Here is a 230,686-nt window from a genome sequence, read left to right on the forward strand (position 1 = left end):
TATAAGCAACCCGACCCTACCGGAAAACACCGATGGCTATGAAACCCAGCTACACCACGTCCTGGGACACGATCGTCCAACATCGAACGTTTCGTATTATTTCGGATGACTACGGGATTACGAGCCTGTCCCAAATCCCTCAAATGCGGCGGTATAGAATGTCTGCGTTCTGCCCAATCCAGACATCGGCTGCATATCTGAAAGTCCTGCTAGATAGGAATGTTCTGTCATCANTTTTGGTTCAGCCGATGACTTTCCGGACCTCAGGATGTCGGCTAGAAAGGCATATGAGCGCTCCAGAACGCATTTACCCCACACTGAACGACCTCAAGTTCGAGATCGGGCAGGTACTTGTCTGCTGGTGNTTTTTCGNAAACACGATGAGAGATCACTTAAAGGGAGCTGGGCTTCCGCAGCAGATTTTGAAGGGGCCCGTGATTTCTCATTGGCGGACATATATCAAGACGACTTATCCAGACCGAGCCCATGAGCTTCTCGAAGCAGTTGAAAAAGTCGCTCGCGTCCGAAACCCACTTGCGCACTGCATCCATTCGCTGCACGCAGATCCATGGACCGAGCGCAGCGCGGTGATCGCGTGCGCAGCCCCTGACGGCACAGTTCATTCTTTCAGCATCGACGATCTTCGTGCCGCATGCACCGAGCTTTCAAAGCTCATGGTGACGCCGATCCCGTGGGCCAAAGGCGACTGAAATGACGTATTGTAAAAATAAGGCTCTCCAGTCAGTGATGTGCTGGGACTGTAGTAAGACCGACGCTACGACGCGCCCACAGGAGTTGCAAGTGATTGATAAGAATTTGCTGAATATTTGAACAAGAGGGGTTGCGCCCCTCAAATCCCGCCAATAAACGTTATAGCATTACATAAGCCGTAACTGAGCGGCATCCTGCAAATGGAGCTATTGCGTCGTTGTGACTGAAGCATGCATGATCTTCGATAATCTGATCCTGGGCTACAACCGCTATCCTGCCGTGCAACATATGAACGGTGTCGTGCGCAAAGGAAGTCTAGTGGCCGTCGTTGGCGGCAATGGGTCAGGTAGATCAACCCTGATGAAGGCTATCATCGGCCTGTTGAGGGCGATCGCTTCGAAAGCGGACGAAAGCTGGGCGGCTTCTTGTATTCGGACGCCTTGTCGCCTGCCGATAGATCCGCGCCGACCTATATTGAGATGATGCGTCACAACGCCCGAACCCTGACATCTGCGATCAACGGCGGCTAAGACACCGTCCGATCAGACGGNAAAACCCATAACGTCGATGTTATGTAATATCATTNAAAGGAGAGATGAATGAGATATTTAATCCCAAGCGTATCTGCGCTGGCGCTATCCGCGACCCTGCTTGGCTCGGTCGCGTTTGCGCAGGACGAAGAAGAAAGCGTAACGCTCTATCGCATTTTCGTCGGCGACCATAAGGATTCGAAGGTCACGGCATTCGACCTGAGCAAACCCGAGAAGCGCTGGACGTTCGACACGGTCGGCCAGAATAAGCTCTACAGCGTCAATGACGGTGCCAGCGTTGTCGCCGTTCAGTCTGACAATAATGCCGTCAACTTTATCAATAGCGGTATTTCCCTTCACTCCCATGGTGACCATTCCGATATCGAGATTACCGATCCGTCGGCCGTAGAAAAAGCCTTGACCGGCCCACGCCCGTTTCACGTTATCGACCATGACGGCAAGATCGTCATCAACTTCGACAAGGGTGGATATAACGACATCATCGATGCGCACGAACTGACCGATGGCGAGATTGAATCGACACGGCTGAAGCAGGCCCGTGCTCACCACGGTTTTGCGGCGCCTGTTGGAAAGGGCTGGGTGACGACGGTTGCTTCCGATGCCCCGGTCGAAGGCGATACGGCTCCGACACGCGTCGGCTTGCGTGCGGTGAAGGAAGACGGCACACCCACAGGAGAGGTTGCGACCTGCACAGGCATTCACGGCGAAGCATTCTCCGGTGCTTTCTTTGCTGCGGGATGCAAGGAAGGCATTTTGACAGTCACCGCAAGCGCTGGTGGCCCGGTGACCAAGATGCTGACCTATCCCTCCGATCTGCCGAGCGGCGAGACAACCGGCACCCTGCTGGGTGCCAAGAGCATGCAGGTATTCCTCGGCAACTACGGTGCTAAGGGTCTCGTCGTCGTTGACCCCGCGGATGAGCCGCACTTCCATTACGTCGAATTGCCCTTCCGCCGTGTCNACTTTGCACTCGATCCGGCCAACGCTCGCTTTGGTTACGTACTGACTGAGGACGGCACTCTGCATCAGATCGATGTTCTTGGCGGCAAGATTTCCAAGAGCGCCAAAGTCACCGAGCCATATTCCATGGATGGCCACTGGAACGATCCGCGCCCGCGTATCGCCATGGCTGGTGACGATATCGTCATGAGCGATCCCAACGCCGGGATGGTGCGCCGCATCTCAAAGACCGAGCTCAAGGAAATTGCCACCATCAAGGTTGAAGGAAAGCCATACAATATCGCGGTCGCTGGTGGCAGCGGTAAGGTCCATGAGCACGCTGACGGCGAAGCTCAGGACCATGACGGTCACGCTCACGCCCACAGCCACGGCGATCCCCAGATCTACAAGGGCTATTTCGAAGACAGCCAGGTCAAGGACCGTCCGCTGTCTGACTATGCTGGCGATTGGCAGTCGGTCTATCCTTACCTCAAGGATGGCACTCTCGATCCCGTATGGAAGCATAAGGCAGNAAAGGGTACGTCAAGCGTAGAAGATATCCGTGCCGAGTACGAAGTCGGATACAAGACCGACGTGAACCGCATCACGATTGAAGGCGATGCCGTGACCTTCTACAAGGAAGGCCAGCCGTCAAAGGGCACCTATGCCTACGACGGCAAGGAAATTCTGACCTACAAAAAGGGCAATCGCGGCGTTCGGTTCATCTTCAAGAAGACCGAAGGCGATGCCAGCGCTCCGCAGTTCATCCAGTTCAGCGATCACGGAATTGCACCGAACAAGGCTGACCATTACCACCTCTATTGGGGCAAAGACCGTGCCGCCCTGCTGAACGAAGTCACTAACTGGCCGACCTACTACCCGTCGTCATTGAAGCCAGAACAGATCGTCACTGAAATGAAGGCTCATTGATCGGCCAAGTTACCCACCACAGCATCCGGCAGAGACAGGCCGGATGCTACATCGTCTGAAAAGGCCAATGCGCTTTGTACAATTGACGACGCTCTATCTGTCCAACCAGAAAATCCTTGCGGTTGATCGTCCAGCCTTCGCTGGTTCAAGTGCTTTCAACGCGAGGATTGTACAATGCCGGATGGGCAAAGGGCAGTTACAGCCCAGTGGTCGCCAAAGATTTTAGCGCCGAGACGAGATAGCGTTCACTAAGCTCGTGCCTGCCGTTTCTTGCTAAATCGATCGCCGCCGAAATCTGGGACTCGAGTTGCACGGCTTCCACGGCATTGCCGAAATTCCGCTCGGCAAGAACGATTCTAGTATAGATTGACGGATCGCCGTTTACGTCTCTCTAACACGAGCCCATGCTCAGAAGAGCTTTCGTGCAGCCGCTCGGAAAAACGATGCCGTACGACGAAACAAATGACTGCCCGCCAAGAATGACGTCATGAATTCGAGCTGCCAACCGGGGACGGTCTTCGTCGGCGATCCTGGCGAGGATGTACTCGACCGGTAACCCTTGCCCCAGTTCTCTCTCGTCGATCTCTTAGATGTCCGCATATGCCTTGTCGGCCGTCAGAATATTCGTTTGGAGTGACCACGAATAAAAGCCTGCTCCTTGCATCAAGTGTTCGATCAGTTTCGGTCTTGGANTTTCCATACCTGTCTTATCTCTTGTCCTTTCCGTGCCAACATGCCGTGCCGTGAGGGATGATGGGCAGGGCAATCATTCCTCACGATCGATTAACATTACGGTCCGCAGAACACTTCGGTTTAGTAGCGGACTCAAAGATCACCGAGGATCTGCTACCGTCACGCACACGATCGTACGGCCGTCATACCGAGGCTCGAACTACCGGCCCTCGCAGTCTCTTCAGCTAATGCCGTTCACCACCACTGTCACGCATTCTATATCTGCGAGACTGGAAATTATTGTTCGCAAGAACTCGTATTGACCAGCAAAGCCATTTTGCTGAAATTACGCCATGAGCCGGTTCGAAAAACGAAGAAACATTCACGATGAATTTTGGACTGTCATCGACTCTGTCACGGCAAGTCCGGCTACAGTCGATGAGCTGCCTATGGATGCCCTGACAGAGGACGAGGCAGACGAGATGATTGTACTTCTCGAAGCCCACCATATTCAAACTGACGCCCGGCCAACGTGATCGGTTCTCCACTCGAACGGTAACGCCATGCCTATGTANTTTTTTCGTGTCCACTATGAAGACGTCGGTATGATCGATGAGCATGGTGCCGAATTTGCGAATGACAAAAGTGCGTGTTTAGAGGCCATGAGGACTGCGCGGGAACTGGCGGCGGACAAAATAATTAATGGTCTAGACCTAAACGGAATCTACTTCGAGATTGCGCGTTCGGACCGGTCTTTAATGGACAGGATACCATTGAATTCAGTGTCCAGAGGTGTGATTCCTGAAGACGCGTGACACTCTCCCGCTCGACCCATCCAGCCTCTGACCTATATCCAAATCGCACCGGCTATTGTGGCACCCGTTCGAGAGCGCTTACGATCTTAACTTCTTTACGAGAATGACCAGCGACAAGAAAAAACAAGCCGAATTCGTCAGGATGATAGGCCATTCGGTGCGCATGACCCCGAATATGGTCCAAAGTGCAAATCCTGTAACCGTGAGACAGTACATTCCTGTCGAGATCGCCTTGGTATCGTTGGTCCTGACAACCTTGTAGACTTGTGGAACAAAGCTTGAGACCGAACACGTTGAGGCAAGGTATCCGACCAAAAGAGCGGTATCCAATGAAAGTTTCCTTCGTGCAGATGCTGCTGTTGTGAGGGGACAGCAGGCAGCCCCTCATGACTAACTTTCGATACTATTGACCCATTGTTGCTCTGACGAATGTCGTCCACGGCTAAGTCGTCTCTTCGTGNTTTCGGATGGCCAATATTTCCGAACCATCAGGCGATGCGCGGGTTTGCATCATAAGCTCGTATTCTCGGACGGCTTGCAGCCAGTGTTCGTTATCGTGTCCGTTTATCCGCCCGTTTTCTTCCCAAAGTGCATATGCGCGTGCGCTGATCCAGATATCCCGTTTCTCGTTCATTGGTACTGCTCGGGTCCATTTGTTGATATTCAAGCCGGACTGGCAGGCCTTTCAACTGTTCAGCATCTACAATGTTCCTGGGGCTTGGCGGATACGATTTTCGNTTTTTGCGGCGCTCAGCGAGGATAGCATCAGTCAAAGGACGAGGGTCCAGATCATATGATTTGCTGGTGTCATGGTCGAGGAATGATCGTTGTTCTCTCAGGATGATCGGCACGATCAACCGACTGCAATATTCAGCGCCTGCAAATCTTGTGGGCTTACCGACATCATCTCCATCGGTTGACCAATTGTGACAGACTGCTGAATGCGCCCGAGTGTTGACGTGACGACCGATGTGGACCGCATGTTTCGGGGAACCAAACAACCCACTCCAAGGTTGGCATGGCAGTTGTTCAGCTGATCCTGGACCGTCGATCATCCTGATAGAGATTGCTGGACGAACACACATTTTTCTGGAGGAAGATATGGCACTGAACGTTCTTGCCCTCAACGGCACGCTCAAATCATCGTCATCAACAGAGACATCGTCGACCGCACGTCTGCTTGACCTCATAGCTGAGGAATTCAAGTCTTTCGATGCAGTGACAGAGACGGTTTGGCTGGCAGATCACGACATCAAGCCCGGTGTGACGTCTGATGAGGGGGACGGCGATGCGTGGCCTGCAATAAGGACCAAAATACTCGGCGCAGATATTCTTCTCATTGGTACACCTATTTGGCTTGGCCAGCCGGGCAGCGTCATAAAGCGGGCGCTGGAGCGCATGGATGCGTTTTTGGAGGAAACCGATGACGAAGGTCGTATGGTTTCTTATGGAAAGGTTGCCGCTGTCGCTGTGGTTGGTAATGAGGACGGCGCCCATCATGTGTCTGCCGAAGTTTTCCAGGCCTTGAATGATGTCGGCTTTACGATCCCGGCAAACGCCGTCGCCTATTGGGTGGGTGAAGCAATGGGATCGACCAACTTCGTCGATTTGGAGGAGACCCCCGACACGGTAACGACGATGGTCGAAATGCTGGTACGGAACACAGCGCATCTCGCCAACCTTCTGCAAGAGCATCAATATCCCGGTGAGCAGTGAGTTCGGCGTCATGCACACCAGCCTACAACTTTTGCTCCGCCTTGAGCTCATAGATATTGGAAACGATATATGAAGTCGAAGGCTAACGCTGATGAACGACAGCNAAACCTCGGCGGGCTTCTCCGAGATATCAAGGCCCTTGCCCGAGAATCTGAACTATCAATTCATAATATAAGGGAAACAGTTGGAAAACGCAGTTTCGGGCCTTTTCTGACGATCCCGGCGATCATCGAAATGAGCCCGATTGGGGGAATTCCAGGCCTTCCGAGCGTCATCGCCATTGTCATAAGTTTCATTGCCATCCAGATCCTGTTCGGGCGAACGCATATATGGCTTCCCGATTGGCTGGAGAAAAGAAAGATAAGTGGCCGCAAGCTTGAGCGTGGAATTGAGAAGATCGAGCCCGCATCGCAATGGATCGACAAGGTAGTTCGCCCACGAATGTCCTGGGCAACGAAACCACCTTTTCTTCAGAGGCTGGCGGCATTGTCTATCGCCCTTTGTGCGACAGTACCGCCACTCGAACTCATTCCCTTTGCGAGCACTTTACCGATGGCGGCAGTAGCTCTTATTGGGTTGTCACTCGCTGCGCGCGACGGCCTGCTAGCATGTCTAGCACTGCTGTTGGCTACCGGGACGGGCTACGCAGTGTTCAGAACGCTGTCAGAATTGTAAGTCAGGGGTAACCGGATCACGGGTTATATCCTCGGACGTGCGCTTCTCCATCTAACGCCTTACGGCAAACCGTTGGCCTGCAACGGATGTGTTCACGTGATAGGGNTTTGCAGAGTAGTTACCTTCCAATATGTCGAGATTTGAATATACCGTTTCACGACTACGCCTTCACATTTTGATCGAAAAGCGGCGGAAGCGAAACACTCGGCCATGGATGGCACCGGAGGACATCACTTGAGCGAATGGCTTTTATCGTTTGGTATTGAATTTAACTTCCTTCCTCATTTAGTAGCACTGCTGGTGGCTTATCTTCTTGCACTTCCTATTGGATGGGACCGCGAACAGAATGAGCGAAGTGCGGGCCTTCGAACGTTCCCTTTGGTTGCGATTGCGGCATGTGGCTTCATACAAGCGTCAGAAAAAATCACGCTCGGCAATGCAGAGGCAACCGCCCGCGTGCTCGAAGGCCTGATCAATGGCGTCGGCTTTATCGGAGGCGGAGCGATCCTTGTCGGCNAAATGGGAACGCGCGGAACTGCAACGGCTGCGAGCATATGGGCGACAGGTGCCATTGGCGCTGCAGTGGGGCTGGGATCATATGACACAGCAATTGTTCTCTCAGTTGTCACTTTCGCGACCTTGAGAGTGATGACCAACTTTAAGTCCGAAGGGAACCCTGTCAACTTGCCGGTTAAACCGCCGGATCAAGAGTAATCACCTTGGCGACCGCCAACAAATTCGCGTAACGCAGGCCAATAAAATTGGTTACGGGGCAGTAAGCTCGACCAGTTTTCGTTGGTTCCAGAGCCGGTGTAGCAAATTTTAGTGACGATGGCGCGCTTCTGCGACCGCAGCCTCAAAAGCGGTGCGAGCATCATCGACAGATTTATGTCCCGCCAGTGCCGCCCGGCAGGCGCTTCGGGCTCTCACAAAATTTGGGCCTTGGACAGTTGGCCACTGTTCCGTCATATGCACGAGCGCTTCGAATGGGCCGCCCACCTCATAGGAGCCGTTCGATGGGAAATTAAACTCGACANGGGCGCTCCAGCGAGCACTTGGTCCGGACATATCGCAACCTCCTCGATAACCGACGTTTTTAACGCTGAAGCCCTTAATTAGTTCCACCTTAAATAGTTGACGAATTTCTCTTTGTGGTTCAAATCGCGATGAGTTCATGAGTTCGAGGGTCAGTGCCGCTGCGATGTGGCGCTGCTCTGCGCCTGTCTACCTGATGTAGAATTGCCGCGCCCGACTGTGATAGTCGGCGAAGCTTTCGGGGCGAAGTCGTCCCATGGTGCGGACGGTCCAATCTCTNAAAAACGTAGACAGCTCTATTACGCATTAAATTCTNAAATCACAGGGAACCACTTCTGATTATATCGGTTCGCTCGATAAGAGAGGAGAATACTATGAAACAGGAAACACCAAAGTCCGGCGCTCCCGGAACAACTGACCAGTCTCCCCGTTGGGAGGGACCGCAGGATACTCGCCCCGCAGGCTATATGCCGGCAAAAGACGATCCAGAGGTTGACCGGGACGCTGTGGGCGAAAATCTCAGAGATCCTCGCCGAAAGAACTTGGGTGATGCCGGTAAGGTCAAGGGAGACATGTGATGTCCACGAACGAGGACAACAAAGGCTCGATAGAAGAGATCACGAGGATGCTAAAGGCCAGTTTGCACGCGGATTGAAGCGGAGCAACAATAATGGGGTCGACAGCGCCAAACCACGTGTCATCACGGGTTCTGACGACGCCACCTCCCATAAAAATCCACCCGGGCAGAGGCCGATCAAGAAGGAATGGGACGTGAATTACGACGAGCGCGGAACGAACGAGGGTGATTTTCGCAGTTAATCAAGGATATGCGGTTGTGCGGAAAAACTTACCCGCAGGCATCTGTAATAACCAGCGGTTCCCGGACATCGCCTGTCACTCTGATTTGCACGACGAAATATCGTCACCAATCGAGATACGGTCGACAGGAGTAATCATTGACCAACGAAGGCGACATTATCCCGCCTGTTGCATCGCCTGCGTCCTTGGGCGTAAGGGGCCTATGTCCCCGGTGCGAAAAAGGCCATCTATTCGAGGGCTACTTGCGGCTCGCGCCGCGTTGTGATGTGTGCCATTTGGACTACGAATTTGCTGACCCCGCTGCGTTTACCGAAGCAGCAACTATGTCAGTACCTTCTTGTTTCGCAGCGCAATCTCGATACCAATAAGGGAATGTTCGATGGCAATACNAAATGTATCAATTCCACAAATCAAGGCTGCTAGAGCGTTATTAGACTGGTCCCAGTCTGACATGGCTGCCGCATGTGGCATTACCGAGCCGACAATAATAAGACTGGAAGCTGCCGAGGGTGATCTTGGTGGCCAAGCCGACACGGTCGGCAAGATTGTAACGTCACTCGAGCAAGCGGGCGTGAAATTTATTGATGACAATCAGACATCGGCCGCAGGTGGCCCCGGTGTCCGGCTTGCCTTGTCGCCGAAGCCCGAAGTTCCCAGCCCGGAGACCGTGCAGTATCCTGNAAATATGGAGCCGGACGCGCCGACGGGTGCAGGCGGYTAGCTCTTCATTGACCTGCCCGTAACCTTTNAACGTCTGCTACTGGGTCGCGATCATCCCAGGTTTCATGTCTTTCCTGTGCATCATTGATGGCGTTGGATGGCAACTGGGACAGGCCGTGGCAACTGCAGTCGTGTGGAAMACATTCTGGGGCGGAGCGCTTGGGAACGTGACTGTTCTGGGTGGTATCAATATCCGCGATTGGTCCGAAGCAGTCGATCAAGGACCTTCTGTCATGTCAGTGTTCAAGCGACAGGGCTGCGTCGTCGCTATTCTAAAAGTTTCATAAACTGCCTTACGCCCCAACAATGTTAATCAAATGCGGAAGATCATTCGCGCAAATGAGATGGCAGTGGTTCGATTCCAATCAAGGCGATGACAGCGTTTCCCAACTCGTCGTGATTGAATCGAGGCACGTCGAGGGGAAATTTCTATATGCTGGATCACAAACGGTGGCCAAGTCCATCTCGGGCGGAACTTGAATTGAGCTACAAGGCCCGAATGGCCCAGCTTTTCACTTGCCCAATTCCCGTGATCGTCGGCATCGATTTCTCTTCCTCAGATATCTAATCGGGCTTTCGCTTCACGCCGCCTACGATGCAGGACAGGTTCAGTATAGCCATTGGGCTGATGGGTGCCTCTGAACACAAGATCACGGGCAGCTTGGAACGCAATATTGTTGCCGAGGTCGCGTGTCATCGGGGAATAGTTGGGATCGCTGGCATTTTGTTCATCTACTACAGCTGCCATTCGTCGGAAAGTATCCTCGACCTGCTGTTCGCTGCACAGGCCATGCTCCAGCCAGTTGGCAATATGCTGCGAAGAGATCCGTAGCGTAGCCCTATCCTCCATCAACGCGATATTGTCGAGATCGGGAACCTTGGAGCATCCGATGCCCTGATCGATCCATCTCACCACATAACCGAGTATGCTTTGTGCGTTGTTATCGAGTTCCCGGCGGACATCCTCTTCGGGAAGGTTGCGGTCTTCCAGCAAAGGTGGGGTTAGTAGATCATTAAGGCTTGCCGGCTGCCTATGACGGAGCGTATCCTGCAAAGCAGTGACCTTGACCTGATGATAGTGCGTGGCGTGTAAAACTGCCGCAGTAGGCGAGGGGACCCAGGCGGTGCTTGCTCCACTCTTCGGATGACCGATCTTGACGTCCAGCATCTCTTGCATAGCATCTGGCTTTGACCACATGCCCTTACCGATCTGCGCCTTTCCTCCCATTCCCACCCTCAAGCCCACATCGACATTGTTGNTTTCATATGCGGGAAGCCAGACCGTGGATTTGATCTCGTTTTTTGGTGCGACCGGGCCCGCCTGCATACTGGTATGGATTTCGTCACCGGTGCGGTCTAGGAAGCCGGTATTGATAAAGGCGATGCGGCCTTTGACGGAACGGATGGTCTCCTGCAGGTTGACGCTAGTACGTCTTTCTTCATCCATGACGCCAATCTTGACGGTGTTGTGCGGCAGTCCGAGAACCTTTTCGACGCTGTCGAACAGTCGGTTCGTAAGCATCGCCTCCGCAGGTCCATGCATCTTTGGCTTCACGACGTAGATGCTACCAGTACGGCTGTTGCGGCCGGTGCCGAGGTCATGCATAGCCGCAAAGGTTGTTATCATGGCATCCAGAAAGCCTTCGGGAGTTACTGACCCGTCTGCGTGCGTCACTGCATCCGTGGTCATCAGGTGTCCGACATTGCGGACAAGCATCAGGCTTCTGCCGGGTAAGATGATGTCGCTGCCATCAACCGCCTTGAATCGCTTGTCCGAGCCAAGACGACGGGTCATCTCCTGGCCGTTCTTCTCGAACGTATCTGTGAGGCTGCCCTGCATCAGCCGCAGCCAGTTGCGATAAACGACGACCTTGTCTTCAGCATCTACCGCAGCAACAGAATCCTCACAGTCCTGGATGGTCGTAAGAGCAGATTCCATCAACACATCTCTAACGCCTGCAGCGTGCGTCTTGCCGAGTGGATGGTTTCGGTCGATCAGAAGTTCTATATGGAGCCCATTATTGCGAAATAGGATTGAATAATTGTTGCCTTCGGTAAAGCCGACTAGTTGCGATGGATCTGCCAATTCAGTGACGCTGCCATCGGCCAGCCCGACCAAGAGCCCGGTCGTGTCCGTGCCATTCAACATGTAGCGAGTCGCATTCGCGTGTGAGCCCATTCGCAGCGGTATGGCGATATCTAAGAAAGAGGCGGCCTTCGCGATCACGGCTTTGCCTCGAAGTTCATTATAGGCGCTACCTGGAGCAAGTTCGCCGCTGCGATCAATCGCATCGGTCCCATAAAGCGCGTCGTAAAGGCTTCCCCAGCGCGCATTGGCAGCATTCAGTGCAAAGCGCGCGTTCATGACAGGAACGACGAGCTGTGGTCCTGCAAGCGAAGCAATTTCAGCATCGATATTTGCCGTCTCGATGCTAAAGTCTCCCTGTTGCGGAACGATGTAGCCGATCTCCTCTAGAAAACGTCGTTGTTCTAAGACGTCGAAGCGCTCGGTACCGCGGTCCTTAATCCAGGCATCAANTTTTTTTTGAAATTCGTCTCTTTCTGCCAAAAGGCGTTTGTTTTCGGGCTCCAGGGTGGTCAATATGGCTTGGTAGCCGGACCAGAATTTGTTGATATCGACACCTGTCCCCGGCGCAACTTCATTAGCAACGAAATCGTGCAGCGNTTTTTCGACCCTCAATGAGCCAATTGCAATGTAATTTGTCATCTCGTCCAACTAACCCCGATGCGTCATATCAATCAGATTGGAGTAAGCAATTGCGTGGCCGGGTACGAGGTGAGAAATCAGAATTTCCACGATGCGGAAAAGGGACGTTAGGAAATGGCGGAAGAGAAGAAAGTAGAAAAGGTTCAGAGCTCCGGCAGTGTCCAGTCAGTTGAACGAGCAATGGCACTTCTGGAAATCATTGGGCGTTCGGCGGGTGGTTGCCGTCTCAGCGACATCGCCAAGAGTGCTGGCCTCTCACCATCTACCACGCATCGCTTACTTACAACTCTTGAACGCGGCCGCTACATTCAAACGGACATTAGAGACGGACGCTGGCACATTGGCCTGCCCTTGCTGAGCATCGGCCTTGCATTTCTGGACCGCAGCAGTTTTGTCGCTCCATCCATGCCCTTACTAAGACGCCTGCGTGACGACACAAGGGAGACCGTCAACTTGGGCGTTGCGTATGATGGTGAAATTGTAGTTCTTGCTCAGGTTGCTAGCCGTCAAATCATGCGCGCCATTTCTCGTGTTGGAGGTCATGTGCCAATGACAGCATCTGCAATGGGCAAAGCCATTCTTGCGACTTTGCCAACTGCAGATATCGATCAACTCATTGAGTTGCGTGGGTTTAGAAAGCAGACCCCTCAGTCGATAACCCGTTCGGTTGCCCTTCGGGACGNACTCGCCGAGATCCGAGCCAGAGGGTATGCAATCGACAATCAGGAATTCGATAGCGGTGTGCGGTGTGCCGCAGCGGTAGTCTATAATGACCAAGGCGAGGCGCTTTGCGCCATTTCTGTTTCAGGTATCACACAGCGGCTTTCAGCAGAACGCCTACAGCAATTCGGTGATCGGGTGGTAGCAACAGCACACGAGATTACACGCGTTGTTGGAGGTCGCGTGCCTTAATGGCTAGCCAGGGCGAAGTAGCATTTAATTAGTGATCTACGCCGCGCTCTTTCTATGAGTAATGTACTTGGGGTCAGAACAAGAGCAGTCCGAAACCTTACGCTAAGGCCGAACGAAGCATGAACAATGCCATAGCTCGGATTTGGCGCGTTCGATCTCTGTGGATTGCCATCGACATGCTCAAATTTTGATTTCTCTGTTTCGCCCGACTCGACAAGGCTCAGTGGAGATTGGGGATGGATGGAGTCAGGCAACGCAAAGCGAAAGCTTCTCAAAGATCAAGCTTATCGACATATCAGTCGACGAGGACAGCCTGATCCGACACTATTCGTTGTCATTGGCGGATCGCCTCGAGATCGAACTGCGAAGACGTAATCACAACCGGCTCGGCTTTGCCATTCAGCTATGTCTGATGCGATACCCGGGTCGAGTGCTGGGGGCCAAGACACTCCGCCTCGCGCCATGCTGAGATTTGTTGCTGATCAAATCGGCGTCGCCCCGGAAGCATTTGCGCTCTACGCACGTGGTGAAGAAACCCGGCGCGCTTTATGGTTCATGGATGTCGAGGACACGGGCTCAGAAGAACGGGGCCAAACTCAAGGTCGGCGTTTAAAGCCAGAAGGATGCCCGGTCCGTTCACCTGGATCCGTCAGGACTGATCAGGTCCCGAGGATTAGAAATTCTGTTTAGTGGTGGCTTGTGCGTCACGCTGCTTTCATGATGGCACCTTCGATTACGACGCCGGAGCTCACGTACTTCCAGAGCGCAACTCGCAATTTACGGGCCAGTGCCACGATCAGTGGCGTTTTAAGGCGGCCGGCGTTACGCGCAACGCGCTCCTTGAACCATAACGTCAATACCGATTTCGGTTGGTGCCGCAACCAGAGCCACGCGAGCTCGACCATTGTCGCCCGCAGTCGCCGATTCGACCAATTCCCCTGATCTCCCAAAGCGCAGTCGCTCTTGCCGGCGTTTCCGGTGTCTCTCGTACAATCAAAGCATCTCGCTCTGCCTCCACCGCCTTGATTTGCGCCAACAACAATTCAAGACGATCGAGTCGTCTGCAAATTTCGGCTTTGAGGTGTCTGCACAGAACCCTACCGTCTCCAGTTCGAAGCTCGTCCAGACGCTGGCGGCGATCTCGATTTACAGGCTCGTAATCTCGCACACCTTGGGTGAACAGAGGTCCTTTGATGCGGTTGACGTGGAAAACACGTTCAGCAATCAGCGTTTTCCGCTCCCGCCCGATCCGGCGGATATCTTCCTCATTCGGTGTGAGCAGTTTGACCATCGAGCAGGCGCGAGGCTCGCCACGTTTCCATGCCATCAATGCGCGGATCAAGATTTCGCCATCGATGCGATCAGTTTTGGCCCGACGATGACGGCGAGGCATGGCTATGGATGCAGCCTCGACAATATGGCTCTCTATCCAGTCTACTTTGCTGAGCACCCGCCCCAACCAGAAGGTATCAAGCCCGACCTCCTGAATCCAGCGGATAAAGCTTGCCCTTTCGCAGCTGACATTTCTGGCGGAGGACAGCAAAACACGAGAATAGACACGAGATGTCACCTCCAGTAACCGTATGACGTGACATCNTTTCACTTCCGGGCGAAAGAGCCGTCACGAGCCATTTCGATTTGCTCAACTCCAACGAGACGAAAATTGCTCCAAGATCGATAGGTGTATCGGTCTGTGCTTGAGTTTGATATGCTGTCTTCGGCATGATTGGCCTCCAGAGAGTTTTCTAACGACCTCACTCTGCCACGGTGTGGGCCGCTACTCACCCCTGACGGGATCTCAAGGCGCTGGCAGTGTTGCCTTTCCCGATGGCGGCCGAGAACAATCGTTTGCTCCGCATTCACGTCATATGCGCCTCATCGGAGACATCACTGCAAGCTTGAGTGGATCAAAGAGCGCCGTCTGTGGGGCAGACACCCAGGCAGGTGCACGTGACATGCAGACAGCGGATTGTTTTCTGTTAGAACGCGAATTCCTGATGAGAATCGAGAACTTGCAGAATGAGACATCTGTTGCACGTGATCCTGCCAGAGGCGATGCCGGTCAGCTATAAGGAGCGGCTTCGTTCCGCGATGGGTGCATTGATTGGCATTCTCCTGACCGGTTTTCTGGGACATCTGGCGATCAGCGACACTGCGGCTCTGCCTGCTTTGATCGCCCCAATGGGGGCGTCCGCCGTCCTGCTGTTCGCGGTTCCCTCCAGCCCGCTCGCACAGCCATGGTCCATTCTCTGCGGCAATATCGTCTCCGCCGTTGTCGGTGTTACAATTGCAAAGCTGGTGATGGATCCCTTCGTGGCCGCGGGGCTCGCCATTAGCATCGCCATAGCGGNCATGATGGCTCTACGCTGCCTGCATCCACCAAGCGGTGCGGTGGCTTTGACGGCAGTTCTTGGCGGATCGGCCATTCACGATCTTGGCTATGGCTTCGTGCTCTGGCCGGTGACGGGCAATTCCATAGTGCTTCTCACCGTGGCGGTCATCTTCAACAATTTGTCTGGCCGTCGCTATCCGCACGCGATGCGCATTCAGCCGACCAACCACGGCACGAAAGACCCGGCGCCAATCCAGCGGATCGGTTTCTCGTCGGCCGATCTGGATGATGTTCTGAAGGATTTCGATCAGGTGTTGGATATCGATCGCGACGATCTTGAAACGATACTGCGCCGTACTGAACTGCGCTCCTACCGCCGTCGAGCCACGGATCTGGATTGCGCCAGCATCATGTCCCGCGACGTTGTCGCCGTCGCACCGGATCATCCGTTGAAAACGGCCCATGAATTGATGCGCAACCACCANTTTAAGGCTTTACCCGTGACAAATGATAACGCGGAGGTCGTCGGCATCGTGACGCAGACCGATTTGCTCGACAAAGCAAGCTGGGCAAGCGGTCGCCCGACCATCGGCCTTCTTCAACGAGTTCGGCTGATATTCTCAGGACGCAGCGCTCCTAACGGCACGGTTGAAGACATCATGACATCTCCGGTTAAAACTGTGTCATCCGACACGCCAGTCGAAGACGCGATCATCATTCTGGCAGAACAGGGCTTGCACTATCTGCCGGTCGTTAGCGGCAAGAACAAACTCGTAGGGATTATTTCGCAATCGGATGTGATGGTGGGTATGCTAATAGATAGGGCAGGNAAATAAGCCTAAAGACAAAGCCAGCCTGTATAGCAACGGGATTCTTTGCCGCGGTTAGCGCAAGGATGTAGAATTTCGCGATGATTGACCCGGTTGCAGGTTGGGTGCTGAACAAGCCAATTTCTTACATGAAAAGGGAAAACTTCACGGGAATACCGCGCAGTTTTTCCGTTGGATTGCACCTTCCTGCGTCTTCAAGAATTCGTTTCGTCGGATGCGAAGGCAACAGCCGCGATATCTTCCGGCTCGCCGAAGCGGCCGAGCGGCAAACCTGCAATCAGCTTCTCGCCGAATTCACCCGCAAAATTGCCATCGGTGGCGGGCGTGTTCGTGTGACCCGGCAGGATGGAGTTCACTTGGATGCCCCGCGGTTCGAGTTCAGGGGCGAGCGCGAATGTCATCGTATCGACGGCATCTTTGGTCGCGGCATAAATGCTGGAGGCGAGGTAGGGGTCGGCGCTGAGGATCGTGCTGATGTTGATGGTGCTGCCGCCGCTTTCGCCAAAATGCTTGTGAGTTTCCCGGGATAGCCAGGAAGTAGCCGAGCACGTTGATATTGAACTGCTTATGAAAAGCGTCTTCGGTCACGTCAGCGGCCATCTCGAACACCGCAACACCGGCATTGTTCGCAAGCACGTCCACCTGGCCGTGGTCAGCCTTGTCTGATGCAGAGGTATTGACGGGCTTGCCACGAAGGATGCCCTGAAGGCCCAACGGTCTCATCAGCAATGCGACGGTGTAGCGTGTGATGTCCTTACCTTACTCCGCGTCTTGTCGCGATACATGCTGCGGTAACGCGCGGGCGTTTGCCCAAGGACGCGGCGGAAGCTGGCAGCAACCGCGCTATCAGGCCCATAGCCAAGCGACTTGGCAATCGCGACGTATTCGATTGGTCGCCGTTTGGTGGACATTGCGCAGGACAGGACGAATATTCTATTCAACAACGGTCTGCATTTACAGGGATACNAAATAGGGATATAATATATCCTTAATTACAATCTGGGTCCCCATCGCATGATACTCAAAAGCCAAGTCGAATGGGCACTCCACTGTTGCGCGATTCTCGCGGGCCTGCCTGACGGGCGATATCTGTCGACCAAGGCGCTGGCAGAGCTGCATGGGCTTCCGAAGGAATATCTTTCAAAGGCACTTCAGAGCCTGTCACAGGCAGGCCTTGTTCATACGACGCTTGGCCCTTCGGGCGGCTATCGCCTGGCAAGGGCACCGGCAGAGCTGACATTTCTTGATGTCGTCGAAGCAGTGGAGGGGAGCGGTCGGACCTTCGTCTGTCAGAACATCCGCGCCAACAACCCGTGCCGACCCAAGGGCTTCTGTGACAGCGGTTCGTGTGCGATTGCACGGATCATGTGGGAAGCTGACGAAGCGTGGCGGACGGCGCTTCGGAAGGCTACGTTTGCAGACCTCGGGAAAATGCTGAAGCAGGAGATCGACCCGGGCATCTGGGCCGGAACCTTCGACTGGGTGCTAAAGCGCGCAGGGTAGGCCGCCGACCGATCCAGATTTCTCCATCTTGTCGCCCAGGCTGGGCACGACGAGATAGGCTTGCGCCGGCATTGCAAAGCCAAGACCTTGGGTCGCGCATTGTTGGCTGACGACGTCGATGATCTCGTTGCGCGCTGGCACTCGGTTGGCAGGGCTGGTCACGCGGAACAGCAATTCGACATCGATTGCGATCGCATCAATGCCCTTGAACGCCACGACGGGCTTGGGCTCCTGAACAATGAACCGGCAATCCTCCAGTGCAGACACCAAAATTGCTTCAATGGCGGATGGCTGTCGGTCGGTTGCAATGCGGATGGCCAATACGACGAGGTGCGATTCATCTGGTCGCGTCAGGTTGGTGAGACTGAGTTTGGCGAGTGCGCTGTTGGGGAGAACAACAACATTATGTGCCGGCGTCAGGATCTGTGTCGAGCGCCAGTTGTTCTGGATGACGCGTCCCTCTGTGCCGTCGCCTAGCTGTATCCAGTCGCCGATCGTAAACGGGCGGCCAAGTGTGAGGGCCACGCCAGAGAACAGGTCGCCCAAGGTGTTCTGGAGGGCAAGGCCGAGGATAATGGCAACCACGCCGGAGGTAGCAACGAGCGTTCCAATCGGTGCGCCGAACACGAAGCCGATAATGGAAAGCGCACCACCTAGATAAACGCCGGCGACGATCAGATCCTGGATCAGTCTCGCCTCCTGCGGCCGGCGGTCGAGCGCAATGTAGAGGCGTACGAAGCCGATCGTTGCCCAGGCGAGGTGGACCCACCAGAGAACGCGCGCGGATTTTCCGAGATAGGCGGTCAGGCCTTCAAGCTCACCTGTTGTCACGCGAAACGGGACGATGCCCTGCGACAGGAACGTCGCGGTCATTGCTGCNAAAAACAGGATCTGGACGATGAGGCGCGCCGTCGGTCGATCCTTGCCCTGAACATGCCAGACAAGGATGCCGATCACGCCCACGATATCGACGATTGCGAATGCCAGTGCGGACAGGTCAACGGCCATGGCAGGTCACTCCAGACTTGAAGGACAAAAGGGACCGGATGCGGCGACGGAATCCGGTCCTTGTTGAGATCTCTACTTCTTGATCGGGTAGGTCAGTTCCNTTTGATTGGTATCGACCACGAAGACGGCGAGAAGCTTGGCGCGCTTCGTGTCGCTGCCGTTCTTGCTGACGCCGTGGCGGTCGCCCGGTAGTTCAGAGAATTGTTCTCCAGCCTTGTATTCCGTGACCGGACCGTCATTGACCTGGCTGAGGATCGATCCTTCCAGCACGGTTGCGTAGATGAAGGCGCTGTCCGGGTGCGTATGCGCGTCGGAATACCCACCCGGACCGTACTCGACCAGAACGCCCTTGAGGCNTTTGCCCGGCACATTCGGCAGCTCGTGCTCATAGACGAGGGTGACCTTCGATGCTGAACCGCCACCCGGTGCGTCATGCGCAATCGCGGTTACTGACGTGACGATGGCGATCGCCACCGCGGAAATGGTTCTTCTGATCATGACATTCTTCCTTCGTGATTGCGGAGTGGGATTTCACTTGCGAGGGGCGGCGGCGAACCACTGTTCGAAACCGATCTTGCCGAGCCGCGGATTGTTGTCGGAAACCAGCGTCAGGTCTTCCAGGCGGGCACCGAAGTATTTGGCCTCAGGATCGGCAACGACCTGTCGGGTGTCCCCCGTCGCTTCCAGATAGCGGGCGACCAGTTCATTGAGTCGGAAACGCTCCGGTCCAGCGATCTCGATTAAACCGTGGGCCGGAGGGGCAAGCGCCACGTCAGCCATCGCATCCGCAACGTCGTCGGAAGCGATGGGCTGCACGAAGGCCGGCGACAGATGCACCTTGCCTTCAATCAGGGCGGACTGCACGATGCCGCCGAGGAACTCCATGAACTGGGTTGAGTGGACGATCGTGTAGGGAATACCGGCCTCGCGGATCAGCTTTTCCTGAGCCAGCTTGGCGCGGAAATATCCGCTTTCCTGGAGCTTGTCCGTTCCGACGACGGAGAGCGCGATGTGGTGCTTCACGCCAGCGGCCTTTTCGGCAGCGAGCAGATTGCGGCCGGAGGTCTCGAAGAATTCCATCACAGCCTTGTCCTCGAAGGACGGGGAATTGGCGAGATCAAGAACCGCAGCCGTGCCCGTCAGCGCTTCGGCCAGCCCCTCACCGGTGATCGTATTGACGCCGGTATTGGGCGACGCGGCAATGACCTCAATGCCCTTTGCCCGAAGGCGTTCGGTGGTCTTCGAACCGATCAGGCCGGTTCCCCCGATGATGACGATTTTCATGGTCGTTCCTCCGTCAGCCTTACTGACATCGTGTGAATTTCATGCGGTGCAGATGTCTTGCGGGTCTTAGCTGAGGCCTGCCTTGTCGAGGCCGTAAAGCTTGTCGGCCGAGCCGGGCACGGACTTGAAGGCGATACTGATACGGTTCCAGGCATTGATGGTCGTGATCGAGAAGGTGAGGTCGGAAACTTCCTTCTCCGAGAGCTGGCCGCGAACACGTTCGTAGAGCTCTTCCGTAATGCCGCCTTCAGGCAGCTCGGTAACGGCTTCCGTCCAGGCAAGGGCTGCGCGTTCGCGGGGAACGAACAGATTGGATTCTCGCCAGATCGAGACATGATAAAGACGAAGTTCGCTTTCGCCGTGAATCTTGGCTTCCTTCACATGCATGTCGAGGCAAAAAGCGCAGCCGTTGATCTGCGAGGCGCGAATATTGACGAGATCGCGGATCGACTGCTCAATGACGCTATCTTTCAGCGACATGCTGAGTTCGGATATCTTCTTGAAAAATTCAGGGGACTGGGCTGCGTAGTTAAGGCGCTGTGTCATAGTTTTCTCCATTATTAAGGACCTAAAATATCCTTATGGATAATTAATATCCTTAATTTCTGGACAGGCAACCAAAACCGGACTAAGCTTTCGGCATAACGCTTATTCCAAATGGTATGGGCAGAAGGGAAAGCAGGATGGACGTCGTTTCAGCACTGAGGACATTCTTACGCGTGGCCGAAACAGGGTCATTCTCTGCGGCGGCGCTGGATTGCGGTCTGACCCAGCCGGCCGTGTCGCGGCAGGTCTCATCACTTGAGGAACACTACAGCACGCGGCTGTTCCACCGCTCGACCAACGCCCTCTCCCTGACTGTCGAGGGCGAGCAAATGATTGCGATGGCACAGAAGGTTATCGATGCAGTGGAAGAACTCGGCGAAACCGCGTCGGCTGATGGCGTCATGGCTTCCGGCAAAGTTAGGATTAGTCTGCCGGCGGCGCTCGGGCTTTACATCAGCGATCGGCTGCCTGCCTTCCTCGCGAGCTTTCCCGGTCTGTCCGTCGATATCGTCTTTCGCGAACAGTCTTCGGATCTGGTCGGCGAGGGGATCGATCTCGAAGTCCGCCTTGGCGAGGTGTCCGATAGCAGTCTGATCTGTCGCCGGATCGGTTGGACGACAGCCTTCCTTGTTGCAGCGCCAAGCTATATTCAGAGGCGGGGTATGCCCAGCCATCTGCTTGAAATCCCCGACCATGATTGTATCTGCTACAATCGTGGGGGCGAGGGCCGCTCCTGGAGTTTCATGAACGGAGCGGACATCGAGAGGGTCAAGGTCGCTCCCAGGATGATTTTCAACAATACCGGAGCGGTGCATCGCGCAGTGCTCGCTGGTGGTGGATTGGCTATCCTGTCACACATTCTTGCCGGCGAAGACATCGCTGCGGGACGCCTGGTCAAATTGATGCCGGCCTTTCCGCCAATGCGGTTGCCGATCACCATTGTCTACGCCTCACGCCGCAATCTTCCGCTGCGTGCCCGCGCTGTTCTGGATTTTCTGGTCGATGCCGTTGGTGAGGACATATTGATGGGTACGGCCGAGGCGGCTGCTTGACCTCCCGGCAGACCGGTCAAGGCCGACTAACCGCGATGTGGGATCAGCTTGACGGCGGGCCGTGACGATACGTTTCCAAGACGGGGTACGAAATTCGCCGAAGCCGAGTCTCCANCCGCGCGATGGCTCTGGCACTAAAGATGCGCCGAAGATGAGAGCGTGGAATTCTCCTTGAAATCGCCTGGAACCGAGAGTTGCCGGTTCGTATCCCTTCGAGAGCTTGACAGTCACAGGGTGTGATGCGCACAGGCTTCCGTGCAACAATTTCTTAAAAATATCAAAGCGATCGAAAAATTTGTTCGATTTCCTTCCGGCTATCGCCCCGTGCAAGACAAAGCGCTAGCAGGATTCGAGCTCTTTGGGGGTTGATGTCACCACCACCGATAATTCCAAGCTCTCGGTGATGTGCGCTGTCTACCACCAATCCCGACCCGGTTCTGGAAGACTGAACCACCACCACACCTGCTTCGACGATGGTGGCAAGCGCCAGCGTCTCAGTGGGGGTCGCCATTCCCGGTCCGAAACCCGCGGAGATAATCCCTTTTGCGCCAGCTGCTGCGAATGCTTGAGCTGCACTTCCATCGGCACCGACGTAGCTATAGGTGATATCGACGCGTGGAAGAACTCGGAGAAGCGACTGCGGAAATACCGGGTACTTGCGTTCTTCGCGCCGCAAGATCCTCACGTCTGGTCCATCCACGAAGCCAAGCGGGCCCATCCAAGGCGACTGGAAGGCACCGAGACGTAGTGTATGCGTCTTTGTTACTGTTCGGGGCGAGTGGATTTCGTCGTTCACAACGACGAACGCCCCTGGACCAACATCAGGGGCCGACGCAACTCGAACTGCGGCTGCGAGATTGGCGTTTGCATCGGTCGATATACCAGTTAGTGGCCTCATCGAGCCTGTCAGAATTATGGGAATTGTCGGTGCCAATACGAGCGACAAAACCCAGGCTGTTTCCTCAAGACTGGCTGTGCCATGTCCAATGACGATGCCTGTCAGATCGGGATCGTTGCTGAGAGACTCGCATGTTTGAGCCAGGTCCGCCCAGTCGTCGTAGGTCACAGCCGTGCTATCGATCTGCCTGAAATTAACCGGGATTATTTCGGCAATCTTCCCCTGAATTCCTGTCCGGTCGATGAGGGAGGCAGCGTTAATACGCACGTCGCTTGCGTTGTAGTCCAAGAGGTCGAACTGGTCTGTTCCAAGGGAAGCGATCGTTCCGCCGGTTCCGATGAAGGCAATTTTAGGTAGCATTCTTGTTCCGATCTGGAGAGGCCTATTTGAGCATGCGAACTTCGGTCATGCCTCGGGAATTACACCAGACGACCGTCAGAGAAAATATCGGAAATGAACGAATTGCGTACGTTGCTGGCTCTATTCCGCAAACCCGTGCCTTCCCAAGACGAAATCTAAACCGATAACCTGCAAGAATAGAGTGGCTCAATCTTATTGTTGGACGGAGCTGCCAAGCCCTTCCATATTGGCGGCGTTGGTTCATGAGGTCGGTCCTCCCAGGCATCCTCTNAAACCATCGGAACACAATAAGGGGAACGTCAATGTTCAGATCTCGTACCTATCTGCCGATGATCGCAGCACTTGCTATAACTGTCTCGGCAGGCCCGAGCCTTGCTCAGAGTTTCGATACGTCTTCCATTAAAACGGACGACGCGCTTGCCGCCCGGCTCCCGGNAAAAATCAAGTCGTCCGGTGTGCTTACAATCGGGTCCGACACAGCCTACGCGCCATGGGAGTTCTTGAGCGNAAAGGATGGTCAAACGCCAGAAGGCATCGACGTCGATATCGCCAATGCGATTGGTAAAAAGCTGGGTGTGNAAATCGANTTTCAGACCTCTGCATTCGAAGCCATCCTGCCAGCACTTGGTACGAAGTTCGATATCGGTGTGTCAGCTTTCTCTGTCACCAATGAACGCATGAAGGCCGTCAACTTTGTAAGCTATGCTGACACCGGAAGCATGTGGGCTGTGAAGGCGGGCAATCCTGCGAAATTCGATCAGAACGATTTGTGTGGCCGCAAGATTGCGATCCAGTCAGGAAGCTATCACGAAAAGGCTGTCATTTCGGAAAACGAACTCTGCAAGACGGCTGGGAAGGCCGAGATCGAAATACTTCCATTTTCAAAGCAACCTGAAGCGCTCACACGCGTGGCAGCCGGTGGCGCAGATGCCACAGTGTCAGGCGAGGCNGGGATTGGCTACGCAGCCAAACAATCCAAAAGCGCTTTCGAATTGCGGAAGCCCACCGCTGGCGCTTTGAGCAAGCACGGTCCGAACGGAATAGCGGTTGCAAAAACGGACATGGCCCTCACGGAGTTGATTGCCGACACGATCAATTCCCTCATCGCCGACGGCACGTATAAAGCCTTGCTTGACACTTGGGGTGTTGGCTCTGTGATCGTCGACAAGGCTTTAGTCAACCCAGAAGTCAAGATCTGAACCATGACCGTTATCCACAAAGACCTGGGGGCCGGCGTCAAGCCGGTCTCCCTTGAAAAGCCCGGAATCACGCGCAACGTCGTAGTTCCGCAAAGACATCCTGGCCGCTGGCTGGCGGTTGTTGTTCTGGCTATCATCGTATTTCAGGTTGGCCAGGCCGTTTCGGTCAATCCCAACTTCCATTGGGATGTCTACCTCACTTACCTCTTTTCCCCGCAGGTCATTCGTGGCGTTGGGTGGACGCTTCTTCTGACCATTGTCGCCATGACAGTTGCCATTTCCGTCGCAGGCTTGCTGGTGGTCATGCGTGACAGCGACAATCCTGTGCTACGCGGCCTTTCTTATTCCTGGGTGTGGTTTTTCCGGGGAACGCCAATCTACACTCAATTGCTTTTTTGGGGTCTGTTTGCGGTGCTGTTCCCAAATCTCAGCCTGGCTATTCCGTTCGGACCGGAGATCATCAGCGTAGAAACGAAATACATCGTTACGCCTGCTGTGGCTGCAATTCTCGGTCTCGGTTTCAATGAATCGGCCTATTTGACGGAAATTTTCCGGGCTGGGTTCAGCTCTATCGATCGCGGACAGGCCGAGGCGGCCCAAGCCCTGGGAATGCGGCCGGCGAAAATCTGGTGGCGCATCCTCATGCCACAGGCGATGCGTGTGATCATTCCACCGACCGGAAACGAGACTATCGGAATGCTGAAAATGACATCTCTGGNTTTGGCGATACCGTTCACCCTGGACCTGACGTTCGCAACCAATGCCATATCGAACAGGCTTTATCTGCCGGTCCCGCTCTTGTTGGTTGCTGGTACCTGGTATCTCGCCATTACCAGCGTTCTCATGGTGGGCCAGTATTTCCTTGAGCGCCATTTCGGTAAGGGCGTTTCCGTTCATCCAGCGCGGGCGGAGTAAGTCATGAACGCCAATGTTTCTGAGTTCTGCGTGGAAATGCNAAACATCCACAAATTCTATGGTCCTGTTCACGCGCTTAGAGGCGTGGGTCTAAATGTGAAAAAGGGCGAGGTGTGCGTTGCTATCGGACCATCCGGGTCGGGCAAGTCCACGATGCTACGCTGCATCAATCAGCTTGAGAGCATCTCGGCCGGTCGGGNTTTCCTGAAAGGCGAACTTCAGGGTTTCACAGAACGAGATGGTCGGTTCCACACCTTATCAGCGCGAAGGATTGCTGCGCAGCGGCGGCTGACTGGCATGGTCTTCCAGCGTTTCCAGTTGTTCCCGCATATGACGGCGCTGGAGAACGTCATGGAAGGACCGTCGCACGTCNAAGGATGGTCAAAGGAGCGGTCCCGTACCAAAGCACATGATCTTCTCAAGCGTGTTGGTCTTGACGGGTTTGGAAGCCGTTATCCGGCGCAACTCTCTGGTGGCCAGCAGCAACGCGTCGCGATCGCGCGGGCGCTTGCCATGGAGCCGGAGGTGATGCTGTTCGACGAGCCCACATCCGCGCTCGATCCCGAACTCGTGGGTGAGGTTCTGGATGTCATCAAAGATCTTGCAAAGAGCGGGATCACGATGGTCGTCGTTACACACGAGATCGGCTTTGCTCGAGAGGTGGGAAATCACCTCGTCTTTATGGATCAAGGGCAGATTGTCGAGGAGGGGAATCCACGCGAAATGCTGGCAAACCCGCAGAACCCGCGCACGGCGGCGTTTCTCTCCAAGGTCTTGTGATCCATCATGGCGAAGACCATCGAGAAAGCATCAGATCGCACCGCGCAGATCTCGAATGAAGTCTTCGAGAATTCTGGATGGAAGGCGATTTGGCGGGGTGATCAGAAGCGTGCGGAAATGCAGCGCAGGTTCGAAAGGCCTCAAGGTCAATCCTTGCCCTTCATATGGTTCAGCCGTCAGGGGGTTCACCAGTCCAATCCCGACGCCCGCAGCCACCATGGCGCAGATCGTCGTGGAATAGGGCGTCTCCATCACTGGGCGAATAGTCACCCCAGCACGGTGAAAGGCGATCTCTGCCTCACGTCTGGTTGTATCTTCGGGAGCAAGAGCAATAAAGGGTTGCCCCGCCAGATCGGCGGGACGAATGACTTTCAGAGCTTCAAGAGGGTGACCTTTCGGCAAGGCGACAGCCACGCGAAATTCGGCAAATTCCTCGATCTCGACGCCAGTGCGATCAATTTCGTCTGCAACGATACCAAGGTCGAACTGGCCCGACGCAACAAGATCGCGCACGTTCGAAGACATGCGTGCCTGAAATGTGACCGCGACGTTCGGGTTGCTTTTCATGAATGCCTGCAGTGCTCGCGGCAAGACGTTGGTCGAAAGCGCGGACAAGCACGCGATCCTGATCTCGCCAGAGCCATAGTCACGTATGCGTGCCGCCGCACCACGCAGATGGGTCAACCCCAGAAACGCTTGCTCGACCTCGCGGAAGAAAAGCTGGCCTTCCTGAGTTGGATGCAGGCGTCCTTTGATCCGCTGGAAGAGATCGAAGCCAAGGGATCGCTCCAGTTCCTGGATCATCTTGCTGACCGCAGGTTGGGAGACATGGAGAACTTCTGCGGCGCGAGCAGTTGTGCCGTTTGTCATGACCACCCGAAATATCTCGACCTGCCTCAGATTCATTCAAAACCCCGTTTCACGGCCATAACTCCAGAGAATAGAAATAGCGCAAAGTCCAATATTTGTAATTGGTTTTCTTGCGTTTTGGAGCCTTCAGAAAGTCCTACTCATGAATGATCTTACACAATGTGTTCTTACGCCCGAGGTACCGACGAAGGGGTTTGATCCACTCGGCGTGGGGGTGCACCGTGCTTCCACGATCGTATTCAAGGACGCAGCTGCCTATGCTTCACGCGGAGAGCGTGGGCATGAAGGATATTCCTACGGGCTGTACGGCACACCAACAACGCGCACACTTGAAGCCAAATTGACAAGCCTGGAAAACGGCTTCTGGAGNTTTCTCACGCCTTCGGGACAATCCGCAAATGCTCTGGCAGTTATGCCTTTTCTCGCGGCGGGAGATCACATTCTGATCGCTGACACAGCCTATCCGCCCATGCGGGATCTGGCCGAAACGGATTTGCGACGCCTTGGTGTCGACATCGAGTTTTTCGATCCGCAATCGCCTGAAGACGTGGCAGCTAAAATGCGAACATCGACGAAGATCGTCTGGTGCGAAAGTCCGGGTTCGACCACGATGGAAATCCTCGACCTTCCCAAGATTGCGTCGATTGCCCATGGATATGGCGCTCTGGTTGGCGTTGATAACACCTGGGCGACCCCGCTCAATTTCAAGCCACTCGAGCATGGCGCTGACATTGTGACGGAGGCGCTGACGAAATTCGTGTCGGGTCACTCCGACGTCTTGATGGGATCGATCACCATCAAGGATGAAGCGCTGCTGAAACCCATCCGCTCACTGATTGGAAGAATGGGGATCGGCGTTTCGCCCGATGATGCCTCTTTGGTGTTGCGCGGTTTCGAAACTCTTGGTGTGCGACTGCGGCACTCGGAACGAGTAGGCCTTGATTTCGCGCGTAAGATCGAACGTCATCCCTTGGTGCAGCAAGTTCTGCATCCTGCCCTTGAAACATTTCCGGGTCATGCGCTCTGGAAACGAGACTTTCTCGGTTCCAGTGGCGTGTTCAGCATCGTTTTCACGCAAGAAGCCTCTGCTCACATTTCTGCGGCGCTCGATACATTGAAGGTTTTCGCCATCGGCGCGTCCTGGGGTGGAACGCGAAGCCTTGCTGCTCCCATGTCTATTGATGGCTTTCGCAGCGCGACAGCCTGGTACGGCCCAGATGTCATTCTCCGGCTCAGTATAGGCCTTGAGGATGAGGAAGAGCTGTGGGCCGACGTCGAGCGGCTGCTCGCGGACCTCGATACTCGCAGCCAAACATCAGCACAGGATGCATCCCTTGCAGCAGTCCACAAAGGCTGAAGCGAATTTTCACAGAAATGGGAAGGACAAGGCGTGCCAAATACAGACGATGTGTTGCGCGATATCGACGGCAATTTTGACAACACGCTACGCAAGCTGCTTGAACTTGTCTCAATACCTTCAATCTCCGGAGATCCGTCGGGTGATGAGGGTATCGCTCGTGCCGCCGAATGGCTTAAGCGGGAACTGTCTTCCATCGGTTTGACGGCGGATGTCGTGCAGACGAAAGGCCATCCTGTTGTTTTGGCAAAGTCCGTCGGTAATCCCAACGAGAAGCGTCCACGGCTGCTGTTCTACGGACATTACGACGTGCAGCCGATTGGTGATCTAAACCATTGGAAACATCTTCCTTTCGAGCCGCGCATCATCGAAGAGGACGGTCTTCATCGTTTTTACGGGCGAGGGACATCCGACAGCAAGAGCCAGCTCTGGACGTTCATCGAAGCTTTGAGGGCATGGAAACACACCTTCGGGGAGTTTCCCGCAGACGTTATCGTGATGCTCGANGGTGAGGAGGAATGCGGGTCTCAAAGCCTGCCCGAATTCATTCAGGCGCACCGAGATGAACTGGCCTGCGACGTCGCCTTCATTTGTGATGCGGAGATGTGGTCGGCATCGCAGCCAGCTATTACTACGCAGCTCAAGGGACTGGTGCATGAGCGTGTGACGATATCGGCTCCAAACCTTGATCTGCATTCAGGGCATTATGGGGCGGTTGCTGCCAACCCTATCCGGATAATGGCAGCCATTCTGGCCGGGCTGCACGACGATCATGGGCGCGTTGCCATTGATGGCTTCTATGACGGAGTGGAAGAGATCCCGGACGCCGTTCGGCTGCAATGGCGACGGCTGGCGCAGGAGCCGGGTCTGTTGGGAGATGTTGATCTCGCAGGTGGTCTCATGGAGGACGGTTACTCACCTCTTGAGGTCATGTGGGGCCGTCCGACGGTCGATATCAATGGTATCACCGGAGGCAATCAAGGGCCGGGTGAGCGTTCCGTCCTGCCCGGATCCGCAACCGCGCGCCTGTCATTCCGGCTTGTCGCAGGACAGTCGCCGGAAACGATCCGCAAGCGCTTTCGCAACCATATCGAAAGCAGACTACCGGAAGGGTGCCTTGTAGAGTTTGAAGGTCACGGTGGTAGTTCCGCTGTCGTGTTGTCGCAGGAAAGCCCCTATCTGAAGGCAGCAGCGCGCGGGTTGGAGAAAGAATGGAAGACGCCTGCTGTTCTCCGAGGAACGGGAGGGGCGATACCACTGGTCGAACAATTGAGCGAGGCCCTTGAGACGGAATGTGTGGTGATCGGTTTTATCCTCCCGAGTGATGCCATCCATGCACCTGACGAGCGCTACGATAGCGAGCGTCTTCGCCAGGGTGCCCGAAGCTGGATTCGGATTTTCGAGGAGATACAATTACAGAGCGATGGCAAGGCGTAAGACACAGATGACATCAGCCCAGCCAGAAACAACAGTAACGCCATCCCTGCCGTCTCGCCTTGAGAAAGATGCACTCGGCACTCGGCTGATGCCGGATAATATCGTCTACGGAATTCAGACCGCGCGTGCCGTCGAAAACTTCTCGATTTCGGGCCGCACCATTGCCGACATCGAGGGATTTGTGCCGGCAATCCTTGTGATCAAGCAGGCGGCAGCACGCGCCAATCAACGTGCGGGTAAGTTGGAGCCGCGGCTGGCCGACGCCATAGAAGCTGCCGTGATGAGTTGTCTGGCCGACATGCGCGGCCAAGATTTTCCCGTCGATATCTACCATGGCGGAGGCGGCACTGCAGCCAACATGAATGTGAATGAGGTTGTTGCAAACCGGGCCAGTGAAGTCCTGACCGGCAAGTTAGCGCCGGACCCTGTGCATCCCAATACGCATGTCAACATGAGCCAATCGACGAACGACGTCATACCGTCTGCCATGNAAATGGCGATTGGCGGAGAGCTGCACGCGCTAAAGCATATGCTGGACGAACTCGTAAACGCCATATCGCAAAAAGAACTGGAATTTGCAGGTGCAGTCAAACTTGCCCGCACCTGTCTACAAGACGCGCTGCCGATAACATTCTCGCAGCAGTTTTCCGGCTATCGTGCGGCATTGCAGCGCCAGGCAGAAGAGCTGCTGGTTCTTGAAAATGCATGTTTGGGATTACCGCTCAGCGCGACGGCAGTTGGCACGGGGTTTGGGGCCTCCAAGCAATATCGGGAGTTCGTGTTCGAAGAGCTACAGGCACTCTCCGGTAAACGCTATCACCTGGAAGCCAACCTGTTCGATGCCCTTCAGAATGCGGACTTCTGGATACGCGTTTCTTCAGGATTGAAGGCGATTGCGGTGACCCTGTCCAAGTTTGCAGCCGATTTACGGCTCATGTCGTCGGGCCCTCGCGCTGGTTTTGGCGAAATCACCTTACCATCGGTGCAGCCCGGTTCGTCCATCATGCCCGGCAAGGTTAACCCGGTGATGCCTGAGATGATCATGCAGGTCGCCTTCCGGGTGATCGGCAATGATGCCACCATAACCCGCGCAGCAGAGGGTGAACTCGATCTCAACGTCTGGGAATCCATTATTCTCGAGAGCTTGAGCGAGTCCGTTCGGCTGATGCGACGAAGCATACCGCTTTTCGTCTCCGGTTGCGTGGCTGGCATCGAGATCAACCCCGCACGTGGCGCGGCAGACGCGTCCTCATCCCTTGCGCTCTCGACGGCGCTCGCTGAAATATTCGGATATCCTGCAGCATCCGCCGTTGCAAAACACGCTGAAACCCACGGCATGCCTATCTCAGAAGCGGCCGTCGAATGCGGGCTGATGAATGCGCGAGACGCAGGCCGTCTATTCGGCGACGTGTCCATCTACGCTGAACTAGNAAAGAGCGAGAGCATTCTCGATGACCTCCGTGGATCGCGACCGGCACCATGATGCGAAGCCTCATTCACCACGGAAAGCGCAATGTCTGACATGGATGCGCGGCCTATGAAAACGTTATCCTTACCNTTTCTTCGGCTATGGATTGGAAATACAGCCTCTGGACTGGCCACGTGGGCGTTGCCATTCGTGCGTGGCCTCGTTGCGATGGAAAGCACGATGAGCTCGACGGAGTTAGGCCTCTCGCTGGCTGCCCGCACAGTCGGTTTTCTGATCGCCGTTCCTCTTGCTGGTATTTTGTCGGATAGACATGGTCCGCGGCGTATCGTTTTGGTGTCGGGTCTCGTCGGTGCTGTCAGTATTCCCATTATCGTCTCGGGTCTATCCGATTACAGCCCGGCAGCTTCGATCTTGCTTTTGGTGGGGGCAGCCGTCGTTGGTTTGGGCCAAGGCGCTTGTCGGCCTGCCTATCAAGCGATGATCCCCGAAATCGTGACAGTAGACCATCTGCAAGCGGCAAATGCGGCTATGAGCATATCTGTCCGGGTGACGAGTTTGGTCGGCCCGGCGGCAGTCAGCTTTATCACCCTGGCGTTCGGTACAGGTGCTGCCTTCACCACCATCGCTGCTCTCTGGCTCGTCAGCGCTGTGGTTCCCCCACGCGGTAGGGTTTCGTCCAGAGCCAGCAGTTCGAGACGTAACATTCTCTCCGAGTTTCTCGTCGCTGTTGAAGAAGCGAAAAGGCATCCGTGGTTCGTAGCTGGGCTCGCGACACTTACGATCGTCATCGCGACAGGCTATTCGGTGACTGCCGTTCTCGTTCCAGCGATCAGTCAGCAGGTCTCTGGCGGCGCGATGCTGATGACAGAAACGGCAACAGCATTCATGATTGGTGCTCTCTTTGGTGCGCTGCTTGCCACGAAATGGAAACCTGTCAACAGGGGGTGGACCGCACTCGCCGGACTTTCGCTATACGGAGTTGTTCCGTTTAGTCTTCTTGCCGCGGAGTCAATGATTGTTCCGATTTTTGCATTCTTTTTGGCCGGGGTCGGTATCGAAATATTCAACGTGCCATGGTTTACTTCGGTTCAGACGGAAATTCCGCAAGATCGGCTAGCCCGCGTCTCGTCGCTGGATTTTCTATTTTCCTACGGACTCGCACCGGCAGGGCTGGCACTCATGACCCCGCTTGCAGATACATTCGGGCGGGATGCAGTTCTGGTTTCCAGCGGCATTATTTGTCTCGCAGCCCCTGCTGTAGCGATGTTAATTCCGACAACACGGCATTTTTCACCCACAAAGTAACGGCGCCTATCGATCGAAGGCGCCGTTCTTTTCATGAACGCGAGCCGCTATAGAGAGAGTTCCGAGCGGCCTTTTCGGCGGCAGCCTTCGCATCGTCCATTGCAGGNTTTTTCTCCGTCCGTCAGAACTTTCGTACGGCAAATCTGACCAGGACATGTTCCTGGTGCGCGTCAATCCGGCCTTCGCATACCAGCCCGATGGTCACACCTTGATGAGGGCGACATCTGATGACTGGGTATCCAGCTTCAATGTCGACACCCAACTCGGGGCGAAGTTTGAAACCGGTGTGGTCGATCATACGACATTGTTCAGCGTGGATTATCTGAAAGCAAAATCCAGCACGAACTATGGCAATACCGGCCCCGGTGCCGTTGTCCCTCCGCTGGATTATTTAAACCCGGTATACGGAGAGGAGGAGGGTTCCCGGTGCCTTCCAGCGCTCAAGGCTGCAGAGCCAAGATCGAGGGTGCCTTTCCGCCTTTCAATTCTATCGATTCCAATAAGCAGCTCCAAGGCTTTGACGTGGACATAGCCAAAGCGCTTTGTGAGACCGCAAAGTTGAAATGTGAATTCGTTATCCAAGAGTGGACTAGTATAATTCCTGAACTAATCGCAAATAACTATGACGCTATCGCCTCATCAATGTCGATGAGCGCTGAAAGGCGCAAACAGGTCGCGCTTTCAGAAAAGTATTACAACAGCCCATCGGTTTTTATCGTGCGCAAAGGAACCGCCATCTCCGGAACCCAGGTGAATGATCTAAAGCACCTCCGTCTCGGGGTGACAGCTGTAACCTCCCAAGAGGCTTACGCCAAAAAGTTCTATGGCGGTGTACCTACAACGGTTTTTCATGCGTCGCCGGACCTTTACAAGGCCTTGGTCGACGATAGCGTCGATATCATCCTGGAGGACAAACTGGCAGTCTACGATTGGCTGGCTAACACCAAAGCTGGTAGCTGCTGCGAGTTCAAAGGACCCGATATTTTGAACACCGAATTTCTTGGCGATGGAGCCGGTATCGCGGTGAGGACTTCCGATACGCAACTGCTCGAGAAATTTAATGCCGCGCTCAAAAGCATTCGAGCGGGTGACACCTACGATACGATCAATGCTAAGTATTTCCCGTTCAGCATTCGGTGAGCTGCTTGATGGAGCATCTCGACCTAAAAACGGTGGACGCCGCCCCCATGGCGACGATGCAAAGGGACTGCTCGGACAAAAGCGAGGGTGCCTGCGNAAAATAGTGTCTCCCAGAGTAAGCATCATGGGGTGTTTTAATCGCTTAAAGCGACCGTTGGCGATATAGCAGAACGCCTCCTGAGAGAGCACGAGCAGCCAAGGACTAAAGAAATGTAACTTCATCTTTTGCCTTGAGCTTGGCCACTCCAATAAGGGCTCCAGCATTGTCAGAAGACGCCGACATTANTTTTTCAACGGCTACATCATCCGCAAAAGTGGGCTGACTGCCGAGTAGTAGTGCTCAGCTCCCTGCAAAAGAGCGGGCGCTCCGCAGAGGATTAGGCGCAAGCGAGGGCCTGAAGCCCTCGCTTGATTGGTTATCGTGTCATGCTGAGCCTAATCAGAACTCTTCCCAGCTGTCAGTTGCTGCTGCTGCATTGCCGCGGCCGGCAAAGGCCTTGGCAATCTTGCCAACCATCCCGCGGACCGGTGACGCGGCGGGCGTCGAGCGGTGGGAGGCTACCATCACAGATGCCGTATTGTGCAGCGCGGAGGCTTGAGTGGTGGCATTGGATACGCTGCCTTGGCCGAGCTGGAACTGGCTGATCAGTTCGCGCAGGCGGCCGGCTTCGGCTGCAAGAGTGGCGCCGGCTGCGTTGGCTTCTTCCACCATAGCAGCATTCTGTTGGGTCACCTGGTCCATCTGGTTGACGGCGGTGTTGACCTCGGCCAGGCCTACCGACTGTTCGCGTGACGAGGTAGCGATCGAGTCCATGTGCTGGTTGATCGTGACGATATGAGCTTCGATGGAGCGAAGCGCTTCGCCAGTGTCCTTGACGAGCTTGACGCCGGCGCTGACTTCTCCTGAGGACTTCCCGATTAGGTCCTTGATTTCCTTGGCAGCCTTGGCCGAACGTTGTGCCAGTTCGCGCACTTCCTGCGCGACCACTGCAAAACCCTTGCCGGCTTCACCGGCGCGAGCCGCCTCGACACCGGCATTGAGCGCCAGCAGGTTGGTTTGGAACGCGATGTCGTCGATGACGCCGATTATGTTGGAGATCTGGCCCGAAGATTCTTCGATACGGCCCATCGCATGCACAGCATTGGCAACCACAGCACCGGACTGGCGGGCGCTTTCGTTCGCCTGGATGGCGACGGTACGGGCCTCTTCGGCACGCTTCGACGAATTGCCGACATTGACGGTAATCTGATCCAGCGCCGCGGCGGTCTCTTCCAGTGCAGCGGCCTGCTGTTCGGTGCGCTTTGACAGATCGTCTGCGCTGTTACTGACCTCGCGCGAACCGCTGTCGATCGAGCTGGCTGCCTCAGAAACCGAGCCAAGCGTGCCGCGCAGCTGCTCAACAGTGGCATTGAAGTCGGCGCGGAGGCTTTCGAAATCGGCAGCGAATGGACGGGTGAGCTGGAATGTCAGGTCGCCGGATGAGAGATGCTTGAGGCCGGTTGCAAGGCCGTTGGTCGCTTCGGCCATGGCTTCAGCACGGACGCGCTGTTCCTCAGCGTTCTGGCGACGCTGCTCCTCGGTCATATTGCGCTGCTCGTCAGCCTGGCGCTCCAGTTCCTTAGTCTTAAGGGCATTGTCCTTGAACACCTGTACGGCGCGCGCCATGGCGCCAGTCTCGTCCGGACGGTCCTCGCCTTCAATTTTGGCAGATAGGTCTCCAGCGGCCAACCGTGACATCGTGCCGGTCAGGCGGCCGATGGCATTCCCGAGTGACCTTGCGAATAGCAAAAAGGCGGTGAGGGCGATGATCGAAGTGAGGACGGTGACGCCGAGCATGGTCCACAAGGCGGTACGGGCTTCAGCGGTAATCGCCGTGGCGTCGGTACCGATTTCGAAGACGCCGATCGTTTCTCCGGTAAACGAACTGAAGGGGACTGCTTTGATAAGCATGTCGCGGCCTTCGAGCACAGTTGTTTCAAAGACGGGTTTGCCGTCAAAGGCGGCCTGGATCTGTTCTGGAGGCAAAAGTGCCTTGCCGTTCTCCGTCGATGACTGGTTCACCAGCTTTCCTTCGGAGAGCACATTCACGGAAATCTCTGCACCCAGCCTCTCAGCCAAGGGCGTNAAATAAGCATTCGACAACTCCGTACCAACGTCAACGACACCGACGACGTTGCCGTTCACGAGGACGGGCGCAACCGCGTAAATGCCGATGCCAGTTCGCCCTGGCTCGATTCCGGCGGCAACCTTTCCAGTTGAGACAGTTGATGCGACAGTTTTACGGCGAGCCAAGTAGTTGTCGCCGAATTTGTCTGGCGCGTGGGCCCGTGCGATTACGTTGCCTTTAGCGTCTGCAATGGTAATGTTTTGCAGCCCACCGATTTGCGCCACCGATTTGATGTTAGTAGAAAACTTCTCAAGAAGACGTTGTCGATCGTTCGTGCCAATGTATCCAGCAATGTCAGGCTCACCTGCGAATGCCAGCGCAAGCGCCGAAGCGGAACGTTGAATGGCGGCCATATCGGTCTGTATGACGTTGAGATCACTATCTGCCTTGCTCTGCAGTGCTTTATCGTTCATGTCAGCTTGGCGGTACCAGGCTAAGCCTCCAATAGCGGCGCTTGCAAAAAGGACAGCGGCAAAGCCGTAACCCGTGATCTTGATCCAAAGCGGTTTTCGTACAGTTTCTGCAGTCATTGGAATGNCCCCCGGCAATATGAGATTTGTCTGCGGGGACAATCTGCAAAAAGACTAAATTTTTCATAAAAATTGCTTTATTAGAGAATAAAATTCTTGGTTCAGCTTCGTTTCGCTATCATCTCCAAGTAATGACTGCTTGCCGAAGATCTGAGGCGAGGTTCGTACCTCATCAAGAAAAGCACGGTTCGAATCGAACTTATTAAATCGCCGACTGCCTAATGAACAGGTTGGTGTATCTGAAGATAAAAATGTTTAAATCTGTACGATTGCTGAATTCACTGAAGTCCGATCCTGGTCCAAATCGCCATCGGCAATTGCAAAATTTTGAGGCAAGTTCACTTTCCCTCGTTTCCAAGAAACAGTAAAGCAATGGCATATTAGGTAGTGGTTATGGTGCCGGCCAGATTGAGGGACATTCATTGACATCATCANTTTCAGCTGTGATTGCTCAATCTGGTCTAGCGGGTCAGCGCATAGCAACGTTTGATTGGTCGCAGACATCGCTTGGCGACATGGCCACCTGGCCCGAGATCGTTCGCTCGACGGTGATGCTTGTCTTAAAGTCGCCACTTGCGATGACGACCCTTTNGGGATCAGAGGGCATCCTCATCTACAATGACGCCTATGCCGCCTTTGCAGGCAGTCGTGATCCGGCTCTTCTAGGTATGAGAGTGCTGGAAGCATGGCCGGAAGCCGTAAATTTGAACAGCACCGTTCTCAAAACCTGTCTGGCGGGCGAGACCTTGTCCTACAAGGATCAACCGCTCATTCTGTATCGTGAAGGTGAGCCGGATGAGGTCTGGGTCGACCTGGACTATTCACCGGTCCTGGACGCGGAGGGGAACCCAGTTGCAGTTCTCGCGGTTGTCGTCGAGACCACCGATAAGGTTTTGTCGGAGCGATGGCTGAGCNGGGAACACGATCGACTGCGCCTGCTGTTCGATCAGGCCCCAGGGTTCATGGCAATCCTGCAGGGCCGCGATCATGTCTTCGACATCATCAATCCGTCCTATCTACAATTAGTTGGACATCGGAATATTGTGGGACGGTCCGTTCGCGATGCCCTGCCGGAAGTTGCGGGTCAAGGTTTTCTGGATCTGCTGGACAATGTGTATACAACCGGCGAAACTTTCACGGGCAAGGCTTTACGGGTCAATCTTCAGCGTGAGCAATCATCTGCCCCGGAAGAGAGATATGTAGATCTCGTCTATCAACCGATCCGCGATCGTCGGGGAAATATCACCGGGATATTTGCCCAAGGAACCGACGTCACGGAAAGGGTTGTTGCCGAAGCTGCGCTGAAGCTCAGCAACGCTCGAAATCGCCAGATTCTCGACAGCGCCGTAGATTACGCCATCATCGCCTTTGATACGGACGGTAAGGTGACGCGCTGGAACACGGGCGCTGCAACGATTTTTGGCTGGACGGAGGAGGAAATCCTTGGCCGTGACGCTGGGAGAATTTTCACACCAGCCGATCGCGAAATCGATCGCATCGCGACGGAAATGGGGCTCTCGATCAAGAATGGCTCGGCCAACGATGAGCGTTGGCATATCCGACGATCCGGTGAAGTGTTCTGGGCAAGCGGGGAAATGTCTCCGCTCCTTGATGATGCGGGCAATCTTGTGGGGTTTGTCAAAGTTCTCCGCGACCGGACGGAAGAACACCGCGCAACCGAGAAACTGAAACGAACCGAACAAAGGTTGCGTCGCGCCCAGGAGGCAGGTGGGGTCGGCATANTTTCGATTTCCGTCAACGATGACGTTCTTGACGTGTCTCCTGAGTTCTGTCGCCTGTTCGGTGTCGAACACATGGAAAACGTCTCGGCAAAAACCGTTGAAGGCCTTGTCGTGCCGGAAGATCAGGACAAGGTCTCCCACGCTGAGACCCGAAATGCGCAGACCGCGTCGCTCGATGTGCAATATCGCATCAAACGAGCGGATAATGGCGAAGAACGGATCATCGCCCGCAAGGCGGAGTTCGAGTACGACGCCGACGGCAAGCCGGTCCGGCTCGTCGGTGTCGTGCAGGACGTGACCGAGCGGGATAGGGCCGTTCTGGCTTTGCGCGCCAGCGAAGCGAGGTTCAAGGCGTTTGCACAGGCGATGCTGAACCATGTCTGGACTGCAACGCCCGATGGCTTGCTCGATTGGTTCAATGAGCGCACATATGCTTATTCCGGCGCTGCGGAGGGCGAGCTTGATGGTCGAGCCTGGACGAGCATCGTTCATCCCGACGACATCGATTCTGCAGGNATGCAGTGGTTGGAGGCTCTGACTACCGGCTTCGTTTACGAAGCAGAATTTCGCCTCCGCCGCCATGATGGTGTCTATCGCTGGCATCTGGCCCGAGCCGTCCCAATGCGAGACGACAAGGACCAAATCGTCCGCTGGGTCGGCACGAATACTGACATCAATGACCTTCGAGCAACGCGCGAGGCGCTCGACAAGCTTACAACCCATCTGGAGCAGCAGGTGGAGGAACGCACCGCCGACCGCGACCGCATGTGGCGTCTTTCCACCGAGATCATGCTGGTTGCTGGCATGGACGCCAAGATTATTGCTGCAAATCCCGCAATGCTCGCCATTGTGGGTCATGCGGAGCGTGAGGTCCTCGGACAGTCGTTCATGGATTACGTCCATCCCCTGGACCGCCAAGCTACGCTTGATGAAGTCGTAAAGCTTGCCCAAGGCATTCGCACGCTGAAATTCGTTAATCGCTACCGCGGCGAGGGCGGTGTCTACCGGACGATCTCCTGGACCGCAGTTCCGGACGACAATGTCATTCATGCCGTCGGTCGCGATGTCACGGCGGAACTCGAGTCAGCCCAGCAACTACGGACGACCGAAGTCGCCCTTCAGCAGGCGCAGAAGATGGAGTCTATCGGCAATCTCACCGGCGGGGTGGCTCATGATTTCAATAATCTACTACAGGTCGTTTCCGGGAATCTGCAACTGCTTTCCAAGGAAGTGTCTGGCAATGAACGGGCAGAGAAGCGGATCTCCAACGCGCTCGACGGGGTCAACCGCGGCGCAAAGCTTGCCAGTCAACTCCTGTCTTTTGGTCGTCGCCAGCCACTGGAGCCGAAGGTCATCAATATCGGCAGGCTTATTGTCGGGATGGATGAATTGCTTAGACGATCATTGGGAGAGGCCGTCGAGATCGAGACCGCTGTTTCTCCCGACCTTTGGAACATCCAGGTCGATCCGACGCAGGTTGAAAATGCTTTGCTCAATCTAGCGATCAACGCCCGTGATGCGATGAATGGATCGGGCAGGCTGACCATCGAGGCCAGCAACACCATCCTAGATGGCTCCTATGCAAAGGGAAATCCGGAGGTCCAACCGGGCGCGTATGTGATGCTTGCCGTCAGCGATACCGGATCAGGTATGGCTGCTGACATCGTTGCCAAGGTATTTGAACCGTTCTTCTCGACCAAGCCTGAGGGCAAGGGGACAGGTCTTGGACTGTCTATGGTGTTCGGCTTTGTGAAGCAGTCTGGCGGCCATATCAAGATTTACAGCGAGGTCGGCGAGGGCACGAGCATCAAGCTCTATTTTCCGCAGGCATTGTCGGACGAAGACCTGATCGTCGATATGGACGTTGGCAAGATAGAAGGCGGAAACGAAACGATTCTGGTTGCGGAGGACGATGAGGCTGTTCGCGCAACGGCTGTCGAATTGCTCCGTGATCTCGGTTATAACATAATTACTGCGAAAGACGCCGAGAGCGCTCTGGTTGTGCTTCAAAGCGGCGTCCATGTCGACTTGCTATTTACCGACGTCGTCATGCCCGGTTCACTGAAGAGCCCGGAACTTGCGCGGATAGCACGGGAGAAAAACCCTTCGCTATCGGTGCTGTTCACATCCGGATACACCGAGAACTCTATCGTGCACGGTGGGCGGCTTGATGCGGGGGTGCAGTTGCTGTCGAAGCCATACACCAAAGAAGCCATGGCTCGTAAAATCCGACACGTGCTTGCTAACCAGGCTCAACGAGAACAGTCACTCTCGGCGACACGCCAAGCGTTGAAAGAAGAGATACCGCAGACCATTCTGAACATCCTGCTGGTGGAAGACGACGTCCTAATACGTTTAAACACGGCCGACATGCTGGAAGACATGGGACATAAGATCACGGAAGCCGGTAACGGCAACCAGGCTTTGGATATCTTGAAGACCGGCAGTTTCGACGTGCTCTTCACAGACGTTGGGCTTCCCGGAATTTCTGGAATCGATTTGGCAAAGGGTGCCAGAGAGCAGTTTCCCGACCTCACCGTGATTTTTGCCACCGGTGATCCCAACGTTCCGACATTGAAAGGCACCGGGNAAACCAAGGTGCTATTAAAGCCTTACCAAGAAGAAGACGTGCTTTCTGCACTCTCGAAAGATCCAGAACGGTGACTCTGTCNTTGACAACCTTTTAACTGGCAAAGATGATTCGTTTGTCGGACGTAGAGTGTGACGACTGATCTCTCGANTTTTCACAAGGCTTAACTGCCATCTCCGATTACCGAATGTCCTGGCCGCTAGAGGGATAGGGCTAGCGGCCAAGAATCCATCAAATCATGATCTCGCCGCCGGTTACCGGAATAACCGCTCCTGTCATATAGCTTCCGAGATCCGATGCCAGCAGCACGTAAGCTCCGGCGAGTTCTGCGGGCTGTCCGGCACGCTTCAAAGCGTCTGCTCGCCGAATTTCACAGCCTTGTCGGCCGGCATCGTGGAGGGCATTAGCAGCGTCCAGATCGGNCCCGGCGCGACCGCATTCACGCGAGTGCCTTTGCCCACCAGCATTTCGGCCAGACCCGCGGTGAAGTTTGAGATCGCTCCTTTGGTGGACGCGTATGCAATAAGCGGGGACGGCTGCCGCGACTGGATTGAAGTAGTATTGATAATCGAGCTGCCAGGCTTCATGTGAGGGGCAGCAGCCTTCGACAGGAAGAACGGCGCGTAAATGTTGGTGCGGAAGGTTTCGTCCCATTCCTCTGCTGTGATGTCGGCAATGTCGCCGTAGGTTCGCTGAAATGCGGCGTTGTTCACTAGGATGTCGATACCACCGAGTTTGTCGACGGTGCCTTGGACAAGGCCCTTGCAATGGTCCTCGGATTTGATGTCACCCGGAACGACAATCGCTTTGCGTCCGGCTTCCTCGACCAATCTCGCGGTATCGCGAGCGTCGTCGTCCTCGTTAAGATAGGACGATGTCGGCACCTTCCCGAGCGAATGCAATTGCCACAGCCTTGCCGATCCCGGAGTCAGATCCAGTTATAAGGGCGACTTTTCCTGTTAGCCTACCGTTCCCCTTATAGGACTGTTCGCCGTGGTCCGGGACAGGTTCCATCTTGGCTGTCTTGCCCGGTGGCTCTTGTTGCTGTTCTGGATATGGCGGGGTAGGGCGTCGCTTATTGTCCAATCTTGTCTTCTGTTTCGGGTTCAGGGCGGTACATCATGACGGGTGCTCCGTGTTCCGCTAGAATGATTTTCATTTCGATCGGGAACAGCATTTCGGTCTTGACCGGGATCGCTTTCCAAACGCCAGTCCGGCAGAAGCCGTTCGATACCCACGGGATTGACGACGGTGCCTGAGAGAGGATATGGGCGCCGACCTGGCACCCTTCTCCAGCACCATCACCGACAGGTCCGGATTGACCTGCTTCAGCCAAAACGCCGCCGACAAACCGGTCCGCCGCCGACGCTCGCGACGTTGAGCTCCATGCTCTCCCGTTGGGAACGGCGCCCTCCGTCAAAGCGTCTTTTTGATTTCCGGCAGTGCTTCGAAGAGGTCGGCGACGAGGCCGTAGTCGGCGATCTGGAAGATCGGGGCCTCCTCGTCCTTGTTTATGGCGACGATGACCTTGGAATCCTTCATGCCGGCGAGATGCTGGATGGCACCGGAAATGCCACAGGCGATGTAAAGATTGGGGGCGACGACCTTGCCTGTCTGTCCGACCTGCCAGTCGTTCGGCGCATAGCCGGCATCGACTGCAGCGCGCGAGGCGCCGACGGCGGCGCCGAGCTTGTCGGCAATCGGCAGGATAAGCTCCTGGAATTTCTGCGCTGAGCCGAGCGCCCTGCCGCCGGAGATGATGATCTTCGCAGACGTCAGTTCCGGACGGTCGGAGGCCGAAAGTTCGTCTTTAACGAAGGTCGAGAGACCGGAGCTTGCTGCTGCCGAAATGGTTTCGACCGATGCTGACCCACCCACCGTTGCTGCAGCAAAGGAGGCGGTTCTGACAGTGATCACCTTCTTGATGTCTACGGACTGAACCGTCTGGATGGCGTTGCCGGCATAGATCGGACGCTTAAAGGTATCGGGCGAGACGACTTCTGTGACTTCCGAGATCTGCGCGATGTCGAGCAGGGCTCCGACGCGCGGTAGGACATCCTTGCCGGTCGAGGTTGCGGCGGCAATGATCGTGTCGTAACTGCCTGCCAGGGAGACGATCAGGTCGGCCAGCGGCTCGGCCAGATTGTGGGCGAGGTCGTCGCTTTCGGCAAGCAGGACCTTGGAGACGCCTGATAGCTTGGCAGCCGCATCGGCGGCTGCCTTGGCACCCTTGCCTGCGACCAGCACATGCACATCGCCGCCGATTCTCGCAGCAGCCGTCAGTGCCTTGGCGGTCTGGTCGGAAAGGGTTGCGTTGTCGTGGTCAGCCAGAAGAAGAATGGCCATGATCGTTATTCCTTTTTCGAACCTTAGAGGACGCCAGAGATCTTGAGGTTGTCGACAAGCTCGGCGACCGAGGCGACCTTTACGCCGGCCTTGCGGCCGGATGGCTCCTCGGTGTTCATTACCTTGAGGCGCGGGGTGCTGGAGACGCCGAAGTCGGCAAGCGTCTTCTTGTCGAGCGGCTTCTTCTTTGCCTTCATGATGTTCGGAAGCGACGCATAGCGCGGCTCGTTGAGACGTAGATCGGTGGTAACAACAGCTGGAAGCTTGACGTCGATCGTCTGCAGGCCGCCATCGACTTCGCGGGTCACGGTTGCCTTGCCGTCGCCGATCTCGATCTTCGAGGCGAAGGTCGCCTGGGCGGCGCCAAGCAGGGCCGCCAGCATCTGGCCTGTCTGGTTGCTGTCGTCATCGATCGCCTGCTTGCCGACAATCACGAGACCCGGCTGTTCGACATCGGCGACGCCCTTTAGGATCTTGGCAATGGTGAGTGGCTCGAGAGCATCGTCGGTCTCGATGAGGATGGCGCGGTCGGCACCCATGGCGAGCGCGGTGCGCAGCGTCTCTTCGGCCTTAACCGGGCCGATCGACACGACAACCACTTCCTCTGCCTTTCCGGCCTCCTTAAGGCGAAGCGCCTCTTCCACCGAGATCTCATCGAACGGGTTCATCGACATCTTGACGTTGGCGAGTTCAACTCCCGTGCCGTCAGGCTTGACGCGGATCTTCACATTGTAATCAATCACCCGCTTGATTGGGACAAGTATACGCACCGTCTTTTCTCCTACTCGGCAAGTTCACGAGCGATTATTAGACGCTGAATCTCGCTGGTACCCTCGACTATCTGAAGTACCTTCGCCTCGCCAAGCAAACCGGAGACTTCGAATTCCTCGAAAATGCCGTATCCGCCGTGCACCTGAAGCGCGACATCTGCTGCTTCCGATGCAAGCTCGGAGCAGAAGAGCTTGGTCATGGACGTCTCGGTTCGAAATTGCTGATTGTCATCAGAGAGTGACGCCGAATGCCGAACCATCAGCTCCCCAGCGTGTATTTTGGTCAAAACGTCTGCAATCGGAAAAGTTAGGCCCTGGTTCTCAAAGATCGGTTTCCCACCGACCCGTCGCTCAGCTCCGTAGTTCTTCGCGAGATCCATCGCCTTTCGGGACAGTCCCAGACCTGTGGCGGCAACAAGGATGCGACCGATGCTGAGTGTTGTTAAGATCTGCTTTAGGCCGTCGCCTCTGTTCCCGACAATCTGGTCTTTTGAAACTCGGCAGTTGTCAAAGAAGAGTTCGACCGAGTCGGCAATCCTCCAGCCAATTTTTGCGCCCGGCTTGCCGACCGNAAAACCTGGCGTTCCCACCGGGACGATGAAGGTCGATAGCCCTTTCGGACCGCGCTCGGGATCTGTGACGGCGACGACGGTCGAGAGGCCATGCANGGGGGTTCCAGCATTGGTGGAGAAAATCTTAGAGCCGTTGAGGATGAAGTGATCGCCATCTTCGGTGGCTTTCAATTTAATGCTCGCGACGTCCGACCCGCCGCTCGGTTCTGTGACACCAAAGGAAGCAATCATTTCACCACGGCAGAGCGGAGCCAGCCATTTCTGCTTTTGCTCGTGCGATCCAAACCGCGATATCACCGTCATTGGCGCGCTGTTGCAAAGGAAAATTGCGGCGAAGCCCGGTTCTACGCGTGCAAGGGCTTCGGCGACGATAGCTGCTCCNTTTGCGCCGAGACCTGACCCATCATATGCCGGGTCATAGGCGGTACCCATNAAACCCAGCGAGAAGAACTGCTTTACGAGATTTGTTGGAAATTCGTGCTTGCGAACGAAGTCGCGAATCTGTTCGCGGAGAGCGGTCTCGGCGAAATCCTCGACCGCCTCTTTGAGCAGTCGTTCGTCATCGGTTAAGTCAAGTAGTGACATAGTTAGCCTCCCAATTGAAAGAGTTCGGCGTCCATCGGACGCAAGTCATGCGCAACGTCGAACGCGAAATCGATCTGATCGATGATGTCCCGATTGAGGTCCGCACCTGGAGCGATCTCCGTGAGGACGAGCGTTTGGCCGTAGAGCTTAAATACGGCCCGCTCTGTAATGATGGTCGCTTCCTGGCCCCGTTCTGAGATGCCTCGGGAGAGCGGATAGGTGATTTGGTCGACTTTCTGGACGAACTTTTTGATCCGTCCTTCTTTGCGAATCTCGATGCCCGCGTCAGAAACCAAGACATCAAGTCCCGAAGTGGTTAGCGTCCCCACAAAAACGAGCCGTTTTGCGTTAGTTGCTATATCTATGAAGCCGCCAGATCCGGGGCTAAAGCCGGAGAATTTGCTGACATTGATATTCCCGACCTGGTCAAGTTGCGCAAACGACAGGGCGGCAAACGCACAGCCGCCGCCGTCGATGAAGTCGAACTGAGAAGGGCCATCTATTAGCGCCTCGGGATAAAGATTGGCGGAAAACTGCCATCCGCTCATCACGATCCCGCCAAATACGCCGTGTTCGGTCGTATGGCGATAGCGGCGGATGCCGCCGTCATTAAACTTGCCTCCGTCAGCGAGAACTAGAGGGATATTGGTCGCCGCGCCAAAACCGAAAATGGAGACCTCGCCCTCCTTCAACTCATGTGCTGCTCGTCTCGCAATCACCTTGTCGATACCCGCNGGGTATAGAGCGCTGAAGCTCGAAGGATCGAAGGAGCCACCGAGATAGCGAGCATCGAAGTCGACATCTGTTGTCATTTGCCCTTGTGCAACGACGATGTAGTCGACAAGGGCCGCAGGAATATTCATGTTCGCCGCCGGCATCAGGCCGGCCGGCACAATCTCGCTCACTTGAGCAATCACTTTGCCGCCGGAGGCTTTCACTGCGAGGGCCAGGGCAAGGGTGGCGGATTGGAGCGGTTCATTGCAAAGAGACAGATTGCCGAGCTCATCTGCGAAGCTTGCGCGCAGGAGGGCGACGTTCAACGGGAACGTCGGATAGNAAAGGTATTCCTTTCCGTCGAATTCCCGCAGCTGAACGAGATTGTCTTTCGTGCGCGAGTTCATCTTGCCGCCTTCTTGGCGGGGGTCGATAAAAGAACCGAGGCCCACTTCAGTGAGATATCCGGGGCCGCGTCGAGCAACTTCGCGAAGCCAGTGCATCGTAGCACCGATCGGCCATGCGTAGGCTTCCACCTCGTTCTCAATGATCATTCGCATCATTTCCGCGCGACGACCCGTTCGGGGGTTGAGCGGATTGATGAAGTTCCCGCCAATCACACGCTTCAGCAGCCCTGGGACGGCTACGTGGTCCATCCCCTTGATCTCAAGAGCATCACCGACGCCAACCGGGAAATAAAAGGTAAGATTGCCGGGGCCGTTTTTGGTGAGGAAATTGTGAGCAATACCCTCAAGCAAGTGATCCGGAACTAGCCATCCAATAACACCGACAGAGCCTACAGTATCACCATCACGGATGACTGACAAAGCTCGGTCCAGATCGACAATCTCAGACATCGTGTCGAGCCTGTTTGGGCTGGCGGAAGCGATCGAATGTCTTTTGGGCATCGCTCGAAGTTGCATTCTCACNAAACAGTCGATTGGCCTCGAAGTCCATCGTCTCGGATTTCTCCATCGCGTAGGTAGAGAAGAACCTTTTGGTCGCCTTGACCGCGGGTCCAGGAAGCTCGCCGATGCGCCGCGCCAGGGCGGTCGCATACTCGGTCGTTTTCCCGGGATCGGTTACGTAGTCAACCAGGCCCAGTCGTCGTGCTTCGTTGCCGTCGAGCGAGTCTAGGCCAAAGCAAAGTCTGCGTGCCTCCACCAAGCCGACGCGGTTAATAATCGAGCTGATACCCCACGGTGTCAGCCAACCGATCGGAACTTCTGGAAGGCTCCANTTTGCATCGGTACTCGATACGACGAGATCGCAACATGTGGCGAGCGTAAACCCACCACCAATGGCGAAGCCCTCCACCGCAGCGATTACAGGCTTGTCAATGAAGCCGATCAGACGCCCGAGGTCGCCGCATTCCTGTTCGAATCGACTGATCTGGCGAATGTCCATCTCGCTGATATATTTCAGATCGCTTCCCGCGCAGAATCCTGGCTCTGCACCCCGAAGAACGAGCGCGGAAATCTTTTGATCGTCGGCGAAGCACAGCAATGACTTACGAACTCCTTCGACCAGATTTTGGTCCATTGAGTTTCTTCGGAAAGGCCGCTGTAGGGTGATTGTGCCGACGGTTCCTTCGATCCCAACCTCAACAGACTCGTTTCCCTTCCACAGATGGACTTCCATATCTTTGATCCTTGTTCGCTGCATCACATGGAAAGACGCGTTTCTCGGAGAAACGCAATTTGTAAAATGTTTGTAGTATCCTACTAGGATACAGTCAACAGCTTTGTAACGTGCTACGTAGGTTTTAGCGCGGGCCGGACGGTGCCGCTGCCAATAATTTGGAGGGCAGATGCCGCAAAAATCTGAACCTGGTGCGCAAGATCCGGTAGAATCCCAAGCGGAATCTGCTCATCGCAAGCTTGAGGAGTTGATTGTCACGCTTGAGTTGCCACCGGGAAGCAAATGGAGCGAGGAAAGTTTGGGAGAGTTGATCTTGATCGGCAGAACCCCGGTGCGCGAGGCGGTTAAGCGGCTCCAAAGTGACTCGCTTCTGCGAATTATACCCAAGCACGGCGTGATGGTGGCGGAAATCGACCTACAACAACAACTACTAGTTATTGAGCTTCGCCGGGAACTCGAGCTCTTCATAACTCGCCGCGCCACGCGAAGAGCTTCGTATGAAGAGCGGGTGGCTCTTAAAGAAATGGCCGAGGCTATGGAAACGGCTGGTATATCCGATGTCCACTCGTATCTCCGCCACCTTTTCGACGTGAACCGAACCGTTGCTCGGCTGGCTGGAAATCCGTTTGCGGAAAAAGCGATTTCGCCGCTCTTAGCGCTTTCGAGGCGGTTCTATTTCAAGTTCTATCCTGAGCTGCGCAACCTTGAGGTCGTCGGCCGACTTCACGCAGCGCGCGCTCGCGCGATCGCTGAGGAAAAGGAAGATGAGGCCCTAGCGATCGCGACAAGCCTCATGAACGTCGTGGAAGAGTTCACGCACAAACTCTTCTACAAGAGTGTGGGCGTGTTGAAGCGATAACTCGCCAAAGCAATTGGCGGCGGCTGGACGCCGCCGCCGCGCGACCTATTGGGAGATTTGCTCTAGGGAAAGACCCTTAGTCTCAATTCCCATGATCCAGATGGTCAGAGCCGCAACGACGAAGCAAATGGCTCCTCCAATGAAAATGCCGCCCTGGCCTATCACAGGCNAAAGAACGCCTATCCCCAGCGGACCAATGATAGAGCCGAGCCGACCGACCGAGGACGCGACCCCCGCTCCGGTCGCGCGCGTTCTCGTCGGATAAAGTTCCGGTGTATAGGCGTAGATGATGCACCACATGCCGAAGAAGAAAAACTGCATCGCAGCGCCCGCAAGGACGACCTGCTCAACAGGAAGTTTCAGTGAGGCACATTGACCATATACGTAAGCGCTGGCAGCACATCCAAACAGCATCACGACAGCCGCTTTCTTGCGCCCGGCCCATTCCAGAAACCATGCCGCAAAGATGAAGCCTGGTATGCCCGCTGCGGACATGATGACGGTGTAGATGATCGATTTCGAAACCTCGTAACCGGATTCCTGAAGGAGCGCGCCCAGCCAGGATGAGAGCCCGTAGTAACCGACCATCGTAAAGAACCACACTGTCCATATCATGAACGAACGCTTGCCATATGTCTTGTTCACGAGTTCGGACAGCGTTGTCAGAACTCCCAGGTTCCTGCCCGACACGAGGTCCACGTCGGCCGTGATTTCGTCGACAGCAACAGCGGGGAGTTCCGCGCCCTGGAGGCGCTTGCGAACTTGATCTTCAATTTGCGAAATCACGCGATTTGCATCCTCTCGCCTCCCGTGACTTTCAAGCCAACGAGGCGATTCCGGCACGAAACGCCGGATGACCAGCAACGCAGCCGCTGGTACCGCCAGAATGATGAATACTCCTCGCCAGGAGACCAAGGGCAATGTGAAATATATCAAGATGCCGGCAAAGACATACCCGACAGGAAGAAATCCCTCCAAAATTGCAGCATATTTGCCGCGTTGCTGCGATGGTATGAATTCGGACACCATTGCCAAAGCGACCGGAAGCTCCATTCCCATGCCGACACCGAGGATAATTCGGTAGATAAAGAGGTCGTTGTAACCTGACGACAGTCCACAGAGCAGGCTCCCAAGGCCCCAGACGATCATGCTGACCTGAAAGACGGGTTTTCTGCCAAATCGATCCGCTGCAAGACCAGCGATCGACGCGCCAAAAAACATCCCAATAAAGCTTGCGCTTGCAACAAAGCCGGCCTGCGCTGTGGTTAATCCGAGGTCACTCTTGATGGACCCTAGCATGAAAGTCATCGCCGCCAGATCCATGGAGTCAAAGAGCCAGGCGGTTGCGATAATTAGAAAAATGAAACGTTGGTAGCCGGTGAGCGGTAGCCGCTCGAGTCTGGCAGCCACGGTCGGCTGCGCCTTTCGCGTCGTAATTGTCATGANTTTCCTCCCAAAGAAGTGCCACCCTGAGTCCCGAGGGCGGATCCCAGAACTATAATGTATTTGTAGTATCTTACAAGTGTCCAACGATGATCCATCGCGAGTGGATCGCTTCTTCATAGGGAGATGAACGCGTTTGTCGCTCCAGACTTGGGCTGCCTCGCATGAGCTCGTTCGTAGTTTGGGATTTCCCGCACCGGGACTGGCCTGACGCCTAATAATACGCCCAAGCGTGGAAGTTTTGCTCAGGGGATGCCGAAGTTAAATGGGTGGTCGCCGCTGCAGCATTGCATTGCTTCAACTTTGTCCGGAGCCGACAGCTCTGGACCAAGCATCACCTCGCCGCGCCTCATTCAGGACGCGATAGAGCGAACCATACCAAAGGAAGGATGGGGCTAAAGGCGCGGCCCGGCCGCTTTTGCGTTGATGCCAGGGGTCTACGAACAAAATACATTGTAATGTCAAATGTCTCGCTTCACCTTAACGCCATACCGGGCTGTAAACATCNAAACAGCACCGTCTACAGCTTCTTCCCTATCGGGCAGCTCACGTGTGGCTGCGCCGATCGACATGACATAGGGCCAGAAAGTCATCTCGAGGAGAAGGCCGAAGAACTGGTGGGCAGCGAGACTAGGATTGTTACAGGTCAACAATCCCTGCACGTCGAGACGCATGATTTCGCTAGTCAGAGAAGCGAGAAGCGGTCCCTTGCCGACTTTATAAAATTCGTGACCGATCCAAGCTGCGTGGCGGGATTCTGCGATTACCAATCGGGTGAAATCCACCTGTTCGAGGTTGTCAACGAAAGCCAGTGCCCGATCGGCAAAAATACGCAAAACTTCCGCGGCGGAGGCCTTCGGCGGAAAGGTTTCAGCTTCAAGGTCGCTGTGGCCTGCGATACTCGACCAATGGTCATTTAAAACGGCTTTGAAAATCGCCTCTTTGCTTCCGAAAATGTTGTAAAGCGTTTGCCGAGAGACGCTCGCCTTCTTCGCGATCGTATCAAGATTGACGCCATCGTAGCCCTTTTTAAGAAAGAGCTGGCGAGCTGCCTTTATGATTGCGGGCGTCGATCCATTTTCAGATTTGCGATGTTTCCGATCCATTTGGCTCAGGCAACCCTCTCCTCGCTTGTATTGTACAATATAGTACATCTTAACCGAATTAATGCAAACCAAGAGAAAGCGGGACTTTCGCCGTCACTAGCCCTTTTTCAAAATTTGGCTTTACAGTACAGTCTAATTTTGCAATGATGACATGAGACGAAATATGGTTCCGGCGCGTTCGATAAGGCTTACCGGCCGGTCCATCGCCTGCCGTTTCCCGATGAACTCANTTTGAGGAACCCGTATGCAATATGCAACTCAGCAGAAGATGGGACACTATTCGATCACCAAAATCAGCGAGCAAGAGCTGTTAAGCTTCGCTCCCGGGAAATTGTTTCCGGAGCTTGGAGAGCAAGCGGTCGATCCAGCTCTTTTTCCCCCCACGCNTTTGTCTCCGGCTGGCAATGCCCGCCTTAGTATCCATAGCTGGCTGATTAGTGACGGTAGTCAGAACATTTTAGTCGACACCGGAGCAGGTGCGAAGAAATCCAGGCCCTATGCGCCGTACTTCGATAGTCTGACCCCGCCTTTTCTCGAGCGGTTACAAGCGGCTGGGGTAAGGCCTGAAGACGTCGATGTCGTTCTGCTAACTCACCTCCATGTTGACCACGTGGGGTGGAACACGGTGTGGGATGGACAAATCTGGCGCCCCACCTTTCCGAACGCGCGTTATATTTTTAGCGCTGACGAATACAGGTTCTTCTCGGCGCCGGAAAATCAGATTGACCGCCACCGGACCAGCTTTATGGCGCGCGCAGACAGCGTCGACCCTGTCGTCGAGTCTGGACAGGCGATAATGGTTTCCGTTGACGGAAGCGAGGTGCTGCCCGGAATTCGTTATCTTCCAACACCCGGCCACAGCCCGTTCCACGCTTCTATTGCGGTCGAAACCGGAGAAGGTGTAGCGCTTTTTGCCGGCGACACCTTACACCACCATGCGCAGGTCCTGCGGCCAGACGTTAACTCCATATTCGATGCTGAACCTGNAAAAGCGCAGCAATCGCGCCTGCGTTTGCTGGAGTGGGCGAGCGTTCCACAAACGGTTCTCTTCGGTGCTCATCTGGCTGGCACATCCGTCATAAGGATCGCGAAAACGTCCGAGGGATATCGCTGGCGCGAGGCCTGAGGTCTCGCTTCCAGACGGGTTCGATAGCTATGCCAGTTACTCAATCTCTACCGCAATACGAGCTTTGGCGAACAATTTCTCGCCTTTGTGGTGTTTCCTGGCAGTGACGCCCGCTTTGGCCCCGTCGAAATTTTTCGTATGGCAGATGCCCACCCAGAGATCATCTGGTCATGGGGAGCGGTCTCGTTTCTCTTCCTGACGCTGCTGTTCGTCGTAATCATCGTCATTTCTCGCAGATCGTTCTGCTTTTTCGCGTCGTTTCATAGGGGGGCCGCCATGGAATATCCTCAAAGAGGTATTCATTGGAGCAAGCTGACCGCTCCGGAATTGAGCGCCTTGGCAAAGGACCACGCCGTTGTGGTTGTTCCGATTGGTTCTACCGAACAACACGGGCCGCATCTTGTAACGGGAACCGACCACGTCCTTGCAGCCGCTGTGTGCGAATGAGCGGCTAGGCAACTGGTAATTCAGACCTCCCTTGCGTGGTGACCCCTGGTCTGGACCGGTGTTGCGCACCACCATGCGGATTTCGGTGGCACCTTTACACTCAGCAAGGCGACATTCGCACGTCTGTCCGAAACGCCGGCNTTTCGAAGATCGTGCTGGTCAATGGCCATGGCGGCATTATGGCCGGGCTGTCGGTCGTGGCGACCGGGATCGCGACGGTCGTGGGCATGCCTGTTTACACGACGGCCTACTTCATAGGGCCGGCGAGAGAAATCGCCCAGGTGTTGGAAGAACAGAAAACCTGCAGCATGCCTGTGAAGGCGAAACGTCGATAATTGGGGCATTCCATCCCGCTGATGTAAGAAATAGTCAATTATGCGATGGACCCGCGTTCAGTTTGCAGACGACGCTACAACCAACTCTGCGGACGTTCGAACCGTTTCCAGACTGACGTCCAACGGCTTTTTAGGTTTCACCACGAACGTGTCGCCCGAAAAAGGACTACGTCTGCCTGATGCTTGCGCATCGGTTCTTGGGGGCTCGATCAGATATTTCGGACCAGCCATAAAGGTGCCATTTGAAAGAACGCGCTTTGGGTGCATCCCTTTTCCTTATTCAGAAACCTCGTCTACCGTCAAACTATGTTCCCGTTCAGCCCGGATGGCTATTGTGCCGCTCGATAGGGTTGTCGCCCGTGGTTGTCTGGAAAATCCGATTTTACAACTTGCGCTCTGACGGCATGCGGATACATCTGACGACGAGCCGAGCGGACAGGCAATTCTTATGATATCGGGGAAGGGCACGGACTTAGTAATTTGCTGGTCTCGATTCCAAAACCGAGCCTAACGCTCCGGACGTCTGGTGGCAAAGAAGCGCCTGACACTTGCTTGGCTTCGGCCGGCACTCGACTCGACCGTCCTGCATAGGCCAGCGCGCTCCGCGATTGGCGGTCCATAGTCTGCTCGCGCGCGGATCATCGTTCGAGAGAGCTGAATTTTAGGTGGGGACGAGCCAGGCGGCAGCACCGCCTAGCTCGATATTACCGTAAGCAGGATCACACACTTATGATGATCTTGCCACGCGCCCTGCCAGAGGCTTGGCGCCCGAAGGCTTCTGCGAACGAGGTAATGGGGNAAACACCATCGATCAGGACCGATTGGCCCATTGCGCGCATCGCCTTAACCAGATCCGAGAGCCGCCCGGCGTTCGATGTATGGAACACGAATGTACCTTCGACCTTGTGGGCCGTCGCCAGTGCTTGGTCAGGCGGAGAGACCGTCGAAACCAGCTTGCCGCCACTGCGCAGCACGTCGAAGGAGCGCTGCTGTGTCTCCCCGCCAATGGTATCCAGCACCACATCGATGTCCGAAACCTTGGTGGCAAAATCCTCGGATCGATAGTCGATGACCTGATCGGCACCCAGTTCGCGCGCGATCTCCACACCGTCTCCCGACGCGCTGGCGATGACGCGGGCGCCAAGCCCTCTGGCGAACTGGATGGCGACACTTCCGACACCCCCGGTACCGGCATGCACAAGGACGGTCTGGCCGGCCTTAAGATCCGCGATCTCTACGAGAGCCTGCCAAGCAGTCCCTGCAGCGGTTGGCAATCCCGCTGCGCTGTTGAAGTTCAGATCTTGCGGAAGAAGCACAAGCTGATCTTCGGGAACGATGGCGTAGTCGGCAAAAGCGCCACCCTTGGTCGGATCGAGCCGTGCCATAACCCGATCGCCGACCCGCCAGCGTGAGGTCAGGGAGCCAGTCTTTTCGATTGTGCCGGCGAGGTCCGTACCCATCTGCGACGGAAAGGTCAGGGGGAAGTAGGCGTGGACCCGACCAAGTTGAAGCTTGACGTCGAGCGGGTTTAAGGCTGCCGCTTTAACGCGCACAAGCANCTCGCCATGATTCGGCTCGGGGATGGCTACGTCTGTCAGGGCAGGGGTTTGCTCGTAATCGGAGAGTATGATCTGTTGCATTGTCAGCTCCTAGTTCTTGACCGGCCAAGCGNCCATCTGGGCAAACCAGCCCAGCCAGTCCTCCATGTGCCGAGTGTGGGTGATCCGGCCGTTCTCGAAGGCGTGGAACTCATGGATCGGAAGCGAGAATTCGCGGCCGGTCGGGGCGACCCCGAACCAATCCGCGACGTGACGACCAGTGATGACGGCCCGGACGGCAGCCTTGTCCGGCCCGCCGATCACATCGACGATCTCGATCTTGATGTCAGCAAACGCCTCCGAAAAGGCGGCGATCATGGGCTTGAATCCATTTCGGCCCGCTGCCTGGCCCGGTGCAAGAGGGATGTCGTGCCAATCCGCAACGACGCTTGCGTCGAGGAGATCAGGGTTTCCCTCAAACGCCTTGTAGAAGGTACGAAGCGTCTGTAGATCTGCGGTGCTTATTCCGCTGTAAGATGGCTGTCCGTTGCTCATAGCGAACTCCTTGGTTGGCGATAAGCAACAGTACGCTCCACGATTTCATCGTTGAAATCGATATCAGGTATGCGATAACATCCACGACATGGATTTACATGGCATTGACCTGAACCTGCTTGTTGCCTTTGATGCGCTCATGGCCGAGCGAAGTGTAACGCGCGCAGGCGTGCGGATCGGGCGGACGCAGCCGGCCATGAGCGCCGCGCTATCGCGTCTGCGTGCTCTCTTGCAGGATGAGTTGTTTATCCGTGGCCCAGTGGGGTTGCAGCCAACGCCGCGCGCGCTTGACCTCGCCGAACCGCTTGGCCATGCGCTGGCGGAAATCCAGCGAACGCTGGAGTTTACGCAGGTCTTCGACCCCTCGAAGTCAACGGTCACACTCTCGATTGGGCNTTCCGAGCACGCAGCGTTTGTCGTCCTGCCAAAACTGCTTGCCAGCCTGCGAGTTGAGGCGCCGGGTATCGTTCTGCGAATTCGCAACTTCGATCACCGCGACGCCGTCATCTCGCTTCTGGATTCCGGGGAGGCAGATCTCACCGTCGGAGTTCCCCACANCCCGGCCGGTCGCATTTTGAGCGCAAGTTTGTTCGAGGAGGGTTTCGTCTGCATTGTTCGCAAAGACCATCCGCACGCCGACACAGAGCTGACGCTCGACGCTTTTCTTCAGATGTCACACTTGCTTGTTTCCCCCGAAAACGAGCGGTTCGGGATGGTCGATGCCGCGCTTGGGAAGCTGGGATTGCGGCGGCGCCTTGCGTTAACGCTCCCGCAAATGTACGCCGCGCCGCCGCTCGTCGCGTCGTCCGACCTGATAGCAACGCTGATGAAGGGCGTCGTCGAAGCATCCGGGTATCGCGAACAGCTTCACGTTCTGAAGCCGCCATTGGAACTTGGCACGGCGACGTTCGACATGGCATGGCATAGGCGCAACGACGTTCACCCCGCGCAGCGATGGCTGCGTGAGGTGATCGGGTCACTCTTTGAAAAGGCCGCCTCCTAGACTGGCGACTACCGGAGGATAGACGGCTTTCGCGGGCGTAGCTCGCCTCATTCCTGGCCGCGGAGTTGCCGGGACGCGCGCGACCAGTCTTCAACGTGATATGTCCGATATACTCTACCATCTTGGACTTCGTGGACATCGATGGTCATGATCCGGAAGGCGCGACCCGACTGGGCGACGCCGAGAAACTCGCCGACAGGTGTGCCTTGAGCTTCGCTGCGAACAACAACCTTGTTCCCCATCGTGACAACATCCAGGATCTCGAAGCTGAAATCCGGTACCTTGGCGATCCGGGCGCTCCACCTCGCGATCGTTGCTTCGCGGTCATCGCATGCATTGGTAGAACCGCAATTCTGCCAATCCTTTGTCGTTCCGCTTTCAAGATGAACGCGCACATCTGCGGGTGACGCCGCGGTGAGTGCGTTATAGACAGGCCGCACGATCTCGATCGCCTGTTCGACAGATAAACTGCCCTGTGTAGCTGGAGATGGCGCTGCCAACGCAATGACCAGGCCGGCGGTTTGCAGGATGTCGCTCATGGATATGTTCCTTTGGCAAAGGTAGGATCTGCTCGCGGTTGCGTGTTCGGGAACACTTCCGAGCGTTTGGCGATGATCATGTTATGGACGCTTGGGCTTCATCAGGTCGGCTATCCCGAGTCTCTCGAAGAACGAAAGCTGCCTGGCACCGATCAAGGCTTCGATCTCGTCCGTCCCTTTGCCTTGTGGGTCGATCGAAATCCTGAACGGCTTTTCTCCGAACGGAAGATCGAGGACATCCTTCACAGCCTTGCCAACGGATTCGACAGTCAGACCGAGGNTTTTTTCGGCATCCAGTACCTCAAGGGCTGTGCCGAGGCCGCGAAGACGATCCGGAAGCTCACCGTATTGGCTGACGACGGCAAGGGTCTCCGGCCCATNGGCGCCCGCGAAATGTTCCGTGCCGGATGTAAAGGCGCCGGGCACAACGATGACACTCTCGATGCCAAAAGGTGCGGCTTCGAAGCTCATCGCTTCAGCCAGAGCCTCGCCCGCCGCCTTGCTGGCGATATAGGGTCCGATGAAGGGCTCATGGATGCGCGAAGTCGTGCTGCCAATATACACAAGGACGCCTTCTTTCTGCCGGCGCATGATTGGCAGCGCTGCCCGGTTCACCCGAAGCCAGGAGATCGCGTTGGTGTCTAGAATCCTTGCCATTTGCGCAGGCGTAAAGGCTTCGGCAACACCGACCATCAGCATGCCCGCATTGTTGACGACCACGTCGAGACGGCCGGTCTCCAGAAGGACCTGATCGAACGCTGCTCTTATGCTCTCCTCCGAGAGGACATCGAGCTCGAGCGCGCGCAGGTCGACCTGCTTTTCTGCCGCAAACCGCGACAGCTGTTCGACACGGTCCTGGTTTCGCTCCTTGAGAGATCGCATCGAAGCGTAGACAATGTGGCCCGCGATGGCGAGCGCCTTGGCGACGGCGCGACCGATGCCGGATCCGGCGCCAGTGACGACGATGACTTTCTGATGCATTTTAACTCTCCTCAAGCCAAGCCGCCATTGGCGCGCACGACCTGTCCATTGACCCATCCAGCTGCGTCGGACAGAAGAAAGGCGACGACCTCGGCTATGTCGTGCGGTTGACCAAGACGTTTGAAGGGCGCTGCTTCTGCCATGCGGTCGATCTCGGCCTGGCTCTTACCCGTGACAAACAATTCGGTTTCGACTGGGCCGGGAGCCACGGCGTTGACGGTAATCCGTCGGCCTCCAAGTTCCTTGGCAACGACACGTGTAAGAGCCTCGATGGCGGCTTTTGTAGCGTTGTAGATGCCGTAGCCTGGAGGGTTGAGGGCAAGCGTGGTGCTGGACATACTGACGATCCGGCCACCGTCGATGATCCGTCGCGCGGCTTCGCGCATGCCGTTGATTGTGCCCCGAAGGTTCGTATCAAGTTGTTCGGCGAGCTGCGCCTCGTTCAGATCCTTCATCAAAGACGGCCTGATGAGCCCTGCGCTGCTGACCAGCGCGCGGACATTGCCATAGGCATGCTCCGCCTGATCGAAAAGATCCTTCATTTCGGATGCCGATGAAACGTCGGCCCGAACCGCGTTGGCACGCCCACCTCGTCCGACGATCTCTGCGACGACAGAGGCCGCTTCGTCATGATTGTTGGCGTAGTTGACGACAATGTCCCAACCGTGTGCGGCAAGGAAGCAGGGCGGTGGCGCGACCGATACCGCGCGACCCGCCCGTGACGACTACTGANTTTTGCATAGCACACCTCCTTTAGGCTTTTGTTCAGCCACCCTAGGAAGTTTCTTTTTCAAGATAAAATCGACTTATCGTATAAGCCACAATCCATGCCGTTTATAATAGCGTCACCCAGTCATTCATCTATGTTCATTGGTATCACTTCTCGCTCGCTCGGCGCGCAAAAGCCGATCGGCAAAGTAGCGCGAAGGCGTGGTCCCAAGCGCTTTCCTGAACATGACGATGAAGGCCGTCGTCGATTCGTACCCTAAGTCGCCTGCCACCTGCTGCACAGTCGCACCTCCGGCAAGTTCTCGCAGCGCGATGACAAGATGTAGCTGACGCCGCCAACGGCCGAAGCTCAATCCTGTTTCTTGGACCATAAGCCTCTTTAACGATCGTTCGCTGACGGCGACATGCTCAGCCCATTGGCCGAGCGTTCGGCGGTCGCTCGGGTCTGCCAACAGCGCCGCAGCTATCACGGCGATCTTTGGATGATCAGATACCGGTAGCTCCAGCCTTTCCCGCGGCATCAGCGCGAGCTCATCCAGCATAACCCGCACGAGCCGATCAACGTGAGTGTCGCGCGTTTGATTTCCCGGTAGGTCCGCTACCCGATGTATCATCTCTCGAAGCATCGGCGATACCGAAAGCGTGCAGCATTCAGCCGGAAGCATGGCCGCGCCGGGCTCGACAAACAGATAGGTCAGACGAGCATTGGATGTGACCTGGTTGCTGTGAGGAACGCCACCCGGTATCCAGACTCCACAGTCGGGTGGGACGATCCAGACCCCACTTTCCGCTCTACATGTCACCGCTCCATGGAGCGCCAGAATCAGTTGGCCCTGCGGGTGCTGGTGCTGCACCCCCTCGGCTTCATAGTCGGCGAAGTCCATCCTGATTGCCATCGCTGGCCCGCGCAAGAGGCTTAGATTTATCGCGGTACCACAAGGTGGCTTATTGGAAGGTTGGCCCGATTTCGAGATCATATGGCATTATCTCCACTTTTGCTCGCGCCGCAATCCTTTAGGCTCCTGCTTGAGCAACTTCAGGAGATCACCCATGCGTATAGCTGTGGTTGGCGCGACCGGCAGGATCGGCGCCAAACTTACCGAGAAACTCTTGGCCAGTGGCCATTCCGTCAAAGCTCTCTCGAGAGGAGGACCGGCCCTAGATGCACTTGTCGCNAAAGGAGCAGAACCGTTTATTGGCAGCTTTGACTCAGGTGCTGGTGATCTCAACAGGTTCTTCGAAGACGCTGATGCTGCGTTTTTGATGGTCNAAACCATTTGGGGCTCGGAGGACCTCCATGGACACTACCCTACGGTAGCGCTTCGGTTTTTCGACACGCTTCGGGATTCCCCTGTGAAGTTGGCCGTAAACCTGACCGGGATGGGATCCGAGGTTAGCGGAAACACCGGCCATTTCCAGGGCTTCTATATGCTGGATCAGATCCTCAACCGACTACGAGCGGTCAAATTGGTGCACCTTCAGGCAGGCTGGTTCATGCAGGACCTGGCCGGGTGGGTCCACTCGATCGCGCAGCACGATAGTATCGGCTGGTCGCTTGACCCCAACGTCAAAACTCCTTGGGTCTCAATTCAGGAAATCGCGGATCTCGCGGCGAAGGAGTTCGACACGCCGACTGACCAGCACCGATCGGTAAAGCAACTGGGCATTGATTACACGATGACCGAGATCGCCGTGATTATCAGCCGGGCACTCGACAGAGAGGTGGGCTATCGCTTCATCGACAGGAACGATCGCGAAGTCGAGGCGGTCTTCCGCGAGAGGTTCGGAACGCTCGGACGGTGGGTCTACGATAATGACACCTTGGCCGCTCTTAACGATCGGCGTGTAAAGTTTCACGATGATCGTCCTGCGCTACGCACGACAATGAAAGAATTCGTCGAAGACACCCTGAGGCCGCTGATCGAGATGACGCGGATAGATAGCGTCAAACCAGAGACCTTCCTAACGTGGAGCTCACAGGGTTAGAGCTGTCAGAGATTTGGCGGGGAGCGGACGGCGGTGGCCGAGCCCATGACAACGATCAGGCATTTCGATAATCCGCCACCCGTTAGACCCGATTGCGAGAGAGAATGGCAAGAAAACGCAAGTCCAACGCACATCAAAGGGTGACAGTAACCCTCGTCCCGCCTGAACGACTCTGGATGCTGACTTGTCCACCATGGTTGGTGACAATCTGCTTCGCGAGGGTTAGGCCAAGCCCCGCGCCCTGGCTTCTCGGTGTGACGCGGTAGAATGGCTGAAAAACCAACTCCTGATGCTCAATTGGTATGCCAGGTCCCTCGTCGGTGACGGTGATCTCTCCACTTGCAATGACGGACACCTCGATCGTTCCTCTTCCATTGCAATGGTCAATCGCATTACGGACCAGGTTACCGATCGCTCTGGTCAACGCAATGGTGTTGCCCTTGCGAGGGAGCGCATCCAGCCGGCTATGAAATGAAATTTCATAGCCGGCTGCGATTGCGAGAGGCGCAAAGTCTGCAACGACGGTACGCGCAACCGTCACCAGATCAACCTCTTCCTCAAGGTCTACCGCTTGGTCGTTGCGTTCGAAGTCAAGTAATTGTTCTGCCGTGTCAGCCAGGCGTGCCACATCTTGCAACATGCGTGTGCGCTCCAAACCATCTGACATGCCGTCGATGCGCGTTTGCATAATGGCGATGGGTGTTCTCAGCTCATGAGCAGCGTCAATCAAGAACCGTTGGCGTTTCTTAAATTCGGTTTCAAGTCTTTCGAGAGCTTCGTTGAACGCGATGACCAACGGAGTGACTTCGCCCGGAATTCCTTCAACCGGAAGCCGGCTGCCGTGGCGATGGGGGTCGATTTGCGCTGCCCTCTCGGCGACATCTTTGATCTTTGCAAGCCCACCTCCCACGATAATCGGTACTGCAGTGNAAATGGCTGGAAGGGCCATCGCAAGCAGCGACACATAGATCGGATAGGCCCGCCCGAGCAAGGCCAGTAAGGGGGAGCCTTTTCCAGCAATGCCACCGAAAAATACTCGCACTTCACCGAGAGTCGTGGAAACATCATCAATTGATGCGATCTCCTTGATTCCGTCCGCCCCACGAATATCAGCGGCCCTAATGAGGTAGGTCATAGGGGCAATCGCGGCATATGGTNGGGGGATTGCTCCCAGAGAGATGAACTCGCCATCCGGGGTGGCGGCTACAAACCACAGACGGCTGTTCTCTTCCATCAGCGTCCGAAGTGAGACGGTTTCCTCGAGTTCAAGCTGGCCGCGGCCGTTCCGCCTGATCGATTCCGCAACAGCATTCTTGACCTCGCTCTCCATCGCGATATTGGGCGACATGACCATCGTGCCATACATCGATAGCCCAATGATTGCAGCGCCAATCACAATGCTGATCACCAGACTGAGTCGCCAGCTTAGACGCCACCAAAGCGATGGGTTCGTTGATCGATATGCGCTCATCATTCTTCTTTCAGGAGGTAGCCAACACCACGGATGTTATGGATCGTCGCACCCGCCTCGACATCCGACAATCTCTTGCGCAATCTCGAGATGTGGGCGTCCAGCGCGTTTGATTGTATCTCTTCTTCATAATTATAAACCGCCCTCTCGAGCGTGGCCCTGAGAACGGTTCTACCCTTGCGTTTTGCAAGCGCCTGGAGAACCAAAAGCTCCCGGCGGGGAATATCGAGCGTGTCGGTTTCGATTTTGACTGTAAGGTTCAACGGGTCGATCAACAATCGCCCAACCTTGATATCTTGATCGACCACGCCAGAGGGGCGTCGTAACAGCGCGCGGACGCGCGCCATAAGTTCCTCGACCAGAAACGGTTTTCCAAGATAATCATCCGCACCGAAATCGAGGCCCGCCACCCGTTCCATCGGCTCGTTTCGGGCGGTAAGTACAATGATTGGCGTATCATTGCCTGCACGCCTTAACACCGGGATGAATGTCAGTCCCTCTCCGTCCGGCAAACGCCGATCCAAAAGGATGGCGTCGTAGTCANTTTGCAGAACGAGCTCATGGGCATCGGCGAGGTGCATCGTGTGATCGGTAACGATCCCGTGCTTTGACAGCGCAGCCGATAGCGCTGTCGCAAGTTCCCTTTCGTCCTCGATCAAAAGAAGTCTCATCGTTGNCCCGCATCCTCGCCTAGCAGCAGTGTCGCCAAGAACATTGCAGCAGCATTACGAGGATAAAAAGATCGAGGTAATGTTGCTGCAATTGTCGAACCTCATCGTCCACCCACAGACGCGGCACCAGACGGCTTGATGTGCGCTGCTCTATCACAACGAGGTCGACCTGATGGCATCCAAATGGAATAGAATACTCATGATAACCGCAGTGCTTCTTGGCGGCATCTATTGTTCCGTCGCTTTGATCGGCCCTGCACGGGGAACGAGCGTTGCGAACGAACGACTGCAGAAGGTGGTGACCGCGCATGTCCGTGGCGGGACAATACCGTTTGAACTGTCTCCAATGGAAGTCGCTACAATTCAGCCGGCCGTGCTCGTTGAGCGGCTCAGGGTAACGGGCGAACTTCGACCCTCACGTCTCGTAGAACTACGTGCCGTTAGCGGCGGCAGGATAACCCATTCAAACATTCGGGAAGGACAGGCCGTAAAGGCCGGTGACGTCTTGATCGGGTTTGAATCGAATGACCTTCAGGCCGGTCTGAAACAAAAGGAGGCGGACCACGAAGGCGCAATCGCCGNAATGGTGCTTGCCATGCAGTCGCTCAACCGGATTGAGCAACTTGCGAGCAAAAGTGTCGCAAGTCAGGACCAACTCGACAAAGCACGTGGCGAGGTTGGGGCAAGAAAAGCCCGGCTGGATAGCCTTGCCGCCCAGGTCGAAATAGCGCGAACAGCGTTGCAGAATGCCGAGATTCTTGCTCCCTTTGACGGCGTGATATCCAAGCTTTCGGTCAATCAGGGTGCGCAAATCGCGGCAGATGCGGAACTTCTCACCCTTGTCGACGTGAGCGATATGGAAGCCAGGGTTCTGATTTCGACGCAAGAGGTTACGCGTGTCGCTGAAGGACAGGTCGTGGACCTTCAGGTCGATGGCATCCNAAAGCAGGTGATCAGGGGAAAGGTCGCTCGGACCAGTCCGGTCGTGGACGACGGTAGCCGCTCGGTGGCTGTCCATATTCGTCTGTCAGGCAATGGCTACCACTTCAAGGGAGGCATGTTTGTCCACGGCTCAATCCTGGTCCGGCAGACTGAAGATGCAATTGCCATTCCTGTCGCCTCAATTCGGGGAGGCGATAAAGACGCTCATGTTTTCAAACTGGTGGACGGCATTCTCATCCGCCAGCCGGTGAGCGTCATCTCAAGGTGGGATGATAACCAGATGGCCGAGGTCTCTGGTCTTGCGCCCGGCGACATGATCGTAATGGCGCCACTTGCCGAGCTGCAGCCGGGCCTTGTCGTCACAGTCGCGAAGGTGGGATAACTTCATGTTTCTCACCCGCATTTCCATCGATAACCCGGTTTTTGCCACCATGATGATGGTGGTTCTGGTGGTGATCGGCGCGTTCTCGTATGATCGGCTTGGGGTTGATCAGTTTCCAAATGTCGATGTCCCAGTTGTCGTCGTCACCACCACTTACCCTGGCGCCACACCCGAAGCTGTCGAGATGGACGTAACCAAGCCGATCGAGGAGGCGCTCAACACGATCAGCGGTATCGAGGACGTAACCTCAACATCCTACGAAGGTCGATCCGTCGTTGTGGCGAGTTTTCAACTCGAGGTGCAAAGCCCGGTCGCGGCGCAAGACGTCCGTGACAAGGTCGCAGCCCTTGACGCAGANTTTCCGGAAGAGGCCGACAAGCCCATCGTCTCGCGCTTCAATCCGTTGGACGAGCCGATCCTCTCGATTGCCGTCACGTCCGCAACCCTGGGCGTGCCCGAATTGACCAATCTTGTTCAGGACCGCGTGCTCCGCGAGCTCGCGACCGTGTCGGGAGTTGGGCAGGCAACACTGGTTGGCGGCCAGAAAGAGCAGATCGATATTCAAATCGACGAAACGCGGTTGACCGCTCTTGGTGTAGGCGCCGACGACGTGATCGAGGCAATCAGGAGCAGCAACAGGAACCGGCCAGCCGGAAGCATCATCAGCGACCTCTCCGAACGCACTATTCAGATCCAGGGTCGGATCTCGGAGCCCAAGGAATTACTTGATCTGATGATTGACCGCCGCGGTGGGTTCCCTGTTTACCTTTCGGACGTGGCCTCGTTAAGAACCCGCCCGGCGGATATGGAAAGTCGGGCCATGTACGATGGCGAGACGGCGTTGGCGATTGACCTCGTCAAGATTGATGACGAAAACACAGTGCAGGTGGTAAGCGAGTTGCGCAAACGGCTTGACCAGCTCACCGTCGTTTTGGCTCCGAAGAATGTGCAGTTTCAAATCATCAANGATGCATCCAGACCCATCCTGGAGTCGCTCGGTGACGTGCAATCGACCTTGATCGAAGGGGCGGCGCTGGCAGTCGCCATCGTCTTTCTCTTTCTCAATTCCTGGCGAAGCACAGTCATCACCGCGCTGACATTGCCGATCTCGATGATTGGCACACTCGCTGTCATCGATTTCCTGGGNTTTACCCTCAACATGCTCAGTTTGCTTGCCCTGACGCTTTCGATCGGCATCCTGGTCGATGACGCCATTGTCGTCCGTGAGAATATTACTCGTCACCTGCGCATGGGTAAGTCGCANTTTCAGGCGGCACTCGATGGCACAGCCGAAATCGGGCTTGCCGTCTTGGCGACAACAGCGGCAATTGCTGCCGTCTTCCTTCCGGTTGCCTTCATGGACGGCATGGTCGGTCGCTTCTTCTATGAGTTTGGCGTTACCGTCTCCGCAGCCGTTATGATTTCGCTGTTCGTGGCGTTTACGCTCGACCCCATGCTTTCCAGCATATGGCATGACCCAGACGCAGAGCCTAATGCGGTTCGCGGCCCGATTGGCCGTACCATCGCGCGGTTCGATAACGGCTTTGAGGTGATTGTCGCGATCTACGGGAAGATGATCCGCTGGACGCTGCGCTACCGCCTGGTCACGCTCTTGCTCACAACAGCAGTGTTCATTGCCAGCATTTTCATGGTTCCACTTGTGGGCGTCGAGTTTGTTTCAACTTCGGACGAGGGACAGTTTCAGATCAATATAGCCGCTCCAGCGGGCTCATCACTGGATTACACCACCGCAAAACTTCGACAGGTTGAAGCCGCTTTGCGTGAATTTCCCGAGGTGGCCTCCACCTATTCAACGATCAACACGGGCGGCAATCCTGGCAAACACAACGCGACATTGCTTCTCAGTCTTGTACCTCAACAAGAACGCCAACGAACTCCCGTGATGCTGGCTAACCCGATCCGCAAGCGCCTTTCGGTGATCCCCGGGATCAACATCGCCATCATCCAAGCAGGTCTCGGTGGTGGTGCAAGCCCCATCCAACTGAGCTTGCTCGGCGATGATCGGGCGGTGTTGGAAAAAGCCGCAGCGGAGCTGATTACGGACATGCACCGGATCCCAGGAGTGGTGGACATCAATTCAAGCGCCAGCGATCGAAAACTGCTTTTCTCGGTACGGCTGAAGCGCGAGCAAGCCGGCGACCTTGGTGTCGGCATTCGCGAGCTTTCCGCGATGCTCTCGCCATTCGTCAATGGCGAAGAGGTCGGAACCTGGTCCGATCCGCTGGGTCAAACTTACGATTTGGTGGTTCGACTTCCCGTGAATCAACGAGACAGCGTCTCCGCTATCCGCAATTTTATGATCAAATTGCCCAATACCGGCCACAGCAAAAGTCCACGGATGGTGAGGCTCGGCCAGATTGCTGACATCGATCTGGTTCCGGCTGCATCAGAGATCCGTCGCCTGGACCAATTACGTGAAGTTCTGATCTCCGCCGATGTATCGGGTCGTGCCATNGGTGACGTCACGGCCGATCTCGAGGCCACCATATCCAAGCAGGAACTTCCGGCGGGATACCGGATCAAGTTTGGAGGAGACGCTGAAGACGTCGAGAAAGCAACTACGAGCCTGCTTAAGGCCCTGGTCATGGCAGTGATCTTCATCTACGTCGTACTTGCGTCGCAGTTCGGAAGTTTCTTGCAACCGCTTGCCATCATGGCGGCGCTTCCTCTGTCGCTGGTCGGTGTGTTGATCGGATTGCTGCTGGCTGAAAGCACCATCAACATGTTCTCGATGATCGGCTTTATCATGTTGATGGGTCTCGTCACGAAAAACGGCATCTTGCTGGTCGACTTCGCCAATCAGGAGCGCAGACGGGGACTTTCCGTTGTGGAGGCTTTAGCAAATGCCGGTGCCGTGCGCTTTCGCCCGATCGTGATGACAACGCTGGCGATGATCTTCGGGATGATCCCGCTTGCCCTGGCAACTTCCGGGGCCGGCGCACAGAGGGCTCCCATGGCACATGCGGTTATCGGTGGGCTTATAAGCTCCACAGTTCTCAGTCTGATCGTTATCCCGGTGATCATTTCCTGCATCGACAGCTTGATTCGGAAAGTGAAGGGCCCGCCTCGCATCGTTGCGCCCCAAAACCATCCGCAACCGGCGAGGTAGGACAATGTCAATAAACTGCAAAGCGATTAAGCGCATTGTCGGCCGCCTGCTCTTTTCCGCGTTTCTCGTCGCTGCGCTGTTCGGGGGCCCGATTATTCTCCTGATAATAGTATCGCGCCGCTTCATTCAGTAGCTCGCCCTCAGCGGTTCCACGTGCTGAAGCGGCGTCGGTTGGCCAATCTTGTAATGCAGCCGCAATGCTTCTCTCCCAGTGTCCAAGGCAGTCGCCATCGGCGANTTTTGCGTAGCTGACAACAGGAGATATCCCAGGTGTTCAAAGACAATCATCTTCCCCCCATGCCGAAACGACGCGCNGCGTCGACGCAGGTTCTCTTTAATCTTCAGAGTGGATCAATCGTCAGGCTCTTGGTCATGACGACAGCTTTGGTGTCTTTGATGCTCCCCGCAACCACCTGGGCTGCTGATTTCGTTATGGAGGAAGCCCCAGTCACGCCGCCGGAACAGTTTGACAAGGAGCGGTTCGGCGGCGTACGCGGCAAATTGCACGACTGGAAGGTCACAGTGGGTGTCGGTGCGGTTTATCTTCCCGAATATGAAGGCTCCGATGAATTCGAGATCCAGCCCTTTCCGATCGTGTCAGCCCAATTCGGCGACCGCGTCCATCTGGGCATTGACGGACTTGTGGTCGACTTGTGGGAACACAACGGCTTCGGCGTAGCCGCCAAAGGCGGGGTCGAGATGGGGCGAAAGGAAGACGATTCCGATTATCTTCGCGGCCTCGGCGACGTTAATATGGGCGGCGTTGTTGGCGCGCTGCTCACCTATGAAACCGGACCGTTCGAAGTATATGCCTCACTCGACAAGACACTCGGTGGTAGCGAAGGCCTGACCGGTACCGTTGGAGCAAAGGCATCGTATCAGTACGAACGCTTTGTTTTTTCGGCGGATGTATCCGGCACCTGGGCCGACAGCAAGCATATGGAGTCCTANTTTGCTGTGAACTCGGCACAGTCTGCACGCTCTGGCTTGAGAGAGTACGAGGCAGGCGCAGGCTTTAAACGCGTCGATCTAAAAGGATCGGTAACGTACAAATGGACGGAAAACTGGATGGTCACGGGCGCAGCGGGTGCAGGTTTCCTTCTTGGAGACGCCAAAGACAGTCCGATTGTGAAAGATGACATTCAACCCTTCGCGATGCTCGGCGTTGGGTACCAGTTCTAAAAACTGATCGTGGCATCGCGGCCTGTTCTCTTGTCGCGATGCGTCCTCGGTCTCGCAGATCAAAGTGATTTACTCAATTTAACCTTCTTAGCGCCACGAAATATGAGACCCACGCGGTCGAGCGTGAGTTCGTTGGTGAATGGGGAAGCCATCTGCACCAGGAGGGAAAATCACAGTGTGACCCTTCCAACCGCAAGACACAAACTGTGTGAATCGGTCATTTGTTAATGCCATGCTTCNTTTGACTTCGATGCCAAGAGTCTACGNAAAAATACATTGTAACGTCAAATGTCGTGCCCCACCTTAACGCCATAACTGCATAAACATTGAAACAGCTCCGTCACCAGCTTCTTCCTTTCATAGCAATATTGAGAGGCTCGAATGGAGCGGCAACGGTCCGGCACTGACGAGAGCGGTAAGCAATCTTGTTGGCAATGGAATAAATCACCGCGATGGCAAAAGAATGATTGTCCTATCGATGTGAGCAGATGGTGCAGTGGCTGTGGCCGATCAGGGACCGGGAATGGCTGATGATCAAACAGGAATTGGCTTTCGAACCCTTTTACCGCGTTACCCTGGGGAGCCACGGCGCGGGGCTCGGTCTGTGTCTTGTCAAGCAGATTGTTACAAATCACAGCGGGCATGTCAGCTTACAAAGTAGCCTGCGTGGCACGAAGTCGACAGTTCAGCTTTGAAGCAGCGAACCTATTTCGTCCCACCCTTGCGAGCATCCAAGCTCCGGCCGATTCTCATAGGTGCTATCNTTTGACAGGTCTTTGTAATGTTGCGGCAATCCTCCACTGCAACTGTCCTCCCAAATTTATCGGAGGCTAACAAAGTGCACAGCAATCTTCTTTCCTTCCGTCCCTTAGACAAGGATCCACTCAAGCGTTTATTTTCGGTCCTGTTCGTGAGCATGGCGATTGCTGCCTCGGGGTGTACCACAATGCCCATGAAGGAAAGTGGAACGCTTACCTCGTACAGCAATCTTGGCGTAGCCAAAGATAAACTGGGGAAGAAGCGCCGATTTTACGTAGACGGCCAACAACTGGCCCAGGTTAAGACGGTGCGGATTGTCCCGACGAGTTTTACGTTCATCGCTGCATCCAAGGTCAAAACTGATGCCAACCGGGCGCTAGTTTCCAACGCACTTGACCGGGCATTGTGCGTCGCCCTTAGCGACAAATATCAAATTGTTCCCACTAACCAACCAGCGGATTTGACGATACGCTCTGTGGTCACGGACATCGTGCCAACGAACAAAGATATGGCCGCGGCTGCGACGGTCGTCAGCGTTGGTGGCGGTTTTGCGCTTCCCGACAATATCCCGCTTGTTGGCATCCCTCGCATACCATTCGGTCTCGGCGGCCTTGCCGTTGAGGCGGAAGCTGTCGATAACCTAAATGTACAGCGCGCGGCGATGATGTGGGCGCGCGGAGCGAACTTCTTGCAGGACAAGCCGCGTTATTCCGAGGTGGGCGACGCCTACAATCAGGCATCGAAGTTTGCCGCCGACNTTTCGNAAATATTGATCGTCGGTAGGGAACCCAAAATGCTCGACGCGTCGATCCCTTCGAGGCATCGAGTACAATCCTGGTTGGGTGGAAAGCCGAAATACGCCGCGTGTGAAGCTTTTGGTCGTTCGCCCGGTGTGCAAGGCGCTGTTGCGACAAAGTTCGGGCTACCGCCACAGTGGACCGACAAGAAGCCAAAGTCGGGCGTAACTCCGTGACCTCGCGCATTTGACGTGAGACGATGGTTCATCGCGAGGCGCGCTCGATTGTCGGCCACCATGGGCAAGCATGCGAGCCTTCTTTCTGCTGACGCCTCCGCCTTCACTGATACTCAACAATGCTCACTTGCAGTACAGCGATCCAATTCTGCACGGGCGTCAGACGCGGTGCATTCTCGGTCTCAGCTTAGANTTTGCAAAAATGCCAGTTCGGCCTGATTTAAAGAAACCTTGGCCGCGCTGGTATTCATGAAAGGTGCGTCAGCGTGAATTTTCTAGCTAATCATCGAACGACCAGAGCGTACGTCTCGCGAGAGTTGAGGTCGGAGCCTGCGGGACGTCCTGGCACTCTGCCCTCGGCAAGATCTCTTTTTAATGTGCGTCCCCGGTGTTGACGGTGCCCGGNTTTTTTAGGAACAACGACGCTGCCAAAGCAAGAACCAGCGCCGCGCCTAGAAGAAAAAAACTGTCGCTGAAAGCCATGATGTCCGCTTGCTGCCGGATGAGCCGACCAATAACGATTAGTGCCTTTTGGCTGGCCACAGCTGCGTCGCTGATGCCACGACCGAGAAAGTAGTTGGTAAGAGAACCTATGCGCCGCCGGGTCTCCGGATCGAGGACCGATACTGATTGATTGATCACATTCGAATGGTAATGCTCGCGCTTCGTCAGGAACGTCTGCAGCACGGCGATACCGATGGCACCACCGAGATTCCGCATCATATTGAACAGGGCCGAGGCTGATCCGGCATTCTCCGGTTCGATCCCAGCCATGGCCACGGCCGAGAGCGGAGCGAAGCACAAGGCTTGACCGATGGCGCGTAGAACGTTGGGAATCAACAGTTGATCGGCAGAATAGTCGGCACTCATGTTGATACCGAGTAGATTCCCGCTTGCCAACAGCCCGAGGCCGACCCCAATCAGGAGACGGGCATCGAACCATCTGAGCAGACGCGGGACCAATGGGATTAGAAACAATTGCGGCAAGCCAATCCAGGCGAGCACAAAACCGATCTGCTCAGGATTGTAGCCCTGAATGCGCCCCAGATATTGGGGCAACAGAAACACGAGGCCGTATAGCGCTATACCCNAAAGAAAACTCGCGGCCATTCCAAAACCAAAGTTGCGCCGAAGGACAAGACGCAGGTCGAGAAGCGGGCGCTTGGTGGACAGCTCTATCCACACGAATAGAATGAGAGAGAGGGCAGCGACCACCGAAAGCCGGGTGATGAAAGGAGAACCGAACCAATCCTCCTTGTTGCCCTCCTCAAGCACCGTTTGGAGTGTACCCAGACCTATCGACAATGTTCCGATTCCGAGCCAGTCGCCCTGCTTGATGAGGTGCAGTTGCATGGGTCGGGAGTCGAGCGAGAACCAGAGCATTGCAACCATGGCGGCTCCGGGAACAAGGTTCACGTAGAAGATATATTGCCACCCCCAGTTTTCCGTCAGGTAGCCGCCGATTGTGGGGCCGATAGCGGGTGCAAATATTGCCGAGATCGCGAACATTGCCATTCCGATCGGCTGCTTCGATTTCGGCAGCAGCGTGATGATGATGGTGAACGACATCGGAATCAGGACGCCTCCAGCAAAGCCTTGGAGCGCTCGCAACACGATCATCTGCCCGAGGTTCTGTGCCAGTGCGCAGCCAGCGGAGAACACGAGGAAAAGCACCGCGTTGACAAGCAGATATCGGCGCATCGNAAAAACACGCGACAACCAGCCTGTCAGCGGAATAACGATGATCTCGGCGACTAGGTAGGCCGTCGAGATCCAGCCTCCTTCGTCCGTTCCCGNCCCAATCGCACCCTGAACGGTGGCGAGCGATGCATTGACAATCTGAATGTTCAGCACAGCCATGAACGCGCCGAGCGTTGATCCGATCACCGCAACCCAGATACGCAGTCCGGTCGCCTTTTCACGGGTGGAACCTTTATCCATTGTCTCGCTCTGATTACTGTTGACACGCATGATTAGCTTCCGCTTCTGGTGTCGATACTGGCCTCGAGCGACATGCCAGGGCGCAGAGTGCCTTCATGCCCGACGAAGTCGTCAACGCGGATCCGGACGGGGATGCGCTGTACGATCTTGGTGAAATTTCCCGTCGCGTTATCGGGGGGCAAAAGCGCGAACTCCTGGCCGCTCGCTGGTGCGATACTATCGACATGGCCTCGAAGGGTCATGCCAGACAGCATGTCGACTTCAAGGTCGACTGGCTGTCCCTCTCTCACGTCGCGGAGTTGAGTTTCCTTGTAGTTTGCGACGATATAGACGCTTGCAAGCGGCACCACGGCCATGAGTTGCGTGCCCGCTTGGACGTATTGACCAACCCTCAGCGTGCGGTTGCCGACGGTGCCGTCTAGTGGCGCAACGATCAACGTATAGGTGAGGTTTAGGGCTGCTTGCCGTTCGATGGCTTGGCTGTGAACGAGGGCGGCTCGCGCCTGATCAACGTCAGCCTTCAGCAGATCGACCTGCTTGCGCGCAGTTATCAATACGGCACTATCGCGTTCGAGTGTCGCGCGGCTCACGGCACGGCGAGTTTCTGCCTGTTGTGCGTTTTGGACGCTGCCCGAGTTGGAGGCCGCCAAGGTAGAGTATCGCTTGGCATCCTGCTCGGCGAAAGCCGCATTGGCCTCGTCGATTGAAACGGCGGCCTGCGCGGCTTCAATCACTGACTTTTGCGAGTAGAGCAAAGCCTTTTTGCTGGCCAGTGCAGCCGACGCTCCGGCTACGTTGGCTTTCGCCTGATCAAGAGCGACTTGGTAGTCGCGATCGTCTATCCGAGCAAGCGTTTGTCCTGATTTTATCTGCTCGTTGTCGCCGACGACGACCGCCGAAATGTATCCGGAAATCCTCGGAGCAACGATCGTGGCGTCGGCCTTCACATAGGCATTGTCCGTGGAGACGATGTACTGGCCATGAGTAATGTATCGATTAAGGTAATAGGCGGTGGCGACCCCGCCAGCAAGCACGATCATTCCCAGAATCAGCGTCCTGACGCTGCGGGACGAACGAGTTCGTACAGGCGTCTTAACAATGGGGCCGGCGTCCATATTATATCCTCGCAAGTTTGACCCGCTCAGCCTAGGACGTTGTAGAAAGAATGATAATCCTGCGATATATGGAAATATTATAAACATCGAGATTATAATGATGGACCGACTGACGAGTATGGGAATCTTCGTGAAGGTGGTCGATGCGGATGGCTTTACTGCCGCCGCACGACGCCTCAATACGTCGGTCACGATGGTGAGCAAACACGTGCAAGCGCTTGAAGAGCATCTTGGCGTGCGTCTGCTCAATCGTACCACCCGCAGCATAGGCCTGACGGAGGCCGGAAGGGCCTATTACGAACGATGCAACAGCATCCTCGCCGAGATTGACGATGCAGATCGCGCCGCAGGTGCTTTGCACTCGACGCCTATGGGCACGCTAAGGCTCTACACCAACTACCAGATTGGAGGATTTCTTGCCCCGGCCATCAGCGAATATTTGAGCCGTTACCCATCGGCGAAGGTGGACGTGACGGGCGGTGACCGGATGATTGACCTGGTTGAAGAAGGGTATGACTTGGCAGTCCGCACCATGCGGCCGCCGGAATCGACATTGATCGTTCGTAATCTACTCGCCTTTCGCCACATTCTTTGTGCATCACCAGCGTATTTGGAAAGTTGCCCGCCGCTTGAGACGCTGGACGATCTAACTCGGCACAACTGTGGTCGATATTCTTTCTATCCTCATGGTGACAAATGGCATTTCTTCGGGCCTGACGGAGTACCGACGTCGCTCAGGGTTTCAGGTAATCTGGTGAGCAATGTCCCGGACACTCTGCTGGCGATGGCGCGCAACGGTCAGGGAATCTGCTTGATGCTAAGTTTCCAGGTCGCCGACGACATCGAGGCGGGACGACTGGTTGAAATACTTCCGGACTGGAGACCCGTGGAATTTACGATCAACGCCATCTATCCACATCGTCACAAGCTGTCGAGTAAGGTGAGAACATTCATCGATCTGATGGGCGAACACTTCGCGCGGCATCGCGATTGGCTCGACCTGACGGCGGTCATCCCTACGGACATTACGAGCAATCAGATACCTAAGAAGAACTGAGCGGCGTCAGTCACTGGCACGCGTCTGCATGCAATGAACGCGACTGCCCGCCACGCTCACCGGAACCGCAGAACAAGTTCCAGGGCATCAGGGAAGTTCCGGCTTTCGGCGAACACCCGGCCGCAGCCACTTCAAGGGGGTGTCGGCGGCACAGNTTTCAATTAGATCCGATCGTTGGGCAAGAAGTAAGAGTGTTGGGCCTTTTGGCGGCGCCTTCTTTATGAAATATCTATCAAGACGGCAAGTGTGTTTGGCGGACTGATGTTCAACAGAAACAGAGACTTCGGTGGCATCACCTGCCAGAAAGTGGACGATTGTCGAACCAGCGGGTAAACAAGCACTGATAGGCGAACGTTTCGAGAGTGGGCAACATCAGCGCAGCGGTGAGGCACCAACGGATTGCCCCAANGGTGCAATCTCCAGCTGTCCGAGCTATAGGAGCCGAAATCAGATGCGCAGCGACGACGGCCTCAGTAGCGAGGCGGCCGAGCAGTTAGAACCGATCACCATGACACGGGCGCCGACCTAACCCGGCGCCCTATTTGTTGCTTTACTTATCCGCTCGAAACAGAAGCTGAAGTCCTAAAGCTGACGAAATCGTTCAGCGGTTAGGCTCATGCAGTGCGAGCAACAGCTTGCGTTTTGCCGGGCCCCGTTTGGATAAAACTTGCAGCAATTATGCCCATTAGCACACATGCGCCGATGAACACCCAGCCCAGCGAGTAGTCTTTGCCGGCCTCGTTGACAACGACCAATGCCGCAAATATTTTTGCACTGAATGCGGCAACTGTGTAGGCGGCACCGTTCACGAACCCCATAGCCTTTCCATACACTTCAGGCGTGAAAATTTCCGCAGGTACAGCAAGGAAGGGCCCCCATGCCATGTTGCCGAAGAACCCCATGCCGCAGAGGCAGAAGGCCAGCATTCCTGGATGAGCCTCGTTGAGAGTGGCAAGCAAAAAGACAAACGGTGCGAGGCCGATGAAGCAGGTTAGGATCATAATCCTGCGATTGCCGCTGAAAACTTTGTCGGAAAGATACGAGGATGAGAAACTTCCGACTGCACCGGCACCAAAGTAAAGCGCGCTCCACAGTCCCATCTCCTGAAGCTTAAAATGAAAAACGTCGGAGAGGTAGAGCGGTATCCACGTCAAAGCTCCGTAGAGTGTGATCTGCATGACGATATCCACGAAGATCACCGCCACGTAGCTTCTATTTTTGAACAGGTCCAAGAACTTGATGTCGTGCTTTTCAAGGATTTGCTTCTGAGCGTCTCCGTAAGAACCTTCTCGGATATCGCCTCGTTCAATCTCGTCGCGGTAGGCGTATTCCAAATCTGCTGGCGTCGCCTTTTTATAGTGCTCAGGTCTGTCAAAAACCAAGAGCGCAATCATGACGAGGGGAACAACCCCGAATGCCGCGGTCACATAGAAAACAATTCGCCAGTCGCCAGCCGCATGTGCGAACTGCGTTGCGAAAACGCTTGCCCATGCAGGCGTCAAAATCCATGCCCATGAGAGAAGTGCTTGAGCACGGGCCCGTCCCTCTTTATTGAACCATCGCATGAGGATTCGCGCTGAAGGCACATATTCGGTTCCCACAAGAGCGCCAAACAATGCCATTCGGNAAAAATACTCATCTCTCGATTGAATGTGTGCCATCCACGCCGTCATCACTGACCAGGCGATAACCGAGAAAATCAAAATGCGCTTGGCCCCAAACTTGTCGGTTAAAATTCCGGAGAGATATTGCGACGGGCCATNAAACNAAAGCATCAAAAATGCTCCCGTCCCAAGATCACTTACCGAGAGACCCACGTCATGAGCGATAACGGGGTTCAGGACGTTCGTTTTAACCCGGTCCAAGTACTGTATACTGTAGGCTGCGAATAGAGTGATCGCGATCACCCAGCGGTAAGGTATTGACTTCATTTTCTTCCTCCACAATTGCAAACACGGGTCTTCGTTGTCCAAGAGCTACCGGGACGAAGATTCCATTGAATTTTTTGAGACCGAGAGCTGTGCGAACCGGTATCGTTGGCTTTAGAGCGCGCTGCCGAGCCGAGCCATTTCTGCGCGAACCTCCTCGCCAGTGATACTGGNAAAGGATCTGCCATCTTCGATCGACATGACGGCGGCGGTAGCAGCGGCGTTCCCATATTCAAAACACTGTGCAGTAACTCGTGCCGAGGCGAGAGCCTCATGCTCGGCACTCAACGAACGACCCGCTACTATGATGNTTTCGCCATGCTCAGGTACGAGGGCGCCATAGGGTACCTCATAGTAATCGTCTAACAGCCAATGAAGCTTGGGCTTATCTCCGCTATGGAGCTCGATTGGCCATGGCACGCGACAAATGCCGTCAGGTCGTTTACGACATGTGAGCACATCATCGTTGCGGAGCGTGTCTCTGCCGACGATCGAGCGAGTTTGTCGTATGCCCGCCTCGACACCCGTATCTACAACGAAGCTGTTTTCGCAACCAGGGATAGCTTCGGCAAGAAACCGTGCATACTCTCTTACCTGACGACGTCCTTCAATCTCGGCTTCGGTGAAATCCGCCGGATCAATAACGTTCAACATGCGTCCATCTCGTCCAGACAGTCGGGTGGCATTCACCATCAGTTCGCCAGGTCGCGTGGTTGGAAAGATCCAGATTTTATTGCGTGGAAGGATGTATTTCCCGCTTTGGTGTGCGGAAGAAATAGCATCGATGACCTTTGGTGGGCATATAGTGTCCTCCCCCCAAAATGCGGAGAACGCGTCCATGTCCACATTTCCCAGCCTAAAAAACATGGTTGGGTTTTGAATGCGGCCATCATCGCCGAAGGTGTATGAATGACCGGCCCGTGCAACAACTGCCGCATCGCCTGAAGCGTCAATAATACGTTTGGCGCGAATTACGGTACGACCTGCATTTGACTCGGCGATAATTCCAAGAAAGGTCTCGCCTTTCATGATTACGCCAGTGACTACGGTGTGGAAGAGGACCTTGACTCCGGCTGCTTCCAGAAACTGGTCGGCAGTCTCGCGCCACATCAGAGGATCATGTGTCACTGTATAAGTTTTGCCGTAGATTTGGGGGGACGTTAAACCGCCACGCTCAGCCAATGCTTTCTTGAAGCGCTCGGCAAAGCCAAAGACAACTTGCTCAGGGCGGTCGCTATTCTCGCTTGCCATGTAGAGCCCACAAATCGTCCCAGACATGCCGGCCACGGCNGCGCCGCCGCNAAAGCCATATCGCTCGACGAGCACTACCGANTTTCCTTTTTCTGCCGCCACGGTCGCCGCTGCAACTCCCGCCGCGCCACCTCCGACCACCAGGACATCGACGTCCGCGAGTTGCGGCAGGTCTATGCTCGAGTCGGCAGTGCACTCGANTTTCCATCCTTCAAACACGTACACATTCTCCCTCTGAGATACTCAGTTGTCGATCAATTGCATGTCAGGATAAACTCTCACTTTTTGTTTGTCCAGCGTGGCCAGGGCATTTTAGTCGGACCAGCCGGTTGTGGTCGTGAGATGGAGCAAGAATGCCGAATCTGTTACGTCCATAACAACCTAATCGCGACGTGAATCCGGAGAAGTGAATGACGAATGACATCAGCAAAGCGGACCACGCTTATGATCTACTTGAGCGGATGATCACATTTCAGGAGATTAAGCCCGGGAGTATGGTGTCAGAAGGCACTCTCATGGAGTTGACCGCTCTGGGTCGGCATCCTGTCAGGTCTGCACTGCAGCGCCTGTCATGGGAGAGGATGGTCGAGGTTCACCCGCGACGAGGTATTATTGTCCCGCCCATATCAGTTGAAGCTCAATTTAAGCTGTTGGCCGTGCGTCGGACGGTGGAGGAACTCGCCGTGAAATGGGCCTGCCTTCGGGCCACGCCGGTGCAAAAACAGGCTATGTCGGCTCTTTCAGTTGAGCTGGAGCGGTTAACTGGGGCCGGGGACATGATCGCTTTCGGTGGCCAATTAAAGCAAGTCCATAAAATCATCGTCGAGGCGGCGCAAAATGAATACCTTCAGCTCTCAATGGCCCCATTGCAGGGTTTGTCGAGACGGTTTTGGTTTGCCAACATCAATGATCCTGACGTGGAGCTAAAACGAGCTTCGACTCTTCATCGGACAACGCTTCTCGCTGTGGCGGCCGGTGACGAGGAAGCTGCAGTTACAGCTTCCTTGGCACTCAACGATTACCTGACTGACTTCACATATAAGACCTTGAGAACCAACGTTGCTTTGTAGTTTTCCACTGGGTCTTCGGAGTATCATCGCTTTCCCATCCGGGACTTCGGGTCGCCAAACCGTCCGAGTTACCTTCAGATCTTTCGCGACACAACGGTCGTCGAATGAATTCGGGTCCGATGTAAGTGAAAAAGAAAACTGGCACGAACGCGATTCAAGATTGCCGATGATTAGGTTAGCNGGGGGGGGGGCACATTGCGCCCGGTCGGCCCTTTTTCTGGCCCTCTCATGTCCATCCTTACAAGCCCATTGGATGCGGCGCAGGGCTGCTACTCCTGCGCCGTTTCACACTGACTAACTAATACGATGATGTCATAGGCTGAGGTGCAGCGGACGAACTGGGCGGAACGCTTTCAGCCTATCGGCTCGCGCGGTTCCGATATTCAAGTGGGTGCCAAGAAAACGATCCCGCTCCTTCAGCGCGCACGTAGCCGACGCCAGGGAACGGCAGATGAGGCGCGGCGACGAGCTCGCGGCGCTTGGCCAGATCGCCGAATGTCTCCTTGCGGACCGACGCGGCGTCTTCCGGCTTCACGTCGTAGACAATTGTCACGTTCGGGTCAGGAAACTGGACCGCTGCAACGTGAATGACGTCACCGATGAAGGTCATCGATTGGTCCCTACTGCTAACGGTGAAGAAAGCGCTGCCCGGAGTGTGACCCGGGTGTAGCGAAGTCTTTATACCGGGCAGAATGGTTTCGCCTTCGCCAAACGTCTTCACTTTCGCAAGGTTTTCGTAGACACCGATGGNTTTTGCGGCCTCGTCAAAATACTGTTCCGCATATCCTGTCTTCTGGGCATTTGATGGATCGAGAAAGAATTTCAGATCCGGTGCGCCCACGTACACTGTGGCGTTCGGAAATGCCGGCTGGCCATCGCGAACTAGACCACCGGTGTGGTCCGTGTGGATATGCGTGATGAGAATCTCGGTCACGTCCTGAGGTTTCAGGCCGACGCTCGCGAGGCTGTCTAAGAGCTTGCCACCATACCCCGGCCCAAAGAGCTCGCCGGAGCCTGTATCGACAAGGATGGTATGGTCGGCGCTTTGGATTAGAAATGCATTGATCGACGCCTCAACTGGANTTTCCAGGAATTCTCTGTCGAGCAAATGGTCGGTATGGGAGTGAGATGTTCCGATAAGGAGTTTGTAGAGATCCTGAGGAACGGTTCCATCCGAAAGAGCTGTGATCCGGAAATCGCCGAGGGGGAAAGAGTAGCTGTTGGTGACTTGCTGATAGCTCTCAACGGCAGGCGCCTCGCTCGATGCGAATGTACGCGCTGATAGGCCTACTGAGAGTGCAACAGCGGTCGAGAACAGGAGAGATCGTGTATTTTTCAAGATTCTTATCCNTTTGGTAAACGAGAGATCCTCAGTTGGACCCGGCGGCCNGGGACGCGCCGCACCGTAGATGCAGTGCAACGCGAGCGATCGCGTCCGTGTGAACGGGTCGACTCCCCGGGCCGTCTGGAAAGTGCCATTTCAGGGTCTGAAAGACCAATCGCGATGAGCAATGCGACGTATCGTTATCGCCGATGTCTAAGTGTGGTCTCAGGCGTTTCCTAGAGCGGCTTCCACAACCATGGAACGCAGCCATTGATGAGCGGGGTCCGCTGACATCCTCGGATGCCAAAAGTATTTCAACGCGAACGTCCCCAGTTCGATCGGTGGCTCGAAAAGGTCGAGGCTGTGGACGAAGCGCCCTAGCAAACGTTTAGGCAGCGTGCAAAGGCAGTCGGTCGAAGCGACGATCAGAGGAGCCAGCGCATAGCTTTGAACGGACACTGCGACCCGTCGCCTTCGACCGTGCTCAGCCAGAACTCCATCGATGACCCCCTCGAACATACCGCCACGAGACGAAATCAACAGATGGTCGAGGGAGCAGAATTCGTCGAGGGAGAGAGAGCCGTTCCCACGAGGATGACCGATCCGTTGAGCCGTTACGAGTTCGTCATCGAACAGCTTGCGGCCGATCAGATCTTGCGGCGCATCANTTGCTGCGCCGATGTAAAGATCGACGTCACCGCGCTCCAAATGCTCGCCAATCATCGCCCTGTCCGGAAAGATGAAGGCAATCTTGACACCGGGCGATCTTTTGTGAATGTGGGGAAGCAGGTCAGGAGCGATAATTCCCGCAGGATTATCCGAAGCTGCGANTTTGAATGTCCGGTCGCTTGAGGAGGGGTCGAATACGTAAGCTTTTTGAGAAAACTGCTTGAAACGATCGAGAAGTTGATCCAACTCCGGCTTTAATGCNAAAGCATGCGGCGTCGCTGTCACGCCCCGTCCCTTCGACGCTGGAAGAAAAAGCGGGTCATTCAGGATGTGCCGAAGCTTGTTTAGCCGGCCCGACAAAGCAGACTGAGTGATATTCAGCCTAGCCGCCGCATGAGTGACGTTTCCATCTCGCAATAATGCATCAAGTGCGAGCAAAAGACCAACATCGAGTTCTCCCACACGCTCAACCAAATCTGTTCTCCGACCTTCTACTCTGATCATGACTATCGTAGTGGATTGTGTGGTTCGCTTCCAAGATGAAAGATGACGCCGTATATGTACTTTTCGGGAACTACGCGTATCCGGAAGCGCGATCATCACGCTAATAAATATCATGTGCGCTGTTCGGTGCGGGCCNTTTTTTTGCTCGCATCGCCTGCAAAGACGGAGGCGGACGTTTTAATCGAAATTTGCTGAGGTCAACTAGACTCATACCGGTTCAAACTGAATTGTCTTGCACCAATCTCCGGTTCGCGACCGTCAACGATCGCGGCGATCAAACGCGCGGAGCCGGTGCTCATTGTCCAGCCCAACGTGCCGTGACCGGTGTTCAAGAAAAGGCCGTCGATATTTGTCGCGCCAATTATTGGCGTGCCGTCNGGGGTCATCGGCCTCAGNCCCGACCNAAACGTTGCTTTGCCCATGTCGCCGCCAGGGAACAGGTCTGTGACAGAATGCTCCAGAGTTAGGCGACGCGCCGGACACAAAGTGCCGTTGTAGCCGGAAATCTCGGCCATGCCGCCGACCCGGATGCGGTCCCCCAAACGGGTGATGGCAATCTTGTAGGTCTCGTCCATAACAGTCGATTCCGGGGATTGGAGTGGATCGACGATCGGAACGGTAAGCGAATAGCCTTTTACAGGATACACCGGTAAGGCGATGCCATAAGGCCGAAGCAAGAGCGGTGAGTAACTGCCCAGCGCAACAATCACAGCATCTGCATCGACACGCTCTTGTCCCACCAAAAACACGCCCCTTGCTCGGCCCGACTCGATATCCAGCCCCGTTATGGTCGTGTCAAAGGTGAAACCCACGCCAAGTTCCCGGCATTTGGCGGAAAGCGCGTTTGTGAATTTGAAACAATCGCCCGTCTCGTCGTTCGGCGTCAGGAGGCCACCTACGAACTTCTGTCTGACCCTGGCAAGTGCAGGCTCGGCCCGGACACAGCCGTCNGGGTCGACCATTTCATAGGGTATCCCGTCGGCGGCCAAGGCTTCTGCGTCCTTCCCCGAAGCGTCCAACTGCTGTTGCGTGCGAAAAAGCTGCAGCGTGCCCCGCATGCGCTCATCGTAGGCTATTCCGGTTTCCTGGCGGATAGCGGCTAGGGCCTTGCGGCTATAGTCGGAAAGCTGCAGCATGCGGCTCTTGTTCATTGCATAGCGATCTGCCGTGCAATTCGTCAACATCCTGGCCATCCACGTAAGCATCGACGTGTCGAGTTTTGGGCGAAGGATCAGTGGCGCATGTTTCATGAAGAGCCATTTCATGACCTTCAAGGGGATTCCGGGCGCAGCCCATGGCGAGCAATAACCGAACGAAATCTCGCCGGCATTTGCGAAACTTGTTTCCAGCGCTGGGCCTTTCTGCCGATCAATGACCGTGACCTCGTGTCCGGCTTTCGCCAGCTCGTACGCCGATGTCACGCCGATAATTCCGGCGCCCAAAACAACGACCTTCATTGTGTTGATTCTCCGGCCNGGTTTCAATCGATGGTGCGCGCCAAAAGCGACAGCCAGTTCTCCGAGCCGANTTTGCGCAAGAGAGCGTCCGAGTGCCCCCTAGTGCGTAATGCATCGATCAGCACCGGCAGGCCGGCGCTGGAGCCAACCGCCTCGGGTATCGCCGCACCGTCGAAGTCTGAACCAAGGCCGACATGATCCTCGCCGAGCCGCTCGATCAGATAATCCAGTTGCTCAACCATCAAATCCACCGGGGTATCGCTGCGCATTTCGCCATCGGAACGCAGGAAACAGGTCGCGAAATTCAGTCCGACCATCCCGCCGGTATCGCGGATGGCATCCAACTGTCTGTCTGTGAGGTTGCGCGGCGAAGGGCAAAGCGCGTGAGCATTTGAATGGGTCGCGACCANGGGCGCGGTTGATAGGCGCGCCACATCCCAGAACCCCTTTTCCGTAATATGTGAGAGATCGACGACAATTTTCATCCGGTTGCAGGCTTCGATCAAGCGCTTGCCATTATCCGTCAAGCCGGGCCCCATATCGGGTGAGCCCGGAAAGTGGAACGGCACGCCATGACCAAATACGTTGTTGCGGCTCCAGACGGGCCCGAGCGAACGCAGGCCGCAGGCATAGAGGACCTCCAGGAACTCGAGGTCAGGGTCGATCGCTTCGGCTCCCTCAAGGTGGACAACGACCGCCAGCGCGCCTCGATCGCGGGCCGCATGAATATCCCGGGTGGAGGTGCAACGGACGACAGCACCGTGCGATTCGCGTTCGATACGAAGAAGAATGGCTAGTTTCGCAAGGATTGGCGGTCGNCCCCCGCTAGCATCCATAGGCGTGGGCATCGGGATCTGATACCGTCCATCCTTCATCCCGTCGAATGAGATGTTGTCGCTGGAGGGCGAGTAGAGCGCAAAAAGCCCTCCGAACAGTCCGCCGGCACGAGCCTTGGGCAGGTCAATATGGAAACTGTCACGGCCCTGGATAAAGGCATCGACGGGATCGTCGTGCCGGTTGCGATAGAGCTTCAGCAGAATGTCGTTATGACCGTCGAAAACGGGGATATCACCGGACATATCATTGCCTCCAATACAGGCGCAATACGATCACGGCGCCGACTGCCGGTAAGTTCGCCAAAGCAATCNTTTGTCATAGCGGTAAAAGGAGCTGCGGGTTGTTGCTCAAATTAGAACGGGTCAGCGTTGAGCGAAAACTCGAGATCTGCCCAGGATCCAGTCGATCACTTCCTTTGCCGGTCTCGGAAGAACCTGCCCGGACCGCACTAGCATTGAGGCTTTGCCAGATTCCAGCNAAGGATGGTCGACCTTGAGCGCGACCAGTCGGCCATCGTCCAGATAGTCTGCGACATGAAAGGGATCCAGAAACGTTCCGACATTCGTTTGCAAGGCCTGGTCAATCAGCATTCGCAGATTATTGGTGGTCATAGAGGCGATCATTTGCTCTTCTTCTGAATAAGCAATGTGATCGAGGATCTTTCGGATACCGTAGGATGTCGTGAGGAGCGCGAGAGGATAGGAAAATGCTTTGCGAACTGTCAGCGGTCCTTGTGCTGCCGCGGNCGCGAGAGGGTGCTGAGGCCTTACCAGCAGCCGTAGCGGGACGTCCACCTCTGCAAGTGAGGTCACCCGATGAGATGCTGGAGCGTTGAATGCTATCCCTAGATGACAGATGCCGTCCGCGACCGCCTCTAGAATGTCTGCGACCCCAAGAGCCTCGACTGTGAAATGTATATTGGGGTGCAATGCTGTAAACGGCAGGATGACCTCCTGCTGCAAGCCGGGGGCGAACCCTTCGCCGACGGCAATTCGGACGTGACCGCGACTGAGATTACCAATTTCGCTGANTTTCTGCTCGAGGTCCTCGAGTTGCAGCCGTGAAGCCTTCCAATATCTGAGCACTTCGAGCGCGGCTTCCGTCGGAACACTGCCGGCAATGCTACGCTCGAAAAGCTTGGCTCCGAGCTCATCTTCCAGCAGCCGGATTTGGCGTGTGATCACTGAGGGCGCCGTATTCAAGCGTTCAGCCGCGNCCCTGATCGAGCCACTGACGGTCACCTCGTAAAAATATCGAAGCCGCTGCGGATGAATATCTCTCATTGTCGCTCCCGTTGTTGCTCTGAAAGCAACGATGCGAAAGATGCATTGCATCNTTTTCGTACGCTAAAGAAGATGCACTCTGCCATCCGTGTCAATTGTCGTTCCCGCAGAAACGGGATCGGACACGCAAGAGCAGCGGTTCGCTGCAGTAAGGCGAGGATGCAATGGGGAGGACGACATGAAGAGAAGAACGTTTTTGAAAGCCGCCGCCGGCACGGCTAGTGCCGCAGTGATGGGCGCGCCATCGATTTCCCGCGCGGAAGGACGGGTTATCAAGGTTATCCCAATTTCCAATCTGTCTGGTATCGACCCAATCGTGACTTCGGGACAACCAATCCGCAATCACGGTTATCAAATATACGATACCCTATTCGGCCTAGATGCCAATCTGAAAGCCAAGCCACAAATGGCGGATGGCTTTGAAGCTTCGGCGGACAAGAAAGACTGGACGATCAAGCTAAGGGACGGCCTGAAGTTTCACGACGGCGAGCCCGTCCGTGCGACGGATTGCGTTGCAAGCCTGCGGCGCTGGGGCCAGAAGGACCCTTTGGGTCAGCGGATGTTCACACTCGCCGACGAGGTATCGGCGGTCGACGACAAGACCATGCGGTTCCGCTTCAAGTCATCCTTCGGTCTCGTGCCAGAAGCACTCGGCAAGGTTGGAGGACCTGCGCCTTTCATTATGCCAGAGCGGATTGCCAACACGGATGCGAACACGTCGATCACCGAGGCAATCGGATCCGGTCCCTTCCGGTTCGTGGCAGATGAGTGGGTGCCTGGCAACCGCGCCGTCTATGCGAAATTCGACGGCTACGTTCCGCGCAACGAGCAACCAAGCGGCACGACCGGCGGCAAGAAGGTCTATATCGACCGATATGAGTGGCACATCATTCCGGATGCCGCGACCGCGACGGCCGCGGCCGTTCGCGGAGAGATAGACTGGTATCACAACCCGGACACCAATCTCCTGCCACTGCTTCAGAATGAATCGCAGATCGACCTGACGCCTTTCGATGACTTCGGGTACGTAACCTGCATCCGCTTCAACCATCTTCATCCCCCCTTCGACAACGTGAAGATACGCCAGGCGATCATGATGGCGGTCAGTCAACTGGATTATCTTGCGGCGGAAGCAGGTGATCCGGCTCTCTACAACGAATGCAAGTCGATGTTCTTCTGCGGCACGCCGTCATCCACCGGCGCTGGTGGCGAGGCAATGACCGGCAATGTCGAGACAGCGGCTCAGTTGATCAAGGAGGCCGGTTATAACGGCGAGAAGATCGTGTTGCTCGCACCCACCGACCTTGTGTGGCTGTACAACGCTAATCTGGTCACCGAAGCTCTTCTCAAGAGCCTCGGTATGAATGTCGAGCTCCAAGCGATGGATCTGGGCACGTTCTATACCCGGCGAACCAACATGGATACGGTTGACAAGGGTGGCTGGTCGATCTTCCATGCGGGCTGGAGCGTCACGGATATTCTTGATCCATCAACTCATCTCGGACTTCAGGCCACCGGCAAGACGACTTGGCCGGGCTGGCCAACAGATCCGGATCTTGAAGCACTGCGTTTCGACTGGATTCAGGCAGGAACGGACGATGTGAGGGCTTCCGTCGCACGAAAGATCGAAATGCGAACCTTCGCGACCGTGCCATTCGTGCCGCTCGGCCAATTCAAAACGCCTTCAGCCAGACGCAAAACGATTACTGGCATGCTGAAGGCGCCGATCCCGATCGCCTGGAACCTGCAGAAAGCTTGAGCCGATAGCAGTTCTTCGGGATGGCCGGGCAGGAAGCAGAGCCCGGCCCTCCTCAATTTCGTTCGTGTTGCAAGCTGCATACGCATAATCTGCATGGGAGTCATCTTTGTCCAATTCAAACGTCATTACAACGGATCGGGCGCCTGCCGCCATTGGTCCCTATTCGCAAGCCAGAGTTCACGGCGGGCTACTCTTTGTGTCGGGGCAGTTACCGATCGATCCATTGACCGGCAAGATTTCCTCCGATGATCCTGCCGAACAGGTCAAGCAATGCCTGACAAACATCCAGGCGATTGCCGAAGCTGCCGGCACATCCATGGCACATTGTCTCAAGACGACGGTGCTCGTTACCGACCTTTCGCGATTTGCGGACATAAATGCCGCATATGGCCAGATGTTTACCGCACCTTATCCTGCCCGGGCGACCTATCAGGTAGGCGCGTTGCCGTTGAATGCCCAGATCGAGGTCGAGGCTGTCATCGCAATCATCTGAACGATGGTAATGTGGGCGCCGAAATCTGAAATTCCGGCGCCCTCAGATCGGACCATCAACACCGAGAGGCCGCTTTTAAAAGGGCGTAAGCCTTCCGCACGCCTCAGCAATCCGCCGGCAGGCATCTGCCAATTCATCCTGTTTTAACGCGTAGGATATCCTCAAATGTCCGGGACTGCCGAACAACCCACCCGGCACGACGGCCACGTGCGCCTCCTGCATCAGGTAGCGACTGACATCGTCGTCGGTTGCGATGACCTTGCCATCAGGCTGCTTCATACCCAAAGCACGTGCACAGCGCGGGAAAAGATNAAAAGGCGCCGTCCGGCGCAGCGCAGTCAAATAGTCGGGTAGCCCGCAGCTTCTCGATAAGAAACAGCGAGCGATCCCGAAACGAACGACACCGCTCGGCAAGGTAATCGTCCGGGCCGGTCAGAGCTGCAAGCACGGCCGCCTGCGAGATCGACGACGCGCATGATGTCGATTGACCCTGAACGATCGCCATGTTTCCGATCAGGGACTGCGGACCGACGCCCCAACCCATACGCCAGCCGGTCATGGCATAGGCTTTTGATGCTCCATCAACGACGAGCATCCNTTCCCTGAGGTCGGGAGCTGCGTCGCGCAAGCTGACNAAAGGAGCGTAGCTGATCTCGCGATAGATTTCGTCACTCATAACGGCGATCTGCGGATGACGTCTCAAGACATCCGCCAGCGCAACCAGTTCATCCGGCCGATAAACAGCTCCTGAGGGATTGCCGGGATTGTTGAGCAGCAGCCAACGAGTTCGTTTTGTAATCGCGTTCTCGAGCTGTTCCNGGGTGATCTTCAATCCCGTGTCTGCGGTCTGCACCACCACCGCGCGGCCGCCGACGATCTGCACCATGTCCATGTACGTGGTCCAAAAAGGCGCTGCGAAAATAACCTCGTCACCAACATTCAACGTTGCCATTAAGGCATTGNAAATGACCTGCTTCGCTCCCGTACTGACGAGCACTTCCNTTTCGGTTGCGTCGTGGCGCTTCCCGATAGCGGCGCGCAATTCTGGGGTGCCCGAATTGGCGGTGTAACGCGTCTTGCCGTTTCGTGCCGCTTGAAACGCTGCGTCCACGACATGTTCAGGAGTAGGGAAGTCAGGCTCGCCGACCCCCAGATCAATGACGTGTTTTCCTTCTGCCCTCAACAGTGCGGCGGCTTCCGAAATCCGCACGATACCCGACACCTCGATCCCGAGGAGCCGGTCTGCACGGGAAAATGGAGAGCGGTCGTTCATATCAGTCCACCAAAATTTCCGGCGGATTTTCGTCATATGTTCGGATGATGCTTCGCTTCGGTTCGGCAACTGGATTGTCGAAGAGCTCGCTCTGCGTCTCCTTATCCGAAAGGAAGAGGAATAGTCCCGGTTCGTTTCCCAGGGGGTAGGCATCGACCGCATGCCAGGTGCCCAGCTTAAACATAATGCCTTGGCGATCGAGGCGAAATGCCCGCAACTTCGCCGGCGTAGGCACCTCTTCCGCCGGCTCGCTTACAACAATCACCGTGGGAGATCCACCGATATGCATGCGGGATTCTGTTACATGGAAGTGTCTCTCGATCTTATGGACCTTGAAGGGCTGCGGCTTGAAGCTGATGAGTTGCAGAATGAGCGGCCCGTCGCACTGCCAAGGGAATCTGTGAACACTTTTCGTCGGCAAGTCGAAGTCCGGGATCTCGTGCGGGTGAAAGACACGTCCGAAAGGCGCGAATGCCTCCGGTGTCAACGTTTCGATTTCAATGCCATGCCCTGACGTCACGTGTTTACCTCCTCGAAATTGTATCGGGTTCCGGATNGGACCGGTCCCAACCGGGAAGGTAGCAAGCGGCAGGTGGCGACGATATGCGCAAACGTTACGCCAGCATGTTGCCCTATGGGCACTGCCTCCGGTGGGTTCAACATCGACCGAAGATTTTGGAATGTCGTCGAATATAATCGATCATCGTGGTCATCGCCTTTGTCGGCGTCCGGCCAGATCGCGCAATGACATTCGCCTGGTTTTCGGTCAGCAACGGATGGTCAATCTCGAGCGCTTTCAATTCACCACTACCGAACTCGGCCGCGACATAGCGCGGACCAAGAAACGCAACGGCCGTGCCGTTGCAGATGAAGTGGGCGATGGCTCGGGAGGAATTCGAGGAGAACACGACGTTCAGAGGAATGCGCTTTGAATCGGCCAGAAGTTCAGTGGTGCGACCAAGCCCGAAATTGTTCGGCATTTTAGCGATTGGGTACGACAGGGCGCGGGCCAGCGTGATTGGCTCGGTTGTTTTGGCGAGTTCGTGATCATTGCTGACAAAAAGCTTGATAGGCACATCGACATGCAGGAACGAGCGGATATAGCTGACCTTCGGAGGGTTATAGACAATTCCGAGATGCGCGATATCCGACGCGACCTGATCTACGATGTCTCCGACTGAAAGCACGTTCACCGAAAGCTCTATTTTGGGAAAGTCCCTGTTGAATGGCTTGACGACATTGTCGACAAAATCAACCAGGAACCCCTCAGAAACTGAGATATAAACCTTTCCGCGCTTGAGCGCCCGGGTCTCAGCGATACGCTCTTCGAGGATCTCCATAAGCGAACGGGAAGAATGCCAGTAGTCGAGCAGGAACTGTGCGGCATCAGTCGGTTTACTGCCAGAGACGTCGCGCTCAAACAGCTTGACGCCCATCTCCTCCTCAAGCAGTTTTAACTGCCGCGTCACGACTGAAGGGGCGGTGTTCAACTCATCGGCTGCCCGGCGGATGGAGCCATGCAGCGCAACATTGTAGAAATAGCGTAGTCGGCGCTCATTGAGTTCCCGCATTCTCTCGCCAACATCCTTTCGAGACAAAGCGCCGGAGCTTCTCCGGGGCCGTCCAGTCCGTTTAAATATTCCGCGACATGCGCGGATCCAAATAATCCCGCAATCCGTCGCCTATGAGATTGATGCTTAGCACGGTGATCGACAGGAACACGGCGGGAAAGAAGATCATATGGGGATAGATCTGGAAGAACGTCCGCCCGTCAGCGATGATATTGCCCCATGTCGGGATAGACGATGGCGTGCCTGCGCCGATGAAGCTCAGGATCGACTCGACGATAATGGCGGAACCACAGATGAAGGTTCCCTGAACTATCAGCGGGGCCAGAGTGTTGGGCAGGATATGCCTGNAAAGGATGTGGTGGATCGGAGCACCTGACGCTATTGCCGCTTCAACGAAAGGCTGGCCGCGCAAAGTGAAGACGACGGAACGCATCAGACGGGTGACCCGCGGTATCTCCGAAATCGTCAATGCGATGATGACGTTGCCGACGCTGGCTGTCGTCAGCGCCATCAGGGCGATGGCCAAGAGAACGGCCGGTATTGCCATGAAGGCTTCGAGGACACGACTCATAATGGCATCCACCGACCTGAAGAAACCCGATACGAGGCCGAGAAGGATTCCGCATGCGAGCGACAACACGGATACGGACACCCCGACGAGCAGGGAAACACGACCACCTGCAATCACGCGGGCGAAAAGATCGCGACCAAGCGCATCGGTGCCGAACCAATAAAGTGAGGACGGGGGCTTCAATCTCCTCAGCGGGGAAATAGCATTTGGGTCAACCGTGTAGATAATCGGTCCGACAAGAGCGATCAGGATCACGCTCNAAAGCAAAATGCCGCCGACGACTACGGATAGATTCTGGTGCACAAATCGATTCCAGAGCGCATAGCGTGAGGGTGTGTTTTCTAGGATTACAGTCATGGGATCAGTTTCTGATTCTGGGATCGAAAATGGCATAGCTGATGTCCACCAGGAGATTTACCGCTACGTAGATCGCCGACAGTAGAATGAGCACGCCCTGGATAACCGGATAATCGCGTTGCAGGATTGCATCGACCAGTAGTCGGCCGAGACCAGGAATAGCGAACACTGTCTCGGTGACAACCACGCCGCCCATCAGCAGCGCAATACCAATTCCCACGATCGTGGCGATGGGGACTGCGGCATTTCTCAAGGCATGGCGCAATAACACGACATGTTCACTCAGTCCTTTGGAACGGGCGGTGCGAATATAATCCTGCGAAAGCACCTCAATAACGCTCGCTCGCGTGATGCGCGTGATCAGAGCAATATAGACCGTGCTTAGCGAAAGCGCTGGAAGGATAAGATTGTAAAACCAACCCGACCAGCTCGTTGCCAACGGCGTGTAGCCTTGAACCGGAAACCAGGCGAGTTTGACCGAGAGGAACCAGATCATCAGATAGGCGATGATGAATACCGGAACCGAAAANCCCMAAATCCCAATTGCCATTGCTATCCGGTCAATTAGGCCTCTGGCCCGCCATGCGGCAAGCGTGCCGAGCGGAACCGCGACCGCTATCGATATGATGATCGTCAGGACTGCCAACGACAAGGTCGGCTCAAGGCGCTGCGCAATCAACGCGGTCACGGGCTTGTGGGAGAAAATTGAAATTCCCAGATCTCCTCGGAAAGTATTCCAGAGAAAGATACCGAGCCGCACGTGGAAAGGTTGATTGAGACCGAGCGTTTCCCGAATTGCCTCGATGTCGGCGGGCTGCGCCATGTCCCCCGCGATAACCGCAGCCGGATCGCCGGGAGCGAAATAAAGCAAAGAAAATGCGATTAGCGCAACGAGAAACATGACCGGAAGAGCGGCGAGAATCCGCCGTGCAAGGAAGGATATCATCGGCTCGCTCCTGAGTTCGGTTCGCTTACTTCAACCATTTTATCTGACCTCCTCTTGGGAATAGCCGGCATTTGCCTGAAACGGGTCGAGAGAGGCTGGCCAGTAGGGCTGGCGTTTCTTCGAGTAAGGGAGGGTTGCGAACTTTGTCGAGGCCGATCCGCCGGCATCCACGTAACGGACCTCCGCAGCCAGAGGTCCAAAGCCAGTCAGGAAATGCTGCATCGACTTGACCACGATTATCTTCTTGTCAGTCAATTCACATCCGAGGGCCGTGAAGGCCTCGGGCGAATGAGTCTGAAGTCTGGTCGAGGTGAGAACGATGTCAATTTCCGCGCCGTTTACCCACACCCCGGTCCCGAGGCTCATGCGCCCGCCGCTCAGCGCGGGCTGTGAATGGTCCCGCTTGATGCCCATGACAGTGACGCGCAGGTCCACCGGGTCGCCGGACTGCGGCCCCATCTTGCCACCGACGCGAAGGTCGAGTTCTCCACCAACACCGGTTTCCAGGCACATCTGAACAGCAACGGGGTCCCAAAAGCACCCGATAGCGACGTTTTCCACTTTTCTATCAATCAAGCCGCGCAGAATATTAGTGTTGTCTGCGGCCGCGCCCGCACCCGCATTGTCTGCGACATCGGCAAACACGATTGGTGCCGCAGAGGACGAGAGAGCGGCACTGATTGCCTCTTCGACCGTATCGTAGCGCTGGGCCGCTAAATCCCGGATATCCCACAATTCTTGACGAAATCGCTCGGCGGTCTTTACCGCAGCTTTCATATCGTTGTCGGCCACAACGAGCATTTTAGCCCCAACGTCCGCTACATCAGCCCATGGAAAGCCGTGCCCGAAGGAGACCGAGAGTATTCCGTCGTGGCCCTCCGCCTCGGACATGCGTGTGACGAAGGATCGCATTGGTTCGGTCGGCGGACGCCAGACGCCGATCATCCGGCAGTCTTCCAGTGCCATTACGGGCCTGATTTCTCCTGCGAGCGTGCGGCCCACGAGGTCGTAGACCTCTCTCGCCCTTTCGGCGATATCAGTATGGGGATATTCTTTGAAGGCGACAATGATATCCGCCTTGGTGCGCATCAGCTCCGTCAGGTGGCAATGGAGGTCTATCTCGACGCCGATCGGCACCGATGGTCCGACGGTCTCTCGAACCCTTGCGATGATATCACCCTCGCAATCGTCATAGCCTTCAGCCACCATGGCGCCATGCAGGAAGAGCAACACCTTGTCCACCGGCAACGCTTTCTGCAGATCCTCCAGGATTTCGTCCCGCAATCCTTCATAGGCGGTTCGTTGCGTCTTGCCCGCAGGAGCCGCGAAAGCGCATATGCTTTCTACCACCTGATCCCCGTCCGAGGTCGCCAGACGACGCCATTCGATCAACGGAATGTTGCCAAGCACCGGCGCGCGCAGTCCTCCGTCGCCGCGAAAATACTCACGGGTGGTGAACGATTCTCGCACGGATGGAAAAGGCGAAAACGTGTTGGTTTCTGTCGCGAGAGTGGAAATGAAGACTTTCAAACGGATCTCTCCCAAACCTGAAATTTAAACGACTTGCCTCAGAAGGCATCAATCACTGTGCCCACTCAGATCGATCCCACTCCTGGCAGACGTGGCCGACCGAGACCTCCCGATACTCGCGCTTGGGGGCGATGTAGTTCGGCGGCCTGATCGGCGAGGGCAGTTCGCGGATCGGAGGCGCGGGACGCTTCCCGCGCTCGCGCGGCTCAGGCACCGGAACTGCTGACAACAGACGCTTCGTATAGGGATGCGTGGGATTGCCGAAGATCGAGGCTCGAGGTCCGATTTCGACAATCTCTCCCAGATACATCACGGCGACACGATGACTGATCCGTTCTACCACCGCCATATCGTGGGAGATGAAGAGATAGGACAAATTCATTCCCTTCTGAAGGTCGAGCATCAGGTTCACCACCTGCGCCTTGACCGATACGTCAAGCGCCGACACTGCCTCATCCGCGATGATGAGTTTCGGTCGGACAGCCAGAGCGCGTGCGATCGAAATGCGTTGACGCTGGCCGCCTGAGAATTCATGTGGGAACCGTCTCATCATATCCGGCNAAAGCCCCACCTCCCGGAGCAACTGCGCGACGCGATCCTTGGATTCGCGTCTGCTTGTCATTCCGTGCAGAAGCATCGGCTCAGCAATGGCATCGCCTATCCGGATTCGAGGATTGAGGCTTGCATAAGGATCTTGGAAGATCATCTGCATCTTCGTCCGAGCCTTGCGCAGTTCGGCCGCCGAGCATTTCATGAGATCCTGGCCATCGACGACGATTTCGCCGCTCAGTGGGTGCTCGAGCCGCATGATCGACCGGCCGGTCGTGGATTTGCCGCATCCGGATTCCCCAACAACGGATAAGGTCTCGCCTGCCTTCAGGTTGAAGGAGATGTTTTCGACCGCGTGGACCCGCCCGCCGAGCCTACCCAGGAAACCATTGTTGATGTCGAAGCGGGTGACCAGGTCTCTAACCTCCAGAACGGTCGCAGCCTTCTCGATTGTCAGCTTGCGTGTGCTAGAAGTCTCCGGCGTTTGCGGGGGAAGGGCCTGCTGATCCTGTAAAGGAAGTACGAAATGTGCAGGCTCCGATGTGCCTGTCATCGATCCAAGCCTCGGCACCGCCGCTAATAGTGTACGCGTATAATTGTTCTTCGGTTCGTGGAAAATATCCACGGTGTCCCCGTGCTCAACCAAATTGCCTCGAAACATGACGAGTGTTCGATGCGCAATCTCTGCAACCACTCCCATGTCATGGGTGATGAACAGGATGGACATCTGTTCTTCTGCCTGTAACTGGCGCAGCAATTGCAATATTTCCGCCTGGATCGTCACATCCAACGCCGTGGTCGGTTCATCGGCGATCAGCAATTTAGGCCGGCAGGCAAGCGCCATGGCGATCATGACGCGCTGGCGCATGCCGCCTGNAAACTGGTGAGGAAAATCATCCAGACGAGTGGCGGCCGCCGGTATGCTGACGCGGTCGAAGAGCCGCACTGTCTCTGCTCGTGCTTCGGAGACCGACATCTTGCGGTGCAAGACGAGCGTTTCCGACAATTGCCTGCCCACCGGGAGGACGGGGTTGAGACTCGTCATCGGTTCCTGGAAGATCATCCCGATCTCGCCGCCGCGTACCTTGCGCATCTCCCGCTCCGGCAGCACGGTGAGATCGCGCTCATTAAGCAGGATCTGGCCCTTAACCTCGCTTGATCGGGTATCGAGCAGGCGTGTGATGGCGAGGCTCGTCACGCTTTTGCCGGAGCCGCTTTCGCCGACGATGGCGAGCGTTTCACCCGGATTGACGTCGAACGAAATGCCGTTAACCACCTGTGATCGGCCGTGCCCCGACAGAAATGCGACTTCCAGATCCCGAACGGATAATACAGTTTCGACCACGGATACCCTCTCAATTTTCATAGATAAGTCGGGATGGCCGCGCAGGGCGCCGCCTGTCCTGTATCGCAGAGAACTGTCCCGCCTCAGGCAGTCTTCTGGACGTTCCAAAAGAGCGGGGCAGGCGACTTTACAATCCCGCTTACGGTCTTGCGATAAGCGGTAATCTGGGAACGCTGGCCAAGTGGTACATAGGGTACCGACTGAAATGCATGCGCTTCGACATCACTTGCTATCTTCTTTCGCTGGTCTTGGGATGTCGCCTTCATCCAATCCGTCCGAAGGGATTCCAGCTTGGCATCATCCGGCCAGCCAGGCCATGCGGCAAGACCGTTGCCGCGTAGAGCGAGATGTTGCGCCGGGCTGAGGAAATCAACCGACCCAGCACCCGAGACAAGGGCGCTCCAGCCGCCTTTTTCAACCGGCTCCGTCGAATTTCGACGCGTGAAATAGGTACCAAGATCCATGGTCTGGACTTCGACCGTCATGCCAATATTGCGCAGAAGCTGCTCGACGACGAGGCTGGCTGAATAGATCCACGGGATGTCGGTGGCCGAAATGAGGACCACTTTCTCGCCGGCATAACCAGCGTCCTTTAAAAGGGCTTTGCCCAGTTCCAGATCGCCCTTCATCACGTCCGATCCGGTGCCCGAAGACATCGGAGTGCCGCAGAAGAAGAACGACTTGCAAACTTCGTAATTGCCTTCTCCGACCATGGCGACGAGTACGTCTTCCTGGTTGATGGCGGCCATCACCGCCTGACGAACCTTCACGTTGTTGAAGGGTTTTTGCTGTTGGTTGAAGCGCAACATTGTCCCCTGGTAGGGATCATAATCGCCGACCACGACATTAGGATCGCCTCTCAAAAGCTCGACAAGGTTGAGATCGGGTTTTTCGAACCAGTCGATTTCGCCACGCTTTAGTGCCGCGACCGCTGTTGATTGATCGGGGATAATGAGCCACTCGACACGATCGAAATTGACCTGTTTGCCGCCAGCAATGCCGCTCGGCGTTTNCTCGCGAGGAATATAACCGTCGAATCTTTCATAGGCGGCTTTGCTGCCCGGTACCCACTCGTTCGGTAGAAAGCGATACGGGCCGGATCCGGTGGCGTCAGTGATCTGCGTTTTGCTGTCCGTAGCGCCGGCGATGCGCTCGGGCATGATAAAACACACCGGCGTGGAAGATTTACCGAGTGCAACGTAGATGAGCGGGAAGGGGGATTTCAACGTGAAGCGGATCGTATTGTCATCAACGGCTTCGAGCTTGTCCGTAGCCTCGAGCAGGGATTGTCCGAGGCCATCCTTANCCCCCCAACGTTTAATGCTCGCGATGCAATCCTGCGCGCGCACCGGTGCGCCGTCATGAAATTTCAATCCGGGCCGCAGCGAGAACGTGTAGGCGAGGCTGTCGTCGCCTTCCTCCGCCTTATCCACCATCTGCGGCTGAATTTCAAAGTTTTCGTCTTCCGCAAACAAGGTGTCATAAACCAAATAGCCATGATTGCGGATTGGATATCCGCTTGTGACGATCGGATCTATCGACGAAAGATTTCCGGCAGGGACAAACCGCAACACATTGGGCCTGGACTGCGCCGAGGCTCGATTTGCGCTTGATGCAAGTAGTGCAAACGCCGCCGTGTGCTGCAGGAATTCACGTCTCGTCCCTGTCATCGTCGCTCCACCCGTTGTTGGCTTATCGCTCTCGATAGGGGCGATGCCTATTCTTTGGAGCTAACGTAAGCACAAAGGCCTGAGACGTAAAACCGTAAACGGAACACAATGGTGTTGCCTGTTGGGCAACACCAATCCTATCGGAAAAACTGCCACTAACCTTGCGGCAGTGGTGGCAGGACCTCGTCAGGGATCGGGCAGACGTATNCCCCCCCGGCATTGCGGTTACGATGTTCCTGTTTCGCCTGTTCAAGCAAATCAGTATCTTTGATTGCGCGTAACACGGAAGCAGTCATAACCTTCGCAGCCTGGAACATCCCCTTATGTGCAGCCGGCAATTTCCCCTGTGAGACGAGTTGCCACGAATGAAAGGCCGTGCTGCGCGCGAAACTGGCGACCCAAATCTGCGCCAGCGGGATCACAACTGAAACATCGCCCACGTCTGTCGACCCGAGCGAATTGCCGACGTGATCCGCAAGCGGAGCTATATCGCCGTCCAGCGCGCGGTTGCCTTGATAATCCGGATCATTGAACGCGACTGCCGCTGCCAAATCCTTCTCATCGAAGTCAGGTGCGCCAAGCGCGATGAACTGCTCGTGCATCATCGTGGTCAGAGCCAGATTAGGTTGATACGGCGACATTCCCGATTCGATCGAGAATTCAACTTGGGATCCGCTCATCATCGCCGCCCCGCGCGCAACCTGCTCGACGCGCGCCACGAGGGCATTCAAACCTTCGATGGTACGCGACCTTACGATGTAGGCGAGCTCTGTTCTAGACTGGACGACGTTTGCGGCAATTCCTCCAGCATCACGATAGGCGTAATGGATACGCTCGCCATCTTCGATGTGTTCGCGCAGGTAGTTGCAGCCGACATTCATCAGTTCGGCGGCATCGAGAGCACTTCGTCCGAGATGCGGCGTTAGGGCCGCATGCGAGGCATGTCCGCGAAAAATGACCCGTATTTGCAAAAAGGCGTTGGTCCGGCTCATGTGGGCGGAGGACGTTGGGGCCGGATGCCACGAAAAGGCGGCATCGAGATCGTCAAAGACCCCGGCGCGGGCCATGAAAGCCTTTCCGCCGCCACCCTCTTCCGCCGGGCAGGCGTAGTAGCGAATGGTGCCTGGAATGCCCATGGCTTCAAGTATTTCTGCTGCGGCTGCCGCGGCAAGCGCCGATCCGGTGCCAAGCAGGTTGTGCCCGCAACCGTGGCCGGCCATGCCTGGATGAAGAAACTCCTCTTTCGCCGAGCCCGCGACTTGGCTCATCCCCGCCAGAGCATCGAACTCGCCCAGGAGACCAATCACCGGCTTGCCCTTGCCACGTTCCGCGACAAAGGCAGTGGGCAATCCGCCGATGCCCGCCGTGATCTTGAAGCCTTCAGCTGCCAGCACGTCCATCTGGGCTTTGCTGGAGCGACTTTCGGAGAACCCCAATTCGGCAAATTCCCAGATCTCGTCGGCCAGCCGGGAATAACGAGCCGCTCTCTTGTCCACGGCCGCAAGAACACCTGCAAGATCGATTGTGATTTCATTCATACCCATGTCTCCTTCTCAAGGCGAATTAAATGGCGCGACCGTCGCCCGGCGTTTGCCAATCCGGCAGAGGTGCCCAGCCATGCGGCCTTGGCACACGAACTTAGCCGCGAGTGCGTACTGCATGGGTCATGCGCTCCAGAATCTCGCTGAGTATCGTTTCCGATGTCGCNAAATTCAGCCTTGCAAAGGCCTCACCGCCTGTCACAAACGTCTGCCCGGCGCTTAGGGCTACGTGCGCTTCGCCCAGAAAGAAATCGTAGGCCGGCAAGGGTAATCCAAGTGCGCTGCAGTCGAGCCACGCCATGTACGTGCCTTCGGGTGCATAGACCCGGAGTTCCGGCAGGTCCTTTTGCAACCTTTGCATGAGCAGGCCGCGCATGTCGGCCAGATATGACAGTACATCATGCTGCCATTGATGGCTGCGCTCCCAAGCTGCAATCGTCGCATCGATACCCATGACATGTCCCGGGACAATCACTCTGCGCGGGAAGGACTTGAGATAGCGATCGCGTAACTCCGCAGTGCCAAAGTGAACAAACGCGCATTTCAGGCCCGCCGTATTGAATGATTTCGCCGCCGAACCCAGAGTGATCGTTCGCCTTGCTATTTCCTTGCCAAGGGAGGCAATGGGAACATGCCGGAACTGATCGAAGGTAATCTCGCAGTGCACCTCGTCCGAAATGATGAGCAGATCGCGAGCCAGAGCGAACTCCGCCAGTTTTTCCAGGTCCTGGCGATCGAGCACGCCTCCCGTCGGATTGTGTGGATTGCACAGCACAAGCAGGCGTGTCTGGGGTCCGATGGTATTGGTGAGGTTGTCGAAATCGATGGATAAACGATTTCCGTCGTCCACGGTTCCGACGGGGGTAAAAACGCGCCCGGTCGAGACTATCGCGTCTCGAAATGGCGGATAGCAAGGTTCCTGGACCGCAACGCCATCGCCTGTTTGCGAAAACGCCAGTATGGTTGTGAAAATTGCTTGCACGAGATCGGNAACGACGACAACATTTTCCGGGTCCGGACGCCAATCGAAAATCCTGCTCATGCGTTCAGCATAGAGCAATGCCACAGAGGCCGGCGTGCGAGATCCGTTTCTTGCCNGGTACCCGTATTGTTGAGCAGTCGCTATTCGTGACAGAGCATCGGCGATCGCTGGCGCCGCCGCATAGTCCATCTCGGCCACAAATGCCGGAAGGACATCTTCCCCATAGGTGGACCACTTGAGATTACCACGACGGCGCAGCGCCGGTTCGTCCATCAGAAAATATATACTGTCCGGATTGCGCTTCAGCGGAGCAGCTTCGACATTCTGCATCTGATCAATCCTCTGAAATCAAACTGGAAAACGCCGGTCCCATGGGCGAAGTGCGCATTCCTTCTGCCAACCTCGTCCATGGCAGATCATCGGGATCGGCCTTCATAGGCCCTGGCGCCTTGGCTACGATAATGGCTGCCGCTATTTCTGTGAAATCAGCTCGAAAATGCACGGAGCTCTTGTTGACGAGTATGGATTTCGTTTCGGGTTCGATGCCAGCGATCCGATAAAGCACCCTATCAAACATCTGGGCCTTGGTCGGGCTAACGACGATGCTGACACCTGCGATGCGAAGGCAGGCTACACCTCCCAGGTCGACCTTGTTGCCATGGAACATCGGCCCCTCGAACGTGCAGGTCCCATCGCCGATGAAATCGACATGGAACGTGCCACAGAGAGGCGAATCGCCCTCCACATCCGATGTGCCGCCCAGCGCTATGGTTATGTCAGTGCCGACGCCGGCTTCGCGTGCAGCCTCGAATGCTGCGGGGTCGTAGAACACACCGATTGCAGCATTGGCCGCTCCACAGTCCAACAATGCCTTCAGCATTCCGGTCGTGTTCCCGTCACCACCCGCACCGGGATTGTCTTGGGTATCGGAGATGACCACCGGCTTCCGAGCGTCCGCAGTAATTCTCATGGCCTGCTCCACGGCGTCGCGTGGGGAGAGAAAATCTACCCGCCAGTTCTTCTCTTCGGCAACGATCATATCGACAAGCGTTGAGACGGCGTCTTCAACGGCGTGCCGATCGCGCCCATAGCCCCNAACGGTGGGTCCGCATTCGGGAAAATCGGCGGCGGGAAAGCCCGGGGCGAAAGACAGAGAAATAACGTCGCCTTTCTGAAGTTCCCGCAGCCTTTCGTAAACGCGACGGGCCGGATCGACCAACGTGCACATCCCGTTGATCGGAATGAGAAAGGGGAGCCTGCTAAATGTCTTGAACCAGGGCGTCGGCGACACTCGGTATTCATGGAGCAGTTCGAGGACCTTGGCTCCGGTATCCGCCATGTCGAGATGCGGATAAGTCTGGTAGGCGATCAGGCCGTCTGCAAGATCGATCATTTTTGCAGTGACATTGGCGTGTAGGTCCAAGGACGCGACTAGAGGAACATCCGAACCTATGATCGAGCGCAGCCTTGCCAGTATTTCACCTTCCCCGTCGTCATGTGCCTCTGTGACCATGGCGCCATGGAGATTGATGAAAACACTGTCATAGGAATGCTTCCTTGCCGCTTCGGCAATCTCGCCGAAAATCTGCTCGAAAGCAGCAGTCGTCACATGGGCGGACGCGCTCGCGCCACCCCAGACGACGGGGATGAGCTCGTGTCCAGCGGACAACGCCGCCTTGATGAAGCCACCCGCACCGAGGTTGATCTCTTGCAACTCATAAAGTTCGGCTCCGCGCCTCAGCGCCGGATACCCTTCTCCTTTGAGGAAGTTCCGGTAGTGGGCCTTGGAAGGCGCGAACGTGTTCGTCTCATGTTCAAACCCCGCTACAAGTATTCGCACGATCCACCCCCAAGTTTGCGCCAAACACGATATGGCCTCTATCGGGCGATGGGTTTTTGCGGAAGCAGCAGCTTTTGAATGCAAGCATTGCCTTGAAAGCAACACCCCAACGCGATGGCACGCATCTGGGGACTATAATCGTGGTGATCGGTCAACGAACGAGGTTCGCCAGAAACTGCCGGGTGCGTTCATTGGACTGGAGTTTGAAAAATACATCCGGCCTGTTAACCTCCACGATCTGCCCCTTGTCCATGAAGATCACTCTGTCGGCGACTTGCCGCGCAAAGCCCATCTCGTGGGTAACGCAGATCATCGTTATGCCGTCTCTTGCCAAATCCGTCATGGTATCCAGGATCTCTTTCACCATCTCCGGATCGAGCGCGGAGGTCGGTTCATCAAAGAGCAGAATTTTTGGCTCCATGCAGAGGGCTCTGGCGATGGCCACGCGCTGCTGCTGGCCGCCCGAAAGCTGGCCGGGATATTTAAATGCCTGTTCGGAAATTCGGACCCGCGCGAGATAATGATCGGCAATATCCTCTGCTTGCCGCCGCGACAATCCCCTGACCGTCATCGGTCCCAGAACGCAGTTTTCCATGACGCTCAGATGAGGAAACAGGTTAAAGTGCTGAAATACCATGCCGATCTGTTGCTTTACCANTTGCACATTCTTTCGCGCATCAGACATCTCCACGCCATGGACATGAAGGCGACCGCTCTCGAAAGGTTCGAGCTGATTTATGCAACGAATGAGCGTGGACTTGCCTGATCCGGACGGGCCACAAATAACGACCTTCTCACCAACGGAAATATCGAGGTCAATACGGTTCAGAACCTGAAAGTTTCCAAACCATTTGGAGAGTTCACGAACCTGCACGGCGAAAGATGTGACTGGGATAGGTGTTTCGGTCGCGACCATTATATCACCTTCCATGATCACGAGACAATCGACGTTCGATCAGAGCGCCGTAACGCGACATGCCGAAACAGAAACTGAAATATACAATCGCGGCAAATGCATAACCGGTCGTACTGATCGTGGGCGCTGCCCATCGGGGATCGATGCGCGCCGTTTCGACGGTTGACAGGAAGTCGAATATCCCGACGATCAGAAGGAGCGATGTGTCCTTGAAGAGGCCGATATTAATGCTGACGATATTCGGAACGGCGACCTTGAGGGCTTGCGGTAGAGTGATGAGAACCATGGTCCTCCAGTAGCCGAAGCCTAATGCCGATGCCGCTTCATACTGCCCTCGCGGGATGGCTTGCAGCCCACCACGAATGATTTCCGCAAGATATGCCGCCGCAAAGAAAGTGATACCAACCAGAGCCCGCACCAACTTGTCGGGATTGAGGCCGGGCGGGAGGNAAAGCGGAAGCATCGTATTTGCCATGAAAAGCACCGTCACCAAAGGGACGCCGCGCGGCAACTCAATCAATCCGATGCTCAACCACCGCACGATCACCAAATGTGAGCGACGCCCTAGAGCAAGCAATATCCCGACCGGCAAGGCGGTGGCGATACCGACGGCGGCGACCACGATAGTAACCATCAGTCCGCCCCACAGATTCGTGGGAACATCCGGCAGCCCCACCGCGTCCCAGCCGCTTAGGAAGATAAAGCCGATTAACGGAAGGGCAACAATAACGAGAGTTAGGCCCAATCGCCGGAACGGAGCACGCCGCCACAGCAGATAAGCGAGACCAAGGNCGCCGGCGATAAAGAACGTGTTCACGCGCCATCGCTGATCGAGAGGGTAGGAGCCGTAGATGAAGTATTTGTAGCGATCGGCAATGAACGCCCAGCACGCACCCACAGGGCGCCCATCCGAGGGTCGGCATGCCTCCCCAGTGTCACCCCACCATACCGCGTCCACCAACAGGAACTTAGCCAGTTGCCACGCTGTGCCAGCGAGAAGGGAGAAGATCAAAATCGACAGGAGGGATTGCCGCCAGGTGGGAAACAGGTTGCGGCGAAGCCAACTGAACCAGCCTCGATCGCCAAGCGGCGGCGGGGCAGGCGGGTAAGGGTCGCTCTGACAGTAAGTCGAGGGTAGCAACGGCTCGTGTCGATAGGTACCGGATGACATCAGNTTTCCACCGTAGCGATGCGGCGGTTATAGACGTTCATCCCGAGTGCCGTAAGAAGCGAGATGGTGAGATAGACCGCCATGGTCATGAAGACGATCTCAACTGCCTGACCAGTTTGGTTCAACACTGTCCCGGTGAAAATCTGCACGAGATCGGGATAGCCGATTGCCACCGCCAGTGAAGAGTTCTTGAGGAGATTGAGATACTGGTTGGTAAGAGGTGGAATGATGACACGTATCGCCTGCGGCAAGATCACTTTACGCATTATCTTTCCCGATGGAAGATGAAGCGAACGGGCCGCCTCATACTGTCCCTTGGGTACAGCCGCCAGGCCAGACCGGACCACTTCGGCAATCGATGAGGCCGTATAGAAGATCAGGCCTATGAGAAGTGCCACGAACTCAGGCAACAACTGCCATCCTCCATCCACGCTGAACCGTCCCATCACGGGAATATTGAATAGGATCGGTGAACGGCCAGTTATCAGGTAGATAGCAAGGCAGAAAGCCAAAGGCAGGCTGAAGAGGATCAACAGGTTCATGGAACGATGCGGAAAACCGTGCCCTGTTCGTGCCCGCCATATTGGAGCAAGACGTGCGGTCNAAAAAAATAGCGCCGCAATTGCTGCAGCGACGACGAGCCAGGCGCCGCCGAAATCCTGAACGACCGGCTGTGGAAGAGCAAGTCCGCGACGGTTCAGATAGATAACGTTGCCGAGGTGCAGACTTTCCAAGGCTTTCGCTGGGAGAGCCGCCAATACGGCATTGTACCAGAACAGAAGCTGGAGGAGTAAAGGCGTGTTTCTGAAGACCTCCACATAGGCGGCCGNCACACGGTTGAGCAACCAATTGGACGATCGCCGGGAGATGCCGACGGTGAAACCCAAAATAGTTGCAAGAGGAATGGCGATTACGGTGACTTCGACCGTGTTCAGCAGACCGACCAGGAAGGCGCGTCCATAGGTCGAAACTGCGCTAAACGGGATCAGGCTCTGACTGATGTCAAAGCCGGCGGTATGGCCGAGAAACCCGAATCCGGATGCGACCCCCTGCTGGGCAAGGCTACCGCTAGCATTCCATAACGCGCCCCCCACCAGGCCGGCAATCGCAACAAGCAGTATCGCCTGCCACAATATTTCCTTCGCGGTGGCCGATGGGCCCCGCGAGGACTTCGTGGGTGTCCGGGAGAACATGTGATTTCCCATCGTTTTGATGTTGTTGGCTAACGTTTGTGGCCCTCATAGATCGTTTTTCCGACCCTTTCGGTCATCGAAGCGGGGGAGCGTATTGCAGGCCTCCCTTGCTCCAGAGAGCATTCAGGCCCCGCGGTANTTTCAAAGGTGAACCCGAACCGAGATTTCGGTCGTACATTTCGCCGTAATTGCCCACCGCGCGAATAGCGCGCAGTGCCCAGTCCGTGTTAACGCCCAGAAGTTCACCGACATTTCCTTCTACGCCAAGAAGGCGGCGGATCTCTGGGTTTTCGCTCGTCAGATAAGTATCGACATTGTCGCGGGTGACGCCGTTGTCCTCCGCGATAAGTAGGGCGAAATGAAGCCAGGCTGTGAGATCCGACCACTGGCTGTCGCCCTGCAGAACACCGATGGCAAGCGGCTCCCGCGAAACGATCTCCGGGAGGACGACGTGTTTGTCCGGCTCGGCCATTCTGCGACGTTCACCGTAAAGCGCGGAGGAATCGTTCGAATAGCTGTCGCAGCGCCCACTTTCATAGGCTTTTACCGTTTCGCTACTCGTAGCAAAAGTTACGGGCTTGTATTTCATGCCTTTCGTGCGGAAATAGTCCGACGTGTTTAGCTCGGCCGTCGATCCCTGCGTTAGGCATATGCTTGCACCGTCGAGTTCGGCTGCAGATGTCAAGCCGCTATCGGCTCTGACGAGAAATCCCTGTCCGTCGTAAAAATCGACCGCGCGAAAATCGAGACCGTTGGCTGTGTCACGAGAGAGTGTCCAAGTCGTGGTCCTCGCGAGTACATCGACTTGCCCGGCCTGAATTGCTGCGAAGCGATCCTTGGCCGTCAACGGAACGAATTTGACCTTTTTGGCATCGCCGATGACCGCGGCTGCCAGCGCACGGCAATAGTCGGTGTCTAGACCCTGCCAGTTGCCATCCGAATCAGGCAGTGCGAAGCCTGCAAGTCCAGTGCCGACACCACAACTGAGTTCGCCCCGTGCCTTGACCTTGGCGAGCATGGAACTCTCTTGGGCGCTCACCCAACCGGGCGTGATCGCCATTGTCAATGCGGCCAATGCCGCACTGTAAATACGTATTCTCACACTCTTCTCCTCCATTTGCGCCTGCTCTCCCGGTCTGGCGCGTCTGTCGCTTTTACGATTATGATGAGCGATTGGCAGACGATGCTTTGAAGGTATTGAAAGCTGCCGCCTATGGAAGATGCAAAGAGTAAGCGCGGGTGTTGCTCTTGAGGTAACGCTCACCATAGCCAACACACGCAGGCATGGTGCCCTTGTCGCGCAGTGGTTTGAACACTGGCCTTGAGCTCGCGTCGATCGACAGTCGCTCGCCGTGGAGCAATCGAGCTTATTGGTGCAGCCCCACAAGCATACTCCCTCTCGGCAAGTTGGATTGCGGCTGCATAGACAAGAACCGGTGCCGATCCCATTGCGTCGGCACCATCATACCCACGCAGCAACCCGAACGCCGCCGGTGCGAAAGCATACCCGGCCTGACCGATAGCGACGATCTGTGGCACAACGAGTACTGTCTCTGCAGGAGGAAACTCCTTCTGTGCAATCAGTGGTAGCAATGCTGTGCGTTTCTGATCCCCCAGCCTAAAAGCATGATACCCGGAAACAGCCGCAGCGCGCGGTTGTCGGCGGCAACTATGAACAGCAGCGAGCCAATGAGGGGTCTGGTTGAGGAGGAAAGCTAGCAAATATGACGCCGCGAAGACAGCGCTTCTCCTCCATTCAGCCAGTACGTGTGAATGCAAGCCTGAATGGCAAAGTCGCCCGGTGAAGGGGGCTCAATCGGGGAGAAACTATGCCGTTGCAACCCACCCTTTGACCGAAAATGCGGAATAGAAAAGCTCGACATCCGCAAAACCGGCCTCACGCATCAACGTTTCTTCTTCTGATGCAGCAAGCAACGGCAAGGCTGCCGCTATGGCGGTGCCGGTAGCAGAGGCCGCTTCCCATGAGAATTTTGCTCGGTCAGCAAACGCAGCCAAGCGCGTCAACCAAATTGCTGCATCGCCGGCTCCAACACTATGATGCGCCATGACCAATTTTGCTCCCGGCTTCAGCCGCTGATGGATTTGGATCAGCGTATTGAGTCGTTCCCGTCTGTCCAGAAAGTGAAGGACGAGGAGGCATGTTGCGCCATCGAATTCGTGCGCTGGTACAGCCTTGATAGTACCCTCGATAAGTTCAACTCTTTTTGCGATTGATTTAATGGTCCGTCGGGCCAGTTCCAGCATAGGGGCGGATGGATCGACGCCAACGAAGCTCCATTCGGGTTGGGCTTTGGCCAAAGCCACCAGTTCCATTCCTCCACCCGCACCGACCACTAGGATATGAGCTTTATTCTGGGCGTACTCGCTGAGCAGGAGCATGGTCATCCGGTGCAGATCAGCCAGCCCTGGGACCTTTCGCGGCGTTTCGGTGATATAGGTCTCGATCATCCCNGGGCTCGCAAAGGGATCATGTCTCTGGCGCATTCATCTTCTCCCTGATGAGTTCAAACAAGAAACCTCCGTAACAATGGATGGTCAGCATCAGGTCGATCCGAACATCAACGATCTGTGCACCCCTGCCCCGGCAAGGTTTCCATCCCCTACAGCCAGCGCTACCGAAGCCATCATGCGTGCCGCATCCCCACAGGCGAATACGCCTTGCATGCTCGTTTCCTTCATCGGATCGGTTTTGATGACTGCTCCGAGTGGGCCTCGGTCCATCTCTAATCCAAGTTGTTCTGCCATGGGGCTAGCCAGTTCAAAGGGCGCTAGAGCAAAGATGCCCGCAAAGCTAAGCGTACGCCCATCGTGAAGACGGACGTCGGCATGACCCGTGATCGCTGCCACTGCGGTACGCTCCACAGTCACCCTGCGAGCCTTGAGGGCAGCGAGTTGCTCTGCATCCGGCTCAAAAGCCCCGTTGAGAAAAAGAGTTGTCGGTCCCCAGTCGGGCAGCATCAACGCATGATGCATGGAGAGTTCGGACCCTGCGATCACGCCTATCTGGCCCTGGTTCAGCTCATAGCCATGGCAGTATGGGCAGTGGAAGACGCTTCTACCCCAACGCTCCGCAAGCCCTTCGATGTTCGGCAGGATGTCCTTGACGCCCGAAGCGAGCAGCAGTCGCAGAGAGAGGTAACGAGTGTCGCCAACCGCAACCTCGAAAGCAGCATGTGTCGAACCGGTATCGCCTAGTCTTCGACCGGAGTCGGCCCTTGCTGCAACCCATCGGACTGTTGGATACTTCAAGACCTGCGCCCGGGCCTTGGCCGTTATGATTGCTGGATCGACACCATCCTGAGTTAAGAACCCATGCGAATGGCTGGCGAACCGATTACGCCTCAGTCCTTCATCAATGATCAAGACCTTGCGTCGGGCACGACCAAGCTGCAATGCGGCAGAAAGACCCGCGTAGCTTCCGCCGATGATGATGACGTCATGAATTTCACTGTCCATGCATAACCTCCCNTTTTCTCGACACATCATAAGTGTCGTGAGACAGCGATGTCAACTCTCATGATACATTTGATGTGACAAGAGCGTTGCGATTGGATAGATTTCGGTCTTTGCAAGAGGGATTTGCTGCATGAGACAGGACAGTCGGTTATCTCGCATGTTGCATGTGCTGATCCATATGGGTCGTCACGACGGCCCGATGACATCAGATATGATCGCGTCCATGCTGGATGCCAACCCGGTTGTAATCCGCCGGACGATGGCGGGCTTGCGAGACCAGGGCTATGTTTGTTCCGTAAAGGGACATGGTGGCGGATGGACGCTGGCTCGGCCTCTTGGCGAACTGACACTCCTAGACATCCACCGAGCGGTCGGCGAGCCTTCCATTTTCGCTGTTGGGCCAGCCTACGACATGCCGGGATGCGCAATTGAAAAAGCCGTGAATGCCACGCTTAGGGATGTGTTTGCTGACGCGGAACAGCGACTGTTGGAAAGGTTTGCAGGAGTGACTCTCGCCGACATAGCAGCTGGTTTTCCGTCCACTCCGAGCACCGAAAAAGGTACACGATGCGACGGTTGACGAGGAAATCAGAGGCTATGAATTTGGCGTCCCTGATGGTTGACCACGATATANTTTGTCACGTGCGATACCCCGCGTCGAAATCCTACTAGGCTCCAACACTTATTCATAAGGGGTGCTATCCATCGCGACTTTGAGCCCTCTTGTTCCTAGGTCAATCATTGCGAGAAAGGAAGCCACGGCCTCTTCAGCATCCTCCCGCTCACCGAACACTCGGTGGCCTTCGATTGCTGCAACGACCCACGTTGTTACAAACAGGGCTGCCGAGAGATTTGCGGCAGGATCGCCTGCTGGTTGCCCTGCAGCTTCTGAGAGCGCGTTGGATAGTACGTCGGTCAGCTCATCGCGGATTGCCCGAGCGCGAGCCGTGAGCGCTTCGCTAGCGACAACGGCTGATACGAACTGTTGGCTCCCCGGGAAAAAGCGAATGTACGGTCGACCTTCGAGCGCAGATCGATGCGCGAACAGTCGGAGTGTTTCGACTAAGCTCGCACCGCCTTGTCGTGATTTAAGTGCATCTTCCAAATCCCGGCGTCCTTGACCGTCGAGGTCAAAGAACATGTCTTCCTTTCGAGCGAAGTGATTGAAGACTGTCTTTCTCCCGACATCAGCTGCTTCTGCGATTTCGTCGACTGTGACGTTATCGAATCCTTTTTTNNAAAAAAGCCGTGTCGCGACGTCCGATATTACCTGCCTTGTCGCGAGCCGCTTTCGAGTTCTTCGGTCGATTTCCATTGACATGCTTTTCCCAACAAATTAAATGACACTCAGTATATATTGATAGTGAGTGTTAATTCGCGCTGCTTGGTAACACCATAGCAAATGTTAGGGACTGGCAGGAGATGCCAAGTGGAGAAAACGTTGCAGATCGTTGGACGCGGATCAAGCGTGCTCATTTCCGGAGCAAGCTTTGCTGGCCTCTCAACCGCATACTGGTTGAACGAGCTCGGCTACGATGTGACCATCGTCGAGGTCGGCAATGGTCTGAAATACGGCGGCTCTCCCGTTGATATTCGAGATGGTAGCATCGACGTCATCAAGCGCATGGGTCTCTACGAACGGATCCGCGCACGGAGTTTGAAACCAAGGCGCTTGTATTTTAAAAACGCCTGCGACGTCGCCGTCGCGACAATTTCACCCGAAACGGGCGAGGGGCCGACCTCTGGGGAGGAATATGAAATCGAGAGAGACACGCTCCTCGAGACCATGTTCGAGGCGTTAGGCGATGAAATCGAGGTTATCTTCGGCGACAGCATATCGTCTCTCGAACAGAATGAGAGCCAGGTGCGCGTTAGCTTTAAAAGTGGAGAACAGCGCACCTTTAGTCTCGTTATTGGTTGCGACGGTAACCATTCCTCGATCCGGAAAATGGTTTTTGGTCCGGAGTCCGACTACGCCGTTTCTCTTCAAAACTACTTTGGGATCTCGATCGTGAACAAGCTGCTGATCGAGACGGACACGACTCAGATTTACAACGCTCCCGGCAAGGCGGTGATGCTGAATGCCTACAACCACAAGACGGACATCTCGTTTTTGTTCTTTTCCGCGGATGAGATCCGGTACGACTACCGTGATCAGGATCAGCATCGACGCATTATTCACGAGCAATTCTTCAATGAGAAATGGCGTACCCGCGAAGTCCTTGAGGAAGCGCTGCAGTGCGAAAACTTCTANTTTGACAAATTCTGCCAAATCAAAATGCCCTCGTGGTCAAAGGGTCGTGTCGCTTTGGTGGGAGACGCCGCCTACTGTGCGACGCCTGCAGCGGGAATNGGGGGGGCGCTCGCGATGGTCGGAGCGACTGCCTTGGCCGATGCTCTTATAAAGTACGAGGGCAATGCCGAAATGGCGTTCCAAGAATATGATCGAAGCCTGCGGCCCTTCGTGGAGAAGGTACAAGCAAATGCCATCGGCTTTGGATTGGAGATGTTCGCACCCAGAACGGAAAAGGCAATTCGCGAAAGAAATGCCCGCTTTGCTTCGTCCTGACGTTCAACCAACGAACGCGACCGATGCCAATTATCCTAGAAAAATGGTCTGAAGTTCTTTATCGGAAATTTGCTTCATGCGCTCTTCTGGAAGGAGAGTCGGCCCGCGCTTCTACCATTTCGTGAAGTGGCTGGTACAGGGAACCGCGAATTTGAGATGCTGTTCACCACATAGCTTTTGGTCATTTGGAGGGCAACTGCGACCAAATTCAGTTGTACTTAAAGCCAGTGTAATCCTCATGTCGTGAGCGGCCGATTTCGCAGCTATCCTCAGGATGGTCGGTCCATCTACCAGGGTTGCAGGGCTCGGTGCTATTAGACAATGCGCCCGCCCGTTTCGGCAGCAAAACATCACCCTGCCGATATTAGTCTTAAGCGAATGTCCCAGCTTCTATAGGGGCTCTCTCCTGCTCGTCGGCAAGATTACGGGAATGAAAGAACGCAGCGGGGGCATAAATAAATGTGTATTATACACTTTCATATTGACGAACTTCCTGCTTCTAGGTTATGTGCATATTACACATTGAGCAGGTGATAGTAAAATCCCTGCGCAGCGAATTCGGGCATCCGCACCCCTTTGCGGTCTACAGCAGAGAGGCGCAGTATGAACGCCGACTTACCTAAAGTGGTAAACGATCGGGCNGCGCCAACACTTGACTGGCGCGTGATGCTGCCGGTCTTTCTCAGCGTCAGCCTCTTTGCGGCTGGCGCGACCGCTGTTTTGCCAATCTTGCCATTTTACCTCAGGGAAATGGGTGGAACGCCACTTGNTTTCGGTATTGTGATCGCCACAGAAGCGCTGACCCAATTTGTGGCAGGGCCACTCGTCGGTCAGCTTTCAGACCGGATGGGACGTAAGAAAATCCTGCTGGCGACTCAGGCCGCTGCTTTTACCAGCTTCCTCTTGCTCGCTATTGCAGAGGTAGTGGTGCCCGTTGTGTTGGCGCGCATCCTGTTCGGCTTTACGGGAGGGACATTCACCGCTGCCGCCGCGTACGCGGCAGACCACAGTTCCCCTGCCAACCGCCGGCAGGCCATCGGTGTCCTAAACGCCGCCGTCGGGCTTGGGGGTATCGCCGGAGCGGGCCTGTCGGGTTATCTGTCCGGCATCTCGCTGACCGTTCCGATTTATGCCGCCATGGGCTTCTCCGCAACCAGCTTCGTCGTGACGGCTGCCTGGATCAAGGGCAGCCACGCACCATCCGACGTCTTCGATGAGAAAGTCAAAAGCCGGGATGCTTCCGATACATCCTCGTTCAGGTCGATCGTCAGATCTCCCTTGATCCGAGTTCTTGTGATCGTGCTGCTCTGCTACTTTTTTGCCTATGGCATGTATGGCTCCCAGATCGCCAACTATCTTCAAGCGACCTTTACCAGTGACGGCAGTTCGTTTGGACCGCGCGAGCTTGGCTATGTAATGGCCGCGGATGGTGGGATCAACATCATTGTCCAGTTGTTCCTGCTGCGATGGCTCGGGCGACACTTCACGGAACGCCTGCTGATCGTTCTCATTTGCGGTATTGTGGCTGTCGGCTACATCACTGTCGGCTTTGCGACGACGCTTCCGGTTGTTGTCTTTGCCATCCTTTGCGTGAGCGTCGGTGACGCCTTGGCGCGGCCCACTTTTATCTCGGCGCTCTCCGTCCATGCCCCGCGCGAACGGCAAGGGATCGTGCTGGGAACTGCCCAATCGCTGCTCGCTGCCACGGAGGCTGTCTCTCCCTTGTTAGCCGGCTTTCTCATTGGTCAGGCACTCTATGGTGTCTGGACCGGCGCGATCATTGCGTTCGTTGCGATTGCCGCGACAATCGCGTGGACAAAGCTGCCGCTTACCGACCCAGAGGCAGAGGGACATGCGAACGAATAAGCAAACGGTTGCCGGTCAATGGCAGCAGTCCTCATCTCACCCGGCTCTAGAGAATACTCAATGACAGGCCTGAACATCTTGGNAAACATAAGCATCATGCAATCGGCAGGATATATAAGGATGACGTCCGCCGCGCGCGGTGTTCTCTTTCGGGTCTATTTGAGGGCGTTGGCTATTCGCTTCGTGATCAGGCCGACAATGCGGTCATTGATAATCCTTTTGTTCGCCACGTTGGTTCTTTTCAGTTGCACACACACGCCAGAGCGGGCTTTTGACGCGCGTGAGGCCGACAATGCTTCGATCGCGGGATATGGAGAAATCCGCGCCTACCGCTACTCCTCTCGCAACGAAGCGCTTGCTAGGCATGGCGACTGGATGGTCAACACCCAGTCCGATGAGAAAAATATACTGATGATCTCGGGTGGCGGTGGCGGCGGCGCTTTCGGTGTCGGTGTGCTCGCGGGGTGGACTGCCACGAACACGCGCCCGCCCTTTGATGTCGTAACCGGCGTCAGCACAGGTGCCCTGATCGCGCCATACGCCTTTTTAGGTTCGGCTTACGACCAGACACTGGTGCACCTATTTACCAGCGGCGTTGCCCGGGAGCTTGTCGCGATCAACGGGCCATTCGGGGTATTCGGCTCGAGCTTGCTGAAGCCCGAGCCGCTNAAAAAACACGTAGAACGCTCCATCACTCCTACTATTCTCAACCAGATCGCCGCCGAACACCGCAACGGTCGACGGCTGCTTGTTCTCACGACAAACCTCGATACCCAACGCGGTGTGATCTGGAACATGGGCGCCATTGCTGCGAGCGGGAACCCGAATGCCCTGAAGCTGTTTCGCGATGTTATCGTCGCTTCGGCAAGTGTCCCGGGCGTCTTTCCTCCAGTCATGATCCAGGCGACGTCAAACGGACGGCAGTTTCAGGAACTGCACTCCGACGGAGGATCGACGTCCCAAATCTTGACGCCACCTCTTCTCGTCGAAAACGCCCTTTTTTCCAAGGCGTCTGCTCAGCAAAAAGTCAATTTGTACGTAATCGTCAACAACGCGCTCATCCCTGAGTTCGACGTTACCCCTAACAGGACTGTCTCCTCCCTGGGCCGTGCATACGCGACCTTCCTGAAGTCTCAGGCGCAGAGCGAATTAACCGCGCTATATAACCACGCCAGCCGCACAGGAGCGAATTTCAATGTTGCATCGATCGACGTGCAGATTCCCTATTCAATGCTTAACCCGCTCGACAGGAATTATATGCTGGCCGTGTACAGACTTGGCTACGAGCAGACGACCGCGGAAGCATTGTGGAAGGATACACCAATCTTTCCGTTGAATTTATTGCAGCCTGTTTCAAGGTGATTTCGTCACCGCACAAGAGCGTGGTCTCTTGTCAGGTCCTGTGTCGCCTTGGCAGGAACCGCTCCCCGAGGTGGCAACCAAAGAATGAGCGCCCTGCAGCGGTTAATTTTCCACGTGGCTGCCTGTTTAGACACGTGCGTGTTTCACACCAAAAGCGAGCCTCTGATGACCCACGAAGCTGATGTCCCGCGCCCGGCAGGGAAGAAACTGCAGAGCTTGTTCCCAATCTTCGCAATTGTTGTCGTGGACACCGCCAGTGCAGGTCTCATCCTGCCTCTTCTCCCGNTTTACGCGCAGGATTTCGGTGCAACACCACTGACGATCGGGTTTCTATTTGCAAGCTTTGCCATCTGCGAATTTCTTGCTGGCCCCATCCTGGGCAACGCGTCTGACAGATCGGGCCGGAAGCGGTTGCTTTTAATAAGTCAGATCGGTACCTGCGCAAGCTTCCTTCTGCTCGCCGTGTCGCCCAATCTGTTCGTTGNTTTCCTGGCCCGCATCCTCGGAGGGTTGTCGGCGGGCAATGTTGCCATAGCGATCGCTTATGTCGCAGATCGAAGCGAAGCTAAGGTCCGCCGACAGGCGATCGGGTTCGTGAGCGCGGCGATGGGTTTGGGCACGATGGTCGGTCCGGCTCTTGGTGGAACACTCGCCCCGTTCGGCCTGGCAATTCCATTCTTGGTTGCTGCGGGTCTCTCCCTTGCCAGCATTGTAGCGACCTCCACTCTCCTTCCTGCGGATGATCGGGCTTCCCGCATCCGTTTCGATAGCCATGTCTTCAGGAAGAGAAAGCGTCTGGCCAACCAAGCACGTTGTGCCAAGGAAGTCTTGAAAAACAACGCAAACGGCGCGGCAAAGTTTTCCCTGACGAAATTATATCGTGAGATCACTGATCTAATCGCGCTTCCTAATGCCAAGGCGCTTCTAACAGCGCTTGCCATACTTTACCTCGCGTTCAGCCTGTTTGCTTCACAACTCGCGCTCGTGCTCCAAGCGCGGTACCAGTGGGATGGCGAGCCATTTGGACCGACCGAAATCGGGCTCCTGTTCACCGTAGCAGGCGCGACAAACATTTTGGTTCAGGTTGTGGTCGTGCGCGCGATCAGGAAGACGTTCCATGAGCGAACGCTGGCCGCAGCGTCGTTCGCATTGCTCGCGGTCGGTTTCGCCCTCATCGGTTTCGGCGATACGATCGCTGGCCTGGCCGTGGGTGTCTTTACGGCCGCGTCGGGCCTGGCGCTGGCAAGACCGACACTCGTTGCCGCACTAACGCTGATCGTGCCCGCCGGTTCTCAGGGTGTCGCCATGGGTATGGCGCAATCGCTTGCCTCGCTCATCAACATCATCGGGCCGATCGCCGGCGGATTTTTGATCAAGCAACAAAATTACATCGGCTGGGCCTCGGTCCTAGTCGCGCTCGCGTTAACGGGTCTCGCCGCAGTCGGACTGCTTTCTCTCNTTCCGGNAAAGTCCGATCCAACAGAAAGATGACGATCACGGCTGGCTCGCAACTGCTGACGGTTCGCTGAGCACGATGATGTCGCATCGGCTTCACTCACACAACAGGAGAATGAAATGTCATATCCCCGCCTCGGCTTGGCAACTATCCAACCGGCTTATCGACCGATTGCGTCTGCCCTCCTTTCATTGTCGTTGTTACCGATCGTCGGGTGCGCGTCTGTATCGCTTGAACAGGCGAACTCTCTAACGTCCTACGAAGGTTTGACATCAAATAACGGGCGATCGACCAAAGCAAACTATAAGGTCTCTTCAGGGGATCTCGCCACCACTAAGACAATCTACATCGAGCCAACGATGGTGTCAGGCGCAGCATTGCATTCTATCAAGAAATCTTCCGACCGAGCGCTGGTGGCGAATGTGATAAGCCGCGCCCTCTGCGTCGGTGTCAGCGATCGTTTTGAGGTTGTAAGTAGGAGGGAGGATGCCGACCTTGTTGTTCACGCAACCATTACCCAAATCGTTCCTACGAACGCCACAATGGCTGGTCTTTCTACAGCGACGTCACTCGGAGCCAGCATCTTTTCCCCGGTGCCCGTTCCAAGGTTGCCCATGGGGCTTGGAGGCCTTTCCGTGGAGGCTGAAGCCACGATGAGAGATGGCAAGCAGGTAGGAGCGATGGTATGGGCTAGAGGAGCGAACTTTGTGACCACGAGTGCTCGAGTTTCGCAGATTGGTGACGCTTATTCACTTGCGGCGAGCTTTGGAGGTGATTTTTCCAAGATGCTCGTCACCGGCAAGACTCCGTTCAAGGGGCTACCGAAAATTCCGTCCGGGCAGAAAATAAAGTCGGGTCTTGGTGGGAAACCGAAGTATCCTGCGTGCGATATGTTTGGTCGGTCTCCCGGACTGACGGACTTAGCAGCTTCGCAGGTTGGTATGCCGCCCTCGTGGACTGACAAACAGCGTCCGACAGGCGCGCAATAGAGGCGCTAGACACGGGTAACCCGTGGCTTGCCGCTTGCAATCAATTTGGAGGCTCTCATGGGCGCGCCGGACCGCTAGCATTCACTCCAGTTGCGCTGCAGAGCAGCTGAAAGTGTCGCTCGATACCGCACGCGCCTAGTCGTCGATCTGTGATGAGGCTGAGCGCTCGCTACGACCATCGAGCACTGGCTGGAGTAACAGCCGAAGGTGCTGTGTATGCTTACCTGCAACGCCATAAGGCGACTATTTCGACCGTTGCAACGAATGCAAGTTCATTGGCTGCTATAAATCATCAAGAACTACCTTGGGGCATGAAAAGAAACGCCTGTGCAATCGGCTCTTCGCGTCTTGTTCAATCTTGCAGTACCCCCGGCCCAAGCGACGTGACCCCATCGGGCGCCAGCGGGCTCGGAGAACCTGCCAATACATGGCGTCGCTTCTAGCCTTCTTGCACGGGCACGGCGGCGATGCTGTCGGCGAACATCCGCATGAGGCGAACCAGTTGGTCGAAGTCTTCACGCGTCCAGTCTTTCAGGATGGATAACGCCATTCTCTCGCGCGCCTTATCGAGCGCATCAGTCGCGGCTTTTCCCTTTGCCGTTATGACCGCTTCGCGCACTCTTTTGTCGGTTGGTAAGGAGCGGCGCTCGACGAGACCGAGTTGCTCAAGACGTGCTACCTGGCGACTGACGGTCGTGTAGTCCCGTCCGACACCATCGGCGAGTTCGACAACTCCAATCGGTCCGCGTCGCTCTATGCCGACGAGAAGCGGGAACAGCGCGCGCTCCAGCGTCAGCCCTGCCAGTTCCAGCAATTGCGCATCCCGTTCGGGACGATTCATGAGCCCGGCAATATCCATGAGCGAACGATGCAGTTCGGGCAGTGTTTCCAAGATGTGTGCATTTTGCACNTTTTTTGTTGACATCGTCGTGTCTCCTGATGATATGTGCATCATACACATTGGAGGCAGAAATGAAAGTTGATAACGTGATCGACGTCTTGATCTGCGGCGCGGGCGCTGCCGGCCTTACGCTTGCCATTGACCTCGCCCGACGCGGCGTGGCGTTCCGCCTCATCGAGAAAATGAACCAGCCATTCCCGGGCTCGCGCGGCAAGGGCATTCAACCGAGAACGCAGGAAGTCTTCGAGGACCTAGCGATCATCGATCGTATTGTCGCGGCAGGCGGTACCTATCCGCGAATGCGCGAGTATCGGGACGATGGCACGTTCTTGGACAAGGACATGGGCGAACGAGTTGATCCGACACCCGCGGAGCCCTATCAAATCGCCCTGATGGTGCCGCAATTTCTCACGGAGAAGGTGATGCGTGAGCGGCTCGCCGAACTCGGACATCAGGTCGAGTTCGGACTTGAGCTTGTTGCCTTCGAACAGGACGAGGAATGTGTAACTGCCCGGCTTGCTGGACCATCCGGTCAGGAAGTCGTTCGCTGCGAATATCTTGTTGGGGCAGACGGCGGCGGAAGTTTCGTAAGACGTTCGCTTGGCGTGGACTTCCCTGGGAAAACACTTGGTGTACGTGCGCTGGTAGCAGATGTCTTGCTGTCGGGGCTCGACCGTCAGGCCTGGCACCAGTTCAACAGCGGAGATATGCGACGAATGGTTTCGATTTGNCCGCTCGCGGGAACTGAACTTTTTCAGATCCAGGCACCAATCGCGCCGGTGGGTGAGGTCAAGTTGTCCGCACCAGCGCTGCAACAAATGATCTCCGAAAAGACGGGCCGAAGTGACATTAAGGTCCAGTCGGTTTCCTGGGCGTCCGCCTATTCAATGAACGCTCGCCTTGCAGAGCGTTACCGGGTTGGGCGGGTGTTTCTTGTTGGCGATTCTGCTCACGTCCATCCGCCGACAGGGGGCCAAGGCCTCAACACAAGCGTACAAGACGCCTATAATCTCGGGTGGAAGTTAGCGGCAGTGCTTGGCGGCGCCGCGGACCAGTTGCTTGATACCTATGAGGAAGAGCGTCGCCCTGTCGCTGAAGCGATGCTCGGGCTCGCGACAGGTTTGCTCGAGGCTGCGAAACAGGGAGGAATGCAACGGGGACGCGAGGTGCGCCAACTCGATATAGGATATCGAGGGTCATCACTGTCACTCAATCCACCCGGCAGAGATGCAATTCTGATCGCGGGTGATCNGGCGNCCGATGCGCCGGTACGGGGTGCCGCAGGATCTATCCGTCGCCTCTTTGACCTGTTCCAAGGGCCCCACTGGACCCTGATCGGCTATGAAACGGCGGGTGACGAGGTAACCGGCCAGAAGGGACTTCACATCCATCGGATCGGTAACGGATGCGAACTGGAAGATGACAAGGCCCACTTCCGTGATGCGTACGGGCTCGCATCGGGCGAGTCGATACTCATTCGGCCTGATGGATATGTCGGGGCTATCGTGGCTTCCGGCGATACTGCNAAACTACCATGGGCCTTTTAAAGAGGCGTGGCTAACAAGGGCGGACCGTTTTGAACCTGACCTTAACGGCTCGCCGACCAAAGATCTTTTCATGCTCAACGATTGCGCGATTAGGATGCGCGATCGCTTGCACCTGCCGCACATAGCCACACTGAGGGGCACCGACATGCGCGGGCCTGGTCTGCCATTTGGTTCTGATGGCGGTCGACGGCTCGGGAGATATTTGGCCCTCAGGTCGTGGGNTTTGTGGGACAGCATTAGTACGGAGCAGTACCGATGTCGCTCAAAGTGCAAGATGCTGCTCGAGTGCATCTGTCCCAGCGAATTCCTCTCTCCTCAAGGTGGTTATGATACGCCCCATATCTAGTACGTGGCAGATATCGGCAACAGTCTTAATCAGGGTCACATCTTGCTCAGCTACGAGAATCGTCAATCCCATCCGATCGCGCAGCCGGACAATATGCTGTTCTATTTCCCCGACGATGGACGGCTGAATTCCTTCTGAAGGTTCGTCAAGCAGAAGAAGTTTAGGATTGCCAACCAAAGCGCGACCTATCGCGACCATCTGCTGCTGGCCACCTGACATCGTGCCACCTTTTTGCCGTCTACGCTCCTCGAGTATCGGGAACATCTCATGGATCTCCTTCATGAGCAGCTTCCGGTTGGGAACGTCGGACGAGACATTCATTCCCATCTCGAGATTCTCCGCAACTGTCAGGTCTGGGAATATGTGCCGTCCTTGGGGAACATAACCCAGGCCGGCTCGGGCGCGAGCGGCAGTCACTTGGCGCTCGATCGATCGTCCTTCGATGCTGATAGTGCCTGAATGAAGTTTATTGTAGCCCATTATGGTCCGGATCAAGGTTGTTTTGCCGGAACCGTTTCTCCCCACAATCGCGGTCACCTTTCCCGTAGGAATGCAGAGGCTGAGATTGTGCAGAACCTTTGTTCTACCATAGCCACTGGTAATGTCGTTCATTTGCAACATGGCCACTGTCCTATGCTCTGGATCCAAAATAGATTTCTTTCACACCTTGGTGGGTTCTAACCTGCCGAAGCGTTCCCTCGAAAAAGATTGAGCCCTGATTGAGTACCAAGATCGGAGCGTCGAGTGCGGATACAAAGGCCATATCATGCTCGACAATGATGACGGTCATGCCTTTCTGCCTATTTAAGCGCAACACGATCTGGGCGGTCTGCTGCGTTTCTTCGGGTGTCATCCCCGCAGTTGGCTCGTCCAACAACAAGATGCGTGGTTGACTGGCAATCGCCATGCCGATCTCAAGCCATTGCTGGTGTCCGTGAGATAGATTTCCAGCTCGATTTCCAGCCTGCGTTAGCAAGCCAATCATATCGAGGGTCTCATCGATCACCATGTTGCGTGAACGGGCATCTCGACCTGTCTCGCGTTGAACTGCGATGCGGATGNTTTGGTAGACGCTGAGTTCCCGGAAAACGCTCGGAACCTGAAGCTTGGTGCTGACACCAAGCCGAGCTATCTCGTGGGGGTGCAAACCGTCGATGCGCTCGCCCGCTAGCCTTATCTCGCCGGCGCTCGGGCGATGCAGACCGATCATCGNTTTGAGAAATGTCGACTTGCCACATCCGTTCGGACCAAGGAGAACACGCATCTCCCCCTCGGGAACACCGAAGCTCATTCCGCGCAGCACTTGCAGGCCACCGAAAGATTTATGAAGATTTTCGACTGTTACTAGATCTGACATCAAAGACGACCTCCAAGCAGGGGGCTTTTTTCCAGACGCGCGGCTCGCCGTCGGGCAAGGTATCCGTCCAGTGCCATCTCAATGGTTGTCACGATACCCTGAGGGAAGAGCATGACAGTGCAGAGCAAAAGGATAGCGAAGAACATCAGCGAATACTCTCCGCCGCCGTAGGCCAGTTGCTGATTGATCCATTGAAGGGTGAACGTGGAAATCGTGACAGCCTGAATACTTGCACGTCCACCAGCTGCAACCCAAATGATCGGCAGGGTCGCCGCCGTCATGCCCATCGACGATGGTGCGATAAAATTATTCCAGGATGCAAAGAGTACGCCACCCAGAGCGGCAATGCCTCCGGCAATGATATAGGTGACCAATTGTATTCTACGAATATCGTAACCGAACAGCTGGGTGCGCAGGGGATCTTCGCGGGTGGCAACCATAAGATAACCCCAGTTTGAATTCAGCAGGAAACGCAGACCGAGAAAGACAAGAATTAGCAGGGCGGCGACCAGCCAGAAGAACGGTTTATCGACGAACACGATGGCGAAATCTCCACTGCCGATCTGCAGCGGCGGAATGCCGACCATTCCATTGGAGCCACCTAGCAAAGCAGATCCAATGCGGAATTGCGGGCCGGACGTTCGGCTGAGCAGAGTTTCGGCAAGCAGCGTCAGCATCAGAGTAAAGATCGCGATGTAGAGCGATGAAATTCCGCCGTNAAAGATGACATAGCCCACGATCGCGGATAGCAACATAATCAGGGCGATGCCGCAAACGGCCGCAAGCATGCTGTATTCGGGCGGGATGTTGATACTCACCANCCCATAGACATAGCCAGCCAGGCCGAAGAAGGCTGTCTGCCCGAAGCTGAATATACCGGTGTAACCCCACAGTATACACACGCTCAATCCGAGAAAAACCCAAACCAGGAGGAAGCCGTTGTTCGAGACGGCATAGTCCTCGCCTATGATCGGGTACAAGAGCAGCAGGCCACAGACAATGGCAAGGCTTTTCCAGTAAAGAGGCGAGGTGCCTACGGTCTGGGGGCCATTAAGGGCCGTAATAAGGTCNAAAAACTTAGAACGCATCGCTATTTCACTTTCTTGCCCGCAGGATGTCCCAGAGGCCGGTGAACCCTTGGGGCAGAACCCGGATGAAGATCATCGTGATAAGAAGAATGCCGATCGAACCGGCGACGGAGTCCCAAAGCCACGTTAGACCTCCATACACACCCCCGAGCGCTACGCTTGACATCAGTGGCCCAATCAGCGGATCCGCGCCCCCGACAATCAAGACAGTGAAAGCTCTCCACAGGAAGCGGTCGCCGAAATATGGCGAGACCGGCATGAGANGGGCGTATAGGGCACCAGTCAGACCCGCCAGCCCCGCGCCGAGTGCGAACGTTTTTAGATACATCGCTTTCGTATTGGTGCCGAGCCCCTCGGCCATATCCCTGNTTTGCATCGCGGCCCGAACATTCAGGCCGAAGCGTGTAAACCGGAACAGAAGAAATACCGACACAAGCACGAGAGCTGCGCATCCGAAAAGGAAAAGCTCATAGTAGTTATAGGCCGCGTCTCCTACCGTAAAGGAGCCAAAGGGTTGATCGATGCCTGGCTGGCTGGTTCCCAGCCACAGGAAGACAGCTTGTACGATGATGATATTGATTGCCCATGTCGCAAGCAGGCAGTCGAGCTTTCGATTGTACAGCCTGCGGATCAGCGTCATTTCCAGGAATGCGCCCACCGCTGCCGCAATCAAAGCGGCCAGAGGTATAGCAAGGAAGACTGACAGATTGGCTGCGCTGACAAGATAGACGGTTACCACGGCTCCCAGCATGATGAACGAGGCGTGAGCGAAATTGATGATGTTCATCACACCGNAAATAATCGCGAGGCCAGTCGTCGACAGAACGAGAAAGCTGAAAGTGGCCAGTATTTGATAGAAAAGTCCAAACATGATCTCTCCAATGTCGCCTGCCGGGGGCAGCCGATCCAATGGCGGCCTTCAATCAAGTGGGCAGCCACGTAACATGACGCCCCTAAGCTGCGAGCTAAAGCGGGCTGGCGATACGCGCTCCGCAACCCGGGCGCGTATCCAAACCAACTACTGAGGTGTTATGCGTCCAGGGGCGAATACTGGCGGCTTTCTGGCTTCTTCGTCAGATCAACGCCAATGCTGCCAAGCCAGAAAGGCTCGATGNTTTCCCAGCTCTTAACAATTTCGAGCGTGTGATCCTGCGCAACCTTCCCCAGATGAACATTGTGGGAGACGTGATGCGACTTCGGATCCACACGGACCGTACCCTCCGGCGCATCATAGGAGATGCCGGTTTCAAGCGCCTTGACGATCTCGATAGGGGTAACGTTGCCGGCGAGAGCTGCAGCCTTAGCATAGAGCTGGACGGCGACGTACGTGNTTTGCGCAGGCTGACTTATGAAAACCTCGTCGGGGAACTTTGCCCGAAAACGTTTTACGAAATCCGCGTTTCGCTCGCCTGGCAATTCTTCCAGGTAACTGAAAGTCTCGTGCAGCCCCGCGAGTACCGGCGACTTCATGCGACGATGACCGCCAGCCTGTGCAAGTGTGATGACAAAATCCGAGAGCGGAATGTTCACGCCAAGAGACGCGCGCTGGGTGAAAAACGCGCTCTGCTCCTTGCCCGTCAGCGATGAGTAGATCCAATTCGGCTTTGCTGCCTGGACGCGACCGAGTGTCGAGTTGAAGTCGGAAACATTAAGCGGAACGGCCTCCGAACCAACCAGCTTTCCCTTGGCTATACTGACATATTTAGTCAGCCAGAGCGTGGAAAGTTGACCCCNAACATAGTCTGCAGCGAGATCATAGACATTCGCACCATACTGCTCGACCATGTAGGGAATAAGCGTGGCAAAGCCCTGCTCTGGAACAACGCCTGTGCAGAAGGTCCAATTGTCGGCGACCCCGCCTTCATAACAAGTCGGGTNAAAGTAGGGGANTTTTGCTGCATGCGCGATCGGCCTAATGGCCTCGCGATCCTGGCTACCAATGGCGCCGAAGATGGCATCGACCTTATCGCGTCCGATCAACATCCTGGCCATTGAAACATACCGCGAGGTATCAGACTGGGTATCGACAATCACGGCCTCGACCTCCCGCCCGTTGATGCCGCCAGACGCGTTGATTTCCTCGATCGCCAATTCTGCCGCGTGCACGGCAGGAAGACCGTATTCGCCAAATCCACCAGACTGATCGAACAGGAAGCCTAACTTGACTGGCCCTTGTCCGGCTGCCCGCGCAGGCGAGGTCACGCTCAGGATAGCGGGAGCAGCAACGCTCCCCACAGCGATTGCCGTTACTCCCTTGAGGAACTGCTTGCGCGTAATTCCCACTCTGTTCTGACTGTCACTCATGGCATTCCCCNTTTTTGTAAGAAGATCGATTGGCCTATCGGGCAGGCGTTTAATTGATAACCCAGTAACATATCAGTGTCAATTAGCGACTTGTGAATGCTAGGAATTCAAAGCGCTCTTTATCAATCATAAGATGGAAAGACCGAAACGCAGCTCATATTCTGCGNAAAAACGCAGTGCTTATATTGATTTCGTTGTCCACCACTGATATGTCAGCATGATGAGGCGCGAATAGAAGCACCGGAGCGGCTGGTGCATTTCAGTTAGCGCCAATGTTTCAATCATCGTTGGAAGGTGAAGATAATGAGAGTTGTTTCCTCACAGGAAGCCGTATCCGGCATAGCCGACGGCGCAACGGTAGCCTCGGTTGGCGTAATTGGGTGGGTAACGCCGGACGCAGTTTTGAAGGCTCTTGGTGATCGGTTCGCCGAAACAGGTTCGCCGCACGGGCTGACCTTTTACTTCCCATGTGGGACCGGTGATGCGCAGGGCATCAGGGGAATGGACCACGTCGCCAAGGAAGGCTTGATGAAGCGCATAGTCGCCGGGTCCTACATCAATCCGGTTGACCCGGTGACCGGGAAGCGGCCGGAGCTGATGCNGCTCATTCGCGAGAACAGGATAGAAGCCTATTCATGGCCGATCGGTGCGTCGATGCACTGGCTGCGTGAGGTGGCTCGCAAGAGCCCCGGATATCTCACGGACATTGGCGTTGGCACTTATGCAGATCCAGAACTTGGCGGTGGTCGGTTTACTTCAATTGCGACGGCCGACCTTATCCGTAAGGTCGAATTTGAGGGTCGTAAGATGCTCTATTATCCGACATGGCCGATCGACGTCGCGATTGTCAGGGCATCGTCCGCCGATGAGTACGGCAACCTGTCCTGGGAAGACGAAGCTTTGGTTTCGGCGAACATCGGCTTGATTCTGGCGGCCAAAGCGTCNGGGGGGCGGGTTATTGCACAGGTTCGGCGTATCGTTCCGACTGGTAAACGGCTTGCCTCGCAAACCTCCGTTCCGGGATATTTCGTCGACGACGTTGTCGTTGTTCCGGACATGATGATGACGTCACACACGCCGTTTGACTCCGCCTACTTTTCAGGTAGCCGGCGTCCGATCGGCGAATTGCCTATACCTGCCATGTCCGCAGACAAGGTTATCGCGCGCCGCGCCGCTCATGAGGTGCGCAAGCGGGAGCTATCAATATTTGGCTTCGGCGCTTCTGCGGACATTCCTCTGGTAATGGCTGAAGAAGGCATGCTTGACGATCCAGCAGGCCATGACTACTGGTTTACGACCGAGCACGGATCCTACGGTGGCGTCGTGATGTCCGGATGGCAATTCTCTGCCAACATCAATCCGGACGCGATCATGGACGGCCTTTATCAGTTCGATGCCATCGATGGCGGCTTATGCCGTTTCGCCGCTCTCGCTTTTGCCCAGTTCGACGCTGAGGGAGTCGTGAATGTATCGAAATTCGGCGCCGCGAACCCTGGGGCTGGCGGCTTTATCGACATCGCTCACAATGCTGAACGACTTGTGTTCACCGGGACGTTCACGACCGGCGGCTTGGAAACAGTTTTCGAGAACGGNAAACTCAAGATCCTTCAGGACGGGCGGATCTCAAAGTTTGCGAAACAGGCTGAAAGTGTCACCTATCGCGTGCTGGACGGCGTACGCGACAGAGGGCAGACCGCAAAGATTGTCACGGAACGCGCCGTGTTCGATGTCACGCCGCGAGGGCTAAGATTGTCGGAGATCGCGCCTGGTGTCGATGTAAGGCGTGATGTGTTGGAACGGATGGATTACGNCCCAGCGGAAATTGCCGATCCGCTGCCACTTATGGACAGCTCGCTTTTCCTTCAGGCGGCTGCCGCAGACCAAACAGAGGAGGTAGCCAATGCTTGATCTGGCCATCGAAAACCGCGTCGCCATCCTGACGATCAACCGCCCGACACGCCGCAACGCTCTGGGCACGGAACTAGTCGAGATGCTCGAAGAAAAGTTCCTCCAACTAGGCGGAGATGCCGATATCGGCGCAGTCGTCCTTACGGGTGCCGCCCCAAGCTTCTGCGCGGGAAGTGACCTCAAAGAACTCGGTACCATGGACGTTAAAGGGATGGTTCGCCACGAAGCTCATACCGCACGCATGGCTCGCGCGATCGGGCTTCTCGATCTTCCTGTCATCGCAGCCGTCGAGGGGCACGCCCTGGGTGGAGGGTTTATCCTAGCGATGTCATGCGATCTTGTCGTCACGGCCGAGACTGCAAAGTGGAGCCTGCCAGAGGTTCCCAACGGATGGCTGCCGCCGTGGGGATTGAAGGCGCTTGCAAGCCGCGTCGGAATGACGACTGCTCGTCGGCTCGTCTGGGGTTATGAGGTCCTGGACGGCGCCACAGCATGCAAATTGGGCGTTGCTGACTACTTGACCCCGCCGGATGGGGCCCTTGAAAAGGCGCGGGAGATTGCCGGCCGCCTCGCTGCCTTGCCGCGCGTGGCGGTNAAATCGACCAAGCGCTATTTCCAGGCGGAAGTACTGGGCGCGGCGGAAGTGTGGGACGCGCAGGCCGGCGAGATATTTGCGGAAAACTGTGCCCATGAGGCAGCCGCAGCTACGCTGAAAAAATTTGCAATTAAGAATTAGGCGGCACCGCACGGCAGACAGACACAGGGAGAATAGTCAATGAGCATCCGTCGCCCCAGCCTCGACCGGCTTCACAAACTTGCAAGCGTCAACCATTTCTCCATCGGTTCGGAAGAGGAGGGTTCATATACGGCGCTGTTCGACCATATTCTCGAGCAGTATGACGCTCTAGAAGCCAGCCCAGCTTCCCAAAGCGTCCCACCAACGCGAGATCCAGGCCATCGACCCGCGCCGCATGAGAATTTTTGCAACTCCTTTGTTCGTAAGCTGTCCATACGGGGCGCAAGCGAGGGCCCGCTTCACGGCAAGCGGATCGGCATCAAGGACAACATTAGCATCGCTGGCGTGCCGATGACGTGCGGTTCGGATGTTGTTGAGTTCACCCCGCAACAGGATGCAACGGTCGTGTCACGCCTGCTTTCCGCGGGAGCCGAAATCGTTGCCGTCGTGAATATGGACAATCTCGCCTTCTCTGGTGCGGGTGACACCAGCGCATATGGCCCCACGCGCAATCCACACGATAGGACCCGGCTCGCAGGTGGCTCATCGGGTGGCTCGGCCGCAGCCTTGCTCTCCGGCGAGGTCGACATCACCATCGGTGGAGACCAAGCGGGATCGATTAGGATTCCCGCGTCCTGGTGCGGTGTGGTCGGATTGAAGCCAACCTACGGGCTGGTGCCGTATACGGGCATTCTGGGATACGATCTCACCTTCGACCACACCGGTCCAATGGCACGAACGGCGCGAGAGGTGGCTGAAACGCTTGCCGCGATCGCGGGCAAGGACCCACTTGATCCGCGACAGCGGGAGGTTACTGTTGTCGACTATGTAGGCGCGCTCGACCGGAAGAACCTGAGCGGCATCAAGATAGGCATCCTACGCGAAGGTTTTGGCACGGCCGGCTCCGAGCCAGACGTTGATGCAACCGTGCTAGGCGCAGCAAAAGCGCTTGAAACGCTCGGAGCGACGATCATCGAACTTTCGTATCCCGGCCACGCAGAGGCTGGGCCGATTGTTTGGGGGGTGTTTGCCGAAGGCGTGACGGCGACCTTCCAGGGCAATGGTCATGGGCACCATTGGGATGGTGCCTACAATCCGGAACTCTCACAGGCTTTCGGCACCGGCATGCAAGAAAGGGGTGACAGAATGCCCCTACAAGCCAAATTCAATCTGATGCTCGGAACTTATCTGCGTGAAGACTACCAGGGGCGCTTCTACGCCAAGGCACAGAATATGCGAGCCACGCTGCGGGCAGGTTACGATACCTTGTTGGAACAAGTCGATATTTTGCTGATGCCGACAACGCCAATGATTGCGCACGTTTACAATCCGGACCAGTCCCCGGCAGAACTCGTGCTCGCGGGATGGAACATGGTGGCGAACACCGCACCCTTCAATATGACAGGGCATCCTGCGCTGAGCGTCCCCTGCGGGACATCCGGTGGACTACCGGTGGGCATGATGCTCGTTGGCAGGAAATTCGAAGACGACAAGCTGCTTGCTGTCGCCGATGTGTTTGAGAGGGCCTCAGCTTAGGCCGCCCGCAGGTTTTCCGCGTTCCATGACCAAGCCCTGGCCCCATCCGGCGGCCGGGACTTGGTTCGAATTGCGTTAGATGCGTCGCTCAATTGCCATTCTGGTTAGGCTCTCAAGATAGTCCATGAGTTGGACAACTTGTTCGGCGGCGTCTGCAGGAGCGTTGTGGGCAATGGACGTGACGACTTTGGCATGAAGCTTGGCGGCACCCTTCATCTGCTCCTCCCCAATATAGGCATACCAAAAACGCCGGGAGAGGCCGTGGACGGCCCTGATCGTTTTCTCGAACGTCTCGTTGTGGGTCGCCGCTGCCACCGTCTCGTGAATGGCTTTGTTCGCTTCGTAGAACTTTGCTCGATCGCCAGTGCCAGCCGCAGCGTCGATCTCGTCTGCCAATTCGATCAACCTGCGCCTCTCTGCACCAGTTGCACGTACAGAGGCAAGGCGGGCGCCGAGGTCTTCCAACGAGCGTCGTACCTCCAAAAGCTCCAATTGCTTCAAGACGTCGACCGGGGTGACCAACGCTCCCCGCCGAGGATGAACATCAATATATCCCTCAAGCTTTAGCCGTTGCAAAGCTTCCCGAACGGGAGTCCTCCCGCAACCGAGTTCCTGGCCGAGTTGCGCTTCTGAAATCATTGAGCCGGGCAAGAGGTCCTGCATCACGATCATTTCTTCGATGCGACGATACGCTTTCTCCGCCATCGATTCCTGGTCGATCTTTGCTTTCAACTTCATCTCCAATTTCACACCGTCCTCTTGCCGATGACAAATTGGCCATCGGTCCACTTTGCTTATCAGTTGTATATCAGTGGCGTCCAGTGACCGGCCGTATTTTTAGTCAATAGCTTCCACTAGGACCGGGGAAAACGAGAATGTTGCCCTGAAGTGGTGACATCATCGGCGAAGATNAAAAAAGCCCTTGCGCTCGAGAAATCATCTGACATACTAGTGGTCGCCCAGTGAGGCACTCAGCGCGAATTGCCGCAATGAAGGTCATCCGACGGCCAAGCAGCATGTCTGTTACGCGGAGNAAAAAAGCTCAGCAGAAATCAACAAAGAAACGGAGCGGGAACTATGAACATTCGAACGATATGTGCAGCTGCAACAATGTCGGCAGCGCTAGTATTCGTCAGTCCGGCCATGGCAGAGGAAGCCAAGACCGTACGCATCAATCAGGCCTTCCAGTCGTTGCTGTACCTCAGCCTCTACGTGGCACATGACGCCGGGTTCTTCGAAGAGGAGGGCGTCGATGTCAAGGTGACAACGGGTGGCGGCGGCTCGCAGGCCTGGTCGGCCGTTCTGGGCGGCAGCGCCGATTACTCAATTCAAGACCCGGNTTTCCCGACTATCAGCCGGGAACAAGGTGGACCTGGTGTCGTGGTCGGCACCATCTGCAACGCTGAGACCATCTATGCGCTTGCCAAGAACTCAGACATCAAGCTGACCGCTAATTTCTCGGACCTTCTATCTCAGGGCTACAAAATTTCGACACAACCACAGCCGGACTCCGGCTGGGCTCGTCTAACTGATCTGGCGCAGCGCCTTGATATCAAGCCATCGGGTAGCACATACACGAACGTGCAGGTGCCGATCGGCAGCGAAATGGCGTCCGTTTTTGCAGGCCAAACGGACATCGGGCTATCCTATCCGCCAGTGGTAGAGCAGGCGGAGGACCAAGGTTTGCACGTCGCGTTCTCGTTTGCTGCGGCTTCCAGACCATATCTGNTTTCGAGCCTCAACACGACACAGGCGTTCATCGNAAAAAATCCGCAGACGCATCAAAAGGTCATGAACGCCTTTGAGAAGGCGAGCCAGTATATTTATCGTCATCCGGAGGAGGCCGTTAAAATCGCCATCCGGGAGTTTCCCGACCTCGACGAGNAAATCGTCCGTAAAGCAGTCGAACGGATGATCTCCGAGCTGGCTTTTCCCGAACATGCTTTTGCAGAATACAACGCCTTCACGGCCAGTCAGAAGATGCATGTCTTCGTCGGTACGATCAAAAAGGCAGCAACGGTGGAAGATGGCCTCGATAATACGGCTGCTTTATCTGCCTATCGCACGCTGGGGCGGATCGAATGGTCCGGANCCCGTCCGATCGCCAAAACTGTAACCCAGTGACAGCGGTGATCCGGCATGTGGGAAGCACCCACGTGCCCTTTCGGAGGGGAATATCATGAATGCAGAAAACAAATCCGAGGCTCTCGGCTTAGCTGAACCTCGTGCCCGCGTAGAGGTCAAATCCGTTTCCAAATCTTTTGCAACGAAGGAAGGTACGGTTCAAGCGTTGCGCCATATCGACCTCGTCGCGCGCGACCAGGAATTCACCTGCATCGTCGGTCCAAGCGGGTGTGGAAAGAGCACACTTTTCAACATCATCGCCGGCTTGCTCGATCCGACTTCAGGCGAGGTTCTCGTTGATGGCACGCCTGTCCAAGCAGGTATTGCCGGTCGCATGGGATACATGCAGCAGAAGGACCTGCTCATTCCATGGCGTACGATCTTGCAGAACGTCACTATTGGGCTGGAGATCCAGCGACAACCGCCTGTCGAAGCCCGGGAGAAAGCCATCGCCTATTTGAAGCTCTTCGGGCTGGAAAAATATCGCGACAGCTATCCTGCAGCTCTGTCGGGCGGCATGCGCCAGCGGGTCGCGCTTATGCGCACGCTGGTCATGGGACAGGACATCATCCTTATGGACGAGCCCTTTCAGTCACTGGATTATCCGACGCGTGTCGCCCTTGAGGCCGATCTGCTTGAGATGGTTCGCGAACTGAAGCGCACAGTTCTATTTATCACCCACGATATTGAAGAAGCCGTATCCATCGCTGACAAGGTCTACATTCTGAGCAAGGGTCCCGGTACCGTGCGGGATCTTCGAACCATTCGTCTCAACATGAAACGAGAATCCCCCATCGACGCACGCAAGAACCCCGAATTCCATGTGCACTACGCTGCGATCTGGAATCAGCTCGAAGTCGTCACAGATCTGAGGAAGGAGCGCGCGCAATGACGGACGTGGTTCGAAACGAATTCTCCCTCAATGCCACTGATGAACGAAATGCGGCCCGTGAAATTGAGCGCCGTGAGCGGCGTGAAACTGTCCTCGTTCGTATTGTTCAATTGTTGATAGCGGTCTTGCTTTTTGGCGCCTGGGAATGGGGGGCGAGAACAGGCAGCATAAGCACGTTTCTGTTTGGCTCGCCCTCACAGGTTCTAAAACTCGCGATGGCCCGAATAGAGAACGGCTCTCTCCTGTACGGTGCCTACGTGACCGGACTTGAGACAATCATCGGTTTTCTTCTCGGGAGCGTGATCGGCACCGCTATCGGGCTTGGTCTCTGGTACTCACGCTTCGTTGCGCGCGTTATGGGCGTCTACATACTCGCTCTTGGCTCGGTTCCGGTGCTTGCCCTTGGCCCGCTCATTATCATCTGGTTTGGAGTCGGTATCGAATCCAAGATCATCCTGGCGACCGTCTCCTGCGTCATCGTAGCACTTCTTCAGGCCTATGAAGGAGCTCAGCAGGTCGACAAGGATCTCATCAAACTTTTGAGGTCTTTCGGCGCAACTAAGATACAGATCTTTACCAAGGTTGTTATCCCGTCCTCTTACGGGTGGGTCGTCGCTGCAGCCAAGCTGAATGTAGGTTTCGCCCTCATCGGCGCTGTGATCGGGGAGTACATTTCCTCTGAGGCGGGCCTTGGTAACATCATCCTTATTGCGGGTGCGAACTACAACATTCCGCTCGTTCTCTTGGGCATCTTCAGCCTGATGATTCTTGCCTTCGTCCTAAGCATGGCCGTGGGTGTCTTGGAGCGCTTCCTGTTGAAGTGGAAGAGCGCCGGCAGCCGCTAAAAAACAACGGTCAGGCACCCTCCGGGTGGCTGACCGGAGACATAACCAGTTGATGGGGAGCACGATGCCGAAACAACCGACCGATTACGATCTTCACCGCATTGCAGAAGCAAATCATTTTGTTCTGAGCGACGCAGAAATTGGAGCCTTCCAGCAGTCAATCGCAAAATCGCTCGCATCTTATACAACTATAGAGAACCTTTCAGACCCTCCCGACCGAACTCTGAACCGGGACAGAGGGCATGCGCCCCTTCCAGGAAAAAACGCATATGGCGCATGGGCATGGNAAACATCCATTCGCACANGGGAAGGTGGGGCGTTGCATGGCAAACGGATTGCGATCAAGGACAATATCTCAGTTGCAGGCGTTCCGCTTCTTAACGGATCTGAGATATTGGCAGGCTACGTTCCCAACTCGGATGCCACCGTTGTATCGCGTATACTGGCAGCGGGTGCCGAGATCGCAGGAAAGGCAGTTTCCGAAAATCTCTGCTTCTCCGGTGGCTCACATACCTCATATCCAGGCCCGGTACTCAATCCGTGGGACACACAGCGGANGTCCGGCGGTTCATCGAGCGGAAACGGCGCGCTTCTTGCTGCGAATGACTGTGACATCGCGATAGGAGGAGATCANGGGGGGTCCGTTCGCATCCCAGCATCGTGGTGCGGCGTCGTCGGCCTTAAGCCGAGCTGGGGGCTGGTTCCTTATACCGGTGCATTTCCCATCGAGCCCAGCCTCGATCACCTTGGACCTATGGCGCGAACGGTTGACGACATCGCCCTGATGCTTGACGTGATCGCCGGGAGGGATGGCCTGGATGCCCGTCAGATCGAGGTACCCCATGCACTTCCCTCATACAGCACCGCGCTCGAAGCGGACATCGCAGGCTTGCGTGTCGGCATTCTCAAGGAGGGTTTCGGATGGGAAGGGCTCTCGGATCCCGATGTTGACGACGCCGTTCGGCAGGCCACCGAGGCCTTCGGAAAGTTGGGAATGACGGTGAAACAGGTTTCCGTCCCGATGCACCTTCACGGTCTCGATATCTGGACAGGAATAGCCACTGAGGGCGCTTGGAGCGTCATGGTTCGCGACAACGTCATTGCTTACGGCTCACAAGCCCACCAGGATATCGGCCTTATCGATTTCTATCGAAAAGCCAAACTTGAGAAAGCGCAGCTCTTTTCGCCTACTGTCAAGGGTGTCATTCTACTCGGGCAGTATCTCGCCGAGCAGACCGGCGGCGTGTTCTATGCGAAGGCTCAAAATCTTCGGCGAAAGCTACGTGCAGCCTACGACCAAGCGCTCCGCGAGGTCGACATACTCGTCATGCCGACGACGCCCACCACCGCGCCACGTCACGAGCCCGAGGCTTCACTAGGACGGACCATGGAGATTGCGCTCAACATGATGCCCAACACTGCAACCTTCGACGCGACAGGCCATCCTGCCTTGTCCCTTCCTTGCGCAACGGTGGGAGGCATGCCTGTCGGCATGATGATTGTCGGTCGGCATTTTGAAGAGCATACGCTCCTAGCCGTCGCAAAAGCCTTCGAGACGCAGGCATTTCTCAATCAGATTGAACAGTCTGACGAGGCCTAAGATCCTCCCGGCCTGCCAAGAAACTACCGTTTAATCGCGTCACCGTTCTACATCGCTGGCTCGCCGCGCTCAACATGCGAACCGGCGGAAATTTGTTTGCTACGGTGTGCCCACGTTTGGAGTTCAACTTGCCCATATCCAAGATTCTCGTCGCCAACCGCTCTGAAATTGCCATTCGCGTATTCCGCGCGGCCAACGAACTCGGGATAAAGACGGTCGCAATATGGGCAGAGGAAGACAAACTCGCGTTGCACCGCTTCAAAGCCGACGAAAGCTATCAGGTCGGCCGCGGGCCGCATCTTGCTCGTGATCTCGGGCCGATCGAGAGCTATCTGTCGATCGACGAGGTGATCCGCGTCGCCAAACTTTCGGGTGCCGATGCCATACATCCAGGCTATGGCCTGCTGTCCGAGAGCCCCGAATTCGTTGATGCCTGTAACGCCGCCGGCATCATCTTCATCGGGCCGAAGCCGGATACGATGCGCCAGCTAGGCAACAAAGTCGCGGCCCGCAATCTTGCGATCTCGATCGGTGTTCCAGTCGTCCCGGCAACCGAGCCGCTTCCTGACGATATGAAGGTCGTCGCAAAGATGGCCGGGGAGATCGGCTATCCCGTGATGCTCAAGGCCTCCTGGGGCGGTGGCGGGCGCGGCATGCGCGCCATTCGTGACCCGAAGGATCTTGCTCGCGAAGTGACGGAAGCCAAGCGCGAGGCGATGGCTGCCTTCGGCAAGGACGAGGTCTATCTGGAGAAGCTCGTTGAGCGCGCCCGTCATGTCGAAAGCCAGATTCTCGGCGATACACATGGCAATGTTGTGCATCTCTTCGAGCGCGACTGCTCCATCCAGCGCCGTAACCAGAAGGTCGTTGAACGCGCGCCTGCGCCTTATCTCTCCGAAGCGCAGCGCCAGGAGCTTGCCACCTATTCGCTGAAGATCGCCGAGGCCACTAACTATATCGGTGCCGGCACCGTCGAGTATCTAATGGATGCCGATACCGGCAAATTCTACTTCATCGAGGTCAATCCGCGCATTCAGGTCGAGCATACGGTCACCGAAGTCGTCACCGGTATTGATATCGTCAAGGCGCAGATACATATTCTCGACGGCTTCGCGATCGGTACGCCGGAATCGGGCGTTCCCAAGCAGGAAGACATCAAGCTTAACGGCCACGCGCTGCAGTGCCGCATCACCACTGAGGATCCGGAGCACAACTTCATCCCGGATTATGGCCGCATCACCGCGTACCGCTCGGCATCCGGCTTCGGTATCCGTCTCGATGGCGGCACGTCCTATTCGGGCGCCATCATCACCCGCTATTACGATCCGCTGCTGGTGAAGGTCACAGCCTGGGCGCCGAACCCTTCGGAAGCTATCGCCCGCATGGACCGCGCACTGCGCGAATTCCGTATCCGCGGCGTCGCGACCAATCTGACCTTCCTCGAAGCGATCATCACACATCCGAGCTTCAAGGATAACAGCTACACCACGCGCTTCATCGACTCGACGCCGGAGCTCTTCCAGCAGGTCAAGCGCCAGGACCGCGCCACCAAGCTGCTCACCTACCTGGCCGATGTCACCGTCAACGGTCACCCGGAAGTCAAGGATCGGCCGAAGCCATCTGCCGACATTGCCGAGCCCGTCGTGCCCTATACCAATGGCGGCGGCATTCCCAACGGTACCAAGCAGCTGCTCGACAAGCTCGGTCCGAAGAAATTCGGCGAATGGATGCGCAACGAAAAGCGCGTTCTCATGACCGATACGACGATGCGCGATGCCCATCAGTCGCTGCTGGCGACCCGTATGCGCACCTATGATATCGCCCGCATCGCTGGCACCTATGCGCACTCACTGCCGAATCTCCTGTCGCTGGAATGCTGGGGTGGCGCGACTTTTGACGTCTCTATGCGTTTCCTGACTGAAGATCCGTGGGAGCGGCTCTCCCAGGTCCGTGAAGCGGCGCCTAACCTGTTGTTGCAGATGCTACTGCGCGGTGCCAATGGCGTAGGCTACACAAACTACCCGGACAATGTCGTCAAATATTTCGTCCGCCAGGCGGGGAGGGGTGGCATCGATCTGTTCCGTGTCTTCGACTGCCTCAACTGGGTGGAGAACATGCGCGTCGCGATGGATGCCGTCATCGAAGAGAACAAGATCTGTGAGGCCGCGATCTGCTACACTGGCGATATTCTGAATTCGGCGCGCCCGAAGTACGACCTGAAGTACTATACGGATCTGGCCGCCGAACTCGAAAAGAGTGGCGCGCATATCATCGCGCTGAAGGACATGGCAGGCCTGCTTAAGCCCGCCGCTGCCAAGGTGCTGTTCAAGGCGTTGCGGGAGGCGACCAGCCTGCCCATCCATTTCCACACGCATGATACGTCGGGTATTGCTGCTGCGACCGTTCTGGCGGCCGTCGATGCGGGTGTCGATGCAGTCGACGCGACGATGGATGCGTTGTCGGGCAATACCTCACAGCCCTGCCTCGGTTCCATCGTCGAAGCGCTGCGTGGTTCCGAGCGTGATCCGGGCCTCGATCCTGAGTCGATCCGCCGCATCTCCTTCTATTGGGAAGCGGTGCGTCATCAGTACGCGGCCTTTGAGAGCGATCTCAAGGGTCCGGCCTCTGAAGTCTATCTGCACGAGATGCCGGGCGGCCAGTTCACCAATCTCAAGGAGCAGGCCCGCTCGCTTGGTTTGGAGACCCGCTGGCATCGCGTGGCGCAGGCCTACGCCGACGCCAACCAGATGTTCGGCGATATCGTCAAGGTGACGCCATCCTCGAAGGTCGTCGGAGACATGGCGCTGATGATGGTCTCTCAGGATTTAACGGTCGCTGATGTCGTGAGCCCAGACAAGGAAGTCTCCTTCCCGGAGTCGGTTGTCTCGATGCTGAAGGGCGATCTCGGCCAGCCGCCATCCGGTTGGCCTGAAGCGCTGCAAAAGAAGGCGCTGAAGGGCGACAAGCCATACACCGTCCGTCCGGGCTCGCTGCTTGCAGAGGCTGATCTCGACGCGGAGCGCAAGACGATCGAGACCAAGCTCGAGCGCAAGGTTAGCGATTTCGAATTCGCTTCCTACCTGATGTATCCGAAGGTCTTCACTGACTTTGCGCTGGCGTCGGACACTTACGGCCCGGTTTCGGTACTGCCAACACCTGCCTATTTTTACGGTCTCGGCGATGGCGAGGAGCTGTTAGCCGATATTGNAAAGGGTAAGACGCTGGTTATCGTCAACCAGGCGATGAGTGCCACCGACAGCCAGGGCATGGTAACAANTTTTTTCGAGCTCAACGGCCAGCCGCGCCGCATCAAGGTACCGAACCGCGTCAACGGTACCCAAAATGCATCGGCTCGCCGAAAAGCGGAGCCGGGAGATGCTACCCATGTCGGTGCGCCGATGCCGGGCGTCATCTCCCGGGTCTTCGTCTCGCCGGGGCAGGGCATCACTGCTGGCGATGTGCTGGTATCGATCGAGGCGATGAAAATGGAAACCGCGATCCACGCCGAGAAGGACGGCACGATCGCCGAAGTTCTCGTCAAGGCCGGTGACCAGATCGATGCCAAGGACCTACTCATCGTTAGCCGGGAGTAAGGAAGCGGCCTGTGGCGAGGGCGATTTCGCGATTACTCGAGGCGACCATTTTCCCCGTTCAAAATGGCGTCGGTACCAACGTTGTTCTGCCCCGGCGATATTTTCCTTGGACATCTGAAGGGTGCTTTCAGCGTTCCAGCGACATTGGCGCAGCTGTAGCATCTCGCAATGCTCGGATAATTGCTCGGCAGGACACGCGGACGAGAAGTACATGCTCGGCGCTTGATTGCCGTCCGACGATGCTGTTTCATAGACAGGCCGGTTACGAAGCGCAGAGAAGCAGCTGTACGCCGCCGGCGGATCGGAACGCCGCATCGTTGGCGACTATTCGACGTTTGAGGGTTTGCTCCACATCTTCGATCTCGTCACTGGTAAGCCTGCAGCCTATGTGTAGGCACGGCAGGTGTACATCGATTCGTCAAATCTCAGCGGTGCAGGCTCCCGTATCTTACGAAAAAGCAGCGATGGGAACATGCNAAAAAACTCGCTACGCTATTTCTTCTCTGTCATCAGAAATGAAACGATTTGCGCCCCAACCGCTGAACCGCGCGTCGAGCAATCCGCGATCAGCAGACAGTTGACTGCTCGAGCATGAGATGGTTCACGCTGGGCGAGACGTGTCAGTTTCACGCCGGCCGGAGAGGGCTTATTTGCGTGCGGGCGGTAAGACGTGGTTCAGGAGGAACGGCTTGAGCCTGTCCCGGATGCCCCAGGCTTCCGCAAAGAGCATATAAGCGAAGCCGCGCGGATCGCGGCCTCAAGGGGTTCCAGGGCTTGTCGTCAGAGCTCTCCTACGAAGTAGTCAGATCAACCAACGCACGTAGAGGGTTTGATTCTGGCGGCATCCCAAGTTCTCATTCTGGCGAGTACTCTTCTGAGAAGAAAGATGCGATGGCCTCGAAGGCCTGCAATCTGTTTTTCTCCATCAGCACGAGATGTGTGGCTTCGCCGATCTCGACCCAGCGCCGGTATGGCGCACCCGTCAGCTTCTGAAAGATCGAAAGCGCAAGATCGATCGTGACGTCGACATCCCACTCGCCATGCACCAGCAGAGTCNGCGCGCCAATAAGAGCCGGGTCGTAAAAAGCGCGACCCTGGCGCCAGTAGTCTCGGATGTCCTGGATAGGACCATTGGAGGCGCGAAGTCGCTCCGGCGACTTTCCGGCGCTCCACGGATCCTCCGCCAGCGTCGCCTCAGCCCAAGTCTCAAACCATCCCTCTGGCACCAAGCTATCTCGCGCATTTTCAGGTGCAGTCGAAAGCCAGCGCGCTTTCGTTTCAAGTACTGGAACAAGTCGGTAGGCGTCCAGTTCTCCGCCCATGTCGATAGGAATGGGCTTGTCGCTGAGCCATTGAGGCGCGAGCAGCGCGAGCTTCACGACTTTCTCGGGGTTGTCGGCACTAAACGCTCCAGCGACGGTACCGCCCCAAGACATACCAAAAATGTTTACACGATCCAGTTGGCGATGTTGCAGGACGAAATTAACCGCGTGACCAAGATCGATGACGCCGGTTTCGGTCTTTACCACAGGTGGCGAGAGGCTTGCATCTTGTTCCATCTCGGGTGGCCGAGTGGAGTGGCCATAGCCGCGAACGTCGACGGCAAAGACGTCAAATCCGCGAGCCGCGAGAAAATCCATATAGGACATGCCCCCAAGTCGGACGTCATAAAGGCTGCCTGAAGAGTAGGTCGCACCGTGCACCATGACGACGGTCTTTTCCGGACCAAACCGTTCTACCCCGCGACGACGCTTGTTGCGCAGGTATAGGGTGATGCCGGGTGTGTCGGTGGTGATATGATGATCCTCGAATAGGATTTCTTCGAGGTTGATTATGTTGTCTGACATGATTGCTTCCTTTCAAGCGTAGGACCAGGTATAGCCGTGATCCGCGCGCGTTACGTAACCGGCGGACGAACCCGCAAAATGAGTTGCGCAGTAGAGCGCGTGATCGTCTGCGAGTATCCGGAGGATCTTCTCTCTTGAAGCGGCTGCATCCTCGGGGAACTCGCAGAAGACCGTGTTGAGGTGTGGTCTGAGGACTTGGATAGGGTGGTGGAGCACATCGCCGCCAAAAATCGCCGTTTCACTGNCCGACTTCAGCTGGATCGACATATGCCCGATGCTATGACCGCGTGTCGGGATAAACTTGNAAATATCAAGATAATCTCCGCCATCCGATCCTATGAAATCTACAAGACCGGCCTCGATGACCGGAAGAATGCTGTCTTCGAACACCCCAAGACTCGGAATATTAACGTCGTTATGGCTGGCGGGGCTGCCATAGTACTCGGCTTCTTTTCGTGGAAACACATAACGTGCGTTCGGAAACGTTGGCACCCAGCGTTCATTGTCCAGCACCGTGTTCCAACCCGAGTGGTCTACATGGAGGTGGGTGTTGAAGACGTAGTCGACGTCAGCCGGGTCCACGCCGGCCTCTTCCCGAAGCCGCTCCAGAAAAGGAATATTCTGGTCGTGAAATAGAGGGTTGAGCGGGCGTTGCTTGTGATTTCCGGAACCGGTATCGATTAGCACAAGATTGCGGGGCGTACGAACCACCCAAGTATGAACACTCTGGACCAAATCGTCCTGGTTGTCCTCCAGGTCTACGGAGGAAAGACGCTCCGAGATACCTTCGAAATCTTCCCGCTTTGCCGTTGGATAGACGAAACTTTTAGGAACGTTTCGAAGCGGTTGCTCCAGAACCCTCTGGATCGTCACTTCACCAATATGGTGGACCTTATGTTCGTGCATCATATTACCTCCAATTCTAGTGGCGTGGTCGCCAAAGAAGCTGGACAGTAACGACAGAACAGGTTAACGATCAAATCGATGAATGAAATAGCCTCAATCGATCATTTCAATTTGTGGTCTTTCGATCTCAATTTGCTCGTCGCCTTCGATGCCCTCATGCGGGACAGAAGCGTGACGAAAGCAGCCGCGCGTCTGAAGCTCCAGCAGCCGGCGATGAGCCACAATCTCGCGACGCTGCGATTATTATTTCAAGATGAACTGTTCGTGAGAACTGGCCAGACTATGCAGCCGACGCTGAGGGCGCACGCCCTCGCTCCCGTGATTCAGCAGATCCTCACGCAAGCCCACGATGCTCTGACCTCGCCGGGAGCGTTCGATCCCTCGCAGGAGTCGCACACATTTCGCATCGGCTTTTCGAGCGAGTTGGAAGTCATCTTGATGCCAGAGTTGACGACGGTCCTGAGGAAGACGGCACCAGGAATAAAATTGCTGGCGCGTGCGGCAAGTCCCGAGCAGGTTCATCGAATGCTCGACGAGGGCGTAATCGACCTCGGGGTCGGCTGCTATGGCAAGGGAAACAACCGCCACCGCCACCGGCACCTCTTCGAGCAGTCTCTGATGTGTTGTTACAACAAAGAGCTGCTGGCGTTGAGTGAGCCAGTCGATCGGACGACATATCTGAGTCTAGAGCACGTCCTGGTGTCCCNAAAAGATACCATTGAAGGGTGCCTTGACGAGGCGCTCGATAAGCTTGGCGTCAAGCTTAACGTCGCCATGGCGGCCCCTGAGTTTCTAACCGTGCTGGCTGCGGCACGGATGGCGCCGCTGCTGGCCACTCTACCGACACGTATTATCAGGCGCTTCGCTTCCACGTTCGGTTTGACAGAAAGCCCCGTGCCACTAGACCTCACTGTCAGTCCCATCGCGATGGTCTGGTCGGCTCATTCAGACCGCGAGCCAGCTGCAGAATGGCTCCGTTCCCAAGTTGCGACGCTGATCGACGCCATTGAGGCCTGACNTTTTTTCCGCAGCCTTGCCTCATCACAAAGCCGGCCTAGTGGGCATGATCGAGGTGATTAGGGACGCGGCAATCCTCGGCTTTTCGTTTCACGCCACCCAGGCCATAAGATGGACCACGCCTCAATAGCCCTCGACTCCGACCGAAATGTCCTGCACCACCCGCTCAAAGTCCTGACGCCTGACTGATGTCGGTTTCCCACCCAGAGCGCGAACAGTCGTCGCAGTCTCGGCGCGGGACGCTCAACTACGCGGCGGACCATGATGCAATCTGGTTCAGGTCACGNTTTTTCGGCGTCGTCTGCCGGTCACGTAACACCCAAGGCAAGAGGCTACGACCAGCGCTTCGAGTAATCGAAACGTCCTTGTTTGGCTAGGACAAGTCCGGTGCGGCGTTGATTTCATCCATCATGAACTCTGTGGCACAGTGGAACGGGGGTCAACATGATCGACGTATTCCACGACTGTCCCGTCAGCGTGCCGGAAGCGTGTCTTGCGCCCTACCGGCGTGGTTTGTATCGGCTCCAATTGGTCGGCCGAGCCGTTCAGGAGAGCGGCGATCATCGTCTCGAGATTGTCAACCTTTATCGTCAGCCGCGTCGCCTCAAACGGCACGCGCTTTTCGGCCGTTCCGGCGATGATCAGTACGGAAAGCTTCTCCGAACTGACGGCAGCCAGTTCCAGCTCTTGTTGCGGATAGGCGAAACGAAGACTAACGACACCGGACAGTAGCGAGCGGTAGAAATCTATCGTGCGATCAAGGACCCCCGGATCGACGAAGACGCGAACGTACGTTTCAAGTATCATCGTTCAACCTCGACAACAAAGGCTCTGGTCATCGCACTCGCTAAGTAGCTTCGATATGGACCCATCGAAGGTTCTCCTTTCTAGCGGCTTATCAAGGCGCTCATCAAGAGCCGGGGGGCTCCGTACCCATCGTTCTGCCAAAGCAGCACCATTCAGCCGATAATTTCAATCGTTAATGCAAGCTCAAAAGCTGTAAGGCTAAGAGCGTGTGGTTCGAAACGCACGCCGCCAAATCGNCCGTGCGATTTCCCTGTGTGCACAGCGGTGCGTTCAGGTAGGCCGCGTCGATCGACCGGACCGGCTTGGCATAACTGNTTTGCGTACATGCCGAACTCCGATGCGCCGCTAGAGCCGCTGCTCAAGGCACTAGAGGATCGTGNCATCTTCACTTCCAGCGCATCAGAGCGCTCGATCCGATTCGCTCACTATCGTCGAATTCGCGCCGCGACGCTTCTATGTCCTGCCAGGTATCCCTGATCCAGTTCGTGAATGCGGCCAAGGGCGGCAGCATGGATATGCCGCGCGTCGTCAGTTCGTATTCTACTCGCGGCGGTACTTCGGGATAGTAGTGACGTGCCACGAGACCGTCGCGTTCGAGACTACGAAGAGTGAGGGTCAGCATCCNTTGCGAAATGTCTGGAATGCCACGTCGTATCGCGCCGAACCGCATTGGCGCGTCAGGTGCGAGGGCGAGCATAGACACGACCAGAATAGTCCATTTGTCACCGAGACGGGCCAGCACGCTTCCGGGCGCGCATGGGGTCAGCACCGGTCCTCTTGGGGTTTCGGTGATAGGGCGACCGTTGATTTCACGCTGCACAAATGAACTCCTTCAATAGTTATCTTGATGTAACCGAGGACCAAGAATGTGCCGTCTTGCGCAGATTTTCAATTGGTCCCAGTTGGTAACTGTCAATAATTACGAAAGGTAACCGATATGGATCAGAGTGCAGAATTCCTCGTGTTCGGCGCGACCGGACAACAAGGAGGGGCTGTTGCGCGCGCACTGAAAGCGAAGGGGAGAAAAGTCCGAGCTTTTGTCCGCGATCCAGAAAGCGGTAAGGCGAGGACCTTGGCTGCCGAAGGTATTTCCTTGATAGTCGGCGATCTGTTCGATCCTGCTTCGATCGACCGGGCGATGGCCGACATTGCCGGCGTTTTCAGTGTCCAGACCAGCTCACCGGCTGGTGAAATCACGGACGAACAGGAGGTCTGGCAAGGCAAGGCCATAGCGGACAGTGCGCTTCGGCAGGGCGTTCGACATCTCGTCTATTCTTCCGGCGGGGCAGCGGGAAAGGATCCGACTGGAATGGGACATTTCGATAGCAAATCCGAGATCGAAGCCCATGTGCGAAGCCTTCCCATTAAGAGTACGATCACTCGTCCCGCAAGCTTCATGGAAATGATGCTTTTGCCCGGCATGGGGTTGCCTCAGGGCGAATTTACCTTCTTTATGCGACCAGAGCAGTCCATGCAGATGATCGCTGTAGACGACCTCGGACGAATCAACGCCGAAATCCTAGTGGCGGCGGATCGCTTCGATGGCAAGACCATTGAATTGGCCAGTGCGTCTGTGACCGGCAACGACCTGGAGCGGGCATTTACAGCCGCCGCTGGTCGGACGATCACATACAAGCGCTTTTCCGACGAATTGCTTGCCCAAAACCCTTTTCTTAACCGCCTAACTGAACTTTTAGATAGTGGTTTGCTGGCAGGAGCGGCCGATATCCCGTCGCTCGAGGGCGAGTTTGGTCATTTGACGTCACTTGATGAGTGGTTGGACGGACAGGGCAAGACGTTGTTCAAAGCGGCCTTTGTTGACGATAAGGCTCAAGTGGCGCTCCGTTAGGCAGACGGACATCACGCTGCGCTGCGGGCACCAAAAACTGTGCCCGCGACCGTCTATGTAGAGCGGCAGCCGCACGGTGGGCGGAGATTGAACGGAACCAGGAAGTCGAAAGACCGTGTTAGCCTGATGGGGAGTAGGCTAAGGTGGTTCCAGCCCTTTGGAGCGTTACGTCCCTCGAAGGGGCGTAAAGCGGATTTGGCATGTTTAACGGCCCCTGAATTGCTTGGCGCTTGCTATTTCATCTGCGGCCCGAAGGGAACGCAGGGCTTGGTCAACCTGTCTAAAAGTCAGCAGCTGNAAAAAACATCTGCGCCGTTAAATCATTGCAACCGGCGGTCCGGCGCGTTCCTCCCGCATCGCCAATGCATCCTGTTTCGGGGGACAGTTGAACCTCCGCGCATACTCACGACTGAATTGGGAGACACTATCGTAACCAACCGCTTGCGCCGTTCGCGTCACATCATTTCCCTTGAAAAGCAACTGGCGCGCAGCCTGCAGCCGCAACGCTTTTTGATATTTAAGAGGGCTGGTCGCGGTGGCGGATTTGAAGTGCCGATTGAACGAAGGGACGCTCATAGCGGCGATCTCGGCAAGCGTCTTAATGGGGATGGATTGATCAAAGTGGCTTCGCATCCATGAAACTGCTTTTCGTATCTGCGCTAAACCGCCGTCCTCCCAGACAAACTGCCGCAGGACGCCGCCGTGCCCACTCTGCAGCAGGCGATACAACAGTTCGCGCTCCCGCGGTCTGGCTAGTGCGGTGATATCACCGGGGGCATCTAGGAGCGCAAGATGTTGGTTCCAAGCGTGGAGAAGCTCAGGCGTTCCGTCTGCTATGCTGAAGCTCGACGGTTCGGAACGCGGCGACAACGGAGGCAAATCAGCTAGCAGTTCGCCCAGCAAAACGGGATCGACAGTAAGCCCGACCGCCACATACGGCTCTCGGCTCGCTGTTTCAAACAGGCACCGCGTGGCGGGTAATTCGACTAGTGAGGCGAAAGATCGCCCGGCATCCTGCTGCAGTGCTTGGTTACCGATAACGAGTTGCTTGGTCCCCTGAAGCACCAAACAGAAACCTGGTCCGCACATCGTGNTTTCTGGATCGCCGACACCGCGCGATACTGCCACGCTTATTCGCGGAACAGGCGTTGTCATCTGCGACGCGGCGAAATGTTTCAACACGCGATCGCGCATAGTCTCGAGAAAATCTTGCATTGGTCGGATCTAGCTTAAAGCCTCCATGCGAACAAGGCGATTGATCCGATTAGGCAAAGATTCGATCGGATCGGGCGTTGTTTAAGGGCAGGGAAACTCCGACATTGGGAAGCCAATAGGCGGGGAGGCGACACGAAAATGCTGCCGCCGGCGACCGCGCGGCGAGCCATCTAAGCGGTCCCGCCAAAGTGCTCTTCGCCAAGCCTACGTGCTCTGGTGGCGTAACTAAAAGAGAAAATCTGACGTGCAGTTCTATACGTCAGGTCTTCATTTCCACCGACCACCAACCAACCAGGAGNAAACAAATATGAGAGCCATGATCCTTGACGCGCCTGGCGGCCTCGATCGAATTCGACTAGCGGACGTCGAAGATGCCCGTCCACCGGCCGCCAACGAGATACGGGTCCGCTTGAAGGCCAGTTGCATAAACTATCACGATTACGGAATCGCCAGCGGCAGGGCGCCGACAGAAGACGGTCGCATCCTGCTCGCAGACGGCGCGGGCATCGTTGAAACAGTCGGCAGCGAGGTAACGGACTTCTTACCCGGTGACGCTGTGCTGACATGCANTTTTCCGCAGTGGCGTTCGGGACCGCCGCAGGTCTCGGACTTTTCGCAGACGCCAGGAGATGGCGTGCACGGGGTCGCGTGCGAAACGTTCACTGCGTCAGCGTGCCTGTTTACGAAGGTGCCGCGCGGCTACAGCATGGCGGAGGCAGCGACCGTGACGACCGCCGGCGTCACTGCATGGCGGGCATTACTGGTGAACGGACCACTCCAGGCGGGTGAAACGGTGTTGGTGCAGGGTTCGGGCGGCGTATCTCTCTACGCGCTACAGATCGCTAAGGCCCTTGGCGCTAAAGTCATTGCGACATCCTCCTCCCCGGAAAAGCTCGCTCGGCTCCGTGAGCTCGGCGCGGATCACGTCATCAACTATCGCGACAACCCGGATTGGGGCCGACTTGCCTATGAGTGGAACGGCGGCAAGGGCGTCGATCACATAATCGACGTTGGCGGACCAGCTACCCTGCCGCAGTCGATTGAAGCCGTGAAGATCGGCGGCCATATCGCGATGATCGGCCTCCTCGGCGGCTTGGAGGCCACCATCCCGATGATCCCGATATTCGCCAAACAGATCCGGCTCCAAGGCTGCCTCAACGGTAGTTGGCAGGACCAGGCCGACCTCGTTGAATTTCTCGCCACCCNAAATATCAAGCCCGTTCTAGATCGTAGTTTCAGGCTTGAGGAACTGGCAGACGCGTTCCGGTATGAGGAGTCCGGATCGCACTTCGGCAAGATTGTCATTGAGATCTGAGGCAACACAAGTCTGCGGGCGACGATGTGTCGTCACCTGCCTTCCGCGTGATGCGTTGCCAAGCTCGTCGGCAGATGGCTGTGACGGTGCCGCCCAAGTAGGAAACGCAACGACGTCCGGGCCGAAATCCTTGCATCGCTGGGTTCGTCGAAGATGGCTGCCCCCTCCGCTCAGTTCGAGACCTTCAGGAAGCCTATTCCTCGCGGAATGCGGGATGATGACCTTTCCGGCCTCGTTGAGCCCAATGGCTAAAATGTAGTAATCTGGAATGAGTTCATCAATAAGCCGCGTGAGGCTTTGTGTGATACCTACCCGTTCTGCGGGCGGTTTCCGGCGCGCCTCCTTCCGCCGCTGAATCCTCAATTGCTTTAATGCGAGCCTTCAGGGATCCAACCTCATCTGTAAGTACCTCGCGAGACATGGTCGATACTTCCTCATCNTTTTTACCAACGAAGCGGCCAAATATTCCCCCGAGTAGTCGGGATAGATCGTCCATGATCAGAAAGAGCGAGGGCACAACAACGAGCGAGAGAACCGTCGAGACGATGATGCCGCCGATCACGGCGATCGCCATCGGTGCGCGAAACGAACCACCTTCGCCGACGCCCATAGCAGATGGCAGCATTCCTGCCGACATGGCAATTGAGGTCATGATGATTGGGCGGGCGCGCTTACGACCGGCCTCCACCATTGCTTCGACGCGCCCCGATCCGTGGCGCTGCAACTCGATCGCGAAATCGACGAGGAGGATGGCGTTTTTCGTCATGATACCCATCAGCATGAGGATGCCGATCAATACGGGCATAGAAATGGGATTGTTGGTCATGAGCAACCCGACCGCCACGCCCCCGATTGCCAGCGGCAGGGAGACCNAAATGGTGAACGGCTGGATGACGTCTTTGAAGAGTAGGATCAACACCACAAGCACTAGCATCAGGCCCATCAACATGGCGTTGACGAAGCTCTGCTGCATTTCCTTCTGGAGCTTGGTGTCGCCGCTCTCCGCCAAGCGGACACTAGAAGGCATATCCGTGTCAGTGACGATTTGTAGGAAGCGGGCCGAAGCAGCATCCAGCGCGACGCCGTGTGGCAGGTCGGCGCCAATCGCGACGACGCGGTCGCGGTTGCTGCGCTTGATCGAGCTTTCAACCTCAGAATAGGTGATGTCTGCAACGGTCGACAGCGGAACGCTGCCGCCACTGCCAGCCATAATCTTCAGGGAGCGGATCGCCCGGAGGTCGCGACGCATGTCAAGCGACGCCTGAATGCGGATCGGGATCTGGCGATCGTCGAGCGAAATCTTTGCAAGTGCGGCATCAAAATCGCCAATCGTAGCAATCCGTATGGTTTCGGAGATCTGCCGGGCAGTAATGCCGAGGCGGGCAGCCTGATCTTTACGCGGGCGAACCTGCAGTTCCGGGCGGGGCAGGGCGCCGTCAGTGCTGATGTTAGCGAGAAGCGGCTCGGCGCGCAGCTTTGATTCAAGAATGGCGACGGCAGCACTGAGATCGCGCTCGTCTTTGGAGAGGAAGTTGAACGACAAGTCGCGTTCGTTGCCTTCATTTAACTTTACGATGCGAACGTCTGGGATATTGTCGATCTTGGCGAAAACGTCTTTTTCGATATCCCATTGTGGGCGGTCACGGCCATGAACATCAACCTTCGGCAAATGCCGGCCAATAACAGGGATTGACCCCAGCACGTCATTGAATAGCTTTTTAGCCAGCGAATGGTCGGGCTTGAACAACGACACGGTGATCGTTGCCCGTCGCACCTCGAGCTCTCCCTTCGGCGAAGCCCCTCCGAGAATCAGCACGCTTTCCACACCATCGATACTTTTGATACGATCATATATCGCCATGCTTGTTCGCTCCGTGTCTTGCAGCGTCGCATTCGGAGGCAATTCGATCGAGAGCACAACGCGGGACGTGTCGTCCACGGGCATGAAGGTGCTGGGAACCTGCAAAAGTAAAAACACGGAAGCAACCAGAAAGCCAACGGCCGCCATGAGGGTGGCATATCTGCGCCACCACTGCCCTGTTGTGGCTCGCACCAGCCGCGTATATCCACGCAATAATACGCTATCGTTATCGTGATGATCTTCCAAGGCGTCTTCGGCGCGCATCAAATAGGCCGCCATCATCGGCGTGATCAAACGTGCGACAACGAGCGAGAAGGTTACAGAGAAGGCGACGGTCAGTCCGAACTGAATAAAGTACTGACCAGGGATACCGGGCATGAGGGAAACCGGCACGAACACAGCGATAATCGTGGACGTGGTAGCGATCACGGCAAGGCCGATTTCATCGGCTGCCTCTATTGCAGCCCGGTAAGGTGTCTTGCCCATTTTGATGTGGCGGGCGATGTTTTCGATCTCAACGATTGCGTCATCGACGAGAATACCAGTCGCGAGCGTCAGGGCGAGAAAGCTGACGAGGTTCAACGAAAAACCCAGTAAGTCCATGATCCAGAAGGTCGGGATAACAGAGAGCGGCAAGGCAATCGCGGAAATGATGGTGGCGCGCCAATTCCTAAGGAACAGAAAAACGACGAAAATTGCGAGCAACGCACCTTCTAACAAGGTGTCCATAGCGGCTTCGTAGTTGCCGTATGTGAAGTACACCGGATCATCCACCAGCTCGATGCCGACATTCGGATTACTGGCGCGGACTCTGTCCAGGCTTTGAGCGACGGTTTTGGAAACACTGACATCGCTGGCACCTTTGGCGCGGAAGACACCGAAAGTTACGACAGGAGTGCCTTTGAAGAGCGAGAAAGACTTCGGCTCCTCAAAGGTGTCTTTTACAGCGCCCACGTCCTTCAGCTTGACGAAGCGTCCACTCGGTAACGCAATTGTCGTGTTGGCCAATTCGCCGACATCGCGGGCGTCGCCGAGGACGCGGATCGCCTGTTCGCTGCCAGCGAGCTGACCGCGGCCAGAACCTAGATCGACGTTGGTTCCCCGTAACTGTTGGTCCACGCTAGCGGCGGTGATGCCATATGCATTCAGCTTGCCAGGATTGAGTTCAATACGTACTTCGCGATCGGCACCGCCGTAGCGGTCGATGCGGCCAACGCCCGATTGGCCCTGCAACGAGCGCTTGATCGTGTCGTCGACGAACCAGGATAGTTCTTCGATCGACATATTCGGTGACGATACAGCGAACGTTTGAATCGCCTGACCTTCGACATCAACCTTGGCAACGACCGGCTCTTCGACGTTGGCTGGGAGATCGCTGCGAATGCGGTCAATCGCATCCTTTGTGTCCTGCACGGCCTGTTCCGTCGGCACTTCCATGCGGAACATTACTGACGTCACTGACTGACCGTCTGTGACTGTAGACTGGATTTCGTCTACCCCGGTAAGAGATGCGACAGCGTCCTCAATTTCNTTTGTTACCTGCGTCTCCAACTCCGCGGGGGATGCTCCGCTTTGTGACACGACAATTGAGACGAGGGGCACGTCAATATTGGGGAAATGCGTAATCGGCAACTTGTTGAAGGACTGGATCCCAAGAACCAGAAGCACGCTAAAAAACAATAATGGCGCAATCGGATTGCGAATAGACCAAGCTGAAAAATTCATCGATCCATCTCCCTATGGGAAGCGTCGGACGGTTCTGGAACGGCGTTGATCCGATCACCGTCGCGAACATAGGCGCCGGCCTTGGCAACAACTTCGTCGCCTTCCTTCAGACCGTTCAAAATTTCGACATATGAACCATCTTGAATGCCGGTTTCGATTGCCGCGAATGTGACAACGCCGTTTTCCACTCTGCGAGTTGATGTTCCCTCGCTTGATGTCAGAACCGCAGATAGCGGAAGAGCTACGTTTTCAGTTTCAGCAACAATGACCTCCGCGCTCCCGTACATGCCTGCGCGTGCCTTGCTTTCGTCGCTTAAAACAATATGGACGAAGCCAAGACGGGTTATGGGATCGATCGTGGGCGAGACAAGGCGAACAAGGCCAGCAACCTGCTCGCGGCCGNCGGAGAGCGAAATACTCGCTTGTTGGCCAGCGCTAATCCTTGAAATGTCGTCTTCGCCAACGTCGGCGACAAGCTCGATTTCGCCGTCACGAATGATCGTGAAGAGCGGGTCGTTGTTGCCAAAAGCGATGCTGCCGACCTTGGCATTTCTGGAAGCAATTGTCCCCGCAACAGGGGCCGTCACATCGGTTCTTGTAAGTTTCAGTTCGACATCGGCAATCTCGGTCTCGATGATCTTCAACTCCGAAAGGGCGACTTGGACGGCGTGCTCGGCAGAACTGACCCGAGCCTCCATGGTGGCTGCGACCGCATCTGCTTCTTCGACCGAAGCAACGGAGACCGACCCAGTCTTGCCCATTTTACGAGATCGGTTCTGCTGCCTCTGGGCCTGTTCCGCATTCGCTCGTGCCTCGGCGAGTTGCGCGCGAAGTTGAGCTACATTTGCCTCGTTCCTTGCGCTGGTCGCCTGCTTTCGGCTCTTCTCCAGAATTAGAGCATCGGGATTCAAGGTAGCAAGAGTGCTTCCTGCGGCGACCTTATCCCCAATGTCGACGTTCAGGGTGCCGATCAAGAGCCCATCGACTTGGGGCTGAATGTAGATTTCAGCGACCGGGCGGATAGTGCCAGAGGCGGCTACCCTGTCCACCAACGATCGCAGCTTTGCGGTGGTGACCACGATGGACGGCAGGCTCTGGCTCGATGTTGGCTTCTCGGCCGCCTGCAAATACGATGGTGCCGCGACTATAAGCGTTGCGAATACGATTGACGCGCGAACTGCCCCGAATGAAATTGTCATATTGTGCCTCCAGTGGGCCGACAACGACCTGAATGCGAACTATCGGGTCGACGCGCATCTATGTGTATAATACATATTTATAGGTTTGCGCTGGTGACGTCAATGTATTGCTTGCATAATACACATGATTTCGTAGACCTGCTCGTCTCGGATCCCCCNGGCGCGCCACTGGCGGAGACCATTTTCAGCGGACTTGTCCCCGTCACAAAAGATCTGGAGACGGCTATGGCGTGTTCCACACATACGTAGGGTCATGCTGTTAACAACGATGCCGAGGGCATGCACAAGCTCGTAGTTGAACAGGGAGCGGGATTGCATTGCTAATCCACAAGATCAATGAAACGGACTATTGACGCATGACGAACGGGTCCACATTCACAATGCGCCAAAACAGACCACAAGGTTTGCGAGGGAAGGCGATGCAAGCGCTGGGTTGAAGGGCAAACAGGATTCGGTATGCTGTTGTAATCGTTGGAAAGATGTAGAAATGCTCTTCTGCTTCAGCAATCATGACTTGGTGATATCGGCCTAAACCGAAACACAGCGTGTCCGGACGCTGTCCGATCAACCGCTCAAGTTAGAACTTGTAGCCAACGAAAAGCGATGCAGAAGGTTGAAGTTTCTCTTCCACGACCGGGCTATCCGCCGCGTCGCCCGTCAGAATGCCGAGCCCGGCCTCGCCCCGGACCAACCAGTTTTTAGTCAGCAGGTATGTCGCTGACGCCTTGACATTCACGCGTTTCAACCCTGCTTTGGCTTCATATTCTGAAAGTCCGGAGGCGGCCGATTGGGCCGCGTTGACGCCAAAATAGGCTTGCATATGGTTCTTGTTCGCAAAAATTGCCTCCGTACCCGTACCAAGGATAAGACGCTCAGTGACAGGAACCGAGTATTCAGCCCCGAATGTGGCGACCAAACTTTCGCTTCCACCCATCGTCTGGTCGAGTTCGGCGTAGAGTTCGATCCCGTTCCACACGTAAGCGGCCCTAGCGCCGATCGTGGCTGCGAGGTCAATGTCGCCCAAGCCGTTCAGGCGGTCAGCGTCATCTTCGTCGCGACCCATCTCATAGCCAACCTTTCCAGATAGCGAGAAGCCGTCGCGTTCGAACGCTCTCACTGAAATCCCGCTAGGGTCAATCTTGAGCCATTCGCCATAGGTAAAGAGCACAACCGGTACCGGGTTTATTTGAAGTTTCTCGCTCCCTTCATATTCAGGGCGATACATCCCGCCTCCGCCGATAACCAGGCTCCAGTCCGGCGATCCAGCTTCGTTGTGGAAACGGTTTTGGTCGAAGGAGGGCTCGGGATTTTGTTCATAAAGACCGGTGTCGGCTCCGAATGCCTCTGATAATGCCCCCGAGATTGCAAGCGAAATTCCTAGGGTGGCTGACATCGCAGCACGGTCAAATCGAATGGTGAGAGACATGGACGCTCCGGTGGCTGGAATTCACAAAATGTGTAATTCACACATATAACGCCGGAAGATCATGGCTAGATTAAGGTGTAAAATACAAGCTTTCAGAGTAGCCTGCAATTGCACCGCAGACCACACTTCAGATCCCGACGACGCGCTCAAAGCCGACGTCGATCACATGGCAGATTGAGAGAGACGGAGGCTCGCTATCCACCATAATAGCTTTACCAGAGAGCCCCTCAAAAGCTTGAGGGAACGCGTCGGTCATCGCAGCGAGCTTTGCCTGTCATAAGCGACGGTCGATGGGCTCTAGCAAAACGCAACTGAAAAAGATTTCTCTTATAATTCAGTCCATGACCGATAAAGAGGGGCTGTATGACAGGGACTGCCACTCGGCGCTCACATTTAGGACCGCACGAACGGCAGATGTCGTTTCCGGTGCGCATTTCTAGCGGACGCTTTGGCCGAGGGCTTCAAGGCACGTTGGATCATCCGATCTGTGGTCCCCGCTCCAGGTAGGTACCCAAGGCCACAAATGTTTTGACGCTCTTGAAGCCTTCCAGACGATGGAACATTCCAAGAAGTCTTTCGAGGGATGAAGGATCTTCAGTTCTCACCTTCAGAATCATGGCCGTGTCGCCGGCGACCGTGTGGACCTCTTCGATCTCGCTGAAGCTCGTCATCTCAAGAACCTTCCGCGTCGTCTCCCAGTTGCTGGTTTCCAAATGCACAAATGCCAGAAGATTTTTGCCGATCTTTGGCCCATCAAGGAGTGCCACGGTCGCGCGGATGAAGCCGCCGGCTCGGAGCCGCTTTACCCGTTCGTGGACGGCTGGAGGCGAAAGATGAATCGCATTGCCGAGTTCGCCGTAGCTCAACTCCGCATTTTTTGCCAACAGGCTTAAAAGTTTTCGGTCCATAGCGTCCAGCCCATCTTCGAGTTGCCTTTTCCGCCGAACGTTTTTCGTAACTTTATCCATCGCCTTGCTTCCCGGTTATCTCCGAATATCCTGCTGTTCAGATGTTACAGTAACGAATTTTATTCGGTAAAGGAGTCGTTAAGTGGAAATTGCAACACACCCTGATTTCGAGGGCCATGAGATGGTTCTATATTGCACGGACGAAACCACAGGCCTTCGCGCGTTCATTGCCATTCANGACACGACACTAGGCCTTGGCATGGGAGGATGTCGGATGAGAGCCTATGGCAGCGATGCGGAAGCTTTAAGCGACGTCCTACGACTGTCGCGGGGAATGACCTACAAGTATGCTGCGAGTGGACTGGAGCATGGTGGAGCCAAGGCCGTGATCATTGACGATCTAGATGCTAGCAAACGTAACGAGCGTCTCCTAGCCTTTGGACGTATCGTCCAAAAACTAGGCGGTCTTTACACGACTGCAGAAGACGCTGGGATTTCTACTGCTGACGTTCGTTTGATGAGTTCGACCACCGAGCATATTCGCAACCTTCCTTTGGAAGATGGAGGGGAAGGCGCTCTTTGTACGGCTTGGGGCGTGTTTCACGGTATTCAGGCGGCTCTTGAGTTTCGCGGTCTTCCTCACCTGTCCGGCCGCACAGTGGCCGTTGAGGGATTGGGTAAGGTAGGCATGGCGCTTTGCGAGTTGCTAAACAGCGCAGGTGCTGATTTGATCGTCTGTGATCTAGACGAGCAGAAAGTTAGAGTTGCCCAACAGAAATTCGGTGCAACCGCTGCGTCTTCTGGACAGATTCACTCGACAGAAGCCGACGTTTATTCGCCGTGCGCACTGGGAGGAACTCTTAGCGAAAACACCATTCCTGAAATCCAGGCCAAGATTATTGCCGGTGCTGCGAACAATCAATTGCATTCCCCGTTGCAGGATAAGTTGCTCTGGGAGCGCGGCGTCACCTATTGCCCTGATTACATCGTAAACGCCGGCGGTGTTCTCTCGGTAGCACCCAAGGGCGCTCAGTTTAATCTGGCTGAGGCACTAGCCCGGGTGAAAACAATCCACGACACTACGCGCAACGTATTGGCCTTCTCAGAAGTGGAGGGCATTCCCACTGGAGTTGCCGCTGAATGTTTCGCGCGTAGACGCCTCAAGGGGTAGCTATCAAAAGTGACGGAATGCAAGCAGGTGCCTGGCGGCTGTTGCGAGTGACACCAAGTAAAACTACGCGAAACAAAGTCTTATCTGACTTTACATGCCGATGGCGCGCCAGAAGGGCGTCGTCGCGTGTATCGACAAAGGCGGCAACCGCCGGCCCGCAGGTCACGTGAGCGATGTAGCCGATCTTTATCTATTATTGTCATTATGACACGGCCTGTCCTTGGTGATTGCTCCTCCTCATTCTGAGTTGACAATGTGAGATGAGAGCATTATTGGATACAATTATGATTTCGGATGCGCAACAGACACAGGCAGAATTGACTGCTGCCAAGATCAGGACGTTGATCCTGAACGGCTCGTTGCAGCCCGGCCAGCCGTTGCGGCAGGATGCATTGTCCGAACAACTAAGCGTCAGTCGAACACCGCTGCGTCACGCCCTCCAAGCGCTTGCTGAAGAGGGATTGGTCGAAACGATCGGCTACAAGGGCGCAAGGGTCATAGAACTTGACCGGGGGATGATCGACGATCTCTTCGAGATGCGGCTGCTTTTGGAGCCGGTGGCTCTCAGATCCGCATTTCCACAGATCACGAAGCTCGATCTCGCCAGGGCCGAGATGGCACTCGACGCCGCGGACGCAGAAGGCGAGCCGTCAAGGCTTTCGGCTCTGAATTGGGATTTCCACTATGCTCTCTACCGTCCGTCAAAACGGCAGATGCTGCTGCGGACCATCGAGCAGTTAAACAGGGCATCGGCTCTCGCTGAGGTGATCGCGAGTTCTATTGTCGCCCGTCCGNAAAAATCGGCTGCCGAGCACCGAAGGTTGCTTCGGGCCTGCCAGGATGGCGACGAGACCGGTGCAATTGCAGCTCTAGGCGAGCATTTGCAGCTTGCTTACCATGATATACAAACAGGAGAAGAGTGAAGATGCCCGTTAAAAACAGGATCGCAGAGTTCCACGACGAAATGATCCGGTGGCGGCAACATCTTCACGCCAATCCGGAGCTTTCCTACCAAGAATTTGAAACCGCCAGCTTCGTTGCAGACCAGTTGCGTTCCTACGGGATCGAAGTGACCACAGGCGTGGGCGGTACAGGCGTTGTCGGCGTGCTTCATGGCAACCATGAAAGTGGACGTTCCATTGGGCTCAGGGCTGATATGGATGCGCTTGCGATCGAAGAGCGCAATGACTTCGCGCATCGCTCCACGAACCGGGGTGTCATGCACGCCTGCGGTCATGATGGGCACACGGCGATGCTCCTCGGTGCCGCACGCTATTTGGCCGAAACTCGGGATTTTTCAGGTCGCGTCGTTTTCATCTTCCAGCCCGCCGAGGAGATGGGCGGGAATGACGGCGGTGCAGCGCGCATGATCCGTGAAGGGCTGTTCGAGAATTTTCGCTGCGACGAGATTTACGGGTTGCACAACTGGCCCGGAATGGAGGTAGGGACCTTCGCCGTTAAGGCGGGGCCGATGATGGCGTCTGGCGATGCCTTCGAGATCGAGGTAACGTCGAAGGGAATGCATGCGGCGCAACCGCACAAAGGAGTCGATGTGGTCCTGACGGCGGGTCACATCCTCGTTGCGCTTCAGCAGATTACGGCAAGAAACATCGATCCTCTTGACGCGGTCGTCGTTAGCGCCACGCAAATTCACGGTGGCGATGCCTATAATGTTTTGCCAAACATGATCAAGATCCGGGGCACCGTGAGAGCGTTCTCTCCCGCCGCGCGAGCCGCGGCAGAATCGGCCATTCGCCGTATAGTGAAAGGCATTGCCTTTTCGACTGGCGCCGAATGCGAGACCACATACACCCAGCAATATCCCACGCTCATCAATTCGACGGCTGCCGCCCTTTCCGCAGAAGCGGCCGCATCGTCGGTGTTCAACAAGGTCGAGACGAATCCGCCACAGACGATGATCGTCGAAGACTTCGCCTTCATGCTCGAAGACCGACCCGGCTGCTATGGGTGGATCGGCAACGGCCCAGATGGCAATGGTCGCATTCTTCACAGCGCTTGGTTCGATTTCAATGACGAAGCGCTTCCATTCGGGGCCTCTTANTTTGCCTCGCTCGTTGAGGCGAGGACGCAATAGTTTTTACGCTTCGCGATCCTAGCGGACCGACGCGTTTGTAGTTTAAATGGCAGCTCTAAGGCACGGGTCTGGAGCTTTGGCTACATGGTTTCTATTCGACCACAAGGTGGCCTCTTTCTCTCATTTCATCTCAGGGGAGACAGTATTCAGGGGCTGGCGGAAGTCTCGCGCTTGCGTGTGGCCCGGGCGGAGAGTTTATACACGAGCGCACAGTTGCGGGACTGTTGTAAACCGGATTTCGCCCGACATAGGGCCAATGTGCACGACGTATTTCCGTAAGAGCTACACACGTCGAACTCAGCCGCGAGTTCCATAACCTATATTATGCGATATGTTATAACATAACAATGAGCTGTACCGATGCTATCACCTATTGAAAAGGCGTGCCTGCTCTGGATCTCGCAAGGCAAAAGTGTGCGCGATATCGCGCGGCTTGCCGGTCGACGGGTGACGGAAATCGAATTACATATTTCGGACGCCTGTGCTTCACTCGGCGCAGTATCATTAACCGACGCCGTCGAGAGGGCAAAGTTGTCGCACGAAGTTCCGAAAAGTAGAGGTCAGGGCGGGACGAAGTCGCCCAAGGCGGTCGACGTCGAAGTCGGAGCCCGGATTCGTTCGCAGCGCCGAGCAAACGGGCTGAGCCAAACCACCGTCGCGCGTGCGCTTGGCATAACATTTCAGCAAGTCCAAAAATATGAAAACGGCACGAACCGGGTCGGAGCGAGTCGCCTTCAAAATCTTGCGAATGTACTTGGGGTTCCTGTGGGGTTCNTTTTTGATGGCAATTCAAGGCAAGCGATGGAGTCAGAAATGCGAACTGACCTGCTCGCGGCCAACGACCTCACCGCATTTCTTCAATCGGCGGAAGGCAGAGAGCTGAATACCGCANTTTCCAAGTTGAAGTCCCCAAATGTCCGCAAGCGTGTTGTCGTTTTGGTCAAAGCAATCGCCTCGTCTTTTCCGGAGGAAGCCTCTGAAACGAAATAGAGTCGCCCTTTCCCCGCAGGCGTAGGTGAGGCAGCCGACGACTGAATAACCTTGAGAACTGTGCCATGAACGATACCGGCCGTCTTTCAGCGTCGCTGACCCTGCTCCAGTCGATCGACAATTCCGATCAGTTGGAAAACGCATTGCTGCAGATCTGTAGGCTCTTCAGCCTCAAGCACATGACATTCCTGGTCGTTCGCGCAGGAGCCGCACCCACGCAATATCCCTACTATTGCACCACCTATCCGAAACCCTGGACAGAAGCCTATGTCGCAGGGAATTTCTTCGACACGGATCCGGTTATCGAAATTTTAGGATGGAGCAGGCTTCCCGTTGACTGGTCGTCACTGGACTCGGGACAAGCCCGCCAGTTTTTTGAAGACGCTCGTCTAAGCGACGTTGGCTCTCATGGGATGACTATACCACTACGGGGTCCACAGGGGGAACGCTGTCTGTTCTCGGTGTCATCGGATCATTCTCGTGCCGACTGGTCCTTACTAAAATCAAATAGCACTCGTGAGCTCTCCATCANTTCGCATCTGCTCCATGAAAAGGTGCTTTCGGAACTCGATCTCCCAACTCGTCGGTCTTGGCGGGCGCTATCGCCGCGAGAAAGACAATGTCTCGAGCATATCGCCAGGGGGCTCATCCCAAAACAGATCGCTGCAAAACTCTCGATCTCGGAAAGTTCGGTGCGGCTCTATCTCCGCTCTGCGCGGCGAAAGCTCGATGCAAAGACAAGTCATCAGGCCGTGGCGAGGGCGAGTTTTTGCGAGATAATTAAAATCTAGGAATTGATGGTGCGAATCCCTGCAACTTTCTCGTCAACCTGACGAATTCGATAGATTGCTACAGGTTCCGCNGGGTCCGATCATAGCGTGTGAGCAAGTAGGCCGTCGCGGTGCGGCACCACGTGTTCACACCAATCCAGAAGGATTCTTGCCAAGCGAACAAAAAGGAACGAGCCATGGTTTCCATGCATGTTATCGAGCATTGGAGAAATGCACCGCGGTTGACCTCACTTGCGGAATTTTTCGAGCGGACTGCGAGTGGACTGGGAGGGGCACCTGATCGTGCTGTTCCAACCGTCGACCTGGGCCTCCTGGATTTCGATCTCGAATGCGCTGTCTTTTCCGACACGCACCGTCGGTTATGGGGGCCGTTTGACAAACACTACTTCGCAAGCATCCCCTATCGGTTGGAAGAGGAATGTCGGATCGGATCGTCACTTCTAGCGTTCGGCCTACGAAACTGGGCCAGGACGCGAGCGCCAACCAAAATCTACACTCTTGGCACCGGCACGGGCTGCCTTGCCCGCACGCTCGCGACGCTCGGGGGTGGACGTATCGAAACATTGTGCTGTAGCCCGACCGAAGCCAATCGAACAGCATTCTATGCNAAACGTAGCAGCCCGAATGCGCATTTCTTTCACGGACCGTTCTTCGATCTTGATGATGAACGATACGCGGCCGATCCTCAACTGCAGCAGTTCCAGGACGGGTTTGACATCCTTATGGAGGATACGACCTTTCAGATGTACGATCGTGACCGTCTAAGCCAACTCGATTTTATAACGCCGCGCCTGCGGCCTGGTGGTCTCCTCGTTCAGGTACAGAAGCTCGCTAACCGCGATGTCGAGCTCTACCAAGAGCATGAACGGCAGAAGGACGACCTCTTCAAATCGAGGTATTTCTCGCCGACCAAAATCTCGGACNAAAGAGATGAAGTCCTCAATACGATGGACAATCTGCAGGTCGATCTGGAGACCACAACTGCGGCGCTCGGCACCTTCTTTCGCTACTCGGTTGCGATCTGGAATAGCGGAAATTTCTATACTATCGTTTCGTCCAATGCGCGCCAGGCGATCCTTGATTTTGTTTCTCTCTTGATCGAGCCTGCCATTNCCCCCGCCTATTGTCATCATTCACTGCCTGCCATTTTGATTGATACGGAGGCACAACCCCTTGCGACAGCACTAAAATGGCGATCGTCCCATCCGATGACGGATGCCCTGCCCCGACTTCTCGCCTCTTGAATCGGACGTGTGATGTCTCCGACACCTCCCCACTATTGCAGTCCCGACGACATTCGACGCGCGCTGAATAGACTGATGCCGTCGATCGAGCCGTACTGGAAAAAGCCGCTGAGGAACTACGCCGCTGCGGCTTACGATCTTCGGCGGCAGACGACTTCGAGNTTTGTTCGCGACCAAGCCATGCTGCTGGTTCGATCCATGGTGGAGCGGGTTGCGCAAAAGGCAGGTTTTGGCCTTGATGATGCCAGAAGTGCCAGCCTTGAGTTAACCGCTTCCCCTGTCCTGCAGACCGGCCCACACACCCTTTTACTCTTCGAGCCAGACGCTTTTTACACCCATCTTTTCAGCCTGATGGGATTGCAGTCGAGCGGACGGCGGTGGCATGTCACCTATGCCGGATCGACCATGTCTTTCAAGGAGTCCGCCAAAAAGGGGCCAGGATGGCTCAAGATGGAGGGGGAGGTGCTCAATCTCTTTGGATTGCCGCGCAGTCGAATGGATGGACGCAGCATATGTTGCTCCGATGGTCCATACCAGTTCGCGCTTTCCAATTCTGCGGGGGTTGAGGCTCCGACTGGAGCCGCCAAGCGCTTACTTGAAGAATTACCCCCTACCCTGTTTCCTTCTGCATCTGAAGCGATCAAGGTGGCCAATGCAAAGCTTTGGAGTTCGCATTTCGGTCGTTCAGTCAACCTGCTTCAACTCGACGATTTCGACGTCGCCGGTCTGATCGCTGATCACCTCGAAGATCCGACTTCCTGGCTGTATGAANTTTTCATCGCTGAAAGACACGCTGCGGTTTTGCCGGACGCGATTGATCGGCTCAACGCAGGACCTTGGCGAGGATGGGTGCGCAGCACAACGGATTACTTCTGGTATGTCGGGCCCGAAAGGGTGTTACCGTTGGTTCTTGATGATGGAAATCTTAGGGACGTGGCATCTACGGACGTCATGGTGAAATTCGCTCCTGATNAAATAGCAAGCGCAATCCGAGACCGTAAGCTCCTCCCTACCCTCTTCCTGGCGTTCCTTGTCCTATCGATCCTGCCCGGCATCAGAGCGCTTGGTGGGTGCAGGCAGCCGGTTTACTTGCCAGTACTGAGATACCTTGCCGCGTTATGTGTCGAACGATCTGGCGATGGTGATCTTCTCAACGATCTACGGCAGGATAATTACCCAGGGATGTGGGGACATCGGGTGTTGCGGCCCAGCGCCGGTGATCCGTTCCATGACATCAATGGCTCTGGAGGTATTTTAGCACTCGTAGAAGATTACGGTTCGCTGCCATTATTCGAAGCAAGCGGTGATCTGACGAGCTTTACGGGTGACACCCTCTGGTCAGAGATGAGCAAGCATCTTGCTTCCGGGGAGATCAAAGTCTCGGCGGCTGAGTGGAAGTGGTCCGGAGTGTAGTCGGAGGTGGCAATGCATCGCTCGGTTCCGGGTGCACAGGAGGCTTTAGAGCGCCACTATACTCGCCGCACCAGTCCGGCGGATCGTGCCAAAACACTTGACGAATGATTTCCTGCACGGTCCAGTGCTGGATCTCTGCGTCAAGTCGCACATCCCAAGACGGCGCGACTTGACGCCTCTTCTCCCCAGCCCGGCTTGCAAGCGCTGCCGCATCTCTGACATTCAGGAGCAAAACTGGGAAACAAGCCAAGCACCGCAGATGATGAAACTTGTTTGTAATGAAAAATTCAATTACTATAGTGATCTGGTCAACGAAAGGAACTCCTATGACGTCATTGGCGGTAACAATGAAAGGGCAGGTCACGCTAAAGCGAGATCTCCTGCAGCATCTCGGTATAAAGCCAGGTGAGCGGATCGACTTCGACAAGCTACCGGGTGGCGAGCTTCGGGTGAAGGCCGCAAAACCTGTCGGCACGATTGACAGCTTCATTGGCAGGCACGCATCCAAAGTCAAGAAGCCGATGAGGATTGAGGAAATGAACGAGATTGCCGCCTCTGGGTGGGCGGGCGAGGAATGAAAATTTCGGTCGATACGAACGTGCTGGCTCGCGCTGTCTTACAGGACGATGCNAAACAAGGACGCGCCGCAAGCAAACTCTTGAAAGAGGCTTCGCTGATCGCAGTTTCTTTGCCCTGCCTGTGCGAGTTGGTTTGGATATTGCGTCGGGGGGCGAAACTGTCGAAGGAAGACGTAGCGGTGACCATCCGCGATTTGCTGGATGCAGGAAATGTCGTGATGAACAGGNCCGCTGTTGAAGCGGGGCTTGCGATCCTCGAAGCGGGCGGCGATTTTGCGGACGGCATCATGGCCTATGAAGGCAATTGGCTCGGCGGCGAAACCTTCGTCTCGTTCGATAAACAGGCGGTCGAATTGGTGATGCAGCAAGGGCAGGCCGCACAACTGCTTTCCTGATTTGCATCGGTGAATTCGTGGAGCGAGCGCGCCACATTGGTTGAAAATGTTTTTGTCGATGAAGGTGGTCCGGAAATGGCGGAGCTCCACAATGCGAGGTCGATTTATAGGGCCGCGATGAAAATCTCTGCGCTGAAGATTAAAAAGGGCAAAATCCTTCTCTGGTTTCTGCCCGTCGTTCTGCCTATGCTCGTCGTCGGAGCGCCCTATCTACCGNTTTCGCAACTCGGGCCGATCGCGAAGCGACTACTGCTTCCTTGAAAAGCGTCAGCTAGGGATATCGATGAAGAACTTGCCGTGGAGCGCGCCTCGAATGCTACAACACATGCCGCAAGCTAGGCGGAAGCGCACAATCAAACGGTAAATCTAACTCGTTTGAGCCGAGTTTAAAATCTGGAACGCGCCTGGGTATGTGATTATATCAATCTTATGGGCACTTATTCTGACTTAAAAATTGGCAAATTCACAGTCGAGGAAAGCGGGAATTTCTCGACGACAAGACACCAGTCTATTTTTCTTCCAAGCCATAGCNAAACCATAATCCGTGAAGGAAGAGACGATCGAAAGCCAGTGGAGGTTTTCCAGGCTCCGCTACGCGATCTGGTCACCCGACTTGAGTTAATGGGTTCAACATTGCCCGCGATCGAACGTCGCTTCTCCGATCCCTACGTTACTTATGACCAGCCGCACGATGTTAGCTTCTCGGACGCGCTCGAACTGGTTCGTAACGCTGACTTGGAAACAATACCTGAGTTCGACATGAATAGCGACAGCCCCGGCATCTTGCCTCCGGAATATCACGATCGCCTCAGAGGCCCGAATTATTTAGGCGGCTTCAGTCTTGGACCAGGCTGGGACTTGACTAGCCTTCTTGAACGCCTCAACGCAGAGGATATGCTCCGTGTGCTAGCCGAACGTCCCGAAAACCTGGATTTGATGGTCGTTTGGGATTTTATGGATGTCGTCGNAAACGGATATTTCGAGCGTGAAGACTTCACGGTAGGCTCGGCAGGGCAGAGCTTCCTGCTGGTTACCGAGGGGACCAGTGACACAGACATCATTCGTCATGCATTTGATATCCTTCGCCCCGAGATCAAGGANTTTTTTCGGTATGTCGACATGGAGCGTAACTACCCATTCGGCGGTCATGGCAATCTTCTGAATTTCATGAAGGGCTTGAGTAGTATTCAGAAAACGGGTGGAGTCGTGGCAATATTTGATAATGATGCCGCAGGCGTTGGCTCCTTGAACGCGCTGGCGAGGGTGCCTGATGTGAACGCAGTCAAGCTGCCCGATCTCGAAAAATTCAAATCNTTTCCAACTATCGGGCCCAACGGAGAGCATCCTGCTGACATCAACGGCAGAGCCGCTGCGATCGAGTGCTATCTGAGGCTCCCAGAAAACTGTCGCGTGCGATGGACAAATTTTGACGAGAAAGCCGGGGAATACCAGGGTGCCATCGATCAGCGCGGCTCCGAGAAAAATAGGCAGCGGGATGAGTTTCTCAGAACGTTGGCCACTGACGACTACCCATTCGAAAATATTCGGAAGGTTTTAGAAATGATTGTGGATGCCTGCACTGAACGAGGCAAGCCATGAGAGCAATGGTTAACTTCCAGGATTTGAGGTTTAGCTGCAAGTGACGAGAGTNGGTCATGACCAATTTCAAAGGTTCGCGATCGGCACGCTCGTGCCATAAGTATCGCATTGCCGTCTTCGGGGGTCCATTGCGCGACCACAAGTTTATACGCTGCTGGAGAAGGTCGCCGCTCCACCTCTTTCTATAGACACCTGATTCCGCTCACCGCGGCCTGAGCAGCTTGCATAATCTTAATCTTCAGGTAGCCGCAGGTTCGTCAATCACCGTGTCATCTTCGGCGGGATCGGGGTCATGTTCGTAGGCCTTGCTGAGATGTTCGATCTCCTTTCGGAGCGCCTCGATGACATCCTTATGTTCCGCACCGTCGACGACGAATTTATCGACCAGATCATCTAGTTTGAGTCGCAGATCTGCGTGCCATTCTTTGCTCATCACTTCCTCCGCNTTTTTACTGAGTTGTCGGCGAGTTCTATCCAAACCGGGGCATGGTCGCTCGTACGCTCCCATCCGCGGACGTGCTTGTCGGCTTCCGCCGTCGCAAGCCGTTTGGCAAGGTCTGGGCTAAGTAAGAAATGATCCAGCCGAAGTCCTGCATCTCGCCCATAGGCATTCCTGAAATAATCCCAGAACGTGTAAATGCGTTCATCCGGATGAAGTTGCCGAAGAGCATCCGTCCAGCCCTGCCCCACCAGCTCGCGGAAGGCTTCACGCACTTCGATGCGGAAGAGTGCATCGTCCTTCCACCTCTCCGGCTTGTAGACATCAAGCTCAGTTGGCATGACGTTGTAGTCCCCCGCCAAAACGACAGGTACCTCAAGGTCCAGCAGTTCGGCTGCATAATCGTGTAAGCGCTTGATCCATCGCAGTTTGTAGTCGAATTTCGGGCCGGGATAGGGATTTCCGTTCGGCAGATACAGGCCGCCTATCACGATGCCGTCGACGACTGCCTCAATATAGCGGCTCTGCTCGTCTTCCGGATCACCCGGAAGACCTTTCCTCGTAAGCATCGGATTCCGACCGCGGGCAAGTATCGCGGCACCATTCCAAGACTTCTGGCCGTGCCACACAGCGCCGTATCCGGCGTTCTCGATCTCCTTCACCGGAAATCTGGCATCAGGCGCTTTAAGTTCCTGAAGCACGACAATGTCCGGGGTTGCCTCGCTCAGCAGCGGAGCAACACATCGAGCCGACCGTTCACGCCGTTCACGTTATATGTGGCGACTTTCACTTGCGCTTGTGGTCGCCTTTGTCACCCTCGCCCGGCTTCGCATCGTGCTTCGCCTCGTGACGCTTGTCGGCGGACAGCGATCTACCGACATCGACAGATTCCTTGAACTGCCCTTTTTCGTCACGGCGGACGTATCGCTTGTCAGTTCCGGTATCGATCAGCTCTCGCTTGCTCATGGGAATCTCCTGCGGTTGCGATACGACGATAACTCGCGACCTGGCGAAAAGATGCATCGATTCCAGCGGCTTGGTTGGACTCCTCCGGTTGTGGTGGAAAACTGAATCAAGTCATTGAAAAAGAGTCGCTTTTTGCTCCGGAACCAATCCGCAAGTGATTCGGTTGAATCGCCTAAGTTGCGTTAGTTGCGTGGGAGAGTTCGATGGCAGGCCAGCGTGCACAGTGGAAGGGCTTTATTAAATTCGGGGAAGTGGCAGCAGGAGTGGCACTCTATACAGCCGCATCGACATCCGATCGCATTACCTTCAACACGATCAACAAGGCGACGGGAAACCGGGTCAATCGCGTCTTCGTAGACAGCGAGACTGAGGAGCTTGTCGAGAAGGAACACCAGACCAAAGGCTTCGAGATCGACAACGGCCATTACATCATCATCGACCCCGACGAAGTGGCCGCGGCAATCCCTGAGAGCAACAAGACGCTCGAGATTGAAGCGTTCATCCCGTGCTCGGACGTAGACGATGTTTACTTCGACAAGCCTTACTACCTCACCCCCGACAAGATGGGTTCCGACGCGTTCGTCGCTTTGCGGGACGGCATGCGCAAATCGAAGGTTGCGGCCATTGCCAGAGCCGTTCTGTTCCGTCGGATGCGAACTGTGCTGATCCGCCCTCACGGTAAGGGCCTGATAGCTACGACCCTGAACTACGATTATGAGGTTCGCTCCTCGAAGAAGGCCTTCGAGGAAATGCCAAAGATCAAGGTCGATGCCGAAATGCTGGAGTTGGCGAAGCATATCATCAGCACCAAGAAGGGCGACTTCGACCCAGCCACTTTCGACGACCGATACGAGGCCGCGCTCGAGGAGATGGTGAAGGCCAAGATCGAAGGCAAGGCGATGCCGAAACGCAAGAAGGTCGAGGCTTCCAAGCCGAACGATCTGCTTGCTGCGCTGCGCGAGAGCGCTGGCATGATGAAAGCCACTGACAAGCCGAAACGCACGGCGGCCAACGCGAATGCCGGAGCAAGCAGGCAGCGCGCAACGCGTGGTGCGGCGAAGTCCACCTCTTCCAAGACCGCGCAACAGCGCAAGGCCAGCTAAGGAAACCGATCATGGCACTTCGACCATACTGGAAAGGTTATCTGAAACTATCGCTGGTCACCTGTCCGGTGCACATGATGCCCGCGACGTCAGAATCGGAGAAGGTCCGTTTCCACACGCTTAACAAGGAGACGGGCAATCGCGTCGTGTCGCAGTACATGGACTCTGTGACAGGCAAGCCTGTCAAGGACGAGAACGAGGCGAAGGGGTATGCGCGTGGTGAGAACGACTACGTCATACTCACGGACGATGACCTCGACAACGTTGCGCTTGACACGGTCAAGACAATCGACATCCAAACATTCGCTCCGGCTGAATCCATAGAATGGGTGTACCTGGAGAAGCCCCATTACCTTATGCCGGACGACGCGGTCGGTCACGAGGCGTTCGCCGTCATCCGGGACGCGATGAAAGCCGACAAGGTCGTAGGCATCTCGAAGCTCGTCATAGGGCGTCGTGAGAAAGCGGTCGTCCTTGAGCCGCGCGACGATGGTATCGTTCTGTGGTCGCTTCGCTTCGGCGACGAGGTTCGGCCAGAAGAAGCATANTTTGAAGACATCGACGACGACGGTGACCCCGATCTGATCCCGCTTGTCCAGAAGCTCATCAAGCAGAAGACGGCCAGGTGGTCGCCGGACATGGTAAGCGACCCCATCCAGGAAAGCTTGCTCAAGCTGATCGCCGAAAAGAAGAAGGCACTCAAGCCCAAGAAGGCCACGAAGGGCAAGAAATCGGAAGCCGCTGAGCCGAAGTCCAACGTGATCAACATCATGGACGCCCTGCGCAAGTCGGTCGCAGACGAGCTCAAGAGCCGGAAATCAGGCTGACGTGACCGCCGTATTCGCGTTCATCCGACACTAGAGGTGTCAGCGACTGCCGTTATCGAGCCAAGGCATTCTGAAGAAACCGCGCCGCAGTGTCCGCACCGCTCATTGAGATCGTGTGACCCACTCCAGGCTCGATCTCCAACTCGACTGAGAACCCAGCGGCTCGCAACTGTCCGGCCGCCGTCGTGGAAGCGACAGACGGTATAGTGCGGTCATTAGCTCCGTGTATGAGGAGCACAGGGGTCCGGTTGCTTTCTGGCAAGATGGATATGGGAGGCAAAAGGCCCGAGAACGCCACTACAGCTCCTATGCTCCAACGGCCAGACGAGACGCCATCCAGAGCCATGATTGCGCCCTGTGACACTCCCACGAATGCAACGTCATGAACACGGTCTCCGAAGCCTTTCTGTGTGATCACGTCGCGGATCTTACGGTCGAAACCCTCTCGTGCCGCGCGTATTCGACCAGGATCTAGCTGCATGCCATCAACTTTGAACCACTGATGGCCGCCGTACCCATTACGATATGGCGCATCCGGAGTCGCGAATACTGCTGTGGGCAGCCGACCGTTCCACGACGATGCCAGAGGTTTGAGCTGCTGGCCGGACGCGCCGATGCCGTGGAGGAAGATGATGAGGTGCGATGCTGACATTTGATCTCGGTGTTGGGAAACAAACGGAGGGCGCTCAACCCATCATGGGGAGCGCCCTCGTCACCCGCGACAGCAAACGCACAACCGTCATGGTTGCTGCAGGCCGTCGATATATGGGTGGTGATCCTTAGATGAGCACCGCCCACGCGNTTTTCAAGGTCACATCGACTCTGCGGTGGTTTCCATCCACGCGCGATGTTTCAGCTCATCCTGATGAGCGGTGAGGAAGAATGCCTTCGTGCTCGGAATGGCATCCTCGTGTTTTGCTGCGCGCTCGTAAGCGGTTACCGTGTCATCCTCGTTCGTCTTCATGGCTTTGAGAATAGCGGAATCGCCGAATAGATCGGCAAGCGCGATCTTCCCCGTCGTCAGCATCTGCTTCATGTCGCCTTCCGCAGGAGGTTCGATACCGATCTCCAATGCGATCTCGTTTAGCACGGCCACGTGCTGAAGATGGTCCTGCTTGAATTCATCAATCTTCGCAGCCAGCGCCTTGTCGTCAAGGCGTTCCATGCATGAGTCATATGCTGCGATAGCGTCGTATTCGAGATAGAGCAGATCCTTGACCAGCTTTTCGATGCTTCCTTCGTTTCCAACCATGGTGACCATAAATTCTTCTCCTCGTTAATCTGGAAGCCTAGTAACCAACCGCTTCCGGTAATGTTCCCTTCCGGGACCGCCCGGTGAGCGGAGCGGCTCGTGAGGCGGCCGCGTCGGAGCGATCTCGTCCGGATCAGATGAATTCCCGCATCACCATAGTCTGCGGCGCGCTGTATTTCGCGTGGCGACATGCGGGTGAGCTACTCCGATCTTAGAAATTCCGTTTTTGGCTCTTAGAGGCCAAGCTATGCTGTTCAGTGCTAGCGTGAAAGGCAAAGCCCATGGCATACTCGTTGGAGACGTAATAGCGGCTCCGTTGGTAAGATAGTCGAACGCTTTCGCTCAATTACCGAGGGTTCAAACTCGTAGAGCTATCGGTTTCCATGCGGAGCTGAGCCGGCTTTTCCACCGAGTAGTGAGCCACCTCTAACTGGTTTTATGATTGGGNTTTGGTCAAGGGATTGGCTTTTTCTCCTCTCTTGTTTGCTGCGGCCGAACGCCCCGGTGCAGTTCGAGCTTTCCTTCGGGGATGGCAAGATCGTCGTCACCAAGCTTAACGTCTCTTACATTCCTGGAGCACTCGCAATTGGGTGCTCGTCTCGACACCATCTAAAACTTCGCCATTGTGTATACGCCTATGATTCCCACCAACGATGGAACTCTTTGATGTGTGATGAACCCCTTCCGCTTATCGAGGCTATGGAAACCGCCATCCGAGAAGAGGCAGCCACAGGTGCGCCTGTAAACTTTTATCGTCTCGAAGCCAGCATGCACAACACGCGGAGGGAACTCGGACTCTCCGGGCAAGATAACATGTCGGCCTGGGTCGACGCCGTAGCATTCGGGTTGGACACGGATCATTTTGCAGAGCCATGGCAACGATACTTCGGCCCAAAAGGCGCGCGTTCCTACGAAGATGGGACTGTCGAGTACATTCCCGATGTTCACCAGCTGGATGAGCGAGCCCTCGACCTCTGGTCTCAACGCTTAGACGTGGTAGATCACCCTGCTTTTCGTGCTCGATACAGTGATCTGCTTTGGGAGATTGCACCGCAATTGGGGAGACGCCGTGACCCTGTCCATGCACGTACGGCGTTAGCAGCATACGAATTGATGATTGCCGAAAGCGCTTACGAAGAATTCTTCGACNAAACCGATGCGGCGCTGCGTATGTTGACACTCGCTCTGTCAATAAGGGACGAGGATGCAAAGGTGCGATCAAGGGAGTTGCTGATGGAGGAATTCCGGGAGCTCATGGGAAGTTCCCACCGTTTCAACTTCGATATTGTGGAACGACTTCTTTGGGAACGCAACGTCGGCANCCCTGAGATAACGCAGGAAGTAGTCGGCGCGTTGGACGCCGCTCTCGAGCAGAGTGCCGGGGAGGGCGACAGATTCAACGCTCATTCGGCCCGTGACATCGGTACCCGCCTTAAAAGGCACTATAATGGCTTGCGCTCCCGAGCCGACGTGGTTCGCGTGCATACGGCGGTTGCCCGCGCATTTGAGACGCTTGCCGCTCGGAGCGAACCAATGGCGGCGGCTGCGCATCTTGATGTGGCAGCGACCGAGTACCGAAACGCAGGCGACGAAGTAGCGTTCAACCGTGTCCGAACAGCTCGAGCGGAGGCAGTGGCCAGGAGCAATGTCGNAATGGTGGCTCACTCGTTCCGTTTCGAAGTTGGCTTCGACGATATGGAGCGTTTTCTCGACAGCATTGTCACTCCGGAAAACCTTGGATTGTCGCTTGCTAACATCGCAAACGAGTTCGTCCCAAGGATCAGCGTTCTCAGAGAAAGGGTCTTGGAGAACGCCAGGGTCGCACCAATACAGGCCACCATTTCGATCAACATCCACGAGGACGAACACATCGCGGCTGTCGTCGGAAGTGTGGACGAGGACATGGAAGGGCGGATTATGCACCAAGCGGGGCAGGAAGCCATGTTTGTGGGTATCTTTTTGGATCAGGCCTTAGAGCGCTGCATGTCTGTCCATGGCCTCGACTCCTACGAGATTGCGGGATGGGCAAACCGTCTTGGCGCATTCGATGATCTAACTATGGTGATCGAGGGTGTCGAGGCATGGCGCACCGGCGATTGGATCAAGACGCTTCACGTACTTGTTCCACAGATCGAGCTGGGACTGAGGCGGACGCTCAGAGGGCTCGGCGAACCCATCGTGCGCAATCACCCCACGATGCCTGGAAGGCAGACACTTCTTAATATGGGCGAGGTCCTATCGAACCCCGTACTCCAGACGGCATTGGGTGATGATACGGTTCACTACTTCAGAGCTCTGTATGTCGATCCGCGCGCTAGAAATCTCAGGAATGTAGTCGCTCACGGATTAACGGGCATGTCGGACGCGACTTCAACGACCTGTGATCGAATTATCCACTCGCTATTAGTGCTCGGGTTTTGGCGGGATATCGCGAGAGCGGCATCGTCGGCTGCGTCGCGTTTGAGTTGAAGACCGAGAAAAACTCCCTCCGAATATAACACGAAGTCGGACAATCCATGAACCAGGTACGGTGGCGCCCAAGGCTAGTAAAGGCGACAAGGCTTGGGAGGGTGTCGTGATCGTTGGGCCACCCGGCGTACGCAAATCTGAGGCGAGNCCCTCTGACGACTATCTTCCTCGTGGAAACCTGGCTGCGCGGAGGACGGAATTTGCCGCGAAGATTTATGATACGAGGGGCCGGACGGTGATGGAACGCTGGACGATTTTGAAACAAATCGGCACTCTCCCGAATGGCAGGCGGCGGAACGGTTTCAGGTCGTTGGCCAAGACGCCACTCAAGGGCTTGAAGAAGTGAACTTGAGCTGCTGAAGTGATGCCAGATTTCAATAGCCTGAGGCATCACCATGCAACGCGTCTTCGACCTCACCGCCGCCGCCGCAGTTCTTACCGCTAATCCTAAGGCTCAGTCGTTCATAAAGGCCGTCCGAAAGTTCCAGTCTGCCATATCTGTCAGCACTGACCTTGCCGATGTGAAGAAGTCGGTCGAGGAATTGCAGAAAATGCGGGAGGACGTGGGCGGTAGTGGTCACATCGCAAGAGCCCTCCTTACCCATGCCGTCGTGGTATATTGCCGCGCCAGCCACACCAAGGCCGTCGAGCGATACGATGTCGGCGTTATTGGCGCGTATTCACCGGAGCAACGCGAGGCGCACAAGATCATCGTCTCGCTTCGGGACAAGGTGCTCGCTCATTTCGGGTCGGGTGGTGGCTGGCATGACGAACGCGTGTTGTATCTGCAGCAGTACCACGGCGATGCCATCACTGCGGTACACCATCGGGTCAACAGTGACAGCATGATGTCCGATATCCTCGAAAACCTGCTTGAGGCTGCCATTCCCTACGTCAAGGAAAAGGAAGTTGACCGCGCCAAGGAGATCGACGATGAACTGACGAAGGCACCGGAGTTGTTCAAGCTTATTGATCGCATCCCTTTCGACGTCAAAGACTTCTACAAGGATGTTCCAGGCGGCATTGAGAACTTCTGGGGTGCGAATGGTTTTGTGGCAGAGCGAACTGTCAGGAGCACGACCAAAATACAAGACCCCAGCCGAGCCGAGCCAAAGCGCCGTAGGTAAAGGCGTACATGGCTTGCCAACTCACATGTCTGCTGTTGGCGCGAATCTGATAAGGCCGCAGTCGGCCCAAACCGGGCATTCGCCCGCTGGAGCAATAGCCGTGAAGCCCTAACGTTCGCGACAGGCTTGGCGATGAGGNAAATCACGGGAGTTTCTTCGGGATCACCTTGGACTTGCTTCTATTTTGGATTCGCCGGTCGCAAATAACCGGACATTCTGGCATTCTTCGAGCAGCAATCATAATCGGATGGAGGATACCAAGATGGCCGAACCACNAAAAAACATTGAGTTTGATGGCCCTCAGATGCAGGGAATGCATTACAAGCGCGCCGATATGGCAGCGTCTAATTTCGATGGCGTAAACCTCGCCGACGCACACTTTTACGCTTGTTTGTCCAAGGCACGGTTTACCGACACAAATTTAAGCGAAGCCGTTTTCGACGATATCAATCTTGCAGATTCTAGCTTTAACAACGTCAATCTCTCTGGAGCCGTCATCACGAATGCGAACCTATCGCGCTTAACGATAAGCGGCGTGACGTTGGCAGATTCGGACATCAAAGACGCCGATCTAACGGGCATGCGGATCAACGGCGTTCTCGTTACAGATTTGTTCGTCGCCTATGAACAGGCGNAAACCTGATCGCGATTTACTTCCTTCGTGAATGGCGCAGAGCGGAAAACCGCATGTGGTTCAACGCGGACTTCACACATGATAAAGGTACTATAGCAACGAGCAATATGAGCCGACGGATGTCCATTTCGATTGGACGGGAAGTTTGAAGCTGCGGACGAAGGAAGCTGATGAGTCGTGAGGCTTGGCTTACCGAAATTGAGTGAGACACAGCCATGGAATTGACCAAGGCAGATCAATTCGAGCGCTCGCAGCAGACGGCTTGGAAGTCGCTGAAATTGCCCGCCATCTCGGCATTCGATACCAGCATGCCTACAACGTTCTTAAAGTTGGAAATCGCTCGGCTTCGATCACTGACGTCGCTATTATTAATTTGCCCGTAGCAACGAAACGTATCAAGCCGCCATTGCCCTTGGATACGCTGATCGCCGGGGGGTTCACCCTTGCAAGCCGCTGGCTTTTGTCACCTGATGGCGATCTTGTCCTAGACGTGCCAGCGCCAAAGGCAGTCGGCGTCTATTCCTTCGTGAGAGATGGGTTTGCAATCTACGTTGGAGTGGCGACTGTCGGCCTACACAAGCGGCTTTATACATATGGCAAGCCAGGTGTTTCACAGCGGACAAATATTAGACTGAACAGTTTCCTCAAGGAGGAGCTGAGCCAGTCAAGATCGATTGATATTTACGTTTCGACCCCAAGTGACATGGAATGGAATGGCCTCCCCGTTCACGGAGCCGCTGGACTTGAGCTTGGCTTAATCAATAAATATCTGCTGCCTTGGAACATGCGGAGCGCTAGTTAGAAAATGGGCACTCAGGCTGAGCAACAGTTGAAGCTTCGGATCGACACATGGCGAGAAGCTTTCAATGATGAAACCACTGGCATTCTGAAAACGGTCAATGATCTTCTGTGGAACTACGCTGCTTTTCGGACGGCCATCAGGATCGTACTCCTAGCGAACAAAGACAGGCGCGAAAAACCGCCCATCAATCNAATGATGTTCGATCTTATCGCTAGCGGATATTGGTCCAGCCTTTTGCTGGGTGTGCGGAGGCTTCTCGACAAAGGGCATTTGAAGGGCGATCACGGGGTCTACTCGATCAGAGCAGTCCTAAACGACATCAAAGCTTGCCGAGCGAAACTTTCGAGACGTGTCTATGTCGAGGTTTTGCGCGACTGTCGATATGATCTCTCGAAGCTGGAAGAGGAGCAACGGGAGGCTTTGAAGGCGGCAAACGGAAAGGCCGTTTGGGGCGATCCCGCGTTAACCCAAAGCCAGACAGCCCACCAGCACTTTGACTTTCTAAGCGGAATTTCGGGTGACAAGCGTAGCCCTAACGATCTGATCAGCGAGGACATTTTCGAGCGGCTGGAAAACCGATTGGTCGCGCTCAACAGCATCAGCGATCATGTCAGTTCGCACTTGGCCCATGCGGGGAATAGAGAAAGCCGACAGGACAAGCTCCTGGATGAATTTGATATTCGAGACTCTCGGGAAGCGTTAAAGGAACTCGTCCAAGTGGCTCACCTCGTTGGTGTCTGGTTTGCCAACGAAGGCGGGGCAGGCCTTGCAACCTACATCGGGAACCAGTTCGAAGGCTTGGATTACCCATTAGTTTCGCCGGAAGATATGCCTGACCTTGAAGAAAATTGGGAAGCTACTCGCCGTGATGTAGACAGCTGGCAGATAAAAGCCACCGACTTGTAACCTGTCAGGGCCTGACAGATTTGACCGTCGCATAAGTGAGGACACATTGNAAATAGCTAGCATTATTGCGCTCGTTGCAGGCATGGCTGCAACCCCATCGACATATGCTAACGCGAATTCCGACGAGGTCTTGGCTTGCGGTGGCGTCGTCGAGGGAAAGACTTTGGTGGTGAACCGAAGCGACGCGAAATGCAAATGGCCGTTCGATGTCCAGAAAATGCAAATCCGGTGCAACGGAACTGCACTGAAAATGGGCGCGGTGTATTTCGCCAGCGAGAAAGGCGCTTTTGCGCTCAATGGGAAAGCTAAGCAGACGTTCGAAGACCCGCGTCCGATTTGGCTAGATACTGATCAGCCTGGGATGGGAAAGACAGATGTAGGACCTTGGATACAAGTCGTCTCCAGGTTTGCTAATTGGTTGTGTGAACTAGCCATCGACGAGTCTTAGGCTCCCCGGCGTTATACCAGCACTCTTGATCTGTGAGATCGAAAGCGTGATTTCCTTTGCCACGGTCGATGACCTAGTGGAGCGGCGATGCGCGTCCGGCCAACACATTTCGCGAATTGAGTCATCCAGGCGATGATCTGGCGTTAGTACAAGCATTAATGCTGGGATTAGATCGGGATCTTAGAGGTTGGGATGGCTCGCACGGGAATTATTTCAGGCATTGAACGCAGGCGGCGCTGGCCGGTAGAGGTGAAGCTGACCATCCTGGCGGAAGCGTCTCAGCCAGGCGCGCGTGTCTGCGATGTGGCACGTCGGCATGACGTTCATCCATCGCAATTCGTGTCTGGCGGAGAATTCTCTCCGGTCGAGATGTGTCACCGACGTTCTTGCCGGTCCGCCTTGTTGACCAGTTCATGGATTTCCCCGCTAATTCCGTCTGGCAGGAAACATCTCCATGGTCTTTGCAGACGATGTCTTACTGGACGGCAATCTCGTCGGCATTTCGAGCGGACGCATGTTCAGTCAGTACTACATGAAGATAATATCACTCTGCCTGATCGATATCGCTATCTCGCATATAGGCCGAACCGTCGAAGTGGTGTGGGGTGATGTCGGCTCCCACCAGGTGAAAATCAGGGCCAAAGTTGCGCAGAACCCCTATCTCGACTTGCCATTCAACCGCGATATTGATGTCAAAGCGTCAGGGCGCTGAGCGCTGTCCAAATGCGGGCAGACGACATTAGTGGAAATTCCGGCTCTTCACCTTCAGCGTGTCGATGTGCAAATCCCGGACGTAGATCTCCCGCGCGTCCGGGATTGCCTTCGGTCGATCCCGAGCATCCCCGCCGCCGTGTGACCCGTGTGCGAACTCGTCTCCTCTGCCGCTCGGATTCCGAAACACAGCGTCGCGGTCCGACAGAGACGAAAGATCAGCCGATAAGTCATAGAGCTGCCGCGCGATCAGATGGACCACATCGCCCTCTCTCTGGATCTTGCCCTGTATCGCCATCATCGAAGCTCCGAGCACGACGCGCCGCCGCTTCTCGAACAATGACGGCCACACAACGATGTTCGCAGGCCCGGTTTCGTCCTCAATCGTGATGAACATCACTCCTTTCGCCGAGCCGGGCTTCTGTCGAACCAGCACCAGTCCGGCAACGCAGAGCCAGCTCTTGTCGCGCCCATTCATTGCATCGGCGCAAGTGACGATACGGCGCGCGGCCAGATCTTGGCGCAGAAACGAAAGCGGATGCGCACGAAGCGTCAGGCCAACGTGTTGATAGTCCTCCACGACGTTGTGGCCCTCGGTCATCTGCCTGAGTTCGACCTCCGGTTCCTGCTGCTCGGCGACCGTCATCATCTCGCGCTCGGCGGCCGCCACGAACAGTGGCAGCGGTTCGTCTCGTAATGCCTTGATCGCCCATAACGCATCCCGACGTTCGATATTGAATGCTGGTCGGAAAGCATCTGCCTCGGCGAGTTGAACCAGAGCCTCGGACGGCACCTCCGATCTTCGCCAGACATCATCGACGCTTTCAAATGGTCGCTCGATCCGGGCGGCGACAATCCTCGCGGCATCCCGCATGGCGAGCCCAGTGACCTGTCGCATGCCAAGTCTCACGGCATGCCGGTCGGTTCCGGGAATTTCTTCCAGCGTGCAGTCCCACCGTGAGTGCTGCACGGAGATGGGCCTCACCTCAACGCCGTGCTTCTGCGCGTCACCTATGATCTGGGCGGGCGCGTAGAACCCCATTGGCAGGGAGTTCATAAGCGCTGCGGCGAAGGCATCCGGATAATGGCATTTGATGAAGCATGACGCGTAGGCGATCAAGGCGAAGGACGCCGCGTGGCTTTCCGGNAAACCATAACTTCCGAAACCCTCGAGCTGCGAGAACGTCTTCTCCGCAAATTCCGGTGTGTAACCATTCCGCACCATGCCGCTGACGAGTTTGTCCTTGAACCGACTGACCCCTCCTGTGAATTTGAAGGTCGCCATACTCTTGCGAAGCTGGTCCGCCTCCCCGCCTGTGAATCCCGCGCAGACCATTGCCACCCGCATCGCGCTCTCCTGAAACAGCGGCACACCCAGCGTCTTGCCCAGCACCGCCTCCAGCTCAGGTGTAGGGTATTCGACAGGTTCCTTGCCCTCCCGACGACGAAGATAGGGATGGACCATGTCGCCCTGTATCGGCCCCGGCCGGACGATCGCCACCTGAACAACGAGATCGTAGAAGGTGCGGGGTTTCAGCCGAGGGAGCATCGCCATCTGCGCCCGACTCTCGACCTGGAAGGTGCCGAGAGTATCGGCTTTGCGGATCATCGCGTAGGTCGGACCGTCCTCTTGCCGAACCTTAGCGAGATCGAGATCCTCGTGCTTGTGCTCCCGGATAAGGTTGAAGGCCTTCTGCATGCACGTCAGCATCCCTAGGGCCAGCACGTCGACCTTCATCANTTTGAGCGCTTCGACATCGTCCTTGTCCCATTCGATCACCTGACGATCTTCCATCGCCGCCGGSTCGATAGGAACAAGATCGTCTAGGCGCGACCGCGTCAGGATAAAGCCGCCGACATGCTGGCCGAGGTGGCGTGGCGCGCCCATGAGATCCCGAGCAAGCCGCAGCGTCATCACCAGACGGTAGTCGTCTGGATTCAGATTCAATTCCCGCACATTGCGCTCGGTGATCTCCTCAGACCACGACCAAAGGCCGGACGATAGCGCTTTGGTCACGTCCTCCGGCAGACCCATTGCCTTGCCGACATCCTTGATCGCGCCCTTGGCGCGGTAACGCGTGACGGTGCAGACGAGAGCAGCCCGGTCGCGGCCATAAGTCTTGTAGATCCACTGGATGACTTCTTCACGGCGTTGGTGCTCGAAGTCGACATCGATGTCCGGCGGCTCGTTACGCTCCTTGCTGACGAAGCGTTCGAACAGGAGGTCGTTGGTTTCCGGGTCGATAGAGGTGATCCCGAGGATGTAGCAGATCGCGGAGTTCGCGGCGGAGCCCCGGCCCTGGCAGAGTATGCCCTGCCCCCGCGCGAAACGAACTATGCTGTAGACGGTCAGGAAGTAAGGAGCGTATTCCATCTCCTTGATCAGGTCGAGTTCGTGTTTGACGGCTCGCAGTACGCTTTGCGGCAGACCCTCGGGATATCGGTCAGGAATGCACTCGCGGACGCACTGCTTCAGCGACTGCTGGGCATCCATTCCGTCGATCAGCGCTTCCTCGGGATATTCGTAGGTCAGCTCCTCAAGCGAGAACCTGCATTGCTCGACAATCTCCATCGTGCGCTCGAGTGCCTGCGTGTAACGCGGAAACAAGCGCTCCATCTCTTCCGGGGGCTTGAGATAGCGGTCNGCATGCCGCTCACGATCAAAGCCCACGTCGTCGATAGTCGTAGTCGTGCGGATACAAACGACGATGTCCTGAAGCTGTCTTCTGGACGGCTCATGGAACAGAACATCGTTGGTGACGACCGNTTTCACTTTGAACTTTGTCGCAAGGTTCGAAAGTTCGTGGAGTCGCATCTGGTCGTTGGGTCGCCGCCTAAGACTGAGCGAAAGATAGGCGCGCCTACCGAAGATCTCTGTCATCTTGCGGAGCTGCACAGCACAGACATCGTCTGCGAGATCAGGCACGAGAATGCCGATCAGGCCCTCGGCATAGAGGGCGAGATCATCAATATGAAGGATGCAGTTGTTCTTGCCGCCCCGGCCCTTGCCGACGGTAATCAGTCGGGTGAGCCGGGAGTATGCTGCCTTGTCCGTCGGATAGACGAGCACCGACATGCCGTCCTGCAGATCGAGCCGACAGCCTACGACCAGACGAATCCCGGTTTCGCGGGAAGCTTCCAACGCGCGTACGATCCCCGCCAGGCTGTTGCGGTCCACCACACCGATGGCTTCGATGCCGAGTTCTTTCGCCGTCGCGAACAGCTCCTGCGCGGACGATGCGCCTCGCAGGAAGCTGAAATGTGTCGTGACCTGGAGTTCAGCATATTTCATCAGGCAAAGATCCCGTGCATGAACCATCGGTGCGAACCCGTTTCCGGATCGATCCCGTCCCCAGAGCGGAAGATCCAGAACCGCTCGCCGTCGTCGTTTTCGACGACAAAGTAATCTCTGACCGCTTCCAGCTCGGTGGGGCGTTTCCACCATTCACCGAAGATGCGCTCGGGGCCGTCGGCTCGCTTCACGCGGTGGCGCTTTCCACGCCACGTAATTGTTGCTGGCGGATAGTCTGGCATCATTGCAATTGCCTGAATCTGCTCCGGTCGTTCGAACAGCCGGGTGGGCCTGCGCCAGTGTCCGACCCAGCTCTCAGTTATCTCCTCGGCGACTGCGGATATCTGCTGAACGCTCCGCTCGGGAACATCCGATGCAACAGGTGCCACGCGGTAGACGCGCTGACCACCGCGGTTGCTGAAGATATCGATCAATGGTGTGAGGTCGGTTATCTCTTCCTCAACGAGAGACGAGGCCTTCTGCTCTTCCTGCAGCGGTTCCGCCGACACGGCAACGAGGACGAGTTTCTCGATCCCGAAACCTGGATCGATCTGCTCGGTGCGATCCTTGAACAATTTCGTGAGCCAAGCGATGTCGCGTGCCGGCTTTGCCGTCCCTGCACGGATCGCCTGGTGGGTGTTGTCGACGCGATGCACGATGAGGTCCGTCCGGCGCGCGCCGAGGCCGCGTTTCTCGAGTTCGGCGACGAGCTGGACAACGAGCCGACCTACATACTTGTTGATCGTATCGGGCGCGCCTATCGGCTCCTGAAACGACCTGGAGACCTCAACGAGATCGGCAGTGCGGATCGGATCGATAGGTTCTCCCGCGCGACCGAACATCTGGTCGAGGCGACGGCCGACTTCAGGCCCGAAACGGAGGGCCAGCGGTGCTCTTGGGGTATTCGACAGTTCACCGATGGAATGGAAGCCGAGTATCCAGAGATCCTGAACGACTTTCTCCGGGAGCCGTAGCAACGAGATCGATAGCTTTTCGACGGCGCGAACGATCTCGCCGCNGGGGATGATCACGGTATCCCGATTGATTGCACGGACGCATGCGTGCGCCGCGNCCCATGTATCCGCGATCGCGACCTTGGCAGTGAGCTTCCGAGAGTGGAACGTATTCACGATACCGCTGATCATCTTTGCTTCGCCGCCTTGGAGATGGTCCGCGCCCTCGGTGTCCAGCACGAGACCGTCCTTGCCGTCGACCGCGACGATCGGGGAATAGTGACCAAGCGCCCACAGCGCGATGCGATCCAGCGCGGCGGCATCGGCGCCGGGATCTGCATCGATGAGCATCAGCCCGCGGAAGATCGCCTGAGCCTTCGCCGCGGCCATGCCGACGCGGACACCGATCTTCTGCGCAGCCCCGTCGGCAGACGCGACCCACCGTTTGGATCCGCTCTTCGCGATCACCGCGATCGGTTGGTCAGCCGGAATGGTGGGATCGTCTCGTCTGATCCTGTCCGTGGCCAGCTCCGGTAGATATATGGATACGACCCTTGCCATCACACGCTCCTACGCAGAACTCTTTGCATTCGCCGGCACGCGATCTCATCAACTCAAGAAACCATCGAGGTCGCCCTACTCCCGGTACCGGAAGTTCTTCGGACGGCAGCACGCTTACCCGCCACCTTGTGGTCGATGCGGTCGGCTGGCCGAAGTCGTTTGCCTCTGTCTGCCTTCGCCAACGGCGCACTGCCAAGGCAATTGTCCCGGTTCGCTCCGCGACGAGCTGGAGCCGACGGCTCACGACCATTGGCAACCGCACCATCTCGCCGACAACCGCGCCACAGCCGCCGTAGGAAAGCGCTTCTTCCATGTTGGCAGCGACATCTTCTTCCTTGTCGCTCTCGACGAAGATGACCCTACGCGGATGCAGGCCTGCCTGAGCAAGAGCCGGGAAGAACAGATCGGGCCGCGTCAGACACCAGACGATCGGCCCCTTCGTGCGTGCTGCGATCCCGGCGGCAAAAAGAGCAGCCGCTGCGCCATCAACAGTGCCGGAACCACCGCCTGCGAATTCGTGGAGCGCTCCATGAGCCAGGCCGCCTCCCGGCAGGATCGCGTCAATCTCTTCGACACCGAATGGAAGACAGCCCGTCTTCTTCGCGCCCTCACCCTCAATGGACGAGATGCGCTCGCGCAGATCAGCAAGGACTAGGTCGCGGACAGCCGACATCGGTCGCGGAATCCCTTCGGTTCGCGGAGTTCAGAAACACGGCATCATGCCGCCGACAATGCTTGATGTTCTTCTTCTGTTCCTTCATAACGGCAGAGTCAAGCGGTTCGGAAATAGGAATATGATCTCACCANTTTAGTGAATCTGCAGATTCTCGTTTTGAATCAGTTCGCTAGAGACTTTCTGTAAGTGACCGGCTCAATTGAAGAAAATTTCATTTTTGTTTCGAAGTGAGGTTATCAGAATCATGGACCAATCTCCCGTCAGGACATTCTGCGCTAGTAAGAGAGGACATCCGCTCCATANCCCCCGTCCTGGCCGGTGCAGCATGTTTGAAGCTCTCAGGAATTGGGGGCTCCAGCCAGCCAAGGTCGCCCGTGTCGGTGTTGGCGAAAGGCGTAGTCGACGGCGTTTGCTTCCCCGTCGAAAATGACGAGGTTGATCGATGAGCCGGAAATCATCTGCACTCGACCTGACGGCAAGGCTGCGTCAGGTGCGCGACCCGATCATCACAGTAGAATGTCGAACCTGTGGCCGCCACGGAGCACTTGATCGAGCCGCTCTGGTAAGGAAGCACGGTGCTAACATCACCTTCGGACGGCTGCGCCGGATGGCAGCGATGGGGTGTGATCGGCTGGTCGGCGAAGACGGAGATCGATGCGGGACGCGGTTTCCATGTCTTGAATAAGGAGGACATTGGTAACGTCTCGCTTATCTTCATCACCGAGGCAGGTTCGAATACGCATGGCATGAGGGTGTCAGTAATGATCAGAACTGGATGCCTGCTGCCGCGGCTCTCCTTTAGGTGTCACGTTCACAGACGTGCCCGGTCGCGCAGGCATTCATGCCAAACCGATAGCGGCTTTCGACCAAGGATCGCCATCCAAAGGCGACGAAGCCCGCCTCGCTGCTTGCTGTTACGGGTTCTTGAACCTGACGCCGACACCACCGCCATTGGTTGGGATGAACTCAATTCCATCCGCTTCCAGCGTCATCTTTATGAGCTTCAAATTTGCCGGCGTGATCGCCGGAATTCCGTTATCCATTTCGGCGCGCCGAATTGTAGAAACTCCCACGCTGGCTGACTCGGCAAGATATTCAGCCGTCCATCGGAGCAACGCTCTCGCTGCTCGAATTTGAGCTCCGGTTATTTCGCTCATCTTCTATGNTTTCTCATTGAAACATTTTCGTTCATATGCAATATTTTCGTTCACTCGGTCACATCCAGTGTTTGAGCCACCGGATGTGACCTGACCACACCTAGCTGTATGGAGCTCGGATCATGGCTGATTCTGAGAATAGCAGAACTTTGCCCGCAATCACGTGCAGAAACTCTCTGCAGACCGCGGAATGGTTCCTGTTCAACAATTTTTCTGATCAGGAGCTCTGGTCGCCGAGCTTACGCGATGGCGTCCTGACNAAATGGCATGACTGGAACCGTGCTTTTCACGAAGTAGCTGCTTTTGGACGAACTCAGCAGAAGCTCGAAAGCCTATTGATGTGCACGGCACCAGCGCTTCAGGTGGAAGTTATCTTGCCGAATAGCGCTTCGCCTTTCATGACCTCCTCGATTTCCGAGATTCAGAACCGATTGAGAGGAAATGACTTTGCGGTGGCCCGAGCAAAAGCAGAGGCAGATTTGCTTGCCAAGCACAAGCAGTGGGAGGCTGTGGACGAGTCTCTCGGCTATAGCCGCGCAAAGCGCGCGGAGGACGAGGCATCTCTCGTAGAGGAACGTTTGGCCCGCGATCTCTCGCAAGCACCAGGGATGACAAGCGTCGCCGTCGCCGCAAAGCTCCACTGTATTTTGGAACGCGGCTNCCCCCGACCAGACAGTGACGAGTTTCCTTGGCCTCAGCTCAGGTCAGTCCTGATCGATATTCTCGCAATGCATGGTGTTTTCTCAAAGGAGACCTGTGCCCGGTAAGTCTCAACGCTCGATAATCTCTGTCTGGTTGAGAGTCTAACGAGACGTGGCAGTTCCCTACACCCGGTCAACTGCCGATTTTAAAACGTTCGTGCAATTTTTTCGGATTTTGCACTTTTCTTGAGCAATACGTCGTGTAATGTAGAGTATACAACGACAGAGCATACTATGCAACTTATGAAGTTTCTGACCTGCGATGCGCAAGGCGCACCATGGGAAGGATGACCTGCGCCGTGAAAACTCGCTGCCAGCAACGAAGTCGAAGAAATCNAAAGAAGGGAACGACCTAATGCAATTTCTAGAAGGATTCCGCCCACCTATCCTGGCTTTGGCAATCGCCACCGCTACCTCCGCTGGATTTGTCGGGATCACCGCCGCCTTTGCGGAGGAATTGCGGGTCGGCACGCAGCTTAAACTGATGACCCTCGATCCCCACTACGCGGATCTCAATGAAAACAACGCGTTGCTGGCTCATATTTATGAGCGCCTCGTTCGACAGGACGAGCATCTCAATCCCCAGCCGGCCCTTGCTGTATCATGGAAGCGTCTATCTCCGACCCAGTGGGAGTTCAAACTGCGCGACGGTGTTCGTTTCCATGATGGCTCGGCATTTTCCGCTCAGGATGTCATTTATTCGATCGAGCGAGTCCGTGGTTTCCTGAAGCCTCCAAGTGGTGGGTTTCATGGCTACACCAAGCCGATCAAGTCCGTGACAGCACCGGATCCCCTGACTGTCGTCATCGAAACAAGTGGAGAGGCCCCTACCCTTCCCTTGCAGATGACCACGTTGTTCATTCTCCCGCATCAAGCCAATGGCTTCGCGACCACCGAGGAACTGAATTCAGGCGCGCAGCCGAATGGAACCGGCCCTTACAAATTCAAGGCGTGGCAGTCCGGTGAACGTCTGACGCTATCGAGCAATCCCGATTACTGGGGCGGCGCTCCGGCGTGGTCCGATGTCACCTTTCGCATCATCGAAAGCCCGGCTGCACGCGTGGCTGCGCTCACGACTGGTGATGTTGATCTCGCGGACTTTATTCCGGCACGGGATGTCGAGGGTCTCAAAGCACGCAAGATCGAAATTGACAGCACGGCCGCGTCCCGGTCCAACTTTCTTCAGTTCGATATCGGAAGCGATGAGCCTCCAGGCGTGACAGGCAAGGACGGAAAGCCCATCGGCAATCCGTTTCGCGACAAGCGCGTTCGTCAGGCGCTGACGATGGCGACGGATCGGTCCTTCATCACCGATCGAATCCTGTCCGGTTACGGCACTGCCGCTGCGCAGCTTTTTCCACCGGGCCTGGCGGGAACCTCGGATAGGCTGAAAGTCACCCCGCCTGACAATACCGGGGCCAAGGCTCTTTTGACAGAGGCCGGATATCCTGACGGTTTCAACGTCGTGCTGGCAGGTCCAGGTGGCCGCTATCCCGGCGATGCGGAGTCGCTCCAGTCGATTGCCCAGAACTGGGCTCGTGTCGGTGTCACGGTCCAGCCTGTCGTCTCACCCTTCTCCGTCTTCATGACGAAGCGGTCTAACGGCGAGTACCCGGTCTGGTATGGCGGTTGCTCCGGGGAGGCGGTCACACTTTGCCTCGACGGCGTTCTTGCATTGTCAGATGCAGCACGCGGCACAGGATCGCTCAATTACGGCCACTATGAGAACAAGGCCTTCGACGAAATGCTGGTCAAAGCGAAGGCGATGGAAGAAGGGCCGGGTCGTCACGAGGCTCTGGCACGCGCGACGGAATTCGTGATGAGCGACTATCCGATCATTCCGCTTTACCACTACCACCTGATCGTCGGGCATGGGCCGAAAGTCGGGGCCTACACAGTGCATCCGCGTGGCTGGACGACGGCCATGCAAGCCGCCTCACGGACAGAGTGAGGGCAGCGCACATGGTATCGACAATCATTGGAAGGCTTTCACAAGCCTTTCTTCTCCTCCTCGTCATGTCGCTCATTGGCTTCATCGGCATCCATAGTGTCGGCAATCCGGTCTTCAATCTCGTCAACATCGAGACTGCGACTCCCGAGGACATCAGAAATGCGACCATCGCACTTGGACTGGATCAGCCTGTCTGGCATCAGTATTTCCTGTTCATCGGAAACGTTCTGAGTGGCAATTTCGGGACATCCTATATCTATCATCTTCCGGCGTTCGAACTGGTGATAAGCAAGTTGCCCGCAACCCTTGAGCTGGCAATCGTCGCGATGTCGATTGCAGCGCCGGGCGGGGTGCTTCTGGGCTTGCTTGCGGGCCGCCGGAAAGGAAAGCCGATTGATCGTGCGATCCTCCATGGAAGCGTTATTGCGTTGAGCATTCCATCCTTCTGGCTAAGCATGATGCTTATCCTGGTCGGCGCCATTCTGACGGGCTGGTTCCCGTCCGGTGGCCGCGGCTCTACAGCCGCTTTGTTCGGCGCAGAGTGGAGTTTCCTAACGCTCGACGGTCTTCGGAAGATGACGTTGCCAGCACTTGCGCTCGCGATCCCCAACATCGCTTTGATCGCAAGGCTAACGCGGTCCGGAACGATCGAAGTCGAGACACAGGATTTCACACGGTTTTGCCAGGCGAAGGGCCTGTCGTCACGACGGATCCTGTTCCGACACACGCTACCAAATATCAGCGTTCCGATCGTGACGATCATTGGCATGCAGTTTGGCGGGATGCTGGCCTTTGCCGTCGTGGTCGAGTCCATTTTCAACTGGCCGGGTGTCGGNAAACTATTGATCGACTCGATCCAGCTTCTCGACCGGCCAGTCGTCATGGCCACCCTCACCTTCATCTCGATTGCTTTCGTCGGGCTCAACGCGCTCGTCGACCTCTTCTACGTCGTGCTCGATCCGCGCACACGCCGCAGCGCATGAAAGGGAACCCATGAAAACCGACACGTTGCGCGCTATCTGGAAGCGCCCCGTCCTATCCCGCATCAAACTTCCGCTGGCGCTCCTCGCCGCCTATATTCTCCTGGCGCTTGCGGCATCGCTCATTGCGCCTCAAAACCCCTATGATCCCTTGCAGATATTTGCATGGGAGTCGTCTTCANCCCCGGGAACCGCCAGCAGCGTTGGCTACACCTATCTTCTGGGGACAGACGGGCTCGGCCGCGACATTTTCAGCACCGTGCTCTACGGACTGCAGATCAGCCTGTTTGTGGCAACCACCAGCACAGCGCTTGCGGCCTTGATTGGAATTACGGCTGGCGTCACCGCCGCATATTCCAACCGGTGGATTGATGCGCTCATCATGCGGATTGTCGATCTGCAACTGAGCCTTCCAACGATCCTTGTCGCGTTGATCGCTATCGTGACCCTCGGGCCTGGCATCGATCGCATCATTCTCGCACTGGTCATCGTTCAATGGGCGACCTACGCACGCGTTACACGCGCCGTGGCGATGACCGAAGCGAGCAAGTCATATCTGGATGCTGCGCGCCTTTTGCGCCTGTCTCCGCCCCGGATCGTGCTGCGTCATCTTCTACCGAACAGCATCGCGCCGGCAATCACACTGATCCCGATAGAGCTCGGCCACGCGGTAGCCCTTGAAGCGACGCTATCCTTCCTCGGCCTTGGTGTTCCCATCGACAAACCTTCCCTCGGCTCGGCCGTTGCGAACGGATTTCAGTATCTCCTCACCGGCCAATACTGGATCAGCCTTTTTCCGGGGCTGGCCCTCTTCGGCCTCATCGCAAGCATCAATTTCGTCGGCGAAGACTTGCGTCGGCGGCTCGATCCAAGGAGCCGATGAATGGAACAGGATCAGAAGCAATCTCCCCTCCTCGTCGTCAGCAATCTTACCTTGAAGCATCAACGGGCCGAAACCTCGACGACAATCCTGCGGGACGTCTCTTTCGAGCTTCGTGCAGGTGAAATCCTCGGCCTGATCGGCGAATCCGGCGCTGGCAAATCGACGCTCGGCAATGCAGTTCTCGGCTTGCTCGCGTCTGGCTTCAGCCAGACCGGTGGTCGAATTCNTTTCCGGGGACAAGCCTTCGATGAAATGAGTGACAAGGACCGAATGATGGTCAGAGGACGCCGGATTTCGGCGATATTTCAGGATCACACGGCCTCACTCGACCCTTTGATGTGCGTTGGTTCGCAGATCGTCGAAACGATCCAGGCTCTGGANCGTAGTCTCACCGCTCGACAGGCCAGAGCCCACGCGCTTGACCTCATGGAGCGTGTGGGGATCCAGGATCCGGCGGGCCGATACAGTCAGTATCCGCACCAGTTCTCCGGCGGACAGCGCCAAAGAATCGTCATCGCGATCGCATTGGCTGGCAAGCCGGACATTATCGTTGCGGACGAACCAACCTCTGCTCTCGATGCGACCGTCCAGAAACAGATCCTCGCCTTGTTACGCAAGCTGGCTGAGGAGACGGGTGTCTCGATCATTCTTGTCACGCACGACATGGGCGTGATCTCGGAGATCGCAGACAGGGTCGTCGTCATGCGCCACGGCAAGGTTGTCGAACAGGGCGTGACATCCTCGATTCTCGACGCGCCAGCCGAACCTTACACCCGCGATCTCCTCGCCGCTGTTCCGCGCTTGCGCCTTTCGGGCGTCCACCAGCCGCCTGTGTTTTCGCATGGCGCGGAGCCGGCCGGAGATGGCGTTGATCCCGCCGGACTGGTTGGTCCGCGCTCCGTCCTGTCAGTCAAAGGCGTGACCAAGACATTCGCTCGCCGCAGCCTGCCTTGGCTACGAAGCGATCGGCAGTCATTTGCGCTCCAGGACGTTACCATCGAAATCGAGCGCGGTGCCATCACCGGGATCGTCGGTGAAAGCGGCAGTGGCAAGAGCACGATCGGACGCATTGTCGCGGGTCTTGAGACAGCCAATCAGGGAACACTCGAAATCGATGGTGCAGGTTTCGATATTTCCCGATCAGGTCGCAAAAGCGGTCTGTTGGGACAGGTTCAGATGATATTCCAGGACCCCGCAATGTCACTCAATCCTCGCATGTCGGTCGGCTCCGCGCTTGAAGAAAGCGTTCGATCCGGCAACCGGGGATCGAAGTCATATGCTCACGAGGTCGGCGATCTCATGGACCGGCTGGGCCTGCCGAGAATCCTATTGAAGAGTTTTCCGCATCAATTGTCCGGTGGCCAGAAGCAGAGGGTCTGCATCGCACGCGCCCTTCTCGCAAGACCCAGCATTATCGTTGCTGACGAGCCGACCTCGGCGCTCGACGTCTCGGTTCAAGCCGAGATCGTCACCCTTCTCAAGGAAACCGTTCGCGAGCGCGGGTTGTCGATGCTGTTCATCTCTCACGACCTGGCCCTCGTTCAGGACCTCTGCCATGCGATCTACATTTTCAAGGATGGCATCGTGGAAGATTCCGGCCCCACGGATTTCATATTCTCCCAGTCGGACAATCCCTACACGCGGCGGCTGATTGACGCTCGCCCCTTGCGGTTCACGCACTGACCTCAGACCGGCCGGAACTCGAATTCGAGTTCCGTGCCAACCAAAACTTCGCTCTTTTCCATCATGCAGGAACACATGACATGACGAATGCCTTCACGGTCGCAGTAACCGGCCAGTCGCTGATCAAACACGACATTCGCACTCTCGAAAANCCCGGCTTCGAGGCAGTGTGCAAGACACTTAGCAAATCGGACTTTGCATTCACCAATTTCGAGAGCACGATCTTCGGCAGCCATGGCGGATGGCCGATGAAGGGCTCGNTTTTTGGCAGCAGCCAACCCGTCGTCCTCGATACTCTCCAGTCGCTCGGGTTCCATGGACTATCCCTGTCGAACAACCACGCCTACGATCTCGGCTCGCCCGGCATCCTGTCGACGCTTGAGGAGGTCGAGAGGCGCGGCTTTCTCCATGCCGGTATCGGTCGCAACCGGACGGCTGCGGCACGATCCGGGCTTGGGTCCGTCGCTGGTCGAAAGATCGCCTTAGTCGCCATGGATGGTGGGCCGGGCCCAGATTTCATGTACGCAGCAGATGCAGCTCCGGGCCGACCTGAGCGACCCGGAATCAACCGACTGAAACTGACCCAGATCATCGACGTGGATTCTCAGGCTTTCGAACAACTCGCTGCGATCCGGGATAAGGTCGGCTACACCAGCATGGATCTCGGTAATGACAGTCAGCCCGACGACAAACCGATTGTGGATGACCTATCCGAGATCGCCCTTGCTCGTGGTCTCTTCAGGCGCTCTGAGACGTTCGGCCGCAACGTCAAAATCGATCCGGACGACCTGGGGAGAAATCTTGCCGCGATCACTGCTGCTGCCAACAGCGACTGCCTTGTCGTGGCTTATCTTCACCATCATCATTGGGCGTCTGACTGGTATCAGGTTCCAGGGTGGGTCGGTTCTGTGGCCAGACAATGCATTGATGCGGGTGCCCACATGTTCGTCAGCCACGGCGCTCCCGTTCTTCAGCCGCTGGAGATTTACGAGGGGAAACCAATTTTCTACAGTCTTGGAAATTTCGTCTTTCATATCCGTCCGGGCAAATCCAAATGGACCGCCCGTGAGGTTTGGGAAAGCGTGATTGGCTTATGCACATTCAACGACACCGGCTCATTGACTGGAATTGCCTTTCATCCGGTAATTTTAGGCGGCCCCGAAGGATTAAAGAACGAAGCGCTCGACCAGCGCCTTGCACCTGAGATTGCGACCGGTGAAGACGGGCAGCGGATCCTGCAGCGGTTTCAGCAGCAGTGCACGCAGTTCGGCACGCGTATCAGGATTTCGGAAGATGTTGGCTATTACGACGCCAATTGATAAAGGAGCCGGGCCGTTCTTCCTCGGCCTAAAACAAGATCGGCTGTCATTGCTTGGTGGCCGATCTCGCTTTCAGCAGATCGGTGGCCTCGACCTCCAGGATCCGCGCCAGCGTTTCGACCATATCGATTGTCGCAGAATACTGGCATCTTTCCAGGGAACTGACGTAGGTTCGGTGGATGTCCGCCCGGTGAGCGAGCTCTTCCTGCGAAAGACCTCGTCGCAAGCGAATTTCCCGCAGATTGGACGCGAAAGTTTCTCTGATACCCATGAACGGATTCATGCGTTTTGCAGCGCATTCATCTACAGAGTATACTCTTCATTTGTGTTTACGAAGTGTCTCATACCGAGGAATGAGCGCGGAACAATTGGGCCGCATAGGTTCGAATTGCGCCTTCCGCTTCGCGCCAACGGCGGTCTTCCGCTCTCCACCAAAGTGGACGTTTGAGCGATGGCCACCGACCTATAGATGCTCAGGCTGTCACACGCGTGTCGCTCCAGTCGAGGGATCGGCCATCGGCGGATCGGATAACGAGCCGGGCGATTGGTCTACCGGATTCGTGGTCCACCAGTGATGAGCGTTCCTCGCCCTCGGTGAACAGGAAATCTTCGCCCCACTGGCGAAGTGCAACGATGACAGGGAACAGCCCGCGCCCCTTTGCAGTAAGGACGTACTCGCGGTAGGCAGTTCCATCCGATGCTGGCGCGGTCTCAAATATTCCGCGCCTTACCAGATCACCAAGCCGAGTGGCCAATACGCCCCTGCTGATGCCCAGCCCGTTCTGGAACTCACCAAAGCGCCGCTTCTCATCGAAAGCATCGCGGATGATCAGAAGCGACCACCAGTCTCCGATTGCATCGAGAGACCGTGCCACCGGGCAACCGGAATTCCATAAGCTCACACGTTTCACCATCGGTGCCCATCTCCATCCTTCAGAATCTGGTTCTATCTTAGAACTAGAAATGTGTTGAGCCAAGTGGTCTGGGAGTGGCATGAAACAAGATCATGAAGGCCACCAAATGGAAGAGAAGTTAGACAATGCCGTGCCAGGAATGCGGGAACAGGGTTTGTCGGGACTACATACCCTCATCATTGCCGCCGCAGCCAGTTTAAGCGTAGCGAACATCTATTACGCGCAGCCATTGCTCGACCTAATGGCACATGATCTTGGAATACCGCCAGCCACCATCGGTCTCATCGTGATGTTGACGCAGGTGGGTTATGGTTTGGGGTTGATCTTTATCGTGCCGATTGGCGATCTCATCGACCGCCGTAAGCTTATCATCGTTCAGGGATTATTATTGGCCATCGCTCTCGTGATTGTCNGGGCAGCGGGAACGAACGCGATTTTGTTGGCAGGTATGGGTGCGGTCGGCTTGACGGCTGTTGTTGCACAGACACTGGTCGCTCAGGCGGCGGCCCTAGCCACTCCGGCCCAGCGGGGTAGGGTGGTTGGCACGGTTACCAGCGGAATCGTAACAGGCATTCTTGCCGCCCGATCATTTGCAGGAACAATTGCCGATGTCAGCGGATGGCGGGCTGTGTATTTGACATCTGCGCTTATCACACTTGTCATGGCCATCGTTCTCATCGCGATTCTACCGCGCCAATCTGCGAAACGGAATACGGAGACGTATACCCACGCTTTACTCTCCATTCCAACCATGTTCCTCCGAGAGCGAAGCTTGCTGTATCGAGGTGCCCTAGCGCTCCTGATTTTTGCTGCCTTCAGCACGTTTTGGACCGCGCTTGTCCTTCCGCTCAGTGCCCCGCCCTTTTCCTATTCACACACGAGAATAGGCATGTTTGGACTGGTTGGGCTGGCGGGAGCGATTGCCGCGACATGCGCGGGAAGACTTGCGGATCGAGGTTACGGTCGATGGACAACAGGAGTTTCTCTGGCGGTCTTGCTGTTATCCTGGGGACTGATCGCTCTCCTTCCGGTCTCGATGGCGGTGCTGCTCGTAGGTGTAGTTTTGATGGACTTGGCGGTACAGGCGGTCCACGTCACCAATCTCAGCGCCATTGTGGCTTTCAACCCGCAAAAAAGCAGCCGGTTGATTGGAGGTTATATGGTCTTCTACTCTGTTGGCAGCGCCATTGGAGCTATTGCTGCTACGGCGACCTACTCGTGGTTCGGCTGGACGGGATTTCTCTCCTCGGGGCCGCGTTTAGTGCAGTTGCCCTGGCGTTGTGGATCAAAAGCGAGATATCGGAGAGGACCAATTAAGCACTGCGCTTCATCCAGTGCCCGTGTCAATGACTGGTTTGGGCCAACCTTTCCCTTGGCAGCTTTGCGCCAAAAGCGGTCATTCGCAACGAACCGAACCACCGATGAACTGTTAGTTCAGCGTCGGTTCTAACGAAGCCACTTCATTCTTCGCTGATCGGGTCGCGGCATCAAGACATTGGCTCTAGCGGCGGTCTCGATGTCGCGACGGGGTTCAATCCCTCAGAAGTCCCAGTCTTCATCCTCTGTCGCCACCGCCTTCCCAATGACATAGGACGAGCCAGAGCCGGAAAAGAAGTCGTGGTTCTCGTCGGCGTTTGGTGAAAGCGCGGAGAGGATTGCGGGATTGACCTTGCAGGCTTCTGCGGGAAACAGCGCTTCGTAACCGAGGTTCATCAGCGCCTTGTTGGCGTTGTAATGCAGGAATTTCTTGACGTCCTCCGTCAGGCCGACGCCGTCGTACAACGCTTCGGTGTACTTTGCTTCGTTGTCGTAGAGTTCGAGCAAGAGATCGAAGGCGAAGTCTTTGATGTCCTGGCGCTTCTGCGCAGGCAACCGGTCTACCGCACGTTGGAACTTGTAGCCTATGTAATAACCGTGCACGGCTTCGTCGCGGATAATGAGGCGGATCATGTCGGCGGTGTTGGTGAGCTTGGCGCGGCTCGACCAGTACATCGGAAGATNAAAGCCGGAATAGAACAGGAAGCTTTCCAGAAATACGGAGGCGACCTTCTTCTTCAGCGGATCGCCGCTGTCGTATTCGCGCATAATCAGCGCCGATTTCCGTTGTAGGAACTCGTTCTCTTCCGACCAGCGATAGGCATCATCAACATCCGGTGTCGAGCACAGGGTGGNAAAGATGGAGGAGTAGGAACGCGCGTGGACCGCCTCCATGAAGGAGATGTTGGATAGCACCGCCTCTTCGTGCGGCGTCGCGGCGTCTGCCATCAGCTTGACCGATCCAACGCCGTTCTGGATCGTGTCGAGCAGGGTCAGGCCAGTGAAGACGCGGATGGTGAGTTGCTGCTCTTCTTGCTTCAGCGTTCCCCAAGATGGGATGTCGTTGGAGAGCGGGACCNTTTCCGGCAGCCAGAAATTACCGGTCAGGCGATTCCAGACTTCGAGGTCCTTGTCGTCTTCGATACGGTTCCAGTTGATGGCACGGATGCGACTGACGGGCTTGACGGCGATGTTCATGTGTTGATCTTTCGAAGCGTTCTTGTTCACAGCGCGCATGACACGCAACCCTGCACTTCCGTGCCTTCCAGTGCCATCTGTCGAAGACGGATGTAATAAATGGTCTTGATGCCCTTCTTCCACGCGTAGATTTGCGCCTTGTTGATATCGCGCGTCGTCGCGGTGTCACGGAAGAACAGCGTCAGCGAAAGACCTTGGTCTACATGCTGGGTCGCCGCCGCATAGGTATCGATGATCNTTTCCGGGCCGATCTCGTACGCATCCTGGTAAAATTCGAGGTTATCGTCGGTCATGAAGGCGGCGGGGTAATAGACGCGGCCGATCTTACCCTCTTTGCGTATTTCAATCTTCGAGACGATCGGGTGGATCGAAGAGGTCGAATGGTTGATGTAGGAGATCGATCCTGTCGGCGGCACGGCCTGGAGGTTCTGATTATAGAGGCCTGAGGTCATAACCGCTTGTTTCAACGCAAGCCAATCCTCCTGCGTTGGGATCGCGATGCCTGCCGTCACAAATAGCTCGCGAACACGCTCTGTCGCTGGCAGCCATTCGCGTTCGGTGTATTTGTCGAAATACTCACCGGACGCATATTTCGAGTTCTCGAAGCCTTTGAAGCTGACGCCGCGCTCGGTCGCGATACGGTTCGAGGCGCGAATGGCGTGATAGGTGACCGTGTAGAAATAGATGTTGGTGAAATCGATGCCTTCGTCCGAACCGTNAAAGATGCGCTCGCGGGCGAGATAGCCATGCAAATTCATCTGTCCGAGACCGATGGCGTGGCTGTCGTCATTGCCTTTCTCCACCGACGGCACGGAGGCAATATGGCTCATGTCAGACACCGCCGTGAGCGACCGGATCGATGTCTCGATTGTTTTTCCGAAATCGGCGCTGTCCATGGCGGCCGCGATATTCAGGGAGCCGAGATTGCAGGAGATGTCCTTGCCCATGACGTTATAGGATAGGTCGTCATTATATTCGCTGGCGTCGCTGACCTGAAGGATTTCCGAGCAGAGATTGCTCATGGAAATGCGACCGGCAATCGGGTTCGCCCTGTTCACCGTGTCCTCGAACATGATGTAGGGATAGCCGCTTTCGAACTGTATCTCGGCGATCACCTGGAAGAAGTCACGGGCCTTGATCTTCTTCTTCTTGATCCTGCTATCCGCCACCATCTCCCGGTATTTTTCGGTAACCGATATCTCGGTGAAGGGGACGCCGTAGACGCGCTCGATGTCATAGGGCGAGAATAGATACATATCCTCGTTGTTCTTCGCCAATTCGAAGGTGATGTCGGGCACGACGACGCCGAGCGACAAGGTTTTGATCCTGATCTTCTCGTCGGCATTCTCCCGCTTGGTATCGAGAAAACGCATAATATCAGGGTGGTGGGCGTTGAGATAGACGGCACCGGCACCTTGGCGCGCGCCGAGCTGGTTGGCGTAAGAGAAACTATCTTCTAGCAGTTTCATGACAGGAATGATGCCGGATGACTGGNTTTCGATCTGCTTGATCGGCGCTCCAGCCTCGCGAATGTTCGTCAGTGACAAGGCCACGCCACCGCCGCGCTTGGAAAGCTGGAGCGCGGAGTTGATGCCACGTGCAATGGATTCCATGTTGTCTTCCATGCGCAGCAGAAAGCAGGAAACCAGTTCGCCACGTTGNTTTTTTCCCGCATTGAGGAATGTCGGCGTCGCGGGCTGGAAGCGGCCGGCGATGATCTCATCGACCATATCCTTGGCAAGTTCTTCGTTGCCTTGCGCAAGTGCCAGCGCCACCATGCAGATGCGGTCTTCGTAGCGTTCGAGATACCGCTTCCCGTCAAAGGTTTTCAAGGTGTAGCTGGTGTAATATTTGAACGCGCCAAGAAATGTCGGGAAACGAAATTTCTTGACAAACGCACGATCGAACAAATCCCGCACGAAATTGAACGAATACTGGTCCAGCACCTCTCGCTCGTAATAGCCCTCGGTCACCAGATAATCGAGCTTTTCTCGCAGATTGTGAAAGAAGACCGTGTTCTGGTTCACGTGCTGAAGAAAATATTGCTTGGCGGCAAGCCGATCCTTGCCGAGCTGTATTTTTCCTTGCTCGTCATAAAGATTGAGCATCGCGTTGAGGGCGTGGAAATCCAGTTCGGATTCCGATGTCTTCAAAGGCTTTTCGAAAGTCGTCGCGTCCAAAATCGTTCCAATCCGTGTATGACGTTAACGACGTCTTCGTCGGTTCCCAGAAGCTCGAACCTGTAAAGATACGGCACCTGGCACTTCTTCGAGATGACGTCACCCGCGAGCCCATAGGTCTCGCCAAAATTGCTGTTGCCCGCGGCGATCACGCCACGAATGTTTCCGCGGTTCTCCTCATCGTTGAGAAAGCGGATCACCTGTTTTGGAACGGCCCCTTTTCCGCCTTCGCCACTGTAGGTGGGCAGGATGAGAACATAGGGGGCTTTGACCTGAAGGCTCTCGGAAGGACTGAGGGGAATGCGCCGCGCACTCATTCCCAGCCGTCCGACGAAGCGATGGGTATTTTCCGATCGGCTGGAGAAATAGACGATCTGACCCATTGCTCTGGCTCAGGCCGCAAGCGTGCTGATCATATCCGGGCGAAAACCTGCCCAATGGGTCTCACCAGCCACCACAACGGGAACCTGACGATAGCCAAGTCCCTGGACCAAATCATAGGCATTGGTGTCTTCGGAAACATCGATGACGGTGTAGTCGATGCCCTGGCGGTCCAGAGCGCGGGTGGTTGCTGTGCACTGGACGCAGGCTGGCTTGCTGTAAACGGTAATGGTCATAATGATCCTCGTGAGATTTGTTTAGGGCGTGCGATATCGATCAGGCGTTGGGAACACCTGTTCGGGAGATTCTGGGATGCATGGCAGCCGGACTCGGCTACGGGCGTTACCGCCCGCTATTCACGCGGATACTGACTNAAATGATGCGACATTGACTTCACCCCGAAGTGGTTGATGCGGAGACCAGGGGAAGCGGCACGCGCAGGCTCATCCCGCACGCAAACGCGACCTTCGGACACCCCGCCCGTGGACGTATTCGTTTGAGGCAGGTCTCCTGGCTCACGGGTCGTCGCATCCATCTCGCCTTCCCGAAGCATTGCGGCCTCAGTGGCAGTTTGAGAGGATGCTCGCCGCTTACAGTTGCGGGGGCAGCTCCGGCATTGCTCCGTCCAGAATGGACGTCACGCACCGTATTCCCGTCTTAGCTTCCGACGCGAATCGGAAGAACCTCGAACACTAGATATAGTATATGAGGGGATAGTTTCGTCAACTCTTAGCAGGGTGGTTGTTAAAAAATTAAGTCCTCGTCCACCGCAGCCTGTGGATAACAGGGTGATCATACAGCGTGAAAGTTCAGCCCCGAATAGCCGCAGACAAGCCGATATCAAGTATCGANTTTGCGTTTCCGCAACGTTCGTAGCGCAACGGCTTGTCGAAATCGACGCTCGTCTCGGTTCCGCGGTTGGACGGATAGGAGAAGTGGCCAAACGCGCCATAGCCTTGGGCTTTCCAGAAGCTGAGTGTTTCCGGTGTCTGAACATCGGCATGGAGGTAGGACGAGGTGTAGTCAAACGCGGATGCCCGGCTCTCCAAGGCTGCCACAATCTTTGTGCCAAGCCCTTTACGACGGGCGCACGGCTCTATGTACACGCGGACAATCTGACATACCTTTTCGCCGTCGCCATAGCGATTTCGTAAGCGCTCCTTCGTAGAGGGTTTGTTTTCGAGCGCGTAAAGACCGCCAGTCGCAATGATATGTCCATCTCCGTCCCGCACAACGAGAAAACTGCCGTGCCTTTCGAGGGAGAACCAGTTGTCCGGCTGCGCCAGCAACAGCGAATCCAGGTCAGAATGCCAGGCGGGAGTGTAGTCGATCCCGTAGACGTTCTTGATCATCCGCAGGCAGAAGGTCCTCGCTTCAGCCCGGACGGCGGCCTGTGCGTCATCAGTCAGCCATTCAATCGAGAAATTGTCGATCGGCATCAGGCCGCAAGCTCCCTGCGGATGATGTCAGCGCCTGCACCGAGTGCACGCAGCTTCGCTGTGGCCACATGACGCGGAAGCGGTGCCATGCCGCAATTGGTGCATGGATAGAGCTTGTCCGCATCCACGAACTGGAGAGCCTTCCGGAGAGTGTCGGCTACTTCTTCCGGCGTCTCGATGGCGTAACTTGCCACGTCTATGGCACCGACCATGACCTTCTTGCCTCGGATGAGCTCCATCAGGTCCATCGGAACGTGGGAGTTGTGGCACTCCAATGAAATCAGATTGATGCTGGATTTCTGAAGTTTCGGGAACGCTTCCTCGTATTGCCTCCACTCCGATCCAAGCGTTTTCTTCCAGTCGGTGTTGGCCTTGATGCCATAACCATAGCAGATGTGCACGGCGGTCTCGCACTTTAATCCTTCGATCGCCTTTTCGAGCGTGGCGACACCCCATTCGTTCACGTCATCGAAGAACACGTTGAATGCGGGTTCGTCGAACTGGATGATGTCGACGCCGGCAGCCTCCAGTTCCCTTGCTTCCTGGTTGAGTATCTTTGCGAACTCCCAAGCGAGCTTTTCGCGGCTTTTGTAATGACTGTCGTAGAGCGTATCGATCATGGTCATTGGGCCTGGAAGAGCCCATTTGATCTGCTTCGTCGTCTGTTGGCGCAGGAATTTGGCATCATCGACAAAGACCGGCCTTTGACGGGACACGGCTCCAACGACCGTCGGGACGCTTGCATCATACCGGTTACGAATCCTGACGGTTTCTCGTTTCTCGAAATCGACGCCGTCGAGGTGCTCAATGAACGTTGTGACNAAATGCTGGCGGGTCTGCTCCCCGTCGCTGACGATCTCGATGCCAGCCTGAAGCTGGTCGTCCAATGCCAGACGCAAGGCGTCCTGCTTCGCTTCGATCAGTTCATCACCCTGCAACTTCCAGGGCGACCATAGCTTCTCAGGCTCTGCAAGCCAGGAGGGCTTTGGCAGGCTGCCGGCGGCCGAAGGGGGCAACAATGACTTCATCGGAATGATCCTATGCTTTCGGATTAACGGACGACGTAGTTGGCGGACCATGCATCGAGAATGGTCTTGAACGGTCTGATAAAATGCTGCTCGGCAAATTTTCCCTGCTCGACTGCAAGGCGGCTGCGCTCCTCCCGATCATAGACGACTTGCGTCAGTGAATAGTCCGAGTGCTTCAGGTTTGGGCGGTAACACGTGCCCGCAACGGAATTGGCATTGTAGATTTCCGGGCGGTAGANTTTTTGGAACGTATCCATCGTGCTGATGGTACTGATGAGCTCGAGGTTCGTGTAATCCGTCAGCAGGTCGCCGATAAAGTAGAATGCAAATGGCGCGACGCTGTTGGGCGGCATGAAATAACGTACTTGCAATCCCATCTTCTCGAAGTACCGGTCTGTCGGCGAGAACTCGCTTTGCCTGTATTCGATACCAAGGATCGGATGCTGATTGTCGGTGCGATGATAGGTCTTGGTGCTGGAGGCGCTCAGGCAGATGATCGGCGGCTTGCTGAAATGGTCCCTGTAAGCTTCTGACTTCAGGAACGCCTGAAACAGCTTCCCATGCAGATCACCGAAGTCGTCAGGTGCGCTGAAAGCGTCCTTGTTAATGTTATGCTCGGGCAGCAGGATACTGAAATCATAATCTCTGACGTAGGAAGAGAAGTTGTTACCGACGACGCCTTCGATACGCTCGCTCGTCGCTTGATCGACGATGTTGGTCTTGAGGACTTCGATGATGGGGAAGGTTTCGGTCTCTGCCGATGACCCGATGCTCATCTCCACGGATACGATTTCGATCTCGACTGCGTAGCGATCCCGTAGCGGGTTATCCCAATGCGCCATCGCATTGAACTTGTTGTCGATCATCCGCAATGCGTTGCGCAGGTTCTCTCGACGGTTCTCGCCTCGTGCCAGATTGGCGAAATTCGTCGTGGCGCGCGTACTCTCTGCAGGGCGATAGTCCTCGTCAAACGGAATGCACCTGATCGAGAAAGTGAAAGTGCTGTCCAACATCATCCGGCATCCTGCTTCCCGAATTAGGTCGTCGTAAGCGGCCCTTTCGGTTCAAAGTCATTCTTGCGGGCGGTATGCCTGACCCGGCGGCTGACTNAAAATGGTATTATCTCACTGACGTATGAGCGCTGTTCATGCGTTTGATGCCGACAACGTTCTCTACTTCTTGAGAAGAAAACTTGACCCTCCAACCAACATGCTACATTGCTTCGTCATCGTGGTTCTTCAGGCGAAAGTCTGGAGCTAAGAGGGAATTCGGTACGGCGCTCATCGCCCGAAGCCGGAGCTGCCCCCGCAACTGTAAGCGACGAGCGGAAGTCAATTCATGTCACTGAGGCGCGCCTCGGGAAGACGGACGGAAGCATTGACCCGCAAGCCAGGAGACCTGCCGCGACAGATAACGTCCACGGGCGGGGTGTCCCGGTGTGCCGCTTTGCGTTCGGCATCCTCGCGCCGTTGCCTCGCGTCATGTCTTCGCCCTGCCGCAACATGATGGCAGTGCCGATGAACCAGAACCCGACGACAAGAGCACCTAAGCAAGTCTCGATCCCCCTCGACGCGCACCTGCAGACGAGAAGTCGCTGACATGCTGGACAGACAACACCTTTCCATCCTGCGGGAAGTCGACCGTCTTGGCAGTCTGACGGCGGCTGCTGAACGGTTGAATGTGACCCAGTCGGCGCTCAGCCATACGATCCGAAAACTCGAAGAACGCTATGGAATAGCTGTGTGGGGNAAAGACGGACGCAATGTGCGTCTGACTGAGGCGGGTCGCTACATCGTTGAACTCGCGCAGCGCGTCCTGCCGCAGCTTGAAAGGGCGGAAAATGTCCTCTCTGATTACCGGTATGGACGACGAGGATCGTTGAAAATCGGGATGGAATGCCATCCCTGCCATCAATGGCTCATGGGCGTCACGAAGCCATATTTGCTCGAATGGCCCGATGTCGACTTGGAGCTGACGACCTCTTTCGTGTTCGGCGGAGTATTTGCTTTAACAGGATCAGAGATCGACATCCTGATCACGCCAGANCCGATCGATGCGGCGGGCATCCACTATGTGGCGGTCTTCGATTACGAGCTAGTCCTCGCCGTGCCGACCGGCCATCCGCTAACTTTCAAAGATCATGCCGAACCTTCAGACCTTCTGGACGAGACGTTGTTCACCTATCCTGTGCCGCCGGAAAGGCTCGATGTCTTCACCCAGTTCCTAGTACCGGGCGACACTCGCCCCCGTCATCACAGTACTGTCGAAACAACGGAGATGATGTTGCAGCTTGTTGCGGCAGGTCGCGGGGTCAGCGCAATCCCAGACTGGCTCGTGCGGCTGGACGCCGCGGAACTGGGTGTTCAACCTGTCCGGATAGGGAGCAGGGGCATCAGCAAGAGTATCCACCTCGGGTTAAGATGTGGCGATGAGGACGTCGACTATATCGCTGGTTTCCTGAGCAGGGCACGTCAAACACCTTCAACACCAGTTGCTAGCTCATAGGCGGAGTAACGTCAGTCGGAAGCATAAACGCGCGTTTGTCTGCTTTGGGCCAGATGCGGTTATCCGCTCTGCGCCAATAAGACATGGCGATTGGCATCATCAATTAGACTTCCGTAAACAGCTTCTCCGCTGCGAAATCGATAAAGGCGCGCAGCCTCGGTGTAATAAATCGCGCCGACGGCCAGAGGATGGAGAAATGGCCTGGTGCCGTCAGACTGTCGCTCAGCACCGTTTGTAGCAGGCCTTCGCGAATGGCATCGGCCGCTAGGAACTCTGGCAGATAAGCGAGGCCAAGGCTATCGATCGCGGCAGCCCTGATCGCCTCCATGTTTCCACAAGTGAGAGCGCGTCACGGAGAACCTCGCAGGAAGGCGCACTTCTATTTGGGCCGGCATCTCTCCTCTACGCAAGGAAGTCGACCTTTACGGCCGCCTGTGGGCAGATTGCTCTACGGGCCATTTCGTCTTCGATGACTTGAGCCGCACGATAGATGCTGAACTCGTCGAAATTCCGCCCGACGAGCTGGACCGAAAGGGGCAGGCCATCGGCGCTGATGCCCGCAGGCACGCTCATGGCTGGCGAGCCCGTCAGGTTGAAAGCGGCATTGACGGACGGGGTCCCATTCACAAGAGAATTTCTTGCCACGTCATGGATGAGAGGTGCGACGCCAAGCGCACCGATCACCAAAAGGAGATTGACAGATGAAAAGGCCTCGGCGAGCTCTGTGGTCAGTTCCCCACGCCTGCGGCATGCCTGGAGGTAATCGGTCGCAGTGAGCAAGAAGCCTGGTAAAAAGCGCTCGACCGAATACGGACCATAAAGATGGAGACTGCGTCTGAAATCGTCTTCGTGGACGGCTGCTGCCTCGCTATACATGATGACGCGCTGGGCGGCGAAATAGTGACGCAGAGGTGATAATGATACATCCGTGGTGGTGGCACCAGCGTGTTCAAAAAGTCTGGCAGCCTCTTCGAAAACTGCGACGCACTCGTCCGAAAAGAAGTCGGGCTCCTCTTCATGGAAACTGCGCAGGAGACCTATCCTCATGCCACACACGCCTAAAGACGTCGCCTCGGTCCATGGCTGCGACGGAATGTCGACTGAAGACGGGTCACCNGGGTCATGACCTGCAAGAGCCTGGAGTGCTATCGCATTGTCCTCAACGGACCACGTCATTGGGCCGGCGGTCTCCATGGAATAGGCTTGAGGCGTCATCCCCCAGCGGCTCACCCGACCATATGTCGGCTTCATGCCCGAAATGCCGCAGTAGGCTGACGGCGTCCTTATCGATCCGCCCGTGTCCGTTCCGATCGCAAGCGGAACCGTTCCCGCAGCGACGGCTGCCGCCGACCCACTTGACGAGCCCCCGGTAAAGCGATCGAGATCCCACGGATTGCGCGCGGGCCCAAAGGGCAGGCTGAAATCCGGCCCACCCATGGCGAATTCCTGCGTCTCAGTCTTACCCAGCAAGACAGCGCCAGCCGCGCGCAGACTTGCGACGACTGACGCGTCAGACGTTGCGATGTCACCCAGCGTGAGGCGAGAATTGTTGGTGGTTGGAAGGCCAGACACATTGATGATGTCCTTCACCGCATATGGGATGCCATGCAAAGGTCCTCTGTATTGACCTTCCATGATTTCAGCCTCAGCCTTGCGGGCGTCAACACGTGCTGCGTCCTCCTCGATCGTGATGAAACAATGGAGCGTGGAATTGAGTGTTGTTGCACGTGCAAGAAAGTGATCAACCACCTCGACGGGTGAGATTTGTTTTCGAGCAATCATTCGTGCGGTTTCAGCGATCCCAAGTTCCCAGAGCTCCGACATCTGTCACACCTCGTCCGTCGAAGGTCGATCGTCCGTGGTGCAGGGCCTTGGAATTGCTGGTCCATCGACACGAAACACGTGGGGAGATTCCACCCGGCGATCACGCGGTATTCGCACCAAATCAGTCAGGACCCGGAGATTTGCGTATGATGCGCGGGCAGCTTCAAATTGGTCGTCGTCAAGTTTCAGCCCTGCCCGTTCGATCAACACGGAAAATTCGTCACGGCCAAGCATGTCCTATCCACTCCCGCGTTTCTTCAGGCAATGCTGTCAGGTTCAGAACCATTTCGCTCATCAGAACCGTCGGTCATCAGTAAAATGGTTTATTCAAACCGCCGATACCTGGCGAAATTGACAGGATGACAACAGGTCGGGAGGTCAGGCCGGAATGCGAACGATCGCGCCATCTCCGCTCACATAGGTCTCATCCCNTTTCGAATGAGGCACATCAAAACTGTCTTAAGTTTGGCCCGCATAGGTACGGGACAACACGCCGCATCACCTCGTGATCGCCAGCATGAACCACGGCCAATCCCGCTCTCTGTCGATGGCTTCCTGGCCCAGATCCGGATCTTCCACGATCAACCCGTGAAGGGTCCGCAGCCACGCTGCGGCCTCTTGGCTTTGCCTGCGAGGTGATCGCGCCCGTCTCAGGGCCTTTTCGGAACCATCGAGCGGGAATTGGCCCGCTCCCCAACTGGAGCCGATAACGATGTCGCACGATCTTTCTCTCGCACAGTCCCACACCTTCCAACTCTCCCGTGACCTGATGGTCCCGGTCACCGTCTTTGCAGTCGACGGTGAATACGGCGTCCTACCCACCGACGAGATCGACGACGGCGACGACCTCGAAATCGTGCACGAGCTTTCCCCCTGGGCGGCTCATTGAGCCGCCTTTTGCCGTTCCGGCTGCCGCTAGCGAGCGAGCGGTGGCAAGGGAAGCGACGCCGGGGCTGGCAAATCCTTTGCAGGATTCACCAATTGCCAACCCCGCCCTTGCCGCCTTCGCTCTTCGCGCCGGACGTGAAGGGGTCCGCGAAGAATGCGGAAAGGAAATTAACAAGGGACGATCGCCAGGCGATCGGAAAGATGATGAAGCGAAGAGATATTGAGGAAATTCGCGAACGGGTCGGGTGCGGAGCAGTTTTGGAGACATCGGGCTTCGCGATCGATGCGAAGGAAAGCACCCGCCGGGCTGTGAAATACCGCCGCGGCGGTGAGATCGTTATCGTCACCCATGGTGGCCAGGGTTGGTTCGATCCGCTAGGCGATGACAAGGGCGACGTTTTCTCACTTGTTGCACGCCTCGACGGAGGTGGCTTCCTGGACGCGTTGGACCGTGTCGCCGGTCTCATCGGCTTCCAGTCAATAGAACCGGAGTGGATGGCGGCAGCGCCAACAAAAACTGCGATTGCGACGATCCATGATCGGTGGATATCGCGTCGGAAACCTCGACCGTCATCTGAAACCTGGCGCTACCTGCGGTTTACGCGCTTCGTACCGGAACGGATTCTGAAGGGTGCCATCAAACAGGGTGTACTTCGTGAAGGCCCTTACGGAAGCATGTGGGCTGGCCATGTTGACGAGGACGGTAACATCTGTGGCTGGGAAGAACGCGGCCCGGACTGGCGGGGCTTTGCGACGGGCGGCGCGAAGGTGCTGTTCCGGCTCGGCCCATCCGGAGCCCATCGGCTTTGTGTGACGGAAGCTGCGATCGATGCAATGAGCCTCGCAGCAATCGAGGGGATGCGAGAAGACACCCTCTATCTCAGCACCGGCGGCGGTTGGTCGCCGAACACTGCCGCAGCGTTACGACAACTGGCTCGGTACCCGGATGTGCAACTTGTTGCGGCGACCGACGCCAATCGCCAGGGCGAGGCCTTTGCATATCGCCTTCGTGAAGTGGCCGATCAGGCTGGATGCGATTGGTTGCGTCTGCGACCGCCGGCGGACGACTGGAACGAGGTCCTGAAATGTCAGGAAAGGGAGAAGCAGGAAAAGGAAGGAGAAATGAACGGCGTGCCGCATTCGCGCCTCCCGCGTCAAGGGAGGCTTCGCCCGGCTGCGCCGGCCCTTGACCCGGGCGGACACGATGCCGGCGGCCCGGGAGAGGTCATGGAGGATTGAAGAGATGAGCATGGTCGTGACGACGGTGTTCTCTTCGGTCCGGACATATCCCAAGGAGCCGCAAATGAACCCCTCTGCCGCAATCCGCAAGGTTTTCCAGGGCGTGGCAACACGCAAGCAAATGTACCGCATGTTCGACCGTCATGCCCAGCGACCGGGCCGATGGGATGGCGATGCTTCATCCCTTTATGCCGGTGAATGGTTTGAGATCGCCGAAGCGGAGCACGATTATATGTTCGAGATCCTCCCGCCGCTTTGGATCCGCGGATCGATGTTTGCCATGCGTGAGTTCCTGACCGACTCCGTGACGTCAGTGTTCTTCAGCCTGCGCATCGATGGGGTCATCCGTCACTTCCATGGATATTGCGACCTGTCCGAACGTTCTATGGCCGAGCATATGCGCCTGGCCATCGTCGAGCGGGAAAGTCGTCCGCTCCGGTCGATGTCTCGGCAAGAGCGGCTCGAGCACATCTGGAGCAGCACGGCTGACGACTATCGCGACTATGCGGGCGATCGATGGCCGCAAAGCAACCGTGGCCATCGCACCGTTGTCCTGTACGGCTGCAAGGAGGGCACGTTCCTGAAACTGCTCGATGATCTGACGGACGACGAAATCTCCGCCAAGCTTCCGGTGCATTTAAGGCACCTCCCCCTCTCCATCGCCGCCTGAACGACACAACAGTCTTCACAACCGATCGCGACGCGCGGCCGAACTCTCGCACAATCGGCCCTGCCGGATTCCCATCCTCTGCGCACTTCGAGCTGCCCGCGCCGGCAGATCGCAAAATGGTGCCTTCAACAGGAGTTTCATCGCATGAGCAGCAATTCCTTTTCACTCGACATGTTCGGTAACACCGCACTGTCCACCACCCTCGATCTTGGCATCACAGGTTTCGCGGGCACCGCACCTGATGCGGCAAACGATGACGAGCCGGATCCGACGCCACCTGCGCCTGCCCCTGCCTTGGTAGCCCCGACCAATTCACACCCTCGCCCGCGTGGCGGGCGTTCCAACTTCTACCTCGATGGCAACCGAGGCCTCGCCGCGTCCTGGCTGGATCGTGCCCGCGCCAATGTCGCGGCCATCCTGATCGCCGAGGCGATCGAACAACGGGATCGACCGGCCACGCCAAATGAACAGGCGCAATTGATCCGCTTCACCGGCTTTGGTGGCAGTGAACTGGCCAACGGGATGTTCCGCCGTCCAGGCGCGGTCGAATTCCGGACGGGTTGGGACGAGGTTGCGGTTTCGCTGGAAAGTGCCGTCTCGCAGGCCGATTACGCATCACTTGCGCGCTGCACTCAATATGCCCACTTCACGCCGGAAGCGATCATCCGCGCGATCTGGACGGGGTTGCTGCGTCTCGGCTGGCGCGGAGGGCGCGTGCTCGAGCCCGGTATCGGGACCGGCCTGTTCCCGGCCCTGACTCCACAGCAATTGCGGCGGGATAGCTTCTTCACCGGCATCGAACTCGATCCGGTCACAGCACGAATCGTACGCTTGCTGCAGCCTAAGGCCAGAATCATCAATGCCGACTTCGCGCGGACCGAGTTCTCACCGATCTTCGATCTGGCGATCGGCAATCCACCATTCTCTGATCGAATTGTTCGGTCAGACCGCGCCTATAGGAAGCTTGGACTGCGCCTGCATGACTATTTCATCGCCCGGTCGGTCGATCTCCTAAAGCCCGGCGGCCTCGCTGCCTTCGTCACGACGCACGGCACACTCGACAAGCTGGACGGCACCGCGCGCGACCACATCGCCAAGTCGGCCGACCTGATCGCAGCCATCCGTTTGCCCGAAGGCACTTTCCGTCGCGACGCCGGCACGGATGTCGTCGTGGACGTTGTCNTTTTTCGTAAACGCAAGGGTGGCGAAGAGGCAGGCGATCTCTCGTGGTTGGAACTGGAAGAGGTTCGACCTGCCAGCTCCGACGCGGAACCGATCCGGATCAATCGCTGGCTTGCGCGCAATCCCGAGTTTGTTCTGGGCAGCCATTCAACAGTCTCCGGTCCGTTCGGCGAAACCTACACCTGCACAGCGCCCGCTGACCAGGATCTCGAGGCCGTGCTTGGCACTGCCATCGCCCGGCTGCCCAAAGGCCGTTACGACGGTGAACCGACACCTGTTGACATCGAGCTTGAGACAGAACTTGGCGATATCGTCGATCAACAGCCGAAGGATGGTCGTGTTCGCGAGGGAAGCTTCTTCCTTGATCGATCGACAGGTCTGATGCAGATGCTCGATGGAGCGGCCATGCAGGTCACCGTTCGCAAGGGTCGCCTTGGCGATGGCATCCCGGNAAAGCATATCAGGATCATCAGCAAGCTGATCCCCATCCGTGATGGCGTGCGCGACGTGCTGAAGGCGCAGGAGGCGGGCCGGCCCTGGCGAGATCTCCAGGTCCGGCTGCGCATCGCATGGTCGAGCTTCGTGCGAGATTTCGGACCCATCAATCACACGACTGTCTCGATCCAGGAAGATGTCGAGACCGGTGACGTCAAGGAAACCCATCGCCAACCGAACCTTGCGCCCTTCCGTGATGATCCCGATTGCTGGCTGGTTGNCTCGATCGAGGATTACGATCTGGAAACCGATACAGCCAAACCGGGTCCGGNTTTTTCCGATCGGGTGATCGCGCCGCCGGCTGCACCAACTATCACCTCATCTGCGGATGCGCTCGCTGTCGTGTTGAATGAACGTGGCTACGTCGATCTCGACCATATCGCCGAACTGCTCCATAGCGATACCGCAACCGTGGTGGATGAACTCGCCGAGGCCATTTTCCTGGATCCTATCAACGGATCGTGGCAAACTGCCGACGGCTATCTCTCCGGGGCTGTACGCACCAAACTCTCAACCGCGCAGGCTGCATCCGAGCTCGATCCGGCCTACGAGCGGAATGTACGCGCCCTCCAGGAGGTTCAGCCGACCGACCTTCGGCCCTCCGACATCACCGCGCGTCTCGGCGCACCATGGATCCCGGCCGCCGATGTCGTCGCTTTCGTAAAAGAGACGATGGAAGCCGATATCCGCATTCACCACATGCCGGAACTCGGCTCATGGACGGTCGACGCTCGACAGCTCGGCTATAGCGCCGCCGGGACATCGGAATGGGGAACCAGCCGTCGGCATGCCGGGGATCTGCTCACGGATGCATTGAACAGCCGCGTCCCACAAATCTTCGATACGTTCAAAGATGCCGGCGGCGAGCGCCGGGTGCTCAATGTGGTCGACACCGAAGCCGCTCGCGACAAGCTACAGAGGATCAAGCAAGCGTTTCAGGACTGGGTCTGGACCGATCCGGATCGCACCGACCGGCTGGCGCGCGATTACAATGATCGCTTCAACAATATTGCGCCGCGCAAATTCGACGGCTCCCATCTGAAACTTCCTGGCGCCTCTGGAGCCTTTACGTTGTACGGGCATCAGAAGCGCGGGATCTGGCGGATCATTGCAGATGGCTCGACCTATCTCGCCCATGCCGTCGGCGCCGGCAAGACGATGACGATGGCCGCCGCAATCATGGAGCAGCGCCGTCTCGGCCTGATCGCCAAGGCGATGCTGGTCGTGCCCGGCCATTGCCTGGCGCAGGCCGCGCGCGAATTCCTGGCGCTTTATCCGAATGCCCGCATTCTTGTTGCTGACGAGACCAATTTCACCAAGGACAAGCGCGCTCGCTTCCTGTCGCGAGCGGCAACCTCCAACTGGGATGCGATCATCATCACGCATTCGGCATTCCGCTTCATCGCCGTTCCCTCGGCCTTCGAGAGCCAAATGATCCAGGACGAACTGCAGCTTTACGAGGATCTGTTGACCAAGGTCGATGGCGAGGACAGCGTTTCGCGCAAGCGCCTTGAGCGGCTGAAGGAAGGATTGCAGGAACGGCTTGAAGGCCTCGCCACCCGCAAGGACGATTTGCTGACCATCTCGGAAATCGGTGTCGATCAGATCGTGGTCGACGAGGCACAGGAATTCCGCAAGTTGTCGTTCGCCACCAACATGTCGACGCTCAAGGGCATAGATCCGAACGGGTCGCAGCGTGCGTGGGATCTCTATGTGAAATCTCGCTACATCGAGACAAAGAACCCCGGCCGTGCGCTGGTGCTCGCCTCGGGAACGCCGATCACCAATACGTTGGGCGAGATGTTCTCGATCCAACGCCTGCTCGGGCATGCCGCTCTTGCCGAGCGAGGCTTGCACGAGTTCGATGCCTGGGCCTCCTGCTTTGGCGAGACAACGACGGAACTCGAAATCCAGCCATCTGGTAAGTACAAGCCAGTCAGCCGCTTTGCGTCCTTCGTCAACGTGCCGGAGCTGATTGCCATGTTCCGGTCCTTCGCCGATGTCGTGATGCCGGAGGATTTGCGTCAATATGTGAAAGTGCCAGATATTGCGACCGGTCGCCGACAGATCCTGACCGCCAAGCCAACGGCGCTGTTCAAAAGCTATCAGAAGATGCTGGATACCCGGATCGAGGCGATCGAGCAGCGTGACGGACAGGCCAAGCCCGGCGACGACATCCTGCTCTCGGTCATCACCGATGGACGGCATGCCGCGATCGATCTGCGNTTTGTCATGCCGGCGGCCCCCAACGAAGCTGACAACAAGCTCAATCTGCTCGTCCGCAATGCCCACCGGATCTGGAAGGAGACGGCCAAGGCCATCTACCGTCGCGCCGATGGCAAGGACTTCGATCTGTCNGGGGCAGCCCAGATGATCNTTTCCGATCTCGGCACGATCAGTGTCGAAAAGTCCCGCGGCTTCTCGGCCTATCGCTTCATTCGCGACGAACTGATCCGCCTCGGCGTTCCATCATCGCAGATCGCCTTCATGCAGGATTACAAGAAGACCGAGGCGAAGCAGCGGCTATTTGGCGATGTCCGCGCCGGCAAGGTGCGTTTCCTGATCGGATCGTCGGAGGCGATGGGCACCGGCGTGAATGCCCAACTGCGGCTCAAAGCGCTCCATCATCTCGATGTGCCGTGGTTGCCGTCGCAGATCGAGCAGCGCGAGGGACGGATTGTCCGCCAGGGCAATCAGCATGACGAGGTCGATATCTTCGCTTATGCCACAGAAGGTTCGCTCGACGCCTCAATGTGGCAGAACAATGAGCGCAAGGCCCGGTTCATCGCTGCAGCGCTTTCGGGCGATACATCGATCCGCAAGCTGGAGGATATCGGCGAAGGTGCCGCCAACCAGTTCGCCATGGCCAAGGCGATCGCGTCGGGCGACGAGCGGCTGATGCAGAAGGCAGGACTGGAGGCAGATATTGCCAGGCTCGAACGGCTGCGCGCGGCTCATGAGGACGACCAATATGCCGTCCGCAGGCAGATGCGTGACGCAGAGCGAGAGATCGAGATTGCCACCCGGCGCATCGGGGAGATCGGCCAGGACATCGTGCGACTGGCGCCGACCACCGGCGATGCCTTCACTATGATGATACTCGGTGAAGAGCACACCGAGCGCAAGGAGGCGGGCCGAGCGCTGATGAAGGAAATCCTCACGCTTCTTCAGCTCCAGAAAGAAGGTGAAGTTCATCTGGCGACAATCGGCGGCTTTGATCTCGTCTACGAGAGCGAGCGGTTCTGCAAGGGCGATGGCTATCGCTACGAGACCCTTCTCCAGCGCACTGGCGCCGATTACGACATTGATCTGGCGATCACGGTGACACCGCTCGGCGCCATCTCACGGCTGGAGCACGCACTTGGCGGCTTTGATGAGGAACAGCACCAGTATCGCCAGCGGCTCGACGATGCCAAGCGGCGATTGGTATCCTACCGTTCGCGAGACGGAGGCACTTTCGCGTTCGCAGACGAGCTGGAGGACAAGCGGCTGAAGCTGCGGGCAATCGAAGCTCAACTGGCGGCAGATCTGGACGACGAGACCGTCGCGGTGCCTGCATAGCTGCGTTGCATAATAAATGNTTTCCTGATGGTCAAAAATCAGGCATAGTGCTTCCAGCTGATGCATATGACGGTCACCTCCAGTTCCGTCGCAACAGCTGTTCCCCTCTGGAGGTTTTAAATCTCCACACTTCATGGGCCGCGGTTTCCGCAGGCCCANTTTTTTATTCTTTGTTCGCCGCGTCCGACCATTTCGAGAGGTTTATACTCANGGGCTTTTGCGCAGACCCCCGCTGGGCAGCTTGGAGAGCGATTGTATCTAGGTACCGTTCGCGCATAGCCTTCATGTCGATGTCTCCGCGGATCCATTCTTCCAGCAAAGCAACGAAGGCAGGATCCTTGTCGATCGGCATACCGCGCGCCGCCGCGCGATCAATCACACGCTGCGCGATGGCTCTGCGGGTCTCAGGATTTGTGCTCATGCTGCCTCGCCTGACGTTCGGATGGACGCGAAGATCTATCAGGGGGTAGTCCAGATCGCGACTTTTAATTCTCCTCCGTCAACAACATCTGAGCATCACCTCCCGATAAGACGATGTCCTGCTCACTGCAATCGCAGCGGCGTTTGATGTTGTCCTGGGATCCNAAAGAAGGCGCTCCCCTCACGGGTCGAGCGCCTTTTTTGCGTCGGAGGCGACCGCAAACGTGGTCTTGCACCTTGACCGAAACCGATTTGCAGACGAGACCTCAATCACAACACTCCGTGGAAAAGCATGCCNTTTTTTCTTGTAACGCAGTCATCGCTGGTAGAAGCTCAAGATGAGCGAGAGGCCGCTCAAACGGGGATCGACCGTCTCCGCTCTGGAGCACAGGTCACCGTTTCGGTAAAATCCGATGAAACAACGATCACGCACATCGTTGTCCCCGCAATGATCGAAGAGCCCCTTCCGGTTCCGCCCTCCGAAACCGCCATGCCCTCGCCTGCTGCTGTTGCTATCCCGGAAGCGGCCATCGTCACACCGGAAACCCGGAAACTCATCTTGAAGCGTATGATGGCTGACGCGCTGGCCCTTCTAGGGCGCCGAACCTAGTCCCGTCCTCCAGGCATCGCTGCCGCCAGCATCTCTCGTCTTCAACCGTCGGCTCGAATTGAGACGTGAAGAATGGAAAAAGAAAAGCAGGGAGGATGAACCGATCGCAGACCGGTCCTCCTACCGACGCTGTCGCTCAACCGCGGTCTGCGCGATCCCGGCCGCTTGTCCCGCGCAGGGCTATTAGCCCCGCTCGTCCCGCGCAGCAGGGATGCTCGGCCGCAGTTGCGGCAGTCCGGCCGCTCGGCGGTCCGGGAGGTGTCTTCGAAAAAAAGAAGACAGGAAGGGCCGGCAAGGTGCCGGTCGGTAACCTCTCGAAAGGACTGCTCCCATGCAAATCATGAAGGTTGACCCGCGCGCGCTGAAGGAAAATCCTGACCGTATGCGCCAGTCGAAGTCGTCGCCGCAGGCCGACGCGCTGATGCTGGCCACGATCAAGGCCGTCGGCATCGTCCAGCCGCCCGTCGTCGCACCGGAACCCGAAGGCGGAAATGGCTACATCATCGATGCCGGTCATCGCCGCGTGCGCTTTGCCATCGCCGCCGGCCTGGAAGAAATCGAGATCCTTGTCGTGGATGCCGCCAACGATAATGGTGCCATGCGCTCGATGGTCGAAAACTCGGTTCGCGAGGCGCTCAACCCCGTGGATCAGTGGCGCGGCATCGAACGTCTCGTTGCTCTCGGCTGGACCGAGGAAGCGATCGCCGTCGCTCTCGCCCTCCCCGTTCGACAGATCCGCAAGCTGCGTCTGCTTGCAAATGTCCTGCCGGCAATGCTCGAGCAGATGGCCCTGGGCGACATGCCGTCCGAGCCGCAGCTACGGATCATCGCGGCAGCAGGCCAGGTGGACCAGAAGGAAGTCTGGAAAGCGCACAAGCCGAAGAAGGGAGACACGGCTCCGTGGTGGCAGATCGCCAATGCGCTCACCAAGAAGCGCATGTACGCCCGCGATGCGAGCTTTGGTGACGATCTGGCCCAGGCCTACGGCATCGAGTGGGTGGAGGACCTTTTCGCGCCGGCCGACCAGGACGGGCGCTACACCACCAATGTCGAAGGGTTCCTTGGCGCGCAGCACGAATGGATGACGAGCAACCTTCCGAAGCGCGGCGGAATTGTCGAGGTCAACAGCTGGGGCCAGCCAGATCTGCCGAAGAAGGCCTCCCAGGTGTATGGCAAGCTCTCCAAGTCCGATCACACGGCGCTCTATCTGGATCGTGATGGCAAGGTGCAGTCCGTGCATTACCGCATGCCGGAGGAGGCGAAGCCGAAGGGGGCTGCTGGTGACGCATCGGTCGCTAGTGGCGATGATGCCGATGCAATCACCATGTCGAAGGCCCGGCCCGACGTCACGCAGAAGGGTTATGACATGATCGGTGATTTCCGCACCGACGCCCTTCATGACGCGCTCGGTCGCGCGCCGATCGAGGATGACATGCTGATGGCGCTGACGGTGCTCGCCTTCGCCGGGCAGAATGTTCGCGTCGACTCCGGCGCTGATGGCACCATCTACNGGGGCAAGCGCTTCTCACGCCATGCAGTCGGGCTGTTCGATGAGCATGGCAAGCTCGCCTTCGATCGGGACACGCTTCGGATCGCCGTTCGCTCTGTGCTGATCGATGTCCTGTCGTGCCGCCGTGGCATGTCGAACAGCGGCATGGTCTCACGTGTTGCAGGTCATGCAATCGGCGCGGACGAATATTTGCCGAACATGGGTTCGGAGGAGTTCCTCTTGTGCCTGTCTCGCCAGGCACTGGTAGCGTCTTGCGCCGAAGCGTCCGTCCAGCCGCGGCAGAAGGTCCGCGAAACCCGCGCAGCGCTCGTGGAGCATTTCGCAAATGAGCATTTTGTCCATCCGTCCGGCCGCTTCGCGCCAGCGGCAGACGAGCTGCTCGAATGGATCCGCGCAGGCGCTGCCACGGATGTCGTCGGCGCTGGGTCCCAGGATGACAGGGATAGCGATCTCGATGACCCGTCGGACGATGAGACCGAGCAAGAAGCCAACGATGTGGTCGATAGCGTGCCGCAGAAGGCGGATCTGCCGGACCACGACGACCACGACGACCACGAACACGACCACGACCACGACCACGACCACGACCACGACCACGACCACGACCACGACCAGAGGGCAGCAGCATGATCGCCGCTGTCAAGTCGAACATGGCTGCATCCATCCCCGATCTTTCGGGGGTGGATGCAGCCAGCGCGGACGGCCTGCCCGTCGCCCGCATAGGTGATCTGGTCCTTGCAATGGTCATTTCACCCAGTGGATTTTCTTATCTTGGCCGTGCCGTCGCTATCCGCCGACCACTCGCAGAACTGACGCGCGCCGACTTCATCGGGCATGACGGTCGAATTGCTGACGAAGCGGAATTCCTAGCGCGCGTCGCTGAGGCTACCGGGCATAAACGCGATCTCGCTAGCCTCGATCGTGTGCGCCCGCATGTCAGCGAGTAANCCCATGGGGTGGATCGCAGATGGCGGTCATTTATGCCGATGGCATCGTCTTCCACATGACCTCCGGCCACGGTGGTCTCCATCTCTCAGCTGATCGTAACACCAAAGTCCATCCNTTGTTACGCAAGGACACGCCGTGGTACGAGGAAGATTGTGAGTGGGCGATCGTGGCTGTTACCTTCCCGGACCTGTTCACCGCCTATGAGCGGCCCATGGCCGAGAAGACCGTTCGCAATATCTGGCCCGACGCCTGGGAGATGATCCACGGCTGCGTGCTAGCCGAGGGCGAGAGCTGGGCCAAGGACCGTCGGGCGTTCGATCAACGCCACAGGAACGACTTCGTTGTCGCCTCTGCGATCCTATCTGGCGAACACGCTGGCATGACCGAGGTCGTGGCGGTCGTTAATAGTGACCGAAAGCCAGGCAACCATCGGCGTCGCTTCCTTGTCGCCAGTGAGGAGTATGCTGGTCGCGGCCGGTTCGGCTTTGTCATCGATCACGCGCGTCACGTCGAATATGACGGGCCATCCTCTTTCGTTGGTTGGGAAAGCCNGGGGGTGGGCCATGATCGACCTCCGCACTTTGAACGTCGCGAAAGCAATCGGCGCTCGACGCGAGACCCAGCTGCATCTAGATTGTTTGACGCGGCAGATTGCGGCGCGCGCCGGAAGACAGGCGACGACGGTGAGGGTCTGGAGCCGGGCGCGGCGCCGATCGGATCCTCGTATTTACCGTCAGGAGCTCGTGGACTGCCTCACCTTCGAGCATTGGGCCGAACTCGACATGATTGCTCGCAGAATGGCGATGAATGAGCTGGTCATCGGTGAATGCCAACGTCGCGATCATGAGCCTGTGCATCATCCGCCGATATAGGCGGACCCGAAACGAAGGCGCTGGTGCTGGACTTGCCTGGCTTCGATGTCATCGGCAGGGCGGGCTTGGCCATGGTTCCTTCTCGTTGCTCGGGATTGGCGTCGGACCCGTGCCGGACTGCCCTTCTTCTCGTTGCGGTCTGAACCGGCGGCCGGCCGTTTCAAGGCCGCTGTCGCGCCGCGTAGCGGCCGATCCGACCTCACTGCGCGAGGTCAGGCTCGCGGTCTGCTCAGGTCNAAACCTGCTGGCCCGCAACCCAGCCCTGCTGGCTCAGTCGGACCGGACCTGTGAAACCGCCCGTCCCTTGCCGGTTCTTGGTCGTCCGCATCGAAGGGCAGACCGGCACGGGCCGGAACCGCTTCAGCAGTCAAGGAAGGAATAGACATGGCCAAGTCCGCCACTCCCAACCGCTCCAACGCCAGGTTTGCGCAACCTCGCCGCGGCACCACCCTCGAAATGGTCCGCCTCTCCTGCCCCGACGCCACCCAGGCACTCAAGATCGCCGAAAGCTTCGGCACTACGGTCGTCGACAGCGATGGCATCCGCAGCCTCCACCAGCGGCTGGTCGTTGAGACCGCCGACAGCCTCTCCGAAGGTTTGGGCGAGAAGGCCATGCAGATACACCTGCAGCGCATCGTCGGAGCCTTCGTCGGATCGGCGCATGGCGCCGGGCAGTTCTACTCCCGCGCCGTCACGGAAGCGCGCGACGCAACCGCCAAGGCGTCGAACGACGCCCGTGACGAGGACCTCGATGGTCCAGTCGGCTACGACAGCGCCGCCCAGCGCAAGCGGGAATTCGCGGCCGACATGGGCATCCAGGCCCATTCACTCAGAATGGCGGCAGAGGGGACAGTTGCCGCCTACGAACAGGTCATCGGTGAGACTTGGAAGCCCTTCGAACGCCCGGTCGAAAATCCGGGTGCCAGTCTCGACCGCAAGGCGGCGGAAGTTCAGATGGATGCTCTCGGCTGATCTCAACCGGCGGGGCTCCGGCCCCGCTCATTTCCTTTCTTTCAAATCGGGCGGGCCTTGTCGGGGTCGGCCCTTTCCATGTTGAGATTTGAACCCGGAGAGCGCCGCGGTTGATCGCGGTCAGTCCCGGCCGGTGGTCCTGCAGGAGACTGTTTTCGCGCGCAACGGCTTTGCCGTCCTCCTCTTCGTTCCGGNCCCCTGGGTGCGCACGAGATCCTTTGCCTCCTGCTTCAGGACCTCCGTGACGAACCGCGATCGGCGCGGTCGGACAAGAAGGAGAAATGAAGATGACCAGGAAATCGGCAGGCGACCGCAGCGACATCTATTCCCGCATTACCGATCGGATCGTGACCGATCTCGAACAGGGCGTTCGACCATGGATGAACCGTGGAGTGTTGCGCACACACAGGGGCGCATCACCCGACCGTTGCGGCATAATGGCCTGCCCTATTCAGGAATAAACGTGCTGCTTCTCTGGTCGGAGGGGGTAGCGCGGGGGTTCTCCTCACCGATGTGGATGACATTCAAGCAGGCGCTCGAAGTCGGCGCTTCTGTGCGCAAGGGTGAAACGGGCTCGACTGTCGTCTTCGCCAGCCGCTTCACGAAATCTGAAAACGACGGTTTAGGCAATGAGATCGACCGTGAGATTCCNTTTCTCAAAGCATACTCGGTGTTCAACATCGAACAGATCGATGGACTACCTCATCGCTACTACGGGCAGCCTGCTGAGAACCTTGATCCCGTAGAGCGGATCGAGCAGGCCGATCGCTTCTTCCTCAATACAGGTGCCCTGATCCGACATGGCGGCGGTCAGGCCTATTATTCGCCGGTGACGGATCATATTCAGATGCCGCCGTTCGAGACGTTTCGCGATGCGGCGGGCTATGTGGCGACGCTCAGCCATGAAGCCACGCACTGGACGGCACATCCTTCCCGTGTCGGGCGCGATCTCAGCCGCTACGCGAAGAACAAAAGCGAGCGCGCCCGCGAAGAGTTGATTGCAGAACTCGGGAGTTGCTTCCTGTGTGCCGATCTTGGCATTGTTCCGGAACTGGAGCCGAGACCCGATCACGCCTCCTATCTGCAGTCCTGGCTGCGCGTGCTGTTAGGCGACAAGCGCGCCATCTTTCAGGCAGCGGCACATGCGCAGCGCGCTATGAGTTTTCTTCATGATCTGCAGCGGGTAGCCGAGGCTGGAACCAAGGCGGGTTGAAGACAACCATTCTGTCAGCAACGGAGGTAATCATCGCCGGCCGTCGTTGCCACGACCCGACACCGTTCAGTGCGGACCTGTTGCAGCGAAGATCCAGCTTCCCACAGACCGAGGGCTGGCCAGTATCGGACGTGAGTCCACGGGATGTCTCTCGTTCAACAGTTATTGGCTTTTTGTCCTGACGAATGGATCCTCATGGCGACGTCACCGAGGAACGAGCGCGCGCGGATACCTCCATGTAACCGGCTCNTTTCATGAGATGGGTTCTCGCTGCGGATGAGTGAGTATCGACGGATTTTTCAAGGTGATTATTCCAATGTTGCCCTTCTCGAAGGGTCCGAGTCCCGAGACCGCCATAGCGATATCCCTANCCCTGTTTCCGCGGCTCCATCTGCGGGCTCGATGGGGCATGTCTGACCGGAGACCGGCTGCGCCTCGATCGTTTTCCCGCAACGACCGTCTGCAACTTTCTTCCCCAGCGAACTGCGTTCGCATTCCTCGCGCACAACAAAGTTTCCTTTGGCCGCCCTTCATTGCATTGCGGCCCTGTGCCACCCCATCGCGTAAGGCGCGAAGGGGACCCCGGCGGGTGCGGTCCGATCATNCCCGGTCTTTGCGACTGCCATCGAGGCCGCAATGGTGCGGCCCGAACAAGCAAAGGAACACCACCATGGCAACCATCGGCACTTTCAACTCCACCGAAACTGGTTTCACAGGCTCAATCCGCACCCTCGCCCTCAACGTCAAGGCCCGTATCTCTCGCGTCGAAAANCCCTCGGACAAAGGCCCGCAGTTCCGCATCTACGCCGGCGCTGTCGAGCTGGGTGCGGCCTGGCAGAAGCGATCCACTGAGAGCGATCGCGACTACCTCTCGGTCAAGCTCGACGACCCGAGTTTCCCTGCTCCGATATACGCAACCCTGACCGAAGTCGAAGGCGAGGATGGTTACCAGCTGATCTGGTCCCGACAGAACCGCGATTGAGGCATTGAGGCTCCGCCCATCGGGCGGGCCTCTTCCCTCCGACTATGGAGCCGGGAACAGGCGTCGTCCGGCCCGGCTTTCTTGGTGCCACACGGAATCGGGAGATAGCTGCTCAGATCGAGCGAGGTTGCCGGCCGAGGCGACCGCGTCAAGGATGAGCGGCTCCCCCAATTTCTCGCGATCGCTTTATGAGCGCTTGCATTTAATGGTCTGTGTTGCCAGGGAGGTCAGCCGTGTTCCCAATTGATCACTCCAATGACGCGATCACTTTAATACAGGCTTGCCGGATGTCGAGACCGACCTCTGTGTAGTAATCGCGCCTTTGACCATGGGGCAAACAGCCGCCTCGGCAACTTTGCGCCAACTGCTGACTTAAGTAAGCGTGTCTTATGGCCACGCAATCGATGATATTGTCGCCACTTTCCTTTTACGAGCGTCCTTGGGCGCGCATCTTGGCCTCGAATTATAGCTCTGATCGGGGTGCGCCAACTGTTCGAAATCATACCCGCGATGTCGCGTGTCTATCATCTCTGGCGTCTTACGCCGATCTCGGCACATAGCCGCGCGATTTTTTGTGCCGGGCAAGGTCGAGAAAGAGCACCACAGCATCGTGCTCGTTTTCGAAATGATGCACAATGCTCTGCCCGGACGCTCCAATGCGGCCCCAGCGCCGGATGAGGCATGGCTCTCCGAACAAGCTTCGGGAGATTTCCAAGGCATAGAACCGGGCCATGTTCTTCGTCGGGTCCGTTCGTTNCGTATAGATATGGTAGGGCTGGTAGATCATACGGACAGATTCGCCGATCCTGCCATTCTCGTCCAACGAGAGTTATGAATCGGTCCACACCATTCGATTCATTATTGTGATGAAACAGCCCGCCGAATAGTCGGGCGAGACGGCTTCGCCCGATGGCTCTACTCGCTTTGCTTCACGAACCAGGCTACGCGGTTTCGGCCATTCGGTCACGATCCTCTCGCTGTTAGACGCCGCATAAGGCACGAATCGGTAGAGCCGGCCGGGATGCAGCGAGACCAAACCGCGAGTGAGCACGATAGAGCCATTCAAATCAGTTGCACCACGGTCGTCTGCCACCGTCCCACCGGCGTGCGAGGNTTTCCTCCACGAGCACGGTACCAATGGAGCGGCCATGCCTGGTGATAATCCTCAGATCGCGACCGAAGCGGTCCTGGTCCCTGCCAGTGGCGGTAATTGAAAACTTTCCATTGTTGAGAAGCGCAAGCAGACGCTGCTTTGCCGCTTCCCCTTTTGCGCGCTCGACCTCGCATCGGGGCGGGCTGAGTTCAGGCGCGTCGATATCGGCGATCCGGANTTTCTTGGCATGAAACCAGAACGTATCGCCGTCGACGACGCAGTTTACGCGGCGACTGTTCCCGCAGATGGAAAACTCGGCCGACTGTGTGTCAGGCGACAGCGGAGAAGCCATCGCGGTCGAAGCGGGAATCCCAAAAACGACGCCCAGCCCTGTGAATACCGCACCGGCGATGATTGTGACCCACAGCGCCACGCCGGTATCTTTCTCGCCTGCCCGCCACCCCATCCGTTGTGTCACGTCATTCTCCACTTCATTTTGTTTTCGTTGGTGGCACAGATGCGTTGGAATGGAAACGGTTCCCGTCGACGCAAGCCCTCATGTCATCTCGCCGGAACCAGATAGCTCGTCCGCATCGGAGCGGCGGATTTCCTGCGGTGAAGACGATCTGTTCGTCGGCACGCATGCGCAGCACTTCATGGGGTTGGATGAGTGGCCTGGCAGCGAGCTGCTTCGAGCGTGTTCGCGATGATCCCTTTGCCTGGGAACTGCGGGTGACCTGGTCAATCTCCACCGTGGTCATACCGCAGCGTCGGGAGATGTAGTCGGCGGTCTCGGGATCGTTGATAGCGGCAAACGAAATCCAACTGGCACTCTCGAACCACTTGCTCGCCGCGTCGCGACCGCCATAGGTTTCGCGCATCTGGCCAATGGATTGGTAGATCATCGTCAGGGTGATGCCGTATTTGCGTCCGGCGTCGCGCGCGGTTTCGATGATCCGCATGTAACCAAGGCGGGCCACCTCGTCGAGGAGAAACAGCGCACGCCCTTCCATCTGACCGTCGCGATTGTAGATGGCATTGAGAAACGAGCCGATAATGACCCGGGCGAGACCGGAATGGGTCTCCAAGGTCTTGAGGTCAATATTTATGAAGACGTCGGTGTTTCCTGCCGCGATATCGCTGGTCGAGAACTTCTTTCCCGAAACGAGGCCGGCATAGTTCGGATAGGAAAGCCAGTGTGTTTCCTTGACCGCATTTGCATAGACACCCGAGAAGGTTTCCGGCGTCATGTTGACAAAGGCTGCGACATTTTCCTTCACGAAATCGGAGTCCGAATTGTCGTAGACATCTTGAAGCCGCTTGCGCAACGTCGGCTCCGGCTCAGAGAGGTTCATGCGCACCTGTCGAAGCGTCTGGTTCTTTTCGTCCGTATGACCGGACAGGCAAACATCGGCAATCAGCGCTGTCAGCAGTTGCAGTGCCGATGCGCGGAAAAAGTCGTCACGCACCCCGCGGACGCCGCCGCTGTCGCTCATGATCCATGATGCGACCGAAGCAATATCCTCTTCCTTCGTACCTCCAAACTGGCCGACCCAGTCCAAGACGTTGAATCCGACGTCCGGCTTCCTGGGATCGAGGACGAACACGTCCCTCCCCGCTCCTCCGCGATGCGCTGAGACCATCGGAGCGACCTCGTTAGATGGGTCAAGCACAATCAGTGTGCTGCCCCATTTGAGCGCCGTCGGGATTGTCACAGACGTCGTTTTGAAACCACCGGAGCCGGCAAATACGATCCCGTGCGACGAGCCGAACGTGCCATCGAAGCACAGCAACGGCGACTTGCCACCGGCGCCCCAGGTCTCAGCGCTGTCGGCTCGAAACGCCCGAACTCCGACACTGTCCTTGTCTACCCGATAGTGCTCGCCGATGACGATGCCACCCTTTTGGGCAAACAACTTCGCGGCTTCCGTCAGTTTCATCCAATCCGCTTCCCCATGGAGCGCGCGCTTGCCATGGATGCGTTTCGGCTCGGGCCGTGCGAAAGCGGCGTTGCCCGTCAGTATAACGCGGATTGCCAAGCAGGCGCACATCAGTGCTATGCCCGCTCCGATCGCTGTTGCCGGATCAAGATAGGCAAAGACAGACGTGTCGGCGTCAAGCGTCTTCGTAAAGGCAGCAAGGCGCACCGTCTCGCGCGTGGCCGCAATCAGAATCGTCCCACCGCATCCGGCAAGGACGCCCCAACCTGCCTGCTTTATATTGATCGAGCCGGCGCGCGCGAACAGGAACAGAACTCCGGTTACCGCACTTGCCACATAGGGCAATGCGATCCCCGCCCGCCCCCAAGCCTGTCGCACGGCCTCGCTCTTACCCAGACCGGAAAGCCATTGCTCGATCCCCGTCATTCCGATGACAGTCAGGATCATCAACGTCCCTGGTGCGACCACGAGCGCAACCCTACTGATGGTCATCGCCGAAGGCCTCCACACCGATTGCCGTAAGCCTGGAGCGCTCCTCCTCGTCGCCTTTCATTCTGCGAGCAGCATCGAGAAGCGCGCCCAGCAACAGCGCGCGCTTCTCATAACGCAGCCCGGCTTTGACGATCAGGCCGCCGAGCTCGATCNTTTCGCGCGTGTCCTTCTTGCGGGCGTCGGATGTCATCGTTCTCGCCATACGCTCAAGCCTCACCACCGCTGCCCGGGCCCGCGCCAGATGCGTCCGCCGCTTCTCCGCTGCCGTCGCCGGTGCTCTTCTTCCCTCCGCTCGTGCCGCCCTTGTCTGCCCTATGGCCTGCGCGAAATCGTTTCGCCAGTTGCTCAAGCGCTGCCTGAAGTTCTCCCTCGTCGATTTCGATCTCGCCAAGACCCGCCTTGAGCGCGACCCTTCCGATCCGCTCGGCTTCTCTCGTCTCGGCAAGTTTGAGCTGTTCCTGCAGCTTTGCGATTTCATCGCGGANTTTCGAGGATGGCTTCTTCATGTCCGATCGTCTCCTGGGTGAGAAAGCTTGTCTTTCGAACCCAGTTTTTCGCAATGGAGTGCGGGACGCACTACTGTTAATCCTACAATCGCCAAGGGCGATGCGTTGGTGAATGATCCCGGCCGTTCGAAGGAGCGGCTTCCAAGGGCGCAATTATACGTCGCTGGCGCGACGTGTTGCTGAGAGAGCCTGGTGAGCCCGCCGCTCCCGACGAACGCTTTGATGTCGTTCGCAACCAGGGAGAACTCCGCCGTGGCCGTCCCTCACCTCTCCGTCAGCATCGTCGCCCGTGGCTCCGGCCGCAGCGCCGTGCTGTCGGCGGCCTACAGGCATTGCGCCAGGATGGAGTTTGAGCGGGAAGCCCGGACGCTCGACTACACCCGCAAGCAGGGGCTCCTGCATGAGGCGTTCGTGATCCCTGATGACGCGCCGGAATGGGTGCGCAGCATGATTGCCGATCGCTCGGTCGCCGGCGCATCCGAGGCCTTCTGGAACAAGGTGGAGGACTTCGAAAAACGATCCGACGCACAACTCGCCAAGGACGTCACCATAGCCTTGCCGATCGAGCTGACGGCCGAGCAGAACATCGCGCTCATGCGCGACTTTGTGGCAAACCACATCACCGCGCAGGGCATGGTCGCCGACTGGGTCTATCACGACGCCCCCGGCAATCCCCACGTCCATCTCATGACCACATTGCGCCCGCTCACCGAAGATGGTTTCGGTTCAAAGAAGGTCGCGGTGCTGGGTCCGGATGGCACGCCAATCCGCAATGATGCCGGCAAGATCGTCTATCAGCTATGGGCCGGTAACACGGACGACTTCAATGCGTTTCGCGACGGCTGGTTTGCCTGCCAGAACAGACATCTGGCGCTCGCCGGTCTCGATCTGCGCATCGATGGCCGTTCCTTCGAAAAGCANGGGATCGAGCTCGAGCCAACCATCCACCTCGGCGTCGGCACCAAAGCCATCGAGCGCAAGGCTGAAGAGACCGATCGGAAGCAGCAAAGGCCAGCTATCAAGCTCGAACGCATCGAGATCCAGGAGCAGCGTCGTAGTGAGAATGCCCGTCGTATCCAGCGCCGTCCGGAGATCGTGCTCGACCTGATCACGCGGGNAAAAAGTGTCTTCGACGAGCGCGATGTCGCGAAGGTGTTGTATCGCTATATCGACGATGTCGCTCTGTTCCAAAGTCTGATGGTCCGCGTTCTGCAAAGCCCTGAAGCGCTCCGGCTGGAACGCGAGCGGATCAACTTTACGACAGGCATTCGTTCTCCAGCAAAGTACACCACGCGCGAGATGATCCGGCTTGAAGCCGGAATGGCCCATCGCGCAACCTGGCTTTCCGGCAGCCCCGCCCATGGCGTCCGTGAGGCCGTGCTGCAGGCGACCTTTGCACGCCATTCCCGTCTGTCGGATGAGCAGCGAACGGCAATCAGCCATGTCGCTGCGCCCGCGCGGATTGCCGCTGTTATCGGTCGCGCTGGCGCTGGCAAGACGACGATGATGAAGGCGGCGCGCGAAGCCTGGGAAGCGGCCGGCTATCGTGTGGTCGGCNGTGCCTTGGCTGGCAAGGCCGCCGAAGGTTTGGAGAAGGAAGCGGGTATCGCTTCCCGCACGCTGTCGTCGTGGGAGCTGCGCTGGAACCAGGGTCGCAACCAGCTCGATGACAGATGCGTCTTCGTCCTCGACGAGGCCGGCATGGTCTCGTCACGGCAGATGGCGCTCGTCGTTGAAGCTATCACCAAGGCTGGCGCAAAGCTCGTCCTTGTCGGCGATCCGCAACAGCTCCAACCGATCGAAGCGGGTGCTGCCTTCCGTGCGATCGCCGATCGCATTGGCTATGCCGAACTCGAGACGATCTATCGTCAGCGCCAGCAATGGATGCGCGACGCCTCGCTCGACCTGGCGCGCGGCAACGTCGGCCAGGCGGTCGATGCCTACACCGCCCAAGGTCGAATGATCGGTTTGAGGCTGAAGGACGAGGCGGTCGAGCGCCTGATCGCCGATTGGGATCGCGATTACGATCCTTCCAGGACCAGCCTGATCCTCGCACACCTTCGTCGTGATGTGCGAAAGCTCAACGACATGGCCCGCGCCAGACTTGTCGAGCGCGGTGTTCTCGAAGACGGTTTTGTGTTCAGGACAGAGGACGGATCTCGCATGTTCGCCACCGGCGACCAGATCGTGTTCCTCAAGAACGAAGGCAGCCTTGGCGTCAAGAACGGCATGCTCGCAAAAGTGCTTGAGGCAGCACCTGGCCGTATCGTCGCCGAGGTTGGAGACGGCGAGCATCGTCGCCAGGTCACGGTCGAGCAGCGCTTCTACAACACTCTCGATCATGGCTATGCGACGACGATCCACAAAGCCCAGGGCGCCACCGTCGACCGGGTGAAAGTGCTGGCATCCCTCTCGTTGGACCGTCATCTCACCTATGTGGCCATGACCCGCCACCGTGAGGATCTCGCGGTCTACTATGGCAGTCGCTCTTTTGCCAAGGCGGGCGGCCTCATCGCGATCCTGTCGCGCCAAAACGCCAAGGAGACGACCCTCGATTACGAGAAGGCATCGTTCTACGGCCACGCCTTGCGATTTGCCGAGGCCCGCGGCATGCACCTCATGAACGTCGCCCGCACGATCGCACATGATCGTCTTCAATGGGCCGTCCGGCAGAAACACAAACTCGCCGACCTCGGCACCCGTCTTGCCGCCATCGGTGCAGCGCTGGGACTGGCTCACGGCCGTAACAAACACGCCATCACTGATACAATCAAGGAGGCCAGGCCCATGGTATCAGGCATCACCATCTTCCCGAAATCACTCGATCAGGCTGTCGAAGACAAGCTCGCCACTGACCCAGGTCTCAAGACGCAATGGGACGACGTCTCGACCCGCTTCCATCTTGTTTATGCGAACCCGCAAGCAGCCTTCAAGGCCATCGATGTGGACACCATGTTGAAGGACCATTCGGTCGCACAGGCCACCCTGGCAAAAATCGCGCACGAGCCAGAGAGTTTTGGCACCCTCAAGGGAAAGACCGGTCTTTTCGCGAGCCGTGGCGACAAGCAGGACAGGGAAAAGGCCATCGCCAATGTGCCAGCACTCGCCCGAAATCTTCAACGTTACCTTCGTGAGCGGGCCGAGGCCGAAGTCAAACATGAGACCGAGGAGCGCGCGGTCCGGCTGAAGGTTTCCGTCGACATCCCGGCGCTCTCTCCATCTGCCAGGCAAACGCTTGAACGGGTCCGCGACGCGATCGATCGCAACGATTTGCCCGCAGGCCTCGAATATGCACTCGCCGACNAAATGGTGAAGGCCGAACTCGAAGGTTTTGCCAAGGCGGTATCCGAACGGTTCGAGGAACGGACCTTCCTGCCCTTGGCCGCGAAAGACACTGATGGCAAGACGTTCGAGACCGTCACAGCAGGCATGACGGTCGGCCAGAAGGCCGAGGTCCAGTCGGCCTGGAATTCCATGCGGACAGTCCAGCAACTTGGCGCCCACGAACGAACGACCGAAGCGCTCAAACAGGCCGAGACGCTGCGGCAGACCAAGAGCCAGTGGCTCTCGCTGAAATGAGGGCGGGAAATGAAACGCTCCGGTCCATGACCGCTCAGCAGCGACGAGCCATAGTGGGTCTGGCGATAGTAGCCGTAGCCGCCATCCTGCTGGTGGTAACCGCCGTCTCCGGCGGTTACCGCATCAATCTGACCCCGAGCGCGCCACTCGGCCTGTGGCGTATCATCCCGCTTCATCGACCGGCAGCAATCGACGACCTCTTGTTCATCTGCCCACCGGAAACGGTGGCGATGCGGGCAGCGAGGGCACGACGTTATTTCCACTCTGGTTCCTGCCCAGGCGGTTTCTCACCGTTGATCAAGACAGTGATCGCCGTTGCAGGACAGCATGTCGAAATCGGCGACAGCGTGAGCGTGGATGGACGGAGGACCTCCTCCTCAGATATCGCACTGCGCGATGGAAAAGGTCGGTCGTTGACGCCCTTCCCGAGTGGCACCGTACCGCCAGGACATGTCTTTCTTTACTCCTCGTTTCCAGGTTCTTACGACGGCCGATACTTCGGTCCGGTGCCCGCCTCCGGCGTTCTCGGTCTAGCGCAGGAGGTTCTCACCTATGCGCCGTGAGTACCTTCGGGCGATGACACTCGTGTTCGCTTCCGTCGCGATCGGCGTGGTTGGCTGGAGCGGTCACGCGTTGCTTTTGCCGGTCGCGCTGGGATTTCCCGTTCTTTGGTCAATCGCGCGAACGAGATTGGTGGTGGCATTTGTCTCCGCCGGATATTTCCTGGCCGNCTCGCGAGGTTTGCCACAGGGCGTCGCCGCTTTCTATTCGTCCGATATCTGGCCCGGCTTGTTGCTCTGGCTGTGCGCGTCGTTGGGCTTCGTTGCCGTGCATACTGTGCTTTGGACAAGGAACAGCGGAGTCCGTCCGTTTCGCTATCTTGTGGCAGCGGGCCTCATGGCCATCCCACCATTCGGCATCACGGGCTGGGCGCATCCCGTCACAGCCGCAGGTGTTGTGTTTCCGGGATGGGGATGGTGGGGACTTGCGTTCATGACAGCTGGCCTTGCGGGCCTCGTAACCCGCACTTGGCCAGCTGTTGCCACTGCCTTGACAGGCTTGTGGCTTTGGTCCGCCGCGATCTGGACCGAACCGACCCTACCTGAGGGATGGCGCGGCGTCGATCTGCAAATGGGCGCTTCACTTGGTCGGGACGCAGGTCTTCAACGCCAACGTGACTTGAGAGCAACGTTTCAGAATGCGGCCAGCGATGGCGCAAGCTACGTGGTGCTCCCCGAAAGTACGCTTGGCTTCTGGACACCGACTGTCGAGCGGCTTTGGGGAGGCGCACTCCTTGCGAGCGCGGCGACGGTCATTGCTGGTGCCGCGCTGCTTGACGCCACCGGGTATGACAATGTCCTGGTCGCGATCGACAGCCGCGGTGGCCGCATCGTTTATCGGGAACGTATGCCGGTTCCTGGCGCGATGTGGCAACCATGGCGATCCTTGTTCGAGCAGAGCGGTGGAGCACGGGCGGATTTCTTTGCGAACCCCGTAGTCCCGATCGGTGCCAATCGGGCAGCGCCGCTGATCTGCTACGAGCAACTGATCGTTTGGCCGATCCTCCATTCCATGCTGCACGACCCTGATTTTGTCGTTGCCGTGGGAAACGGCTGGTGGACCGGAGGGACATCAATTGTCGCGATCCAGCGCGCAGCTGCCAGAGCCTCGGCAAAGCTCTTCGCAAAGCCGCTTGTTATTGCCTTCAACACCTGAGCGCCAAGGAGGCCCCATGCTCGACGCCGACCTGATAAAAGAATGCGCAGACCCTTCCCTCAAGCTCGCGATCGTGGAGCAGTTCGTAGCCGACGCCGGCTCCAGTGATCCCCTCGCCGTCACCGTGAAATCTGGCGGCCGGTTGATCCTCGTTCCTAAAGCCGCATCGGCCGAGGAGGTGATTGCGATCGTGCGGCGGTATGCTGGCCAAGCTGTCGTCCGCGTTGGCCTGACGCAGTTTCCCGCAGGCGTTGGGGTCAAGGAAGCTACCGATTTGAAGCCCGATCTAGTCGACCCCTGCCAGAACCTTCGCAGAGGCACGGCGTTGTTCGCCAAGGTCCTCAGGATCGTCGCGAAATGGTATGGTAACCCCACGAACAAAGACGTCTTCTCGCAGANTTTCGAGGATGCGATATACGCATGGAAGACTGGTGAGTTCGAGGGCGTGAGGGTGTTTCAGGCGGAGGATCCGGGTGGGGCAATAGCCAACCAAAAGGAACCGCAAGCCGATACATTGGAGGCGGATACGGACAATGCCGGGGCTCCCCTGCAGACTGAGGCNAAAACCATGGACGAAAAGAAAGTCGGCACTGCGGAGATGCGGGTGGACCTATCTCGCATCGGTAGTCAGCCGTAGCGTTGAGGTGCTCTTCCCGTGAGGGTTGTTGATCGACCTAGTTCGCAGCTTTGGTCCGAAAGCATCAAATTAGTGTGCTTCCAACGCATGACATTAGTGTGAGCTAGATATACAGCGTCGGCACACTGGGATTCGGATCGATCTGTCCAAATTAGCGGGGATTGTTCTTCACTCGGGTAGTGAATAGCGCGTCAGCAGAGCCTCGCCCTCGTCGATGGCAATTTCGATCACCTCGTTCACCAAGTCCGGAGAACCGGCGAGTTCCTGCAAAACGAGCGCGAACAATTCCCTCTGCTGCACTGGCAGGACCTGCGGCACGATGATCACCAGGCCAGCGTGCACATCCTCTCGCGCATGGAGTTTCCTGAAGTCACGGGCGTTGTTCGTCACGAAGGTAAAATCTTCCGCAACGATCCGAGGCATCAGATCCCAGTCGGTCTCGCCACTCAGCCCCAGCCAATTCACGTGNAAACAATCGTGGCCGTGCTCTTGAGCCACCGCCACGAGCGATGTGTGCAGGCATTCATCGACGAGAAACTTCACGAAGTCTTGCCCGAGGGCTTTTCGGCTTCAAGAGGCAGACGCTTCACCGACTTCACTTTCAGCCCCTGTTCCGACAACTTTCGTGGCCGCCCACGGGCGGGGTGAGCCGCTAGCCAGATTTCGGCGAGCTCTACCATACGCGTCGTAAGAGCTGGATAGCCCTCGACGATCTCGTCCGTAGCGGCGCCTTGCAATTTCATCGCAGCGATTGTTCGGACTGGAACGCGCGTGCCTTTGAAGACCGGCTCGCCGCCAACCACGCCTTTCACGCTGTGTATGATCTTGTCCGCTTCCCTGAGCGCTTCGCCACGCGCGGCTAAATGCTCCCTCGCTCTCGCAACGTCGACGATCAGATAGTCGTCCGCTCTGACGGTGTCGGCTTCAGGATTTTCGTCGATGGCGGCAAAAAGGCGCTTCCTGCGTTCGGCGGAAAGGATTGAACCCACGCCGAACCAGAGCTTCAGGCGCAACAGATCGTCGTCAGTGATCGAACGGCTGCGCGAATTGGAAGACAGACTTCCAATGATCCGTTTGTCGATTGCGTTATGTACCGATTTAATGCCGATCTCGCTTACGGCTGCCGCCTCGGTAGGTGTATATTCACGAAGTGCTGCAACCATAATTATTCTCCTTGAGAAGAATATATACGACGCTTCGCGAAATCTCAAGGCCGTCGTATCGCTTACTATCTCTCGTTCCCGGGACGAATTAACTCGACGTGGCTGACATCCAAGGCTTGAGCGAGTTCGAAAAGCGTAATTACGGTTGGGTTGCGTCGACCTCGCTCTAGACTGCTCAGATATTGCTGACTGAAACCAGAACGTGCCTCTACCTCCTCCTGTGTCAGGCCTTTCTCCCGACGCAGGCGTGCAAAGTTAGAGCCGACCAATTTGCGCATATCCATGCGCAGAAGATCGCTGTTTACACACTTTGAGTTTATCAACTAAAGTATGTAAACGCTTGTTCGATAGGCGCTGTCAGCTCGGGTTGCAACTGGTTGGGTTTCGATCAAAGAACCCAGTCTATTCCTCGAACCCAGTGATTGTGGATGTAAGGGTTGGCGTTTATATGAGCGAACCCTCTGTGACAGACGGTGCGAAAATGACGTTAGGGGCGGCGGAATGAATAATGCGGGCTCAGCCGATGGTAACGACGAAGCAGAAAACAGGGAATCACAGTTCAGCGTTATGCAAAAGTCGGAAATGGAGGCTCTGGCGATCGCTGCGATCAAAGAGCACCGCCGACTTATTGTTGCCGACGAAGCTGTTTATGAAGAATGGACCCGCGCGTCCTCTGATCTTGCGGTGTCGAGCGCTGTAGTCGAGTCCTTGCAGCGAGAATACTTCGTGCGCCAGCATAAGTCCGAAGCCCAGCAAGTAGAACTTTCGGAAATCATCGATGCACTCGGCTACATCCCTGACGTTGCCACAGATGTTGACGATTGACGCTAGAGCAGGCCGTGGTCCTTGGCGATGGCGACGAGGTGGGGAACAGTCGCCGCTTCGAGCTTCTCTCGCGCCTTATCCAAATAATGTTGCACGGTCCTCGATTTGATCCCTGTCAACATTGCGGTTTCCGGCGCGCTTTTGCCTTTAGTTGCCCACATGAGACACATAGCCTCTCGTGATGACAGCACTCTTTTTGGTGAAATGATCGTCGTCGCAGCAATGATCTTCAAACGGTAATGGATCGCAAGAACCGCTCGAAACGCCATGTGCGAATCCTGCAACTTTGAAACGTCGGCGGTCAGGGCCGAAGATGCAAATGTTAGCATCATCGTCGATCCGAAACTCCCTTCAACGGGTATCGTCACTCCGCTCCTGATGCCGTGATCGACCGCTTGGTCGCGAAAACTCCTGAGTTCGGAACTCCCTCGATCCGCCCAATTGTCAGCCGTCCAGGAGAACAATTCCATACGACGCTTGCCTTCCGTAACCACGGGATCAATGCGGGAATATCGGCTTTTGAGATAAACGCCCTGCCAATCTTCTGGATAAGAATTGAATGTGCGCAGATCCAACCCCTCGGTATGAAGATATGCGAAGCGCTCAAAGCCACATGCGTGCGCAAATATCTTCAGGGCACCTTTGATCATGCGCTCATCATGCGCGGCTTCAGTCATGTCGATGAGTGAGCGAATGTGACCGTCCACTGACTTTCTCCTATCCGGTGAATGCGAGATGGCCCGAACCAGGCGGCACCGAAAGTTATAAAATATAAACTGCTCGACCATAGGCCATTCGCAAATGCAGTGACGGATCTGAGTCTACGACGAGATGGCCCATCAAGTTGCGATCCTATAATACTCAGCTTTTGCGAGTGTTTCTAGAGTCATGTGTAAGGGAAGTGACACATACTGCGCATGAAATTCTCATATATTTAAGCCCATGATTGAAGCATCCAAAGATTAAATTATCTTAGGGCGTTATTCGACGGAAAGACGATGTCCTGGTCGACGAGGACGTTGAACTTGTAGCCCGGACGGACGTGGATCGTCGGCTGAACGTTCAGGNTTTTCGAGATAGTCTCTTCCGCAACGCGACCGAAGCTCTCGGCAAAATTTCGCCTTGCCGCGTCGGAGGCTGTGTCCTGCGTCGCCAGCGTCGAACTCTGAGGCATCGACATATCGATCCCGGTTCCGATCAATGCTACCAGCGCCGCTGAGCCGAAAGTCCTCCACAGATGGCGGTCGACCTTGTCCCGGAAGCCGCCATATCCTTCGGCATCCGTGCCGGCCATGCCGCCGATCTGCAGGGTAGATCCATTCGGGAAAATGAGGTCCGTCCAAACCACAAGAACGCGCTCCTGGCCAAACGATACCTTGGAGTCGTAGCGGCCGAAGAGCTTTGCGCCCTGGGGGATGAGAAGCCGGTGGCCGGTAGCGCTGTCATAGACATTCTGGCTGACCTGAGCGGTAATGCGGCCTGGCAAGTCAGAATTGAGTCCGGTGATCAATGTGGCAGGAATCACCGAGCCGCGCTTCAATTCATAAGGTGATATCTGCGGCACGACCTGATTTGGCAGGTACCCAAGATCCTTGATGTCCTGATTGAAGAAATCCTCCTTCGATCCTTGGCCATTCTGGTCGACGTTCTGTCCCATCAAGCCGGATTGCAGGGCCGCAGCATATAGATCGGACGTGCCGTTCGCCGTTATGGCGGCTGGCTGGCGCCCGGCGTCATTTTTGGTATCCGCGGCAGACTCNAAATCCGAGACGTCAACCTTCAGCGGCGAGTCGAGCGCCGTAGCACGAGCCTGAAGGCGGGCCATGCGTTGGCGCTGTGCCTCGCGCATATATTGTTCATCCTGCTCTCGCTTCAGGCGAGCCTTCCACTCTTCTTCCGATTCGAGCCTCTGTCGGCGGTCTTGTCGCTCAACCGACTGGCGCTCGATGACCGGGTCCTGCTTCTCAGACTTTTCCACCACGATAGGTGTCGGTTGGAACGTCTCCTGTCTCTCCGGCTCCCCGATAATGCCATCAGAAATCCCTCGCTTGAGTTGATCCCCGAAACTCGTGGCCGGGCTGTTCGAAGCGTCATTGATATTGCCACGATTGAAGGAAAGTCCTCGCAGCGACAGACCAATCACAACAACCCCAATAAAAACGACGGTGACAATGATCGCTATGATGATCGGCAAGCGATTGAGCCGCCGCATGCCATTCTGTTCGTCTGCTTGGCTTGACGTGCCGAGTTGGAGAGATTGGGCCATCTTGAACTC

Annotated in this window: 194 protein-coding genes, 8 pseudogenes and 2 riboswitches; of the genes and pseudogenes, 96 read left to right on the forward strand and 106 right to left on the reverse strand. The window is 56.3% G+C overall.

Features of this window, described 5'->3' with window-relative positions:
• The first annotated feature begins 999 nt into the window (after positions 1–999).
• The 3 genes from CUC55_RS23385 (at position 1,000) to CUC55_RS23565 (ending at position 4,618) form a co-directional block, all read left to right on the forward strand.
• Entirely contained in the window at positions 1,000–1,194 is a 195-nt protein-coding gene (locus CUC55_RS23385; RefSeq protein ID WP_342585719.1) for an ATP-binding cassette domain-containing protein, read from the forward strand.
• 1,307 nt (positions 1,195–2,501) lie between these two features.
• A complete protein-coding gene (locus CUC55_RS23390; protein ID WP_425352774.1) occupies positions 2,502–3,131 on the forward strand; it encodes a ZinT family metal-binding protein in 630 nt (209 codons plus the stop codon).
• A gap of 1,241 nt (positions 3,132–4,372) precedes the next feature.
• A complete protein-coding gene (locus tag CUC55_RS23565; protein ID WP_425352762.1) occupies positions 4,373–4,618 on the forward strand; it encodes a DUF6894 family protein in 246 nt (81 codons plus the stop codon).
• A gap of 78 nt (positions 4,619–4,696) precedes the next feature.
• Here the strand turns inward: CUC55_RS23565 and CUC55_RS06375 are convergent, their stop codons facing one another.
• Together CUC55_RS06375 and CUC55_RS23570 are read right to left on the reverse strand one after the other, a co-directional pair.
• Positions 4,697–4,948: a SemiSWEET transporter gene (locus CUC55_RS06375; RefSeq protein WP_082760262.1), complete on the reverse strand. Its 252-nt coding sequence runs from the start codon at positions 4,946–4,948 to the stop codon at positions 4,697–4,699.
• 112 nt (positions 4,949–5,060) lie between these two features.
• The gene (locus CUC55_RS23570) at positions 5,061–5,252 is read right to left on the reverse strand and encodes a DUF2934 domain-containing protein (RefSeq protein ID WP_103087321.1); all 192 of its coding nucleotides are present in this window, start codon (positions 5,250–5,252) and stop codon (positions 5,061–5,063) included.
• A gap of 467 nt (positions 5,253–5,719) precedes the next feature.
• Here CUC55_RS23570 and CUC55_RS06385 point away from each other — a divergent pair, with 467 nt between their 5' ends.
• The 3 genes from CUC55_RS06385 (at position 5,720) to CUC55_RS06395 (ending at position 7,723) form a co-directional block, all read left to right on the forward strand.
• Complete coding sequence (locus CUC55_RS06385; protein WP_067649924.1) at positions 5,720–6,334, forward strand: flavodoxin family protein; 615 nt, start codon at positions 5,720–5,722, stop codon at positions 6,332–6,334.
• Between the two features lie 69 nt (positions 6,335–6,403).
• A complete protein-coding gene (locus CUC55_RS06390) occupies positions 6,404–7,009 on the forward strand; it encodes an exopolysaccharide biosynthesis protein (RefSeq protein WP_103087322.1) in 606 nt (201 codons plus the stop codon).
• A 210-nt stretch (positions 7,010–7,219) separates the two neighbouring features.
• On the forward strand, positions 7,220–7,723 hold the full coding sequence (locus tag CUC55_RS06395; RefSeq protein WP_425352763.1) for an MgtC/SapB family protein: 504 nt from the start codon (positions 7,220–7,222) through the stop codon (positions 7,721–7,723).
• Between the two features lie 108 nt (positions 7,724–7,831).
• On the opposite strand, the gene CUC55_RS06400 is transcribed toward CUC55_RS06395, so the two are convergent.
• Positions 7,832–8,185, reverse strand: coding sequence for a DUF982 domain-containing protein (locus tag CUC55_RS06400; RefSeq protein ID WP_342587807.1), 354 nt, complete (start codon positions 8,183–8,185; stop codon positions 7,832–7,834).
• A gap of 233 nt (positions 8,186–8,418) precedes the next feature.
• On the opposite strand from CUC55_RS06400, the gene CUC55_RS06405 reads away from it, so the two are divergent.
• The 3 genes from CUC55_RS06405 (at position 8,419) to CUC55_RS22695 (ending at position 9,584) form a co-directional block, all read left to right on the forward strand.
• Positions 8,419–8,622, forward strand: coding sequence for a hypothetical protein (locus CUC55_RS06405; RefSeq protein WP_067649933.1), 204 nt, complete (start codon positions 8,419–8,421; stop codon positions 8,620–8,622).
• A 483-nt stretch (positions 8,623–9,105) separates the two neighbouring features.
• Positions 9,106–9,231 carry a hypothetical protein gene (locus CUC55_RS23575; protein ID WP_425352217.1) on the forward strand — a complete coding sequence of 42 codons (126 nt, stop codon included), beginning with the start codon at positions 9,106–9,108 and terminating at the stop codon, positions 9,229–9,231.
• A gap of 11 nt (positions 9,232–9,242) precedes the next feature.
• Positions 9,243–9,584, forward strand: coding sequence for a helix-turn-helix domain-containing protein (locus tag CUC55_RS22695; RefSeq protein ID WP_157940924.1), 342 nt, complete (start codon positions 9,243–9,245; stop codon positions 9,582–9,584).
• Positions 9,585–10,139: 555 nt separating this feature from the next.
• Here the strand turns inward: CUC55_RS22695 and CUC55_RS06425 are convergent.
• Positions 10,140–12,311, reverse strand: a complete 2,172-nt coding sequence (locus CUC55_RS06425; RefSeq protein WP_103087325.1) for a malate synthase G — start codon at positions 12,309–12,311, stop codon at positions 10,140–10,142.
• Positions 12,312–12,425: 114 nt separating this feature from the next.
• On the opposite strand from CUC55_RS06425, the gene CUC55_RS06430 reads away from it, so the two are divergent.
• A complete protein-coding gene (locus tag CUC55_RS06430; RefSeq protein ID WP_103087326.1) occupies positions 12,426–13,223 on the forward strand; it encodes an IclR family transcriptional regulator in 798 nt (265 codons plus the stop codon).
• Positions 13,224–13,500: 277 nt separating this feature from the next.
• Positions 13,501–13,766: pseudogene (locus tag CUC55_RS06440) on the forward strand (DUF4158 domain-containing protein); the annotation flags it as partial.
• Between the two features lie 161 nt (positions 13,767–13,927).
• On the opposite strand, the pseudogene CUC55_RS06445 reads toward CUC55_RS06440, so the two are convergent.
• Positions 13,928–14,947 (reverse strand): annotated as a pseudogene (locus CUC55_RS06445) (transposase).
• 295 nt (positions 14,948–15,242) lie between these two features.
• Here CUC55_RS06445 and CUC55_RS06450 point away from each other — a divergent pair.
• Entirely contained in the window at positions 15,243–16,391 is a 1,149-nt protein-coding gene (locus CUC55_RS06450) for an HPP family protein (RefSeq protein WP_103087327.1), read from the forward strand.
• Positions 16,392–16,579: 188 nt separating this feature from the next.
• On the opposite strand, the gene CUC55_RS23180 is transcribed toward CUC55_RS06450, so the two are convergent.
• A complete protein-coding gene (locus tag CUC55_RS23180; RefSeq protein WP_245303993.1) occupies positions 16,580–16,867 on the reverse strand; it encodes an SDR family NAD(P)-dependent oxidoreductase in 288 nt (95 codons plus the stop codon).
• Positions 16,764–16,985 carry a hypothetical protein gene (locus CUC55_RS23185; RefSeq protein WP_245303994.1) on the reverse strand — a complete coding sequence of 74 codons (222 nt, stop codon included), beginning with the start codon at positions 16,983–16,985 and terminating at the stop codon, positions 16,764–16,766. The genes CUC55_RS23180 and CUC55_RS23185 overlap by 104 nt, the downstream gene beginning before the upstream one ends.
• Before the next feature lie 414 nt (positions 16,986–17,399).
• Between CUC55_RS23185 and CUC55_RS06465 the strand changes: the two genes are divergently transcribed.
• Positions 17,400–17,888: an RrF2 family transcriptional regulator gene (locus tag CUC55_RS06465; protein WP_067649957.1), complete on the forward strand. Its 489-nt coding sequence runs from the start codon at positions 17,400–17,402 to the stop codon at positions 17,886–17,888.
• On the opposite strand, the gene CUC55_RS06470 is transcribed toward CUC55_RS06465, so the two are convergent.
• The 4 genes from CUC55_RS06470 to CUC55_RS06485 form a co-directional block, all read right to left on the reverse strand.
• Positions 17,871–18,896 carry a mechanosensitive ion channel family protein gene (locus CUC55_RS06470; RefSeq protein WP_103087328.1) on the reverse strand — a complete coding sequence of 342 codons (1,026 nt, stop codon included), beginning with the start codon at positions 18,894–18,896 and terminating at the stop codon, positions 17,871–17,873. The two genes, CUC55_RS06465 and CUC55_RS06470, sit on opposite strands and share 18 nt — an antisense overlap.
• A 72-nt stretch (positions 18,897–18,968) precedes the next feature.
• Positions 18,969–19,394: a cupin domain-containing protein gene (locus tag CUC55_RS06475; protein ID WP_103087329.1), complete on the reverse strand. Its 426-nt coding sequence runs from the start codon at positions 19,392–19,394 to the stop codon at positions 18,969–18,971.
• Between the two features lie 33 nt (positions 19,395–19,427).
• Positions 19,428–20,180, reverse strand: a complete 753-nt coding sequence (locus tag CUC55_RS06480; protein ID WP_067649966.1) for an SDR family oxidoreductase — start codon at positions 20,178–20,180, stop codon at positions 19,428–19,430.
• Positions 20,181–20,246: 66 nt separating this feature from the next.
• Positions 20,247–20,726 carry a carboxymuconolactone decarboxylase family protein gene (locus tag CUC55_RS06485; protein ID WP_067649969.1) on the reverse strand — a complete coding sequence of 160 codons (480 nt, stop codon included), beginning with the start codon at positions 20,724–20,726 and terminating at the stop codon, positions 20,247–20,249.
• 137 nt (positions 20,727–20,863) lie between these two features.
• On the opposite strand from CUC55_RS06485, the gene CUC55_RS06490 reads away from it, so the two are divergent.
• A complete protein-coding gene (locus CUC55_RS06490) occupies positions 20,864–21,778 on the forward strand; it encodes a LysR family transcriptional regulator (RefSeq protein ID WP_067649972.1) in 915 nt (304 codons plus the stop codon).
• A 277-nt stretch (positions 21,779–22,055) separates the two neighbouring features.
• On the opposite strand, the gene CUC55_RS06495 is transcribed toward CUC55_RS06490, so the two are convergent.
• The gene (locus CUC55_RS06495) at positions 22,056–23,036 is read right to left on the reverse strand and encodes an asparaginase (protein WP_067649975.1); all 981 of its coding nucleotides are present in this window, start codon (positions 23,034–23,036) and stop codon (positions 22,056–22,058) included.
• A gap of 329 nt (positions 23,037–23,365) precedes the next feature.
• Here CUC55_RS06495 and CUC55_RS06500 point away from each other — a divergent pair, with 329 nt between their 5' ends.
• From CUC55_RS06500 to CUC55_RS06510, 3 genes are all read left to right on the forward strand, one after another.
• Entirely contained in the window at positions 23,366–24,235 is an 870-nt protein-coding gene (locus CUC55_RS06500) for an ABC transporter substrate-binding protein (protein WP_425352775.1), read from the forward strand.
• A gap of 303 nt (positions 24,236–24,538) precedes the next feature.
• Positions 24,539–25,150: an amino acid ABC transporter permease gene (locus tag CUC55_RS06505; protein WP_425352776.1), complete on the forward strand. Its 612-nt coding sequence runs from the start codon at positions 24,539–24,541 to the stop codon at positions 25,148–25,150.
• Positions 25,151–25,153: 3 nt separating this feature from the next.
• On the forward strand, positions 25,154–25,930 hold the full coding sequence (locus tag CUC55_RS06510; RefSeq protein ID WP_103087332.1) for an amino acid ABC transporter ATP-binding protein: 777 nt from the start codon (positions 25,154–25,156) through the stop codon (positions 25,928–25,930).
• A 30-nt stretch (positions 25,931–25,960) separates the two neighbouring features.
• On the opposite strand, the gene CUC55_RS06515 is transcribed toward CUC55_RS06510, so the two are convergent.
• Complete coding sequence (locus CUC55_RS06515) at positions 25,961–26,836, reverse strand: LysR substrate-binding domain-containing protein (RefSeq protein WP_067649984.1); 876 nt, start codon at positions 26,834–26,836, stop codon at positions 25,961–25,963.
• A 106-nt stretch (positions 26,837–26,942) separates the two neighbouring features.
• Between CUC55_RS06515 and CUC55_RS06520 the strand changes: the two genes are divergently transcribed.
• The 5 genes from CUC55_RS06520 (at position 26,943) to CUC55_RS06540 (ending at position 33,468) form a co-directional block, all read left to right on the forward strand.
• Positions 26,943–28,157: a trans-sulfuration enzyme family protein gene (locus tag CUC55_RS06520; RefSeq protein ID WP_103087333.1), complete on the forward strand. Its 1,215-nt coding sequence runs from the start codon at positions 26,943–26,945 to the stop codon at positions 28,155–28,157.
• Between the two features lie 51 nt (positions 28,158–28,208).
• Positions 28,209–29,594, forward strand: coding sequence for a M20/M25/M40 family metallo-hydrolase (locus CUC55_RS06525; RefSeq protein ID WP_425352777.1), 1,386 nt, complete (start codon positions 28,209–28,211; stop codon positions 29,592–29,594).
• An 88-nt stretch (positions 29,595–29,682) separates the two neighbouring features.
• The gene (locus CUC55_RS06530) at positions 29,683–31,077 is read left to right on the forward strand and encodes a lyase family protein (RefSeq protein ID WP_425352778.1); all 1,395 of its coding nucleotides are present in this window, start codon (positions 29,683–29,685) and stop codon (positions 31,075–31,077) included.
• Positions 31,078–31,131: 54 nt separating this feature from the next.
• The gene (locus CUC55_RS06535) at positions 31,132–32,328 is read left to right on the forward strand and encodes an MFS transporter (RefSeq protein WP_067650670.1); all 1,197 of its coding nucleotides are present in this window, start codon (positions 31,132–31,134) and stop codon (positions 32,326–32,328) included.
• 426 nt (positions 32,329–32,754) lie between these two features.
• Positions 32,755–33,468 (forward strand): ABC transporter substrate-binding protein, encoded by a 714-nt coding sequence (locus tag CUC55_RS06540; protein ID WP_245303979.1) that lies wholly within the window; start codon positions 32,755–32,757, stop codon positions 33,466–33,468.
• Between the two features lie 439 nt (positions 33,469–33,907).
• Here the strand turns inward: CUC55_RS06540 and CUC55_RS06550 are convergent, their stop codons facing one another.
• The gene (locus CUC55_RS06550) at positions 33,908–36,166 is read right to left on the reverse strand and encodes a methyl-accepting chemotaxis protein (RefSeq protein ID WP_103087335.1); all 2,259 of its coding nucleotides are present in this window, start codon (positions 36,164–36,166) and stop codon (positions 33,908–33,910) included.
• 578 nt (positions 36,167–36,744) lie between these two features.
• Between CUC55_RS06550 and CUC55_RS06555 the strand changes: the two genes are divergently transcribed.
• Positions 36,745–40,572: a hybrid sensor histidine kinase/response regulator gene (locus CUC55_RS06555; RefSeq protein ID WP_425352779.1), complete on the forward strand. Its 3,828-nt coding sequence runs from the start codon at positions 36,745–36,747 to the stop codon at positions 40,570–40,572.
• 157 nt (positions 40,573–40,729) lie between these two features.
• On the opposite strand, the pseudogene CUC55_RS06560 reads toward CUC55_RS06555, so the two are convergent.
• The 7 genes and pseudogenes from CUC55_RS06560 to CUC55_RS06590 all read right to left on the reverse strand — a co-directional run bounded on the left by CUC55_RS06560 (position 40,730) and on the right by CUC55_RS06590 (position 47,150).
• Positions 40,730–41,382, reverse strand: a pseudogene (locus CUC55_RS06560) (SDR family oxidoreductase).
• 309 nt (positions 41,383–41,691) lie between these two features.
• Positions 41,692–41,886 (reverse strand): annotated as a pseudogene (locus CUC55_RS23580) (electron transfer flavoprotein-ubiquinone oxidoreductase); the annotation flags it as partial.
• A gap of 28 nt (positions 41,887–41,914) precedes the next feature.
• Positions 41,915–42,844 carry an electron transfer flavoprotein subunit alpha/FixB family protein gene (locus CUC55_RS06570; RefSeq protein ID WP_067650005.1) on the reverse strand — a complete coding sequence of 310 codons (930 nt, stop codon included), beginning with the start codon at positions 42,842–42,844 and terminating at the stop codon, positions 41,915–41,917.
• A 23-nt stretch (positions 42,845–42,867) separates the two neighbouring features.
• Positions 42,868–43,614 (reverse strand): electron transfer flavoprotein subunit beta/FixA family protein, encoded by a 747-nt coding sequence (locus CUC55_RS06575; RefSeq protein WP_067650009.1) that lies wholly within the window; start codon positions 43,612–43,614, stop codon positions 42,868–42,870.
• 11 nt (positions 43,615–43,625) lie between these two features.
• Positions 43,626–44,771 carry an acyl-CoA dehydrogenase family protein gene (locus CUC55_RS06580; protein ID WP_103087337.1) on the reverse strand — a complete coding sequence of 382 codons (1,146 nt, stop codon included), beginning with the start codon at positions 44,769–44,771 and terminating at the stop codon, positions 43,626–43,628.
• A gap of 2 nt (positions 44,772–44,773) precedes the next feature.
• Complete coding sequence (locus CUC55_RS06585; RefSeq protein ID WP_425352764.1) at positions 44,774–46,408, reverse strand: CoA-transferase; 1,635 nt, start codon at positions 46,406–46,408, stop codon at positions 44,774–44,776.
• Positions 46,335–47,150 (reverse strand): enoyl-CoA hydratase/isomerase family protein, encoded by an 816-nt coding sequence (locus CUC55_RS06590; RefSeq protein ID WP_425352780.1) that lies wholly within the window; start codon positions 47,148–47,150, stop codon positions 46,335–46,337. The genes CUC55_RS06585 and CUC55_RS06590 overlap by 74 nt, the downstream gene beginning before the upstream one ends.
• 145 nt (positions 47,151–47,295) lie before the next feature.
• Between CUC55_RS06590 and CUC55_RS06595 the strand changes: the two genes are divergently transcribed.
• Positions 47,296–47,985 (forward strand): GntR family transcriptional regulator, encoded by a 690-nt coding sequence (locus tag CUC55_RS06595; protein ID WP_067650018.1) that lies wholly within the window; start codon positions 47,296–47,298, stop codon positions 47,983–47,985.
• Between the two features lie 45 nt (positions 47,986–48,030).
• Here the strand turns inward: CUC55_RS06595 and CUC55_RS06600 are convergent, their stop codons facing one another.
• Both CUC55_RS06600 and CUC55_RS06605 read right to left on the reverse strand, forming a co-directional pair.
• Complete coding sequence (locus CUC55_RS06600) at positions 48,031–49,548, reverse strand: MFS transporter (RefSeq protein ID WP_425352765.1); 1,518 nt, start codon at positions 49,546–49,548, stop codon at positions 48,031–48,033.
• A 341-nt stretch (positions 49,549–49,889) separates the two neighbouring features.
• Complete coding sequence (locus tag CUC55_RS06605; RefSeq protein WP_103087340.1) at positions 49,890–50,582, reverse strand: TetR/AcrR family transcriptional regulator; 693 nt, start codon at positions 50,580–50,582, stop codon at positions 49,890–49,892.
• A 220-nt stretch (positions 50,583–50,802) separates the two neighbouring features.
• Between CUC55_RS06605 and CUC55_RS06610 the strand changes: the two genes are divergently transcribed.
• From CUC55_RS06610 to CUC55_RS06620, 3 genes are all read left to right on the forward strand, one after another.
• Positions 50,803–51,660, forward strand: coding sequence for an MBL fold metallo-hydrolase (locus tag CUC55_RS06610; RefSeq protein WP_425352781.1), 858 nt, complete (start codon positions 50,803–50,805; stop codon positions 51,658–51,660).
• 138 nt (positions 51,661–51,798) lie between these two features.
• Positions 51,799–52,107 carry a creatininase family protein gene (locus CUC55_RS23200; protein WP_067650029.1) on the forward strand — a complete coding sequence of 103 codons (309 nt, stop codon included), beginning with the start codon at positions 51,799–51,801 and terminating at the stop codon, positions 52,105–52,107.
• A gap of 152 nt (positions 52,108–52,259) precedes the next feature.
• Complete coding sequence (locus tag CUC55_RS06620; protein ID WP_067650032.1) at positions 52,260–52,442, forward strand: hypothetical protein; 183 nt, start codon at positions 52,260–52,262, stop codon at positions 52,440–52,442.
• Between the two features lie 719 nt (positions 52,443–53,161).
• On the opposite strand, the gene CUC55_RS06630 is transcribed toward CUC55_RS06620, so the two are convergent.
• Positions 53,162–54,082, reverse strand: coding sequence for an NADP-dependent oxidoreductase (locus CUC55_RS06630; protein ID WP_103087342.1), 921 nt, complete (start codon positions 54,080–54,082; stop codon positions 53,162–53,164).
• Between the two features lie 9 nt (positions 54,083–54,091).
• The gene (locus CUC55_RS06635; RefSeq protein ID WP_103087343.1) at positions 54,092–54,535 is read right to left on the reverse strand and encodes an ester cyclase; all 444 of its coding nucleotides are present in this window, start codon (positions 54,533–54,535) and stop codon (positions 54,092–54,094) included.
• 88 nt (positions 54,536–54,623) lie between these two features.
• Here CUC55_RS06635 and CUC55_RS06640 point away from each other — a divergent pair, with 88 nt between their 5' ends.
• Entirely contained in the window at positions 54,624–55,538 is a 915-nt protein-coding gene (locus CUC55_RS06640; protein ID WP_103087344.1) for a LysR family transcriptional regulator, read from the forward strand.
• Positions 55,539–55,585: 47 nt separating this feature from the next.
• On the opposite strand, the gene CUC55_RS06645 is transcribed toward CUC55_RS06640, so the two are convergent.
• From CUC55_RS06645 to CUC55_RS06660, 4 genes are all read right to left on the reverse strand, one after another.
• A complete protein-coding gene (locus tag CUC55_RS06645) occupies positions 55,586–56,077 on the reverse strand; it encodes an ester cyclase (RefSeq protein WP_067650046.1) in 492 nt (163 codons plus the stop codon).
• 81 nt (positions 56,078–56,158) lie between these two features.
• The gene (locus CUC55_RS06650; protein WP_425352766.1) at positions 56,159–57,115 is read right to left on the reverse strand and encodes an SDR family oxidoreductase; all 957 of its coding nucleotides are present in this window, start codon (positions 57,113–57,115) and stop codon (positions 56,159–56,161) included.
• Complete coding sequence (locus CUC55_RS06655; protein ID WP_342585720.1) at positions 57,070–57,714, reverse strand: SDR family oxidoreductase; 645 nt, start codon at positions 57,712–57,714, stop codon at positions 57,070–57,072. The genes CUC55_RS06650 and CUC55_RS06655 overlap by 46 nt, the downstream gene beginning before the upstream one ends.
• Before the next feature lie 201 nt (positions 57,715–57,915).
• Positions 57,916–58,764 carry an AraC family transcriptional regulator gene (locus CUC55_RS06660; RefSeq protein WP_067650052.1) on the reverse strand — a complete coding sequence of 283 codons (849 nt, stop codon included), beginning with the start codon at positions 58,762–58,764 and terminating at the stop codon, positions 57,916–57,918.
• A gap of 73 nt (positions 58,765–58,837) precedes the next feature.
• Here CUC55_RS06660 and CUC55_RS06665 point away from each other — a divergent pair, with 73 nt between their 5' ends.
• Positions 58,838–59,773, forward strand: a complete 936-nt coding sequence (locus tag CUC55_RS06665) for an NmrA family NAD(P)-binding protein (protein ID WP_103087346.1) — start codon at positions 58,838–58,840, stop codon at positions 59,771–59,773.
• Between the two features lie 133 nt (positions 59,774–59,906).
• On the opposite strand, the gene CUC55_RS06670 is transcribed toward CUC55_RS06665, so the two are convergent.
• The gene (locus CUC55_RS06670) at positions 59,907–61,244 is read right to left on the reverse strand and encodes a sensor histidine kinase (protein WP_210200669.1); all 1,338 of its coding nucleotides are present in this window, start codon (positions 61,242–61,244) and stop codon (positions 59,907–59,909) included.
• The gene (locus CUC55_RS06675; RefSeq protein ID WP_103087348.1) at positions 61,244–61,915 is read right to left on the reverse strand and encodes a response regulator transcription factor; all 672 of its coding nucleotides are present in this window, start codon (positions 61,913–61,915) and stop codon (positions 61,244–61,246) included. The genes CUC55_RS06670 and CUC55_RS06675 overlap by 1 nt, the downstream gene beginning before the upstream one ends.
• A 346-nt stretch (positions 61,916–62,261) precedes the next feature.
• Here CUC55_RS06675 and CUC55_RS06680 point away from each other — a divergent pair, with 346 nt between their 5' ends.
• The 5 genes from CUC55_RS06680 to CUC55_RS06700 all read left to right on the forward strand — a co-directional run bounded on the left by CUC55_RS06680 (position 62,262) and on the right by CUC55_RS06700 (position 69,283).
• Positions 62,262–63,239 (forward strand): efflux RND transporter periplasmic adaptor subunit, encoded by a 978-nt coding sequence (locus CUC55_RS06680; RefSeq protein WP_425352782.1) that lies wholly within the window; start codon positions 62,262–62,264, stop codon positions 63,237–63,239.
• Between the two features lie 4 nt (positions 63,240–63,243).
• Positions 63,244–66,369: an efflux RND transporter permease subunit gene (locus tag CUC55_RS06685; protein WP_103087350.1), complete on the forward strand. Its 3,126-nt coding sequence runs from the start codon at positions 63,244–63,246 to the stop codon at positions 66,367–66,369.
• A 432-nt stretch (positions 66,370–66,801) separates the two neighbouring features.
• On the forward strand, positions 66,802–67,551 hold the full coding sequence (locus CUC55_RS06690) for a MipA/OmpV family protein (protein WP_103087449.1): 750 nt from the start codon (positions 66,802–66,804) through the stop codon (positions 67,549–67,551).
• 530 nt (positions 67,552–68,081) lie between these two features.
• Positions 68,082–68,246, forward strand: coding sequence for an ATP-binding protein (locus CUC55_RS23585; protein ID WP_157940927.1), 165 nt, complete (start codon positions 68,082–68,084; stop codon positions 68,244–68,246).
• A 221-nt stretch (positions 68,247–68,467) separates the two neighbouring features.
• Positions 68,468–69,283, forward strand: coding sequence for a DUF3313 domain-containing protein (locus CUC55_RS06700; RefSeq protein WP_245417712.1), 816 nt, complete (start codon positions 68,468–68,470; stop codon positions 69,281–69,283).
• 372 nt (positions 69,284–69,655) lie between these two features.
• On the opposite strand, the gene CUC55_RS06705 is transcribed toward CUC55_RS06700, so the two are convergent.
• On the reverse strand, positions 69,656–71,224 hold the full coding sequence (locus CUC55_RS06705; protein WP_245417713.1) for an MDR family MFS transporter: 1,569 nt from the start codon (positions 71,222–71,224) through the stop codon (positions 69,656–69,658).
• 32 nt (positions 71,225–71,256) lie between these two features.
• Complete coding sequence (locus CUC55_RS06710) at positions 71,257–72,339, reverse strand: HlyD family secretion protein (RefSeq protein WP_067650077.1); 1,083 nt, start codon at positions 72,337–72,339, stop codon at positions 71,257–71,259.
• Positions 72,340–72,439: 100 nt separating this feature from the next.
• On the opposite strand from CUC55_RS06710, the gene CUC55_RS06715 reads away from it, so the two are divergent.
• On the forward strand, positions 72,440–73,396 hold the full coding sequence (locus CUC55_RS06715; RefSeq protein WP_067650680.1) for a LysR family transcriptional regulator: 957 nt from the start codon (positions 72,440–72,442) through the stop codon (positions 73,394–73,396).
• 614 nt (positions 73,397–74,010) lie between these two features.
• Here CUC55_RS06715 and CUC55_RS06720 read toward each other — a convergent pair.
• Positions 74,011–75,327 carry an MFS transporter gene (locus CUC55_RS06720; RefSeq protein ID WP_103087353.1) on the reverse strand — a complete coding sequence of 439 codons (1,317 nt, stop codon included), beginning with the start codon at positions 75,325–75,327 and terminating at the stop codon, positions 74,011–74,013.
• Positions 75,328–75,438: 111 nt separating this feature from the next.
• Positions 75,439–76,800, reverse strand: coding sequence for an FAD-dependent oxidoreductase (locus CUC55_RS06725; protein WP_210200664.1), 1,362 nt, complete (start codon positions 76,798–76,800; stop codon positions 75,439–75,441).
• Positions 76,801–76,985: 185 nt separating this feature from the next.
• Between CUC55_RS06725 and CUC55_RS06730 the strand changes: the two genes are divergently transcribed.
• Positions 76,986–77,645, forward strand: a complete 660-nt coding sequence (locus CUC55_RS06730) for a GntR family transcriptional regulator (protein ID WP_067650083.1) — start codon at positions 76,986–76,988, stop codon at positions 77,643–77,645.
• A gap of 358 nt (positions 77,646–78,003) precedes the next feature.
• Here CUC55_RS06730 and CUC55_RS06735 read toward each other — a convergent pair whose 3' ends face one another.
• From CUC55_RS06735 to CUC55_RS06755, 5 genes are all read right to left on the reverse strand, one after another.
• Complete coding sequence (locus tag CUC55_RS06735) at positions 78,004–79,065, reverse strand: MBL fold metallo-hydrolase (protein ID WP_425352767.1); 1,062 nt, start codon at positions 79,063–79,065, stop codon at positions 78,004–78,006.
• 129 nt (positions 79,066–79,194) lie between these two features.
• Positions 79,195–80,256, reverse strand: a complete 1,062-nt coding sequence (locus CUC55_RS06740; protein ID WP_425352768.1) for a LysR family transcriptional regulator — start codon at positions 80,254–80,256, stop codon at positions 79,195–79,197.
• 83 nt (positions 80,257–80,339) lie between these two features.
• Complete coding sequence (locus tag CUC55_RS06745) at positions 80,340–81,599, reverse strand: D-amino acid dehydrogenase (protein ID WP_103087357.1); 1,260 nt, start codon at positions 81,597–81,599, stop codon at positions 80,340–80,342.
• Positions 81,600–81,622: 23 nt separating this feature from the next.
• Positions 81,623–82,678 carry a dipeptidase gene (locus tag CUC55_RS06750; RefSeq protein WP_103087358.1) on the reverse strand — a complete coding sequence of 352 codons (1,056 nt, stop codon included), beginning with the start codon at positions 82,676–82,678 and terminating at the stop codon, positions 81,623–81,625.
• A 120-nt stretch (positions 82,679–82,798) separates the two neighbouring features.
• Positions 82,799–83,770, reverse strand: a complete 972-nt coding sequence (locus tag CUC55_RS06755) for a LysR family transcriptional regulator (RefSeq protein ID WP_103087359.1) — start codon at positions 83,768–83,770, stop codon at positions 82,799–82,801.
• 127 nt (positions 83,771–83,897) lie between these two features.
• On the opposite strand from CUC55_RS06755, the gene CUC55_RS06760 reads away from it, so the two are divergent.
• Together CUC55_RS06760 and CUC55_RS06765 are read left to right on the forward strand one after the other, a co-directional pair.
• Entirely contained in the window at positions 83,898–85,478 is a 1,581-nt protein-coding gene (locus tag CUC55_RS06760; protein ID WP_067650097.1) for an ABC transporter substrate-binding protein, read from the forward strand.
• 106 nt (positions 85,479–85,584) lie between these two features.
• Positions 85,585–85,971: a Rid family detoxifying hydrolase gene (locus tag CUC55_RS06765; protein ID WP_067650100.1), complete on the forward strand. Its 387-nt coding sequence runs from the start codon at positions 85,585–85,587 to the stop codon at positions 85,969–85,971.
• 75 nt (positions 85,972–86,046) lie between these two features.
• Here the strand turns inward: CUC55_RS06765 and CUC55_RS23400 are convergent, their stop codons facing one another.
• The 18 genes from CUC55_RS23400 to CUC55_RS06855 form a co-directional block, all read right to left on the reverse strand.
• A complete protein-coding gene (locus tag CUC55_RS23400; protein ID WP_342587808.1) occupies positions 86,047–86,250 on the reverse strand; it encodes an aminotransferase class I/II-fold pyridoxal phosphate-dependent enzyme in 204 nt (67 codons plus the stop codon).
• Positions 86,237–87,280 (reverse strand): pyridoxal phosphate-dependent aminotransferase, encoded by a 1,044-nt coding sequence (locus CUC55_RS06770; RefSeq protein WP_425352769.1) that lies wholly within the window; start codon positions 87,278–87,280, stop codon positions 86,237–86,239. The genes CUC55_RS23400 and CUC55_RS06770 overlap by 14 nt, the downstream gene beginning before the upstream one ends.
• On the reverse strand, positions 87,246–87,764 hold the full coding sequence (locus tag CUC55_RS06775; protein WP_067650106.1) for an ureidoglycolate lyase: 519 nt from the start codon (positions 87,762–87,764) through the stop codon (positions 87,246–87,248). Before CUC55_RS06775 ends, CUC55_RS06770 begins: the two co-directional genes overlap by 35 nt.
• A gap of 136 nt (positions 87,765–87,900) precedes the next feature.
• Entirely contained in the window at positions 87,901–88,815 is a 915-nt protein-coding gene (locus tag CUC55_RS06780) for a LysR family transcriptional regulator (RefSeq protein WP_067650108.1), read from the reverse strand.
• Between the two features lie 61 nt (positions 88,816–88,876).
• On the reverse strand, positions 88,877–89,779 hold the full coding sequence (locus CUC55_RS06785; RefSeq protein ID WP_425352770.1) for an ABC transporter permease: 903 nt from the start codon (positions 89,777–89,779) through the stop codon (positions 88,877–88,879).
• The gene (locus tag CUC55_RS06790; protein WP_103087361.1) at positions 89,748–90,689 is read right to left on the reverse strand and encodes an ABC transporter permease; all 942 of its coding nucleotides are present in this window, start codon (positions 90,687–90,689) and stop codon (positions 89,748–89,750) included. Before CUC55_RS06790 ends, CUC55_RS06785 begins: the two co-directional genes overlap by 32 nt.
• Before the next feature lie 39 nt (positions 90,690–90,728).
• Positions 90,729–92,219, reverse strand: a complete 1,491-nt coding sequence (locus CUC55_RS06795) for a M81 family metallopeptidase (protein ID WP_067650117.1) — start codon at positions 92,217–92,219, stop codon at positions 90,729–90,731.
• 52 nt (positions 92,220–92,271) lie between these two features.
• The gene (locus CUC55_RS06800) at positions 92,272–94,134 is read right to left on the reverse strand and encodes an ABC transporter ATP-binding protein (RefSeq protein ID WP_103087362.1); all 1,863 of its coding nucleotides are present in this window, start codon (positions 94,132–94,134) and stop codon (positions 92,272–92,274) included.
• A 62-nt stretch (positions 94,135–94,196) separates the two neighbouring features.
• Positions 94,197–95,783: an ABC transporter substrate-binding protein gene (locus CUC55_RS06805; RefSeq protein ID WP_103087363.1), complete on the reverse strand. Its 1,587-nt coding sequence runs from the start codon at positions 95,781–95,783 to the stop codon at positions 94,197–94,199.
• Between the two features lie 155 nt (positions 95,784–95,938).
• The gene (locus tag CUC55_RS06810) at positions 95,939–97,327 is read right to left on the reverse strand and encodes an amidohydrolase (protein WP_425352771.1); all 1,389 of its coding nucleotides are present in this window, start codon (positions 97,325–97,327) and stop codon (positions 95,939–95,941) included.
• A gap of 94 nt (positions 97,328–97,421) precedes the next feature.
• A complete protein-coding gene (locus CUC55_RS06815) occupies positions 97,422–98,636 on the reverse strand; it encodes a MalY/PatB family protein (protein WP_103087364.1) in 1,215 nt (404 codons plus the stop codon).
• Between the two features lie 4 nt (positions 98,637–98,640).
• Entirely contained in the window at positions 98,641–100,149 is a 1,509-nt protein-coding gene (locus CUC55_RS06820; protein WP_210200670.1) for a M81 family metallopeptidase, read from the reverse strand.
• 148 nt (positions 100,150–100,297) lie between these two features.
• Complete coding sequence (locus CUC55_RS06825; RefSeq protein ID WP_245417705.1) at positions 100,298–101,062, reverse strand: amino acid ABC transporter ATP-binding protein; 765 nt, start codon at positions 101,060–101,062, stop codon at positions 100,298–100,300.
• A 4-nt stretch (positions 101,063–101,066) separates the two neighbouring features.
• Positions 101,067–102,233 carry an amino acid ABC transporter permease gene (locus tag CUC55_RS06830; RefSeq protein WP_103087367.1) on the reverse strand — a complete coding sequence of 389 codons (1,167 nt, stop codon included), beginning with the start codon at positions 102,231–102,233 and terminating at the stop codon, positions 101,067–101,069.
• On the reverse strand, positions 102,233–103,438 hold the full coding sequence (locus tag CUC55_RS06835) for an amino acid ABC transporter permease (protein WP_425352772.1): 1,206 nt from the start codon (positions 103,436–103,438) through the stop codon (positions 102,233–102,235). Before CUC55_RS06835 ends, CUC55_RS06830 begins: the two co-directional genes overlap by 1 nt.
• Positions 103,439–103,499: 61 nt before the next feature.
• Positions 103,500–104,543: an amino acid ABC transporter substrate-binding protein gene (locus tag CUC55_RS06840; protein ID WP_103087369.1), complete on the reverse strand. Its 1,044-nt coding sequence runs from the start codon at positions 104,541–104,543 to the stop codon at positions 103,500–103,502.
• 710 nt (positions 104,544–105,253) lie between these two features.
• Positions 105,254–105,895, reverse strand: a complete 642-nt coding sequence (locus tag CUC55_RS06850; RefSeq protein ID WP_245303982.1) for a class I SAM-dependent methyltransferase — start codon at positions 105,893–105,895, stop codon at positions 105,254–105,256.
• A 93-nt stretch (positions 105,896–105,988) separates the two neighbouring features.
• Positions 105,989–106,903 carry an NAD(P)/FAD-dependent oxidoreductase gene (locus CUC55_RS06855; protein WP_067650151.1) on the reverse strand — a complete coding sequence of 305 codons (915 nt, stop codon included), beginning with the start codon at positions 106,901–106,903 and terminating at the stop codon, positions 105,989–105,991.
• A 130-nt stretch (positions 106,904–107,033) separates the two neighbouring features.
• Between CUC55_RS06855 and CUC55_RS06860 the strand changes: the two genes are divergently transcribed.
• Positions 107,034–107,483, forward strand: a complete 450-nt coding sequence (locus CUC55_RS06860) for an Rrf2 family transcriptional regulator (RefSeq protein WP_067650154.1) — start codon at positions 107,034–107,036, stop codon at positions 107,481–107,483.
• Between the two features lie 102 nt (positions 107,484–107,585).
• Here the strand turns inward: CUC55_RS06860 and CUC55_RS06865 are convergent, their stop codons facing one another.
• Positions 107,586–108,224, reverse strand: a complete 639-nt coding sequence (locus CUC55_RS06865) for a TetR/AcrR family transcriptional regulator (protein ID WP_103087370.1) — start codon at positions 108,222–108,224, stop codon at positions 107,586–107,588.
• Positions 108,225–108,305: 81 nt separating this feature from the next.
• Between CUC55_RS06865 and CUC55_RS06870 the strand changes: the two genes are divergently transcribed.
• From CUC55_RS06870 to CUC55_RS06890, 5 genes are all read left to right on the forward strand, one after another.
• Positions 108,306–109,472: an FAD-dependent monooxygenase gene (locus tag CUC55_RS06870; RefSeq protein ID WP_103087371.1), complete on the forward strand. Its 1,167-nt coding sequence runs from the start codon at positions 108,306–108,308 to the stop codon at positions 109,470–109,472.
• 666 nt (positions 109,473–110,138) lie between these two features.
• Positions 110,139–111,338: an MFS transporter gene (locus tag CUC55_RS06875; protein ID WP_425352783.1), complete on the forward strand. Its 1,200-nt coding sequence runs from the start codon at positions 110,139–110,141 to the stop codon at positions 111,336–111,338.
• A gap of 411 nt (positions 111,339–111,749) precedes the next feature.
• Entirely contained in the window at positions 111,750–112,700 is a 951-nt protein-coding gene (locus CUC55_RS06880; protein ID WP_425352784.1) for a patatin-like phospholipase family protein, read from the forward strand.
• A 165-nt stretch (positions 112,701–112,865) separates the two neighbouring features.
• Complete coding sequence (locus CUC55_RS06885; RefSeq protein WP_425352785.1) at positions 112,866–114,191, forward strand: MFS transporter; 1,326 nt, start codon at positions 112,866–112,868, stop codon at positions 114,189–114,191.
• Between the two features lie 84 nt (positions 114,192–114,275).
• Positions 114,276–115,145: a DUF3313 domain-containing protein gene (locus CUC55_RS06890; RefSeq protein ID WP_067650166.1), complete on the forward strand. Its 870-nt coding sequence runs from the start codon at positions 114,276–114,278 to the stop codon at positions 115,143–115,145.
• A gap of 439 nt (positions 115,146–115,584) precedes the next feature.
• Here CUC55_RS06890 and CUC55_RS06895 read toward each other — a convergent pair whose 3' ends face one another.
• Positions 115,585–116,070 carry a MarR family winged helix-turn-helix transcriptional regulator gene (locus CUC55_RS06895; protein ID WP_103087374.1) on the reverse strand — a complete coding sequence of 162 codons (486 nt, stop codon included), beginning with the start codon at positions 116,068–116,070 and terminating at the stop codon, positions 115,585–115,587.
• 47 nt (positions 116,071–116,117) lie between these two features.
• Here CUC55_RS06895 and CUC55_RS06900 point away from each other — a divergent pair, with 47 nt between their 5' ends.
• On the forward strand, positions 116,118–117,593 hold the full coding sequence (locus CUC55_RS06900) for an FAD-dependent oxidoreductase (protein WP_103087375.1): 1,476 nt from the start codon (positions 116,118–116,120) through the stop codon (positions 117,591–117,593).
• A 262-nt stretch (positions 117,594–117,855) separates the two neighbouring features.
• On the opposite strand, the gene CUC55_RS06905 is transcribed toward CUC55_RS06900, so the two are convergent.
• The 5 genes from CUC55_RS06905 to CUC55_RS06925 form a co-directional block, all read right to left on the reverse strand.
• The gene (locus CUC55_RS06905) at positions 117,856–118,560 is read right to left on the reverse strand and encodes an ABC transporter ATP-binding protein (protein WP_067650174.1); all 705 of its coding nucleotides are present in this window, start codon (positions 118,558–118,560) and stop codon (positions 117,856–117,858) included.
• 10 nt (positions 118,561–118,570) lie between these two features.
• Entirely contained in the window at positions 118,571–119,296 is a 726-nt protein-coding gene (locus CUC55_RS06910; RefSeq protein ID WP_103087376.1) for an ABC transporter ATP-binding protein, read from the reverse strand.
• Complete coding sequence (locus CUC55_RS06915; RefSeq protein WP_103087377.1) at positions 119,296–120,384, reverse strand: branched-chain amino acid ABC transporter permease; 1,089 nt, start codon at positions 120,382–120,384, stop codon at positions 119,296–119,298. The genes CUC55_RS06910 and CUC55_RS06915 overlap by 1 nt, the downstream gene beginning before the upstream one ends.
• Positions 120,385–120,391: 7 nt before the next feature.
• Complete coding sequence (locus CUC55_RS06920) at positions 120,392–121,255, reverse strand: branched-chain amino acid ABC transporter permease (protein ID WP_103087378.1); 864 nt, start codon at positions 121,253–121,255, stop codon at positions 120,392–120,394.
• Between the two features lie 158 nt (positions 121,256–121,413).
• Complete coding sequence (locus CUC55_RS06925; RefSeq protein WP_103087379.1) at positions 121,414–122,688, reverse strand: ABC transporter substrate-binding protein; 1,275 nt, start codon at positions 122,686–122,688, stop codon at positions 121,414–121,416.
• A 303-nt stretch (positions 122,689–122,991) separates the two neighbouring features.
• Here CUC55_RS06925 and CUC55_RS06930 point away from each other — a divergent pair, with 303 nt between their 5' ends.
• The 3 genes from CUC55_RS06930 (at position 122,992) to CUC55_RS06940 (ending at position 126,868) form a co-directional block, all read left to right on the forward strand.
• Positions 122,992–124,596 carry a CoA-transferase gene (locus CUC55_RS06930; protein WP_245417706.1) on the forward strand — a complete coding sequence of 535 codons (1,605 nt, stop codon included), beginning with the start codon at positions 122,992–122,994 and terminating at the stop codon, positions 124,594–124,596.
• On the forward strand, positions 124,589–125,332 hold the full coding sequence (locus CUC55_RS06935; RefSeq protein ID WP_067650189.1) for an enoyl-CoA hydratase/isomerase family protein: 744 nt from the start codon (positions 124,589–124,591) through the stop codon (positions 125,330–125,332). The genes CUC55_RS06930 and CUC55_RS06935 overlap by 8 nt, the downstream gene beginning before the upstream one ends.
• A 39-nt stretch (positions 125,333–125,371) precedes the next feature.
• Entirely contained in the window at positions 125,372–126,868 is a 1,497-nt protein-coding gene (locus tag CUC55_RS06940; protein WP_067650192.1) for an amidase, read from the forward strand.
• Between the two features lie 75 nt (positions 126,869–126,943).
• On the opposite strand, the gene CUC55_RS06945 is transcribed toward CUC55_RS06940, so the two are convergent.
• Positions 126,944–127,606 carry a GntR family transcriptional regulator gene (locus CUC55_RS06945; RefSeq protein WP_067650195.1) on the reverse strand — a complete coding sequence of 221 codons (663 nt, stop codon included), beginning with the start codon at positions 127,604–127,606 and terminating at the stop codon, positions 126,944–126,946.
• A 405-nt stretch (positions 127,607–128,011) separates the two neighbouring features.
• Between CUC55_RS06945 and CUC55_RS06950 the strand changes: the two genes are divergently transcribed.
• The 5 genes from CUC55_RS06950 (at position 128,012) to pyc (ending at position 135,922) form a co-directional block, all read left to right on the forward strand.
• On the forward strand, positions 128,012–128,992 hold the full coding sequence (locus CUC55_RS06950; protein WP_157940928.1) for an ABC transporter substrate-binding protein: 981 nt from the start codon (positions 128,012–128,014) through the stop codon (positions 128,990–128,992).
• A gap of 55 nt (positions 128,993–129,047) precedes the next feature.
• A complete protein-coding gene (locus tag CUC55_RS06955) occupies positions 129,048–129,884 on the forward strand; it encodes an ABC transporter ATP-binding protein (protein ID WP_067650203.1) in 837 nt (278 codons plus the stop codon).
• Positions 129,881–130,729, forward strand: a complete 849-nt coding sequence (locus tag CUC55_RS06960; RefSeq protein ID WP_067650206.1) for an ABC transporter permease — start codon at positions 129,881–129,883, stop codon at positions 130,727–130,729. The genes CUC55_RS06955 and CUC55_RS06960 overlap by 4 nt, the downstream gene beginning before the upstream one ends.
• A 64-nt stretch (positions 130,730–130,793) precedes the next feature.
• Positions 130,794–132,329 carry an amidase gene (locus CUC55_RS06965; RefSeq protein ID WP_103087381.1) on the forward strand — a complete coding sequence of 512 codons (1,536 nt, stop codon included), beginning with the start codon at positions 130,794–130,796 and terminating at the stop codon, positions 132,327–132,329.
• A 128-nt stretch (positions 132,330–132,457) separates the two neighbouring features.
• Entirely contained in the window at positions 132,458–135,922 is a 3,465-nt protein-coding gene (gene pyc, locus CUC55_RS06970; protein ID WP_103087452.1) for a pyruvate carboxylase, read from the forward strand.
• Between the two features lie 854 nt (positions 135,923–136,776).
• Here the strand turns inward: pyc and CUC55_RS06975 are convergent.
• Together CUC55_RS06975 and CUC55_RS06980 are read right to left on the reverse strand one after the other, a co-directional pair.
• Positions 136,777–137,769 carry an alpha/beta hydrolase gene (locus tag CUC55_RS06975; protein WP_103087382.1) on the reverse strand — a complete coding sequence of 331 codons (993 nt, stop codon included), beginning with the start codon at positions 137,767–137,769 and terminating at the stop codon, positions 136,777–136,779.
• Positions 137,770–137,781: 12 nt separating this feature from the next.
• The gene (locus tag CUC55_RS06980) at positions 137,782–138,678 is read right to left on the reverse strand and encodes an MBL fold metallo-hydrolase (RefSeq protein WP_103087383.1); all 897 of its coding nucleotides are present in this window, start codon (positions 138,676–138,678) and stop codon (positions 137,782–137,784) included.
• A 75-nt stretch (positions 138,679–138,753) separates the two neighbouring features.
• Between CUC55_RS06980 and CUC55_RS06985 the strand changes: the two genes are divergently transcribed.
• Positions 138,754–139,692 (forward strand): LysR family transcriptional regulator, encoded by a 939-nt coding sequence (locus tag CUC55_RS06985; protein ID WP_103087384.1) that lies wholly within the window; start codon positions 138,754–138,756, stop codon positions 139,690–139,692.
• 408 nt (positions 139,693–140,100) lie between these two features.
• Here the strand turns inward: CUC55_RS06985 and CUC55_RS06990 are convergent, their stop codons facing one another.
• Positions 140,101–140,499, reverse strand: coding sequence for a VOC family protein (locus tag CUC55_RS06990; RefSeq protein ID WP_067650220.1), 399 nt, complete (start codon positions 140,497–140,499; stop codon positions 140,101–140,103).
• A gap of 385 nt (positions 140,500–140,884) precedes the next feature.
• On the reverse strand, positions 140,885–141,319 hold the full coding sequence (locus CUC55_RS07000) for a winged helix-turn-helix transcriptional regulator (RefSeq protein ID WP_103087386.1): 435 nt from the start codon (positions 141,317–141,319) through the stop codon (positions 140,885–140,887).
• Between the two features lie 117 nt (positions 141,320–141,436).
• Between CUC55_RS07000 and CUC55_RS07005 the strand changes: the two genes are divergently transcribed.
• The gene (locus CUC55_RS07005) at positions 141,437–142,348 is read left to right on the forward strand and encodes an NmrA/HSCARG family protein (protein WP_067650226.1); all 912 of its coding nucleotides are present in this window, start codon (positions 141,437–141,439) and stop codon (positions 142,346–142,348) included.
• A gap of 315 nt (positions 142,349–142,663) precedes the next feature.
• Here the strand turns inward: CUC55_RS07005 and CUC55_RS07010 are convergent, their stop codons facing one another.
• Positions 142,664–143,563 carry an AraC family transcriptional regulator gene (locus tag CUC55_RS07010; RefSeq protein WP_103087387.1) on the reverse strand — a complete coding sequence of 300 codons (900 nt, stop codon included), beginning with the start codon at positions 143,561–143,563 and terminating at the stop codon, positions 142,664–142,666.
• Positions 143,564–143,879: 316 nt separating this feature from the next.
• On the opposite strand from CUC55_RS07010, the gene CUC55_RS07015 reads away from it, so the two are divergent.
• Positions 143,880–144,878 carry a zinc-dependent alcohol dehydrogenase family protein gene (locus tag CUC55_RS07015; RefSeq protein WP_425352786.1) on the forward strand — a complete coding sequence of 333 codons (999 nt, stop codon included), beginning with the start codon at positions 143,880–143,882 and terminating at the stop codon, positions 144,876–144,878.
• Positions 144,879–145,155: 277 nt separating this feature from the next.
• On the opposite strand, the gene CUC55_RS07020 is transcribed toward CUC55_RS07015, so the two are convergent.
• The 4 genes from CUC55_RS07020 to CUC55_RS07040 all read right to left on the reverse strand — a co-directional run bounded on the left by CUC55_RS07020 (position 145,156) and on the right by CUC55_RS07040 (position 151,997).
• Entirely contained in the window at positions 145,156–148,464 is a 3,309-nt protein-coding gene (locus CUC55_RS07020; protein WP_103087389.1) for an efflux RND transporter permease subunit, read from the reverse strand.
• Positions 148,461–149,663, reverse strand: a complete 1,203-nt coding sequence (locus CUC55_RS07025; protein WP_103087390.1) for an efflux RND transporter periplasmic adaptor subunit — start codon at positions 149,661–149,663, stop codon at positions 148,461–148,463. The genes CUC55_RS07020 and CUC55_RS07025 overlap by 4 nt, the downstream gene beginning before the upstream one ends.
• A 577-nt stretch (positions 149,664–150,240) precedes the next feature.
• Positions 150,241–151,089 carry a MipA/OmpV family protein gene (locus tag CUC55_RS07035; RefSeq protein WP_067650248.1) on the reverse strand — a complete coding sequence of 283 codons (849 nt, stop codon included), beginning with the start codon at positions 151,087–151,089 and terminating at the stop codon, positions 150,241–150,243.
• 476 nt (positions 151,090–151,565) lie between these two features.
• Positions 151,566–151,997 (reverse strand): Lrp/AsnC family transcriptional regulator, encoded by a 432-nt coding sequence (locus CUC55_RS07040; protein ID WP_245303984.1) that lies wholly within the window; start codon positions 151,995–151,997, stop codon positions 151,566–151,568.
• 181 nt (positions 151,998–152,178) lie between these two features.
• Here CUC55_RS07040 and CUC55_RS07045 point away from each other — a divergent pair, with 181 nt between their 5' ends.
• The 9 genes from CUC55_RS07045 (at position 152,179) to CUC55_RS07095 (ending at position 162,273) form a co-directional block, all read left to right on the forward strand.
• The gene (locus tag CUC55_RS07045) at positions 152,179–153,168 is read left to right on the forward strand and encodes a Glu/Leu/Phe/Val dehydrogenase family protein (RefSeq protein WP_103087392.1); all 990 of its coding nucleotides are present in this window, start codon (positions 152,179–152,181) and stop codon (positions 153,166–153,168) included.
• A gap of 284 nt (positions 153,169–153,452) precedes the next feature.
• Positions 153,453–154,091, forward strand: a complete 639-nt coding sequence (locus CUC55_RS07050; protein ID WP_170063838.1) for a GntR family transcriptional regulator — start codon at positions 153,453–153,455, stop codon at positions 154,089–154,091.
• 41 nt (positions 154,092–154,132) lie between these two features.
• Positions 154,133–155,263 carry an amidohydrolase gene (locus CUC55_RS07055; protein ID WP_425352787.1) on the forward strand — a complete coding sequence of 377 codons (1,131 nt, stop codon included), beginning with the start codon at positions 154,133–154,135 and terminating at the stop codon, positions 155,261–155,263.
• 360 nt (positions 155,264–155,623) lie between these two features.
• Positions 155,624–156,253, forward strand: coding sequence for a helix-turn-helix domain-containing protein (locus CUC55_RS07060; RefSeq protein ID WP_103087395.1), 630 nt, complete (start codon positions 155,624–155,626; stop codon positions 156,251–156,253).
• Between the two features lie 65 nt (positions 156,254–156,318).
• Positions 156,319–157,044 carry a helix-turn-helix transcriptional regulator gene (locus CUC55_RS07065; RefSeq protein ID WP_103087396.1) on the forward strand — a complete coding sequence of 242 codons (726 nt, stop codon included), beginning with the start codon at positions 156,319–156,321 and terminating at the stop codon, positions 157,042–157,044.
• A gap of 176 nt (positions 157,045–157,220) precedes the next feature.
• Positions 157,221–158,288: a class I SAM-dependent methyltransferase gene (locus CUC55_RS07070; RefSeq protein WP_103087397.1), complete on the forward strand. Its 1,068-nt coding sequence runs from the start codon at positions 157,221–157,223 to the stop codon at positions 158,286–158,288.
• Positions 158,289–160,027: 1,739 nt separating this feature from the next.
• Positions 160,028–160,279, forward strand: coding sequence for an AbrB/MazE/SpoVT family DNA-binding domain-containing protein (locus CUC55_RS07080; RefSeq protein ID WP_067650267.1), 252 nt, complete (start codon positions 160,028–160,030; stop codon positions 160,277–160,279).
• Positions 160,276–160,674, forward strand: coding sequence for a type II toxin-antitoxin system VapC family toxin (locus CUC55_RS07085; RefSeq protein ID WP_103087399.1), 399 nt, complete (start codon positions 160,276–160,278; stop codon positions 160,672–160,674). Before CUC55_RS07080 ends, CUC55_RS07085 begins: the two co-directional genes overlap by 4 nt.
• A 429-nt stretch (positions 160,675–161,103) precedes the next feature.
• Positions 161,104–162,273: a HEPN/Toprim-associated domain-containing protein gene (locus tag CUC55_RS07095; RefSeq protein ID WP_103087401.1), complete on the forward strand. Its 1,170-nt coding sequence runs from the start codon at positions 161,104–161,106 to the stop codon at positions 162,271–162,273.
• Between the two features lie 238 nt (positions 162,274–162,511).
• On the opposite strand, the gene CUC55_RS07100 is transcribed toward CUC55_RS07095, so the two are convergent.
• The 3 genes and pseudogenes from CUC55_RS07100 to CUC55_RS07110 all read right to left on the reverse strand — a co-directional run bounded on the left by CUC55_RS07100 (position 162,512) and on the right by CUC55_RS07110 (position 163,678).
• Positions 162,512–162,706, reverse strand: a complete 195-nt coding sequence (locus CUC55_RS07100) for a hypothetical protein (protein ID WP_067650278.1) — start codon at positions 162,704–162,706, stop codon at positions 162,512–162,514.
• Positions 162,706–163,502, reverse strand: a pseudogene (xth, locus tag CUC55_RS07105) (exodeoxyribonuclease III). Before xth ends, CUC55_RS07100 begins: the two are co-directional and overlap by 1 nt.
• Positions 163,499–163,678: a hypothetical protein gene (locus CUC55_RS07110; protein WP_067650719.1), complete on the reverse strand. Its 180-nt coding sequence runs from the start codon at positions 163,676–163,678 to the stop codon at positions 163,499–163,501. The pseudogene xth and the gene CUC55_RS07110 overlap by 4 nt, the downstream one beginning before the upstream one ends.
• A gap of 203 nt (positions 163,679–163,881) precedes the next feature.
• On the opposite strand from CUC55_RS07110, the gene ku (CUC55_RS07115) reads away from it, so the two are divergent.
• Both ku (CUC55_RS07115) and ku (CUC55_RS07120) read left to right on the forward strand, forming a co-directional pair.
• Positions 163,882–164,781 (forward strand): non-homologous end joining protein Ku, encoded by a 900-nt coding sequence (gene ku, locus CUC55_RS07115; RefSeq protein WP_067650281.1) that lies wholly within the window; start codon positions 163,882–163,884, stop codon positions 164,779–164,781.
• An 11-nt stretch (positions 164,782–164,792) separates the two neighbouring features.
• Entirely contained in the window at positions 164,793–165,608 is an 816-nt protein-coding gene (ku, locus tag CUC55_RS07120) for a non-homologous end joining protein Ku (RefSeq protein WP_103087402.1), read from the forward strand.
• Between the two features lie 52 nt (positions 165,609–165,660).
• Here the strand turns inward: ku (CUC55_RS07120) and CUC55_RS07125 are convergent, their stop codons facing one another.
• On the reverse strand, positions 165,661–166,260 hold the full coding sequence (locus CUC55_RS07125) for an alpha/beta hydrolase (RefSeq protein WP_067650287.1): 600 nt from the start codon (positions 166,258–166,260) through the stop codon (positions 165,661–165,663).
• Positions 166,261–166,419: 159 nt separating this feature from the next.
• On the reverse strand, positions 166,420–166,869 hold the full coding sequence (locus CUC55_RS07130) for a DUF892 family protein (protein ID WP_067650291.1): 450 nt from the start codon (positions 166,867–166,869) through the stop codon (positions 166,420–166,422).
• 804 nt (positions 166,870–167,673) lie between these two features.
• On the opposite strand from CUC55_RS07130, the gene CUC55_RS07135 reads away from it, so the two are divergent.
• The 7 genes and pseudogenes from CUC55_RS07135 to CUC55_RS22860 all read left to right on the forward strand — a co-directional run bounded on the left by CUC55_RS07135 (position 167,674) and on the right by CUC55_RS22860 (position 173,958).
• Positions 167,674–169,329 (forward strand): DUF4209 domain-containing protein, encoded by a 1,656-nt coding sequence (locus tag CUC55_RS07135; protein WP_425352788.1) that lies wholly within the window; start codon positions 167,674–167,676, stop codon positions 169,327–169,329.
• A 395-nt stretch (positions 169,330–169,724) separates the two neighbouring features.
• Positions 169,725–170,456 carry a hypothetical protein gene (locus CUC55_RS07145; RefSeq protein WP_067650300.1) on the forward strand — a complete coding sequence of 244 codons (732 nt, stop codon included), beginning with the start codon at positions 169,725–169,727 and terminating at the stop codon, positions 170,454–170,456.
• 334 nt (positions 170,457–170,790) lie between these two features.
• Entirely contained in the window at positions 170,791–171,099 is a 309-nt protein-coding gene (locus CUC55_RS07150) for a pentapeptide repeat-containing protein (protein ID WP_425352789.1), read from the forward strand.
• A gap of 253 nt (positions 171,100–171,352) precedes the next feature.
• Entirely contained in the window at positions 171,353–171,892 is a 540-nt protein-coding gene (locus CUC55_RS07155) for a GIY-YIG nuclease family protein (RefSeq protein WP_245303986.1), read from the forward strand.
• 3 nt (positions 171,893–171,895) lie between these two features.
• Entirely contained in the window at positions 171,896–172,798 is a 903-nt protein-coding gene (locus tag CUC55_RS07160) for an AbiU2 domain-containing protein (protein ID WP_103087405.1), read from the forward strand.
• 640 nt (positions 172,799–173,438) lie between these two features.
• Positions 173,439–173,573 (forward strand): annotated as a pseudogene (locus CUC55_RS07170) (transposase); the annotation flags it as partial.
• A gap of 127 nt (positions 173,574–173,700) precedes the next feature.
• Positions 173,701–173,958 (forward strand): hypothetical protein, encoded by a 258-nt coding sequence (locus tag CUC55_RS22860; protein WP_067650312.1) that lies wholly within the window; start codon positions 173,701–173,703, stop codon positions 173,956–173,958.
• Between the two features lie 27 nt (positions 173,959–173,985).
• Here the strand turns inward: CUC55_RS22860 and CUC55_RS07175 are convergent, their stop codons facing one another.
• The 4 genes from CUC55_RS07175 to CUC55_RS07195 form a co-directional block, all read right to left on the reverse strand.
• A complete protein-coding gene (locus tag CUC55_RS07175) occupies positions 173,986–177,249 on the reverse strand; it encodes an error-prone DNA polymerase (protein WP_103087454.1) in 3,264 nt (1,087 codons plus the stop codon).
• Positions 177,249–178,763 (reverse strand): Y-family DNA polymerase, encoded by a 1,515-nt coding sequence (locus CUC55_RS07180; protein WP_103087407.1) that lies wholly within the window; start codon positions 178,761–178,763, stop codon positions 177,249–177,251. The genes CUC55_RS07175 and CUC55_RS07180 overlap by 1 nt, the downstream gene beginning before the upstream one ends.
• A complete protein-coding gene (locus CUC55_RS07185) occupies positions 178,684–179,436 on the reverse strand; it encodes an ImuA family protein (RefSeq protein WP_067650319.1) in 753 nt (250 codons plus the stop codon). The genes CUC55_RS07180 and CUC55_RS07185 overlap by 80 nt, the downstream gene beginning before the upstream one ends.
• A 917-nt stretch (positions 179,437–180,353) precedes the next feature.
• Positions 180,354–180,596, reverse strand: a complete 243-nt coding sequence (locus CUC55_RS07195; RefSeq protein WP_067650325.1) for a helix-turn-helix domain-containing protein — start codon at positions 180,594–180,596, stop codon at positions 180,354–180,356.
• Between the two features lie 1,056 nt (positions 180,597–181,652).
• Between CUC55_RS07195 and CUC55_RS07205 the strand changes: the two genes are divergently transcribed.
• From CUC55_RS07205 to CUC55_RS07225, 5 genes are all read left to right on the forward strand, one after another.
• The gene (locus tag CUC55_RS07205; RefSeq protein ID WP_067650729.1) at positions 181,653–183,248 is read left to right on the forward strand and encodes an ABC transporter substrate-binding protein; all 1,596 of its coding nucleotides are present in this window, start codon (positions 181,653–181,655) and stop codon (positions 183,246–183,248) included.
• Positions 183,249–183,259: 11 nt separating this feature from the next.
• Positions 183,260–184,231 carry an ABC transporter permease gene (locus CUC55_RS07210; protein ID WP_067650331.1) on the forward strand — a complete coding sequence of 324 codons (972 nt, stop codon included), beginning with the start codon at positions 183,260–183,262 and terminating at the stop codon, positions 184,229–184,231.
• A gap of 10 nt (positions 184,232–184,241) precedes the next feature.
• Entirely contained in the window at positions 184,242–185,111 is an 870-nt protein-coding gene (locus CUC55_RS07215; RefSeq protein ID WP_103087409.1) for an ABC transporter permease, read from the forward strand.
• Complete coding sequence (locus CUC55_RS07220) at positions 185,112–186,794, forward strand: dipeptide ABC transporter ATP-binding protein (protein WP_103087410.1); 1,683 nt, start codon at positions 185,112–185,114, stop codon at positions 186,792–186,794.
• Positions 186,795–186,874: 80 nt separating this feature from the next.
• Positions 186,875–188,113, forward strand: a complete 1,239-nt coding sequence (locus CUC55_RS07225; protein ID WP_103087411.1) for a CapA family protein — start codon at positions 186,875–186,877, stop codon at positions 188,111–188,113.
• A gap of 46 nt (positions 188,114–188,159) precedes the next feature.
• On the opposite strand, the gene CUC55_RS07230 is transcribed toward CUC55_RS07225, so the two are convergent.
• Together CUC55_RS07230 and CUC55_RS07235 are read right to left on the reverse strand one after the other, a co-directional pair.
• Positions 188,160–188,384: a helix-turn-helix domain-containing protein gene (locus CUC55_RS07230; RefSeq protein WP_067650731.1), complete on the reverse strand. Its 225-nt coding sequence runs from the start codon at positions 188,382–188,384 to the stop codon at positions 188,160–188,162.
• A gap of 202 nt (positions 188,385–188,586) precedes the next feature.
• Positions 188,587–189,027, reverse strand: a complete 441-nt coding sequence (locus CUC55_RS07235; protein WP_067650341.1) for a winged helix-turn-helix transcriptional regulator — start codon at positions 189,025–189,027, stop codon at positions 188,587–188,589.
• A 241-nt stretch (positions 189,028–189,268) separates the two neighbouring features.
• Between CUC55_RS07235 and CUC55_RS07240 the strand changes: the two genes are divergently transcribed.
• Entirely contained in the window at positions 189,269–190,477 is a 1,209-nt protein-coding gene (locus tag CUC55_RS07240; RefSeq protein ID WP_425352790.1) for an MFS transporter, read from the forward strand.
• An 89-nt stretch (positions 190,478–190,566) separates the two neighbouring features.
• Here CUC55_RS07240 and nrdF read toward each other — a convergent pair whose 3' ends face one another.
• From nrdF to CUC55_RS07275, 7 genes are all read right to left on the reverse strand, one after another.
• Positions 190,567–191,541, reverse strand: coding sequence for a class 1b ribonucleoside-diphosphate reductase subunit beta (gene nrdF / locus CUC55_RS07245; RefSeq protein ID WP_103087455.1), 975 nt, complete (start codon positions 191,539–191,541; stop codon positions 190,567–190,569).
• 26 nt (positions 191,542–191,567) lie between these two features.
• On the reverse strand, positions 191,568–193,721 hold the full coding sequence (nrdE, locus tag CUC55_RS07250; RefSeq protein WP_103087412.1) for a class 1b ribonucleoside-diphosphate reductase subunit alpha: 2,154 nt from the start codon (positions 193,719–193,721) through the stop codon (positions 191,568–191,570).
• A complete protein-coding gene (gene nrdI, locus CUC55_RS07255; protein WP_067650481.1) occupies positions 193,691–194,104 on the reverse strand; it encodes a class Ib ribonucleoside-diphosphate reductase assembly flavoprotein NrdI in 414 nt (137 codons plus the stop codon). The genes nrdE and nrdI overlap by 31 nt, the downstream gene beginning before the upstream one ends.
• Before the next feature lie 9 nt (positions 194,105–194,113).
• On the reverse strand, positions 194,114–194,338 hold the full coding sequence (gene nrdH, locus CUC55_RS07260) for a glutaredoxin-like protein NrdH (protein ID WP_042620157.1): 225 nt from the start codon (positions 194,336–194,338) through the stop codon (positions 194,114–194,116).
• Positions 194,339–194,585: 247 nt separating this feature from the next.
• Positions 194,586–194,805: riboswitch (cobalamin riboswitch) on the reverse strand.
• 106 nt (positions 194,806–194,911) lie between these two features.
• Positions 194,912–195,541 (reverse strand): GNAT family N-acetyltransferase, encoded by a 630-nt coding sequence (locus tag CUC55_RS07265; RefSeq protein WP_103087413.1) that lies wholly within the window; start codon positions 195,539–195,541, stop codon positions 194,912–194,914.
• A complete protein-coding gene (locus CUC55_RS07270) occupies positions 195,541–196,569 on the reverse strand; it encodes a methionine synthase (protein WP_103087414.1) in 1,029 nt (342 codons plus the stop codon). Before CUC55_RS07270 ends, CUC55_RS07265 begins: the two co-directional genes overlap by 1 nt.
• A 23-nt stretch (positions 196,570–196,592) precedes the next feature.
• Positions 196,593–197,585: a DUF1852 domain-containing protein gene (locus CUC55_RS07275; protein ID WP_425352773.1), complete on the reverse strand. Its 993-nt coding sequence runs from the start codon at positions 197,583–197,585 to the stop codon at positions 196,593–196,595.
• 198 nt (positions 197,586–197,783) lie between these two features.
• A riboswitch (cobalamin riboswitch) is annotated at positions 197,784–197,989 on the forward strand.
• A gap of 179 nt (positions 197,990–198,168) precedes the next feature.
• Here CUC55_RS07275 and CUC55_RS07280 point away from each other — a divergent pair.
• Positions 198,169–199,074 (forward strand): LysR family transcriptional regulator, encoded by a 906-nt coding sequence (locus CUC55_RS07280; RefSeq protein ID WP_103087415.1) that lies wholly within the window; start codon positions 198,169–198,171, stop codon positions 199,072–199,074.
• Between the two features lie 103 nt (positions 199,075–199,177).
• Here CUC55_RS07280 and CUC55_RS07285 read toward each other — a convergent pair.
• Together CUC55_RS07285 and CUC55_RS07290 are read right to left on the reverse strand one after the other, a co-directional pair.
• Positions 199,178–199,408 (reverse strand): annotated as a pseudogene (locus tag CUC55_RS07285) (LysR substrate-binding domain-containing protein); the annotation flags it as partial.
• A gap of 68 nt (positions 199,409–199,476) precedes the next feature.
• Positions 199,477–200,898: an amidase gene (locus CUC55_RS07290; protein WP_067650498.1), complete on the reverse strand. Its 1,422-nt coding sequence runs from the start codon at positions 200,896–200,898 to the stop codon at positions 199,477–199,479.
• 712 nt (positions 200,899–201,610) lie between these two features.
• On the opposite strand from CUC55_RS07290, the gene CUC55_RS22865 reads away from it, so the two are divergent.
• From CUC55_RS22865 to CUC55_RS23590, 7 genes are all read left to right on the forward strand, one after another.
• Positions 201,611–201,787, forward strand: a complete 177-nt coding sequence (locus tag CUC55_RS22865) for a hypothetical protein (protein ID WP_170063839.1) — start codon at positions 201,611–201,613, stop codon at positions 201,785–201,787.
• Between the two features lie 203 nt (positions 201,788–201,990).
• The gene (locus tag CUC55_RS07300) at positions 201,991–203,025 is read left to right on the forward strand and encodes a DUF3991 and toprim domain-containing protein (RefSeq protein ID WP_067650504.1); all 1,035 of its coding nucleotides are present in this window, start codon (positions 201,991–201,993) and stop codon (positions 203,023–203,025) included.
• A gap of 64 nt (positions 203,026–203,089) precedes the next feature.
• Positions 203,090–203,695: a DUF1419 domain-containing protein gene (locus tag CUC55_RS07305; RefSeq protein WP_067650739.1), complete on the forward strand. Its 606-nt coding sequence runs from the start codon at positions 203,090–203,092 to the stop codon at positions 203,693–203,695.
• Positions 203,696–203,839: 144 nt separating this feature from the next.
• Positions 203,840–208,933 carry a DEAD/DEAH box helicase family protein gene (locus CUC55_RS07310; RefSeq protein WP_103087416.1) on the forward strand — a complete coding sequence of 1,698 codons (5,094 nt, stop codon included), beginning with the start codon at positions 203,840–203,842 and terminating at the stop codon, positions 208,931–208,933.
• Positions 208,934–210,294: 1,361 nt separating this feature from the next.
• Positions 210,295–212,103 (forward strand): ParB/RepB/Spo0J family partition protein, encoded by a 1,809-nt coding sequence (locus CUC55_RS07325; protein ID WP_103087418.1) that lies wholly within the window; start codon positions 210,295–210,297, stop codon positions 212,101–212,103.
• The gene (locus CUC55_RS23405; protein WP_342587811.1) at positions 212,100–212,420 is read left to right on the forward strand and encodes a hypothetical protein; all 321 of its coding nucleotides are present in this window, start codon (positions 212,100–212,102) and stop codon (positions 212,418–212,420) included. Before CUC55_RS07325 ends, CUC55_RS23405 begins: the two co-directional genes overlap by 4 nt.
• 56 nt (positions 212,421–212,476) lie before the next feature.
• Positions 212,477–213,232, forward strand: a complete 756-nt coding sequence (locus tag CUC55_RS23590) for a DUF7007 domain-containing protein (RefSeq protein WP_425352791.1) — start codon at positions 212,477–212,479, stop codon at positions 213,230–213,232.
• Positions 213,233–213,237: 5 nt separating this feature from the next.
• Here CUC55_RS23590 and CUC55_RS23310 read toward each other — a convergent pair whose 3' ends face one another.
• Complete coding sequence (locus CUC55_RS23310; protein ID WP_269085571.1) at positions 213,238–213,366, reverse strand: hypothetical protein; 129 nt, start codon at positions 213,364–213,366, stop codon at positions 213,238–213,240.
• A gap of 311 nt (positions 213,367–213,677) precedes the next feature.
• Here CUC55_RS23310 and CUC55_RS07345 point away from each other — a divergent pair, with 311 nt between their 5' ends.
• From CUC55_RS07345 to CUC55_RS07355, 3 genes and pseudogenes are all read left to right on the forward strand, one after another.
• Positions 213,678–214,265, forward strand: a complete 588-nt coding sequence (locus CUC55_RS07345; RefSeq protein WP_067650517.1) for a hypothetical protein — start codon at positions 213,678–213,680, stop codon at positions 214,263–214,265.
• Positions 214,266–214,552: 287 nt separating this feature from the next.
• A pseudogene (locus CUC55_RS07350) lies at positions 214,553–215,478 on the forward strand (ArdC family protein).
• 670 nt (positions 215,479–216,148) lie between these two features.
• Entirely contained in the window at positions 216,149–216,460 is a 312-nt protein-coding gene (locus CUC55_RS07355) for a DUF736 domain-containing protein (protein ID WP_103087420.1), read from the forward strand.
• Between the two features lie 538 nt (positions 216,461–216,998).
• On the opposite strand, the gene CUC55_RS07360 is transcribed toward CUC55_RS07355, so the two are convergent.
• The 5 genes from CUC55_RS07360 to traC all read right to left on the reverse strand — a co-directional run bounded on the left by CUC55_RS07360 (position 216,999) and on the right by traC (position 220,491).
• Positions 216,999–217,247, reverse strand: a complete 249-nt coding sequence (locus CUC55_RS07360) for a WGR domain-containing protein (protein ID WP_103087421.1) — start codon at positions 217,245–217,247, stop codon at positions 216,999–217,001.
• A gap of 280 nt (positions 217,248–217,527) precedes the next feature.
• Entirely contained in the window at positions 217,528–218,019 is a 492-nt protein-coding gene (locus CUC55_RS22705; protein ID WP_157940934.1) for a thermonuclease family protein, read from the reverse strand.
• Positions 218,020–218,044: 25 nt separating this feature from the next.
• Positions 218,045–219,985, reverse strand: coding sequence for a Ti-type conjugative transfer system protein TraG (traG, locus tag CUC55_RS07370; RefSeq protein ID WP_082760286.1), 1,941 nt, complete (start codon positions 219,983–219,985; stop codon positions 218,045–218,047).
• Entirely contained in the window at positions 219,972–220,187 is a 216-nt protein-coding gene (gene traD, locus CUC55_RS07375; protein WP_103087423.1) for a type IV conjugative transfer system coupling protein TraD, read from the reverse strand. Before traD ends, traG begins: the two co-directional genes overlap by 14 nt.
• Positions 220,188–220,191: 4 nt before the next feature.
• Positions 220,192–220,491, reverse strand: a complete 300-nt coding sequence (traC, locus tag CUC55_RS07380; RefSeq protein ID WP_103087424.1) for a conjugal transfer protein TraC — start codon at positions 220,489–220,491, stop codon at positions 220,192–220,194.
• A 252-nt stretch (positions 220,492–220,743) separates the two neighbouring features.
• On the opposite strand from traC, the gene traA reads away from it, so the two are divergent.
• From traA to CUC55_RS07400, 4 genes are all read left to right on the forward strand, one after another.
• Positions 220,744–224,070, forward strand: a complete 3,327-nt coding sequence (gene traA / locus CUC55_RS07385) for a Ti-type conjugative transfer relaxase TraA (protein ID WP_103087425.1) — start codon at positions 220,744–220,746, stop codon at positions 224,068–224,070.
• Between the two features lie 26 nt (positions 224,071–224,096).
• Entirely contained in the window at positions 224,097–224,633 is a 537-nt protein-coding gene (traF, locus tag CUC55_RS07390) for a conjugative transfer signal peptidase TraF (RefSeq protein WP_067650530.1), read from the forward strand.
• Positions 224,623–225,786 (forward strand): conjugal transfer protein TraB, encoded by a 1,164-nt coding sequence (locus CUC55_RS07395; protein WP_103087426.1) that lies wholly within the window; start codon positions 224,623–224,625, stop codon positions 225,784–225,786. Before traF ends, CUC55_RS07395 begins: the two co-directional genes overlap by 11 nt.
• 16 nt (positions 225,787–225,802) lie before the next feature.
• Complete coding sequence (locus CUC55_RS07400) at positions 225,803–226,423, forward strand: TraH family protein (RefSeq protein ID WP_103087427.1); 621 nt, start codon at positions 225,803–225,805, stop codon at positions 226,421–226,423.
• 168 nt (positions 226,424–226,591) lie between these two features.
• On the opposite strand, the gene CUC55_RS07405 is transcribed toward CUC55_RS07400, so the two are convergent.
• The 3 genes from CUC55_RS07405 to CUC55_RS07415 all read right to left on the reverse strand — a co-directional run bounded on the left by CUC55_RS07405 (position 226,592) and on the right by CUC55_RS07415 (position 227,870).
• Positions 226,592–226,966: a DUF5615 family PIN-like protein gene (locus CUC55_RS07405; RefSeq protein ID WP_103087428.1), complete on the reverse strand. Its 375-nt coding sequence runs from the start codon at positions 226,964–226,966 to the stop codon at positions 226,592–226,594.
• The gene (locus CUC55_RS07410; RefSeq protein ID WP_067650542.1) at positions 226,963–227,586 is read right to left on the reverse strand and encodes a DUF433 domain-containing protein; all 624 of its coding nucleotides are present in this window, start codon (positions 227,584–227,586) and stop codon (positions 226,963–226,965) included. The genes CUC55_RS07405 and CUC55_RS07410 overlap by 4 nt, the downstream gene beginning before the upstream one ends.
• Before the next feature lie 65 nt (positions 227,587–227,651).
• Complete coding sequence (locus tag CUC55_RS07415) at positions 227,652–227,870, reverse strand: helix-turn-helix domain-containing protein (protein WP_067650544.1); 219 nt, start codon at positions 227,868–227,870, stop codon at positions 227,652–227,654.
• A gap of 217 nt (positions 227,871–228,087) precedes the next feature.
• Here CUC55_RS07415 and CUC55_RS07420 point away from each other — a divergent pair, with 217 nt between their 5' ends.
• The gene (locus tag CUC55_RS07420; protein WP_067650547.1) at positions 228,088–228,411 is read left to right on the forward strand and encodes a transcriptional repressor TraM; all 324 of its coding nucleotides are present in this window, start codon (positions 228,088–228,090) and stop codon (positions 228,409–228,411) included.
• Between the two features lie 2 nt (positions 228,412–228,413).
• Here the strand turns inward: CUC55_RS07420 and CUC55_RS07425 are convergent, their stop codons facing one another.
• On the reverse strand, positions 228,414–229,118 hold the full coding sequence (locus CUC55_RS07425) for an autoinducer binding domain-containing protein (RefSeq protein ID WP_067650550.1): 705 nt from the start codon (positions 229,116–229,118) through the stop codon (positions 228,414–228,416).
• 260 nt (positions 229,119–229,378) lie between these two features.
• Positions 229,379–230,677: an IncP-type conjugal transfer protein TrbI gene (trbI, locus tag CUC55_RS07430; protein ID WP_103087429.1), complete on the reverse strand. Its 1,299-nt coding sequence runs from the start codon at positions 230,675–230,677 to the stop codon at positions 229,379–229,381.
• Positions 230,678–230,686: the final 9 nt, after the last annotated feature.

Source organism: Agrobacterium bohemicum, assembly GCF_002896715.1.
In the GTDB taxonomy this organism is placed as follows: domain Bacteria; phylum Pseudomonadota; class Alphaproteobacteria; order Rhizobiales; family Rhizobiaceae; genus Agrobacterium; species Agrobacterium bohemicum.

Coding starts and splice junctions, on each gene's coding strand:
- CUC55_RS23385 (WP_342585719.1), top strand. CDS start 1,000: ATGAACGGTGTCGTGCGCAAAGGAAGTCTAGTGGCCGTCGTTGGCGGC.
- CUC55_RS06385 (WP_067649924.1), top strand. CDS start 5,720: ATGGCACTGAACGTTCTTGCCCTCAACGGCACGCTCAAATCATCGTCA.
- CUC55_RS06405 (WP_067649933.1), top strand. CDS start 8,419: ATGAAACAGGAAACACCAAAGTCCGGCGCTCCCGGAACAACTGACCAG.
- CUC55_RS23185 (WP_245303994.1), bottom strand. CDS start 16,985: ATGGCCGCTGACGTGACCGAAGACGCTTTTCATAAGCAGTTCAATATC.
- CUC55_RS06465 (WP_067649957.1), top strand. CDS start 17,400: ATGATACTCAAAAGCCAAGTCGAATGGGCACTCCACTGTTGCGCGATT.
- CUC55_RS06480 (WP_067649966.1), bottom strand. CDS start 20,180: ATGAAAATCGTCATCATCGGGGGAACCGGCCTGATCGGTTCGAAGACC.
- CUC55_RS06485 (WP_067649969.1), bottom strand. CDS start 20,726: ATGACACAGCGCCTTAACTACGCAGCCCAGTCCCCTGAATTTTTCAAG.
- CUC55_RS06490 (WP_067649972.1), top strand. CDS start 20,864: ATGGACGTCGTTTCAGCACTGAGGACATTCTTACGCGTGGCCGAAACA.
- CUC55_RS06495 (WP_067649975.1), bottom strand. CDS start 23,036: ATGCTACCTAAAATTGCCTTCATCGGAACCGGCGGAACGATCGCTTCC.
- CUC55_RS06515 (WP_067649984.1), bottom strand. CDS start 26,836: ATGAATCTGAGGCAGGTCGAGATATTTCGGGTGGTCATGACAAACGGC.
- CUC55_RS06570 (WP_067650005.1), bottom strand. CDS start 42,844: ATGGCCATTCTTCTTCTGGCTGACCACGACAACGCAACCCTTTCCGAC.
- CUC55_RS06595 (WP_067650018.1), top strand. CDS start 47,296: ATGCCGCAAAAATCTGAACCTGGTGCGCAAGATCCGGTAGAATCCCAA.
- CUC55_RS23200 (WP_067650029.1), top strand. CDS start 51,799: ATGGCAGATGCCCACCCAGAGATCATCTGGTCATGGGGAGCGGTCTCG.
- CUC55_RS06645 (WP_067650046.1), bottom strand. CDS start 56,077: ATGAGCGACATCCTGCAAACCGCCGGCCTGGTCATTGCGTTGGCAGCG.
- CUC55_RS06660 (WP_067650052.1), bottom strand. CDS start 58,764: ATGATCTCGAAATCGGGCCAACCTTCCAATAAGCCACCTTGTGGTACC.
- CUC55_RS23585 (WP_157940927.1), top strand. CDS start 68,082: ATGATCAAACAGGAATTGGCTTTCGAACCCTTTTACCGCGTTACCCTG.
- CUC55_RS06710 (WP_067650077.1), bottom strand. CDS start 72,339: ATGGACGCCGGCCCCATTGTTAAGACGCCTGTACGAACTCGTTCGTCC.
- CUC55_RS06715 (WP_067650680.1), top strand. CDS start 72,440: ATGGACCGACTGACGAGTATGGGAATCTTCGTGAAGGTGGTCGATGCG.
- CUC55_RS06730 (WP_067650083.1), top strand. CDS start 76,986: ATGACGAATGACATCAGCAAAGCGGACCACGCTTATGATCTACTTGAG.
- CUC55_RS06760 (WP_067650097.1), top strand. CDS start 83,898: ATGAAGAGAAGAACGTTTTTGAAAGCCGCCGCCGGCACGGCTAGTGCC.
- CUC55_RS23400 (WP_342587808.1), bottom strand. CDS start 86,250: ATGAAGCAGCCTGATGGCAAGGTCATCGCAACCGACGACGATGTCAGT.
- CUC55_RS06780 (WP_067650108.1), bottom strand. CDS start 88,815: ATGCGGGAACTCAATGAGCGCCGACTACGCTATTTCTACAATGTTGCG.
- CUC55_RS06850 (WP_245303982.1), bottom strand. CDS start 105,895: ATGATCGAGACCTATATCACCGAAACGCCGCGAAAGGTCCCAGGGCTG.
- CUC55_RS06855 (WP_067650151.1), bottom strand. CDS start 106,903: ATGGACAGTGAAATTCATGACGTCATCATCATCGGCGGAAGCTACGCG.
- CUC55_RS06860 (WP_067650154.1), top strand. CDS start 107,034: ATGAGACAGGACAGTCGGTTATCTCGCATGTTGCATGTGCTGATCCAT.
- CUC55_RS06890 (WP_067650166.1), top strand. CDS start 114,276: ATGTCATATCCCCGCCTCGGCTTGGCAACTATCCAACCGGCTTATCGA.
- CUC55_RS06905 (WP_067650174.1), bottom strand. CDS start 118,560: ATGTTGCAAATGAACGACATTACCAGTGGCTATGGTAGAACAAAGGTT.
- CUC55_RS06940 (WP_067650192.1), top strand. CDS start 125,372: ATGAGCATCCGTCGCCCCAGCCTCGACCGGCTTCACAAACTTGCAAGC.
- CUC55_RS06945 (WP_067650195.1), bottom strand. CDS start 127,606: ATGAAGTTGAAAGCAAAGATCGACCAGGAATCGATGGCGGAGAAAGCG.
- CUC55_RS06955 (WP_067650203.1), top strand. CDS start 129,048: ATGAATGCAGAAAACAAATCCGAGGCTCTCGGCTTAGCTGAACCTCGT.
- CUC55_RS06960 (WP_067650206.1), top strand. CDS start 129,881: ATGACGGACGTGGTTCGAAACGAATTCTCCCTCAATGCCACTGATGAA.
- CUC55_RS06990 (WP_067650220.1), bottom strand. CDS start 140,499: ATGATACTTGAAACGTACGTTCGCGTCTTCGTCGATCCGGGGGTCCTT.
- CUC55_RS07005 (WP_067650226.1), top strand. CDS start 141,437: ATGGATCAGAGTGCAGAATTCCTCGTGTTCGGCGCGACCGGACAACAA.
- CUC55_RS07035 (WP_067650248.1), bottom strand. CDS start 151,089: ATGTCTCTCACCATTCGATTTGACCGTGCTGCGATGTCAGCCACCCTA.
- CUC55_RS07040 (WP_245303984.1), bottom strand. CDS start 151,997: ATGGACCGAAAACTTTTAAGCCTGTTGGCAAAAAATGCGGAGTTGAGC.
- CUC55_RS07080 (WP_067650267.1), top strand. CDS start 160,028: ATGACGTCATTGGCGGTAACAATGAAAGGGCAGGTCACGCTAAAGCGA.
- CUC55_RS07100 (WP_067650278.1), bottom strand. CDS start 162,706: ATGAGCAAAGAATGGCACGCAGATCTGCGACTCAAACTAGATGATCTG.
- CUC55_RS07110 (WP_067650719.1), bottom strand. CDS start 163,678: ATGAGCAAGCGAGAGCTGATCGATACCGGAACTGACAAGCGATACGTC.
- ku (WP_067650281.1), top strand. CDS start 163,882: ATGGCAGGCCAGCGTGCACAGTGGAAGGGCTTTATTAAATTCGGGGAA.
- CUC55_RS07125 (WP_067650287.1), bottom strand. CDS start 166,260: ATGTCAGCATCGCACCTCATCATCTTCCTCCACGGCATCGGCGCGTCC.
- CUC55_RS07130 (WP_067650291.1), bottom strand. CDS start 166,869: ATGGTCACCATGGTTGGAAACGAAGGAAGCATCGAAAAGCTGGTCAAG.
- CUC55_RS07145 (WP_067650300.1), top strand. CDS start 169,725: ATGCAACGCGTCTTCGACCTCACCGCCGCCGCCGCAGTTCTTACCGCT.
- CUC55_RS22860 (WP_067650312.1), top strand. CDS start 173,701: ATGGTCTTTGCAGACGATGTCTTACTGGACGGCAATCTCGTCGGCATT.
- CUC55_RS07185 (WP_067650319.1), bottom strand. CDS start 179,436: ATGTCGGCTGTCCGCGACCTAGTCCTTGCTGATCTGCGCGAGCGCATC.
- CUC55_RS07195 (WP_067650325.1), bottom strand. CDS start 180,596: ATGAGCGAAATAACCGGAGCTCAAATTCGAGCAGCGAGAGCGTTGCTC.
- CUC55_RS07205 (WP_067650729.1), top strand. CDS start 181,653: ATGCAATTTCTAGAAGGATTCCGCCCACCTATCCTGGCTTTGGCAATC.
- CUC55_RS07230 (WP_067650731.1), bottom strand. CDS start 188,384: ATGGGTATCAGAGAAACTTTCGCGTCCAATCTGCGGGAAATTCGCTTG.
- CUC55_RS07235 (WP_067650341.1), bottom strand. CDS start 189,027: ATGGTGAAACGTGTGAGCTTATGGAATTCCGGTTGCCCGGTGGCACGG.
- nrdI (WP_067650481.1), bottom strand. CDS start 194,104: ATGGGTCAGATCGTCTATTTCTCCAGCCGATCGGAAAATACCCATCGC.
- nrdH (WP_042620157.1), bottom strand. CDS start 194,338: ATGACCATTACCGTTTACAGCAAGCCAGCCTGCGTCCAGTGCACAGCA.
- CUC55_RS22865 (WP_170063839.1), top strand. CDS start 201,611: ATGTCGCACGATCTTTCTCTCGCACAGTCCCACACCTTCCAACTCTCC.
- CUC55_RS07300 (WP_067650504.1), top strand. CDS start 201,991: ATGAAGCGAAGAGATATTGAGGAAATTCGCGAACGGGTCGGGTGCGGA.
- CUC55_RS07305 (WP_067650739.1), top strand. CDS start 203,090: ATGAACCCCTCTGCCGCAATCCGCAAGGTTTTCCAGGGCGTGGCAACA.
- CUC55_RS23405 (WP_342587811.1), top strand. CDS start 212,100: ATGATCGCCGCTGTCAAGTCGAACATGGCTGCATCCATCCCCGATCTT.
- CUC55_RS23310 (WP_269085571.1), bottom strand. CDS start 213,366: ATGGCCAAGCCCGCCCTGCCGATGACATCGAAGCCAGGCAAGTCCAGC.
- CUC55_RS07345 (WP_067650517.1), top strand. CDS start 213,678: ATGGCCAAGTCCGCCACTCCCAACCGCTCCAACGCCAGGTTTGCGCAA.
- traG (WP_082760286.1), bottom strand. CDS start 219,985: ATGACCATCAGTAGGGTTGCGCTCGTGGTCGCACCAGGGACGTTGATG.
- traF (WP_067650530.1), top strand. CDS start 224,097: ATGACCGCTCAGCAGCGACGAGCCATAGTGGGTCTGGCGATAGTAGCC.
- CUC55_RS07410 (WP_067650542.1), bottom strand. CDS start 227,586: ATGGTTGCAGCACTTCGTGAATATACACCTACCGAGGCGGCAGCCGTA.
- CUC55_RS07415 (WP_067650544.1), bottom strand. CDS start 227,870: ATGGATATGCGCAAATTGGTCGGCTCTAACTTTGCACGCCTGCGTCGG.
- CUC55_RS07420 (WP_067650547.1), top strand. CDS start 228,088: ATGAATAATGCGGGCTCAGCCGATGGTAACGACGAAGCAGAAAACAGG.